The sequence below is a fragment of the Pseudoalteromonas neustonica genome (genome assembly GCF_001653135.1).
Lineage (GTDB): Bacteria > Pseudomonadota > Gammaproteobacteria > Enterobacterales > Alteromonadaceae > Pseudoalteromonas > Pseudoalteromonas neustonica.
The window spans coordinates 115,343-313,432 of record NZ_BDDS01000006.1; the positions used below are offsets into that span (position 1 = coordinate 115,343).

General features: G+C 39.5%; 170 protein-coding genes, 10 tRNA genes and 2 pseudogenes (1 of these 182 running past the window's edge). 67 read left to right on the forward strand and 115 right to left on the reverse strand.

All coding sequences use genetic code 11. The features are described 5' to 3' along the window. From A7967_RS10745 to A7967_RS10775, 6 genes are all read left to right on the forward strand, one after another. Nucleotides 1-38 carry the 3' portion of a carbohydrate binding domain-containing protein gene (locus A7967_RS10745; protein ID WP_152960586.1) on the forward strand. 1,177 nt of this gene lie to the left of the window's left edge, so the window shows 38 of its 1,215 coding nt (coding positions 1,178-1,215); its start codon lies off the left edge, out of view; the stop codon is at nucleotides 36-38. 331 nt (nucleotides 39-369) lie between these two features. Continuing rightward, the gene (locus tag A7967_RS10755; protein ID WP_054205113.1) at nucleotides 370-1,800 is read left to right on the forward strand and encodes a peptide MFS transporter; all 1,431 of its coding nucleotides are present in this window, start codon (nucleotides 370-372) and stop codon (nucleotides 1,798-1,800) included. Between the two features lie 439 nt (nucleotides 1,801-2,239). Further along, on the forward strand, nucleotides 2,240-3,286 hold the full coding sequence (gene hppD, locus A7967_RS10760; RefSeq protein ID WP_054205112.1) for a 4-hydroxyphenylpyruvate dioxygenase: 1,047 nt from the start codon (nucleotides 2,240-2,242) through the stop codon (nucleotides 3,284-3,286). Between the two features lie 152 nt (nucleotides 3,287-3,438). Further along, nucleotides 3,439-4,752, forward strand: a complete 1,314-nt coding sequence (gene fahA / locus A7967_RS10765; protein WP_054205111.1) for a fumarylacetoacetase — start codon at nucleotides 3,439-3,441, stop codon at nucleotides 4,750-4,752. Between the two features lie 152 nt (nucleotides 4,753-4,904). Next, nucleotides 4,905-6,062 (forward strand): M23 family metallopeptidase, encoded by a 1,158-nt coding sequence (locus tag A7967_RS10770; protein WP_054205110.1) that lies wholly within the window; start codon nucleotides 4,905-4,907, stop codon nucleotides 6,060-6,062. Next, nucleotides 6,052-6,543 carry a bactofilin family protein gene (locus A7967_RS10775; protein WP_054205109.1) on the forward strand — a complete coding sequence of 164 codons (492 nt, stop codon included), beginning with the start codon at nucleotides 6,052-6,054 and terminating at the stop codon, nucleotides 6,541-6,543. Before A7967_RS10770 ends, A7967_RS10775 begins: the two co-directional genes overlap by 11 nt. 17 nt (nucleotides 6,544-6,560) lie before the next feature. On the opposite strand, the gene A7967_RS10780 is transcribed toward A7967_RS10775, so the two are convergent. Beyond that, nucleotides 6,561-7,031: a hotdog fold domain-containing protein gene (locus tag A7967_RS10780; protein ID WP_054205108.1), complete on the reverse strand. Its 471-nt coding sequence runs from the start codon at nucleotides 7,029-7,031 to the stop codon at nucleotides 6,561-6,563. A gap of 183 nt (nucleotides 7,032-7,214) precedes the next feature. On the opposite strand from A7967_RS10780, the gene A7967_RS10785 reads away from it, so the two are divergent. From A7967_RS10785 to A7967_RS10795, 3 genes are read left to right on the forward strand one after another with little or no spacing between them, the layout of a single operon-like run. Continuing rightward, nucleotides 7,215-8,417 (forward strand): multidrug effflux MFS transporter, encoded by a 1,203-nt coding sequence (locus tag A7967_RS10785; protein ID WP_054205107.1) that lies wholly within the window; start codon nucleotides 7,215-7,217, stop codon nucleotides 8,415-8,417. Nucleotides 8,418-8,419: 2 nt separating this feature from the next. After that, nucleotides 8,420-9,052, forward strand: a complete 633-nt coding sequence (locus A7967_RS10790) for a LysE family translocator (protein WP_054205201.1) — start codon at nucleotides 8,420-8,422, stop codon at nucleotides 9,050-9,052. 17 nt (nucleotides 9,053-9,069) lie between these two features. Then, complete coding sequence (locus A7967_RS10795; RefSeq protein WP_054205106.1) at nucleotides 9,070-9,534, forward strand: methylglyoxal synthase; 465 nt, start codon at nucleotides 9,070-9,072, stop codon at nucleotides 9,532-9,534. Nucleotides 9,535-9,820: 286 nt separating this feature from the next. On the opposite strand, the gene yegD is transcribed toward A7967_RS10795, so the two are convergent. The 7 genes from yegD to A7967_RS10830 form a co-directional block, all read right to left on the reverse strand. Next, nucleotides 9,821-11,188: a molecular chaperone gene (gene yegD, locus A7967_RS10800; RefSeq protein ID WP_054205105.1), complete on the reverse strand. Its 1,368-nt coding sequence runs from the start codon at nucleotides 11,186-11,188 to the stop codon at nucleotides 9,821-9,823. A gap of 64 nt (nucleotides 11,189-11,252) precedes the next feature. Continuing rightward, nucleotides 11,253-12,140, reverse strand: coding sequence for a DNA ligase (locus tag A7967_RS10805; RefSeq protein WP_082355607.1), 888 nt, complete (start codon nucleotides 12,138-12,140; stop codon nucleotides 11,253-11,255). A 30-nt stretch (nucleotides 12,141-12,170) separates the two neighbouring features. After that, nucleotides 12,171-12,827, reverse strand: coding sequence for an HAD family hydrolase (locus tag A7967_RS10810; RefSeq protein WP_054205104.1), 657 nt, complete (start codon nucleotides 12,825-12,827; stop codon nucleotides 12,171-12,173). A gap of 60 nt (nucleotides 12,828-12,887) precedes the next feature. Beyond that, on the reverse strand, nucleotides 12,888-13,187 hold the full coding sequence (locus A7967_RS10815; RefSeq protein ID WP_054205103.1) for a hypothetical protein: 300 nt from the start codon (nucleotides 13,185-13,187) through the stop codon (nucleotides 12,888-12,890). Between the two features lie 112 nt (nucleotides 13,188-13,299). Beyond that, nucleotides 13,300-15,591, reverse strand: coding sequence for a TonB-dependent receptor (locus tag A7967_RS10820; RefSeq protein ID WP_054205102.1), 2,292 nt, complete (start codon nucleotides 15,589-15,591; stop codon nucleotides 13,300-13,302). Between the two features lie 815 nt (nucleotides 15,592-16,406). Continuing rightward, nucleotides 16,407-18,041: a methyl-accepting chemotaxis protein gene (locus A7967_RS10825; RefSeq protein WP_054205101.1), complete on the reverse strand. Its 1,635-nt coding sequence runs from the start codon at nucleotides 18,039-18,041 to the stop codon at nucleotides 16,407-16,409. Between the two features lie 231 nt (nucleotides 18,042-18,272). Beyond that, nucleotides 18,273-19,142, reverse strand: coding sequence for a mechanosensitive ion channel family protein (locus tag A7967_RS10830; RefSeq protein WP_054205100.1), 870 nt, complete (start codon nucleotides 19,140-19,142; stop codon nucleotides 18,273-18,275). A 497-nt stretch (nucleotides 19,143-19,639) separates the two neighbouring features. On the opposite strand from A7967_RS10830, the gene A7967_RS23105 reads away from it, so the two are divergent. From A7967_RS23105 to A7967_RS10855, 5 genes are all read left to right on the forward strand, one after another. Then, nucleotides 19,640-19,795: a hypothetical protein gene (locus A7967_RS23105; protein ID WP_167349697.1), complete on the forward strand. Its 156-nt coding sequence runs from the start codon at nucleotides 19,640-19,642 to the stop codon at nucleotides 19,793-19,795. 269 nt (nucleotides 19,796-20,064) lie between these two features. After that, nucleotides 20,065-22,197 (forward strand): M3 family metallopeptidase, encoded by a 2,133-nt coding sequence (locus A7967_RS10840; RefSeq protein WP_054205098.1) that lies wholly within the window; start codon nucleotides 20,065-20,067, stop codon nucleotides 22,195-22,197. A gap of 85 nt (nucleotides 22,198-22,282) precedes the next feature. Further along, nucleotides 22,283-23,146, forward strand: coding sequence for a carboxylate/amino acid/amine transporter (locus A7967_RS10845; protein ID WP_054205097.1), 864 nt, complete (start codon nucleotides 22,283-22,285; stop codon nucleotides 23,144-23,146). Nucleotides 23,147-23,238: 92 nt separating this feature from the next. Then, a complete protein-coding gene (locus A7967_RS10850; RefSeq protein WP_054205096.1) occupies nucleotides 23,239-24,582 on the forward strand; it encodes a glycerophosphodiester phosphodiesterase family protein in 1,344 nt (447 codons plus the stop codon). A gap of 161 nt (nucleotides 24,583-24,743) precedes the next feature. Continuing rightward, a complete protein-coding gene (locus tag A7967_RS10855; protein ID WP_054205199.1) occupies nucleotides 24,744-25,478 on the forward strand; it encodes a dienelactone hydrolase family protein in 735 nt (244 codons plus the stop codon). A gap of 13 nt (nucleotides 25,479-25,491) precedes the next feature. Here the strand turns inward: A7967_RS10855 and A7967_RS10860 are convergent, their stop codons facing one another. After that, complete coding sequence (locus tag A7967_RS10860; protein ID WP_054205095.1) at nucleotides 25,492-26,409, reverse strand: LysR family transcriptional regulator; 918 nt, start codon at nucleotides 26,407-26,409, stop codon at nucleotides 25,492-25,494. 144 nt (nucleotides 26,410-26,553) lie between these two features. On the opposite strand from A7967_RS10860, the gene A7967_RS10865 reads away from it, so the two are divergent. After that, a complete protein-coding gene (locus A7967_RS10865) occupies nucleotides 26,554-27,237 on the forward strand; it encodes a type 1 glutamine amidotransferase domain-containing protein (protein ID WP_054205094.1) in 684 nt (227 codons plus the stop codon). A 105-nt stretch (nucleotides 27,238-27,342) separates the two neighbouring features. Continuing rightward, nucleotides 27,343-27,939 carry a rhomboid family intramembrane serine protease gene (locus A7967_RS10870; protein ID WP_054205093.1) on the forward strand — a complete coding sequence of 199 codons (597 nt, stop codon included), beginning with the start codon at nucleotides 27,343-27,345 and terminating at the stop codon, nucleotides 27,937-27,939. 19 nt (nucleotides 27,940-27,958) lie between these two features. Here A7967_RS10870 and A7967_RS10875 read toward each other — a convergent pair whose 3' ends face one another. After that, nucleotides 27,959-28,996, reverse strand: coding sequence for an endonuclease/exonuclease/phosphatase family protein (locus A7967_RS10875; protein WP_054205198.1), 1,038 nt, complete (start codon nucleotides 28,994-28,996; stop codon nucleotides 27,959-27,961). 410 nt (nucleotides 28,997-29,406) lie between these two features. On the opposite strand from A7967_RS10875, the gene A7967_RS23010 reads away from it, so the two are divergent. Beyond that, complete coding sequence (locus A7967_RS23010) at nucleotides 29,407-29,547, forward strand: hypothetical protein (protein ID WP_157601493.1); 141 nt, start codon at nucleotides 29,407-29,409, stop codon at nucleotides 29,545-29,547. Between the two features lie 129 nt (nucleotides 29,548-29,676). Here the strand turns inward: A7967_RS23010 and A7967_RS10880 are convergent, their stop codons facing one another. From A7967_RS10880 to A7967_RS10900, 5 genes are all read right to left on the reverse strand, one after another. Beyond that, nucleotides 29,677-30,207 carry a hypothetical protein gene (locus A7967_RS10880; protein WP_082355606.1) on the reverse strand — a complete coding sequence of 177 codons (531 nt, stop codon included), beginning with the start codon at nucleotides 30,205-30,207 and terminating at the stop codon, nucleotides 29,677-29,679. 87 nt (nucleotides 30,208-30,294) lie between these two features. Beyond that, entirely contained in the window at nucleotides 30,295-30,675 is a 381-nt protein-coding gene (locus A7967_RS10885) for a hypothetical protein (protein WP_054205091.1), read from the reverse strand. Between the two features lie 10 nt (nucleotides 30,676-30,685). Further along, a complete protein-coding gene (locus A7967_RS10890; RefSeq protein ID WP_054205090.1) occupies nucleotides 30,686-31,153 on the reverse strand; it encodes a hypothetical protein in 468 nt (155 codons plus the stop codon). 170 nt (nucleotides 31,154-31,323) lie between these two features. Then, complete coding sequence (locus A7967_RS10895; RefSeq protein WP_167349698.1) at nucleotides 31,324-32,979, reverse strand: sensor histidine kinase; 1,656 nt, start codon at nucleotides 32,977-32,979, stop codon at nucleotides 31,324-31,326. A 109-nt stretch (nucleotides 32,980-33,088) separates the two neighbouring features. Continuing rightward, complete coding sequence (locus A7967_RS10900) at nucleotides 33,089-33,790, reverse strand: response regulator transcription factor (RefSeq protein WP_054205088.1); 702 nt, start codon at nucleotides 33,788-33,790, stop codon at nucleotides 33,089-33,091. A gap of 172 nt (nucleotides 33,791-33,962) precedes the next feature. On the opposite strand from A7967_RS10900, the gene A7967_RS10905 reads away from it, so the two are divergent. After that, a complete protein-coding gene (locus tag A7967_RS10905) occupies nucleotides 33,963-36,107 on the forward strand; it encodes a TonB-dependent receptor plug domain-containing protein (protein ID WP_054205087.1) in 2,145 nt (714 codons plus the stop codon). 577 nt (nucleotides 36,108-36,684) lie between these two features. Here A7967_RS10905 and A7967_RS23015 read toward each other — a convergent pair. Together A7967_RS23015 and A7967_RS10915 are read right to left on the reverse strand one after the other, a co-directional pair. Next, nucleotides 36,685-36,945, reverse strand: a complete 261-nt coding sequence (locus A7967_RS23015; protein WP_152960585.1) for a hypothetical protein — start codon at nucleotides 36,943-36,945, stop codon at nucleotides 36,685-36,687. Nucleotides 36,946-37,222: 277 nt separating this feature from the next. Further along, nucleotides 37,223-37,750: a GNAT family N-acetyltransferase gene (locus tag A7967_RS10915; RefSeq protein ID WP_054205085.1), complete on the reverse strand. Its 528-nt coding sequence runs from the start codon at nucleotides 37,748-37,750 to the stop codon at nucleotides 37,223-37,225. 653 nt (nucleotides 37,751-38,403) lie between these two features. On the opposite strand from A7967_RS10915, the gene yghU reads away from it, so the two are divergent. Next, entirely contained in the window at nucleotides 38,404-39,243 is an 840-nt protein-coding gene (gene yghU / locus A7967_RS10920; protein WP_054205084.1) for a glutathione-dependent disulfide-bond oxidoreductase, read from the forward strand. A gap of 643 nt (nucleotides 39,244-39,886) precedes the next feature. Continuing rightward, nucleotides 39,887-41,269, forward strand: coding sequence for an FG-GAP repeat domain-containing protein (locus A7967_RS10925; protein ID WP_054205083.1), 1,383 nt, complete (start codon nucleotides 39,887-39,889; stop codon nucleotides 41,267-41,269). Nucleotides 41,270-41,619: 350 nt separating this feature from the next. On the opposite strand, the gene A7967_RS10930 is transcribed toward A7967_RS10925, so the two are convergent. From A7967_RS10930 to A7967_RS10955, 6 genes and pseudogenes are all read right to left on the reverse strand, one after another. Continuing rightward, nucleotides 41,620-44,253, reverse strand: a complete 2,634-nt coding sequence (locus tag A7967_RS10930; protein ID WP_054205082.1) for a TonB-dependent receptor plug domain-containing protein — start codon at nucleotides 44,251-44,253, stop codon at nucleotides 41,620-41,622. A gap of 474 nt (nucleotides 44,254-44,727) precedes the next feature. Beyond that, nucleotides 44,728-45,372, reverse strand: coding sequence for a glycine-rich domain-containing protein (locus A7967_RS10940; protein ID WP_054205080.1), 645 nt, complete (start codon nucleotides 45,370-45,372; stop codon nucleotides 44,728-44,730). A gap of 126 nt (nucleotides 45,373-45,498) precedes the next feature. Next, complete coding sequence (locus A7967_RS10945) at nucleotides 45,499-45,945, reverse strand: hypothetical protein (protein ID WP_054205079.1); 447 nt, start codon at nucleotides 45,943-45,945, stop codon at nucleotides 45,499-45,501. A gap of 173 nt (nucleotides 45,946-46,118) precedes the next feature. Continuing rightward, a pseudogene (locus A7967_RS22355) lies at nucleotides 46,119-46,481 on the reverse strand (DUF6891 domain-containing protein); the annotation flags it as partial. 12 nt (nucleotides 46,482-46,493) lie between these two features. Then, nucleotides 46,494-46,676, reverse strand: coding sequence for a DUF6891 domain-containing protein (locus A7967_RS22360; RefSeq protein WP_054205077.1), 183 nt, complete (start codon nucleotides 46,674-46,676; stop codon nucleotides 46,494-46,496). A 138-nt stretch (nucleotides 46,677-46,814) separates the two neighbouring features. Continuing rightward, complete coding sequence (locus A7967_RS10955) at nucleotides 46,815-47,426, reverse strand: flavin reductase family protein (protein WP_054205197.1); 612 nt, start codon at nucleotides 47,424-47,426, stop codon at nucleotides 46,815-46,817. A 106-nt stretch (nucleotides 47,427-47,532) separates the two neighbouring features. Here A7967_RS10955 and A7967_RS10960 point away from each other — a divergent pair, with 106 nt between their 5' ends. The 3 genes from A7967_RS10960 to A7967_RS22365 are packed head-to-tail and all read left to right on the forward strand — an operon-like array spanning nucleotide 47,533 to nucleotide 50,514. Continuing rightward, nucleotides 47,533-48,852, forward strand: coding sequence for a DASH family cryptochrome (locus A7967_RS10960; protein ID WP_054205196.1), 1,320 nt, complete (start codon nucleotides 47,533-47,535; stop codon nucleotides 48,850-48,852). A gap of 2 nt (nucleotides 48,853-48,854) precedes the next feature. Then, a complete protein-coding gene (locus A7967_RS10965) occupies nucleotides 48,855-50,381 on the forward strand; it encodes a cryptochrome/deoxyribodipyrimidine photo-lyase family protein (protein ID WP_054205076.1) in 1,527 nt (508 codons plus the stop codon). Then, nucleotides 50,371-50,514, forward strand: coding sequence for a DUF2256 domain-containing protein (locus A7967_RS22365; RefSeq protein WP_082355605.1), 144 nt, complete (start codon nucleotides 50,371-50,373; stop codon nucleotides 50,512-50,514). Before A7967_RS10965 ends, A7967_RS22365 begins: the two co-directional genes overlap by 11 nt. Nucleotides 50,515-50,524: 10 nt before the next feature. Here the strand turns inward: A7967_RS22365 and A7967_RS10970 are convergent, their stop codons facing one another. Continuing rightward, nucleotides 50,525-51,085 (reverse strand): TetR/AcrR family transcriptional regulator, encoded by a 561-nt coding sequence (locus A7967_RS10970; protein WP_064435694.1) that lies wholly within the window; start codon nucleotides 51,083-51,085, stop codon nucleotides 50,525-50,527. Between the two features lie 100 nt (nucleotides 51,086-51,185). Between A7967_RS10970 and A7967_RS10975 the strand changes: the two genes are divergently transcribed. From A7967_RS10975 to A7967_RS10985, 3 genes are all read left to right on the forward strand, one after another. After that, entirely contained in the window at nucleotides 51,186-52,253 is a 1,068-nt protein-coding gene (locus A7967_RS10975) for a DUF418 domain-containing protein (RefSeq protein WP_064435695.1), read from the forward strand. A gap of 96 nt (nucleotides 52,254-52,349) precedes the next feature. Then, nucleotides 52,350-53,345 carry a YHYH protein gene (locus tag A7967_RS10980; RefSeq protein WP_054205074.1) on the forward strand — a complete coding sequence of 332 codons (996 nt, stop codon included), beginning with the start codon at nucleotides 52,350-52,352 and terminating at the stop codon, nucleotides 53,343-53,345. A 9-nt stretch (nucleotides 53,346-53,354) separates the two neighbouring features. After that, the gene (locus tag A7967_RS10985; protein ID WP_197279069.1) at nucleotides 53,355-53,657 is read left to right on the forward strand and encodes a hypothetical protein; all 303 of its coding nucleotides are present in this window, start codon (nucleotides 53,355-53,357) and stop codon (nucleotides 53,655-53,657) included. Nucleotides 53,658-53,677: 20 nt separating this feature from the next. On the opposite strand, the gene A7967_RS23635 is transcribed toward A7967_RS10985, so the two are convergent. Then, the gene (locus A7967_RS23635) at nucleotides 53,678-53,992 is read right to left on the reverse strand and encodes a helix-turn-helix domain-containing protein (RefSeq protein ID WP_054205072.1); all 315 of its coding nucleotides are present in this window, start codon (nucleotides 53,990-53,992) and stop codon (nucleotides 53,678-53,680) included. 855 nt (nucleotides 53,993-54,847) lie between these two features. On the opposite strand from A7967_RS23635, the gene A7967_RS11000 reads away from it, so the two are divergent. Beyond that, nucleotides 54,848-55,402: a TFIIB-type zinc ribbon-containing protein gene (locus A7967_RS11000; RefSeq protein ID WP_054206760.1), complete on the forward strand. Its 555-nt coding sequence runs from the start codon at nucleotides 54,848-54,850 to the stop codon at nucleotides 55,400-55,402. Nucleotides 55,403-55,628: 226 nt separating this feature from the next. Beyond that, entirely contained in the window at nucleotides 55,629-57,908 is a 2,280-nt protein-coding gene (locus A7967_RS11005; protein ID WP_231659115.1) for a TonB-dependent siderophore receptor, read from the forward strand. A 164-nt stretch (nucleotides 57,909-58,072) separates the two neighbouring features. Here the strand turns inward: A7967_RS11005 and A7967_RS11010 are convergent, their stop codons facing one another. The 11 genes and pseudogenes from A7967_RS11010 to A7967_RS11060 form a co-directional block, all read right to left on the reverse strand. Next, entirely contained in the window at nucleotides 58,073-58,570 is a 498-nt protein-coding gene (locus tag A7967_RS11010; RefSeq protein WP_054206759.1) for a lipocalin-like domain-containing protein, read from the reverse strand. 305 nt (nucleotides 58,571-58,875) lie between these two features. Continuing rightward, nucleotides 58,876-59,295: a hypothetical protein gene (locus A7967_RS11015; RefSeq protein WP_054206758.1), complete on the reverse strand. Its 420-nt coding sequence runs from the start codon at nucleotides 59,293-59,295 to the stop codon at nucleotides 58,876-58,878. A 429-nt stretch (nucleotides 59,296-59,724) separates the two neighbouring features. Further along, nucleotides 59,725-60,024 (reverse strand): type II toxin-antitoxin system RelE/ParE family toxin, encoded by a 300-nt coding sequence (locus tag A7967_RS11020; protein WP_054206757.1) that lies wholly within the window; start codon nucleotides 60,022-60,024, stop codon nucleotides 59,725-59,727. Further along, nucleotides 60,012-60,269, reverse strand: a complete 258-nt coding sequence (locus A7967_RS11025; protein WP_054206756.1) for a type II toxin-antitoxin system Phd/YefM family antitoxin — start codon at nucleotides 60,267-60,269, stop codon at nucleotides 60,012-60,014. The genes A7967_RS11020 and A7967_RS11025 overlap by 13 nt, the downstream gene beginning before the upstream one ends. 619 nt (nucleotides 60,270-60,888) lie before the next feature. After that, complete coding sequence (locus tag A7967_RS11035) at nucleotides 60,889-61,947, reverse strand: SH3 domain-containing protein (protein ID WP_054206754.1); 1,059 nt, start codon at nucleotides 61,945-61,947, stop codon at nucleotides 60,889-60,891. A 719-nt stretch (nucleotides 61,948-62,666) separates the two neighbouring features. Next, nucleotides 62,667-62,797, reverse strand: a pseudogene (locus A7967_RS23710) (transposase); the annotation flags it as partial. Between the two features lie 64 nt (nucleotides 62,798-62,861). After that, nucleotides 62,862-63,257: a hypothetical protein gene (locus A7967_RS11040; protein ID WP_054206753.1), complete on the reverse strand. Its 396-nt coding sequence runs from the start codon at nucleotides 63,255-63,257 to the stop codon at nucleotides 62,862-62,864. Between the two features lie 232 nt (nucleotides 63,258-63,489). Beyond that, complete coding sequence (locus A7967_RS11045; protein ID WP_054206752.1) at nucleotides 63,490-63,843, reverse strand: biotin/lipoyl-containing protein; 354 nt, start codon at nucleotides 63,841-63,843, stop codon at nucleotides 63,490-63,492. 71 nt (nucleotides 63,844-63,914) lie between these two features. After that, nucleotides 63,915-70,253 carry a DNA repair ATPase gene (locus tag A7967_RS11050; protein ID WP_231659113.1) on the reverse strand — a complete coding sequence of 2,113 codons (6,339 nt, stop codon included), beginning with the start codon at nucleotides 70,251-70,253 and terminating at the stop codon, nucleotides 63,915-63,917. Nucleotides 70,254-70,335: 82 nt separating this feature from the next. Further along, nucleotides 70,336-72,438: an SPFH domain-containing protein gene (locus tag A7967_RS11055; RefSeq protein WP_054206751.1), complete on the reverse strand. Its 2,103-nt coding sequence runs from the start codon at nucleotides 72,436-72,438 to the stop codon at nucleotides 70,336-70,338. 60 nt (nucleotides 72,439-72,498) lie between these two features. Then, nucleotides 72,499-73,113, reverse strand: a complete 615-nt coding sequence (locus tag A7967_RS11060; protein ID WP_054206750.1) for an OB-fold-containig protein — start codon at nucleotides 73,111-73,113, stop codon at nucleotides 72,499-72,501. A gap of 508 nt (nucleotides 73,114-73,621) precedes the next feature. On the opposite strand from A7967_RS11060, the gene A7967_RS11065 reads away from it, so the two are divergent. Next, nucleotides 73,622-74,407: a putative porin gene (locus A7967_RS11065; RefSeq protein WP_054206749.1), complete on the forward strand. Its 786-nt coding sequence runs from the start codon at nucleotides 73,622-73,624 to the stop codon at nucleotides 74,405-74,407. 61 nt (nucleotides 74,408-74,468) lie between these two features. On the opposite strand, the gene A7967_RS11070 is transcribed toward A7967_RS11065, so the two are convergent. Then, the gene (locus tag A7967_RS11070; protein WP_054206748.1) at nucleotides 74,469-75,959 is read right to left on the reverse strand and encodes a dipeptidase; all 1,491 of its coding nucleotides are present in this window, start codon (nucleotides 75,957-75,959) and stop codon (nucleotides 74,469-74,471) included. A 231-nt stretch (nucleotides 75,960-76,190) separates the two neighbouring features. Between A7967_RS11070 and A7967_RS22120 the strand changes: the two genes are divergently transcribed. Next, nucleotides 76,191-76,358 carry a DUF2986 domain-containing protein gene (locus A7967_RS22120; protein ID WP_064485885.1) on the forward strand — a complete coding sequence of 56 codons (168 nt, stop codon included), beginning with the start codon at nucleotides 76,191-76,193 and terminating at the stop codon, nucleotides 76,356-76,358. Nucleotides 76,359-76,568: 210 nt separating this feature from the next. On the opposite strand, the gene A7967_RS11075 is transcribed toward A7967_RS22120, so the two are convergent. Together A7967_RS11075 and A7967_RS11080 are read right to left on the reverse strand one after the other, a co-directional pair. Next, nucleotides 76,569-77,228: a hypothetical protein gene (locus A7967_RS11075; RefSeq protein WP_054206747.1), complete on the reverse strand. Its 660-nt coding sequence runs from the start codon at nucleotides 77,226-77,228 to the stop codon at nucleotides 76,569-76,571. A 318-nt stretch (nucleotides 77,229-77,546) separates the two neighbouring features. Then, on the reverse strand, nucleotides 77,547-79,709 hold the full coding sequence (locus tag A7967_RS11080; protein ID WP_064435697.1) for a TonB-dependent receptor: 2,163 nt from the start codon (nucleotides 79,707-79,709) through the stop codon (nucleotides 77,547-77,549). 430 nt (nucleotides 79,710-80,139) lie between these two features. Between A7967_RS11080 and A7967_RS11085 the strand changes: the two genes are divergently transcribed. Next, nucleotides 80,140-81,678 carry an FAD-binding oxidoreductase gene (locus A7967_RS11085; RefSeq protein ID WP_064435698.1) on the forward strand — a complete coding sequence of 513 codons (1,539 nt, stop codon included), beginning with the start codon at nucleotides 80,140-80,142 and terminating at the stop codon, nucleotides 81,676-81,678. Nucleotides 81,679-82,057: 379 nt separating this feature from the next. On the opposite strand, the gene A7967_RS11090 is transcribed toward A7967_RS11085, so the two are convergent. Both A7967_RS11090 and A7967_RS11095 read right to left on the reverse strand, forming a co-directional pair. Next, complete coding sequence (locus A7967_RS11090) at nucleotides 82,058-82,774, reverse strand: DUF1499 domain-containing protein (RefSeq protein ID WP_054206744.1); 717 nt, start codon at nucleotides 82,772-82,774, stop codon at nucleotides 82,058-82,060. Between the two features lie 118 nt (nucleotides 82,775-82,892). Beyond that, complete coding sequence (locus A7967_RS11095) at nucleotides 82,893-83,759, reverse strand: MBL fold metallo-hydrolase (RefSeq protein WP_064435699.1); 867 nt, start codon at nucleotides 83,757-83,759, stop codon at nucleotides 82,893-82,895. A 102-nt stretch (nucleotides 83,760-83,861) separates the two neighbouring features. On the opposite strand from A7967_RS11095, the gene A7967_RS11100 reads away from it, so the two are divergent. Continuing rightward, entirely contained in the window at nucleotides 83,862-84,749 is an 888-nt protein-coding gene (locus A7967_RS11100) for a LysR family transcriptional regulator (protein WP_054206742.1), read from the forward strand. Nucleotides 84,750-84,755: 6 nt separating this feature from the next. Here A7967_RS11100 and A7967_RS11105 read toward each other — a convergent pair whose 3' ends face one another. From A7967_RS11105 to A7967_RS11160, 13 genes are all read right to left on the reverse strand, one after another. Beyond that, nucleotides 84,756-84,953: a helix-turn-helix transcriptional regulator gene (locus A7967_RS11105; RefSeq protein ID WP_054206741.1), complete on the reverse strand. Its 198-nt coding sequence runs from the start codon at nucleotides 84,951-84,953 to the stop codon at nucleotides 84,756-84,758. Continuing rightward, on the reverse strand, nucleotides 84,950-85,384 hold the full coding sequence (locus A7967_RS11110; RefSeq protein WP_054206740.1) for a hypothetical protein: 435 nt from the start codon (nucleotides 85,382-85,384) through the stop codon (nucleotides 84,950-84,952). The genes A7967_RS11105 and A7967_RS11110 overlap by 4 nt, the downstream gene beginning before the upstream one ends. A 191-nt stretch (nucleotides 85,385-85,575) precedes the next feature. Beyond that, nucleotides 85,576-86,463, reverse strand: a complete 888-nt coding sequence (locus A7967_RS11115) for a tetratricopeptide repeat protein (protein WP_054206739.1) — start codon at nucleotides 86,461-86,463, stop codon at nucleotides 85,576-85,578. Between the two features lie 324 nt (nucleotides 86,464-86,787). Further along, on the reverse strand, nucleotides 86,788-86,925 hold the full coding sequence (locus tag A7967_RS23110; protein ID WP_167349699.1) for a hypothetical protein: 138 nt from the start codon (nucleotides 86,923-86,925) through the stop codon (nucleotides 86,788-86,790). Between the two features lie 173 nt (nucleotides 86,926-87,098). Further along, nucleotides 87,099-88,451: a magnesium transporter gene (locus A7967_RS11120; RefSeq protein ID WP_054206738.1), complete on the reverse strand. Its 1,353-nt coding sequence runs from the start codon at nucleotides 88,449-88,451 to the stop codon at nucleotides 87,099-87,101. 118 nt (nucleotides 88,452-88,569) lie between these two features. After that, nucleotides 88,570-91,653: an efflux RND transporter permease subunit gene (locus A7967_RS11125; protein WP_054206737.1), complete on the reverse strand. Its 3,084-nt coding sequence runs from the start codon at nucleotides 91,651-91,653 to the stop codon at nucleotides 88,570-88,572. Further along, nucleotides 91,650-92,951, reverse strand: coding sequence for an efflux RND transporter periplasmic adaptor subunit (locus A7967_RS11130; protein WP_054206736.1), 1,302 nt, complete (start codon nucleotides 92,949-92,951; stop codon nucleotides 91,650-91,652). Before A7967_RS11130 ends, A7967_RS11125 begins: the two co-directional genes overlap by 4 nt. A gap of 2 nt (nucleotides 92,952-92,953) precedes the next feature. Further along, entirely contained in the window at nucleotides 92,954-94,354 is a 1,401-nt protein-coding gene (locus tag A7967_RS11135; protein ID WP_054206735.1) for a TolC family protein, read from the reverse strand. Nucleotides 94,355-95,025: 671 nt separating this feature from the next. Continuing rightward, nucleotides 95,026-95,101 (reverse strand) — tRNA-Phe (locus A7967_RS11140). A 52-nt stretch (nucleotides 95,102-95,153) separates the two neighbouring features. Beyond that, nucleotides 95,154-95,229: transfer RNA gene (locus A7967_RS11145), tRNA-Thr, on the reverse strand. A gap of 59 nt (nucleotides 95,230-95,288) precedes the next feature. Further along, nucleotides 95,289-95,364: transfer RNA gene (locus tag A7967_RS11150), tRNA-Phe, on the reverse strand. A 52-nt stretch (nucleotides 95,365-95,416) separates the two neighbouring features. Further along, nucleotides 95,417-95,492: transfer RNA gene (locus A7967_RS11155), tRNA-Thr, on the reverse strand. A 71-nt stretch (nucleotides 95,493-95,563) separates the two neighbouring features. Then, nucleotides 95,564-95,639: transfer RNA gene (locus tag A7967_RS11160), tRNA-Phe, on the reverse strand. A gap of 357 nt (nucleotides 95,640-95,996) precedes the next feature. Between A7967_RS11160 and A7967_RS11165 the strand changes: the two genes are divergently transcribed. Beyond that, a complete protein-coding gene (locus tag A7967_RS11165; protein WP_054205431.1) occupies nucleotides 95,997-98,774 on the forward strand; it encodes a hybrid sensor histidine kinase/response regulator in 2,778 nt (925 codons plus the stop codon). Between the two features lie 55 nt (nucleotides 98,775-98,829). Here the strand turns inward: A7967_RS11165 and A7967_RS11170 are convergent, their stop codons facing one another. Together A7967_RS11170 and mutY are read right to left on the reverse strand one after the other, a co-directional pair. Further along, complete coding sequence (locus A7967_RS11170) at nucleotides 98,830-99,102, reverse strand: oxidative damage protection protein (protein ID WP_054205430.1); 273 nt, start codon at nucleotides 99,100-99,102, stop codon at nucleotides 98,830-98,832. Nucleotides 99,103-99,133: 31 nt separating this feature from the next. Then, nucleotides 99,134-100,201, reverse strand: coding sequence for an A/G-specific adenine glycosylase (gene mutY / locus A7967_RS11175; protein WP_419761256.1), 1,068 nt, complete (start codon nucleotides 100,199-100,201; stop codon nucleotides 99,134-99,136). 167 nt (nucleotides 100,202-100,368) lie between these two features. Here mutY and trmB point away from each other — a divergent pair, with 167 nt between their 5' ends. From trmB to arcA, 5 genes are all read left to right on the forward strand, one after another. Beyond that, nucleotides 100,369-101,094, forward strand: coding sequence for a tRNA (guanosine(46)-N7)-methyltransferase TrmB (gene trmB / locus A7967_RS11180; RefSeq protein WP_054205428.1), 726 nt, complete (start codon nucleotides 100,369-100,371; stop codon nucleotides 101,092-101,094). Nucleotides 101,095-101,122: 28 nt separating this feature from the next. Next, nucleotides 101,123-102,148 carry a 16S rRNA (guanine(1207)-N(2))-methyltransferase RsmC gene (rsmC, locus tag A7967_RS11185; protein WP_054205427.1) on the forward strand — a complete coding sequence of 342 codons (1,026 nt, stop codon included), beginning with the start codon at nucleotides 101,123-101,125 and terminating at the stop codon, nucleotides 102,146-102,148. Nucleotides 102,149-102,312: 164 nt separating this feature from the next. Continuing rightward, a complete protein-coding gene (locus A7967_RS11190; protein WP_054205426.1) occupies nucleotides 102,313-103,938 on the forward strand; it encodes an ATP-binding protein in 1,626 nt (541 codons plus the stop codon). Next, nucleotides 103,935-104,459 carry a YfiR family protein gene (locus tag A7967_RS11195; protein ID WP_054205425.1) on the forward strand — a complete coding sequence of 175 codons (525 nt, stop codon included), beginning with the start codon at nucleotides 103,935-103,937 and terminating at the stop codon, nucleotides 104,457-104,459. Before A7967_RS11190 ends, A7967_RS11195 begins: the two co-directional genes overlap by 4 nt. A 107-nt stretch (nucleotides 104,460-104,566) precedes the next feature. Beyond that, nucleotides 104,567-105,283, forward strand: a complete 717-nt coding sequence (gene arcA / locus A7967_RS11200; RefSeq protein WP_054205424.1) for a two-component system response regulator ArcA — start codon at nucleotides 104,567-104,569, stop codon at nucleotides 105,281-105,283. Nucleotides 105,284-105,309: 26 nt separating this feature from the next. On the opposite strand, the gene arcB is transcribed toward arcA, so the two are convergent. Further along, entirely contained in the window at nucleotides 105,310-107,634 is a 2,325-nt protein-coding gene (arcB, locus tag A7967_RS11205; RefSeq protein WP_054205423.1) for an aerobic respiration two-component sensor histidine kinase ArcB, read from the reverse strand. Nucleotides 107,635-107,840: 206 nt separating this feature from the next. On the opposite strand from arcB, the gene folE2 reads away from it, so the two are divergent. From folE2 to A7967_RS11225, 4 genes are all read left to right on the forward strand, one after another. Next, entirely contained in the window at nucleotides 107,841-108,761 is a 921-nt protein-coding gene (gene folE2 / locus A7967_RS11210) for a GTP cyclohydrolase FolE2 (protein WP_054205422.1), read from the forward strand. 103 nt (nucleotides 108,762-108,864) lie between these two features. Then, nucleotides 108,865-109,458, forward strand: coding sequence for a DUF2726 domain-containing protein (locus A7967_RS11215; RefSeq protein WP_054205421.1), 594 nt, complete (start codon nucleotides 108,865-108,867; stop codon nucleotides 109,456-109,458). A gap of 110 nt (nucleotides 109,459-109,568) precedes the next feature. Then, nucleotides 109,569-110,276, forward strand: coding sequence for a 5'-methylthioadenosine/S-adenosylhomocysteine nucleosidase (mtnN, locus tag A7967_RS11220; RefSeq protein ID WP_054205420.1), 708 nt, complete (start codon nucleotides 109,569-109,571; stop codon nucleotides 110,274-110,276). Nucleotide 110,277: 1 nt separating this feature from the next. Then, the gene (locus A7967_RS11225) at nucleotides 110,278-111,225 is read left to right on the forward strand and encodes a cobalamin biosynthesis protein CobD/CbiB (protein WP_054205419.1); all 948 of its coding nucleotides are present in this window, start codon (nucleotides 110,278-110,280) and stop codon (nucleotides 111,223-111,225) included. Between the two features lie 49 nt (nucleotides 111,226-111,274). Here the strand turns inward: A7967_RS11225 and tyrS are convergent, their stop codons facing one another. Further along, entirely contained in the window at nucleotides 111,275-112,474 is a 1,200-nt protein-coding gene (gene tyrS, locus A7967_RS11230; protein WP_054205418.1) for a tyrosine--tRNA ligase, read from the reverse strand. 150 nt (nucleotides 112,475-112,624) lie between these two features. Here tyrS and A7967_RS11235 point away from each other — a divergent pair, with 150 nt between their 5' ends. Further along, nucleotides 112,625-113,938, forward strand: a complete 1,314-nt coding sequence (locus tag A7967_RS11235; RefSeq protein ID WP_054205417.1) for a peptidoglycan DD-metalloendopeptidase family protein — start codon at nucleotides 112,625-112,627, stop codon at nucleotides 113,936-113,938. A gap of 515 nt (nucleotides 113,939-114,453) precedes the next feature. Here A7967_RS11235 and A7967_RS23115 read toward each other — a convergent pair. The 4 genes from A7967_RS23115 to A7967_RS11250 form a co-directional block, all read right to left on the reverse strand. Then, nucleotides 114,454-114,630, reverse strand: a complete 177-nt coding sequence (locus tag A7967_RS23115; RefSeq protein WP_167349700.1) for a hypothetical protein — start codon at nucleotides 114,628-114,630, stop codon at nucleotides 114,454-114,456. Between the two features lie 417 nt (nucleotides 114,631-115,047). Further along, nucleotides 115,048-116,178 carry a sodium ion-translocating decarboxylase subunit beta gene (locus A7967_RS11240; protein ID WP_054205416.1) on the reverse strand — a complete coding sequence of 377 codons (1,131 nt, stop codon included), beginning with the start codon at nucleotides 116,176-116,178 and terminating at the stop codon, nucleotides 115,048-115,050. Nucleotides 116,179-116,190: 12 nt separating this feature from the next. Next, complete coding sequence (oadA, locus tag A7967_RS11245; protein WP_054205415.1) at nucleotides 116,191-117,966, reverse strand: sodium-extruding oxaloacetate decarboxylase subunit alpha; 1,776 nt, start codon at nucleotides 117,964-117,966, stop codon at nucleotides 116,191-116,193. Between the two features lie 10 nt (nucleotides 117,967-117,976). Next, a complete protein-coding gene (locus A7967_RS11250) occupies nucleotides 117,977-118,222 on the reverse strand; it encodes an OadG family protein (protein ID WP_054205414.1) in 246 nt (81 codons plus the stop codon). Between the two features lie 525 nt (nucleotides 118,223-118,747). Between A7967_RS11250 and A7967_RS22125 the strand changes: the two genes are divergently transcribed. Both A7967_RS22125 and A7967_RS11255 read left to right on the forward strand, forming a co-directional pair. After that, complete coding sequence (locus A7967_RS22125; RefSeq protein WP_064485886.1) at nucleotides 118,748-118,921, forward strand: DUF1328 domain-containing protein; 174 nt, start codon at nucleotides 118,748-118,750, stop codon at nucleotides 118,919-118,921. Between the two features lie 57 nt (nucleotides 118,922-118,978). Beyond that, entirely contained in the window at nucleotides 118,979-119,170 is a 192-nt protein-coding gene (locus A7967_RS11255) for a hypothetical protein (protein WP_054205413.1), read from the forward strand. 63 nt (nucleotides 119,171-119,233) lie between these two features. Here the strand turns inward: A7967_RS11255 and pdxJ are convergent, their stop codons facing one another. The 10 genes from pdxJ to rpoE all read right to left on the reverse strand — a co-directional run bounded on the left by pdxJ (nucleotide 119,234) and on the right by rpoE (nucleotide 127,766). Further along, nucleotides 119,234-119,965, reverse strand: a complete 732-nt coding sequence (pdxJ, locus tag A7967_RS11260; RefSeq protein ID WP_054205412.1) for a pyridoxine 5'-phosphate synthase — start codon at nucleotides 119,963-119,965, stop codon at nucleotides 119,234-119,236. Nucleotides 119,966-120,001: 36 nt separating this feature from the next. Next, on the reverse strand, nucleotides 120,002-120,694 hold the full coding sequence (gene recO, locus A7967_RS11265; RefSeq protein ID WP_054205411.1) for a DNA repair protein RecO: 693 nt from the start codon (nucleotides 120,692-120,694) through the stop codon (nucleotides 120,002-120,004). 17 nt (nucleotides 120,695-120,711) lie between these two features. Then, entirely contained in the window at nucleotides 120,712-121,644 is a 933-nt protein-coding gene (era, locus tag A7967_RS11270; protein ID WP_054205410.1) for a GTPase Era, read from the reverse strand. Then, complete coding sequence (gene rnc, locus A7967_RS11275) at nucleotides 121,634-122,311, reverse strand: ribonuclease III (protein WP_054205409.1); 678 nt, start codon at nucleotides 122,309-122,311, stop codon at nucleotides 121,634-121,636. The genes era and rnc overlap by 11 nt, the downstream gene beginning before the upstream one ends. Before the next feature lie 2 nt (nucleotides 122,312-122,313). Beyond that, a complete protein-coding gene (lepB, locus tag A7967_RS11280) occupies nucleotides 122,314-123,249 on the reverse strand; it encodes a signal peptidase I (RefSeq protein WP_054205408.1) in 936 nt (311 codons plus the stop codon). Between the two features lie 40 nt (nucleotides 123,250-123,289). Next, on the reverse strand, nucleotides 123,290-125,077 hold the full coding sequence (gene lepA / locus A7967_RS11285) for a translation elongation factor 4 (RefSeq protein ID WP_054205407.1): 1,788 nt from the start codon (nucleotides 125,075-125,077) through the stop codon (nucleotides 123,290-123,292). A gap of 69 nt (nucleotides 125,078-125,146) precedes the next feature. Continuing rightward, nucleotides 125,147-125,596, reverse strand: coding sequence for a SoxR reducing system RseC family protein (locus tag A7967_RS11290; RefSeq protein ID WP_054205406.1), 450 nt, complete (start codon nucleotides 125,594-125,596; stop codon nucleotides 125,147-125,149). 14 nt (nucleotides 125,597-125,610) lie between these two features. Beyond that, nucleotides 125,611-126,567: a MucB/RseB C-terminal domain-containing protein gene (locus A7967_RS11295; RefSeq protein WP_054205405.1), complete on the reverse strand. Its 957-nt coding sequence runs from the start codon at nucleotides 126,565-126,567 to the stop codon at nucleotides 125,611-125,613. Nucleotides 126,568-126,571: 4 nt separating this feature from the next. Continuing rightward, the gene (locus tag A7967_RS11300; protein ID WP_054205404.1) at nucleotides 126,572-127,183 is read right to left on the reverse strand and encodes a sigma-E factor negative regulatory protein; all 612 of its coding nucleotides are present in this window, start codon (nucleotides 127,181-127,183) and stop codon (nucleotides 126,572-126,574) included. Nucleotide 127,184: 1 nt separating this feature from the next. Further along, entirely contained in the window at nucleotides 127,185-127,766 is a 582-nt protein-coding gene (rpoE, locus tag A7967_RS11305) for an RNA polymerase sigma factor RpoE (RefSeq protein WP_054205403.1), read from the reverse strand. 264 nt (nucleotides 127,767-128,030) lie between these two features. Between rpoE and nadB the strand changes: the two genes are divergently transcribed. Next, the gene (gene nadB, locus A7967_RS11310; RefSeq protein ID WP_054205402.1) at nucleotides 128,031-129,656 is read left to right on the forward strand and encodes an L-aspartate oxidase; all 1,626 of its coding nucleotides are present in this window, start codon (nucleotides 128,031-128,033) and stop codon (nucleotides 129,654-129,656) included. A gap of 371 nt (nucleotides 129,657-130,027) precedes the next feature. On the opposite strand, the gene A7967_RS11315 is transcribed toward nadB, so the two are convergent. After that, nucleotides 130,028-130,279: an FAD assembly factor SdhE gene (locus tag A7967_RS11315; protein ID WP_054205400.1), complete on the reverse strand. Its 252-nt coding sequence runs from the start codon at nucleotides 130,277-130,279 to the stop codon at nucleotides 130,028-130,030. 130 nt (nucleotides 130,280-130,409) lie between these two features. Between A7967_RS11315 and ygfZ the strand changes: the two genes are divergently transcribed. Both ygfZ and A7967_RS11325 read left to right on the forward strand, forming a co-directional pair. Beyond that, nucleotides 130,410-131,321, forward strand: coding sequence for a CAF17-like 4Fe-4S cluster assembly/insertion protein YgfZ (gene ygfZ / locus A7967_RS11320; protein WP_054205399.1), 912 nt, complete (start codon nucleotides 130,410-130,412; stop codon nucleotides 131,319-131,321). A gap of 12 nt (nucleotides 131,322-131,333) precedes the next feature. Then, complete coding sequence (locus tag A7967_RS11325; RefSeq protein WP_054205398.1) at nucleotides 131,334-131,819, forward strand: FKBP-type peptidyl-prolyl cis-trans isomerase; 486 nt, start codon at nucleotides 131,334-131,336, stop codon at nucleotides 131,817-131,819. Nucleotides 131,820-131,886: 67 nt separating this feature from the next. Here A7967_RS11325 and A7967_RS11330 read toward each other — a convergent pair whose 3' ends face one another. The 5 genes from A7967_RS11330 to A7967_RS11350 all read right to left on the reverse strand — a co-directional run bounded on the left by A7967_RS11330 (nucleotide 131,887) and on the right by A7967_RS11350 (nucleotide 137,966). After that, the gene (locus A7967_RS11330) at nucleotides 131,887-132,321 is read right to left on the reverse strand and encodes a hypothetical protein (RefSeq protein WP_054205397.1); all 435 of its coding nucleotides are present in this window, start codon (nucleotides 132,319-132,321) and stop codon (nucleotides 131,887-131,889) included. An 18-nt stretch (nucleotides 132,322-132,339) separates the two neighbouring features. Further along, entirely contained in the window at nucleotides 132,340-133,113 is a 774-nt protein-coding gene (locus tag A7967_RS11335) for a DUF481 domain-containing protein (RefSeq protein WP_405631550.1), read from the reverse strand. Nucleotides 133,114-133,204: 91 nt separating this feature from the next. Next, nucleotides 133,205-133,525 carry an HI1450 family dsDNA-mimic protein gene (locus A7967_RS11340; protein WP_054205395.1) on the reverse strand — a complete coding sequence of 107 codons (321 nt, stop codon included), beginning with the start codon at nucleotides 133,523-133,525 and terminating at the stop codon, nucleotides 133,205-133,207. Between the two features lie 107 nt (nucleotides 133,526-133,632). Next, entirely contained in the window at nucleotides 133,633-136,749 is a 3,117-nt protein-coding gene (locus A7967_RS11345) for an efflux RND transporter permease subunit (RefSeq protein WP_054205394.1), read from the reverse strand. A gap of 11 nt (nucleotides 136,750-136,760) precedes the next feature. Then, nucleotides 136,761-137,966, reverse strand: coding sequence for an efflux RND transporter periplasmic adaptor subunit (locus tag A7967_RS11350; RefSeq protein ID WP_054205393.1), 1,206 nt, complete (start codon nucleotides 137,964-137,966; stop codon nucleotides 136,761-136,763). 259 nt (nucleotides 137,967-138,225) lie between these two features. Between A7967_RS11350 and A7967_RS11355 the strand changes: the two genes are divergently transcribed. From A7967_RS11355 to A7967_RS11375, 5 genes are all read left to right on the forward strand, one after another. Then, nucleotides 138,226-139,017 carry a crotonase/enoyl-CoA hydratase family protein gene (locus A7967_RS11355; RefSeq protein WP_054205392.1) on the forward strand — a complete coding sequence of 264 codons (792 nt, stop codon included), beginning with the start codon at nucleotides 138,226-138,228 and terminating at the stop codon, nucleotides 139,015-139,017. Nucleotides 139,018-139,086: 69 nt separating this feature from the next. Further along, nucleotides 139,087-139,476, forward strand: a complete 390-nt coding sequence (locus A7967_RS11360) for a CidA/LrgA family protein (protein WP_064435701.1) — start codon at nucleotides 139,087-139,089, stop codon at nucleotides 139,474-139,476. Beyond that, nucleotides 139,469-140,176 (forward strand): LrgB family protein, encoded by a 708-nt coding sequence (locus A7967_RS11365; RefSeq protein ID WP_054205390.1) that lies wholly within the window; start codon nucleotides 139,469-139,471, stop codon nucleotides 140,174-140,176. Before A7967_RS11360 ends, A7967_RS11365 begins: the two co-directional genes overlap by 8 nt. 39 nt (nucleotides 140,177-140,215) lie before the next feature. After that, nucleotides 140,216-141,052, forward strand: coding sequence for a mechanosensitive ion channel family protein (locus A7967_RS11370; RefSeq protein ID WP_054205389.1), 837 nt, complete (start codon nucleotides 140,216-140,218; stop codon nucleotides 141,050-141,052). 28 nt (nucleotides 141,053-141,080) lie between these two features. Then, a complete protein-coding gene (locus tag A7967_RS11375; protein ID WP_054205388.1) occupies nucleotides 141,081-142,214 on the forward strand; it encodes a hypothetical protein in 1,134 nt (377 codons plus the stop codon). 388 nt (nucleotides 142,215-142,602) lie between these two features. On the opposite strand, the gene A7967_RS11380 is transcribed toward A7967_RS11375, so the two are convergent. Then, the gene (locus tag A7967_RS11380; protein WP_054205387.1) at nucleotides 142,603-143,187 is read right to left on the reverse strand and encodes a YqaA family protein; all 585 of its coding nucleotides are present in this window, start codon (nucleotides 143,185-143,187) and stop codon (nucleotides 142,603-142,605) included. Between the two features lie 300 nt (nucleotides 143,188-143,487). Beyond that, the gene (locus A7967_RS23360) at nucleotides 143,488-144,348 is read right to left on the reverse strand and encodes a GGDEF domain-containing protein (protein WP_054205386.1); all 861 of its coding nucleotides are present in this window, start codon (nucleotides 144,346-144,348) and stop codon (nucleotides 143,488-143,490) included. Between the two features lie 200 nt (nucleotides 144,349-144,548). Here A7967_RS23360 and A7967_RS11390 point away from each other — a divergent pair, with 200 nt between their 5' ends. Continuing rightward, nucleotides 144,549-145,781 (forward strand): TMEM143 family protein, encoded by a 1,233-nt coding sequence (locus A7967_RS11390; RefSeq protein WP_054205385.1) that lies wholly within the window; start codon nucleotides 144,549-144,551, stop codon nucleotides 145,779-145,781. Between the two features lie 15 nt (nucleotides 145,782-145,796). Here the strand turns inward: A7967_RS11390 and A7967_RS11395 are convergent, their stop codons facing one another. Continuing rightward, nucleotides 145,797-146,129 carry a PBPRA1643 family SWIM/SEC-C metal-binding motif protein gene (locus A7967_RS11395; protein WP_054205384.1) on the reverse strand — a complete coding sequence of 111 codons (333 nt, stop codon included), beginning with the start codon at nucleotides 146,127-146,129 and terminating at the stop codon, nucleotides 145,797-145,799. A gap of 126 nt (nucleotides 146,130-146,255) precedes the next feature. Further along, entirely contained in the window at nucleotides 146,256-147,119 is an 864-nt protein-coding gene (locus A7967_RS11400; RefSeq protein WP_064435702.1) for a PA4780 family RIO1-like protein kinase, read from the reverse strand. Nucleotides 147,120-147,332: 213 nt separating this feature from the next. On the opposite strand from A7967_RS11400, the gene A7967_RS11405 reads away from it, so the two are divergent. The 4 genes from A7967_RS11405 (at nucleotide 147,333) to A7967_RS11420 (ending at nucleotide 149,299) form a co-directional block, all read left to right on the forward strand. Then, nucleotides 147,333-147,551 (forward strand): hypothetical protein, encoded by a 219-nt coding sequence (locus A7967_RS11405; protein ID WP_054205435.1) that lies wholly within the window; start codon nucleotides 147,333-147,335, stop codon nucleotides 147,549-147,551. Between the two features lie 144 nt (nucleotides 147,552-147,695). Then, complete coding sequence (locus A7967_RS11410) at nucleotides 147,696-148,487, forward strand: substrate-binding periplasmic protein (protein WP_064435703.1); 792 nt, start codon at nucleotides 147,696-147,698, stop codon at nucleotides 148,485-148,487. 72 nt (nucleotides 148,488-148,559) lie between these two features. Further along, complete coding sequence (locus A7967_RS11415; protein WP_209438564.1) at nucleotides 148,560-148,928, forward strand: hypothetical protein; 369 nt, start codon at nucleotides 148,560-148,562, stop codon at nucleotides 148,926-148,928. Continuing rightward, entirely contained in the window at nucleotides 148,925-149,299 is a 375-nt protein-coding gene (locus tag A7967_RS11420; protein WP_064435705.1) for a hypothetical protein, read from the forward strand. Before A7967_RS11415 ends, A7967_RS11420 begins: the two co-directional genes overlap by 4 nt. Before the next feature lie 202 nt (nucleotides 149,300-149,501). Here the strand turns inward: A7967_RS11420 and A7967_RS11425 are convergent, their stop codons facing one another. Both A7967_RS11425 and A7967_RS11430 read right to left on the reverse strand, forming a co-directional pair. Further along, nucleotides 149,502-153,164, reverse strand: a complete 3,663-nt coding sequence (locus A7967_RS11425; protein WP_064435706.1) for a cadherin-like domain-containing protein — start codon at nucleotides 153,162-153,164, stop codon at nucleotides 149,502-149,504. A 2-nt stretch (nucleotides 153,165-153,166) separates the two neighbouring features. Next, nucleotides 153,167-153,760, reverse strand: a complete 594-nt coding sequence (locus A7967_RS11430; protein WP_157756410.1) for a hypothetical protein — start codon at nucleotides 153,758-153,760, stop codon at nucleotides 153,167-153,169. Nucleotides 153,761-154,079: 319 nt separating this feature from the next. Here A7967_RS11430 and A7967_RS11435 point away from each other — a divergent pair, with 319 nt between their 5' ends. From A7967_RS11435 to gbpA, 4 genes are all read left to right on the forward strand, one after another. Further along, entirely contained in the window at nucleotides 154,080-154,934 is an 855-nt protein-coding gene (locus A7967_RS11435) for an alpha/beta hydrolase (RefSeq protein WP_064435708.1), read from the forward strand. 2 nt (nucleotides 154,935-154,936) lie between these two features. Next, the gene (locus tag A7967_RS11440) at nucleotides 154,937-155,494 is read left to right on the forward strand and encodes a DUF2975 domain-containing protein (protein ID WP_064435709.1); all 558 of its coding nucleotides are present in this window, start codon (nucleotides 154,937-154,939) and stop codon (nucleotides 155,492-155,494) included. After that, nucleotides 155,494-155,715 (forward strand): helix-turn-helix domain-containing protein, encoded by a 222-nt coding sequence (locus tag A7967_RS11445; RefSeq protein WP_054205376.1) that lies wholly within the window; start codon nucleotides 155,494-155,496, stop codon nucleotides 155,713-155,715. The genes A7967_RS11440 and A7967_RS11445 overlap by 1 nt, the downstream gene beginning before the upstream one ends. Nucleotides 155,716-155,942: 227 nt before the next feature. Beyond that, entirely contained in the window at nucleotides 155,943-157,412 is a 1,470-nt protein-coding gene (gene gbpA, locus A7967_RS11450) for an N-acetylglucosamine-binding protein GbpA (protein ID WP_082916329.1), read from the forward strand. 73 nt (nucleotides 157,413-157,485) lie between these two features. On the opposite strand, the gene A7967_RS11455 is transcribed toward gbpA, so the two are convergent. From A7967_RS11455 to A7967_RS11465, 3 genes are all read right to left on the reverse strand, one after another. Next, nucleotides 157,486-157,701, reverse strand: a complete 216-nt coding sequence (locus A7967_RS11455; protein ID WP_054205374.1) for a TIGR02450 family Trp-rich protein — start codon at nucleotides 157,699-157,701, stop codon at nucleotides 157,486-157,488. A gap of 261 nt (nucleotides 157,702-157,962) precedes the next feature. After that, a complete protein-coding gene (locus A7967_RS11460) occupies nucleotides 157,963-158,475 on the reverse strand; it encodes a hypothetical protein (RefSeq protein ID WP_054205373.1) in 513 nt (170 codons plus the stop codon). A 121-nt stretch (nucleotides 158,476-158,596) separates the two neighbouring features. Further along, complete coding sequence (locus tag A7967_RS11465) at nucleotides 158,597-159,103, reverse strand: DUF3087 domain-containing protein (RefSeq protein ID WP_054205372.1); 507 nt, start codon at nucleotides 159,101-159,103, stop codon at nucleotides 158,597-158,599. A 166-nt stretch (nucleotides 159,104-159,269) separates the two neighbouring features. Between A7967_RS11465 and A7967_RS11470 the strand changes: the two genes are divergently transcribed. From A7967_RS11470 to A7967_RS11480, 3 genes are read left to right on the forward strand one after another with little or no spacing between them, the layout of a single operon-like run. Further along, nucleotides 159,270-159,908, forward strand: a complete 639-nt coding sequence (locus tag A7967_RS11470) for an energy transducer TonB (RefSeq protein WP_054205371.1) — start codon at nucleotides 159,270-159,272, stop codon at nucleotides 159,906-159,908. A gap of 36 nt (nucleotides 159,909-159,944) precedes the next feature. Next, nucleotides 159,945-160,496 carry an RNA polymerase sigma factor gene (locus A7967_RS11475; RefSeq protein WP_054205370.1) on the forward strand — a complete coding sequence of 184 codons (552 nt, stop codon included), beginning with the start codon at nucleotides 159,945-159,947 and terminating at the stop codon, nucleotides 160,494-160,496. Then, nucleotides 160,483-161,082: a hypothetical protein gene (locus A7967_RS11480; RefSeq protein ID WP_054205369.1), complete on the forward strand. Its 600-nt coding sequence runs from the start codon at nucleotides 160,483-160,485 to the stop codon at nucleotides 161,080-161,082. The genes A7967_RS11475 and A7967_RS11480 overlap by 14 nt, the downstream gene beginning before the upstream one ends. A 69-nt stretch (nucleotides 161,083-161,151) precedes the next feature. Here A7967_RS11480 and A7967_RS11485 read toward each other — a convergent pair whose 3' ends face one another. The 3 genes from A7967_RS11485 to A7967_RS11495 all read right to left on the reverse strand — a co-directional run bounded on the left by A7967_RS11485 (nucleotide 161,152) and on the right by A7967_RS11495 (nucleotide 164,575). Further along, a complete protein-coding gene (locus tag A7967_RS11485) occupies nucleotides 161,152-162,261 on the reverse strand; it encodes a hypothetical protein (protein ID WP_054205368.1) in 1,110 nt (369 codons plus the stop codon). A gap of 2 nt (nucleotides 162,262-162,263) precedes the next feature. After that, nucleotides 162,264-163,826, reverse strand: coding sequence for an AAA family ATPase (locus tag A7967_RS11490; protein WP_054205367.1), 1,563 nt, complete (start codon nucleotides 163,824-163,826; stop codon nucleotides 162,264-162,266). Nucleotides 163,827-164,350: 524 nt separating this feature from the next. Further along, nucleotides 164,351-164,575 carry a hypothetical protein gene (locus A7967_RS11495; RefSeq protein WP_054205366.1) on the reverse strand — a complete coding sequence of 75 codons (225 nt, stop codon included), beginning with the start codon at nucleotides 164,573-164,575 and terminating at the stop codon, nucleotides 164,351-164,353. Between the two features lie 1,754 nt (nucleotides 164,576-166,329). Between A7967_RS11495 and A7967_RS11500 the strand changes: the two genes are divergently transcribed. After that, complete coding sequence (locus A7967_RS11500) at nucleotides 166,330-167,463, forward strand: PQQ-dependent sugar dehydrogenase (protein WP_054205365.1); 1,134 nt, start codon at nucleotides 166,330-166,332, stop codon at nucleotides 167,461-167,463. Between the two features lie 164 nt (nucleotides 167,464-167,627). Here A7967_RS11500 and A7967_RS11505 read toward each other — a convergent pair whose 3' ends face one another. From A7967_RS11505 to A7967_RS11560, 12 genes are all read right to left on the reverse strand, one after another. Then, nucleotides 167,628-168,461 (reverse strand): glycoside hydrolase family 18 protein, encoded by an 834-nt coding sequence (locus A7967_RS11505; RefSeq protein WP_054205364.1) that lies wholly within the window; start codon nucleotides 168,459-168,461, stop codon nucleotides 167,628-167,630. Between the two features lie 710 nt (nucleotides 168,462-169,171). Next, nucleotides 169,172-170,548, reverse strand: a complete 1,377-nt coding sequence (locus A7967_RS11510) for a Na+/H+ antiporter NhaC family protein (protein ID WP_054205363.1) — start codon at nucleotides 170,546-170,548, stop codon at nucleotides 169,172-169,174. Nucleotides 170,549-170,684: 136 nt separating this feature from the next. Then, nucleotides 170,685-173,141 (reverse strand): penicillin binding protein PBP4B, encoded by a 2,457-nt coding sequence (pbp4b, locus tag A7967_RS11515; RefSeq protein ID WP_054205362.1) that lies wholly within the window; start codon nucleotides 173,139-173,141, stop codon nucleotides 170,685-170,687. 12 nt (nucleotides 173,142-173,153) lie between these two features. Beyond that, nucleotides 173,154-174,656, reverse strand: coding sequence for a tryptophan halogenase family protein (locus A7967_RS11520; RefSeq protein WP_054205361.1), 1,503 nt, complete (start codon nucleotides 174,654-174,656; stop codon nucleotides 173,154-173,156). An 80-nt stretch (nucleotides 174,657-174,736) separates the two neighbouring features. Further along, nucleotides 174,737-177,604 (reverse strand): TonB-dependent receptor domain-containing protein, encoded by a 2,868-nt coding sequence (locus A7967_RS11525; protein ID WP_054205433.1) that lies wholly within the window; start codon nucleotides 177,602-177,604, stop codon nucleotides 174,737-174,739. Between the two features lie 651 nt (nucleotides 177,605-178,255). Then, nucleotides 178,256-178,669, reverse strand: a complete 414-nt coding sequence (locus A7967_RS11530) for an ExbD/TolR family protein (protein ID WP_054205360.1) — start codon at nucleotides 178,667-178,669, stop codon at nucleotides 178,256-178,258. Between the two features lie 3 nt (nucleotides 178,670-178,672). Next, entirely contained in the window at nucleotides 178,673-179,350 is a 678-nt protein-coding gene (locus tag A7967_RS11535) for a MotA/TolQ/ExbB proton channel family protein (protein WP_054205359.1), read from the reverse strand. Nucleotides 179,351-179,435: 85 nt separating this feature from the next. After that, entirely contained in the window at nucleotides 179,436-182,369 is a 2,934-nt protein-coding gene (locus A7967_RS11540) for a TonB-dependent receptor (protein ID WP_167349701.1), read from the reverse strand. A 157-nt stretch (nucleotides 182,370-182,526) separates the two neighbouring features. Further along, a complete protein-coding gene (locus A7967_RS11545; RefSeq protein ID WP_082379039.1) occupies nucleotides 182,527-183,468 on the reverse strand; it encodes a FecR family protein in 942 nt (313 codons plus the stop codon). After that, nucleotides 183,465-183,953, reverse strand: a complete 489-nt coding sequence (locus A7967_RS11550; RefSeq protein ID WP_054205356.1) for a sigma-70 family RNA polymerase sigma factor — start codon at nucleotides 183,951-183,953, stop codon at nucleotides 183,465-183,467. The genes A7967_RS11545 and A7967_RS11550 overlap by 4 nt, the downstream gene beginning before the upstream one ends. 70 nt (nucleotides 183,954-184,023) lie before the next feature. Beyond that, a complete protein-coding gene (locus A7967_RS11555) occupies nucleotides 184,024-185,091 on the reverse strand; it encodes a TonB family protein (protein ID WP_231659047.1) in 1,068 nt (355 codons plus the stop codon). A 102-nt stretch (nucleotides 185,092-185,193) separates the two neighbouring features. Beyond that, nucleotides 185,194-185,781, reverse strand: a complete 588-nt coding sequence (locus A7967_RS11560; protein ID WP_054205355.1) for a biliverdin-producing heme oxygenase — start codon at nucleotides 185,779-185,781, stop codon at nucleotides 185,194-185,196. 1,085 nt (nucleotides 185,782-186,866) lie between these two features. Here A7967_RS11560 and A7967_RS11565 point away from each other — a divergent pair. Beyond that, nucleotides 186,867-187,712, forward strand: coding sequence for a MurR/RpiR family transcriptional regulator (locus A7967_RS11565; RefSeq protein WP_054205354.1), 846 nt, complete (start codon nucleotides 186,867-186,869; stop codon nucleotides 187,710-187,712). Nucleotides 187,713-187,806: 94 nt separating this feature from the next. Here the strand turns inward: A7967_RS11565 and A7967_RS22790 are convergent, their stop codons facing one another. From A7967_RS22790 to A7967_RS11630, 13 genes are all read right to left on the reverse strand, one after another. Continuing rightward, complete coding sequence (locus A7967_RS22790) at nucleotides 187,807-189,018, reverse strand: exo-beta-N-acetylmuramidase NamZ family protein (RefSeq protein ID WP_054205353.1); 1,212 nt, start codon at nucleotides 189,016-189,018, stop codon at nucleotides 187,807-187,809. Beyond that, nucleotides 189,019-189,954, reverse strand: a complete 936-nt coding sequence (gene murQ, locus A7967_RS22795) for an N-acetylmuramic acid 6-phosphate etherase (RefSeq protein ID WP_054205352.1) — start codon at nucleotides 189,952-189,954, stop codon at nucleotides 189,019-189,021. Then, nucleotides 189,951-190,856, reverse strand: a complete 906-nt coding sequence (locus A7967_RS11580; RefSeq protein ID WP_054205351.1) for a glucosamine kinase nucleotide-binding domain-containing protein — start codon at nucleotides 190,854-190,856, stop codon at nucleotides 189,951-189,953. The genes murQ and A7967_RS11580 overlap by 4 nt, the downstream gene beginning before the upstream one ends. Beyond that, nucleotides 190,853-192,421, reverse strand: coding sequence for a sodium:solute symporter (locus A7967_RS11585; protein ID WP_054205350.1), 1,569 nt, complete (start codon nucleotides 192,419-192,421; stop codon nucleotides 190,853-190,855). The genes A7967_RS11580 and A7967_RS11585 overlap by 4 nt, the downstream gene beginning before the upstream one ends. A 69-nt stretch (nucleotides 192,422-192,490) precedes the next feature. Next, nucleotides 192,491-193,264, reverse strand: a complete 774-nt coding sequence (locus A7967_RS11590) for a L,D-transpeptidase family protein (RefSeq protein ID WP_054205349.1) — start codon at nucleotides 193,262-193,264, stop codon at nucleotides 192,491-192,493. Next, complete coding sequence (locus A7967_RS11595) at nucleotides 193,261-194,373, reverse strand: dipeptide epimerase (RefSeq protein ID WP_054205348.1); 1,113 nt, start codon at nucleotides 194,371-194,373, stop codon at nucleotides 193,261-193,263. Before A7967_RS11595 ends, A7967_RS11590 begins: the two co-directional genes overlap by 4 nt. A gap of 8 nt (nucleotides 194,374-194,381) precedes the next feature. Then, a complete protein-coding gene (locus tag A7967_RS11600; protein ID WP_054205347.1) occupies nucleotides 194,382-195,773 on the reverse strand; it encodes a C40 family peptidase in 1,392 nt (463 codons plus the stop codon). Nucleotides 195,774-196,794: 1,021 nt separating this feature from the next. Next, nucleotides 196,795-196,871, reverse strand: a tRNA-Arg gene (locus A7967_RS11605). An 83-nt stretch (nucleotides 196,872-196,954) separates the two neighbouring features. Further along, nucleotides 196,955-197,031, reverse strand: a tRNA-Arg gene (locus A7967_RS11610). A 68-nt stretch (nucleotides 197,032-197,099) separates the two neighbouring features. Continuing rightward, a tRNA-Arg gene (locus A7967_RS11615) sits at nucleotides 197,100-197,176 on the reverse strand. A gap of 46 nt (nucleotides 197,177-197,222) precedes the next feature. Beyond that, a tRNA-Arg gene (locus tag A7967_RS11620) sits at nucleotides 197,223-197,299 on the reverse strand. 36 nt (nucleotides 197,300-197,335) lie between these two features. Further along, a tRNA-Ser gene (locus tag A7967_RS11625) sits at nucleotides 197,336-197,428 on the reverse strand. A 129-nt stretch (nucleotides 197,429-197,557) separates the two neighbouring features. Beyond that, nucleotides 197,558-197,740 (reverse strand): hypothetical protein, encoded by a 183-nt coding sequence (locus tag A7967_RS11630; RefSeq protein ID WP_054205346.1) that lies wholly within the window; start codon nucleotides 197,738-197,740, stop codon nucleotides 197,558-197,560. Nucleotides 197,741-198,090 lie beyond the last annotated feature (350 nt).

Consider the following 198,090-nt stretch of genomic DNA (forward strand, 5'->3'; position numbering starts at 1 on the left):
ATGATTTAACATTTGTTGATAGCAACTACTGCAACTAATCGCTGAATCTACTTTAAAAGCCAGTCAATGACTGGCTTTTTTGTTTCTATAAAAATACAAGTAAATACTTGTCTATACAATTTAACTTTATACGCATGTTCTTCAACGTGTAACACTTCCCCTAGTAAACCATGGTATGTATACTGATCCGCGATTGCAGCTAGGATAAGGGTGTGACTCTTACCTCTGAGTAATAACTCAGTTAGCAAACCATTACCTTAGCTGCATTACAATAATATTCACGGCCACCCGTTCAAACAGTGCCTTAAGCACGGAACGATCAAAGCAAAAATAAGGCCGTTATAACAAACATTAAGTTAGGAATTAAATATGAGTTCATTACCTAAGGCAGGTGATTTTTTAGGGCATCCTAAGGGGTTATTCCTGTTGTTCGGCACAGAAATGTGGGAACGTTTTGGTTATTATGGCATGCGTGCCATTTTGGTTCTGTATCTAGTAGCAATTGTACAAGATGGTGGCTTTGGTTGGAGTAATGCAGACGCCTTAAGCCTATACGGTACATTTACAATGGCTGTTTATATTACGCCACTGTTTGGTGGTTGGTTAGCCGATAACGTGCTTGGACAACGTAAAGCTATCGTAATTGGTGGTTTATTGATGGCTGCAGGTCATTTTACCATGGGTATTCCTCATGATATGTTGGCAGGACAAGAAGAGAATATTTTCTATCTTGGCCTTGCCTTATTATGTTTGGGTAATGGTTTATTCAAACCAAATATCTCAACTATGGTTGGTGATTTATATCAAGAAGGCGATCAACGTCGTGATGGCGCGTTCACTATCTTCTATATGGGTATTAATATTGGTGGTGCACTTGGTCCATTAGTTGCGGGTTATGCGGCAGCGTCAATGGGTTGGCAATATGGCTTCATCGTAGCTGGTATTGGTATGCTTATCTCTGTAGCAATGCAAGTTATGCTAAGCAATAAATACTTAGGCAATATCGGTATCGAGCCGGCAGTAAAAATTGCGCAAGCACAGTCAAACTCAAACACCAAAGAGCCTCTAACTAAAGTTGAAACTGACCGTATTAAAGTTATTTTCACTATGAGTGTATTTAGTATCATTTTCTGGATGGGTTTTGAGCAAGCCGGCGGCTTAATGAACTTATTTGCAAATGATTATACTGATCGTATGCTTTTTGATTTTGAAATTCCTGCATCATGGTTCCAATCATTAAACTCTATTTTCATTATCGTTTTTGCACCTATGGTTGCCATTATTTGGTTGAAACTTGATAAGCGTGAACCTGACTCGCCAATCAAATTCGCCATTGCTTTAATTTTCTTAGCACTTGGTTTTGTGACTATGATTTTAGCTTTATTAAGCCAAGGTGAAGGTGAACCATTACAAATCAGTATGATGTGGTTAGTGTTATTCTACTTATTCCATACGTTGGGTGAGTTATGTTTATCGCCAATTGGCTTATCAATGGTAAGTAAACTGGCACCACTGCGTTTAGCATCAATGCTAATGGGTATTTGGTTCTTATGTACCGCTGTTGCCAATAAGATTGCAGGCTTTGTTGGTTCATTCTTAGGTGAAGGCGAAGAAGCTCTCGATAATGCACTAGGTATTTTCATTGGTCTTGGCGCTACAGCGGTTATTTCAGCTGTGATCATGTACTTACTAAGCGATAAGTTAGTTAAGTGGATGCACGGTGCTGAAGGTCAACATGAACCGCATACACAAGAGCATATCTTAGCTGAAGAACTTGAAGTTGTAGCTGATAAGCAGTAATCGATACGTTATAAATTTAAAAACGGCACTTACATAAGTGTCGTTTTTACTTAAGGGCAATAAAATATGAATGATGTAAATAAATAAGTACACAACCGCATCGTTATTGCCATCCCAAATAGTGTTATATCTTAAATCCACCCTGCGCGTTCATTCTCTGTGAATCATTAATAAAACCATGTAAAATAACAACTTTAATAAATAACATGGCTTTTCTATAAGCTCAAAAACAAGGATTTATTACTTTTATAGATTATTGTGCTCTATACAGAATGCGTTTTAACCTGCATTAACCTCCCCCGAAAAGGGACTGTATCTTTTATTTTACAATTGCTCGCAAAGCTAAATAAATAGCGGCTCTTCCCCTAATCGCATTTATGGTTAATCATCTGCTGTATTAAATACAACAAGACGCAGTGCTTATTGCGGGAGAATTAAAATGAGTGAAGTAAATAACCCTTTAGGTTTAGTTGGTATCGAGTTTACTGAATACGCAACACCTGATGCAGATTACATGGATAAAGTATTTACCGATTTTGGTTTTTCAAAATTAAAGACCTTTAAAGGTAAAGATATTGTTTATTACAACCAAAACGATATTAACTTTTTACTAAATAATGAGCGCGATGGTTTCTCAGCTGAGTTCGCTAAAAGCCATGGTCCAGCAATTTGCTCAATGGGTTGGCGTGTTGAGAATGCACAAAAAGCATTTGAAACAGCAGTAGAGCGCGGTGCAAAACCAGCGACTGATTCAACGCATAAAGATTTACCATACCCTGCTATTTACGGCATTGGCGACAGCTTAATTTACTTCATTGAACAATTTGGCGATAAAGGCTCTATTTATGAGCAAGACTTTGAAGATCTAAGTGAACAAAACATTGTTGATGACAAAGGCTTTATCCGCATCGATCATTTAACTAATAATGTTTACAAAGGCACTATGGAAACATGGGCTAACTTCTACAAAAACGTATTTGGTTTTACAGAAGTTCGCTACTTTGACATTAAAGGTCAAAAAACAGCCTTGATCTCGTATGCACTTAAATCACCATGTGGCACCTTCTCTATCCCTATTAATGAAGGTAAAGGCAGTGATAACAACCAAATTGATGAATACCTTGGTGAATACAACGGCCCAGGCGTTCAGCATTTAGCGTTTCTAACTGATGACTTAGTAAGCTCGCTTGATAAACTTGATAAATCAACAATCGCGACTTTAGATATTATCCCTGAGTACTACGACACTATTTTTGACCGTGTACCGTGGGTTGCTGAAGATAAAGAAAAAATTCGCCAGCACCAAATCCTTGTTGATAGCCAAAGTGAAAATTGTTATTTACTACAAATTTTCTCTAAGAACTTATTTGGCCCAATCTTCATTGAAATGATCCAACGTGTTGATGACGGTGGCTTTGGTGAAGGTAACTTCCAAGCGTTGTTTGAATCAATCGAGCGTGACCAAGAGCGTCGCGGCGTTTTATAAACACCGTTTTTAAAATTTAAAAAGCAGCGTATTTCGCTGCTTTTTGTCGTTTCATCTGTTTTATAAATGACAATCTGATTTTCACTGTTTAAATCGCGCTATTTGTCACCATATCCCTGTAAAGCGTGACTGACTAAACCAAAGGAAATGTAATGAGTTTAATTAACGAAACCCATGATATAAATTTAACTAGCTGGGTAGCCTCAGCAAATGTTGCAAACTGTGACTTCCCTATTCAAAACTTACCGTTTGCAGAAGTACGCCGTAAAAATTCAAGCGAAGCATTTCGTGGTGCGGTTGCCATTGGCGACCAAGTTATCGACCTTGCAAAAGTAAACCAGCTAGCAATATTCAGCGGTGACGCGCAAATAGCCGTTGCAGCAGCAAGTAATGCAACGTTAAATGAATTTATGGGTTTAGGTCAGCAATACTGGTCAGCACTTCGTTTAGCACTGTCTAAAGCGCTACGTGAAGGCTCAGCAGAACAAGCTACATTAAGTGAAGCACTGATCGCACAAGCTGATATAGAATTCGCATTACCATGTCGCATTGGTGATTACACAGATTTTTATACTTCAATTTACCACGCAACTGCGGTTGGTAGCTTGTTCCGCCCTGATAACCCATTATTACCGAACTACAAATGGGTACCAATTGGTTACCATGGTCGTTCATCGTCAATCGATGTTTCAGGTCAAACTTTTCATCGCCCTAACGGCCAAACTAAAGCGCCTGATGCTGAAGTACCGTCGTTTGGCCCATGTAAACGTCTTGATTACGAGCTAGAGCTAGGTATTTACCTAGGTAAAGGCAATGACTTAGGTGATGCTATCGCGATTGAAAATGCAGAAAACCACGTATTTGGCTTCTGCGTATTTAATGATTGGTCAGCACGTGATTTACAAGCATGGGAATACCAGCCTCTTGGGCCGTTTCTTGCTAAAAACTTCGCATCAACGGTATCTCCATGGATTGTGACAACGGAAGCACTGGCGCCTTACAGAACATCATGGACACGCGATGAGAACGATCCACAGCCACTTGATTACTTAGAATCAACCCATAACCGTGAGCTTGGTGCTTTTGATATTAAAATGGATGTATTGATTGAAACGCAAAAAATGCGTGATGAAGGCCATACTCCTGCTCAAGTATCAAAATCAAGCTTTAAACACTCATACTGGACTGTGGCGCAAATGGTCACTCATCACACAGTAAATGGTTGTAACTTTATGCCTGGCGATATGCTTGGATCAGGTACACAGTCTGGTCCTACCCATGAAGAATCTGGTTCACTGCTTGAGTTATCTCGTGGCGGCAAAGAAAAAATAACACTCAGTAATGGCGAGCAACGCAGCTTTTTAGAAGATGGCGACAATGTTGTTATGCGTGGTTGGTGTGAAGCTGATGGCTTTGCACGCATTGGTTTTGGCTCAGTAGAAGGGACTATCCTTCCTGCTAAGTAATTAAATAGCCAATATTTTTAATATCAGGTTAATAAAAAAAACGCTCATTTGAGCGTTTTTTACATTTTAATTATTATAAATTACAATTTTTTTCTGGCTTTTTCAGCTCAAATTGCTATCTTAAATCGGTTAATAGCCAGTATTTATAAGCCATGTCAGTATTTATTAAGTCTTTTTATCATCGAGTTTTCCCAGCGCGACAGCTGTTGATCCGCCAAAATGGTGAGGTCAAACATGTCATATTGGCTCCTTGGTTACAAATTTGTGTCGCCCTGTCTATTTTAATTGCTTTAACTTGGCTTGCTGCATCTACACTTCAAGTTTACTCACAAACAAATAAAATTTCTGATATCGAGCAAAATCAATTATCAAAGCAACAACAATGGCAGCAGCAGCAAAGCGCCCAACAAATACAACACACCAAACAATTAGAGCAGCTGCGTATTCTTGAGCAAAAACATGCTTTGCTGCAAAGCATGATTGAGTCACTCCCAGAATCCATCAGTAAGCAAAATGATAATGTCAGTGACTCACCAATAAAAAATAGTGAACAACAAAGTGATTTCCATGCACCTCTTATTGACGAAAGTGACGAAAAAAACACGTCAGTAAATAATTTAAACTCGTTGACTGTAGATCAACGTTTTGTAGCATTGACGAACAGCTATGAACGCAGTTTTTTGCAATTAGAGGTGCAAATAGAGCAACGGCAACAGCATATTCTTACAATGCTCAAAGGTGCAGGCTTAGATACCGCATTAGCCAAGCGCTTAAGTTATGCAACGCCTAAAGCAGCTCAAGGGGGGCCGTTGGATTTATTTGATGAGTCGAAAATTCCTATGCAGTTTTTGGCCATCGCAGATAAGTTACTTTCTCTCAATGCACTTGAGAATTTTTTAAACGAATTACCCCACGCCCTTCCCGCAGCCGATTATTATATCTCTAGTAGTTATGGGTTGCGTAAAGATCCTATGAATGGCCGACGTGCTTTTCACAAGGGTGTTGATTTAGCGGGTTGGCATAAAACTGAAATTTTCGCCCCTGCTGATGGTATTGTTTTACGTGCCGGGCGAAATGGTGGCTATGGCAATTTTATTGAGTTACAGCATAAAAATGGCTTTGTTACTCGTTTTGGTCACTTGCATAAAATTAAAGTAAAAAAAGGCCAAAGCATTGCTAAAAATGATGTTATTGGTTTAATGGGTAGCACCGGTAGAAGTACGAGCACTCATTTGCACTACGAAGTATTACTTAATGGCAAACATGTCAATCCTGTAAAAATCACAAAGGCGCTCTCTCGTGTTCGGTAAAAAAAAATCTCCTGTGGGTAATTCATCAAGCTCACATTTAAAAAGAACTAATAATACGCCGTCGATTATCTCTGAAGATGTACGGTTAACTGGTAGCTTAGTGAGCCAAGGTGAGGTCCAACTTGATGGTCGCATTGATGGTGATGTTCGTGTTAATCATCTTGTGATCGGTACTACGGGTACGGTTGAAGGAACTGTCACCGCTGAAAGCGTTATAGTCAAAGGTAAAATCTTTGGCTCACTTAACGCAAGTAAAGTCGTTATTGAAAGCTCTGCACAAGTTCATGGTGATGTCTACCAAGATACATTGAGCATTGATGCTGGTGCTATTATTGAAGGTAATTTAAAACAACGTCATGAAGCTGAAACGGTCGCATTAATTAATAATGATACTGAGTCAAAATCAGAACTGACCTCAGTTCTTAGCGAAGGCGATAACGACTTGTCGTTTTTTAATAAACAAGCCGCAGAAAAAGAATAAAACACGCTGTCTTTAAGTTATTTTTTCTCAGTTATGTACATTGTTATATCTGCGGTGAACACCAGTTCATTGCGGGTATTATAAAGCTTTACAGGTACTACTAAATCTTCTTTATCGTGCCATTGTCTTGGCATCGGTATTTCAGCAATCGCAGTCACATCGGTATCTACTTTCGCCAAGTATTTTACCGTCATGCCCTTTGGGATCCAACGATGTGTTTTGCTTGGGACGGTAGCATCAACCATAACACCAGCACACAATTCAGCCAAGTTACACTGCGCAATAGCGTGAATAGTCCCTATATGATTAAACACCTTACGACGTTTTTTAACAACCGCACTGCAATGCCCATCGCGTAATTCAAGTATGTAAGGTTTTATAGAACCAAAATACGGCGCTTTAAAACATACCGCTTTACTAAAAAGCCAGTTTCCGTATGGTAACTTTGTTACTCTTCGCCAGATTTTTAACACAGAACCACCACTCATAGCTCAATCTCTACCACTGTAAATAAAATCAAAACTAACACATCAGACCAGTTATTCAAGGTTTAATAAACTGTCATTCATTCGTTAGCAAAAAAATTATCTTTCACTGACTACGTATGTACCTATATCTCCGCTTTCTTTTTTTCAATTAAGTTCTTAGAATAGCAGCCATAAGGAGCATTCATGCCAACAACAGATCCGCGTCGCCATCTTCGTGTTATTTTAATACTCGCTTTACTGGTTGTATTTTGCCCATTAGCGATTGATATATACCTACCAGCCTTTCCAGACATTGCGCATGCACTGAGCATTGATGAGCAAAAAGTACAGTTAACTGTCGCGATTTTTATGTTAACGGTTGGTTTAGGCCAACTTATTGCAGGCCCACTTGCAGATAAATTTGGGCGTAAACCTATCGCACTCGCTGGCATTATTTTGTATGGTTTGTCATCTTTATTGGCGTATATGTCACCGAACTTTACTGTATTAATGTGTGCTCGTGCATTGCAAGGGTTTGGCGCATGCGCCACTTTTGTTGTAGCATTTGCGATTGTGCGTGACACGTATGGCAGTGCTAAAAGCGGTCAAATGATCACTTACCTCAACGGAATTGTGTGCTTTATCCCTGCCCTTGCTCCTATTTTAGGTGCTTGGTTAACCGTGCAGTTTGGTTGGCGGATGAACTTTTTATTTTTAGCCGGCTTTGCGTGCGTAGGTCTTCTATTGACGTTGCTATTTTTCAAAGAGACTCGCCCAAGTGACAGTCATTACCAGGGGCACATATTAGACATACGCCGATTTGTGCCAATTATTACCACACCTGTATTTTTCTTTAATAGCTTACTGTGCATGGTAGCAATGTCAGCTATTTTAGCATTTGTAACACTAGCGCCTGGCTGGATCATGACCGAACTTGGTGGCACAGTCGGTGATTTCACTTTTTGGTTTACGCTCAATGCGATTGTCAGTATTGTCGCCAGCTTTATTGCGCCGCTCTATATCAAGCGTCACAGCCAAAAAGCATTAAAGTTAGGGGTTAGCTTGCTAATTCTATCAGGCGTGCTGGTATTAGTGATGAGCGAGCTCAGAACGGCCTTTACTTTTATGTTACCAATTTTAATAGCTGCATTAGGCTTTGCGCTAAGTTTAGGGTCTGCTGCGGGTATGGCATTGTCACATTTTCCTAAGCAAGCAGGCACTGCATCAGCATTAATTGGTCTAATGCAAATGAGTGGCGCTGGGTTACTAGTGATGCTTACGCAAGTACTGCCATTTAATGCCCCTGAGTTTATTGCTTTTCATCTACTGTTGTTACTGCCATTGTGGGTAGTATTGCTCAGTAAAAAAGCACATATTTACCACCCTACTCAAACGGCGCAACCATAATGCTGGTTAACTATGAATTTTTGTTATCTTTCTTGGCAGCAAGTTTTTTAATCGCAGTAGCGCCAGGGCCATCAAATGCATTTTTAATGGCACAAACGTTCGCAAATGGCCGCGCTGCAGGCTTGCAAAGTGCATTTGGGTTTGCCTTAGGTGGTGTTGCTCATACTCTATTTGCTGTTGCAGGGTTAACTGCCATTTTAAAAGCCTCTGAAACCGCATATGCAACGGTACAATATGCTGGTGCCGCCTACCTTTGCTACCTTGGTATTATGATGCTTAAAAGCACCTTCAGTAATGCAACTGAAAACAGTGATGATAAGCCCAAAGTCAGTAATAAGGCGCAAAACGTTATGTTTCAAGCTATGATGACCGAAGTGCTAAACCCTAAAGTGGCGCTCTTTTTTATTGCGTTTATACCTCAGTTTGTTGATACGAGTTTATCAACGTCGACTACTTTTCAATTAGCATTTTTTGGTTTGCTTTACCCTCTTTTTGCTTTTCCAATCGACTGCACATATATTTATTTTGGCGATAAGATAGCAAACTACTTTCGCGATCATCCGCAAAGTCAAATTTGGATTGACCGCATAACAGGGGTCGTATTTATTGCACTGGCAATTAATCTATTAATGTAATAAAAATAAGAGTCAACATGGAACAAAAACAACAAACACTCCCAGCTCGTAAAAATATTGCGCTCGTTGCCCACGATGGAAAAAAAGCAGCGCTGCAAGCATGGTGCAGCAAACACAAGGATGACTTAAGTAGGCATACTTTGTATGGTACTGGCACCACTGGTCACTTAATTGAGCGTAATACAGGGCTTGAGGTTATCAAGCTATTAAGTGGCCCGATGGGGGGCGATCAACAGCTTGGCGCTAAAATCGCTGAACATGAAATTCATATGTTGATTTTCTTTTGGGATCCATTGGCCTCTCAGCCTCATGACCCTGATGTTAAAGCCTTGCTACGTCTAGCTGCGGTATGGAATATTCCGGTGGCGTGTAATGAAGTCAGTGCTGATATGATATTAAGCTCGTCGTTAATGCACAGCGAGCTTGAGCGTACCTTGCCAGATTACGAAAAATACCTCGCAACCCGACAAGTTAATTTATAAGTTAAACTATATACCCAAGCCACCTTAAGATACGAGTTTCAGTTGGAATTAAAAGCGATTTAGGCAAGGCATTGATTGCAAATAATGGCTGTTCCCTTGTTAAAATCAATAACGCAGTATAAATCGCTTTTAAACCAACCCGCAGGGCGTTTCACAGGCACTTACTCTCATCGTTGTTACTTCTTAAAAGGGACTGCCATTGTTGCAAAGTAACGCCTTGATATTAAACCCCTGTGAAACGCTGAATTCTGTATCTTGAGGTGGCTTGGGTATAAATTAAGTCTGCCTACTTATAAATTATATTAGCCCACTTGGTTAAACCAGCGGTGACACTACCAAAGTGATCACCGTTCACCATTTTTATATCGCCTAAGTGTTGTTGCAAGGCCGCTTTAATTAAGGGTGATTGTGCGCTACCACCAGTCAAATAAATAACATCTGGTGGTACACCCGCATCGCTAATTGCTTGCTTTGCTAAGGTCACTATTTGGCTGATTGAATCATCAACCGCCAGCGCTAGCTCATTGGTGCTTATTAATTTAATTAACTGCGGCGATAAAAAGCCCAAATCACACTCAAATGTAGCTTGCGAAGACAATGCAATTTTAGCAGCCTCCCCTTGCTGAACAAGTTGGTGACCTTGCTTGTTCTGCTGTAGCGTAATTAAACGTTTGAATAAGTCAGGTTCACTTACATCACGCAGCTGCGTTAATAACTCGCGGGTATGTGATTGCGCATAAAACTGACTTTGCAAGTTCACATCATTAATTTTACACGCTTGCCAAAACGCCTGATTCGGTAAAGGTAAGCCTGACTTAAACGTAGTACCTAAACCTAGTAATGGCATAAGTGCGTGGTAGCTCAGTGCAATGTCTAAATCATTACCACCAACACGTTTACCTGTATGCGCTAAAAAGTCACTATCACGATCATTATTATTACGAAAGCTTGGGCCCATTTGCACAAACGAGCAATCACTGGTCCCCCCGCCAATATCAATAACCAAAACTTTTTGGTCTTCGGTTAGGTCACTTTCATAATCAATCCCAGCTGCCAGTGGTTCGTATAAAAAAGCCACGTCTTGAAAGCCTGCTCGTTTAGCTGCGCGCTCTAAAATACCAATGGCTTGCTTATTTGACTCTTCCCCGCCCACTGCTTGAAAGTTCACAGGGCGACCTATAACGGTGTGTGTTAGTTGTTTTTGTAACGACGCTTCAGCACGCTGTTTTATTTTTAAAATCATCGCAGTCGCAATGTCTTCAAAAAAGTTAATTTGCCCTTGCTTTAAACCTGTAGCCCCAAAAAATGATTTAGGAGATTTAACAAAATAGCCTTCTTCAGGAAATTGTACATATTCACTAATGGCTTCACGACCGATAAATAAACTTTCATCGCCAGGGACAAGATCTAAATCTGATTTAATGCGAGGCATCGTGTTAAGCAGCGCTTGGCGCTGAATTCTAAAGTCGCTTTCGTAAGCGGTGCCAGTTAAATGTTGTGCAACAAAATCAACGACTAATGCACTATGGTGCGTATATAAGGTTGAGGGTAGGTAAAACTTACCTTGCTCTAAGGGTACTAACTCAACTGTATTTTGAGCATTCATTACACCCATTGCGCAATTAGAACTACCATAATCAAAACCAACTACCATTATTTCACCGTTACTCACATCAAAAGGCCGCGCAATTTAGCACATTTAGTGATTTTTTGAAACGTTATTCAGGTGTGCGTACTCTTAAAAAACTCGCAAAACGAGGGAGCCCGTGCTTGGTAAAACCGTGATAACGGTAAGTAATTGTTACGCCTAATGCTGGTGGTATTCGTCTTTGTGCATCGCTAAATCCAGTGCCTATTGTAAACTCTAATCCATCACTATTTTTAACCCGCAAAGCGCCTAACATGCCCTGATACTTACCCTTACCTGGTAAGTGAGCAATAACCATGGCCTCATTATCAAAATACGGTTTGAGTTTTAATAACGAAGACGATCGACCATCACGGTGTTTTGCACTGGCTAAATGAAGCATAACGCCTTCAGCACCTTGCTGTACGGTGCGCTCAAAATACGCAGTAAGGGTTTCATTTGATGTAAACTGATGTTGTTTTACTGCGACAATGTGGGGCTGATTTATATTACTGACTAGTCGCTGATAATTTTGATAACGGACATTGAAAGGATTTACTTTATCTGGCATATCAAAGACACGATAACTGACCTTTCGCCAGTCATCATCATTTGGTTTTATAGTGCGTACAATGCCACTGAGTGAGGCAAAGTCTTGGTGTTTAGTCCAAAGTTCGCCATCTAACCACACGTTTGGTAATACATCCACAAACCAATGTGGCGCATTAATAGTGTTACCATTACGCGTTACAAATTGATTACCAGTCCAAATGGCTCTAACACCATCAAACTTTTCACTTACTAAATAGCGCGATACAGCAATATCATTATTTGCATCATATACATTAGCAAGCTGCACGTGAGGAGTGGTCGTTGATAACAACGTTTTAATCGCGTTTTTATCGTCATTTGCAGCTACGTTAACTTGGCTGAAAACAAGTACACATAACAATAACGCGTTATAAATCCTTTTATTCATCACGGTATCCTTACAGGGTTGATACCTACACTATAGTTTAATCTGTACCCATTGCCATAGTTGCTGAAGATTTTCAAACCGTGCAGTTGCTTTGCTCAAGTCATGGTTAAGCGTATGCTTATTGGGTATAGCCATAACACGAACTTGCGCATTATATGCAGCAGTAACCCCCGTGTGAGTATCTTCAATTGCAATGGCATTTTGCGCCGTAATATTAAGTGTGTTTAAAGCAAGTAAATAAGGATCAGCAGCAGGCTTAGGGTTAACAACATCATCTTTAGTCACCACACAATCAAATAATGTATAAAAGCCGTACCCTTTAAGAATAGGTAATGCCTCAGCGCGGGCACTGCCTGTTACGAGTGCCATTTTTAAACCACTTTGCTTTACAGCCAGTAAAACTTCTTTTGCATAGGGCATTAAAGGCGGTAAATGGTTTGATACAAATTCACTAAAGTAATCATATTTAGCTTTCGCCAGCGCTTTAGGAGTTATATCCAACTGATAATGCGCCACCACTTCTTTTGCGGCCTCTAATGTTGCCTTACCAGAAAAACGTTGACAAAATTCGTCTTCTTCGTAGCAAATACCATACTTGGCTAATACATCATTCCAACAATTAAAATGCACGCTTTCTGAATCAACTAGCGTGCCATCCATGTCAAATAAAACAGCCTTTAAAGTCATCCTCATTCCTTTATTTTTAATTATAAAAAAAGGCGCACATGGCACCTTTTATAATATATATTATTGCGTTAAACCCGCTGGTGGCTCTGCAAACGCTTCTGCGCCAGTCTCAACATCAACCAGCTCATAACCTCGCTCTTTTCTGATAACTTTTAATACCGGCTTTTCAAACGCTGTTTTAAGACGCGTTGCATCATCTTGCAATGCCTCTAACGTGTTACCAAATGGCGCTGCACCCGTTTCAGACCAGTTTGTTACTTTACCGTTTAGGTTGTATTCCACTTCGTGTATTTGATATTGCGCAGCATCGTCTTTTGTTGCTTCACAAAAAATAACTCGGTAATTCCAAAATCCAGCCATCACTATTCTCTTTAATTAAAAAACCTATACACATTACTTTAGCAGCAAAGCTTTTCAATATAAACGAAAAAACCCGCTAAGAAGCGGGCTTTATAATCAGATTACTAAAAGCTTAGAAAAACTTAACTTTAAATTCAGCGCCAATGTAACGCTCTTCATTAACCATACCTGTGTTGTTATTGAAGTCGACAGCACCGATTGCTTGTTGCTCATTAAACATATTACGCACGAATCCTGAAACTTCGTATTCATAATCGCCTTCTGACCAGTTATAACCAGCGCGTAGGCCCGTTTCTAACAATGCTTTACCTTCAAACTCAACTGACTCATATAAGAAAAAGTCAATTTTGCTACGGTACGAAACGTCGGCATATGCAAAGAAGTCACCATCAGCAAGTTCTTTCGTATAACGTAACGTTATGTTAGAAATCCACTCTGGTGCATGCGGTAAGTTATTGCCATCTAAAATTGCACGGTCCTCAGGACCAAATGGGCCTGGTACTTGGAAAGTAGGATCTGTAACAGTGCATTGCCCACACACAGCAACAGCTAAATCGTTATCATCAAGTTCAGTTTTATTGTAACTTAAATTGAATGTAGCATTTAACTCATCTGTTAATACCCACTCTGTATCCAGCTCAAAACCGTAACCAGTCGTTTTATCAGCATTAATCAAGCGATTAAAGTTTGCACCACCACCAACAGCAGTTAATTGTTGATCATCCATTTGGAAATAGAAGATAGTTGCGTTAACACGACCACGGCCATCTAGCACATCAGACTTAATACCTGTTTCATAAGATGTCACAGTTTCTGATTTAGCAACAGTCACTTCATTACCAAATAAGATACGACCTTGTACGCTTGGTGCACGAAAACTGTTAGCAATACGCGTATACCAGTTAACATCATCATTCACTTTATAGCTTGTTGAAATATCCCAGCTGATATGATCATCATTTAAATCTTCAGTTAAAGATAACGCACCGCCACCAATTGGGCTTACAGTACGATTTGCAGAGAATTGTTTATCGTCATCTGAATAACGAAGGCCAGCAGTAACTTTTAAGTCATCTGAGATAGTGTAGTCAACAGAACCAAACACAGCCCATGCTTTAGTGTCTTGTTGTTGTAATACATAGCCATTTAACTTGCCATTTGCAGACGTGTCAAAGCTGTAGTTTTCAATAGTCAGTGCTTCATCAAAATAGAACACACCTACTTGGTAATTTACATCACCTGAAAAGTTACTCGATAAGCGAAGTTCTTGAGTATATTGATCATGATCAGGAATACCATCAGCACTTTCTGAGCTAAAAGGTATAAAACCAGGGCCCATTGGCGCGTCTTGACCATCAACTTTATAGCCACCGTAACCGCCGTCGATGTCTGCACGAGAGAAAATCTCTGCACTTTCCCATGCTGAGATAGACGTAATAGTATGATTAGCAAGGTCCCACTCAAGCTTTAAGCTTGCACCTTGAGATTCTACATGCTGAACAGCACGTGATACTGCATCTTGATAAATCACATCATGTTCGTAATTATCAACAAGCTCATTTGAGCCTTTTTCAATAACATTGGCGCGAAAAGCAATTGGTGAACCAATCATGTCGCGTACATGGTAGTTAAATAAACCAGTAAAGTCGTCGCCTTCATATAAAAACTGAATACGCGCTGCTTTATCAGTGTAACCGCCAAGGACATCTTTTTGTTCAAAACCAGGTGCACGATTATCGATATAATCGTCTTTATTTTGCCAAAGTACTGAAACTCGTGTTGATAAGCGATCTGTTAATGACCCACCTACTGCACCTTCAAAATCAACAGCACCTAGACTACCGTAAGAAACTGAGCCATAGCCATCAAATTCTTGACCTGGTTTTACTGTGTCGAACTTAACAAGGCCTGCCGGTGTATTACGACCAAACAAAGTACCTTGAGGACCACGTAAAACTTCTACGCGCGCCACATCAAAAACAGGAAAGCCTTTTAAAATAGCATTTTCTTGCACAACTTCATCAACAACTAACGAAACAGGTTGTGAAGCATTTAAATCAAAATCGGTATTACCTAAGCCACGAACATAAAAGCGTGGGAATGAACGACCAAATGAAGACTCAATTGATAAGCTTGGAATTTTCGCATTCATAAAACGAATATCCATACCTGCAGAGCTGTAGGCATCTAAGCTGTCACCTTGTAACGCAGAAACAGCAACAGGGACTTCCTGTGCATTTTCTACACGCTTACGCGCGGTGATTTGAATAACTTCTAATTGGTTGTTTTTCTCAGCAGCTGGCGTTTGCTCAGCAGCAAGAGTTGAAAATGAAGTACCTGCTACAGCAGAGAACAACGTTGCATTAATTAGGGTTGCTAACGTAGATCTTTTCATTGCTTTCATGTCGGGGTTTAACCTTTTGTATGCACTCTTGTTCAACGGTTGGGGTGTTGCGCCAAATTCACTCGGCGGGCTCGGCCAATTTTTCGCGCCTTGCAGTAAGCTGCGCGGACCTCTTTGTCGAGAGTGCAAAACGAAGTAAAGAGGCTGAACGAACGCTGAAGATTATAACACTGTATGACAGTTTTGCTGCATAAATATGTACAATAAGATAAAGTTTTTACAACAAATACCGACAAGTTAAGCGAACTTAGGACACTTTATGCAATTATTTTTATTTTATGCGGACATATGTCCTATCAACTATCGAGTTAAAAATTGTAGGGAATCCCGCAGATCTATTTAATAACTATTTGCATTGTAAATTTAGGTACGCATTATTTACGCTGAATACGATTTGATTTATCCTTACTTCCTCTATACCAATAATTGAAGTGTGCATATTTTAAGTTATAGATTAATGAGGACTTTAGTTTCGATATACCCAAGCCTCCTCAAGATACGAGCGTCGTTGGAATTAAAAGGATTTAGGCAAGGAATTGATTGCAAATAATGGCTGTTCCCTTTTAAAATCAATCCCTTATAAAAGTAACGCAGTATAAATCCCTTTTAAACCAACCCGCTAGGCGTTTCACAGGCACTTACTCTCATCGTTGTTACTTCTTAAAAGGGGCTGCCATTGTTGCAAAGTAACGCCTTGATATTAAGCCCCTGTGAAACGCTGAATCATGCGTCTTGAGGTGGCTTGGGTATAAAATGCGATAAAAACACTTTTCAGGTTGGCTGAATTAATGCCAACCTGAAAAGGGATATATTATTTATAATTTAAACTCGCCGACTAACCCGTTGAGTTTTTGCGACATCTCACTTAACTGCTCACTTGATTGATGTGTATGCTTTGCACCTAATTCAGTTTGCTCTGCAATCGCTGATATCTCTGTAATATTGCTACCTATGCTGGTCATTGCTTTTTGTTGATCATTCGTTGCTAATGCAATGTCTTCGCTTATTGTAAATAAAACATGCACAGCTTCGTCTATTTGCTGTAATGTTTGTGTACACTCGTGACTCACAGATAACCCATATTGAGTTGCAGAATGGGCTTGTTGCATTTGCTCAACGGTTAACCCCACTCTTGCTTGAAGTTGCTCAATCATTAGTTGAATACTACCTGTCGACTCTTGAGTACGTTTAGCGAGCGTTCTTACTTCATCAGCAACAACCGCAAAACCACGACCTTGATCACCCGCTCTCGCGGCTTCAATTGCTGCATTTAATGCTAATAAGTTAGTTTGTTCTGCCACCTGTCTAATGACATTTAAAATATCACCAATTTGCTCTGATGCTGTTTGCAACTCTAATACAGCCAATTGTGCTTGCTCAACATTGCCTGCAACTTGTGTAATGGAGTTAAAATTATCCTCAACATGTTTCAAGCCCTGTTTGCTGAGCAACTCAACATCTTTTGTCGTTTGTAAACTCAACGCTGTTTGTTGGGTGATTGAATGAGCTTGTGTGCTTAGTGATGCTATATTATTTGCAACCTGAACGGTTTGTTCTTTTTGTTCTGCAATACCCACTTGTATTTGACTCGTCACACATGCTAATTCTTCAGCCTGTGAGGCAAGTGTACTGGTGTTGCCATTAATCACACTTAACACATCTTTGAAGTCATTATTCATATTGTTAAAGGCGCACGCCATGATTGAGAGCTCATCTTTACCATCGCTTTTTAAACTAATTGTGAGATCTTTATTTGCAGCAATTTCACTCATTGAATAAGTTAGCTTAGCAAGCGGTTTAGTAATATTTCGGGCTATGTATAAACCCAATAAAACCAGAACCACTATAGAACCAAATGTACTTATCAAACTTATTTTGAGTTGTTCATTAAACTCCTCTTCAATATCATCTAAGTAAATACCTGTAGCAATAGCCCATTGCCCACTACCTAAACGTTTTACAAATGAAGTTTTTTGTTCAAGTTCTACAGATCCTGGTTTTGGCCATTGATAATAGACAAAGCCCTGGTTATACAGGCGAGCCATTTGTACAAATTGCGTAAATGCAGACGCGATAAAAGGCTTTTCATGTGTAGTCATCGATAAATCATTTAATTGTGGTTTTATGGGATGCATAACCATCTTACCGCTAAGATCAAACAAGAAAAAATAACCACTTTGCCCGTAACTTGCTTGTTTAACTAAACGCTTAATTTCATCATTACGTGCTTGTTCAGTAAGCTCAAAATTACTCTCAAGAGCTTTAAATTGACTTTCTATACTATCAACTAATAATTGAGCACTATTCTTACGCTCAATGAGCATACGGTCTTTTAAATCATAGGCATTGTGTATTTGTAAAATCAAAATAATTAAGCTGGCAAAAATAATTATGAGACGAAGTTTAGCGGATACTTTTAAGTTATTTAAACAGTTGGTTAGCAGTTTCATGGGTATTCCGGATTAATGACGACACAGAGTAAAAACTCTCATTAAGCACGCAATTGTACCCTTTTATAGAACATTTAATATAGACGCATAGCCTTTTAGCAACCTTAAAATATAAACAGTGGCTTAACGTATTGATAATAATTATCTTTTACAGTGGCGTTAATTGTAAAGAAATGTAACTGAAAGAGGAACATCGCGAATTCCTCTTTTTGTTAATAAGATGAATTAGGTTTATAAAGAGCGCTTACGCATTAGTGCGATTTCCCCATCAATATGAATATCACGTTGTGGAAATGAAATGGTTACTTCATGCTCTGCAAATATTTTATAAATACTAAAACGAATATCACTTCGGACTTGACGCAGCATACTCTCAGATTCAGCACAAACCCAAAAAATAGCATTAAAAACAAGTGAACTATCAGCAAAGTCATCAAGTAAAACTGATGAACTTGGGGCAGGTAATATCGCTGAATGTTCTTTTAAAACTTGTTTTATTAGCCGTTCAACGAGTAATACATCCGAACCGTACGCAACACCAACACTGACTGAAGAGCGCGCGTTGCGATCAATTAACGTCCAATTGGTTACCGTATTTTCCAAAAGCTGGCTGTTAGGGATCAGCATATGCACACCATCGTTACGGCGAATTCGCGTAGAGCGGGTATTTATGGTTTCAACAACGCCTTTTGCATCTCCGACTTCTAAAAAATCACCTATACGAATAGGGCGTTCCCACATTAATATCCAGCCGCTAATAAAGTTATTAATAATGTTTTGTGCACCAAAACCCACACCAATGGCAATGGCACCAGAGACAAAAGCAAATGCAGTAAGCGGGATATTGAGAACCTCGAGCGAGGTAAAAATTAAAATCGCGATACTTAGCACTAAATAAATACGCGTAAATAAAAGCACCGCATCGGGGCTCATTTTTCGCGCTAACAAGGTTTTTTTAATAAGTCGTCCGATGCGTGTTACCAAAAACCACATTGCAAAAATAATCAGTGGCACTTGAATAACTTTCGCCACTGTAATATTGACCTCTCCGTAGCTAAAAAGCACAAAAGATAAGTAATGATAAATTTGTTCTAAGGTCATACGGCTTCCGCAAAAAATAATAAATGTGTTCAGTGTTCGCTAAGTTTAGCACGTCATAATGAGTTTTAAGGAGAAGTTAAATGCGCACAACGCACTTTATGAACAAATTATTAACATTCACTCACAGTCAGTGCTATATAAATAATAATAGCTTTAATGAGTATCAGGAGAGATTAATGTCACAATTAGGGCGTGTTGACCTTTGTGGATTGAAATTTGTTCAATCTAGGGGTGATTTAATCGCGGCGCGAGGTTTGTAACCTAGTGGGCTAAGTAAAAATCGAGCAACAAAAGAGTCAATCGCCCCTAGAAAGAACCCTTTGGGCAGCGCATGTTTGGCATTTATACTGCGTTATCGCCTATTTATGGGGAACAACCACACTGCATAGGCACTGCCTTGCCTAAATACCAAACATACTGCTGCAAAATCAATAACAAAAGGTCAACACGCCCTAACCTTAAATCAAAAATTAGCCACTTTGCAGCCACTCGTTGATATGAACTTATTTGAATCGAGCCTTGAGTACCGCAATAAAATTTTATGTTTATTGGCCGAACAAGAAAATACGCTAAATTTAATTAATAAAGAATTTGGCCACGAACAACCACCCAGCTTTAGTAGCGAAAAAAAGTTTGTATTAGGTTACAACTAATTTTGCCACACACAGTGTCTTTTCCATCCAGTCCAGCCTAATTGCCACTTTATTGTTACATCGATAATAAAGTGGTTCTTTTATTTTGACTTTTTTATCTACAAAACGTGCTTTTTGCGCTCAATCCCCCCGTTAAATCGATAAACTTGATTGTATATACATGAAAATTTGTTAACTTATGGAAGTTAAATACCCAAGTCACCTTAAAATTCAGAATTTAGGTGATTTTGGTATACCCACGCTATCTATTTTCATTTAACGGAGTTCTCATGCGTAAGACCTTAATAGCAACAACGATTGCTAGTGCAGTACTATTATCTGCTTGTGGTTCACAAGAAACAAAACAAACCACAGAACAAGCGAGCGAAGTGCAAACCGTCGCCGTTGATAACGTATTGATGAAGCCAAGCCCATTACAATATATGGCGCCAGAATTTGATAAATTTGGCACTAAAGATTACGAACCCGTTTTTGACGCGGGTATTGCGCAACAAACAGAACAAATTGCGACAATTGCAAATAATCCAGAACCTGCAACCTTTGCTAATACACTTGTTGAGTTAGAGCTATCAGGTGAACTACTTGATCGTGTATCAACTGCTTTTTATAACTTATCAGGTTTGATCTCTGATGATGAGTACCAACGCATTGCAGCAAAAATGGCACCTGTGCTATCTGCACATTCTGATGATATTTATTTAAATAAAGCATTATTTGCACGTGTTGAAAAAATCAATAACAACAAAGCTAGTTTAAACGCAGAAGATCAACGTCTTGTTGAATTTTACTACACTAAATTTGTTAATGCTGGTGCAAAATTAGATGAAGCGCAAAAAACTAAAATGCGTGAGATCAATGCTGAGCTTGCAAAACTATCAACTGCTTTTTCACAAAACGTATTAAAATCGTTTAAAGAAGACGTTGTACTTGTTACTGATAAAAGTGAATTAGCGGGCCTTTCTGATGGTCACATCGAAAGCTTAGCGGCTGCGGCTAAAAAAGCAGGTAAAGAGGGTTACATGATCACCCTTGTAAATACCACGCAACAACCTATTTTGAGCAGCCTAGAAAACCGTAAACTACGTGAACGCGTATTTAAAGCGTCATCTACACGTGCACAAGATACAAATGGCCCTATCATCATCAAAGAAACCAACTTACGCGCACAAAAAGCGGCGCTGCTTGGTTACAAAGATTGGGCATCTTATGTAATGACTACGCGTATGGCTAAAACCACTGAGAACGTGTACGGCATTTTAGATGACTTAGCACCAAAAGCTGTAGACAAAGCAAAGGCTGAAGCAGCTGAAATTCAAAAAGTGATCAAAGCATCAGGCGAAAAATTTGAGCTACAACCGTGGGATTGGGCTTACTACTCTGAAAAAGTTCGCCAAGCGAAATACGACCTAGATCCAGCGCTTGTTAAACCTTACTTTGAAATGCAATCAGTGATCCATAACGGTATGTTCTTCGCAATGGAAAAACTATACGGTATCACTTTCAAAGAGCGTAATGATTTACCGGTATATCATGAAGATGTAATGGTATTTGAAGTATTTAACGAAGATGGCAGTGCAATTGGTTTATTCTACATGGACCCATATGCACGTGAAGGTAAACGTGGCGGTGCTTGGATGAGCGCATACGTTGGTCAAAGTGGCTTAAAAGGCACTAAACCTGTTATTTATAATGCGCAAAACATACCAAAACCTGCAGAAGGTCAACCAACATTAATGACGTTCTCTGAAGTAACCACTATGTTTCATGAGTTTGGTCATGCGGCGCACGGTTTATTCTCAGACGTTAAGTACCCAAGCCTAGCGGGTACTGCAACAGCACGTGACTTTGTTGAGTTTCCTTCACAAGCACATGAAGATTGGAATATTGAACCAACAGTACTTGCTAACTACGCTAAGCATTACAAAACGGGTGAGCCAATTCCAAAAGAATTATTGGATAAAGTACTTGAGTCACAAAACTTCAACCAAGGTTTTGGTACAACTGAGTATTTAGCGGCGGCATTACTTGATATGGAATGGCATTCATTCGGTGCTGATAAAGTTGTAACTGACGTACAAAAGTTTGAGCATGATGCACTTGAAAAGCATGGTATTGCTTACTACCCGGTACCGCCACGCTATAAGTCTTGCTACTTTAGCCACACATTTGCTGGTGGTTACTCTGCAGGTTACTACGCTTACCTTTGGACTGAAGTATTTGCAGCTGATGCATTTGCACACATGACAGAGCAAGGTGGTCTAACCCGTAAAAACGGCGATAACTTCCGTAAAGAGATCCTTTCAAAAGGTAACAGCCGCGATTTAATGCAAAGTTACATTGAATTCCGTGGTCAAAAACCAACAACTGACGCGTTATTAAAGCGCCGTGGTTTAGTTGAGTAATAAAGCACACGTAAACCAAAAGCCCGCATACTGATGCGGGCTTTTTTGTTATAGTGGCTTTTTTCCACAATACCTAAAAATCATAATGATCTACCTTTTTGCAGTCACCCTACTTTGGGCCTTTTCGTTTAGTTTAATTGGTGTGTACCTTGCCGGCCAAGTTGATGCCTGGTTTAGCGTATTAATGCGTGTAGCCTTAGCAACAGTTGTATTTTTACCCTTTTTAAAGTTTAAACAAATTCCCAGCCAGTTGATCGTAAAGCTAATGCTCATTGGCGCTGTGCAGCTTGGAGTTATGTACAGCTTTTATTACCATTCATTTTTATACTTAAGCGTGCCAGAAGTATTACTATTTACAGTAATGACCCCGCTTTACATCACCTTATTAAATGACGCGATTGAGCGGCATTTTAATCCACAATTTTTTGCTGTCGCACTGCTTGCAATTGCAGGTGCTATTGCCATTCGTTATCAAGGTATCGATGAAGACTTTATACTTGGCCTATTGTTAGTCCAAGGCGCAAATCTATGCTTTGCCACCGGGCAAGTGACCTATAAACGCTTAATGCGCGATAGTAACATTGCACACCAAACCGTATTTGGCTGGTTCTTTATAGGCGCGCTTATTGTCGCTAGTATCTGCTTTGCCTTATTTGGTAACACTGAAAAACTTCCCACCACTACAACTCAATGGGGTGTATTAATTTATCTGGGTATTGTTGCTTCTGGGGTAGGTTATTTTGCATGGAATAAAGGCGCAACACTTGTCAATGTTGGGGCGCTTGCCGTAATGAATAACGTACTTATTCCCGCTGGTATTTTAGTTAATGTTGTAATTTGGAATCGCGACGCCGATATTATAAAACTCAGCCTAGGTGGTGCGATCATTTTATTGGCACTCGTGCTTAATCAGTATCTAGATAAAAAATCGGCAACACCTAAGTACTGACCTAAAACTGTCACTAAAAGTAATTACTCTAGGGCGTGTTGTATTTCGATATCAACACCCCAATCGTTTTTAATTAATTAGTGGAATAAAAAATGAAGCATGCAGCCCCTTTTATTGGCTTGGCATTATTTAGCGCGGTATTAATTGCATTGTCAGGTTGTGATGATGATATTAAAATCGTCGACAAAGAAATCGTTGTCGAAAACACCCAGCTTAAGATTGTTGAAGTCCCTACGCCTATTATTGTCAAAGTACCTGAAGGTGCAGCGCCAGATATTCAACTGGGCACACGCCCTTATTTTCTTATTAATGATATGCAACAAAGTCCGCTAAAAGAACAACTGGCCAGTTGCAGCGAAGGGCCATTTTACCGCACTGATTTTTCAATAGGTCACCGCGGTGCACCAATGCAATACCCTGAGCACACTAAAGAATCTTATATTGCAGCTGCTCGTATGGGAGCTGGTATTGTGGAGTGTGATGTTACATTCACCAACGATAAAGAACTGGTTTGTCGTCATTCTCAATGTGATTTACACACCACCACAAACATTTTAGCTATTCCTGAACTTGCCGCTAAGTGCAATGTGCCTTTCACACCTGCCGATCCTGTAAACGATATCGCAGCCTCTGCAAAGTGTTGTACCAGTGATATTTCATTAGCTGAGTTTTTAACCCTTGAAGGTAAAATGGATGGCGCGAATAGCAAGGCCACAACAGTTGCACAATATCTTCAAGGCACACCGAGTTGGCGCACGGATTTATACAGCGCACACGGTACATTATTAACGCATAAACAAAGTATTGAACTGTTTAAAGAGTTAGGCGTTAAAATGACACCAGAACTTAAAGCCCCTCAGGTAAGTATGCCATTTAATGGTTTTACCCAAATGCAATACGCGCAAAAAATGCTGGATGAATACACGCAACTTAATGTTGAACCTAGCCGTGTTTACCCGCAGTCATTCAACCTTGAAGATGTTAAATATTGGATTAATACAAACCCTGAATTTGCAGACAGAAGTGTTTACCTCGATGGACGAGATAGCAATGCGGGCTTTGACCCTAATAATGCAGATACTTGGCAACCTAGCATGGCTGAGCTTGTGAATCAGGGCGTTAAAATTATTGCACCGCCAATATGGATGCTACTGAGCATTAATAGTGACCAAAAAATCGTTCCCTCCAAATATGCAGTTAATGCCAAAGCAGCGGGGTTAAATATAATTACTTGGAGTTTGGAGCGCTCGGGGCCACTTGAAAATGGCGGTGGTTATTATTATCAATCCATTACGGATGTGATCAATAACGATGGCGATATGATGAATGTTGTTGACGTGCTTGCACAAGATGTAGGTGTTATTGGTATATTTTCAGATTGGCCAGCAACAGTCAGCTACTACGCAAGCTGTAAAAAAATGCCTGCGAGTATTTAACTTTAGCCCAAGTTAAGGTTATTCAAATTATCACCGAGTCCAACATTATGTTGGGCTCGCATATTTTTCAAGGCCACACACTCGTCCACTGACTCACTGTGCGTTATTATAAGCAAAATTTAAGTTTACCAATTGTATTAAATTGGCATAAAAGGCACATTATGATCATTCAACATCACAGCCATGATATCGCAACAGACACAGGTATTATGCGCACCAGCGTGTACCGTCCACAGGCCGGTGGCCAGTTTCCCGCCATTATTTTTTACTCTGAAATATTTCAACAAACCGCACCAATTGCACGCAGTGCCGCACTTTTAGCAGGTCATGGTTTTGTTGTGTTAGTGCCTGAGGTATTCCATGAGTTGAATCCGCTTGGTACTGTGCTTGCTTATGACGATGCAGGTAAAGATAAAGGGAACGCTGATAAATGGGCTAAGCCATTAGAGTCACACGACAGCGATACTCACGCGATGATAAACTTTGTACAAACTCAAAATTACTGCACCGGTGCTGTCGGCGCGATGGGTGTATGCATTGGTGGCCATTTAGCCTACAGAGCTGCGCTTAATCCTGCCATTAAAGCCGCTTTTTGCTTATACGCTACTGACATTCATAGCGACACATTACCTGCAAAAGCAGGCAATAACTCGTTTGAACGCATGAAGGATATCCAAGGTGAGATTCACTTTATTTGGGGCAAGCAAGACCCACATGTGCCAAAAGAAGGACGTGCTAAAATTTATCAACACGCTGTAACTAGCGGTATTAATTACCAGTGGCAAGAAGTAAACGCCCAGCATGCCTTTATGCGTGATGAAGGCGAGCGTTATGACCCAGCCCTTGCTATTGCCATGTATCAGCAAGCTGTTGCGTTATTTAGCCGCACTTTGTAAGGTTAAAACACTTTTAAAATTGCATACCCAATGCGGTATGCTTTTTTACAAAGTAATCTTTTAAATAATCGATAAACAATCGTAGCTTTTTAGAACCCGCGCCGCCTGGCGGAAACACACCATAAAGCTCAATGTCTTTACTTTTATATTCATCCAGTACAATTTCTAATAGCCCAGCTTGTACTTTAGGCCATGCATCATAAAGTGGGATCCGCCCAATGCCGTGGCCGGCTTCAACAAAGGCAGTACGCGCAGCGGCATTATTTGTACTTAAACCGCCTTGCATTGTGAGACTGTGTTTTTTACCGTCTTTTTTAAGGGTTAAGGTTTTACTGCCAAGCTGATACACCACCCATTGATGCTCGCTTAATTGCTCTGGCGTTTTAGGCTTACCAAAGTGGGCAAAATAATCTGGCGAACCACAAATACATGTACTCATTGTCGTGAGCTTAGTTGCCTGTAAATTTGAGTCGCTCAGCGACACACCTCTTACAGCAAAATCAAAACCATTTTTAATAATATCAATCACATCATCTGTTAGCTGTAGATCTATATTGATTTTAGGGTATTGACGTTTAAAGGCATTAATTGCTGGCACAATAAGTTGCATGCCAACATTTACTGGACAGCTTATTTTTAATAACCCTTGAGGTTCATTTTTAATGTTTTCAATTTGTAGATTTGCCGCATTGGCTTGCTCGGTGATGATTCGACAACGTTCATAATAAGCAATGCCAGCCTCGGTTAATGCCATCGTGCGTGTTGAGCGATTTAATAAGGTTACTTCAAGCTGAGTTTCTAATTTTTTTAAGTGATAACTAGCCACAGTACGGGTTAACCCTAATTGCTTTGCAGCTGCGGTTAAGCTGCCCTGCTCCACTATTTGTGCAAATACCACCATACTTTTTAACTGCTCAAACGATACCTTCATAACATCTCCTAAATTCAACCTTACAATTGTATCAATTATTAAATCAATAAAGTTAAATTTACCATCGTTGTTTAAATATATCTCAGGGCATATAGTTATCTACAAGCTAAGTTAATAATTCAATTCATCAGAAGGAATATCGTTATGGCTAAAAAAATACTTATGGTACTTACCTCACACGCAGAGCTAGGTAATACAGGCGAAAAAACAGGGTTTTGGGTAGAAGAATTTGCAGCCCCTTATTACGCATTTATTGATGCTGGCGCAAAAGTGACCTTAGCATCACCACAAGGCGGTCAGCCACCGATAGACCCAACAAGCACGTTATCTGACTTTCAAACTGATGCAACTAAACGTTACGACAACGACAGTGCAGCACAAACGTTAATGGCAAACACACATGTCCTTAGCGAAGTAAATGCCAGCGATTATGACGCCGTATTTTACCCGGGTGGCCACGGCCCATTATGGGATTTAGTGGATAACACTGATTCGATTACGTTAATTGAAGATTTTATTAAAGCACAAAAGCCTGTTGCTGCAGTATGCCACGCCAGCGCTGCATTTCTAAATATTAAAGGTGCTGATGGTAATGCATTGGTTGCGGGTAAAAAAGTGACAGGCTTTAGTAATACCGAAGAAGCAGCAGTCCAACTGACTGATATAGTGCCTTTTTTAGTCGAGGATGAGTTAATCAAAAAAGGCGGCGATTATCAAAAAACAGATGATTGGGGCGTATTAGCATTAGAAGACGGCCTTGTTATCACGGGTCAAAATCCTGCCAGCTCTGAACTTGCAGCTAAAAAGTTATTAACTAAGTTAGGTTAAACTCAATTTAGCTTACATCAAAGCCTTGCCCACTGGGTAGGGCTTTTCATTTAGGCATCAAGATGGGTATACTCTGGCAAATCCATTTTCAATTTAAGCTTATGTATGCCAACTAAAAAAAGCTCTTTGAGCATTCCTCCTTTAGCCAGTAAACGTTTTGCCATTGTAGGCATTATTTTATTATGCACGTTGCTGCAAATCGCCAATAGCGTACCCGGTATTAACTTAAATGGTTTAGGGATCTATCCTCGTAATTTAACTGGGCTAACAGGCATATTTTTTGCCCCCTTTCTACATGGTGGTTGGGTGCATCTATTAAGTAATATGGTCCCTTTTGCGGTGTTAGGTTGGCTAGTATGCCAGTACAGTGTAAAGCGCTTTTGGGCTGTATTTGTTTTTACTGCACTTACTGGTGGTTTACTGGTTTGGCTATTTGGTCGAGCAAATATACACGTAGGTTTAAGCGGGGTACTTTACGGTTTATGGGGCTTTTTAATTAGCTACGGCATTATGCACCGTTCATTTAAAGCCATTTTGATTAGTGTATGCGTTGTGTTTTTATATAGTGGTTTTATTTGGGGTGTATTGCCACAAAGACCGCATATATCGTTTGAAAGCCACCTATTTGGCGCCATTGCCGGAATATTTATTGGCTATTATTTTGCAAAACAAGATAAAAAAAGTAACAGCCGTAAGCTGTGAATAGGCAGGCTATGCTAAATCAAGCACGCAACGTTAGTGTAGCCATCACTACAGCGTGATCGGTGCTTTGGTCATCACGCTCAAAGTCAGGGTTTATCAAGTGACGGTCATAGGTGTGGTAATTACTTACTTCATAAAAACTGTCATGGAAACTCGCATCAAACTCACAAGACAGTAAAATATAATCAAGTACTGAGCTGCTGGCCCCATAGTAATGTGTTGGCACACGATGTGGCTTTTTTGAGGGGTGAGGTTCAGGTTCTATGTTGTCACTCACCTCTTTTGCAACCCCCGTATTTACAAGTGACCTTATATACAAATCCCATGCATCACTTAAACAATATTTTGCAAGGTAGGCACGACAATCAAACGCAGGGGCAAATCGTAATGAGTCAGTAAGCAAATGACTTAATACACCATCGGCTAGGTTATTGTTAAAGTCGCCCATTAATAGCATCGGGTTTTGCGTGGCCTCACGCCGCGCTATCATTTCAACCATCAGTAATGTAGCTTCTGTTCCGCGTTGTATTGTTGAGCCCCAGCCACCAGCAAGTGTTGCTTTTAAATGCTCTATAATATTTTGCTCAGGCGCTAATTGGTTTGGTTCTTCAACCTCAATCATCGAACGTTTAGATTTAAAGTGCACCACATAACAATCAGTGTTACCAATGTGCGGTAAATCAACCGTGGCTCTGAGTACTTTGCGACTAAACGAAAAGTCAGCTGCTAAACCAAGCGTTTGCGCAAGTTCATTGTCATGTCGAACAACACCGACCTCTGTAATTGGAAAGCGCGAGGCTATAGCGACCACTGGCCGTTTATAAATAAAATCATCAATTACTTCTGGCTCATCTATCACTGCAAAATATGCATAACCTTGCTTATGCATAAGCGCTTTTAACGGATCAATACTAAACACTTCTTGAAAGCCTATAACATCAGGTTGCTGCTGATTTAAATAATCACTAATCCAGCGCTGTTTTTTAGCCCACTGCTGTGCGGTATAAATGCGTTCAAATTCATAAAACGCATTAGGCGGCTCAAGGTAATTAAACAGGTTAAACGTCGCAACTTTCAACTCTGTATTATTTAGCACCACCGTATCTTTGCTAGCTAAAAGTACTGAGTTATTACTTGTTTGTAATTCACTGTTGTTGATAACGTTCACCCGCCTAAAAGTTAGAAAACAATTATATACCCAAACCACCTCAAGATGCATACTTCAGCGTTTCACAGGGGCTTAATATCGAGGCGTTACTTTGCAATAATGGCAATCCCTTTTAAGAAGTAACAACGATGAAAGTAAGCGCCTGTGAAACGCCCAATGGGTTGGTTTAAAAGCGATTTATACTGCGTTATTAATTTTAACAAGGGAGCAACCATTATTTGCAATCAATGCCTTGCCTGAATCACTTTTAATTCCAACTGAAACTGTATCTTGAGATGGCTTGGGTATAACATAAACACATGCTTGAGCTGGAAATACAAGATAATGATGAAGGTATTACCCAAGAGCAAGAAAGCAAAATTTTTGAGTTATCCTATCGTGGCGGTAACAAATTAACCCGCACCACGCAAGGCACTGGCATTGCGTTGGATTCGCGCTAGTAAGCGAGCTCATTGTTGCACAACATGGTCAAATTAAAGCAACCAGAAGAAAACCCAGTCTTGCCATGCGGCTTTCATTTCAGTCTAAATGTTGAATGATTGGAGTTTACTCAGAAAAGCTTTCTACTGTTATTTAAATCTGTCAAAAATACGAAAAAATGCATCATCAGCTTTTTTAGACATAATCTCAAATGGTGATCTTTTTTTGTATTTTATACACCTAAACATCACCAAGTATAAGACCAAAGCTATGGCAATGTTCGGCCATGCGTTAAGTTCCCACTGATACTTCCAAGATAAAGTTACAACCTCTGAAAAAGGTGATAAGTAAGAAAGTGGCCATTGATATCCATCAGGACCTTTAGATCCGATTAAGTCGCAAACTAGATGTAAATGAAATAACAAAAATGCCATACAAGCTACTTTAAACTTATTGATGCTAGCAGTTATATACGCAATGCACGTAACGAATAAGCAAAATCCTAAATTATGTAGCGAATGATGCCATTCACCCCACAAATTTGAGCTGTGCCCAGCCATCCTCAAAATTGGATCAATCAACAACCCAACACCGTCTATATCTGGAGCTATACCAGAAATCGTAATTATACGTCGCTCTCTCACCCTTCCCTTTATCAGGTTTGATGAAAGCCAACTCATTATAAAGTGACTGCTAGGGCTGATATCTATACTCCATTAATTTAGCGTACTAATAAAAAATCATTCGAATTTAATTACTTACCTAGCTCATTTATTAATATACATGGTGTAAGTAAATGTCACTTTATTATCCTTTGTATTATATGCAGATTCAGACACTTCAGCCTTAAGCAACGCTTTTTTCATACATCGAGCATGCATGCTTTTTTCTTCAAAATTCAGGAATTTAAGGTCATCTATCACTCCGTCTTTTGTAACATTAAACTCTAGTTCAGCGAATGTGTTAGTAACGCTGCATGCAGCAGGCATAGGGCAACGTAAATGTAAGAAATCGTGATTAAAAATAGCCGTTTTACTATTAACATAAATCACTTCAACTAAAGGAGCATTAAGCTTTACAATTGTGTAATCACTACATGATTTAATAACACCGTAATGAATAGGCAAAGCTAAAAAAAGACTCAACATGAAAACACCTTTATTCACCAAGCCAATTATATTTGGCATCTTTCACTATTTTATTAAATTCGGACAGGGTTATTTTCCCACTGGCTAAATCGTCCTCAGCAGGCCATACAATTTTTATGTATTTAGTTTCTATATCAGCAAGAATATAGCCTAATTTCCTTTCTGTTATTTTGTCATTATGAAAGTGCTGCATTGCTAATTTTTTATTCCACCGTTGACCTTCAGGCGGATCTGGTAATGTAAAATCGAGGGTGAGCAATCTTTTATCCGAGATTATATATCCTTTTGCAACAGCATCTTCTGCACATTCATACAAAACATAATCAATCGAATCGTGTAGGCCATAAAAATGCCAATCAAAACCTGCTGTACATCCGCCGACTATATTGCCTTTATCGTCATTTATATCGATAGTTCTTTGCGCACATCCCGAAATAAACAATAAACTAACGATGATCGTGAACAAGCTTTTGTACATATAAGCCTCTTACAAGAAAATATTAACAGTCAATAATTTCAATAGATTAACAGCCAATAATTTGCATCTCAACTGCATTTCATATTTAGTGTTTTAAACTCAAAAAAAGCCAAAGGGGTAAGGCGCTGTTTCACTCAGGTATTTATTTTTGCTTTTATACACTTAAAAAATCACTGCCTCTTACTTTTAAACCGTATTTTTATTGATAGGCCTGGCGACATGCGTTGTGCCTCAATGGTGCCTTGCTGCGCTAGAACGAGTTCATTAACCAGTGCGAGCCCGATCCCAGTTCCTTGTGTTGAGCGTGTTAGTTCTGAACCTCCTCGATAAAATAATTCAAAAATTTTACGTTCTTGTTCAGCACTAACCCCATCACCATAATCACGAAATTCTATCACGATGAAATCTTTATTTTTAGGATCCGGTTTAAAATGAATATCTATTTTCTTACGTGTGTAATCTTGTATTTTATCGCTATCAAAGAACTTAATGGCATTATCGGTTATGTTAATAACCACTTGCGAAAATGCATCTAGATCAACTAAGAGTAATGCTCTTTCAGGTTGTTCAAACTCACTCGAAATGTTTATTTTAAAGTCGCTTTTAATTAATAAAGACGACACTTTTGATTCAATCATGTCGATTAAAATACTGAGTTTGGTGTAGTGCGCTTCAACACTATGTTGTGGTTGATTAAGCTTTGAAAGTTGCAATATATTATCGATTAAACGAGAGAGCCGTTCACTCTCGCTGTGTATAAAGTCGTAATAATCTAACTTATACTGTTCTGATGGCACCATGCCTGACTTTAGCATTTCTGAATACATGCGGATTGATGTTAAAGGTGTCTTAAGCTCATGACTCACTGAGGAAACAAAGTTTAGCTGCTGCTCTGCAAGCTTTAGTTGTTTGACCCCTAAACGGTAAAAGCCATAACAGCCAATGACAATGCCAAGCATCAGCAGCATCATTAAACCCAGATTATAAGTGGCAGCTGTGGGTAAAATAAATTTTGAGGTTGAATAAGTAAGCTGATGGTCTTTAAAAGGCCACCTTAATTCATGGCTGTTTATGGCCCGTTGACTATACACAGATGATAATTGCATTGGCTGGGTTATAGTTGCCTGAGTGATAGTTGCTTGGCTTTGCGCGTTCCCCTGATAAATAAAGTAGGCTTCACCTGAGCCCGTTAACGTAGACTTTAATGTAATGGCTATCGTGTTGTTAAACTGCACTGTCGTTAGCATTCTTTTAACTTGATTGTTTAAGTATGCGCTTACATCGATGACATAACCTTGTAACTTTTGAATGTTATTTACATGAACAACGCGATAAAAAACAAGGTGTCCGGGTACATCCGATAATAAATGAAACTTCTCATTATTTACAGATAGTCTATTGTTAATGAGTGCTTTTAGTTCATTAGACTTGGCGGTTATTGTATATAATTTTGACACGAGGCTTTTACGTTTTATCGTCTCATCATCATCTTGAGCGGTTATTAAACTTTGGGTATCGCGTATAAAATCAGGCCAGACAGGGCTGTTAAAATTGCCATCTTGGTCAACTTGAAAATAACCTAAAAGTCCGTCATATCGAGTATTGTACTCTAGGCTTGAAAGAGGCGATTTTTCTTTGGTTACGTGTTTATTGTTCGGGTTATAAATATGTTGGTAGTAATCAAACGCGAGTGTGCTTAACGCGTTATCAAAAACCACTCGCTTAAATAACCGCAAGTTTAGCTGCGAGGTTATTTCTTCGGTTTTATCTTGATACTCGGTTAAAAGGTCTTTTTCAAATTGATAGTAACCTTTAATGAACACCATGCTAATTGGCGCTAATAAGAGAAACAAACAAACGAAGGTAAAACAACGCAGACGGTTAACACGCTGTTTGTAGCTTAATAATCGCTTATTTAAGAGCTGTGGCTTCATATTACGATTGTCGACTAAAAAGCTGATACCCTTCGCCTCTTAGGGTGACTAGATATTCAGGTGTTTTTGGGTCGCGTTCAATTTTTTTTCTTATTTTAGCGATGTGAATATCCACAGTACGGGTGTCTAGGCAGTCGGTTGATTTATATCCCCACACTTCTCTTAATAGTTCATCGCGTGATACGGGGGCTTTTTGCTGGTTTAAGTACGTTAAAATATTCACTTCTCGACGTGTATAGCGCACGGCTTGTTTATGAGATGTTCCCGTTAATTTTTGCATGCAAATACTCACATGCTTGCCAATATTGAGTTTGTTGTTATTGCTAGATAAGCCTGAGCGCCTGATTAAAGCCGTGACTCTTAATACTAATTCAGACGTTGAAAACGGTTTTGCCAAATAATCGTCAGCGCCTAAGGTAAGGCCATTAATAATATCTGCCTCTGTATTTTTTGCAGTCAGCATTAAAATAGGCTGAACTTGGGATTGTACTCTAATGGCATTGCATATCTCAAAGCCATTCATTGATGGCAGCATCACATCTAAAAGAATACAACTGTGTTGCTTTTCTAACGCGCGGCTTAATCCTTTTTTTCCATCCATTTCACTTTCAACATCAAAGCCATGAAATACAAATAGATCAGTTAAGCCACGTAATATACTCGGTTCATCTTCGATGATGAGCAGTGTTGGTTTAATATTCATATTATTGTTTTTTAAATCCTTCACTTATGCAATCTGGACTATATCACCCTTTTTAAACGTTATAATGCAAAGTTTTGTAAAACTTTTACTGCGTTAATTTTACCTTTTGTGCCTATTTGAAGGTGCTGAGACTGATTAAGATAACCCTGAATTAAATAACAGGGATCTAACAATGACAAACCGCGATACTCACCCAAATTTATTGTATAAGCGCTGTGCGTTATATCAGGCTATTTTATCCACCGTTTTGATTGGTGGCTCAAGTATGTTACTTGGGTTTTCAACCAGCAGTGCTGCAAGTGAACCCGTCGCCAATACGCAGCGGTATGAAGCGAGTTCCTTTATGGCGTTAGATCCTCAAACGTTATACGACATTTTAGAAAATACCCCCGGTGCAAATACCCTATTAAGTAAAATGAACAGCGCATCAGAAAGTCGCGGTTTTGGTTCGTCCGGCGATCAAATTTTGATAAACGGTAAACGTATGTCGGGTAAAGAAAATAATATTACGAAAGAGCTCAATAATATTCAGGCAAAGGATGTTGAGTACATTGAATTGATCCGCGGGACTCGCTCTGATTTAGATGTTCAAAGTAATGGATTAGTGATTAATGTGGTACTTAAACAAGATATAGATACATCTATTCTTTGGACACTGGGCACGGTTAAAACAGCTGATATAAAGCCATATACCACAGGTTCTTTGACTTACAGTGCAAGCAAAGGCAATTTAAAATATAGAGTTGGCTTAAACCACTACGTCAATACAACTGAAATAAGCTCAGAAGAAGTGTTTACTTCCCCAAAGCTAGTTGACACACAAACGAACGCCCGTGTCCGCGAGAATATATACAAAGCAAGCCAGCTATCAGCAAAACTAGAATATGTATATTCAGATAAAACCGCTATGCAACTCACAGCCATTTACGAAAAAATTAAAGTCGATGCACTCACTGCCAATGACAGTGAATTTTTAACCTCAGACACATTTGAAAGCAAAGTATTACAGTACGATTGGGGTAGAGATAAGTGGGAGGTAAGTGGCGATATTACCCATGATTATAATGATGCCCATCAGCTAAAACTGTTATTTATTAGTAATCAGGCGGATTCTGATGATAAAATTTGGCACCGTATTTTGCAAGATGGTAATGTATTTAAACCAAATTATAAGTTACCACGTATTTATACCTCAAAAGAAAATGTTCTACGTACCAATTGGCGTTTTAACCTTAATAAAAGCCATACTTTTGACTCTGGCTTTGAGGTGGCGATAAATCAGCTTAATGAAAATTTACAATTTATTCGTCAAACAGGCGCGGCTTATCACTCGACTGAATTGAATGATATTAAAGAAACACGTTATGAAGCGTTTAGTAATTATAACTTTGCCATTTCTCCTCAGTTAAACCTACAGTCGTCTTTGGTTTATGAACGCTCGACTATTAATGTAGCGACAGATTTATCCGTGATAGAGGAGACATTACAAAACGCAAAAAGTAACACAGCTCGCACATTTAACTACCTTAAACCACGCTTAAACCTGCGCTATGATTTTAATGATATTTACCAGATGCGTTTTAATTACCAACGAATAGTCAGTCAACTTGATCTTAAAGATTTTGTGCCAAGGTTTGATAGTTACGAGTCTCGCCTTGAAGAAACCAACCCTGATTTAAAACCCCAAGTGCGTGACGAGCTATCAATCGCGTTTGAAAAGCAGTGGCAATCGACCGATGGTAGTTTTATTGTGACGCCTTACTACCATAAAATAAGCGATTTAATAAATGAAGTGTTATTGGCTAAGCGCTCAGGTGACGGTAATATCGATAACGCTAAAGAGTATGGTATTGAGTTTGATACATACTTTGGATTAGAGGCGTTTGGACTAAATAACACCTTGATCAGTGCTAATTATACGTGGCGAGATAGTGAGGTGATCCATCCTTTTACCGCTGAAAAAGCCCCTATCGAGCGAGTCATTAAAAACACTTGGCAGGTAAAGCTAAACCAAAACGAAATTTTACCTGGGCTATCGATGAGTTTAACACTCGAAGATAAAAGCCGTTATATGTTTTACTATTATAACTATCAGGGCAATGTTGATACTAAAATCACTGCAAATGCCTTTATTGATTATCAAATATCGCAAAATTTAAAGTTGCGCTTCAAAGGTGATAACTTACTCAATGATAGGTACACCGTTAATAAAGCGCGCTATACAGGATTATTTACGCAAAGTCAGTATTTAAGGCAAGAGCAACGTGCAAATGAACGCGCACCTCGATTTTCATTAACCTTAACCGGCCAGTTCTAGGTTGGGTGTTTAGCACACTAATTATTTAGTCGTTAAAATGACAAAAATAGCATTGCTGCTTTTGTCATTTTTTACTGTTTAATTAGCATGCTAATTGAAGTTAGTTGAATGTAATCTACCAATTACATGCGCCAGCACTGAACTTTTTTATAAAAATACCGGCCTCTGTGCAGCGAAGCGCTTCTGTATTTTCGGTGGTGCAATTCACTTTAACCTTGGTGAAACACCATTCGCGGCTAAAGCCTACTCCTACGACCTGACTCCTACGAAAAAACTAATGGGGTCAAAATTGGAACTCAGTGATGATTGAGCCATCCATAAAAATAAATTCACAACGAGTATTCAACAATCTCGTTAGAAGATAACAAATAAATAGGGGGTATTACGCGAAACTGCAACTTAACCCTATTATTTAAGGTAGAAAGCACTCTGTTCTTGGCTTCATAATTACTGAGCAACCGCTCATAACTCAAAAACGGTAGTCTATTTTCATCAACGTATTTTTCTAAGAAGTATAATTAATTTGTTACATCTCTATCATTAAAATGAACATATGAATAATCAACACATAAAGCGATCATTTACCTGCTTTTTTAAATTCTAATGGGCCTTTTTTCCCTCCTGATGTGTAATGCCCTGTGAGCATTGTACCGTCTTCAGAAATCGTTAACGTATGCATACCTTCGGTAGTCCAACCTGGTATTTTCTGAGTTACTTTTACTTTATATTCAATCGTATTACCTGTACGAGTGCCTATACCGTATTCAACTAAAGGCAACCCTTTAAACTCAACGTAATGCGTTACGTATATTAATTCAGCGTCTTGGGATATGATCATGTGACCATTACTAAAATTGCTGTTATTTACATCCTCCCAGAGCCCATTGACGTTTAGAGAATGCAATTTTTGAGCTTGAATTGGCAAGCTTATAGTGGTGATGAGAATACAAAATACAATAAATGACGTAAATTTTACCAACGTTAATTCCCTTTAAGTTTAACTCTAATTCATTGTTAACAATCTATCTTTTGCAGGTATTCAATGCAATTAAAAATCCCTATACAATCACATTATTGCAAGCAAAACCTAGCAATATAAGAATACTAATCGATTGTTATAAATCAGATTTACATAATCCGTAAATATAGTCATCAACATATTCCCCCTTGATTATAACGTTTTGTTTTAAACAACCTTCGCGAATAAAACCGTTTTTTTCTAATAGCTTGTACGAATTAGAATTACCAACTGAACAGGTAGCCACTAATTTATTGAGGCCTAGCTCGAGTAAAGCAAAGTGTTTAATTAAGTTTAATGCCTCGCTAGCAAACCCCCTTCCCTGAGCACTTGGTTTGATCATAAAACCGACCTCTGCAATACGTGCTTCATGACTCGTAATTTTAAGGCCAATATTACCAAGCTTTTCACCCGTTGTAACTTCGGTGATACCAAGCGATAACCAGCCATCACTGTCCATAGTCCAAGGGCGTGATTTGGCAATAAATGCATCGTTAGCTTGTTCAAAAGTACATGGGTCATACACATGTTCCATCATCGCTGATGACATTGATATTTCAATAAATAAATCTAAATCAGACTCATCCAACGGTAATAGTTTTATTCTTGCCCCAGCTATGTACATGCAGCGTCCTTCGGGTTTACTTTTATTGGTACCAAACCATAGCCGAGTTCCTATTATGGTTCAATTTTTTAGTGTAAGTCATGGGTGCCTCTGATTTCATGTTTTTATAGGTGAATGTTTTATAGGGGGATGTTTTTATAAAAGCACATAGAGTGAGTTTTGCTATCTTTTTAAAAGTAAAATACTAGGGCGTGTTGACCTTTGTGGATTGAAATTTGTTCGATCTAGGGGCGATTTAATCGCGGCGCGAGGTTTGTAACCTAGCGGGCTAAGTAAAAACCGAGCAACAAAGAGTTAATCGCCCCTAGGAAGAACCCTTTGGGCAGCGCATGTTTGGCATTTATACTGCGTTATCGCCTATTTATGGGGAACAACCACACACCATAGGCGCTGCCTTGCCTAAATACCAAACATACTGCTGCAAAATCAATCACGAAAGGTCAACACGCCCTAGCAACAAAATAACTTAAACTCGGAACTTTAATTGGCATCTATACCCACACTAAGCGCATAACCGTGCTTATTAAATATACTGTTATTTTTGAGTGTTGAAATTCAATCTTACTTCCTTTGTTGGTTATGATCATCTACAGTGGGTTGTTCGTAATGTTCTTTATACCCTAATTTGTACAACCCATGTTTAAGGAGTTTTTATGAGTAACAGCGAAGACTATACACCACCCACAGTATGGCAATGGGATGCTGACAATGGCGGCGAGTGGGCTAAAACCAATCGCCCTATTGCTGGAGCAACCCACCAACAAGAGTTACCCGTAGGTGAGCACCCTCTACAGCTGTATTCTCTAGCAACCCCTAATGGTCAAAAAGTTACCATTATGCTCGAAGAGTTATTAGAGCTTGGTTTAACTGATGCAGAGTACGATGCGTTTTTAATTAAAATTGGCGAAGGTGACCAGTTTGGTTCTGGGTTTGTAAGTGTGAACCCTAATTCAAAAATTCCTGCTCTTATGGATCACACCACAACTCCTAGCACACGCGTGTTTGAGTCTGGGGCTATTTTGCAGTATTTGGCTGAAAAGTTTGATGCACTCGTGCCGAGCGATCACACCAGTAAAGCTGAATGTCGTAATTGGCTATTTTGGCAAATGGGATCTGCGCCCTACTTAGGCGGTGGTTTTGGCCACTTTTACGCGTACGCACCGCATAAAATGCAATACCCTATTGACCGTTTTACTATGGAAGTTAAGCGCCAGTTAGATGTGTTAAATCGCCATTTAAGCGATCACGATTATATGGCTGGTAGCGAGTATTCTATTGCCGATATTGCGATTTGGCCTTGGTATGGCTCTTTGGTATTGGGCAATTTATATGACGCTGCTGAATTTTTAGATGTTGAGTCATACACACATGTAATGCGCTGGGCTAAACAAATTGAACGCCGCCCAGCAGTTAAACGTGGCCGCCGAGTTAACCGTGTATGGGGGCCCGATGAGGAGCAACTCGCACAGCGCCATAGTAAAGATGACTTTTAGTAGAGTGTAGCTAATACCCATACAATGCGCTTGAGCTCAATAAGCCACGCGCATTTACGCTATATACCCAAACCACCTCAAGATGCACTTTCAGTTGGAGTTAAAAGCAATTTAGGCAAGGCATTGATTGCAAATAATGGTTGTTCCCTTGTTAAAATCATTCCCTTATAAAAGTAACGCAGTATAAATCGCTTTTAAACCAACCCCTTGGGCGTTTCACAGGCGCTTACTCTCATCGTTGTTACTTTTTAAAAGGGACTGCCATTGTTGCAAAGTAACGCCTTGATATTAAACACCTGTGAAACGCTGAAGTCTGCATATTGAGGTGGCTTGGGTATACTCTAAACAGTGTGCGCATCAATTGATGCGTTTTTTACTTGTATCATCAGTATTACCCGCCCTAAAAACACACAGCTAAATAACCCATAAAGCGCACTAATTGTAGCCATAAACGCCATGCTATTGGTGATCGGTACACCATGAGGTTAATGCACTTTGAGTTACTAACATTTATAAGCAAAGATAAATTAACATCTTCAAACAATTACTTACAAAATATTTGTTGTACCAAACCGTGCTTTTGTTAGCATTTAAGGCCAAAGCTTAAACACAATAATTACAATACGTTTACAAGGAATTGAAAATGCTTAAAACAACGGCTGCTTTAACACTACTCGCCTTTAGCCCATTATTACTTGCAAGCCAGCAGCTTGTGATTAAAACCACAGAACAATTAATAACGACTGACTCTTCAGTGCTTTTTGCCTACAACTCGGAACAGAATCAATTAGCCAAAATTGATATTGAAAACACTGAAAACTATGTGCTAACAGTACCCGATAACGCGCTTGGTTTTGACGTTGCAAAACTTGCGAATACACCGCACCCGCAAGCACTTATTTTAACTGCCGATGGCGTATATATTAGCCAAAAAGAACACAGCACATTGTTATTCAAATATACCTCAGTTTTAAATCGATTAACCAGTGATAAGCTTAATAAGGTTAGCTTTGTTGTTGATGTAAATCTTGATGGCCTGAGTGATATTTTACTGCCCGATATTGAAACCAGTACGGTTTACATTCAAGATCAGCTTGGTAAATTTACCCCTCATACCTTTAAAAAAGAGTCCTTGTTTAATGGTCAGTTTAACGACAACCATTTAACTCTTGATATTGATATAAGCACCGCCCCTACAACGATTGATATAAACCGCGATGGCTATGTTGATTTAGTGTTTAAAAACGCACAAAGTGCCCGTGTTTTATTTGCCACAGAGCAAGGCTTTGCAAGTAAGGTTACGCCACTGACATTACCAGTAAGCATTGGTAAAATGGATGACGGCAGCAAAGTAACAATCAATCATTTTGCTGATATAAATCACGACAGCTATTTAGACTTTATTATTGCCCAAATGCCTAAAACGAAAGGCATGGATGCGCTTGATGCGACAGTCACTCGTAGCCTTTATTTAGGCCAAGCGGATGGTAGCTTTAGCAACCCTATAAGCTTACCGAACACCAGCGCCATGGGTGAGTTAATATTTGAACATGATTTAGATAACGATGGTTTAATTGACTTACAGCGGTTAGATGTTGATTTTGGCTTTGGGACCATTGCTTCTATGGCTATGGGCGGCGGTGATACCGACGTAGATATTGATTTCTCATTTTTTAAACAGTTAAATACAGGTAACTTTTCAGAGAAACCAAACGCAGACTTCGAAGTTGAAGCCCCGCTTTCTATGTCAAATTCAGGCCCTGTAGAGCCTCTTAAATTAGCCGATATAAACGGCGACGGGTACATTGATGCGGTTTATAGATACAATAAAAAAACCTTAGGCATTTATTACGGTGAGCAAAACAACTTGTTTGCTTCAAAACGTAAAAAAATCAAACACGCGTTACCAACACACCCAAGAGATATTTTATTGGTTGATTTAAATAACGACTCTAAACACGATTTTGTATTTAAATTTACTGAAGAAGATGGCACCAGTAAAATAACCACTCTGATAAGTAAGTAGCTTATATACCCAAATCACCTCAAGATACAGAATTCAGCGTTTCAAAGGGGCTTAATATCAAGGCGTTACTTTGTAAGAATGGCAGTCCCTTTTAAGAAGTAACAACGCAGAGAGTAAGTACCTGTGAAATGCCCTGCGGGTTGGTTTAAAAGCGATTTATACTGCGTTACTTTTATAAGCAGATTGATTTATAACAAGGGAATAACCATTCTCTGCAATGTCTTGCCTAAATCGCTTTTAACGCCAACTGAAACTGCATCTTGAGGTGGCTTGGGTATAGATATACAGCAAAGTGCATAAACGCACTTTGCTGTAACGTGAACTTAAATTACACGCATCACTAAATTGCTTTAAAAGTTAATATTTAACTTAATGTAGCCTCTTCTACCAAGTAAATCATACGTCATCACATCTGTATTAGCGTCGTTCCATGAGGTTAAAAAGGGAGCTTTTTTATCAAAGATGTTGTCTATCCCCATGCTGATAGATGTATCTTGAGTTATAAAGTAACGCCCTTGAACATCACTGTAGGTAACACTTTCAACCGCGCGGCCAATTGGCCCACCGCCATTTACATCACGCGCACCACCAATGTAACGCATAGCATAATGTGCTGACCACGCATCCGCTTTTACAGTGATCCCTAAATTAGCGCGCCATTTTGTATAACTGCCTTGGTCTTCAGTAATGTAGCCTAACAGGCTTTGCGTTGCTTGCCCTGCAAAAGGCGTGTTTTCATGCTTGAGTAACCGCGTGGCATCTAACTCAAACTGGCTGCTTAAACCAAAAATATCAGCGGTGTAACGTGTATTAAAATCAACCCCACTAACCGTTTCAAACGCAGCATTGACTGGGCGCTGACTCAATGAATTTATTTGCCCCGTTACGGCGTGGCGTGTAAAAGTATTACAGTAAGCGCTGTAAAGCGCTGGGTTGGTGTAACACAACTTCAAGGTGTCAGAGCCATTAACCGAGGTAATAGCGTCTTTTACGTCTATATCAAAGTAATCGAGTGTAGTCGATAACCCGTCAATAAAGTGCGGCTGCCAAACTAGACCTAGTGTAAGTGTGTCTGCCGATTCAGGTTTTACATCTGGGTTTCCACCGACTGAAGTTCGTACCGTTGTGCCATCTTGTGCAAAATCAGTAGGGAGCCCGGCGGCTAAACAATTAACCGCAATTGCGCCAGTTGCGTTTTCACAGGGATCGATAGTTCGAAGGTTCTCCGCATTTGTGCCACCAAATAACTCGGTTATCACCGGCGTTCTAAATGCTGTTGATTTAACACCACGAAGCATTAAGTCATCCGTAATTTGCCATGTAAGCCCGAGCTTATAAGTCAGTTTATTGCCAAAGGTACTGTAGTCTGAGTAGCGTGTTGCTAAGTTTGCTTCAAGGCTTTCAAACAATGGGATGGCAAGCTCAATAAAAGCTTCATTTACATCATAGTCACCATTAATACTGTCTTCTCCACCATTGGCAAGAACCGTTGAATCAGGATTTCGCCAGCCGCTTTCTTCACGCCTTTCAAGCCCAGCGGCAAAGGCCAATGTACCTGCGGGTAACTCAGTGATGTCACCCGATAAGTTAAATGCCAATGATTTTAATTGGTTGCCACCATTGCCTTCACGGCGATACTTTACGTAATCAATCACTTCATTACTTAATTCACCAACACCAAACCAGTCGCCACACGGAATGGCAGCACCAGGAGTATAACTGCATACTGTATCATCTAGCGTTTGTGCGACCTTGGCTTTATCTTGATCAAACGTCCAGCCGTCAGTGCCAGTGTTACGTCCATAGTTATAAGCAACTTCCCACTGCCAATCATTTGCTAATGTGCCATCAAACCCAATAACAATACGCGCTGTGTTTGTTTCTTGAAAAAAATACGGCGCACCAAGCTCTACATTACGCCTACGAGTTAGCTCTAAGTCTTGCCCTGTTGGGTTATAAGCAAACTCTTTAGAGACCTTAATACCGCTAATACTGCGTGGTGTCACTATTTGCTCTGATTGGCGATTACTATATTGCGCTTCTGTAAAAAAGTTTATGTTACTTGTCAGTTGGTAATTGAGGTTAGTCGATAGGTTAATACGTTGGCTTGGGTTTACTGCATTTAAATAAGGGATCCACGTAAAACCGTGTTTTGCTATATCATACGCTTCAAAACTATTACCATCACCTTGCGGATCTTGATTAAATTGCACACTGCTGCCATCAGCCAATAGTGCTCGCCCACCAGCGGTTGTTGCACTGCCAAAACAATTTAATTGGCTACTGCCATCTGCATTTACTTTCTCATTTTTAGCGCAGTCTATACGGTCTGACTGCCTTACTGCCTCGGTATTTATATAGCTCGCACTAAAAACAAAATGGCCGCGATCAAACTCACCGCCTACATTAAAGCTAATTTCTTGGCTTTGCCCGTCACCTTCATCCCCAGCGCCTAACTTTGCAGTAAATTCAGCACCATCTAATTGCGTTTTAGTGATGATATTAACCACACCGGCAACAGCGTCAGCGCCATAAATGGCAGATGCGCCATCTTTTAGTACTTCTACGCGTTCAATAATTGAGGTTGGGATCATATTTAAATCAACCGCACTATTGGCTCCCGTACCACCGTTTACAATTCGTCGCCCATTTAATAATACTAGCGTGCGTTTAATCCCCATACCGCGCAAGTTTACCTGTGCCGATCCATATCCTCCACTTGTCCAATAGGCATTGGTCGCATTACCCGCAACGCCCGCTGAAAACGACATGCGTTGCAATAAATCTTCAACATTTACAATGCCTGTTTGAGCAATTTGTGTTGCGTCAATCACGGTTACAGGACTGGCTGTTTCAAAATCAGTGCGTTTGATGTGTGAGCCGGTCACATTAATGCGCTCAATATTATCGGTCATTTCATTTGCTAAAGTATGCGATGTGGCTAATGCGGTAGCGATGGCGCAAAAGGCCATAGGGTTATTCATGTGTACTGCCTATTAAAAATTTTATTATTAAAAATAGGAGCTTATGATATAGACTTTGCTGTTTTTGAAAATGCGACAAATTGTCGCAGTGCGAGGGCGTGTTGACCTTTGTGGATTGAAATTTGTTCAATCTAGGGGCGATTTAATCGCGGCGCGAGGTTTGGAATCAAGTGGGCTAAGTAAAAATCGAGCAAAGCTTCCGCGTCCTGCTCATGCCCCTAGGAAGAACCCTTTGGGCAGCGCATGTTTGAAATTTATACTGCGTTATCGCCTATTTATGGGGAGCAACCACATTACGCAGGCTCTGCCTTGCCTAAATACCAAACATGCTGCTGCAAAATCAATCACGAAAGGTCAACACGACCTAATATTTATTCGATTAAAAGTTGCTGTTCATAAAAAGGGACTGCAAATATTATTCAGCAATGCCTAAGAAGTCGCCTGAAATTAAATGCAATACTATGCCCATGCTAGCTAATCGCCTCCTCCTCCACAGCCACTCCCACAGCTACTTGATGAATCACCCGACGATCCGCTGCATCCAGATGAACACCCTATATGTGTCGCACAATAATCATTGCCATAATTTGGAGAATTCTGATCATGGCAATTTAATGAGTAAAAAAAACCATCTTCGATTTTTAACTGGGCATCAATAGCAAAGAGTGTAGGTAAACGACGAGGGGATTTAGGGTTAATATTTTCAAAAAAGCACGCTAACCGCCACGCTCTTTTAATACCATCTTGAGCCGTAGTTTGCGACTTCATTGCCTCTGTGGGTGTGTGATGTAAAAATCTACCTAATCCTTTTTTACAAAAGGTTTCATAGTTTTTTGTAAATAAAATAAACTGATGCCAAGCCACATCAACCACTTGAGATGGCATTGCCACAGGCTTTGATTTAGCTTTATCTGCAATTAGAAAGAAGGATTTAAGTGCCTCTAAAGCTAATTCAACCTGCTTATCATTTAAATGAGGGTAAGTCGTTTTAACATGGTGTTTTATTGAGCTAGGAAATTCAAATGATGTGATAAACTCAATTCTTTTTTTATGTCTATTATTAAAAAGAATAGCTAAAAGAATAATTACAATAACAACACATAAAATAGCAGAACCCATATAGAACCGAACTCCAAAAATCAAATTAATATAACGAACCATTGAGTGACTCGTGAGTGTTTTATTTTTATTAGTACATCAACCATATCTGAGTTGACTTTTTGATTCAATCGTTTAAAAAAAACTCTATTTTGGAGGCGAAGGCGGGCCTGGTGGAGCCTTTTTCGCTGACTCAAAACTAACGAGCTCTGTTAATTTATAATCTTTCCAATTAGCGCAAAAAATCATGTTTGATCGATCTTTTTTTGTTGTATTGTAAGATAGAGAAATTTCGATTTGATCAATATGCTTGTTAGCTACTCTTACGTAAGATTGATAGTAATCACCAATATAACTACGAGATTCTCTTATATCTAAGCTAACTTCAAATTCACCTTCCACACTCGCTGTAATATTACTTAAAAATGCATCACCTTTTTGTATTGGCGATAATATTTCAAATTCTCTAAGTGCTTGTAGGCTATTACTCTGAGCTTCAAATTCAACAGCAAAAGGTAAAAATTCTTTTTGTTCCTTACCACATGCAAAAATGTTTAAGCTAAAAAAGAACAATAATCCTAAAAGTCTGCACATATATTTTCCTTAATAAATCACGAGACTGAAGCTCTTCAAAAGCAGCTCGATTTTGTTTATACATAATTGGGGGAGTTCGTAATATAGCATCGTGTAACCTATACGCTATTAAAACAGTCTTAGAAAACGATCCGCTTTCCCCACGATATCATGGAAGCAGGCCTTGTTAACTGTTAACAAGCACGGTGTTTCCAGTCAAATTGCACAATATTAACCTTTTGATTAGTAGTACCATCCCACTCTAAAGTGAACCCTGCTCTTTGTAACTCTTGCTGAATAGTTTGCGCTACTTTAATTTTTTCAGGTACATCGCCATCAACGTGCTCATAAGCGAGCATTAAACCACCGCCAGAAACAGCTCTTTCTAGATCTTGACCATGATAGAAGCAATAGCCAAAGAATGCCCCCTTCGGGTAAGCCATCAATTCTTCCATTGAATCGTCATGTCCATCAGAGATCGTATAGCCCGCATTATGTAAGCAGTGAATACCATTACGATTAAGTGCTTGAAAAACACTTTCTAACCGATCTGCATCTGTAACTTGAGGTCAATGTTTTTCAGCTTCAAACTTTTTCTTAAATTCAATACTTACGAATTCACGAAGCACCCTTTCATCAGCGTCCTCTTCAAATAAATCAGAAATAATCCCTTGAATTTCATCTGGCGTATCAAAACCGCCCCAAACATGAGTCTTAATAGTATCTAATATATATTGATTCACTTCATTCATGTTATTTCCCTTTAACAAAATAAATACAGGCGTAGTTATTGATAATTTGTTAGAACGCTAATCTTTATACTTGAATTCAAGAACTAATAACGTCTTCTCAAAGCTCACTTTCAACTTTTTAAGATGATAGATTACACTTTATATACTCGGCCGATTTAATTCAAATATACTCTGCGTTGTGGCAAAATAATCTCCGCCTAATTTACCAACGGCATTCAAAGCTATGGGGTTGATATAACCGTCAGTTAATACACGCTCATCAATGTAAATTCCCACAATGTCTAATAGCATCATTTGTCCGCCGCTGGGCTCTTTTGAAATAGAGATTACTTCACGTAGCGTACACTCATAACGTACTTTGGCAGCTTTTACACTTAATGGCTGCACATATTTACTAGTCTCTGAGGTAATACCAGCCGCTTCAAACTCACTCACATTTGTTGGGTAATTTGCGCAACTTTGATTCATTTTTTCAACAAGTTTATGGCTAACAATATTCACCACACATTGCTTAGTGGCTAATAGATTACTTAGGGTGTCTTTATTACTTTTATCACTGGGGTTTACTTGTGTCACACTTAACACTGGCGGGTTAACACTGGCGACGGTAAAAAATGAATATGGTGCAATATTGTCAACTCCAGTTTCACTTACCGTACTTATCCACGCAATCGGCCGTGGCGTGATCCCGCCAACCAGCTTACTGTAAACACTTTTTTGCTCTAATGGATCAGTTAAATCAAAATACACCATCACCTCTTTAAAAATTAAATTTAACGTACTAATAAACGTGTTTTTACTTTGTTACGTATTGAACTCAAAGTAAATAAAAATGACTGTATTGGCACATTATTTTATGACACATTCTTTATATTGGTTTACCCATGATTTGCGGCTCAACGACAATCAGCTATTAAAATTAGCCTGCGAGCAAAAGACACCATTGAGTTTTGTGTACTGCGTTGACCCTAAATGGTTCAAAACTACCCGCTTTGCCAGCCAAACTATGGGCAAATACAGGTGGCAATTTTTAGTGAGCACTTTGCGTGATTTAGACGCCCAACTTAAAAGCTATGGGCAGCATTTAGTGGTTTATCATCAACCGGCTTATGAGGTTATTAGTCATTACTACCATCATCACAATGTGCGAACGCTTTATTGTAGTGAGCAAATTGGTTTTAATGAACGACAGTCACTATCTGCTATTGGTAACATATTTGATGACCTAAAAATAAACCAAGCAAATACTTTTACTTTATATGATGAACATCAACTGCCATTTTCAGGTAATGACCTCCCCGCAACATTTAGCAAATTTCGTAAAATAATAGAACATCACGAACCACAAATTCTTGCGCCAATTAATACCCCAACGTATTTGCCGCCGCCACTCATTGCCCCAATGCCATGGCCTAAGACATTACCAGAGATAAAAAAGTGGGCTGTATCTTCACAATTTATTGGCGGTGAGCAAGCTGCTATGGAGCACTTAAACCACTATTTTACTGGGGATGCTGCATCGAATTACAAGCAAACCCGTAATGCACTTGATGGGGTAGAAAATTCGACTAAATTTTCGCTATGGTTAGCTAATGGCAATCTATCTGTACGCCTAATTATTGCTGCGTTACACGATTACGAACAAAAACATGGCGCCAACGACTCCACCTATTGGATTTTCTTTGAGCTACTTTGGCGTGAATATTTTCAGCTTTACAGCGTGTGCTACGGTAAAAAACTATTTTCATTTAAAGGCATTGGCAGCAAAAAACCGTTAACTAGCTTTTATTCACAACGGTTTAAACAATGGTGTCTAGGCACCACGCCCTACCCTATTGTCAATGCGTGCATGAAACAGCTTAACCAAACGGGTTATATGTCTAACCGAGGTCGCCAGTTGGTAGCAAGTTGCCTTGTGCATGAGCTTAATCTAGATTGGCGTTTTGGGGCCGCTTACTTTGAACAGCAACTAATTGATTATGATGTAGCGGCAAATTGGGGCAACTGGCAGTACTTAGCTGGGGTTGGCGCAGACCCACGTGCTGGGCGTCATTTTAATTTAGCTAAACAAACGCAAATGTACGACCCTCACAATACCTTTATTAATCATTGGCGAGGAAATAATGTACAAAGCTTAGATTCTTCAGATGCCGCCGACTGGCCACTAAGTAGTTAACAATGCAAAATAAAATTAATATTGTGTGGTTTAAGCGTGACTTGCGTTTATCTGATCATCAGCCATTAAAAAGTGCCTTTGAAAGCTCGCTGCCTACATTATTGATCTATAACTTTGAACCATTATTACTTAATGACAGTCATTATAACGAGCGTCATTGGCGGTTTGTATATCAGTCAATTGCTGATATGAACCAGCAGCTAAAACGCTTCAATACCACTATTTACACCTTTAGCTGCGCAATGGAAAACTTACTTAACTCTTTAAATCAAGAGTTTGAAATTGTTAACCTATTTAGTCATCAAGAGATTGGCTTAAATAATACTTTTGAGCGCGATAAAGCAATAAAAGCATGGTGCAAGGATCACACTGTTCAATGGCTTGAAACCCCAACAGGCGCAGTAATTAGAGGGGCAACAAACCGCAACCAATGGAACGAGCAATGGCAGCAAACAATGCAAAGCACTATTGCAATCCCAAATTGGAAACGCGTTAACAGTGTAACCTTAAGTGGTTATGCCCCACCTTGTTTACCTAAAAACTACACTCACTCTGATGATAACTTTCAACTTGGCGGGGCGATGCAAGCACGCCAGGTTATGCAGAGCTTTTTTGAAGTCCGTGGTAAAGGCTATCAAAAAGGCATTTCAAGCCCGAGTTTAAGCCAAACTCATTGCTCGCGGCTCTCTCCTTACTTGGCATGGGGCAATATAAGCCTTAGGCAAGTATATCAAACGGCAATCGACACTTATCATTCTAAGCACCCTGACAAAAAAGGCTGGAAGCGTCCATTAGCTGCGTTTGTTTCGCGCTTACATTGGCACTGCCATTTCATGCAAAAGTTTGAAAGTGAATGCAGTATGGAGTTTGTAGCCCTTAACCCCGGTTATCATGTATTCCCTTATCGCGATGACAAACACGTAACAACCGACTTAGCGCGCTGGGCACAAGGGCAAACAGGTATTCCCATTATTGATGCTTGCATGCGCTGTTTAAAACACACAGGCTATATTAACTTTAGAATGCGAGCGATGCTGGTCAGTTTTGTTACACACCACTTAAACATTAGCTGGCAACAGGCAAGCTTGCCTTTAGCGAATTACTTTTTAGACTTTGAGCCCGGTATTCACTACCCGCAAATTCAAATGCAAGCCTCTGTGACAGGTATAAATACCATTCGCCATTACAATCCAATCAAGCAATCTGAAGATCAAGATCCAACCGGTGCGTTTATTAAAAAGTGGTGTCCAGAGCTTGAAAAACTCCCCATTGAGTACTTGCATGAACCTTGGATGCAAACGCCTATGGAAGCCTTATTTAACGATTTTAAAGTAGGTAAAGATTACCCAGAGCCCATGATGGATTTAACTAAGGCGTCTAAAGAAGCCCGTCTAAGGCTCTGGCAATACCGCGAACGAATTGACGTAAAACGCGCCATTCCCGGTATTTTAAAAAAGCACGTTAGTATCGCCCCAAAGATAAAAAGCACAACCAAAAACAAAGATAAAAAAAATAGCAATGGCGCATAAAAAACTACATTTACCACAAAAAACTTGCCCTATTTGCAAACGTGATTTTACTTGGCGTAAAAAATGGCTGCGCGATTGGGATAACGTAACTTACTGCTCACAGCGATGTAAGCGCCATTTAGCTAAGTCTTAAATCTAAGCAATTAGCTACTTGCCCCTACTCCATTTAAGAACGTAGCATAAGCTAGGTTTGAAGCCGATTCAGGGCTGTGCTCACCGCTATGTATTGCTTGATAACCCACCCAAAGTAAGCCTTCAAATAAATGAAAAACCCATGACACTGAAAAATTATCACTAATTTTTTTGTGTTTAATCACTAAACTAATTAATTCACGCATTTCATCATTTTGCTGCTTAGAGCGGGCTTGAAAGTCAGCATCATCTATCAACACTTGTTCCATTTTTGAAAGAAACGAAAACTCAGCAAATAAAGGCATTGTATTTTTTAGTATTAACCTAAGCGCATCAAGATGATCTTTCGCTTGGCGGTCAACATCTTTATTAACACTATCGAATCGCTCTAAACAATAAAATGCGATTGCCTTTTGGAGTATTTCTTTACTCTCAAAATGACGGTATACAGTTGCTCTACCAACGTTAGCGTGTTTAGCGATATCAACCAATGTGGCGTCAGCGTTTTGTAAAAACAACTTAAGCCCAGCTTGAATAATGAGCTGCTTTGAACGAGAAATACGCACATCCATTTTTGAGACACCTTTGTATCATATATATTGTTACTGCTATGATACACAAGTGTATTAAAACTTAGCCTCAACTTCAATCAGGAGAACACTATTGAACCGCATGATCGCTATCGATATTGCTCGCGCACTTGCTATATTTGGCATGGTTATTGTGAATTTTAAAATTGCTATGAATGTACAGCCAGGCAATTCTCCCTTGTACCTTTTTTCTAGTTTATTTGAAGGTCGAGCATCTGCATTGTTTGTTATTTTAGCAGGCATAGGCATCACCTTTATGACACTCAAGGCGCGTCAATCTGGTTTATCTTCAGAAGTAACCAAATCAAAGTGGTCACTGATCAAGCGTGCTGTGTTACTCATGTTGATTGGCTTAGCCTATGTGCCCATTTGGGAAGCCGATATTCTCCATTTTTACGGTGTCTATTTTATTATTGCTGCCTGTATATTCACTCTAAGTAATAGAGTGCTATTATTGATAAGTGGCTTTTTTGTGTTAGCCTTTCCGCTGTTATTAATATGTTTTGATTACAGTTATGGCTGGGATTGGAATACGTTAACCTATCATGGTTTTTGGACTGTAGATGGTATGTTAAGGCATGTATTTTTTAATGGCTTTCATCCTGTTTTTCCATGGTGCGTTTTTTTGGTTTTTGGCATGTGGTTAGGTAGACAAGATTTACTTGATTCTCAATTTAGAAAGCAATTATTAATAGGCTCAATCGCTGTACTACTTATCACTGAGTTGCTTTTTTACGGCCTAAGGTTATTAACTAAAACACACGCTGAATTAGGAATAGATTTAGAACTGAGCAGCTTTTTATTAAGTACGTCTATCATACCGCCTTTACCTCAATATATGCTCAGCGCGACAAGCTCATCGGTTATCGTGTTAGTAGGTTGTTTTTATTTTACTGATACATTTCAAACAAACAAATTAAGCCATTGGTTAAAACAAACCGGGCAAATATCGTTAACACTCTATGTGGCGCACGTACTTGTTGGCATGGGGGTTTTAGAATCATTGGGACTATTAAATAATCAAACAATTGGTATGGCGTTATTCTCAGCCCTATTGTTTTGCCTGTTTAGCATCATTTTTAGTGTTTGCTGGTTAAATAAATTTAAAGCCGGACCGCTTGAGTGGGTATTTAAAAAACTCATCAGGTAAGCGTAATTCTCAACTATAAAAAAACTAATTAATTTACACACTCTTTGCACATTCTCTTTATATGCTAATTTAAACCCTTAGCTTAGAGATACTACAATGAGTAAAAAATTATTTAAAACAAAGTCTGCAATTACAATACTTTTAACTTTACTCGTCACTGGTTGCGGTAGTTCAGAAGATAGTACAACCGCAACGACAGACTCCGGCTCAGACACAACAACGAATACTAATTCAGACATTGTTGTAGAAGTTAATCCACTAAACTTTACAAGCGGGGCACTAGATTCAGAAGTAGCAACCCAAACATGTACCCTGACCAATAACGAAGAAGCACAGTGCTATGAAATTCAAATAGCTGGCGCGCCTGCTAGCCATGAAATTGGTATTTTTTGCCCTAGATATACGACTTCAAATGCAGATGAAGCTGGTATTTGGTTTGACGGCGATGGGCAAGTTTATGATTTAACTGGTGAGTTTATTACCAATCTAGATACTCATTACAACGACAGTAACTGGAAGTTGTATAACGAAAGCACCGGTAAAGTTAACGTCACCACGACAGAAGCCTCGTGCGCAGGAGCCGCAAGGCCTGATGTTGAAGAGCAATATCAAAATCACTGTGTGGAGTGTGCTATTGACTATGTTGATGGTGGAATTAGTCAAACCGTACTCATCCCGATTACACCTGTAAAGGCAAGCAGCCCTATTTCAATTGGCCGTGATAATATAGGTATTTCATTAAATGGAGTTGCACTTGCACCACCTGCACCTGTAGATGCCATTTTAGGCGCTTACACAATCGCTGCGTTTGATGACTGTGCAGGCCATATCAACTTAGTCGAAGGCTATCATTATCATGGTGCTGCTGGTTGCAGTGAAACACTAGAACAATCAAACGGTCATGCTGGCATGTTAGGTTATGCGTTAGACGGATATGGTATTTTTGGTATGGTTGATAGCCAAGGAAATGAAGACAATGACCTTGATTCATGTCGTGGCCACTACGATGAAACTAGGGGCTATCATTATCATTCAGCAAGCATTGCTGAAAACATGTTTATTGGTTGTTACAGCGGCGAAATAGCAAGGTAATAGGAGTTTATGATGAAAACACATTTAAAATTAGTCACGGTATTATTTTCCTCAACCATTGCTCTTTTTTATACTGCAAGCAGCCTTGCTCATGCTGCTCACGGTACGAATCAGCCATGGCATGCCTGTGAGGAAAAAAAACTTAATCAAAGTTGCCAATATGAGTTAGTAAATAAACTCTATATTGGCAGCTGCCAAGCAGCAAATAAAGTATTAATGTGTGTGCGAAACCAACCCATTATTGATATAAAAAACCAGCACAAAACTCAACAAAGCGCAGGCACTAATGAGCATGCTAAAAAGAATGAGTAAAAGTAAAACTGAGTTAGACTCTATTTACGCCATAGATTTTTAGACCTGTAGGCTGTAGGCGTTACGCTCATGTGCGCCTTAAACACTTTATTAAAATAACAAGCACTTTTAAAGCCTGATAAACTAGATACACAATCAATACTTAATCGTGTAGTCGCTAATAAGTGCCGTGACTTCTCTAACCTTAGTAAATTAACCTGAGCACTAAAACTGCTACCCAAATATGTTTTAAATAAGCGCTTTAAAGTTGCATTACTGACGTTTGCCTGTTTTGCTGTTTTTGTTAAGTTCGGTACGTTTTTAATATTTTCAGATATATACCCAAGCCACCTCAAGATGCAGGATTCAGCGTTTCACAGGGGCTTAATATCAAGGCGTTACTTTGCAAGAATGGCCATCCCTTTTAAGAAGTAACAACGATGAGAGTAAGTGCCTGTGAAACGCCCTAGGGGTTGGTTTAAAAGCGATTTATACTGCGTTATTGATTTTAACAATAGAACCACTATTACTTGCAATCAATGCCTTGCCTAAATCGCTTTTAATTCCAACTGAAACTCGCATCTTGAGGTGGTTTGGGTATATAACTCAGCGCATGTGTCAGCCTAGGATCTAACTGATGCCCATTTTTGTAACCACTTTCTGTACTAGGTAAGTTTTGCAAACCTTTCAGTAGGGTTATTAATTTTGCTAACTTATCGAGTGGATGTTTCGCAGCTGCTAGCAAAAACAAAGCGTTGATCATTGGGTGATTTTTTCAACAAAAAATGTGTGGCTTTCATTGATAATAAAGAGAGTATATTCAGTTAGAATAACATACCCTGTTAGCGAGTTTGAAAAACCCCGCACTTAGCTTAAGTAGCAAGTAACTCTTATATTGAGCCTCGTCACAGGGGCTTTATAGTAAACTTTGCAAGTCAAATCAATACCCACATTTTACATCTGTTATTTTACTAATGTAATTAATTCACTCAGCACTCTTTATTTTAGTGATAACAAATAAGGTTAATAACATGCTCGCTGTGAAAATCAGCCCTTAAAATCAGTAAATCTTTGTTATCAATTCTAAAAATACGTTAATATTAGAAAAACTCACTCTGGCTGTTGCCAAAATTAAACCTGTTGTTTACTCATTAATGAGATCAAAACAAAACTAACTCTAAATAATCAGGTTAGAATTTTTAAGGGATACTATGAATTGTACTAGCTGTAATAAGGGCTTACTAAAGCCAAGTTTTATTGAAGGTCAGTTTCGCTCGCACACATGCACGCATTGTAATGGCCACTGGATCTTAATCGAAGATTTTGCGGCTTGGAAAGAGCGTAACCCAACCTTTGAATTTGCTGATAACATCTCATTTGAAGCAGAAACATCAGACACAAAAAAAGCCCTAATTTGCCCTGTGTCGGGTGTGATCATGCGTAAATTTCGTATTTCATCATCAAGCGACCACCGGATAGATTACAGCGCACCTGTTGGCGGTATCTGGTTAGATGCCGGTGAGTGGGAGTTACTAAAAGAAGAAGGCCTAGCCGGCACATTAAATGCCGTAGTCACGCAGCAATGGCAAAACCAAATTCGCGAGCAAAGTACTAAGCAAAACTTTAGTGATATATACGCTGATAAATTTGGCACTGACACTTACGCAAAAGTAAAAGACCTAAGAGAGTGGCTTAATGCACAACCACAAAAAGCAGATTTAAGAGCCTACCTAATGGCCGAAGATCCATATTCTGCTGAAAAATAACCTCCTACATTAAAAAATTTTCTACGGCTAAATTTGATTTATTAGAAAAACTAAATTTAGCCGTTAGTATCAATATCATTTGTGATCAACTATTACGACTAGGAAAAAGTACAACCTCGCTATTGCCCCACATCTGCAGATTTAGTAAACCTCAATTGGGTACTTGAAAAACCCCACAACTTTAGTGATAATGATTTTCATTAACAACCGCAATTAAGGACGAATTGTGCACGCTCATAAAACATACCATTTAACTCGTAAATTTAAACTTTCTACTTGTGCGCTAATGATTTGCGCATCATTCCATTCGATTTCAAAACAAAATACTGATACTAATCAATATATTAATGACTCCGCTGAAGCCACAGATACTAAACGTGTTCAAGAACTTGAACATATATATGTTACTGGCACTAGTATTAACGATTACTCAGAATCAGCTAATAAAGCCGCCTTAAAAATGATTCTTTCACAGCGAGAAACGCCACAAGCCGTTACAGTTATCACTAATCAGATGATGCAAGATTGGCAAACCATCAATATAGACGAAATTTTAGAGCATGCGACGGGGTTTTATGCGCGACGCTCATCTAGTTTAGATAGACCTCGCTTTTCTGTGCGTGGTGGTAACGTTAACTTGATCCAAGTTGACGGTGTTCAGCAGTTCCCTGGTGGCCGCAGACCCAACGTAAATGGCGATTCTGCTGCATATGAACGCGTTGAAATTGTACGTGGTGCAAATGGCTTGTTAACCGGAGCGGGTGATCCTACTGCGACTGTTAACCTTGTTCGTAAGCGAGCCACTAATACAGACTTTCAAGCAAGTGTTGGTCTTTCAGCTGGCAGCTGGGATAATTACCGTGGTGAGATTGATATTTCAGGTTCATTAGTCGAGGACGGTACTATTCGTGCTCGGTTTGTGGCTGCACATTATGATAAAAACTCTTACATTGAACGCTATGGGCAACAAAAAACCTCAATTTACACTACTTTAGAAGCCGATCTAACAGATTACACCCTACTTCGCTTAGGCGTAGAATATACTGATACCGCATCAAAAGGAGCTATAAACTCACACTCCCAACCCTACCTTTTCGCTGATGGCAGCCGCTATAATGGTAAACGTTCAGATACAGGCATGACCGCAAAATGGAGTGGCTGGCCGCTTGAAGAGCACACCTATTTTATTGGCCTTGATCACGCTTTTGAGAATGATTGGCAATTAAATGCTATTGCGACTTACAACACCATAGAGATGCAAGGCGGCAAACTATTTTTCGTTTACCCTGAAGGTTATATAAATCCAGATGGTAGTAGTGACTTAGGCTTTGGTTACAGCGCAGTGATAAGTAGCTCTGAAGATAAACAAACAACATTTGATGTTTCATTACAAGGCCCCGTAGAGTTATTTAATCGCACACACGAAATGATTTTTAGCTATAACCAATTTAGCCGCGACCGGACCTCTTTTGGCAAGCAGGCTGATCAAACCTCAATTTCCCTTGAAGGGCTCAATTTTCATGATTGGACTGGCGATGTACCGCATTACCCTTTTAAAGATTTAGCCAAACAAAGTGTTAATATCACCAAATCCAACGGTGGTTTTGCTGCCATACGTATAAATCCTCATGACCGTGTGAAAGTGATTTTGGGTGCGCGAATAAGTAACTGGGATTATCGCAATGATCGTTTTAACCCCTCAACTGGCGAGTTCCAAGGTATACGCTATCAAGAGAATGTAACGGATGAACTAACGCCCTATGCAGGGTTAATTATTGATATAAGCCAGCAGTACAGCATATACACTAGTTACACCGAAGCGTTTAGACCACAGGCCTACTTTGACGCTAATGACAAAATGCTTGACCCTAGCACTGGAGAAAGTTATGAAATTGGTATTAAAGGAGAGTTACTCAAAGATACCCTTAACGTTAGCGCAGCCATTTATGAAAATATCGAGAATGGTCTGGCAGAGCTTGATCCTAATTATTCCGAGAAATATCTTACTCCAAATGGAAATCGCCCTTATATACAAAGGGGAGAAGGTGATACGACCAAAGGGTTTGAAGTAGAATTTAGCGGCTCACTAAGCCAATATTGGAATTTAAGTGCAGGTTACTCCCAACATAAAACTAAATCCAAAGAAGGTAAACAGCTTAAAACAGATGAGCCAAATAAATTACTAAATATTTATACCACATATGACTTTGATCATTACCTAACTGGATTTACTGCTGGTTTTGGGGTTAATTGGCAAAATAGTTTTTATGCCACGCCACAAAGGCCATTAGCTAATGGCCAAAGTGAAGCATATAAAATTGAACAATCACCAGTGACACTTCTCAACTTTATGGCACGTTATGAGATTAATGATAAAACCAGTGTTTCCCTAAATATTAATAATTTATTAGACGAACACTATTTTAATAGTATTTCATCTTGGGATGGTTATGTTTTACACGGTGAGCCCGTGAGTTGGCAACTGAGCTTACGTCACGCTTGGTAACATAATTCTAAAACGCCAATGCCCTATTCAATATAACTTGATGCGCCTAAAGGAGGCGCATTTAGCTGTATATTTATCATCACCAATAAAACACAAAACACCAAAATTACATAGCCTGAAAAAGCCAAGGTCACAGAAGGAGTACTCTCTTAGTTTTTTAATGCCTATTCAATGCGTTTGAATGTTGAACGCAAGTAACCGTCCTGATCCCCCAAACCGAGTTCAATTAATGGATAAAGTCCTTCTTGGATCATAGTATTATCAATAATAGTGATCTTGAAAGGAATAGATACTCCCTCATAGTTTGGAAAGCTAGAATATTCAATATACTCAATTAATGTATCATTTTCGTAGGTATAGCGGCCCAACGAACCACCATAATTGTCAAATGCTACAACTTTTTGATCTGCCGTTAGTTGATATGAATTAAACCTTGGTCGATTTGTGCCAATACTTGAAAACGCAAAATGACTGTCTGTAAATATTTTAATCATTTTACGGTTTTTACCATCAAAGGTAGTGTATTCCTGTTCTCCAATAGCCAATGTTTCTAATTCTAATTGCCACTCACCTTCTAGCGCATTTGGTTGAGGGTTATCGCCTAATGTTTTACAGCCAGTTAAAAGCGCTACCACTAAGATAAAAATAAATAAGATTCGCATAATCTTACATCCTTATAATTAATTAAGATAAAACCCATCTTAGTTACTTTTCGGGGACAAAACAACAAATGCAAAAAAGACAAGTGGGCCTGTGACTACTCAGCAGGCTCACATAGGATGAGTGTCTTCTTAGTGTTTATTTTACTCTAGGTAATCAGTGTTTAGCTTCACAAGATTTAGTGCCATTGAAAGTGTTTGGGTAGATATTTATCACGGGAGATGAACCGTCCATAGCACTTCCTGTTAATAAAAAGCGCATGATGGGTAATGTGGGGGCCGGCGGTTAGAGACCTCCGGTTACCCGATTACGTGATGTCACTAAGCTCAAAGCAAATTTCCAGTTCACCTTGTGTATTCGGAAACCAAACCTCACCTCTTTCTGAGCTAGCGTTTAAAAAACCCAAAGAATACTTTTTTGCGAGACTAAACATTTTTTCGAAAGCAGGTTCACTTTGCGACCAAGCAAAGCCAACGTATACAACTACCTTCCCAACACAAATATCAGCTAAGGTATCATCTTCGAGCTCTTTTGCGAAAGGGCCGTTCATTGGGGGAAAATCATTTATGAGCTCCATAAAAAAAAGCCGGAGTTTATCAGTCGTTACTGAAGGGTCGTCATAGTCATGCTCTTCTGCCCATTCAGACTGGTCATCATACCAATCTGAGAAGATTTCTAATTCTCTAGGTGCTTGTTCTGCATCAAATACCATTAAATCATAACTCATGGGGCTATCCTTGAAATCACCTAACGAGCCTGTAGAATAACTCGTTTTTAATTTATTTTTATTGATGGTTCAACCATAGCTGAGATCCTATTTGGGTTCAATCGGTTACTTCGATTTTACGTAAAATATAAAAAGAGGACTTGGTGTTGTTTTAATGGGCTTTTTTAAGGTATTGCAGATGTTTGAGTGGCTTTTTGAGGTGATAAGGGCTTAGCCCTATTAATGCATCGTGTTTCTCAGCTTTTCTAGGTTATGAACAAGCCAATACAACTGCCGCACAATGAAGTGAAGGCAGGCTCGATACAGGCAAGTCGTTTACCATTGTTTTAAAAACGTGTTGCCCTGTTTTTATTGGCGCTTTTCTAAGTAATAGGATAGGTGTAGCCTTTGTTTTCTTTTATTAACCTCAGGGCGTGTTGTTAGGCGTATTTAGCTCTGTAGAAGAAATCTACGAAGATCTCGCTCTTGACGCATGACATGTAAAATATAAACTTTGTCGCTATCCACTTTATAGAAAATACGGCAAGGATTAGCATGAACTTCACGGTAATTTAAGTTGCTTAATTCAAGTGGCCTTTTACCTGATTCAGGCTGTTCTTCTAGCCTAGATATTTTATCAAATACTTTTTGAGTCAATTTCTTAGCCGCATCAATATTACTTAAAGAAATATACTCAGCAATATCGTTTAAATCATTAAGAGCTGGAGAGGTCCAAATTATTTCAGCCATTTGCTCATTTTTTCTTTTGCTTCTTGATTCGAGAATGTATTACCGTTTTTGATTGCTTGCTCACCACGTGCAACCCCCTCAAGAATTGCCATTCGTTGTTGCATAAATTCATAATCTTCAACATCAACTAAATAAGCGGATGGTTGACCATGCTCAGTAATTAACACTGGTTCTTTAGATATATGAAGATCAGCTAAAATTTTGGTAGCTTGGCGCTTAAGTGTCGTAACAAGTTCAACTTTCATAATAAATTCTATTTAGAACTCAAATAATGTATCACTATAGTATCACAAGGGTTCGGATTTACAATTATACGGCTAACATTTTAGTATTTAGCGACACGCAGTTTGTGTTGTATAATTGCTTGCTGAACGAAGCCGCTGCGCGGCAGAATTAATACGCACCTTTCGTGATAATATTAAATACTTGCTAGATGCCATCTATTTTGGCGGTCTATCTAGGAGCTTAAAAAAGGACAGCGTAAAAAAGGACAGGAATATATTTTGCCGGATAATAATGTGCTACTGGCGGCAGTGGCGCTCTTTATCAGGTATAGCACGCACAAAAGTACGCAGTTTAATGAAATTGGGTGTTAGCGAACAACTCGCCATAGCCTGTGGTATCACCAGTACCAAAAGTAGGCGCTTGGAAGCGAAGGCCCTTGTAGAAGCTCAAAAACAAAAGGAATTAACATTGCATTTGGCAATGATTACTTAGCGTCCCAAGGTTTAGTGTCATTGAGAGATATTTGGAGCAATATTCATTACGGGAGATGAACCGCCCATTGCACTTCCTGCTAATAAAAAGCGCATGATGGGTGGTGTGGGGGCTGGAGGTTAGAGACCTCCGGCTACCCGATTAGCTTTACTGATTGACAAAACGTGAAGAATATCTGGTGAATACCCAACCATGCATTTCAGTCCCATTTTCATATTTATACGATATTTCAATCCAGTTTTTATTTTTGGAATGTACAGTGACAACTTGCCCAAAAATCATTTCGTCGAGTATTTCAGAGTTTGTTGACGCATCGGCTCTTAAGCGAACATTATTTCCAGTTATAAAACGAAGACCTGATGTATCAATACCTTCAATTTTTCGCGGTAGTACAGAAATATCTTTGACCTTTTCTCTATCTGCTCGGTCACTCTCCAATAAGTAACTTTCTACTGTTGGTGTTATTAAGTTTGCAGAAATACTATTAATTTGTGGCAAAAAGACATGTAAAAAGAATGTAGCTAGAACAAGCTGAATAAAAGGAGGTAAATTATTGAAAATCTCAAAAAAGCTTTTTGAATCTTCTGAATCAGTAAGCATTTCGGTAGCAGATTGAAATTCACTTTCGAGTGTTTCTTCATCCAGCATCGACGTATTAATTGAGCTTGATTCTTGAATAGAATGTGTAACTTGATTAAGGAATGTTGAATTAATTTCTCGTAATACTTTTGAATTTTGCAATTGACTTAAAGAAGAATAGATAGAGGATGAATTAGCCATTGCTGCCATAGCTCGATCAGTAATCCCCTGCTGAGATTCAAATGACCTCATTGCTTTTTCTATTGCTGATGTGGCATGTGAAAACCCTAAAGCTTTTTCCATTATAGGGTTCTGTGATTCGAAGGTTTTCATGGCTTGTTCTACAGCGGAATTAGTTTTTGAAAAACCTAACAAATTTTTCATCAAAGCCTGTTGTGAATCAAATGATTTAATCGCTTGTTCAATAGCTGATGATCCTTCAGAAAGGCTTAACACTCTTTCAATTATGGAATTTTGTGATTCAAAAGATTTCATTGCCTGCTCTATAACAGAGATTCCTTTCGTATATCCTAAGGCCTTTTCCATTAAAGACTGCTGTGAGTTAATCGACCTCATTGCTTTCTCAATAGCTGTAGAGCCATGTATCATTTCTAGAGTACTTTCCATTTAATAGAGTCCTTGATTAATCACTGAAATTGAGAGTAAAGCTAACGAGGCTGTAGAATAACTCTAACAGCCAAATTCAATTAAAAAACGAGCTCCTATAATTAACTCTAAGCGTTTTTAAAGCACTAGGCAATGCATTTAGGACCCACAAAACCGGCTGTTTTTCTTAAAAAAGAGTAATTCTACAGCCACAACGCTCTAATAATGGGCAAAAAATTGTTGGCTAAAATGTTGAGGAACGAAAACAGCCAACTGTTATTTGTCCTGATTTGTTTGCCTTGTTATGTTTCAAATGCACAACACTAAAAAGTTAATTTGTCATGTGATGATGTACAAAGAGAACAGCCCATAACAATATTGCACTACCGATAAAGATCAATAAACCTTTTAGACTAAAGCTACTAATTCTATGTTTGCAAACGGGGCAAACAAAGTATGATTTGTTCATTGCCACCTTAACCTCTAGGGGAACAATATCCGCCTTGCATTTTTTACACTGAGCCATTTAAATTTGCACACTCTGATTGAAACATAACGAGCCTGTAGAATAACTCGTTTTTAATTTATTTTTATTGATGTATTAACCATAGCCGAGTTCCTATTTTGATTCAATCGACAACTGACTTTCACGTAAATATTTGGTGTTGTTTTAATGGGCGTTTTGGAAGGTATGACAGGTGTTTAAGTGGCTTATTTAAGGTGATAAGGGGTTACCCTTATTAATGTATCGTGTTTCTCAGCTTTTCTAGATTATGAACAAGGCAATACAATTGTCGCACAATGAAGTGAGGCATTCACTTCATTGTGCCTGCAAGGTTAATTTGTTTATTCCTTTATTGACTGTAACATTGCGATTTTTCAGATCTATGTCTTCTTAATAATATTTCCAACTACCCGCTTATATTTGAAATACTCTACTTTCCAAAGACTGGTGGACTTAGATTCAGCTGTAACTTTATTTTTTCTCTAAATTCAATTGGAAAATCAATTGGAAAATCAATTGTAATATCATGTGATGTAGCCTTCCCCGAAGAAAAGTGTCGCTTTGATGAATATAGAGCTTCTTCAATTGGCTGTAAAGGTAGGGAAGAAGGCGTCAAATCCAAATTTTCAATTTTAACAACTTTCCCCTTTTTGTTAAAAAATATCTTAGCAGTTACCTTTCCAGTCTTCGCGTTAATGATCATTCCTTCTTCAAAAACTGGATTAGATACTTCCACAACTACTTCTGCTATATCGATATTCACCGAAGGCATGCAAGCATGGCTTGAGAAGCTAAAAGCTAATAACGCAATAGAGAGATACTTCATAATTACCTTTCAAATATAGCAATTTAATTAAAGAGTACTTTCCCTATTTTTTGACTTGGGAGGAAAACACAAGAAACTATAAATACACACAGCTCTAATTATACCTGTGGATCAAATTTTGGCTTGATAAATCATACTAATATACACTCTGCTTATGGTTGTCTAGCAGGTGACGATTAAACATTATCGCCAATACGTTGAACGGGCATGCATAGTACTTGCCCAAGAGCCACTAACCCGCAGCTGTTAATTGTTGCTCTTTTAGCTGTTGTTTAAGTCGTGCGTTTTCAGCTTTTAAAAAAGCGACCTCTTCTTCAAGGGGTAGTTTTTTATCCGCTGTTTGCTCACCGGGTAATTTTTCTCGCAAAAGCATAATTACCTGCTCAGAGTGAATAACATCGCCAACTTTGGCTTTAAAATCATACACAATTCCTGCACTGGGTGCGATAACTTCAAGTACCGCTTTTTCAAGTTCAACGTCAAATAATGCTTGGTTAGCTGTAACAGCCTGTCCATCGTTGACATAAACTGCGGCAATTTTTGCCTCGCCCATTGAATCAAATAACTCTGGTGCTTGAATATCCATATTTATCATTTCCTTATAGTTAATATACGCACTCTCACTATTGAAGGTGCGTTTAATTAGATTGTCACCTGTTACAAAAGAGTTTGCCTAGGCATTGCGTCATCTTTTGTGTCAGTTTCAACGACTTTAGTTATTACCTGTGCAGGCTGATTTTTCATTGCTGTTAACAGCGCATCTAACGCCTGTTTGTGTTCATCGCTTTGTATGACTTGTTGCTCAGCATTTTTAACATTTTGTTGGGCCATTAACTCCAATACATCACGATTATTGTTGTGTTCTAGTTCATCTAATAGCTGATTAACTAAATCTGGCGCTAACTGCGCTATATTATTATCTGCCAACGCAGTGAGTATTTGAGCCAGTTGCTCACTATGATCAAGCGATTTAAGCGCCACTAATAATTGCTCGCTCAACAACTGCATTTGCGCTTGGCTCCCCGCTAATAATGCGTGTTTTAAATCATTAAGCGCGGCATCTGGCGTACTATTGGCAATTGCACTGGCTAGCGTGTTTAACTCAGTTTTAGTATTTAATTGCTCTGTTTGCATATTAAGTGCTGTTATTAATTGCTCAAAGCTTTGTTGGTTATTATTGTCACTTGTAACCTGCTTAAGCTGATCTAATGTTTCACCAAGTTGCGTTAGCTGCTGATGATTGTTATTGCTATTAATTGCTTGCGTTAACTTTTCGCCTAGGTTGTCAATTTGAGCATGGCTACTGTTGCTAGCAACCGCTTTTATCAGCTCATTTAACTGGGCTTTATTATCAAGTGGCGCTATATATTCACTTAATTGTTGACCCAGCATGCTCAAGGTTTGGTTACTATTATTGGCCGCAACCACTTTAGCTAACTCGCTCAATTGTGCGTGATTGTTATTACTTGCAACGGCATTACTCATCTGCTCTAGTTGCTGGCTAAGCATGTTCAATGTTTGATTATTATTATTCGCTGCAACGAGTGTAGCTAATTCATTCAATTGCGCATGATTATTATTACCTGCTACCGCATTGGTCAGCTCACTGAGAGCGTCTTGATTGCGAAGTTGCGCTAAATGTTCACCTAGTTGTTGCCCCAATACATTAATGGATTGATTGCTATTGTTTGCAGTGAGCACTTTGCTCAATTCATTGAGCTGTGAATGATTGTTGTTATTTGATACCGCAGCAACCAGCTCAGTAATAGCCGCTTTATTATCAAGTGGTGCTAAATGCTTGCCTAAAGCTTGTTCTAAGTTATTAAACGCTTGGTTGGTATTGTTTTCACTGGTCGCTTTGGTGAGGGCGTTAAGCTGGCTGTGGTTGTTATTACTTGCAATTGCAGCACTTAATTGCTCAAGTCCACTCTCATAAGGCGTTTGCTTAAAGCCGTTATCAAGCGATTGCGCAAGTGCGGCCAATGCGTGCTTATTATCTAGCCCTTGAATATTAACGCCTACACTTTGCAGTAAATCACTGTAATCGTGGCTTAGGTTATTTTTACTGAGCTTACTGGCAATGCCCTCAAGTGATTCATGTAAATACCCCATTTGCTCAACAGCCATCATGACTGGGCTGCCTGCTCCATCGAGTTTATTTAAGCGCACAAAGTCTTCTTTAATTTGGCTGTAACGAGCGTGATCTTCTTGCGTTAATGTACCACGCAGTTCACCCAGTTTGAGTAAGTTCTCTTCAGAGCCTTTACTGAGTGTTTGCGCTTCGCCGCGATAATGATCGCGTATAAGGTTTTCAAGCTCTTCGTCATTCATGGCAGCTACGACCTTCTCCGCCATTTTGTTCATGTTACGGTAACTACCTTGGAGCTTAAATGGGGGCTCGGTACGGTAATTATTATCTTGTGCGGCGGAGGCTATATACTGGGCGTTAACTTTAAGTACGGTATTACGAATGGTCATTAGTCGCGTGAGTACGGCTTTAATTTCGTTAGCTTCGGCCTGTGAGTACCCATGTTCCATTTCATTTAATGAAATGTCTTCGCCTTGGCAAATACGCACTAATTTATATAAATCGTCCATATTGCGATTAGCCAGTGGCGCTAATACTGAATTGGAGGTCAGTGCATTTTCAATAAAGCTCATGGCAAATTCTTGCTCACAGCCTGCCAAAGTATCACCTAAGTTATAAATATCGGCGCGGTTAGCTAGCATGTCAGGAATTTTAAAGCTCTCGCCAGATTCCGTATAGGGGTTACCGGCCATCACTACAGCAAACTTTTTGCCCCGTAAATCATAGGTTTTACTTTTGCCATTCCACACGCCATCAATTCGGCGTGAGCCATCACACAATGAAATAAATTTTTGTAAAAACTCTGGGTTGGTATGCTGAATATCATCCAAGTAGAGCATTACGTTATTGCCCATTTCAAAGCTTTGGTTAATTTTTGCAATTTCTTTTTCAGCGGTGGCATTAATTGCCTGTGCTGGGTCTAAAGAAACCTGATCATGCCCTATCGATGGGCAATTTACTTTAACAAAGGTTAGTCCTAAACGGTTTGCAACGTATTCAACCAAGGTTGTTTTACCGTAACCTGGCGGCGAAATAAGTAATAACATGCCCATTAAATCGGTGCGTTTATTTTTACCCGCTGAGCCAATTTGTTTTGCTAAGTTATCGCCAATAATTGGAAAGTACACTTTGTTGATCAGCTGATTACGTACAAACGAGCTAAGCGGGCGTGCTTTAAATTCGTCAAGCTGCAGACGCTCTTTTTGCTCAGCCAAAATATCGCTGCGTAATGTGTGATATTGCTCAAATGCAGGTACTTGCTCGGTGATGTATTTACGCGTGCGAGCATAAAACTCAGCGTAATCTACATTCAGTATTTGCTCTTGCACTCGCTTATGTTGGCCCATAAGGCGTTCAACCTGCGTTATAGGGGTAACATCGAGTACATGATAATGCAGTTTTGTTGTTGCACTTAAATGCGCATAGTTTGCAGCTTCAGCCTGCACGACGGCATTTACTTTATCACTTTGCATGCAATAGGCGTTTACCCAACTTAAAAATAATAATGCACGTTCATCAGTTTGCGTTACATTTTCGCATGCATGATTAAGCTCGTTAATATAGCCTTTTGCTTTGGCGTCACTACTAAACTGCTCAGCTAAGTTTTTGGCCTGCTGAGAAATAATAAACTGTTGTTGTTCTGCTGTTTTTTGTTGCGCTAACTGCTGCACTAAGTAAGCGGCGGCTAAGTCACTTGATAAATCAGTAAAGCGCGCGCGCAGTTTACTTATTTGCGGTAAATACTCTGCAATTTGCTGACTTAATTGCTCATTCAAGGAGCTGATAAAACTGGTTGCACCAAAATGTTTATCCATCAAAATGGCATTGATCGCTTGATGATAAAATGTATTCAGTTGTGCGGTTGATAATTGTGCGCTAAATAACTGCGCCACAATCCGACAACTTGCAGGGTAAATAAGCAAATCTAAGCTATTTTTTTGAGTCAATAAGGTGTCAATAATTGCGCATGCATCGTGATCGTGAATACCTTTTTCGTAACCCTCTTGGTAGCGCGGCTCAGCAAACTTTTGCACTAACGAAAGTAAGGTATCTTCTTTTTGTGCCTGTTGTAATTGTACAAATGTAAGCGAGTGCTCACTGTTTTCACACGCAAGCAATATTTGCGCAGCTAAATACTCACCACGATAAACCTCGTCATTCTCAGAGACCAAGGTTTGTTGCCACAAATGGCGACTTTGCTGTAGCGTATTAAGGCTTTGCTCATCTGTTATTGGTTCAAAATAATCAGTTCCCGTTAAGTGCAGCATTAGTTGCTCATCGCGCGGCAATAACGTTAAATCAAGCAGCTGCTTATTTACGCTAAATGCGTGTTTACCAATACTGACTGAATTACCGCCATCAGTAAAAATGTCTTGTTTGTCACGCAGTGAGCGAATGCCCTGGTCTTTACTCGCTTTGAGTTTTGATTGAATATCATCGGCACGTATTTCATCGCCTAACTCTTTGAGCTCAGTAGTCAATGCGCGTAATTTGCTGATCATAGGATCGGCAGCAAAATAGGTATTGAGCGCATCAAGCTCAGTAAAGCTTTGCGCGCGGCGGTTTACGCCCTGTAAAATACGCTCTGCAGCGTTAGCTAAGTTAAGTGCACGGCGCTGGCGAGTATCAATTAAGCTTTGTTTGTGCGCTTCAAAGCTTTCGTATACGTCATCGCGCTTTGCAATAATCTCACTGAGGTATTCGTCAAAGTCACTAAATTGCGATTCAAGCTCTTCGAGCTGAATCAGTAATCGAGATAATTGATCGTCACACGCTTCTGGTGTTTTGGCGTTATTTAGCGCGTTAGTAATACTTTGCGAAAACAGCTTAAAGCGTGCGGCAAATTCGGCTTTTGCTTCAACACTACCCAGGCTTTTTTGACGAATTTCAATACTGGCTTTAGCGCGATTAACCAGCGCATAAACAGCACTGATGTCTTCTAATATTTGCGTGCGTACGCGGCTGTCATCAATGTCTAAATCAAGCATGGTGTGGTTGAGTAAATCAAGCTCCACGCTTTGCGTATCAAGTTGCGCTATATACGTTTTTAGCTCGCTGACACTTTCGCTTTTACTGCTGAGTTCTTCCAGCTCTTTTAGTTTTTCGTGGTACGGTGCTAATGCGCTATCTTGTTGTAAAAATGCAGCTGTTGCTTGGCTTACTTCGCCAAGCCTTTCATCAATTTGGTTTTGTAGTGCGTTAAGTGCATCTGTATCTATATACTTAATGTCTTCAAGGCTGATCACTTGCCCTTTTAAGATTTTTAACGCATCAATACCCTGCACAAACTGTGGCGCAGCTTTAAAGCTATCTGGGCGTATGTCACGAGTTACATCAGTATATTGTTTATTAATATCCACCAAGGCTTGCTTGGCTTTGTTTTGAATTTCAGTAACTTTTTCAAATTCATCCAGCACTTGCTCAGCAGTTTCATTAATGCTGTGCAGGTTTTGAGCAATTTCAGTAAACTCACCTTCATTAAGCCAATGATAACGGTCGAAAATATTACGACTTAACGCAATCATGTCTTCGTAATGAAATAGACTCGGGCTTTGTTCATTTATTGCTTTACAAACACTGTACAAGTCAGAAATACCGCGTACTAAATCAGGGTTACCTATTTTGCCAAAAAAGCTGGTCAGCGGCGGCGCATTCGCAGCAAATTCAGCTGATACAAATGGGCTTTGCCAAATTTGAATCGGGTGTACGCGTTCAGGTTCGTCTTTATCAGCTTTAAAGGTAAGCGTTAAACCATCGTTGTATATGCCGTAGCCGTGACAATAGATAGGGTTTTGCAGGTTTTTATCAATAATATTGTATGCAAACAGTGCATAACGACCTTCGCTTGGCTCATAAAATACGTATAAAACATCTTCGCCGTTAGGTGACTTTATCTGCCTGTGGAATTCAAGATCTTCTATTTGCTCTTCAAACGATCGCGCTTGCCCTGATTGTAAATAATAACCACCGGGAAAAATAACACCGTGATCTTCAGGTAAAGTAACGCAGGCACTGCCAATGGCATCTTGGCGAGCAACCTGCTGAGTACGCGTATTAAAAATAAAGTAACGCCATGTTTTTTCGCGATACGGGAGTATTTTTATTAGTACTAAATCGCCCACCAGCGCGTATTCCACATCACTATCAGCGAGAGATTGGTTTTTATCATCAACCGGCTCTTGGTAAATACCTTCACCGGTATCTGTGCTGTTTTCAATTTTAATCGTGAGTGAACCACCTATGGTCTCCACAAAAACTTGGTCAGCAATATTAATATGGGCATGGCGCCCTTCTACGTGATCACTGCGGTCAGTTTTGAGCCATTCAAAATCGTAGTCATGGGCGTGTTGAATATCACGTTCGCCGCGGTTATCTATATAATTGATGGTATTGTCTGGGTGAATTTCCCAGCGAAAAACCCGCACATCCGATAACTTGTCGCCAATTTGGAATAACGCAAACAGCTTGCCATTTTGTTGGTATAAGTGCTGTAAACTGGTTTGTTTGTAGTAAGTATAAAGCTCTTCAAAATCTCGAATAAAGCGCGTATCAGTTAAAAAACGGGTTTGCTCTGGGTAAGCTTCCACTTCAAAGTGATCGTCTTGCTCTACTAATTTTTGTACGCTAAACACGTCGTTAATTGAGGTTTCTTTTTTTAACCCAAGTAATACGTTATAAGCAAAAATAACTTTATCGCCTACAATTACAATGTCACGCGGTGTACAATTTTGCTCCGTACGAACTCGCACTCGCCCTTTAACTTGTAATTCTGTACTGCCAAACTCCGTTATACGCTGTTGATTAACTTCATCAATTTGCGTTTTTAAAGTCCCGCCAAAATTACTTAAGCGGCGTTTAATTAAGTCGTATGAGCCTTGCTCTAGCGCTTGTTGTGTTGCGTCCGTCATGAAAAACTATCCTGAAATTTAATTAAAGTTAGCCGTAATAAGTAATCTATTACGGCTAAAGGGATGAAACTTAGAAACCAGACTAGTCTTTTGTATCTAGCTTAATTTTATCCTCTAAACCACCACCTAAATTGCCACCTAACATACTCAACAATTGGCTTTTTTCAGCCGCTGTTGTATTACTTAACTGCTTAAGTAACTTGCTCATATTAAAGTTTTTAAGTGTTTCAGCTGAGCCATTGGCCCCTGCTAGCACACCTTTTAGGTCTTCAATTAAATTACGATCACCGTTTAAGTGATCTTTAAACACTGTTTGCACAGTTTTACTTTCATCAACTAGGCCATCAATTGATTTACCTAAACTGATTGCACTCATAAATTGATTAAAGAACTGGCCATCACCACCCATAATATTGATATCGGCATCACCCAATGCTTTAGCCATTATGTGAGCTTGATGCTCTGCAATGTCTTTGCTTGCTGAAATTTTTGCCAGTACCAACTCTTTTTGTTGATTAAGCTGTAGCGTGAAACTCTCATAATCGCGGGCATCTTGATCCATAGAGTTAAGGGCTTGTAGTTTCTCTTCAAGGCCTTTTGCTTCTGCACGCATTTTACGTTCAAGGTTAATCGCTTCAACTTCACCTTGTTTCTCGTTTGCATCGGCCATCGCGGTTTGAACTTGCGCTTGAGATAAACCAATTTCACGATTACCTTGTGCTTCAGCCTCAAGTTTTTGACGCATTATTTTCGCATCTGTCTCGCCTTGAATTGCATTTGCTTCTGCCTTAGCTTTAATAACATCAGCTTCAGCAAGACCTTGTGCCGCGGTTTCAACTTGATGTGCCTGAGCAAGGATCTTTTTAGATTCAGCTTGCTGATTAGCAATTCTCAGCTCTGCATTGGCCATTGTTTCAAGTTCACGGCTTTTATACTCTGCCGCTTGCTCTTGCGCTTTTGCCGCTTCAATATCTTTAACTAATAACTCTTCTGCTTGTGCTTTAGCACGGATGATCATTGCGCCTTTTTCACGTTCAGCACCAGCAAGTACTTTTACGTCTTTAATACGCTCTTCTTCTTCAGCTACTGATTTTTCAACAATAACGCGATCACGTACTACGTCAGCGATTTCTTTACGCTCAACTTCCAGCGCTTTTTCTTTGTTGATACGTAGAATTTCAGTTTCTCTTTCGCGTTCTATTACTTCAATTTCACGCGAGCGCGCTACTTTCTCTTCCTCAATACCTAAAACGCGTAGTCTATTTTGTTCAGCTATATCCAGCTCACGCTGTTTATTTTGCTCGCTGATACCAATAGCTTCTTCAGACTGAATACGTGCTTGTTCTGATTTAAGGCGCTCTTCTTGACGTACTTTTTCAGCTTCGGCAAATTCGCGCGCTTTAACGGTTTCTATTTCTCGTACTTGGCGCGACATGGCATCTTGCTTTTGACGCTCAATTTCGAGTGATTTTTCGGTGGCTTCTTGATTTTGGATCTCAATTTTAGCGCGTTCGTCACACTTTAATTGATTAGTCGACACATTTTGTACAGCGGTCATTTCGGTGATGCGGCGAATACCTTCAGCATCAAGAATGTTTTGCGGATCAAGTTTATCAATCGACGTTTGTTCAAGGTAATCGATTGCTACATCTTCAAGCGTATAGCCTGATAAGTCTTGGCCAATCACTTCTTTTATATTGTCGCGAAATTCATTTCGATGAGTAAATAACTCAACAAAATCCATGCGCTTACCCACTGTTTTAAGCGCTTCTGAAAATTTGGCTTCAAACAGTTCTTGCAAAGTGTCGTGCTCAGAGGCGCGAGCACACCCTACATGCTTAGCAACACGTAAAATATCTTCTTTATTTTCGTTTACACGAATATAAAATGTAATAGCAATGTCGGCACGAATATTGTCCTTACAGATCAAACCACCTTTATCTTTACGCTCAAGTACCATACGTTTAGTGGAAATATCCATTACTTCCATTTTATGGATTACAGGATAAACAATACCGCCTGTAGTGGTGACATCGGGCTCATTTTTCATTTTATTAATGATCAGCGCTTGGCCTTGCTCTACTTTACGATAAAACTTGCCAATAATAAGCAAAATAGCAAAAATGACCGCTATTGCTATACCTACAAAGGTTAATATAGGTATGAGGTTATCTAAAAATTCCATGTTATGTCCTAACGTGATTATTGATTTGTTATATGTTACTTATTCCTAAAACGCAGGAAATTACCAAGGCTTTGCGGCAATAATGTAACAATGTTGCTCTTTGAGGTGATCAAGCAACACAGCAGTGTCGCCTGAAGTAAAGGGTTCGTTATTTTCTGCTCTGACTTCGATTAATTGCTCAGTACCTTGAAATTGAACGCGTGCTTGACCAAATGTATTGGTTACTTTACCTGTAACAACAATACACTCTAAACCAAGTAAATCAGAACTTTGGGAGGTTTCTGCGCTAGTAAAAAAGCGCTGAAGTGGGCGTGAAATAATAGCCGCAACGGGAATGGCAACCACCAAACAGGTTACTAGCATCACCACACCTAAAATATAAAATAAAGTGCCATCACCAAGTAAATAAGCAAAAAACTTATGTGCGTAAATACTGATTAACCAACTAATCATCACAACAAGACTAACTGACACCGTGATAGGTATGCCACCAAAGCCCATATTCAGCCATGAACTGATGCCTGAGCTTTGCGATGCATCAGCGTCAATATCAGATTCAAACATATCAATATCAGCAAAGCCGATTAAAGTTATTGCCCAAAACAACACGACAACCAATAACAGCGCTGAAAAAATAACAGTGGGAAAGGTAAGAGCTAAGTTTAAAAATTCCATATAACTGCAGTCCATTTTTTAATTACAATACTTGCATATAACTTTTTATCATCTAGCGATGTATTTGTTAAGTTATTTATACCTATTATGGGTTTGAAATATAAACAATGTAAATAACTTTTGGCTACGAATACGCTAAATTAACTAACGCTGCCTAGGGCGTGTTGACCTTTCGTGATTGATTTTGCAGCAGTATGTTTGGTATTTAGGCAAGGCAGAGCCTATGTGGTGTGGTTGCTCCCCATAAATAGGCGATAACGCAGTATAAATGCCAAACATGCGCTGCCCAAAGGGTTCTTCCTAGGGGCGATTAACTCTTTGTTGCTCGATTTTTACTTAGCCCACTAGGTTACAAATCTCGCGCCGCGATTAAATCGCCCCTAGATTGAACAAATTTCAATCTACAAAGGTCAACACGCCCTAGTATTTCACTTCTATAATTAGCGATAAATGCATTACTTAACTTAGAATGCTGAAATACAAACTTCGCTATTCTAAAAGGATATTTATGCGCTACTTAATCCCACTGTCACTTTTTGCTTTATCATGCTCCCTGCCTGTTATTGCATCGGAGCCTAAAACCCATCAATGGTTTAATACCGCAACATATAACACCTTAAAAAATATAACTAACGATAATGACTCTGTCGCGCTTTCTAGCCATTACTATTTTGCACCGCAACAACATTCTGGCGTATGGGATGATTTTGGTTACTTAGACACTGATACTAACATTAAACTTGATTACTTTAATGATGATGACGCAGACAACTTTGGGCTGTTTGCTGAGGGCTTTTATAATAAATGGTTTGCAAGTGTTGAGCTTGCTGATTTAGGTGAAACCGACGACTATTCATTAGGCTTAGGGTATGTATTTGCACAGTCGCTCAAAGTGTCAGTTCGTTTAGCTGAGTTTAAAGCCGCCGATACGATTTATTGGTTTAAAGCTCAATACAATCATCAACTAAATGACACAGATTACCTTGGTTTTACGATTGAAACTGACGATGATATTGATACTTGGAATGCCTCTACACGTTATTTTCACCACCTTAGTCATGAGCGCTATTTAAGTGTTGATTTAGCTTATGAAGACAATGGTGTTGATTCTGTATTCTCTGGTATGGCTAATTATTATTTTAATCGCAATGTGGCTATTGGCGCGGGTGTTGCTGATTCACATCTGCAACTTGAAGCTAAATATTTTATAAATAGCCAATATTATTTTACGGCTCACTTTAGCAATGTTGAGGAAGGTGAACAATACGCAGCTAAATTTGTCGCACAGTTTTAATTAACGAACCTGAACGTGGTTAATTGCCGCTAATCAGCGGCAATTTATGGTATTTAAAGTATTACATATTTCCCAGTTCAATCATCATCGCGGTGTACATTTTTAAGTTTAACTTAAGCTGCTCTACAGTAATAAACTCATGCTCTGAATGGCCTGTGTAACGCTTTCCTGGCATTGATGGACCGAACGATACGGCATTATCAAATAGTTTTGCGTTTGTGCCACCACCAATCGATACAAAGCCCGCGTCTTTATCGCCAGTAAAGTGTTTAAATATATCAAGTAAAGCCTGAGCGTGTGGTGCGCTGTCGAGCAGCATTGGTTTACCAATCACGATATCAATATTACTCAACTTGGCTTTATTTACAGATTGCCAATTTGCCAAAGCGCTGTTTATTTGTGCGCGTAATACAGCTTCATCTTTACCAACTGGGCGACGCAAGTTCACTGCAAGTGTGAGTGCATTACCATCACGCTCAATCAGTGTTGGTGCCACCGTCATTGGTCCCATAAAGTTATGCTCATATGCTATATCACCAAAATCTTTACCGTGTATATCAAGGCCTATCAGCTGGTTAATAAAATGAATTGTTTGTGCATCGCTATTACTTTCAAGCTTAATGCCTTTAAAAAGTTCAGCTAAGTAGGCAATGGCATTCACACCCGACTCCGGCTCTGAAGAGTGTGCTGACATACCTTTAACGCTAATTAGTACTCCACTTTCTTGTTCGCTAAAGTTAAACTCTACAGCGTTTAGTGCACTCGCTGCATGTTTAAGCTTGCTAACTAATACTGTATCGGCATTATGTAATATAACACTGGCATCTTCCGGAATTTGGCTTTTAAATGCGCCACCTTTAAGTTCGCTTACATACGCGCTAGTTTGTGCCGATGTTGCATTAAAAGTAGGTTCAACCAAACTCCAGCCTTTTTCTGCCACAACTACAGGGTATGAGGCATCAATCGTCACCGCATACTTTGGTTGTGGGTAGGTCCTCATAAACTCTTCAAGGGGTCCCCAATCAGACTCTTCAGCTAAATAAATCATTAGCTCAATGCGATTATTAAGGTCAATGCCCTGATCTTTTATTGCTTTCATTGCATAAAGCGCTGTGGCAATAGCGCCTTTGTCATCCTCTGTACCGCGAGCAATCAATTTGCCTGGCTCTGAAGTACTGTCGATTTCAAACGGGCTTTTTTTCCATTTGCTGGCGTTAGCGGGTTGCACATCACCATGGGTGACTATCGTTACTTTTTCTGTTTGCTTGCCCATGCCAATTAAAACGGTGTAACCCAAATCTTGATAATCAAATCCCAGCGCTGCTGCTTTCATTTTTAATAGCGCTTTAAAACCAATAAAGTCTGGGTTGTCTGGTGTATTAATTCCGTTTTTATTGACTGTTGGAAAAGAAACCATATTTGCTAAAGTGTGAATTTGTGCATCTTGGTATGTGTTTACTGCGTACTGCGCAACCGCATCACTACGACTATCTATATTGGCGTGAGCAGTTGCAGCTAATAACGCCAAGCTTGCTAAAAAAAATTGTTTCAAAGCGAGATCCTATTAAATTGAAAGACCAAATTAGGTGACATCCAAGCCCAAGTGCAACTTTGAACTCTGCATCTTGAGGTGGTTTGGGTGATAAGTGTAACGCCGTTGATGATTTCGATGCTAGCTTTGTACCTATCGCTACAGATATTTTCTAATCGCATAATAATTCGATAGCTAATAGCGTTCATTGCGCTGTATAATATGCCACCATTTTTAAGGTGTGAGTGAGTTATGAATCGCAGAAAGAAGATAGTTACTAAATTTAATAGCAGGGACAAGCGCGCCAATGCAAAATTACATAAAAGTAATAAGCCCGCTTATGTCTCTAAAGCAGAACGTGAAAGATTAGCTTTACTTGCTGAAGAACAAGCAGACACTGTAGTAAGTGATGAAGCATAAAAATAAACACGCTTCATTCGTAAGTCTATAAAGGTCAATTCTCTGCCAGTTATCGTCTTTGAGTATAGAGATGTAGGGGCGATATTACATAAACAAGCGCAGGGAATTGACTGTAAGCAATTCCTGCACAATCATTACCGCCTCATTATCTTGTTTACTCGTGATTATTTAAATACGTCTCGTACACCAATAACAACCTCAGCGCATTAATCACTTTTTTTCTAACCATTTGTTCATTGCCTTATCGTAGGCGTCGGTTATTTTTGTTGTTGCGCAAGTGATACTCATAATGTAACTATCTGGTAGATCATTTTTTGGCATTACACCGGCTCCAATCGATACTTTTTTAAAGCACTTATCACCAAAGCGATAGGTGGTGAATTGCATGCTTTGCTTCTCAATTTTTAATGGGTCTATGTTGGCTATTTGATGCTCTTTTGGGACTGTGAGACGCTGTGGTTGTGCTGAGTTTTGTGACTGTTGAAATGTTGATGGAAACGTATTTTGCTGTTTTTTTAGAATACTTTTCAAACCTAGTTTGAGGTCTATTTTTTTGTAGCTATTAGTGTCCTCTAGTGCCTTTGGCGCTGCAGGTTTTAATGGCTTTACTTGTTTTTTAATTTTTATAATCGTGTTTTCAGCAGGAATAATAGGGTTTTCAATCTTTTTCGGTAGTGTGGCTTCTTCTCGCTGAATGCTGGGCGTTTCTATTACAGGCAATGGATTAGGTGGCGGCATACTAACTATGTATGCTTTGATGGGTGGCGTTTCTACAGCAACTAGCACTGGTGTTTTTACGGTCATTATAATTGAAAAAACAATGCCGTGGAGCAGTAATGAAATAATAAGAGGCCGGCGCCATGTTGTCACAATGTTTGTTCCCTAAACGATAATGCAATCTGACCATACAAGCTCTACAAAGTTCCTAATCATTTACACCTTGTTGTTATTTCCTAGATTCAATATTACGCTGATATTTTTGATTCAACTCAAGTTGCAGGACTTAAAGCCAAAATTGCTGTTAAGGTTACAATTATAAAACGAGAGTCGTACTTTTAGCTGTATTAAGTTTAGTGATGAGTTAAGTTTAGTGATGAGTTAAGTTTAGTGATGAGTTAAGTTTAGTGATGAGTTGATGTAAAAAGGCCAAATAGTTTGGCCTTTAAAGCTTAGTTACCTTTTTATTTACTAAAACGCATAACTCATCCCTAAATTAACTGAGCGCCCTTGCCCTGCTAGTTGATTAAAGCCCACGGTCATGTCTTTTTTGTATTGAGCAATACTCACCCCACCCAGTGGCAGCTGATAGTATTCATCAAGTAAATTAGTGACTGCCAACTTAACCGTCAGCTTGTCCCATGTTGCTTTGGTTTCTATGTTAAGTAAGCTATAGCTATCGGTTTTATTTTCAAAGCGGCGCGCGTCAACCCGCGTTTTACTATCAACCCATTCCCAACTTAAAGCACTTTGCCATTTACCTACTTGTTGCTCAATAGCTATTTTGCTATGCAATGGCATTATTTGATATAACGACTCATCGCTGTCATCACGTTCACCATGTGTTGCTGTAACTCCTGCTTTTAACAACCATAACCCTGCGTGTTTACTTTCAAAAATACGCAGCGCCGCATCAACCTTTACGCCGTACAATGTCGCGTCAATGTTTGAAAACTTTAAAATATTACGCTTAGTTGAGGCCATATCTGTACGGTTAAAGCTATCAACCACTGTGCCGTCAATATAATCATCTACTTTGCTGCGCCAAGCATTCGTTGTTATTTGCCATGATTCATCGGCTGCTGATTTAGTATAACTTGCACTTAATGTGTAGGCAGTTTCGGCTTCTAAGTCAGGGTTGCCTATATAGCCATTGCCGTCACCAAACCAGCCGATCATACTGGTTGACATTGTACTAACCCCCCAACTGTAACGCTCATATAAATTAGGCGCACGGTTTTTACGTGCTAGGCCAAGTTGTAATTCATCGTTTGCACCAACTTGGTAACGCAGCAATAAGCTGGCATCAACTAATGTATCAGTACGTTTGCGATCAAGGGCATTAAATTCTGCCGCGGCTGTCTCATTACTTTTTCCCATTGCATGCATCCCCTCCATGGATGGCATATTCTCCATATTTTCATGCATACCACCGCCCATCTTTGTCTCAGTGTAACCTTGTACTTCTCCTGCGTTTGTTGTTACATGCTCAATACGCGCACCAGCTGATACCCACCACTTTTTATTTAGCTGTTTTTGTAACTCAGCAAAGCCAGTAATACGATCGCGCTTACCGTCGTTTATATTCACATAGTCATTTGGTCCCATCATCATTGAGCCTTGTACTGCTGGCCACCAATCATCAATGCGATACCCATAGTATTCTTGACCTAGCAACAACTGAGTATCTGCATCAAAGTCCAAACGCCAGTTAAGTTGATAGCTAATATCTTGCGCGTCCGTATTCATTGGCATCATGCCGGTTTTTTCTGGGGTAAAAAATCCCATTTTATGTTTCACATCATTAAAATTAACCTGAGCCTGAAACTCACCACGGTCAATTATGCGACTATATTGCGAGATAAAACCGTAACTGGTGTTATCGGTCATATCCATATATTGATTTGCAAAGCCCTGAAACGGTATCTTTTGATGCGTTAGTTTAATTACAAACTGCTGTTTTTCATCACGAATCGCGCCTGTTAATGCATGATTTTGAACGCGATATAGCGTATCAAGTACTAAGTCGCCACGACCATCGTCATAACTATCAGCATCCTCAAATGCGCCTTGATAACTTAATGTAAAGCTATCGCTGGCCAAGCGTGCGCCTACACCCACGGCTTTTGCATGATTAATACTACGATACTGGGCTGATACATACCCTGAGTGCCAATCAAGCTCTGCTACTTCGCTGTACTGTGGTGCAATTGAATTCACTTTAATCACACCCGCTATATTATCGCCACCAGCACTTACCGGTGAGATCCCTGCAATAACACTATACGACGATACTTGATTCGCTGATATGTAAGACAAAGGCGGATTCATTTGATTGCCGCAAGCTGCTGTAATATCAGCGCCATCTACAATGACTTTTACGCGATCACCCATCATGCCATTTAAAATTGGTAGGCTAGATACGCCTCCAGCCGCAGAAAAATTAACACCGAGTTCACTTAACAACTGCTCAGCTGAACCTAGCATTTCGTGCTTATTGGGGTTTTGCCCGTGCACTTCAATAACTTCGATTGATTCATCGGCGATGGCAAAAGGCGAAAGTAACATTACGATGCTCAATGCAACAGGTGAAAGTACACATTGCGAGTTAGAAAGTGAAAAGTGACTGTTCATTTTATTCTTTAATTACAACAGGTTTAAGATGCCTAAAGTATATACTCTGGTGAATACACTGAACACGCGACAAATTGTCGCACCTCTATACCCAAACCACCTCAAGATGTGAGTTTCAGTTGGAATTAAAAGCGATTTAGGCAATCAATTCCTTATAAAAGTAACGCAGTATAAATCGCTTTTAAACCAACCCTTTGGGCGTTTCACAGGCACTTACTCTCATCGTTGTTACTTCTTAAAAGGGATGGCCATTGTTGCAAAGTAACGCCTTGATATTAAGCCCCTGTGAAACGCTGAATTCTGCATTTTGAGATGACTTGGGTATATTAACATTCGATATCTAACGTGAGTATTTTTCATCGTCCTGCAAGGTGATTTTTTTTACATTTGAGGTACAGTTAATACACTAAAAAATAATAATAGGTTTCACATGGATCGTCGTCAGTTTATGGGGTTTTCAGCCGCCTCTTTTTTCTTAACCGCCTGTGGTGGTTCGTCAAACTCAAAGCAAGCACCTGTTATTGGTATTCAACCCGTTACGCCTCCTGTTGAGAGCGTACTGACAAAAAGCCAATGGGAGGAGTTAAAAAGCAGCCTTGATGGACAGTTAATTTTGCCCACAGATAACAGCACATACCCAACCGCACGATTGGTGTTTAATACTCGCTACGATCATATTTACCCACAAGCTATTGCCCACTGTGCTAATGAACAGGATGTGATCACCGCTTTGTCATTTACCAAGCAACACTCTATGCATGTTACCCCTCGCTGCGGGAGCCATAGCTACATAGGTAACTCAACAACCCAAGGGTTAGTGATTGATGTAACCCCTATGGACTCCATTTCTATAACTGCAAACACTGCAACAATTGGTGCTGGCGCTCGACTTGCAGATGTTTACGATAAACTCACCGAGAATAATGTTGCCGTTGCACTTGGCAGCTGTTTAAGTGTAGGTATCGCAGGCCTTACGCTTGGTGGTGGATTTGGCGTTGTTGGTCGTGCTTATGGGTTAACATGCGATAGTTTAATTGCCGTTGATATTATTAGTGCGCAAGGTGAAAAGTTAACCTGTGATAAAAACCAGCATAGCGATTTATTTTGGGCACTGCGCGGAGGTGGCGGCGGGAATTTTGGTGTCGTGACTTCATTTACGTTTAAAACCCACGCAACCAGTGACATTACCGTTTTTGAAGCAAACTTTTCATTCGCTGATTTTGAGAAAGTGATGGCAAGTTGGCAGGCATTACCTGATCTTTGGCCTGATGAAATGTGGGGGCAATGCTTACCTGATTGGAGTAATGGCACCTCCAGAGTCAATGTTCGTGCATTTTGCGTAAATTCTGCCACAGACGCAACACCATATTGGCAAGACTTTATGCACAGCATTAATGCAACGCCAAGCTCTGACACTGTAACCACCGCACCCTATCGAGACGTCATGTTAGGTACTTGTAGCGCGTCAGCGACCGCTTGCCACTTAGCGACACAGTTTGAGGGCGGTAGAATGTCACGCAGTGCTTTTGCAGCCAGTTCTGATTTTTTTGATAAAGAAATACCACCCGCAGGCATTAATACGCTTAAAGAATATATTGAGAAAAGCATCCTTGAAGGTAACCGAGGGATGATTATCTTTAACCTTATGGGAGGTAAAATAAGCCAGTTTGAGCCAAATGAAACCGCATTTGTCCATCGTAATGCCCGCGTAAGTGCTGAGTATTATACCGCTCTGCCACTTTCAGCGTCAGACAATACAATTGATGCAGCTCAAAAATGGGAGAATAGTTTTCGCCAAATTATGTCGCCGTGGAGCTCTGGCGGCGCATACGTTAATTACTTAGACCCTCTCATAAATGATCCGCAGTCAGCCTATTTTGGTGAGAACTTACTTAAATTAAAGCAAGTAAAGCTGCAATATGATCCAAATTGGTTATTTAAATCATCGCAAGGCATAGCACCAGCTTAAGTAGCCTAAACTCTGGTTAGGATGTGTTGACCTTTCGTGATTCATTTTGCAGCAGTCTATTTGGTATTTAGGCAAGGCAGCGCCTATGCTATGGTCTGTGGTTGATCCCCATAAATAGGCGATAACGCAGTATAAATTACAAACATGCGCTGCCCGAAGGGTTTTTCCTAGGGGTGATTAACTCTTTGTTACCTACACGGATCTAAATAAGGGGCATGAGCAGGACGCGGAAGTTTTGCTCAATTTTTATTGAATCACAACATACAAACCTCGCGCCGCGATTAAATCGCCCCTAGATTGAACAAATTTCAATCCACAAAGGTCAACACGCCCTAATTAACAAAGCCCCTTTAGGGGCATTGTTAAATTCTAAAAGCGATTAAATAGCGCTTAAACTTTGATTAATTTGCTTTATAAAATCGTTTATTCGTTGCGCATTTTTACCTAAATCACTTTTACCTACTCGTGATTTACTACGAATATCAACAAGTGTTACTGTTTCTAATGACTTAATTCGAATAACCACATCATCTTTAAAACCAAACCAAGCAGTAGTGTCAGTCGCTTCAATAATACCTTGCGACGCATCCGCATTAACTAGCTCCCAACCTAACTGATTAACCACTTCTTTTGCGGCAATGAAAACATCATTTTTACTATTAGCGTACTTAAGCGTTACTAATTCAGGGTATGCTTTTAACTGTGCGGCGGCTGTTTCTGCCCCGCTGTATTCTATCGGATTTGGTGCATCAGCACGTAACTCAGCAATTTTAACAAATGGAGGCGGGGCTACTACATCTGTTGAAATGTCATGAATGGGTGGCACACTTTTCGCTTTGTTCATCAAGCTTAAAGGCAGCGCTATAGCTATCACAGCAAAAATAGCGCTAATACCAGCCATTGGCCAATGTGTATTTTTACGCATAAAAATGAGTTGAACAATCAATAAAATTAAGGCTGCAGCTCCTGCATATACCCCAAAGCGGATGCCTGTAAATGCAGTGCCAAGCTCAACAATCCCCCACTTATATAATGGCCCCGGTAAAACCACTAATAAAATGGCTAACAGGGATACTATTCCCACTAACTTTTTCATCTATTCAACTCCGTCTTATTGTTTTTGATAATGGTCTTTATACCATTATTCGATATTTTTGCACAAAGAGCACAATACCCTCTTTTGCACATAAAAGATCACTTTAACAAGACTCAAATTACCAAGGCATTTCGCCCATATGTACTTTCGCACCTAACTCTAAACTTGAAGTATCTTTAAAGTGTGGATAAAGCGCCGCCATTTTTGCGATCAACTCACTGCTATTTGTACTTTGTGTTTTGGCTTTGATGAACGCTTTAATGTAATCAATTGTAAAATCAATTGCACTGTCATCTAATGCTGTGCCGGCTTCCATATGACCAGGTATTACCATTAGTGGTTGCAGTGCCTTCATTTGATTAAGTTGCTCTAGCCATGCATTTACACTACCTGGTGTTTGCGTGTCTGCCATCCAAACATGGTGTCCCGCAGAAATCGCGACATTACCTAAAATTGTTTTAGTTTCGGGGATCCAAAGGTAAGGCCGATGCGCAAGTACCCCATCGTGTATTTTTATTTCAATGATATGCTGATCCACACTAATTTTAGTGCCTTTAAATATCGCGGGTATAATCGGTTTTACTGGCGCATTCAAGCCCATTTTTGGCCCCCAAAACGCAACTTTTTTATCTCGTTTCTCCGCGATTACCTCTCCAACTGCCGGTGTTGTAATAATTTGCGCATTTGGGAATAACTCATGCAATACTTCCGCCCCAAAATAATAATCTGGATCAGCTTGGCTTATAAAAATGGTCGTTAATTGCTTACCTGAATCATATACTTTTGCTGCAATTCTTAGTGCATCTGCTTTTGTAAACCCCGTATCTACAACAACCGCTTCTGTGTCTGAATAAAGCACAGTTGCGTTTACAGTAAAGCTATTACTATCAGCGTTATAAACATCCAGTTTTAATGACGATTCCTGTGCCGCATTCGTGTGGTAACTTGTAAATAACAACGATGCGATTAAAAGTATTTTTTTCATTTCAATTCCAATAATTATTTCGATGTGAGAATAATAAAGGATTGATTAACTCAGATATACGCACAATACTAAGCATCATTATTTCAAAAATAGAGCTAATTGATGGATAGGTTAATCGCTGCAAAAGTATTTATAGATGTTGCCCACTCAGGTAGTTTTTCAGCTACAGCTGATCGCTTGAATATGTCGCGCGCGATGGTAAGCCGTTATATAGAAACTATGGAAAATTGGCTCAAAACACGCTTATTACACCGTACAACTCGCAAGGTTTCATTAACGACTGCGGGCGAAGCCTATTTAATAAACATCCAACAGTGGCTTGAACAAGGTGAGCATCTTAGTACAATCGCACTGCCTAAAGCTGCATTGTCAGGCACTATTCGCGTTGCAACCAGCGTATCTTTTAGCCAATCACAGCTTATACCTGCAATAAAACCTTTTATACAACAAAACCCACTGATCAACATTGAACTTGACTTGAGTGACGTCGCTGCGAATCTCACTGAAAAACAAATTGATTTAGCAATTAGAATTGCCGCAAACCCCGATCCATCATTAATAGGTAAGCCCATTGGCGTTTGCAAGTCAGCGATTGTCGCCTCAGTTGATTACATTCATAATAACGCTGATATCAATCAACCTAACGACTTAGTCAATCATGATTATTTAGCGCACAAACACTTTGCAAACCATATCTTACATTTACGTAAAAAAGAAATGTTTGAGTCAATTAGTTTAAACAGTCGTCTTTGTGCTAATGAAGCAACCTCATTACTAAGTGCGGTATTAAATGGATTTGGAGTAACGGTTTTACCAACCTATTTAGTAAATAGTTATATTGCGCGTGGCGAATTAAAACATATACTGCCAGATTGGCAACCTGATGAACTAAATATTTATGCCCTGTATAGCTCTCGAAAGCATTTATCACCGGCTATCAGGGCACTTATTGATCACTTAGATAATTACTTTAAAACAACTCCTTGGTGATCGTTTTTAGTATTCCTCATCTTCAAAAATATCCTCAATTTTTAAATTGAATAATCGAGCAGCCTTAAATGCTAAAGGTAAGCTAGGATCAAATTTGCCTTTTTCAATTGCATTAATAGTTTGCCTTGAAACATCGAGTAATTCAGCTAATTTGGCTTGTGTGTAGTTACGCTCAGCCCGCAGTACTTTCAGACGATTTTTCATTCACCTTCCTCGCCACAGCCTAACTGTTTATGCATAAAAAGTGTTGTGAAAAAATACGTAAGGCCCATAAAAATCACTAAATGAGATATATCAGCTGTGAAAGGAATTAAAGCGCTATTATCAAGTGATGAATACGCTAAGCCAACGATTAAAGTAGCGCCGAGTGTAATTGCCATCGCATTGAGTTGCAGTCGTTGCTGCATTTCATCTAACCCTTGTAAATGACGCTTATTAGCTAAAATCATCATCAAACCAACGGCTAAATTAATAACCACAGCAATAACACTTAAAATTATATTTCCTTCCCAGAGTAAGTTTGGCCCAAATGATACAAATGCTAATGAAAGCATCCAAAATAATGTCCATTTAGCTAAAGATGCCGTGTTCATTTTATTACGCTGGTTGAGCGTAAGGTGTGTTTGTTTAGACATATGAACCTCTATCAAGTTAAAGTAAAGTTTACTTGACTATATTTGTGTAAAAACAGCACAAAGTCAAGCTTACTTTACAAAAAGATTGGTTTTGATGACTTTAAAATTTTAATTTAGACACGACTTTGCTCTATACCATATTGGTAAATTCAAACGGAGGAAAATGGTATTTGAGAGGTAAGTATTTACTGCTATTTAATTTTAACGTTTGATAATGCGCTATCTAACTTAGTGTAAAGTGCCAAATGGCCTGCTTTTAGACCTTGTTTGTTTACTTGTTTTAAATTCTTAGCGGCTAGAGCTAAACTGCCCATTTGCATATGAGTCTCAGCTAACCGTAATAAATATATTGGATAATGAACATTACTTTCTTTACCGTCCATATAAGATAATGACGCGAGGTAATAATTTATTGCAAGTTCATATTTACCTGCAAGCTGATAAGTCCGCGCGAGGTTTCCTTGCGCAATAATTATTTTAGTTTGATGGTCGCTATTACTTATCCAATCTAACGCTAGCTTTCTAAATTTGGCTGCTTTGTTAAAATCTCCCCATGCATGTAAAACATTTGCCTTATTTGAATTTAGCTCAAAATTAAAAATAGCATCACGACTTTTGCTGTATCGATTACCCACACTAAGTAATATTTGATAAGCGAGCTCTTTATTACCAAATACATAGTGCAAATTTGCCAGCTCAACTAACCGTAAGGGATTTTCGAATGCTTGATACATGTCTTCTAGTTTAGCTATCGCTTTATCTGCATAAACTTGCGCTAATTCATTATTATCAGAGCCATTGAGCGCTTTTGCATAGTAAAAGTAGAGTTGTGATTTAAATACCGATGGTAAGCTTTCGTCATCAATAAGCGGCTCGATTTGCTTAATTATTTGATTGTAATTTAACGTATCGTAGAAATAATCTAACTGATAAGATTTTAATTTATACCAATTTGTAGACTTTGGTTGTGCTTGTAATAAGTTGTTTGATATTAACTCTAAACAATTTTCAGCTGCTTGGTTTAGGCAGTATTGCTCGTGATCGCTAAAGTGCTCAGATGAATAGGCTGGCTTGGGCATAATACACATAAAAAAAGCAACAGTAATGCAAGTCTTTATCATTGGTTCTAAAAAAGTACTTAATACAGAAAAAGTGATACATCAATTAAAGCATATTTGCATAAAATTATTAACAAATATTACTGAATAATTAATCTACTAAAACTAATTATCAGCGGTAAAATTTTAACTTACACTGTTGTGGTGAGTTTTATATTGGAAGGTGACAAACGTAAAAGGCTGGCAATTACGGCGATTAAACCGCAACTGCCCAAGCATCTAAAGTATATTGATTTATATACCCTCACTAATGCTAGGTTAGCATCAGTATTGCTTGCATGGTAATTAAGCTACTTTTTTAAGTGCTTTTTTTAGCTTACCAATTTTAGATTTTTGCTTTGCTACTTTTTCTTTACGCGCATTGATTTCTTTTTTAATTGATTTAACTTCTTTATTTACTGCTTTAGCTTCTTTCTTAGACATGAATGTCTCCTTTTTAATTATATAACTCGTCATTGCGAGAGAGGCACTTTATGATAAAAAAGAACTAGATGATACACGCCAACCAGTTCTTCACGAAAGATTCACACAACAGAAATAAAAATGAAATCAATTAGCTGCAAGTAAATAACTAAAACATTTCGCATTCAAAAGTACTAAAGTAACAATAAACTACCTAAGCCTAAGAAAGTCACAAAACCGACAATATCAGTCACTGTTGTTAAAATAACCGAACCAGATAAAGCGGGATCGATTTTCATCTTATCCAGAATCGACGGGATCACAACGCCAGACACAGAAGCTGCTATTAAGTTAAGCAAAATAGCCACGGTAATGGTAATGCTAAGCATCACGTCTGCAAACCATAAATAAGTAAGCAAGCCAATAACCACAGCCCAAACACAACCATTTACAGCACCAACTCTAAGCTCTTTTTTAAGCAGTGCTTTTCGGTTTGAATCTGTCACCTGCCCCAGCGCTAGGCCCCGCACGATTACGGTTAAAGTTTGGCTACCGGCAATTCCGCCCATGGAGGCGACAACTGGCATCAATACAGCTAACGCTACAACTTGCTCTATTGTCGCGCCAAATAAACCAATAAACCATGATGCTAAAAATGCAGTAGCTAAATTTATACCTAACCAAATGCCACGGTTTTTAGCACTTTTACGAACACTGGCAAACAGGTCTTCGTCTTCGCGTAAACCACCAGCTTTTGCAGCGGCTTCATCGGTTACTTCTTGGCGTAACCCATACGCTGAGGTAACTTTTAATCGCCCCAGCAATTTATTATCGACATTTACAACCGGCATCGCCATTTTTTCGCTGTGGATCACCACTTCTGCCGCTTCATATAAGTCATCGTCTGCATGCAGCGAAGTGACATCATGATTGGCAAAACTCAATAACGAATCGGAATCTTGTGCTTTGAGTAGCGCATTTACTGACACCTCGCCAATCAATGTACCTTTACGACTTACTAAATAAATAACCTCTGTATATTGAGGCAGGCCCTTTTGCAGAATTTTTTTCGCCCCGCCTACGGTTAATTTTTCCGATACTTTTAAGGAATCAAAATCAAGCCAATGGCCCAATTGTTCTGGTGAATATTGTTGCGCTAATTCATACTGTCTTGTTTGTACTTCATCTAATTGGCGACGAGCATATTCAACAAAACGCTCAGGGATCACTTCCTCAAGCTCAAGCAGCTCTTCAACACTTACTTCATCAAGTAACTTAAAACCGTCTGCTTCATCAAGGCTCTGTAACAACCAACGACAACTATCTGCACCTAAGTTTATAAATATTTCGTGCTGAGTGTCTTCATCAAGTAATTGCCAAATATCAAGACGCTGCTCTTTTGGTAACGCCTCAAATAATAACGATAAATGTTCGGTTGAGAGAATTTCTTTAGCATCAGCTAAGAGCTTGTTTTTACGCTCTGTGGTATCACACTGTAAAAGCTCATCGATAAGCTGGGGAAGTTGATCTACTGGATACTCAATCATTATGAGACCTTGAAATTAAATGCTTTGTATCCAGTTTACCTTAGCTGAAAAAAATAGTTGAAAAAAATGCCTGCAGATCTTAAAAATCTGCAAGCATTTAAAGTTATCAACTTAACAACTACTTAAACCAGCCTTGCACTCGTTCCATCAATAGGTAATTAACAGGCACTAATAACAAAGTGATAAAGGTTGCAAAAATTATCCCAAAGCCAAGGCTGACTGCCATTGGGATTAAAAACTGCGCTTGGGTGGCTTTTTCAAACAATAGCGGCATTAAACCTATAAAGGTCGTTAAACTCGTTAACATAACAGGACGAAAACGCGATGCACCCGCCATTTTTACAGCTTCCAGTAATTCGCCGCCTTCACTGCGCTTTTTATTAATAAAATCAACTAATACCAGCGAGTCATTGACCACAACTCCGATCAAAGCCAGCATCCCTAGCAAACTCATAATAGTTAGATCCATGCCCATGATCCAATGCCCTACAACAGCGCCTATCATGCCAAATGGGATCACACTCATTACTATAAGAGGCTGTAAGTAAGATTTGAATGGAATCGCTAATAATCCATAAATAATAAAGAATACAAACACCAGCGCCCATGCAAGCGAGCCAAAGGATTCTCGCTGCTCTTTTGCTTCTCCTTCGAGAGAGTGACTAACACCTGGGTATTGTTGTACTAATTCATCCAGAAACACTTTTAAGTCAGCTTGAAGCACCGTCATATTAGTGTTGTTTTTTTCGATATCAGCAGTCACGTTCAATGTACGGTAACGGTCGATACGGTTAATCGTCGATGGACTTTGCCCCGGAACTAACGTTGCCACATGTGATAACGGTACTGTGCCACCGGTTGGCGTATTAATAAGAATATCTTTTAAATCAGCCACTGAGCGACGCTCATCAATGGGTAAGCGCACCATAACTCGTACATCATCACGACCACGCTGAATACGCTGTGCCTGCGCACCAAAAAATGAATTACGCACTTGCTGTGATACATCAACACGATTTAAACCCAGCGCTAAGCCCTGCTCTGTTAGCTCAATTTGTAGCTCTTCTTTACCATCGGACATGCTATCAGCAATATCAAACACCGTTGGGTAAGTCGCTAAACGCGTTTTAACATGCTCGGCCACTTCTTGTAGCGTTGATAGTGAAGTTGCTGTGAGCTGAACATCAATTGGATCAGAACTACGGCCGATTTCAGCCCTAAAGGTTAAGCTCTCAGCACCTGGGATCACACCAATTAGTTCACGCCATTCGCTGGCAAGCTCTCGCGAGCCAATATCTGAATCGCGCTTTTCAGCAGGGGTTATTTCAAAACGTACACTGCCTGAGTTAGAAGCTCCGCCACGTCCACCAGTCGTTGCTAAAATATTTAAAATAACGCTTTCGCCACTATCTTTATCACGATACTTGTCTTGTAATTGACGAGCCTTATCAGACATATCAATCACGTACTTATTAGTTACTTCAAATGGAGTGCCTGTAGGCAATGTTAAATTAACGCGTACCGTTTCACTTGGTATGCGTGGGAAAAAGATAAACTTAGTCCAACCACTGGTGATCATGGTTAAAATAATCAAAAAAATCCCAACAAATAAACTTACCGTGGCAAGTTTATGGCGTAGAGCCAGATTTAATAACGGTTGATAATACTTTAAAATTGCAAGCTCAAACCCGTCAGCAAAACGCTGTTGGAATTTATCAAATTTAGAGGGCTCGCCTTTTTCGTGGCGCAGTTTTATATATTTTAAATGGGCGGGTAGTACAAATTTAGACTCAATCAGTGAGAATAATAATACCGGGATCACCACCACAGGAATTTGAGCAAACAGCGCGCCTCGGCCACCTTCAATAAACGCCAGCGGTAAAAATGCAGCAACGGTGGTTAATACACCGAACGTGACTGGGGTTGCTACTTCTTGAGTACCAAGAATGGCGGCCTGCTCTCCTGATTCTGCGGTTTTCAGGTGAGTATAGACATTCTCACCGGTAACAATGGCATCATCAACAACGATCCCTAACACCAAGATAAAGCCAAATAAGCTCATAATATTGAGCGTTACACCAAATAATGGCATGGCTAAAAATGCGCCCATAAATGACACGGGTATGCCAATGAATACCCAAAAAGCGATAGCAGGTCGTAAAAATAGCGTCAATAATGCCAGTACCAAAATACCGCCTTGCAACGCATTGGTGGTTAGTGTGGCAATACGGCTTTTAACCAGCTCGGAGTCATCATCCCAGTAACTTAAATCAAACCCTTGTGGTAATTTATTTTGCTGACCTTCGATGTATTCTTTTACTTCATCGGCAACCGTAATAGCGCTTTGTGGGCCAATGCGATAGACATCGATAAAAGCCGCTTGCTTACCGTTAAAACGTGTACGTACAGGAGTTTCTTCAAAATCATCGCTGATAGTTGCAATGTCACCTAAGCGAATAATTGTGCCATCCTTTTGATTTTTAACAGCAATACGAGCAAACTCATCTTTACGATATGCCTGCCCTTTAGAGCGAATAAGCACATCGCCCCCTTCTGTTTTTAAATTTCCTGCAGAGATGTCAGTACTTGAATTTGATATCGCCCGTGAAATATCACTGAGACTCAAACTATATTGGCGCAGTGTATCTTGGCTTACTTCAATGGCCAGCTCATAATCGCGTACGCCACTGAGTTCAACTTGAGTCACACTGGGTAGACGCAGTAATTGATCGCGAACCTGCTCAGCGTATTCTCGCGTTTCTTTTTCACCGTAATCACTGGAAACAGTAACGGCAATAACTTCTCGCTTACGCTGAGCTAAAGCGACGACTGGTTTTTCAGCGTCAGCAGGAAAAGTATTAATTGCATCAACTCGGCTTTTTATATCAGCCAATAGCTCTCGAGGATCGTAGCCACTATCAACTTCAATGCTCACTGAAGCTGAACCTTCAGACGAACGACTTGAGATTTGTTTAATACCCTCTAAGTCTTGTACTGATTCCTCAATACGGATTGTTACCCCTTGTTCAACGTCTTCTGGGGTTGAGCCTCGTAAAGAGACACTAACGCTAATACGGTCCGTTTCAAATGAGGGAAAAACCTCTAATGGTATTTGTGTGGTAAGGCTAAATAAACCTGCAAAAACAATGCTAATGAGCAATAAGTTTGCTGCAACATGGTTTTTAGTAAACCAAGCTATCATGCCTTATCTCCTTGCAGACGTGCTGCTTTGCGCTTTTGTATAAGTTCTTCTACGGTGATCCCTTGTTTTTTGGCCATCGCTTCTAGCTGCTCACGCGAGGGTCTTTTACGGGCAGGTTTCTCGCTTTCTTTTTCATCTTCACTAATGACTTTAACGCCAGTGCCTGAGCTAACTTGCCCAAGCGGTGTAAGCACCAACTTATCACCACTTTTTAAACCCTCGGCAATAATTGCTTGCGTAGCATTTTGCCACGCTAAACGAATATTTTTACGCTGTAGTACACCTTGCTCAACAATATAAACATACGTGCCTTGATAAATGGCACTGTTTGGAATAACTAATACATCAGCAACTAATTTGCCGCTGATTTGCGCTTTAATATATTGACCAATTTTAATAGGGTATTGATTTTGAGTCGTTGCTTTATAAGGATCGTTAATTTGCGCAACAACATAAAGTTGCTGTGCATTTTCGTCAATTGCGCCCTCAGTCCTGGCAACTTGTCCTTGCCATTTTTGTACGCCAACTAAGTTAGAGCTAAATTCAACGACTGAGCCACTAGCGCTGCTCATGCCATCTCTAAATTGCTCTGGTAAATCAATAAAAGGTAAGTCTTTATTTTTAATTGGTAGACGTATCTCAACACTGTCGATGGCATAGATAGTCGCTAATTGTGTGTTGTTACTCACGACCTGACCAAGATCCACATTGCGGCTTAACACACGCCCTGCATAAGGGGCTGTTATTTTAGTGCGCTCTAAATTTAAGTTCGCTTTTTCAAGTTGTGCTTGCGCTGAAAGCACTTGTGCTTTAGCTGCTGCTAGTTGTGGTTCGCGTAGCACTAAATTACTTGCTTGTTCGCCATTACCTAAACGCTGCCAGTCAACGATAGCTTGACGACTGCGTGCTTGCTCTTCTTGAAAGCCTTGCTGTGCTGTTAGCAAGTTGGCTTGGGCTGATTTTACTTCTGCTCGGTGATCTCTATCATCAAGTTGTAAAAGTACATCGCCTTTTTCAAAAAAACCACCTTCCCTAAATTGTTCGCTACTATCGATGATTTGCCCTGATGCTTGCGCCACTAAAATACTTTGTGTACGCGGTTTTACAGTCCCAAAGCTATCGATCATCACTTGATACTGCTGAGGCTGTAACGCTTGCACTGTGACGCTAATTTTAGCTTTAGGTGGTGAACCAAAGCGCTTTGCCTCTGGTGGATTTGAGCCAATAAACATCACTAACAAGGCCGTAGCTGCGATTATGGCCGCAGGGATAATAATTTTGGTTTTTTTGATATTCATAATTATTGCTCAGTTGATTCGTTGGTTGGCTGTGAAAAATCGCCACCAAGGGCAATATGGAGATTAATTCGGTTTATGATTAGTTGATTCTTAATTTCAATCACGGAGCTTTGCGCGTCAAAAGAACGGTCTTGCGCATCAAGCACTGTGGTATAAGTTACTAAACCATTTTGATATTGTTCAAAAGAAAGTTGCTCAGCTGCAATCGCATTTTCTTGCGCTTTAAGCGTAGCTAAGTAACGTATTTGCAAAGATTGCTCTTGCGAAATAGCCGTTTCAACCTCGTTAAATGCATCATATAAGCTCGCTAGGTATACTTGCTCTTGGCGTAACATAGATAAACGCGCCGCTTCTTCATTAGCACTGAGCCTACCTGCATCAAAAAGCGGCATAGAAATACTGCCTACTAATGACCATGCTAAACTTGATGGCGAAAACAAATCACTCACCCGCGCAGTGCTATCCCCTAAAGTAGCGCTAAGGTCTAAACTTGGAAAACGCTGTTTATGGGCATAGGCTAAACTGGCGTCTGTACTTAATAACTGATACCAGCTAGCCATCAAGCTCGGCTTACGCGTTATCAGCTCTGAAGGTAAACCTAAAGGGATAGATTTATTTAATAAAGGTAAATCAGCCTCAACACTTAATGCACCGCTTGGGTAATTCCCTGTTAAGCGCTCTAAGGTGCGAATTGCTTGACTGAGTGTTGCTTGTTGACCCGCAATACGAGAACGTTCCGTATTGAGTTCGTTACGCGTTAAATAAACATCAAGTGCATCATTTAAACCTTGACGATAACCCGACTCAATAATCGCTAGATTTTGCTCAGCGTTTTTTTCTCGTTGTTGATACAACGCCAATAATTTTTGTGCCGCTATAACATTAAACCAACTACTGACAACATCGCCGACTAAACGCTGCTTAGCTTGTTCAAAACTTGCTTGCTGCGCTAAAAAATCCAGATTTGCCTGACGCTGTGCATCTGAAAGTTTGCCCCATAAATCAACTTCATAACTAAGCGTTAAGTTTGCCGAACTCGCATTGTTATAGCTAACAGGGCGATTATCTTTACTTCGACTGGTACGCATAGATAAATCTAAGCTCGGCCACAAAGCCGCGCCCGATGCAATTAATTGCTGTTGTTTAATTGCAACGTCATACCCTGATTGCAAAATTTGCTGGTTATTTACAAGCGCTTGCTCAACTAATGCAAATACGTGCGGATGTTCTAGTTGCTGAAGCCAATTATCTTCAACCTTTAATGCTGAAGCCTTGGCTTGTTGCCATTGCTCAGGGGTATTTGCTATATCCTGCTCTCGCTCAGTAGGGTTAAACTGATTGCTGCATGCACTGAGTAGCAAAACACTAACCGCCACTAAACTCGGCTTAAATTGCCAAATCATATAAAAACCTGAATTACTTCTATTTATGAGTGTAATTCAAGCACTGCCAGTGAGATAGCTCAACTGACTTTACATAACATTACACAAATAAAACAAAGGTCACGATAAATCGCAGGTTTTGGGGGTTGAACTGGGGGTAAAAGAAATAGAGTTTATCTAAGGCCCATAAAAAGCCTCTGTTACTTGTAAGCACGGACTTACGAGGAACTTTCAAAGATTAAAAATTCACACCACTGAGATGTCAAAATTGATGGTATTTTCTTGCCAACCACTCGTTAGCGTATGCAAAAAAAAAGCCCTGTATAAACAGGGCTTTAATATAAATGGTACCTCGACCCGGCAAAAAATTGTCTGGAACAATTTTTAACATCCGAAGGATGGCCCGTAGGGCAAAATACAGGGATGTATTTTGTAATCGAACGTAGTTCGAGGCCGCTACCGAGCTTACATAAATTTCAGATACAAAAAAGCCCCGCAAATGCAGGGCTTAATATAAATGGTGCACTGAGGCGGCAAAAAATTGTCTGGAACAATTTTTAACATCCGAAGGATGGCCCGTAGGGCAAAATACAAGGATGTATTTTGTAATCGAACGTAGTTCGAGGCCGCCACCGAGATTACATAAATTTTAGATACAAAAAAGCCCCGCAAATGCAGGGCTTTAATATAAATGGTGCCTCGACGCGGAATCGAACCACGGACACGAGGATTTTCAATCCTCTGCTCTACCGACTGAGCTATCGAGGCACATTAACTGTGCAAGTTAATTGTAAAAAATCTACATTTAACCTTTTATAAATGGTGCCGACTAACCGAGTCGAACGGTTGACCTACTGATTACAAGTCAGTTGCTCTACCAGCTGAGCTAAGTCGGCACACAAAACTGTGTGCTAAGGCACTTTATCAATTTTAAAGATTGATAACTTTTAATAAATGGTGCCTCGACGCGGAATCGAACCACGGACACGAGGATTTTCAATCCTCTGCTCTACCGACTGAGCTATCGAGGCACATTAACTGTGCAAGTTAATTGTAAAAAATCTACATTTAACCTTTTATAAATGGTGCCGACTAACCGAGTCGAACGGTTGACCTACTGATTACAAGTCAGTTGCTCTACCAGCTGAGCTAAGTCGGCACACAAAACTGTGTGCTAAGGCACGCATAATAATGTTTAATCAATTGATTTAAACACTATTACTTAAATAATGGTGCCCAGACGCGGAATCGAACCACGGACACGAGGATTTTCAATCCTCTGCTCTACCGACTGAGCTATCTGGGCAATTTCAGTTTTAATAGAAAACCATAAAGGATTTTCAATACATTCCCACTTAACTCTACTGACTGAGCTATCTGGGCGTGCGGCGTATTAAACTGGTTTTGCCCTTTTAAGTCAACTTTTTTTTTATTCTTTATAGTTGCTTGCACGGTTTTTCAACAAACTGTTTAATAAATGCAATAAACGCTGCTTTTTAAGACAACCAATTTAGCATTTCACTCAAGCTCTATAGTAATTTAATCTCTTTATGTATAACAAGACTAAAAACGTAGTGAATTATTCCGAGTAAATGATAGGATTGATTTAAGTACACAAGCAGCTGTTTAGATTGCGGTTGATAATAGACAAGTTGGATAATAAATGCAGAGTAAATTTTCTTCTCCTGTGAAAGGCTTATTGCCTCTTTTTTTAATAATAAACCTAGCGGTAACAGCACTCGCGGTTGTTGCTTATTCATTTTACCCAAGCCAGCAATTCGATATTAAAGCAACTAAAGATACGCCAAGCTTAATTGTATTGGCCGAGCAATTGAATGCACCTTTAGTTGATGCCCTGACCAGACCCGGGCAAGATAATGTAAAGCAGTTACTTGATTTAAGCTCTATCCTTAATAACGAGTTTGATTATTACCTCTATCGATATTCACCAACTCAACCACTGCAGCTAGTCTTTGCTAGTAATAAGGACAAGATTGAACCAATCAAGCTTCAACAGCATAAAGTTCAACAAGGGATCCTTCATCACCTGCTAAGCTTAAATGATCAGCCTGTTGGAGAATTAATTATAAGACAAAAAATCAGTTCGCCCTCTCTTTTACCACAACACTCAATTGAGTTGGCTATAGCTTTAGCCATAGCTGCTTTTATTTGTCTATTTTTGTTAGCTTTATTTTTCAATGTGTATATCAATACACGGATCCGTAAAAGCAGTGATTTACTTGCTAATGAGTTAGAGGGCATTACCAAATCAGGTAACTATAAAAGTAGTGTAAATGAGCAGCTTGATCTGGGCCTTAATATTGTGGCTAAAAATATCAACCACCTACTTGAGCAAGTACAAAACGCAATAAATAATAATGACGTCGCACAGCAAGATTTACATAAGCTACAAAGTAGCCTAGAAACTGAGGTTCATAACCGTACTTTAGCCCTTGAAAAAGCGAGTCAAAGAGCTGAACAAGCCAGTGAAGCAAAAACCACGTTTTTAGCGACTATGAGCCACGAAATACGCACACCAATGAATGGTGTTATTGGTACAATTGATTTACTACGCCAAACAGAGCTCGATGGCGCACAACATCGTCTAAGTACAATAATACGTGAATCTGCATTTTCTTTATTAGGTATTCTTGATGACATCCTCGACTTCTCAAAAATTGAAGCCGGAAAATTAAATATCGACCCAATCCCATTTTCAGTATCCGATACTATTGAAGAAGTGGCTCGTGTTTTATCATCAATTGCCAAAAAACGTCAATTAGAGCTAGAGCTCGCTATTGCCCCTGATATTCCAATTAACCTAATTGGTGACACAGTGCGTGTTCGCCAAGTACTTTATAATTTATGTAGTAATGCAATTAAGTTTACCAGTACCGATGATAAACGCTTAGGACATGTGCGTATTGCCGTAGAGGTAGCACAAAATACAGCTGACCACTTTACTCTACGCTTTAGTGTTAGCGACAATGGTAAAGGCATGAATCAAGCGCAACTGCGTGAAATATTTAATCCCTTCATTCAAGCTGAGGGGTCTATTACTCGCGAATATGGCGGCACGGGTTTAGGCTTATCTATCTGTAAAAGTTTAACTGAATTAATGTTGGGATCTATTGAGGTTACCAGTGATATAGGTATCGGTAGTGATTTTGTTGTTGAGCTACCATTTAGCACTGAGAACACCATAAAGTATGCCCACAAAAACACACTAAAAGACCACCGCGTAGTACTTGTTACTGACCACCCGACTCGACAGCAAACACTTAATCGTTACCTATCCTTTATGGGCGCTAAAACAATCGTCACACAAAGTCCACAACAGATAGAGGAACATCAAGATAGTCACGGGGTGATTTGGGTACTTGATGGTATAGACTCAATGGACGATATAAATTACCTGTTACGCCGATTACTTTATACGCTAGAGGATAATAACCAACAAGTGGTTGTGCTAAGCAAGTTAGACGAAGCTGCAATAAACCATAAAAACATTTTTTACCTAAATGCTGCGCCTTTATGTAAATCAAACTTTATGATGTCTCTGCTAGTTGCTGCTGGTTTACACACGCCTAGACAAGTAAAGCCAGTTAAAACACTAAATAATTACTTGAATGTTGAACAAGCCAGAGAAGAAAATAAACTCGTATTGCTTGTTGAAGACAATATTTTAAATCAACAGGTATTAACCGATCAGTTGCATTTACTTGGTTATGGGGTTGAAGTCGCTGATAATGGTGAGCAAGGTTTAAAAATGTGGCAAACAGGTCGTTACCCACTTATTTTAACTGATTTGCATATGCCAAAAATGTCTGGTTACGACATGGTAGAAAAAATACGTGATGAAGCCGCTCTTTTAGAAGATATAAACGCTCAGCCTTATGTTATTGCGGTAACTGCAAATGCATTAAAAGGCGAGAAAGAGCGCTGTTTAAATGCCGGTATTAATGATTTTATAACAAAACCCATTGAGCTCAATACCCTTGAAGCAACACTTGAGCAATGGAGTGTAAAAAGCAAACAAGGGCCATTGCCAGACGCTATAAGCAAACCTGTTACACCGATTAATATGGATGTACTTGCTAAATATATTAATAACGATGAGGCAAAACAAATTCGTTTTTTCAAAATGTATTTAGAGCAAAGCCATATATTAACAAAAGATATCAATACGGCCATTATGACAAATGACTTTGAAAGCATTGTTGAGGCATGCCATCAGCTAAAGTCTATATCTAAAACTATTGGCGCTGAAAAAATTGCAGAGTTAGCTGAAGAGTTTGAAAGCCATGCTAAAGAACAAGATTTAACTAGTGATCAACTAATTGAGCAACGCGATAACCTAGAAATTGAATACTCGAAAGTGGCAATGTTTCTAAAAGAACAAGTGCGAAATGCCGAAAAACAAGATGAACTCAACGAATGAGTTAATTGAGTTAAATAAAAAGGGCTAAATTAGCCCTTTTTATTTGCTTTGAAAACTATTTTTCTGGTGGACGGTAACCTTCAATTTCCACATCTTTATCTTCAAATAAAAAACCAACCATTTGCTCTTCTAAAAAAGTACGATGCTCAGGATCCATCATATTTAAATGTTTTTCGTTAATCAGCATTGTTTGCTTATGTTGCCATTGTGCAAATGCTTCTTTTGAAATGTTATTAAAAATCTTTTCACCAAGCTCACCTGGGTAAAGCTGAAAACCAAGCCCTTCGGCTTCTTTTTGTAATTTTTGACAAAATACAGTGCGTGCCATGATTGCTCTCTTGTGCTCTGTTAAAACGATATTAGCTAGTGTAAACCATTGCGCTGATTTGTTTAACTAGCTTTTTAGTTGGAGCCGCTAAACCGACCTCGATTGACTCATCAAGTGGGTACCATACTAATTGCCGTTCATTTACCACATCGGGTACTTTATGCAAAATAAGTACATGCGGGTTAATGGTTAATTCAAAGTGCGAAAATACATGAGTAAACGGCTCAACGGCCTCGGTTACCACATCAAGCCCTTGCTGCGCTAAAAAAGTATCTAACTGAGATTTTTGCTCGAATTCAAAAAAACTAAATAAACCGCCCCAAATTCCGGAACTAGGTCTTTTTTCCATTAAGACTTTATCATCACATTGAATAATTAATTGATGACATGCTTTCTTAGGCACTGCCTTTTTTGGTTTAGAATGCGGAAATTGTTTCACCTGCTCCGTTTTATATGCTCCACAACGCGATCGCAACGGGCAAGGCTCGCAATCAAACTTACTACGAGAGCAAAGGCTAGCGCCTAAGTCCATCATTGCTTGGTTGAACTGCGTTACTTGCTTTTCCGGGGTTAACTGCTCTGATAGTTGCCAGAGTTGATTTTCAACTTTCTTTACCCCGTACCAACCTTCAATCATAAAAAACCGAGCAAGCACACGCTTAGCATTACCATCTAAAATTGGGTGATGCTGACCAAGTGACAGCGATAAAACCGCCCCAGCGGTCGAGCGCCCTATTCCGGGCAAGGCAACAACTTCATCTAACGTTGTTGGGAACTCACCATTGTATTGATCTCGTACTATTTTTGCCGTTTTATGCAAGTTACGCGCTCGGGCGTAATAGCCCAATCCCGTCCAGTGATGCAGTACTTGATCTTCATCTGCATTTGCTAAAGCAATAATATCAGGAAAACTTTGCATAAACTTTTCAAAATAAGGAATAACAGTAACGACTTGGGTTTGTTGTAGCATCACCTCAGACACCCAGACTTTATAAGGTGTTTTATTTAATTGCCAAGGCAAGGTTTTACGCCCATAAAGATGATACCAATCGACTACTTGCTGTGAAAACCAGCTTGTTTCACTGTTGTTTAACTTCAAAATAACTACTTTTTTAAACCCGCCCCTTAATGGCGCTCAGTCTATTGCAGTGAGTTAAAATATCAAGTTATAAACATGCGCAAAAGATAAGGCCTTGTGATCAACGCCGTGGTCAGGGATAATATGCCACCATTTTAAGACATGTTGTTTTCATCAGGCCAAAATATATGAGTGATTCAAGTAACGATAACCTTGAGCAAGCGAAGCAAGAAGGTAGATATATTCGTACAATTCGCAGCTTTGTTAAACGCGAAGGTCGTTTGACTAAAGGACAAGCTGCGGCAATTGAAAAATGCTGGCCAACTATGGGGCTTGAGCATCAACAGGGTATGCTTGATTTAGCCCAAGTATTTGGCAATGACAACGATGTTGTTTTAGAAATCGGTTTTGGTATGGGTAAGTCATTGGTCGAAATGGCCAAAAGCGCACCGCACCTTAACTTTATCGGTATTGAAGTACACCGCCCAGGTGTTGGTGCATGTTTGATGGATGCTGATGAAGCAGGCATCACTAATTTACGTATTTTTGAACATGACGCTGTTGAAGTATTTGCTGATTGTATTGCACAAGGCAGCATTACCACAGTGCAATTATTCTTTCCGGATCCATGGCATAAAAAACGCCATCACAAACGCCGTATCGTACAACCAGCATTTGTTGAAAGCCTGCGCAGTAAATTAAAAATTGGCGGTGTTTTTCACATGGCAACTGACTGGGAAAACTACGCTGAGCACATGCTCGAAGTAATGCAAACTGCTGAACACTTTAAAAACCAGTCAGAAACTAACGATTACGTACCACGACCTGATTTACGTCCTTTGACGAAATTTGAGCAACGCGGTCATCGTTTAGGCCATGGCGTTTGGGATTTAATGTTCGAACGCATTAGTTAAATCAATTAATTTTAAGGCAAAGCCATTTATGAGCGCATTAACCAACCCAAGTTCACTTTTACTACGCAATAGCGCAAACCTAACGGCGGACTCTATTTTAGTGGTTAATTTTGTACAAGATGGCTTTTTGTCACAGCTACAGCAGTTAAATCCAAACAGCAAGATTACAGCCTTTAGCTACAATCATGCTAATGGTGAGTTTGCTAAAAACATCAATGATATTGATGTGTGTGTTAGCCATGAAATAGCAAGTAAACATTTTGACTTAGTTATCTATTACTACCCAAAAGCAAAACCAGAAGCCTTGATGACACTTGATAATATACGCGCTGTTATTAACCCTGATGCCGAATTATTGGTTGTTGGCGAGAATAAAAGCGGCGTAAAATCGATTGAAAAGCAATTTAGTTGCCACTGCGAGTATAGTAATAAAATTGATAGCGCTCGTCATTGTGCCTTGTATTTATTTTCAGACATAAAAACGTTAGCTGAATTTGCAATAACTCGTTATCACAAACAGTTTAGTGTTGATGTTGCGGGGATTAGTTTCAATGCAATCAGTATTCCAGGCGTATTTAATCATGGTGAGCTTGATGGTGGTACAAAAATACTGTTAGAGAATGCACCGACTATTAAATCTGGTAATGTACTCGACTTTGGTTGTGGTGCAGGCCTTATTGCTACCTTTTTAGGTCTAAAAAACCCAGCATTGAATTTTACCTGTACAGATGTAAGCGCCCTTGCCGCTTATGCAACTACGCAAACGTTGGCATTAAATGCGGTAAACGGCAAAGCTTTACTTAGTGATGGTTTAGCTAATGTGACTGGGAAGTTTGAGCTTATTATTTCAAACCCACCATTTCATACCGGTATCGCGACTGACTATACTGTAGCCGAACAATTTTTAAGTGGGGCTAAGCAACACTTAACTAAACAAGGTAAACTAACGATTGTTGCTAACTGCTTTTTGAAATACCCGCCTATTCTAGAAACTCAATTCGGCACTTATCAAACCGTGCATAAAACGAATAAATTTTCAGTTTATAGCAGTTAATTACCAGGCTTTCCCACATTCAGGTCAGGCTTCAATGAAGCTGCTAAATAATAAAAAATGGCAGCTTTTTAACAATTTTTTTATATTTTTAGTCTCTTTGCTAGGTTTTTGCTAAACTTACGGCTACTTAAACAAAAAAACAATATTCAGGCTTCATTCCGACAATGCCTAAACCGATACCACAAACAAGTATACGTAAAGCTCTGATCAGCGCAGTAATGTTTGTTACAGCTTTGTGCTTATCCCTATCGATTTCAATTTCGACTTACCTTGATGTCAAAGAGCAAAAGCTATTAATTATCAATAAACTGAATATTCTTGCTGAAATCACAGCATTTAACGCTCAAGTAACGGTATTATTTGAAGATAGGAAAACCGAAGAACAACGACTTAAGTCATTTGAAAGCATTCCATTAGTTAAAAACATCCACATTTATGCTATTGATGAGATATCTAATAAAGCCGTTTTTTTCACCAGTTTCAATGCTAAAAAAACCCCTCCAGTACCAATACGCGTTGATAACATTGAAGAGTTAAAAGAACCAAAAATAACTGAAAACTATATAGAATTAATAAAACCAATCATGTACGAAAATGAAGTTAAAGGATACGTTTATATACGTGGTGGTTTAGAGCGTCTTAATGCCTACATAAATAAAAAGATCATTGTTGATCTCATTCTGACCTTATTCGTTTTAGTGCTGGTTTACTTTGTCGCCAAGCGGATACAAAAACGAATTGTTGATCCAATCGATCAAGTAACCCTTTTACTACAAGATGTGTCAAAAAATCATAACTATAGTGCTCGTGCACCAAAGACTAACATTACCGAGATAAATATTTTATCGAGTAGTTTGAATATTATGCTGACCCGTACACAAAACCAAATTGAAAGGCACAAGAACGATAAACAAGAAATAAAGCAGCTAAACCAAAGCTTAGAAGAAAAAGTTAATCAACGTACCATTGCACTGCGTGAAGCAAATCAAGAGCTATTAGATACCCTTGAGAGAATGCATCAATATCAAAATCAAATTGTCGAAAGCGAGAAAATGGCGTCTCTTGGTCAAATGGTTGCAGGGGTTGCTCACGAAGTAAATACACCAATTGGTTTAGGGATCACGGGTTCAACTTTGTTACGCGATAAATTAGCTGAGATCAGTGCCGGATTTGATCAGAAAAAACTTACGTCAAATCAACTCAAGCGTTTTATTGACGATGGTTTAGAAAACCTAGATTTAATTTATAGAAACCTCAATAGAGCTGCGGAGCTTATTTCAAGCTTTAAAAAAGTTGCCGTTAGTCAAGATGGGGAATTAAATGCTTTAGTTAATATCAGTGAGTTAATTTCTGATGTATTACTCTCTATGCGTACTGACTTAAAGTCAAAAGACCCTAAAATAACAACTCATTGCCCATCCACCTTAGTAATGGAAACTAAAGCTGGGCCATTGCAGCAAGTGATACAGCAGCTATTGAGCAATTCATTAATTCATGGCTTTAAAGATAGCATCGATAATGAAATTGAGCTCACTGTCGAGCGCAACGAAAGTAGTTTAATCATTCATTATACCGATAATGGTATTGGCGTAGATAAATCAATTAAGAAACGTATTTTTGACCCATTTGTGACCACTAAACGCGGAGAAGGTGGCAGCGGTCTAGGTATGCATTTAGTTTACAACTTAGTAACGCAAGCCTTAGGTGGGAGTGTTTATTTTGATGAACAAAACCAAGATGGCACCCGTTTCATCATCACCTTGCCATTAAAAGAGGCAACTAAAAGATGATTGCTCGGGTTGTTTTGTTAACTATTTTGGCGTTTACTCCCTTTTTATTGCAAGCAAAATCACCAGAGCAAGTAAAGTCTGCTTTCCTATATCAGCTAACAAAGTTTATAGAATTCCCTCGAAACGATGAAAATAGACAAATAACTTTTTGTTTTTATGATATTGAGCAAGGCATAGGCGCGATATTAAAGGGTAATTCGACACTGAAAATTAAAGATGTCCCCATTGCCGTCGTCTTAATTAATAAAAACCAACATATTTCTGAACTTTCTCGCTTTTGCGATATCACATACATTGATGAAACATTAGAAGATGATATAATCCCTCTTTGGATCGATGCTACTTCCTTAGACACCTTAACAGTTGGTGAAAGCATCAATTTTTTAGATAAAGGTGGTGTTGCCTCCTTGGTCCAAGAAGGGAATAAAATCCGACTGTATATCAATAAGCAACAGCTATTGCGTAGTAATTTTAAAGTGCAATCTCGAATATTAGCTGTTTCTAAATTTCATCCAAATTGATTTTACTTGTTAACAAATGGATATACTCCTATAATCTCTGTATTCGGTTTTATAATACAATACCGAATTAATTGTAAATAAAATATTCCGAAAAAGGTTAATTAATAATGCAAACGCCAGTCATTCTGATTGTAGAGGATGAAGACGTAACTCGACTAAACCTCGTTAGTTTATTTGAAGCTGAAGGTTACAAAGTTATTGAAGCCATTGATGGCGATGACATGCATGACAAGCTTACAAATAATGATGATGTTAATCTTGTAGTTATGGACATCAACCTGCCAGGCAAAAACGGGCTGATTTTAGCACGTGAATTACGTCAAAAGCGTAACGTAGGTCTTATTTTCCTAACCGGTCGTGATAATGATGTTGACCGTATTTTAGGCCTTGAAATTGGTGCAGACGACTATATAACTAAGCCGTTTAATCCTCGTGAGTTAACTATTCGTGCTCGTAATTTGATTTCTCGTACTGCACTTGGTGGTGAAGAATCAAACCTTGAAACAAATGGTGTAATCACGTTCAATGGTTGGGAACTTGATGAGAACAGCCGTTGTTTAACATCCCCTGATGGTGATGCTAAACGTTTACCTAAAGGTGAATACAGAGCACTACGCTTAATGCTAGATTCTCCAGGTCGTATATTTAGCCGTGAACAGCTAATAAAACATATGACTGGTCGTGAATTACGTGCAAATGACCGTACTGTTGATGTGACAATTCGTCGCATTAGAAAACACTTTGAAAGCGACAACAGCACATCTGAACTAATCAGCACCATTCATGGTGAAGGTTATCGCTTCATTGGTAAGATTGATAGTTAATATCAATCTTACCAAAACCCACAGCATTAACGTTCCAATTGCTGTAAGAATGAATGAAGGGCAATTTGTCCTTCATTTATTTTATCTGCTAAAACAGTTAGCCAGTTATGTAAAACGTCTTCATCTTCCTCTATAGCGCCATGTTCCATTACTTTCGCATGTAACTGTACGTCATTTAAACCAACTGAGCCTGCGGCCCCTTTAAGCTTATGCGCAACAGACTTATACTCTTCACGATCACCATTAGCTAAAAAGGTCGCAAGTTCTTGTTGATATTGCGGGTTAAGCTTTTCAAATAAACTGCTACTACGCTTAAAAACTACTATGCCCATAGAGTTAACAAAGTCTTCTATTGTTTCAACATCGAGTAAATCAGTATTGATATGTGCTCCTGCCTCTTTACTTACTGTTAAGCGGGTTTCGTCGCACTGCTGGATTTGCTTTATATCAAACAATTCAGCCAACATTTTATCAAGCTTGGTGGTATTAATCGGCTTAGCTAAAGCACCTTGAATTGAAATACCTTCAAGTTCTTCTTCAGCACTACGTACATTGGCCGTAAGAACAACAATCGGTAACTTATCAAAATAGTCATCTTCACGGATCTGTCTTGCAACCTCATCACCGTTAATGTCTGGTAGTTGCATATCAAGCAGTACTAAATCTAAATCATCTTCTGTCGCTACAAATGATAAAGCATCTTCCCCAGTTTCAGCCCAAATAACCTCATGACCACGTTGTTCAAGCAAATTGGTCGCAATTTCGGCATTCAATGGGACATCTTCAACGAGTAAGATATTCAAACTGCGACCCGCATAACTTTGTTCTGTGGGCGCGATGCACAATGACAGCGGTATCTCAACTACAAAGCAACTTCCCTCATCTTCAGTACTGCTAACATGGATCTCGCCTTGCATTGCACTGACTAAAGCTTTTGTTACCGCTAAGCCAATCCCTGAACCAATAGCATTAGTCCCTTTTAAATCCGGTGCTTTATAGTACATATCAAAAATTCGATGCAACTGCTCTTGTGGTATTCCCTGCCCTGTATCTGTAATACTCATAACCAACCATGGGCCGCATGCTCTATTTTCTCTACGACATTCAAGCTGTACTTGACCTTGTTTAGTAAACTTAACGGCGTTATTTATAAGGTTCCATACCACTTGACGTAAACGTGTGGGGTCAAGCTTTGCATATACATCCAACATACCTTTTCGTTGAATTTCAAACTCCAAACCTTTTTGTTCAGCTATTAATCCTGCAAAATTTACCACATCATTAATAAAGTCAGATACATTAATTGAGTCGGTAACAATATCAAGTTGTTCACGGTCAATTTTATCTAGATCAATAATGTCATTAAAAATATTGCCGAGTGTTTCTGCACTAGAAAATACCGTGTTACACCAGCTGCGCTGCTGTTTATCAAGCTCAGTATCAAGCAGCATTCGTGTTAAACCAACAATACCATTGAGTGGGGTTCGCAATTCATGGCTCAAAGTGGCAATAAATTTCCCTTTGTCTTTATAGGCAGTTTCAAGTGCTTGCGCTGCCTCTTTACGGCTAGTGATATCACGTCCAAATGCCAATAGCCCAATATATTCACCATCATCATTGATAAACGGTAATTTGCGCATTTCAAACCAACGCTTTTCACTCCCTACCGGATATTCCACATCAAGCGTTAAGGCGGTATGAGTTTCTTCGACTTTATTATCGGTGATTAATACTTCAGGTAAAAAATGGGTTGGGTAAATTTCTTCTGCGGTTTTGCCAATTAGTTCAAGACTTGATTTACCCATTACTTGTTCAAACATTTTATTACACCCAGCAAAAACGCCATTATTATCTCGGTAATAAAACAAGTCAGGAGAGGAGTCGACAATAGATCGTAATAACATACCTTGTTGCGCGAGCTCTTGTTGTGTCTTTTTACGCTCTGCAATTTCGTGTCTGAGCTCTTCGATTGCACGATGCTTGGCATGAAAAGCCATTTTCCGCTCATCTATCTCAATATTCAAGCGACTAATATTGTCTTTTAGTGTTTGATTTAAAAGCTTTTCTTGTTTAGTTGCCGTATCTAAATAAGCATAGGATGCATCTAGCTGACGTATAGAGTTAATCAGCACGCTTATAATAATAGGAGAAACCACCGCAGTAAAAAAAACCACGGCAAATATATCGACTAACATTACCTCGCCAACAGCGACATAATAAAACATGCAAGATAAAATCAACGACACCACTATTAATAACGCATAGCAAATTGCTGCGGTTTTAAGTTCACCGAATCGGGTAATGGAACTGGAAAGTATTCGAGCCCAGGGACTCAAAGAAGAATCGATCATATATAAATCTGTCTCTTGGCTATGCGTTTAAACTTGGCAAACTTCGTAGCTATCAAAAATAACTAACCTCTACGCATATTTTAGCATTTTTACATTAGCAATTTTCATGTTCCGCGACGAAAACAGAAAATTTTCATCTACCACGTATTTTTAAATTATTTCGTGTAAAATACTGCGCTTTACAATTGCCAACAACGAGACTTGCAATGCAAACCAACATGCCCGATATAGCAGATACGGCTCCCGCCTTACAAACTGGTAAATTAGACTGGGTTGGTATGGCCGATATTGAACTGCCGTTTATTTTTGAATCTCGGGGTCTTGCGCCTGTAAACGTTAATGCAAAAGCTCGCGCCTTTGTTAATCTTCACAAAGAAGATGCAAAAGGCATTCATATGTCGCGATTGTTTTTAGCATTAGATACCTTATCTACCGAACAACATGTTAACCCTAGTACCCTATCACAAGCTTTGGATACTTTTATTTCAAGCCATGAAGGGCTGAGTGATCAAGCAAAAATTGAATTTAAATTTGAGCTTCCACTGCGCAGAAAGTCACTTTTAAGCGGTAAAGCTGGCTGGAAAAGCTACCCTATCACTCTAGAGGCAAAAATTGACCGCGGGCAACTTAGCTTTGAACTAAGCCTTGATGTAACTTATTCGTCAACATGTCCATGCTCAGCGGCACTAGCGCGCCAACTTATTCAAAATGCCTTTGTGGAAAAATTTAACCAACAACCACTTAATCACGAAGAAGTAATTAATTGGCTTGGTAGTACAGATGGCATAATCGCAACGCCGCACTCACAACGCTCTATTGCTAACGTCAAAATTAAGTTAGATCGTAATATTACTGAATTTGATATTTTAAGCCTGGTAGATACACTCGAAAATGAGCTTAAAACCCCTGTTCAGGCTGCGGTTAAACGTGAAGATGAGCAAGAGTTTGCTCGCTTAAACGGTCAAAACCTGATGTTTTGCGAAGATGCGGCACGGAAAATAAAAGCCGTACTAGAAAGTGAACAATACGCTGATTACTGGTTACAAATAAATCATTACGAGTCACTGCATGCCCATGATGCTGTTGCAATTGCAGTTAAAGGCGTTGCCAATGGTTATCAACCTTAATATAAACCATACCCGTTTAATATAAATACGTAACACCACAACACTTAGGCACACAAATTGCTTTGTAATTTACAGTGTCAATTTGTTGTTGTGGAGTTACCGTATGGAATTCGCTTTATTATCAATTTTAGTTTTAGTCGTAGGGGCATCTGTTGTTGCGTCAAAGTTTACCGATGATGGCGGAAACCCTTACCCTTTCACCCGTAAAGAGAGTGTATTTACGCAAGTTGAAAGTGCCTTTTTAAATCTTTTAGAACGTGCTGTTGGCGATCAATACAAGATTGTTAGCCGCGTTAAATTAATTGATATCATTGATTGCAAACATGGCTTATCGCCTAAAGCAAAACGTGCAGCTATTGCTAAAGCAAAGAACAAACAACTGGATTACGTATTAATCGATAAAGAAAAAATGACTATCGTTGCCGCTGTTGATTTAGTTAACAATGCAAATAAAGATGGCCACAAAGCGCAGCGCGATTGGTTTGTAAATGGTGCATTAGAGGCCGCTGGTATCCCGCATATTCGTATGAAAGTAAAATCGGGTTATCGCCCAAGCGAAGTACGAGACGCCATTATGTTTAAATTAGGCAAACCTGCTGCACCGAGTATTCGCCCAAGCCGAAATAGAGTGACCAAACCAGCAGTGTTATCTCCTTCGCAAGCAAAAGCCCATTCGACTGCACTAGCTGAAATATAGCAGCATCTGTAAAAACAAAATGCGAGTTTAGGCTCGCATTTTTTGTTTGTTTTACCCTACTCCCATTTTTGCAGTATAATCTAGCCATCTAATTCGAGGAATTTTAAATTATGAATGTTGGTATTATTGGCGCAATGGAGCCAGAAGTTAAAATTTTGCGTGAAGCGATGCAAAATCCACAAATTCTAACTAAAGCAGGTTTTACTTTTTATACTGGTGAGCTAGCAGGTAACACTGTTACTCTAGTCCAATCAGGTATAGGTAAAGTAGCGTCAAGTATTGCAACAACACTGTTAATTGATAACTTTAAACCTGATTGCGTGATCAATACGGGTTCTGCCGGTGGTTTTGATCCGTCATTAAGCGTGGGTGATGTTGTTATTTCTTCTGAAGTTCGTCATCACGATGTTGATGTAACCGCATTTGGTTACGAAATTGGCCAAGTGCCACAAATGCCAGCGGGTTTTGCCGCGCATCCTAAGCTAATTGACGCTGCGCAACAAAGTATTGAAAGCATTAGTGACGTTAAAACGTTGATTGGCTTAATTTGCACAGGCGATTCATTTATGTGTGACCCTGTACGTATTGATAAAGCCCGCGCTGACTTTCCTACAATGCTTGCCGTAGAAATGGAAGGCGCAGCTATTGCACAGGCCTGCTTTACACTTGAAACACCATTTGTTGTGATCCGCTCAATGTCTGACATTGCAGGCAAAGAGTCACCACAATCATTTGAAGAATATCTAGAAACCGCTTCAATTAACTCATCAAAAATGGTGCTCGCGTTACTAGAGAAGTTAACTGCGGTAACTCTATAACGTGTTACCCAATTTAGTTCAGCAACATTTGGACTTTATTGTATTTATATTAGCGCTCCTGAGTGAGCGCTTTTTACCTCTGGTCAGTTGGTATCACCCCAATACATTTTTAACGGCCGTTTTTACTGCGCTTGGTAAACGTGTTTATCGTGAACGTGAACCAAAAAGCTACCTATATTTATCATCTTCCCTGTGTTTTATATTAACGCTTTTAGTGATCATGACATTGGTCGTTCTACTCATTGAATTTGCTTATTATCCTGAACTACTAGCCGGTTTAATACTTTACTTAAGTTTAGAATGGCGAAGTATAGAAACTAAAGCATTGCGTATCGCACGTTTAGTTAAGCAAAACCAAAAAGCAACTGCCCGAGAGTTATTAAAACCACTACTTGCCCGCCAAGTAAATGCGTTATCAAGCACTGGTATTTGTAAAGCTGCCATGGAGATGTTGATATTAAGAGTCGCGCGTCATTATTTTAGCGTTATCTTTATTTACCTGCTATTTGGACCAATGGCTGCATTGTCATATCGTTTACTCACTTTGATGCACCAAGCTTGGCGTAAAAACACTTTGCCAAACAGCCCTTTTTTAAAGCCACTCGCTTGGCTTTTGTATATTATTGAGTGGCTGCCCACCCGATTATTGGCTTTGACAATTGCAGCCAGTAAAGCCAGCAAGCTGAGCATTCATTATATAAAACATTATGGTAGACACTTCTATCAAACTAATAGTGGTTGGTTATTAAGCTGTTGTTCTGCATCGGTCGGCGTGCAATTAGGCGGGCCTGCGATTTATCAAGGCACTCGTTTTGATAAAATGCGCATAGGCACCGAGCGCTTACCTCAAGCAGCCGATATTCCGATACTTTTGAGCCAGCTCAATCAAGCTCGAGTTTTTTGGTTATTGCTTATTTTTGGCATTGAGATAATTAAAACAATTATATAAAAAAACCAGCCGAAGCTGGTTTTAAAACTGAATTCTCATTCTTTACCTGTTAAGCACAGGTAATATTTGCAAACTTACGTTTACCTACTTGATAAATAGCCGTACTGCCTTTTTTAATTTCAAGCTTAGTATCAGTGACTTTTTCTTCGCCATTGATTTTAACCGCGCCTTGTTTAATCATACGCATCGCTTCAGAAGTACTCGCAACTAGCCCAGCTTCTTTAAGTAAGTTAGTAATAAATACTGTATCTTCGTCAATTGTTACTGTCATATCTGGGATATCGTCTGGTAACGCATTTTTCTGAAAACGTTTAATGAAGTCATCATGAGCGCCTGTAGCCGCTTCCTCGCTATGAAAACGCGCAATCATTTCTTTTGCTAAATCAATTTTAATATCGCGCGGGTTAGTACCTTGTGCAACTTTATCTTTAAGGTCAGCAATTTCATCAATTGACAAGCTACTTAGCAAATCATAATAACGCCACATTAATTCATCGCTAATTGACATGATTTTGCCAAACATGTCGTTAGGCGCATCAGTGATACCAATATAATTGCCTAATGACTTAGACATTTTTTGCACACCGTCAGTGCCTTCTAACAACGGCATCATCAATACAGTTTGTGGTTTTTGGCCTTCGTCTTTTTGTAATTCACGACCCATTAGCAAGTTAAAACGTTGATCGGTACCGCCAAGCTCAACATCAGCTTCAAGAGCCACAGAATCCCAACCTTGCACCAACGGATACAAAAACTCATGAATCGCTATTGATTGACCGCCAGCATAACGCTTTTTAAAGTCATCACGCTCAAGCATACGAGCAACCGTTTGACGAGCAGCTAATTTTATCATGCCTGCAGCGCCTAAATTTTCCATCCAGCTAGAGTTAAAAGCAACGGTGGTTTTAGCTGGATCAAGAATTTTAAATACTTGCTCTTTATATGTTTCAGCATTTGCTAATACATCTTCACGGGTAAGTGGTTTACGGGTAATATTTTTCCCCGTTGGATCACCAATCATACCGGTAAAGTCACCAATTAAGAAAATCACTTCGTGACCTAAGTCTTGGAATGTTTTCATTTTATTAATTAACACGGTATGACCTAAGTGTAAATCAGGGGCTGTTGGATCAAAACCCGCCTTGATCTTAAGCTTTTTACCCGATTTTAGCTTTTCAACTAATTCGTCTTCAATTAATATTTCTTCTGCACCGCGTTTTATCTCTGCAAGAGCGGTTTGTAAATCCACTGTGTATTACTCCAAAAAATTCAGTCTATGCGTTGATTCTAGCGTAAATCTGCCCCAGTTTAAATCTACAAAACACTGGTATTAACGCTTTATTAAGTATATCCTGCAATATTAGTGATTAATTATCTTGACAGCAGAAAAAGGCACCTTATGGTTCACGTTGTGCACAAAATCCCAAAAAAACACAAGTTGCTTATTTTAGGTTTAGTTTCTGCTATTGCTGCCCTAACACTTATTCCTTCAGAGAAAGCCACCGCTTCTAAAGACAATAACGCAGATGCACTTGAAATCGGAAAGCGTTATGAGTTACAAGTTAAAGTTGATGACATTGAGCAATTAACTGAATTAAATTCGCAAGAAGACGCAGCAAAGCTACCCGAATATGACCTAATCGATTTTAAAGTAAAGAACGGTGACAATTTAGCACTGATTTTTAAACGCGCAGGTTTTAACGCACAAACCGTTCATAAACTTCTGAACACCAATGCTGAAACACGTAAGCTAACTAAAATTCATCCTGGCGAAATACTCAGTTTCGCCACAGCTGAAGATGGCTCGTTAGCGCAGTTACGTTACGTAATTTCAAAAACAGACACTCTATTCGTTACCTTAAATGACGAGGGTAACTACGATACATCTATTGATAGTAAAGAAATAGAGACTTTAACCGCTTCAACGGGCGGTGAAATCACCAATAGCTTTTGGACTTCAGGTATTGCTGCAGGCTTAAGCGAACGCCAAATTATGAACTTTGCTGATATTTTTGGTTGGGACGTGGATTTTGCCAATGATATCCGTAAAGGCGATCAGTTCGGCTTAATTTACGAATCTCATTATGTTGATGGTGAATTTATTGGTACGGGTAAAATTATTGCCGCTGAGTTTATTAACCAAGGCCAACGTTATGCGGCTATTCGCCACAGCGATGATACTTTTTATACGCCTGAAGGGCGTAGTATGAAAAAAGCCTTTTTGCGAGCACCGGTTAACTTTAAATACATAAGCTCAAGCTTTAACCCACGCCGTTTGCACCCAGTCACTAAAACTGTAAAACCACATAATGGTATTGATTATGCAGCACGTACTGGCACGCCAGTTGTATCATCTGGTAATGGTAAGGTAATTAAGTCAGGTTACAGTAAGTATAATGGTAACTATGTATTTATTAGCCACGGCACACAGTACGTAACTAAGTACTTACACTTAAATAAACGTGCTGTTAAAACTGGTCAAAAAGTTAAACAGGGCCAAAAAATTGGTACTGTAGGCGCAACTGGCCGCGTAACAGGCGCTCACTTACACTATGAGTTTTTAGTTAACGGCGTTCACCGTAACCCTAAAACAGTTAAGCTACCAAAATCTGAACCACTGCCGCGCGCGGAACTTGCTAAGTTCAAGCCAATCGCAGATAACTTTTTAGCGCAGTTAGAGCGCAACAGAGAGCTACAAGTAGCGCTTAAGTAAGCTGTAAGCTGTAAGCTGTAAGCTGTAAGCTGTAAGCTGTAAGCAATTCTAAAAACCGTTGTTATGTAAGTAGCAACGGTTTTTTTGTTGAACTGTTTGATGTGATGCGATCCCTAATCCCCCTGCACACCTCTCATCATGCGCTTTTTATTAATAGGAAACGCAATTGGCGTTCACCTTCCGTGATGAATATGTATCCAAATTCCCATCAGTGACGTTAAACCTTGTGAGGTTAAATCGTTATTGTCTAAAAAGCTGAAAGCTTGACTTCCCACATAATGGTTCATGAATAGCTCATTATCGCTTTTAGACATCCGATAATGTAGTGCCTTGATGCAGACTGACAGGATATTGTTCGTTGGGTTTCGCGGTGTTCAACCACAATCTATGTAGCCAATTTTAACGCCGAGCAGCTTAAAACTTACAACTTACCGCTCCTAGCAGCCCTGAACCTGACGGCTGACGGCTGACGGCTGACGGCTGACGGCTGACGGCTGACGGCTGACGGCTACGCTCTACCTCACCAACATATAAATCAATTGCACTAACAATGAAATCATCACCAGTGGCCAAATATATTTTGCATATTTAGTGGCGCCATCGAGGCCCATTTTCGACTGATACTTTTCAAGTAATGGCACTAGAATCATGAGTGCGACAAACAGTGAAATTAAAATCACGAAGATATTCATAGCATTCCTTATTTATTCAATATCTATCGAGTATACCTAGGGTCTGTTTATCTTTCGAGGTTAAATTTGCAGCTGCGCGTTTGGTTTTTAGACAAGGCAGAGCCTATGTAGTGTGGTTATTCCCCATAAATAGGCGATAACGCTGCATAAATGCCAAACATGCGCTGCCCGAAGGGTTCTGCCTAGGGGCGATTAACTCTTTGTTGCCTACACGGATGTAGGTAAAGGGCGTGAGCAGGACGCGGAAGCTTTGCTCGATTTTTACTTAGCCCACTAGGTTACAAATCTCGCGCCGCGATTAAATCGCCCCTAGTTTGAACAAATTTTAACCCTAAAAGGTCAACAGACCCTAAGGGCAAAAAAAAGCGCAGTCTACACTGCGCCAGTCGGTTGGAAGTAAATCTTATTTAGTTATTGTTAGCCTACCAATGCTAACAAAATACCGGCAGCGACTGCACTGCCCAATACACCCGCTACATTGGGGCCCATAGCATGCATTAACAAGAAGTTATGTGGGTTATTTTCAAGGCCAACCTTATTTACAACCCGCGCAGCCATAGGGACTGCTGATACTCCTGCGGCGCCTATAAGTGGATTAATTGGCGATTTAGAAAACTTGTTCATTCCTTTTGCCATAAATACACCCGATGCAGTACCGATAGAGAATGCTAAGGCACCTAAAACTAAAATACCTATTGTTTCTATGGTTAAAAATTTATCGGCCGCTAACTTAGAGCCAACAGCTAAACCGAGGAAAATCGTTGTAATATTAATAATCTCGTTTTGAGCACTGTTACTTAAACGATCTACCACACCTGATTCACGCATTAAGTTACCTAAGCAGAACATACCAACTAATGGTGTTGCCGCTGGTAAAAATAAGATGGTTAAGCTTAATACCATTAGAGGGAAAATAATTTTTTCCTTTTTCGATACTGTACGAAGCTGTGGCATCTTAATTTGACGCTCTTCTGGTGTTGTTAGTGCGCGCATGATTGGTGGCTGAATAATTGGCACCAACGCCATATATGAATAAGCCGCGACCGCGATTGCACCAAGTAAATCAGGAGCAAGCTTTGAGGCTAAGAAAATTGCCGTAGGGCCATCTGCGCCACCTATAATTGCGATTGCCGATGCATCCTGCAAAGTAAATTCGAATCCTGGTACATAGTTTAATAAGATAGCACCGAATAATGTCGCGAAAATACCAAACTGAGCCGCCGCACCAAGCAATAACATACGTGGGTTAGCAATCAAGGCGCTAAAGTCCGTGAGCGCACCAACGCCCATGAATATTAATAACGGAAATACACCTGTATCAATACCAATGTGATAAACGTAATATAATAATCCGCCGGGGTCTGATAAACCCGCTAAAGGAATATTTGTTAATATTGCGCCAAAGCCAATAGGTAATAATAGTAATGGTTCAAAATTACGTGCAATTGCGAGATACAATAACAAGCACCCCACCGCAATCATAATCAATGCCGGAAATGTAAAGTTCGCAATACCTGTGGCATGCCAGAGATTCAATAATGCTTCCATCCTACTTTACTCCTAGGCTAATGAAATCATGGCATCACCCGTGACAACCGAGTCACCTTCAGAAACTAGGATCTGAGCAATTGTACCTGCATGTGTAGCGCGGATCTCTGTTTCCATTTTCATGGCTTCCATGATCATTACTACATCACCTTCGTTAACCGTTTGCCCTGCTTTAACTTTAATTTTAAAGATATTACCGGCAAGAGGTGCATTCAATGTCTCCCCTGATGCGACTGAGGCAGACTGGGGAATTAACTCACTGTCTTTTAAAGTAACTTCTTTTAGTTCACCGCCTTGAGCAACAACTACATCATAAACTTTACCATCAACTTTTACGCTGTACTGCTCAGCAGTGACTGTTTTATTATTCGTTTTAGTTGGTTTTTCTGATTGAGCCGTTGGGGCCGCAGGTATTGCTTCGAATGCATCAGGGTTGTTACGGTTTTTAATGAATTTCAAACCAATTTGTGGAAATAATGCATACGTTAGCACGTCGTCTATTTGCTCATCAGCAAGTATTAAACCTTGCTCTTGTGCTTCTTTTAATAACTCAGCTTGCAGCGTCTCAAGTTCTGGTTTTAATAAATCAGCAGGACGACAAGTAATAACGTCTGCACCATCAAGCACGCGCTCTTGCAGCTCTTTATTCATTGGCGCTGGTGTTGCTCCGTACTCACCTTTTAATACACCTGCCGTTTCTTTAGTGATTGTTTTATAACGCTCACCTGTCAGTACATTTAAAACAGCTTGTGTGCCTACAATTTGCGAGGTAGGTGTCACTAAAGGCAAGAAACCTAAATCTTCACGAACGCGTGGTATTTCAAGCAACACTTGATCAAGTTTATCTGCTGCGCCTTGTTCTTTAAGTTGATTTTCCATGTTAGTTAACATGCCGCCAGGCACTTGCGCTAATAATATACGACCATCAACACCTTTTAAACTGCCTTCAAATGCAGCATACTTTTTACGTACATCACGGAAGTAAGCGGCAATCTCTTCGAGCTGATTCAAATCAAGTTCAGTATCGCGCTCAGTTCCTTCAACTATAGAAACAATGGTCTCTGTTGCACTGTGTCCATAAGTCATACTCATTGAGGAAATAGCGGTATCAAGCATATCGATGCCAGCATCAATCGCTTTTTGATAGGTTGCTGTACTTAAACCTGTTGTTGCATGACATTGCATTGCAATTGGTATAGAAACCGTTTCTTTTAAACCTTTAATCAACTTTTCAGCATCATATGGTTTAAGTAAACCTGCCATATCTTTGATACAAATTGAATGACAACCAAGATCTTCAAGCTGTTTTGCAAGTGTTAGCCACATCTCCAGTGTATGGACTGGGCTTACTGTGTATGAAATTGTACCTTGTGCATGGGCACCAACTTTGATTGCGGCTTTGATTGCCGTTTCTAAATTACGCACGTCATTCATTGCATCAAAAATACGAAAGACATCTACACCATTTTTATGTGCACGCTCAACAAATTTTTCTACCACATCATCAGCATAATGACGGTAACCTAAAAGATTTTGACCACGTAACAGCATTTGTTGCTTTGTATTCGGCATTGCTTTTTTAAGGGCGCGAATACGCTCCCATGGATCTTCTCCTAAATAGCGAATACACGAATCAAATGTTGCACCGCCCCATGATTCGATCGACCAATAACCTGCATCATCAAGTTTTTCAGCAATAGGTAACATGTCATCTAAACGCATACGCGTTGCTAATAATGATTGATGGGCATCACGAAGTACCAGTTCTGTTAGTTTTAATTTAGCCATAAGTCACCCCTTATAATTTTTGTTTATTTTTGTACTGAGCGATGGCAGCACTAATTGCGGCAATGTGTGCATCTGGCACACCTTGCGCTTTGATTGATGGCGCACGAGCTGGTATATCTATAGGTTGCTCAAAACGACTCGCCACCTTAGACATTAATACAATTGCTGAAATCAACAATGAAAGAAAAACAAAAACGCCCACCATGCCTGTTGCCATCAAATTTGCTGCTGTCGCTAGTAACTCACCTATATTCATACTCTGCCCCTTTATATATTCAATACCTGATAGTTAACAAAGCAATAAAAGCAGGTAAAAAACCACTTTATATAAATAACTATGCAACAATCATATCAAAGTAATTAACCATTTCCAACACTTTGTAAATTGGTAAAACCAATTAATATAAAGCTAACATACCCACATTAAATTTAACACCCGACAAATCGCTATTATTTTTCAAGATATAGATGATAAAAATAGCGAATATAGCCAAAACTTATAAGCTATAGAATGCAAAGCTCCATCCCTATTTATGCAGTCTCTATATTTGATAATATTTCTTTTCTAAAAACCACTTAAATTAATTGGTCTTACCAATAGTGTGGTGATTTTACATTCCTTTTTTTACTTAAGAACAAGTTACACATAAAGCGTGTAAATATTTCCTATGAAACTGCTCCCTATAACGAATGAAAAAGTAAACGGCTGATTTTAAAGGACTTTAATATTGGCATGTAAATGGCATTATCTAATATGTACAAATTAACCAAGGAGAAAACAATGTTACGCTGGACAATTACATTTTTAGTTATTGCACTTATTGCTGCAGTGTTAGGTTTTGGTGGCATCGCAGGTGCCGCAGCAGGAATTGCTAAGATTATATTTTTTATCTTTTTAGTATTGTTAGTTATCTCTCTTGTATCAGGCGCACTACGTGGCAACGTGCCCAAGTAGCTGAGACAAAGTAACGCAACAGTATTACCACTATATTTATTTACAAGGAATTACATTATGAAATCTACAACAGTAAAAACAGCCGTTATCGCCCTTTTCGCTAGTTTTTTTATTATGGGTTGTGAAGACAATCACGCAGAAGAAGCAGGTGAGCGCATAGATGAAGCTGTAACCGATGTACAAAACAAAGTTGAAGACGCCTGTGAAAAAGTAAAAGAAGGCGTAAATGCTGAAGAAACAAACTGCTAATAAAGTAAGTTTAAAAAAAACGACTCTTTTGAGTCGTTTTTTTTATTAGACTGAACTCAAACTTTAAGCTCGTGCTTCAAGCATTAGTCGCTTCATGTCACGTACTGCTTTATCTAAACCATCAATGGCTGCACGCGCAACAATTGCGTGGCCAATATTTAACTCGTAAATCTCTTCCATCGCGGCAATCGGCTTCACGTTGTGATAATGAAGGCCATGCCCTGCATTGACGATTAGCCCTAAACCTGCCGCATATTTCACACCTTGTCGAATATGTTCAAGCTCTTTGCTCATCTCTGCGTCAGTTTGCGCATCTGCATAAGCGCCAGTATGTATTTCAACGTAAGGAGCATTACATGCTTTAGCGGCATCTAATTGCGCTTTATCTGCGTCAATAAATAATGAAACTTTAATTCCTGCATCACTCAGCTTTGCAGTTGCGGCTTTAATTTTATCTAAGTTACCCACAACATCTAAGCCACCTTCGGTAGTTAACTCTTCCCGTTTTTCTGGTACTAAGCAAACGTAAGCCGGTTTTACATCCAACGCAATATCAATCATTTCATCAGTAACAGCTATTTCAAGGTTCATACGCGTTTGAATTGTTTTAGCCATCACATATACGTCACGATCTTGAATATGACGGCGATCTTCACGCAAATGAATGGTGATCCCATCAGCACCAGCATGCTCCGCAACACTTGCCGCATGAGCTGGATCCGGGTAACTAGTACCGCGGGCTTGGCGTAAAGTAGCAATATGATCAACGTTTATACCCAAAAGAATATCTTTCATTTTTTTACCTGTAAAATAACGGTTAAAAATACCGTACTAAGATTGCGGTTTAAAAAGCTCTCTACTTTTTAATGGTTTTTTACCCAGTAAGGGTTTCATTAAATGACGACTTAATTGTTTTGCCATATATAACACATCCGGCGCACTAAAGTCATGAGCAGCAATCGCATTTAATTGCGCCCCTAAAAAGCCACTACCATGATTTTCCTGTGCAACAAAGCCATATTCAGCAAAATAACTATACGTTTGTTTTGAGGTGATTGGATCGCCTGCGGCATCAAAACTAAAATCAACGCCATAACCCAAAAGCTCTAGTAACTGAAATTCATAAGAGCGTAATACAGCTTGCAAATTAGGGTGCTTATTTAGCTGCTGTAAGTGAGTTCGATAAAGCTCATAGGCATGATCAATGGGTTCATTGATTGGCACAATCCGATTTGTTAACTCATTTAAGTAGAAGCCGCAGTAAAGCTGATCGCCTACTAAAGGGGATTGCGTACCATGCAATTCGAAACGTTGAATGTATTTAAGATCATTTTTACCCGTATAGTTTACGAGTAATGCTTGGAAAGGTTGCAGCTGCGCTTTATGTTTGGTTGACTGGCGACCACTTATGCGAGCAAGCATTCGTAGTTGTCCAACGCCTTCTACCAGCATATCAAGCATTACTTGCGAGTCACTAAAAGGACGCCGATGTAATAAATATGCTGTGTAGAAGTCGCTATCCATAACGGTAACTTAAGTGATTAATCTTCACCGTAACCTAAGCTGCGAAGTGCACGCTCATCGTCAGCCCAACCTGATTTAACTTTCACCCAAAGCTCTAAAAATACTTTGTTGTCGAGCATTTCTTCAAGATCCTTACGTGCTTCACGGCCAATAACTTTCAGCTTTTCGCCTTTGTTACCAATTACCATGCGTTTTTGAGTTTCACGCTCAACCAAGATTAAGCCATTGATATGCCAAATGCCGTTTTCTTGCCATTTAAACTGCTCAATTTCGACAGTTACTGAATAAGGTAATTCCTCACCCATAAAACGCATTAACTTTTCACGGATCACTTCAGCCGCCATAAAGCGCATTGAGCGATCGGTTACATAATCTTCAGGAAAGTAAAACTCACACGGTGGTAAACGTTTTGTTACTTCATCTTTGATTAGGTTAATATTTTTACCCTGCGTCGCAGATACGGGCATAATACCAACAAAATCAAACTTGTCACCTAACCACTTCATATGTGGCAGTACAAGATCACGGTCCTTTACTTGGTCTATTTTATTAATAACCAATAATACTGGTTTACCGCTTTGTGATACTTTATTTAGCACCATGTCATCGTCAGCATTCCAATGAGTGCCTTCAACAACAAATATAATAAGTTCTACATCCCCGATTGAGCTAGATGCTGCGCGATTCATTAAACGGTTAATGGCACGCTTTTCTTCAACGTGCAGCCCCGGTGTATCGACGTAAACAGCCTGATGCTTACCTTCGGTATGAATACCCATGATACGGTGGCGCGTTGTTTGCGGTTTGCGTGAGGTTATACTCACTTTTTGTTCAATAATTTCGTTTAGCAACGTAGATTTACCTACGTTTGGTCGACCAACAATGGCGACCATGCCGCAAAACGTATCAACTTCACCTGTATGAGGCTGGATCAGTGTATCAAGGTTCATTTTTAAGTATCTTAAGTGCTTTTTCAGCGGCTTTTTGTTCAGCCTTACGACGTGAACTACCTACTGAGATGATGCTATCCATACCTTCAACTATACATTCTACCGTGAATGTTTGATTGTGCGCCTGACCTTTAGTATCAACTACGGTGTAGCCTGGCAAAGGTAGTTTTCGAGCTTGTAAATACTCTTGTAATAGCGTTTTAGGGTCTTTTTGGTTTAAGCCTGGTGAAATAGCATCAAGGCGAGGTTCGTACCAAGCCAAAATTAAATCACCACAAACATCTATACCTGCATCTAAAAATACAGCACCGATTATGGCTTCAACCGCATCAGCTAAAGTTGACTCACGTCGAAAGCCGCCACTTTTAAGCTCACCTGGACCTAAACGCAGGTAATCACCTAAACCAAACTCCAAGCCAAATTCGGCTAACGTTTGACCACGAACAAGCGTTGAGCGCATACGGCTCAAGTCACCTTCTCGGGCTTTAGGGAATTTGCCATATAATGCATTTGCAATGACAAAACTTAAAATTGAATCACCTAAAAACTCTAGGCGCTCGTTATGTTGTCCTTTATGGCTGCGATGGGTCATCGCCTGCTCAAGCAATGCTTGATCAATAAAGGTATACCCTATTTTGCTATATAGCTCTGTTACATTTTTTTTCATTGTTACTGAATATTACCTAGGCGTTCAAAACGAACACCAGTTGGAACCCAGCCTGGTACAATGTCATCTGGGCCATTATCAAATTCAAAACTCATCCATATAAAGACAGCTTTACCCACCAAGTTTTCTTTTGGCACAAAGCCCCATACGCGACTATCTTGGCTGTTATCGCGGTTGTCACCCATCATAAAATAATGATCAGCCGGTACTACCCATTCATCAGAACGTGTACCCGGCTGTTGATAGTAACGCCCTTTCATTTCCAGCGCTTCTGGGTTTATTAAAATATCATGTTTTAGCGTCGTTAAATTTTCATTTAAACGCACTAAATCCATAGAGCCTTGCTTAAATTCATCACGATTGATGATTTCCATATCAATCTTATTATACTCATTACACAATAAATCGCCCTGCTGAGTTTCACCCTCTGCGCAATTTGGTTGAATATATAAACGCTTGTTACGGTAAACAATTTTATCACCAGGCAAACCAATAGCTCGTTTAATATAATCTATACGTTCATCTAATGGATATTTAAATACCACTATATCACCGCGTTCAGGTTCAGCAACATCGACTAACTGAGTACGCCATACAGGGTCTTTCACCCCATAAGAATACTTTTGCACTAAAATAAAGTCACCCACTAACAAGGTAGGCATCATTGAACCTGACGGAATTTGAAACGGTTCAAATAAAAACGACCTAAAAATAGTAATTGCTGCGATCATCGGGAAAATCGACTTAGCAGTCTCTGTCAATGTCGGCTCAGGCGCAATTAATGCGGCAGTTTCTTCATCTAGCTCGCCGCCAGCAGAACTTTGTGCAAGAGCTAAGCGTTGCTGTCTTTTTGGCGCAAACATTAGATGGTCAATTAACCAAATTAAGCCTGAGCCTAATGTTAATAGCACTAAAAATATTGAAAAATAACCTGCCATACATTAAATCCTTTCTCTTACGAAACTGGGTTACGAAGCCTTACTTACCAACTTTAAGAATTGCTAAAAACGCTTCTTGTGGCACTTCAACATTACCAACTTGCTTCATACGTTTTTTACCATCTTTTTGCTTTTTAAGCAGTTTTTTCTTACGACTTACGTCACCACCGTAACACTTGGCGATTACATTTTTACGTAACTGCTTAACGGTTGTACGTGCAATAACATGCGCGCCAATTGCCGCCTGAATTGCAATATCAAACATTTGACGTGGAATAAGCTCTTTAAGTGCATCAGCTAACTGACGACCACGAGATTGTGCACTGTCTCTGTGTACAATAATCGCAAGTGCATCAACACGCTCAGCATTTATTAAAATATCAACACGTACCATGTCTGACGTTTGAAAACGCTTAAAGTTGTAATCAAGCGATGCAAAACCACGACTGGTTGACTTTAATTTATCAAAAAAGTCCATTACTACTTCAGCCATTGGTAGCTCATACGTTACGGCTACTTGTTTACCGTGGTAACTCATTTTAGTTTGCATACCTCGTTTCTCTATACATAGGGTAATAACATTACCTAAGTACTCTTGAGGAACAAGGATATTTGCTTCTACAATTGGCTCTCGAATTTCTTGAATATCATTTACTGCCGGAAGGTCAGACGGATTATCAATCTGAAAAGTACCTTCTTTTGTTACTATTTCATAGATTACAGTAGGCGCAGTGGTAATTAGATCAATATCGTATTCACGTTCTAAACGCTCTTGAATAATTTCCATGTGCAGCATGCCTAAAAAGCCACAACGAAAACCAAAACCAAGTGCGGTAGAATTCTCTGGTTCAAAGAATAACGACGCATCGTTAAGACTTAGTTTATTCAGGGCATCACGGAACGATTCATATTCATCTGACGCAATAGGGAACATACCCGCATACACTTGTGGTTTAATTTTTTGAAAACCTGGTAAGCGAGCAGGCGCTGCATTTTTTTGATGGGTAATCGTATCGCCAACTGGCGCGCCATGTATTTCCTTAATACCAGCAATAACAAAGCCTACTTCGCCAGTTCTTAAAATACCGGTGTTTGTTTGCTTTGGTGTAAATACACCAACTTGATCTGCAGTATGAATATGCTCATTCGACATGATTTTAATTTTGTCGCCGATGCGTAGTTCACCGTGTTTAATACGAACAAGTGATACAACACCTTGATACGGGTCAAACCAAGAGTCGATAATTAATGCTTGTAATGGCGCGTCTTTATCACCTTCTGGCGATGGTACATCTCTGACAATCATTTCAAGAACTTCAGCAATACCAACACCTGTTTTAGCGCTACATTGCACAGCATCAAGCGCATCAATACCAATAATATCTTCAATTTCTTCAGCAACGCGAAGTGGATCTGCTTGTGGTAAATCGATTTTATTTAGTACTGGTATAACTTCTAAATTCATTTCTATGGCGGTATAACAATTTGCTAATGTTTGCGCCTCAACACCTTGGCCTGCATCTACTACAAGTAATGCACCTTCACAGGCAGCCAATGAACGTGATACTTCATAAGTAAAATCAACGTGTCCTGGTGTATCGATAAAGTTTAGCTGGTAAGTTTCACCATCATTTGCTTTATAATTTAAGGTTACACTTTGCGCTTTAATCGTGATGCCACGTTCGCGCTCTATATCCATTGAATCCAATACTTGTTTTTGCATTTCACGGTCAGTTAAACCGCCACAAACTTGGATCAAACGATCAGAAAGGGTCGATTTACCGTGGTCAATATGGGCGATGATCGAAAAATTACGGATATGCTTCATAAACTGGATTCTAAACTTCTATTTTAATTGATTGAGTGTATAAAGCCGCAATTTTACATTTAATTGGCTTCAATCACCATCTATTTGAGTTAAAGGGAGGCTAATTGGATGAATTTTTATTACTTTGATGTCATGTTTGAGACTTTTCACTCGACTTTTAGCTACAGCAAAGCCAGTAAAACCACCACTTATAGCGGCAATTATTTGTAACCATTCTGGCGCAGAAAAAAACTCAGCAGCGATCAGAGAAAACACTAACCCCAAGACTAAAGGCAGCATATATACTGCAAAGGCATGTTTTACCATGTGACTATCGTCTAGCGCAAGTGTCACTTTTTGCCCGACAGCAACAACAGTTTCAAATTGGTAAGGAAAAGTTTTTTTAGCAGTGCCAAATAGTTTGCCAAACACTTGAGAGCCACAGCGACCATTACAGCCTTCGCAAGCTTTTTTTTGTTGAGCTTCTAAATGCGCAGTGGCGCCATCAATTGACACCACTGTAAGGGTTTGTTCTATCATTATCTGCTTTTAATTTACAATGGTCTTGCAACCGACTCAGCAATTGCCTTGGCGGTCATTGCTGGTATATTTCCCACCACCGACACATCAAAGCTTCCAGCATTATGAACATAAACAGTTGTAGCTCCTGATGATAAAGAACCACTCGGCCTGCGCCCTGGTAAAGGTCGTTGAACAAACACCGACACTTCAACAAAACCATCTGAATATAGATAATAATCAGTCAGTTCATTGTTTAAATCTAATTTATGGCGATCTGATTTAAGTAAACTAAACCCATCAGGTAACCAACCGATTTGCCAATTATTACCCGCTGTTTTTGACTCTTTATTAGAAACTTCAACGGCCGGTAATGACGTTGGGAATTGACGATTAAGCATTTCCAATAACAGTGGCGCAGGCTCTTCGGTCACACTAATATGTGTTAATTGAAGCTGCTCTAGCATTTCACCGGCGTGATTAACATACGCAGATTTAAGCAACAAGGATGATTCTGCATCTAGCCAGAGCCAATAATTATACTTATATTCATCTTTTGATTCAATACGAACTAATTGAGCAGCACGTCCAGCAATACGTCCTTTACCCCCTAAAACAAAATCATAGTGCAAACTTAATCGTTCAATATTTTTGAATAGAACTTCTGGAATCGGACCTGCAATAGAGTCTGTAGCAATTGAATAAGGCGCAGATTGAGGCTCAAAATAAGTTACTTGGTTATTAATTCTAACCATTTCTAGGCCAGCACCATTAAGTAAGCTTAAATGCTCAAGTTCGGTGTCACCTTGTTTTGCATGTAACCAACGATAGGGTTCCATCGCTTTACCTTTGACGACAACAAAAGAGGCATCAAAGTTGCGGTTGTGGACGGCATCAGCCATCTGGAGCAGTAGCTCTTTAGCGGGGTTTTCGTCGTCAGCAAAGGCTGGAGCCATTAATACCAACGACAAAATAAAAGTAAGAACTTTCATTAAATTAGTTTTTTTCCTCTTCGGCTTGCGCCTTAGTGTGGGCTTTTTCTAATGAATATGCAACTCGTGCTTGGCGTTGATGCTCAAGAACTAAAGCGCCTATGCGCTGCTGCTGTAACTCACGTAAACCTTGCTCTGCATTTTCAAGCGCTGGTTCTGATGAATAACTCACTGGAGACGCAACACCCGTTAAAGGTGTTGTTTGTAGCATTGGAATTTCATTCGCCGATGAATTTTCACCTTGTGGCAAAGTCTGAACACCAACAATCGCAAACATTGCCACACTGGCTGCAATAGCCAACTGTGAAATTGGTTTACGCCAGTTAAATGCCACTACATTAGCGGTGCCGTTTGCCACTAGAGGTGTAGGCTGTGCCTGTTTTTGACTAAAGTCAGCATACACAGGTTCACTTTCTAGTGCTTTTGCAACGCTATCACTGATATCTATAACGAAGGCATTATCTGACTCAGCACGCATAGCATCACCAATCAATGCGTAACGACCAAAAGTAGCAGCATCATCAGATGCTAACACTTGATTCTCTAGTGGTTGTTCGCCGTCAAGTAATGCGGATAGATGTTGATTATCCAACTTGTTAACGTCTGCTTTTGTCATATTAAGACTCGCCTATTAATGGGTTTAATTTGTTATCAATTGCTTCACGGGCACGGAAAATACGCGAACGCACCGTCCCGACTGGGCAATCCATCACCACTGCTATTTCTTCATAGCTCATCCCTTCGATTTCTCGTAGGGTGATTGCGGTTTTAAGATCTTCAGGCAAACTATCAATGGTGCTAAAAATAACTGCGCGAACTTCTTCGCTTAATAACAAGTTTTCAGGGGATGCATTTGAACGCATTGCATCTGCGCCATCGTAAAATTCGGCATCGTCAGCATCTATATCATTTGCTGGCGGTTTGCGACCCTGAGCCACTAAGTAATTTTTAGCACAATTAACGGCGATACGGTATAACCAAGTATAAAAGGCACTGTCCCCTCTAAAGTTAGGAAGAGCACGATACGCTTTAATAAACGCCTCTTGTGCTACATCAGCAATATCACCTTGATTTGATACGTAACGTGAAATCAAACCAGCGATTTTATTCTGATACTTCTTTACTAAAAGATTGAAGGCATTTTTATCGCCTTGCTGGACCCTTTTTACTAGCGCTAAATCCAAATCCTGCTCGCTCATTCGAGCCGGTACTCCTATATCTAATTATTGCTTGTTATTCATATCTTAGCCATTGTTCACAAATACTCTGACTACGCTATGAACAAAAAGTTCTGTTTAATATTATTATTTTATAAAATAGCCGTAAATAAGTTGGCAAAAGCTGAAAATCACTAATAGTGTCGCGCCAAATATGATACATATACGCCTATCATAATAATATTGATTGCTCGTACCAATTGCATAAATTAGTATCTGAGCATTGTAACCGCAAAGACCACGGACATGAACCAAAATAAACACCACATTACGGATGTCGCGATTATAGGCAGTGGCGCAGCTGGCCTCTCATTAGCTCTGTCTTTAGCCAACCACTGTAAAGTCACCGTAATTAGTAAAGGTGAACTAACCGAAGGTTCCACACTCTATGCCCAAGGCGGAATTGCTGCTGTTTTTGATAAAAAAAATGACAGTATAGAATCGCATGTGCAAGACACTTTAGATGCCGGTGGTGGTTTATGCGACAGAGAAGCTGTTCATTACACTGCAAGCAATGCCCCTGATTGCTTACAATGGCTTATTGAGCAAGGCGTCCCCTTTGATATGGAATTTGACAGCAAAGGCAAAGAACGTTTTCACTTAACGCGTGAAGGCGGCCACAGTCACCGGCGTATTCTTCATGCTGCAGACGCAACTGGTCGCGCTGTACAAACGACCCTGATAAGCCAAGTGCAAGCACACCCTAGAATAACATTGCTTGAACAATATAATGCAATTGATTTGATTGGTGATAAAAAACTAGGCCAAACCGGCCAACATATTCACGGCGTGTATATGTGGAACCGCGCGGCAAAAAAAGTCGAAACGATTTCAGCTAAATTCGTGGCTTTAGCTACCGGTGGAGCCAGTAAAGTCTACCTCTATACATCAAACCCTGACGTATCTAGCGGTGACGGTATTGCAATGGCATGGCGTGCGGGGTGTCGCGTTGCCAATATGGAATTTAACCAATTCCACCCAACTAGCCTATATCACCCAGAGTTACAGAATTTTCTTATAACAGAAGCCATGCGTGGTGAAGGCGCTTACTTAAAACGCCCTGATGGCACCCGATTTATGAAAGACTTTGATACTCGTGAAGAATTAGCACCAAGAGATATTGTTGCTCGCGCTATCGATTTCGAAATGAAGCGCTTAGGTGCAAATTGCGTATATTTGGATATCAGCCACAAAGATAAAGACTTTATTATTGAGCACTTTCCTACTATTTACGCAAAGTGCTTGAGTGTGGGTCTTGATATTACTAAAGACCCGATCCCAGTAGTACCGGCAGCTCATTACACTTGTGGTGGCGTAATGACTGATTTTAACGGTAAAACCGATCTAGATAATCTTTACGCAATTGGCGAAGTCGCTTACACAGGCCTACATGGCGCTAACCGTATGGCGAGTAATTCATTGTTAGAATGCATTGTGTTTGCCCATGCCGCAGCAAAAGACATTTTAGCTAAAATACAGCACAGCCCGGCATTAAAAACCTTACCTGTATGGGATGAAAGTCGTGTTACTAATTCAGATGAAGAAGTGGTGATCACGCATAATTGGCATGAGTTACGTCTATTTATGTGGGATTATGTTGGCATAGTACGTTCAACTAAGCGCTTGGAGCGCGCTTTACACCGTGTTGAACTACTACAACAAGAAATTCGTGATTATTATGCAAACTTCCGCGTTACTAATAACTTATTAGAGCTACGTAACCTAGTCCAAGTTGCTGAGCTTATTATTCGAAGTGCTATGGAGCGAAAAGAAAGCAGAGGCCTTCATTACACCATTGACTACCCACAGTTAAATGATAACCCAACCCCAACTATTTTAACCCCGCCGACTCAGTTCGAGCTGCCAAAATAGCACGTTTAAGGCGAATGAAGTTTTGCGGCTCAACACTCCTGGCATTAACAATTAACCAGCGAGATTGAGCCAATGATTCTATATGTAACCACACACTCTTTGGATACACTCGGCTTTTACAACTGAGATTACCGTTGATTTTTACTGTTTTACTTTCAAAGCAGATATTTGACGATGATAAAATCACAACCCCCTCATCACTATGCACAGCTTTAAATTGCAGCCAACACCAACGGCCACTAATAAAAGCCATAGCCAAAGTAAGTAGTTGAACTGTAAGGGTGGTTAAAAAAAGACTAAAACAACAGGCGAACAAACCAAATAAGACCACAAAGGGTTTGTGGTCTGCTTTATTTCTTGCAACCGTGAATCTATACACGAACCCGGTCTAAAATAAGTTGTACCATTTGCTTCAGTTCTGGGTCTTTACATTCTTGATGGCCCATAAACCACGCAAATAAATCGGGATCATCAGCTTCTAATAAACGCTGTAGTACAGCTTGCTGCTGCACAGATAATGAATCAAATGCCTCATCGACAAACGGCATAAACAACACATCGAGTTCTAACATGCCGCGGCGACAAGCCCAACGGATACGCGCTTTATTGTGAATTTCAGTCATTTTTTACCTCGTACTTAGTTACCTTGCAGTTTAACAAATTGCACCTGAATAAACAGCAATTTATGCATCTATACCCTCAGCGCTAACTACGGTATTATGAGCCTCTATATTTTTTGTAACGCAGGTTTTTATGTCAACAGTATATGCATGCCCTTTGTCACATCAGCTGATCCGCATTAGTGGTGTTGATAAACTCGCCTACCTTCATGGTCAAATTACTCAAGATATCAATAAGCTAAGCCAAAATAACTATTTATGGACTGGGCATTGTAATGCCAAAGGTAAACTATGGAGCGTCGCGAAATTATTTGCCTACCAAGATAGCTACTATTTAGCGGCCTCTGAAGTTGAAATCACCCAATCACTAGCTGAATTGAAAAAATATGCGGTATTTTCAAACGTTGAGCTCCTAGCAGCAACAGAAAAATTAATCGGTTTAATTGGTGAAGACGTAACCGCAGCCCTAAAAAGCCTCGATATCCATTTTAATGGGCAGGATAACGCGTGTGATTTTAGTTATGGTAAAGCCATAAAACTAGCAGACAACCGTATCTTATTAATGGTTAATGCTGACTTTTCTCTTCCTGATGACGTTATCGCGCTTGAAAACGATGCTTTGTGGCAACAACACGCTATTTTAGCTGGTGAACCTGAACTCAATGAGTTGGCCCTTGGTGAATATGTCCCGCAAATGGTTAACCTACAAGCTATTGGCGGAATTAGCTTTCGTAAAGGGTGTTATACCGGCCAAGAAACTGTAGCGCGAATGAAATACCTTGGTAAGAATAAACGCGCAATGTATATAGTGTCAGGACATAGTGACGGAGAATTGGCAGAGCCGGAACTAGAAACTCAAATGGGTGAAAACTGGCGCCGCGCGGGTAAATTAATAAGCCAAGCTTACAACCCGCAAAGTAAAACCTTATTTGGCCTTGTAGTGTTGCCAAACGACAGTGAACCTAGTCAGTTACTGCGTGCAAAACATGCCCCGGCGGTAGAGCTATCAATTCTTCCTCTACCCTACTCTCTTGACGACGAATAAATAGGAGTAACTATGATCGTTGCAACAAATAAAGTGGTAAAAATGCATTATTCTGTTATGGATAATGACAAAAACTCTATCGATAACTCATTTGATGGTGAGCCACTCATTTTTATCGTTGGTACAGGTTACTTAATTCAAGGCCTAGAAGACGCACTTATAGGTAAAGAAGCTGGTGACACTTTGAGTGTTACTGTTGAACCTGAAAACGGTTACGGTGAACGCCATGATGAACTCATGCAAGCAGTACCTAAATCAATGTTTGAAGATATGGAAATTGAAGTAGGTATGCAATTTCGTGCTTCTACCGATGATGGTGATCAATCAGTCATGATCATTGATATTCAAGAAGACGAAGTTATTGTTGATGGTAACAACCCTCTTGCAGGGATCACATTAAACTTTGATGTAGAAATTCTTGAAGTGCGTGATGCCACGGCCGACGAACTAGCCCATGGTCATGTACATGTTGAAGGTGGTTGTGGTCACGACCATTAATCAATTTCCCCTAATAAATAAAAAGCGCTAATGCGCTTTTTATTTGTTAATTTTACGATATTTAGGGCTACTCAGGCTTACTAATTTTATCGGCTAAAGCAGCAAGTAAACCATCTTGATCATTAGTTCCTAACCGATACTGACTACCATCTTTTAAAACTAGCTGTACTGCACTAAACCCTGACACAGTATACACCCAACCATCATGCGTAATACGTAAACCAATACCGTGTCTATATGAGTTTTCTACCGCTTTAGCTTCGACTATATCTGTCAATTGTAACTTATCGCCAAATACACCGGGGCCAAAACCCCAACTGATTTGAGTGTCATCAACTTTAATAGTTAAACCATGAAAGAAAAATGCCACCAGCACTAAAATTGCTGCAAATACCATTAACGGCATATCCGCACCAATTAAATACCACGCTAAACCTACAAAACTGGCAATCCAACTCAATATAACAAAAATGAACAGTGCAAATTGTTTATGTTGATACATAACACTCTCTAATAAATATTAAAAACTATAAACGAATGTCGCACTTAGCTCCGAATCAAACTTTAGTTTGTCATTTTCCGGCTTGGAGTTATAACGATATAAATAAGCAAACTTTAACGACACCGCCCCCATAACTTGGCTGATCAATGAAGTTTCTGATTTCAATCGCGAATTCAGCCCCGAAAGCGATTGTTCAATACTAACATCTTGATTAAAGCGCGTGCGCTTTGAAACAGTACGCTCCCATTGCAGCGCCAAACGCAACAAATAGCCCGTTTTAGTACTATCATCATCCGCTTCACCTACTGCAACAGAGCGATATAAGCCAGGGCCGATATCAAAATCAACTTGATTTTTAACCCCTTCATATAGCCTATTTCCATAACCTGTGGCTAACGTACTTTTAAAGTCCAAGCCACTAAATTTATCTTCTTCGTAATCCCCATATATAAAGAAAGAAGCGTTTTTCACACCAACTTTATAGTTTCCTTGCGCTGATATGAACACTCTGTTGGCCGAGACTTCGTCATCGCCGGTAGCCTCATTTTTGTCTCGCTTATATAACGTATCTATTTTAAATTGATTACGCCAACTATCAAAATCTTGATATAAGTTGCCCTTGAACTTAAAGCTCGTCGAATTAGTATTGCCCCGACTAACAATAAAGCCAAATTCAATATCACCGTAGAGTAACTCACCTTGATGAATTTTATGGATCTCTTCATCTGAAAGTTGCCCATATTCATGAAAGTCTTCAAATGGGTCAACCGCCCAGATTTTAAAGCTCAATATCAAGCTCAATAGCAGAAATAGCCTAATCACTGACAAATCTTTGTATGATTGCTTAACATAAGTACTTTATAACGGAGATATGGCATCTAAATTATTCGCTTTCTTTCCATAAAATATGGCAAAACGGTGCATCTTTATCGCGACTTATCAAAATTTTAGCAAATAAAATATCTTGATTATCAAACTCAAGACCGACGAGTACTTGAACAAATAATTCTGGTTCAATTTCAAGTGCCACAAAATCATGCCATTGGTCATCTGGCTCACCTTCTTCAATAAAGCCAAGCTCTTCGCGATGTTGATTAAAATCTTCAACATCCTGCTCCGTAAGGTTATCTGGTGCTAATTCTAAAAAGATATCATAAGCTTGGTGCGTTACTTCTTCTTCACTGTATAAACGGGGCCCTGTCATCGCCATAAACCTTTCAAGATGCAATTACCAAGTATAGTATCAAACCTCAGCAAATTTTTGACAAAAAAAAGTCAGGTTTCCCTGACTTTTTTTACACGACCCTTACTTCACTCTTGAGTCGATACAGTACCTTTTATTTTTTCACGCATTGATTGCACCAAACTATAAAATAATGGAACTAGCAAAGTGCCAAAAATAGTTGCGGCTAGCATACCTGCCAATACAGTAACACCCAATGAGACTCGGCTTCCAGCCCCTGCACCTGTTGCAAAGACTAAAGGTAACACGCCTAAGACAAACGAAAGAGCTGTCATTAATACTGCTCGAAAACGCATGCTTGCCGCGCTCAATGCAGCGTCAAATATACTCTTACCAGCAGCACGCTCCTCCATCGCAAATTCAACAATTAAAATTGCGGTTTTGGTCGACATCCCTATTAACAACACTAAACCAACCTGCGCGTAAATGTTATTTTCCATACCTAATACATACAACGCCAACATAGCACCAAACATTGCCAATGGGATCGCTGCAATGACTGAAAATGGAATTGTCCAACTTTCATATTGCGCAACTAAAAATAGGTAAACAAATATAACCGCTAGACCAAATAGGATAGGTGCCATATTACCCGCTTCAATCTCTTGCTTAGACTGCCCCGCCCATTCAAACACATAGCCATTAGGTAACTGCGAAGCCAACTCTTGCATAGCTGCAATTGCATCACCACTTGAAAACCCTGCCGCGGCTTGGCCACTAATATTAGCACTACGGTATAGGTTAAAGTGGTTTAAAGTCGTAGGCCCAAGGATCGGCTCTAATTTAGCGAGTGTAGTCAGTGGAACCATATCCCCTTTATCGTTACGAACAAAGTAATATTGTAAGTCAGTGGGATTTTTACGGAACTCACTCTCAGCCTGCATAATCACTTTATAAGTACGGCTAAACTGATTAAAGTCATTGATATATAACGAGCCCAGTTGCGCTTGTAGCGTTAAAAATATATCACTCAAAGCAACACCTTGAGCTTTGGCTTTGTTACGATCAACCTCTAAAAAGTACTGCGGAACATTTGCTCTGAAGGTACTGTAAACATTGCTGAGGTTAGGATGCTGATTTGCCTCATACACTAAGCCGTTAAGAACTTGGGCCAGCTGCGTTGGATCACGCCCCTCACTATCTTGTAAGCGAAACTCAAAACCAGAGCTGCTTCCCAAACCGGGAATAGGAGGCGGATTAAAGACCATCACTTGCGCATCTGGCATTGCCCACATTTGCCCCATCAAACGACCTATAACAGACTTTAAGCCTAATTCAGGGCTGGTACGTTCTTCCCAATCTTTTAAAATCACAATACCTAACGCATTATTTGAACCTGCACCACCAATTAATGAAAACCCTGATACGGCTATAAAATCAGTCGCTGCGGGTTCATTTTTAACTATTTCGGCTATTTTATGCATCACTTTTTCTGTGCGTCCACTTGCAGCTGCATCAGGTAATTGCACATCAACAAATACAAAGCCTTGATCTTCTGCTGGAATAAACCCTGTCGGGACACTTTTGGCCAACCATCCAGCGGCCACAAAAATAACCAATGCAAAAATAGCCATTCGTGCCGAACGTTTCAAAATAAAGTGTATGATTTTAGAATAGACGGTAGTAGATTTAGTAATACTTCTATCAACGGGCGCTAACCATTTTATCGGCGTCATTACTTTTTCATTTAGTAATAACGCACATAATGCAGGGCTTAAAGTAAGCGCATTGACAGATGATATAAGCACTGCAAACGAAATAGTAACAGAGAATTGTTTATAAAGTTCCCCAGTAATACCTGGCATAAAACCTACAGGCACAAATACCGCAAGTAACACTAAGGTGGTAGCTATAATCGGCCCTGTCACTTGTTCCATGGCTTTCGTTACGGCTTCTTTAATGGGTAGTTTTTCTTCTTTGAGGATACGCTCAACGTTTTCAATAACAATAATCGCATCATCAACCACAATACCTATCGCAAGCACTAAACCAAACAAGGTAATTAAGTTAATTGAATACCCCATTGCCATCATAAAAGCAAAGGTTCCCACTAAAGAAACAGGAATAGCGATAGTAGGAATAAGTGTAGCTCGCCAATTTTGTAAAAATAAAAACACCACTAACACGACTAAACCAACGGCTTGAAATAATGTTACAACAACTTCATCAATCGATCGGTTAATGAACTCAGTTGTATCATACGGTATAGAATATTCAACACCGTCAGGGAGTTGCTTTGCAAGTTCTGCCATTTTAGCTTTTACATCGCTTGCTACCTGCGTTGCGTTAGCATCTGTTAATTGGTAAATAACAATGAAAGCCGTATCTTGCTGGTTTAACTTAGCTATTACGCTGTAATCAGCAGAGCCCAGTTCAATACGTGCAATATCACTAAGACGGACGAAATTGCCATCTTGGTTTGAGCGAAGAATAGTTTGGCCAAACTCTTCGGGGGTTTTTAAGCGCCCTCGAGCTTGAATCGAATATTCAAATTGCTGGCTTGGTAAGCTTGGCGCTGCGCCTAATTTACCGGCTGCTACAATGGTATTTTGCTCTTGTAAAGCAGCCTGTACCTCAGCGATTGTTAGCCCAAGTGCAGCCATTTTATCTGGGCGCAACCACAAGCGCATCGAATAGGTCCTTTCGCCCATAACTTCTGCTGACGCAACACCAGGTATACGCCCAAGTGATTCGGTTAAATAATTGGTTGCATAGTTACTCAAAAATATATCATCAATATTATCTTTGCTAGAGAAGAGGTTAATCCCCAGTAGCATTGCACTTGATTTTTTCTTAACTGATACCCCCTGACGCTTTACCTCTGCAGGTAAGCCAGGCTCAGCAAGCGCCACCCTATTTTGCACGTTGACCTGTGCAATATCAGTGTCTGTACCAACTTTAAAATATACAGTTATGCTGCCAATGCCATTATTCGTTGAGCTCGATTCAATGTACATCATATCTTCAACACCATTGATTTGTTCTTCAATGGGTCTGATCACAGATTCCTCGACTATCTGTGCACTTGCACCAGGGTAGACCGCGGTAATTTGTACTTGCGGCGGGGTTATCTCCGGGTACATATTCACCGGTAGTAATCCCATTGAAATCAAACCTGCAAGGGTGATAACAATCGAAATCACTAAGGCAAATTTAGGCCGCGCGATAAACGTTTTACTGATCATGAACGCTCCTTTTAGCCCGCGGCATTAGTTAAATTAGAAATAGTACCCGTGGTGTGATCAACCTTTTTCTCGACTGGCTTAACTTCCACCCCTTGGCGCACTTTTTGCAAACCTTCGACAATCACTTGCTCGCCTTGCTCAAGGCCAGACTCAACAACCCACATTGCATTAATACGACGACCTAATTGCACAATACGAGTGGCTACTTTTTTATCATCCCCAACGACGAGTACAAATTTGCCTTGTTGGTTTTCTTGAACTGCAGCCTGCGGTATTAGTGCCTGCTTTTGCTTATCTTTACTTTCTAAAATCAAGGTTACAAATAAACCCGGCATAACTATATTATTAGGATTAGCAAACGTTGCTCGTAGTTCTACCGTCCCCGTACTGCGATCAACTTTAGTATCAGCGAAATCAAGTTGCCCTTTTGATGCTAGGTTTGAGTTATTAGGTAAACGCAGAGATAAATCGATTGGTACATTTTGTGGGTTGCCTTCACTACCTTGGTGCTTTTGGCGGTAACTTATATAGTCAGACTCTTCTACCTGAAAATTAACGTAAATAGGGTCAACATCAGTAAGCTGAGCTAACTCGTTTGATGTTGGTCCAACTAAGTTACCTACATCATAGTTTACTTTACCAATACGCCCTGCAAATGGCGCTTTAATTTGTGTGTAACTTAAATTCAATTTAGCTTTTTCAAGATTGGCTTGTGCCGATTTAACCGCTGCAGCTGCTTGATCGTACTTTGTTGTTAACTTATCTAAATCAGATTGCGAAATAAACCCTTGAGAGGCGACTTCTTTGCCTCGAGTTAGGTCTCGCTTTGCACCATCTGCGCCAGCAATTTTGCTTTTTAAATCAGCCTCAATTCCTGCTACTGAAGATTGATACTCACTTGGATCAATCTTCAGTAATAACTGCCCTTTTTCTACATAGGATCCTTCATCAAAGTGGCGTTCAATCAGCTCACCTTCAACCCTCGCACGTATTTTAACTTCCTGATGCGCCTCAGTCCTCGCAACAAACTCTCGATAATTTCCAACATCTTGCGTTATAACCTTAAATACCGAAACGGCCGGAGGCGGAGCAACTTGTTTAGTAGCCGAGTCATCAGAGCAGCCTGCTGTTGATGCAAATAATGCACCACCAATCATACATTTAATGGTTAATGACAGGTAAGTACCTAAAATATTAGGCGTAAACCGTTTCAGCATAGCTTTCTCCTTGGCAGGTAATGAAATGCATTACCATTTGGTTATTATCTAATTGTGCAAAACGCAACGTACGTTTAGGGCAAGTATTGACGATAGGTTTTGTGGTAAGTTCAAATAAAATATACACCACTTTGTAATTTTTTGTACATTGGTTTTACATTTGTGTCGCTGCTGTAAATTTTTGTTCAATTAAAGAGTGACGCTTTACATGTAATCGATTAACTCGTAAGCTAAAAATCAACAGGTCAGAGGAGTTGGCATGATTACATTAGAAATAAAAAACACAGTTGCGTACGTCACACTATTTCGAGCAGAGAAACAAAATGCGCTTAATTTCATCATGTTCAAACAACTGGCTAAAGTCATAAAGCAGCTTAAAAAAAACAAGTCGATTCGCGCTGTTATTATTCAAGGCAGTGGTGAACACTTTTGTTCAGGGCTTGATGTAGCAAGTGTAATGAAATCCCCAATAGATATGTTTAAATTGCTCTTTAAATGGCTGCCTGGTAACTGTAACTTAGCTCAACAAGTTGTGCTTGGATGGCAGTCTCTAAGTGTCCCTGTATTTGCAGTTATACAAGGAAACTGCTTTGGAGGGGGATTACAAATAGCGTTAGGCGCTGATTATAGAATTGCTCATCCGGATACACAGTTAGCAATAATGGAAGCACGCTGGGGACTTTGCCCCGATATGGGTGCTAATGTCATTTTACCTAGTTTATTAAAGCGTGATGACGCGCAATGGCTAGCAAGTCATGCCGAACCAATAAGTGCATACAAAGCACACGAGATTGGCTTGGTCACTCTACTCAGTGACAACCCACATGATGCCTGCCAAAGTATGATTACAACTTTACTCGAGCGCTCCCCCGATGCCCTTGCAGCTATAAAGCGAGTCACACAACAAAGTTATCACACGCCAAAACGTCGCATTTTAGCAAAAGAAACCTTTAGCCAAATCAGGTTAATTATCAATCCAAATACCAAAAAAGCGATTGCCAAAGCAAAAGGTAACGACACGATAAAATATCAAAACCCTAAACACTGGTAGTCTATAAGTCGCATAGTTTTTTTAGGCTAAACATGTTCAAGTTTACTCATTAATTAAATAAAATAAGCAATGATGAAAACGACCCAAGTATTATCTTACCCTGTACTACGCTATTTGATTAGTAGCGCATTGATCATTGGTAGTTTAGCTGCGGCAAAAACAATAATGCACTTGATTGGAGGGGGTTTTCCTGCGCCATTACTTGGGATGCTTATATTACTGTCGCTGCTACTATGTGGCTTAGTGAAAGAGCAACAATTACTTCCCTGCGCTTCACCTCTTTTAAATTTTATGCCCCTGTTTTTCATCCCCGCCGGTGTCGGATTTATTGAACACTTAGGCTTAATTAGACAGCATTGGCAGTTTTTAACAGCCACACTGATTTTTGTTCCCCTGAGTAGCTTAATTCTGATCAGTTATGTGATTGCCCTATTCAAAGGACGGGATCATAATGAGTAATATGTGGTGGTTGAGCATTCCAATTATAATTACGCTCTTTATATTACTGAGAAAGTTGAATTCTCGAATTCAATCACCTTTATTAAAGGCAATAAGTAACCCCGTATTTTTAGCCATTACTATTTTCGCGGTTATCCTTGTTGCAGCAGATTTATCTTACACGCGCTTTTATCAGCACAGTCAATTACTCAGTTGGCTATTAGAGCCGGCCATTGTTGCACTAGCACTGCCTCTTTATCAGCAATTTATCCATATCAGAAAAAACGCTTTATTAATTTTACTTAGCTGTACTTTTGGCGTTATTAATGCAACCGTTGTAGCGACATTATTGAGCGCTTTATTTGATGTTCCTGTGCACCTAGCTGCGTCTGTAGCAGCACTGTCTGTAACAACGCCTATTACTTTGCTAATTACCGATTCGCTCGGCGGCATTGCATCCCTAGCCGCAGCGATGGTTATTTTTATTGGCCTGCTGGGAGCGCTATTTGGCTTTATGCTTTTTCGCATTTTGGGGATTTATAACCACCAAGCACAAGGTGTTGCTATAGGCACTGCATGCCATGCTATTGGCACCGCCGCTGCATTAAATGAAAATACGAGCATTGGTGCTTTTGCATCAGTTGCCATGGCATTAAGCGCGCTGGTAACTGCGTTAATCGTCCCTCTACTTTATCCTTTTTTAAGCAAAGCTCTGCTATGATAAGCAACAATAGAGCGTTTAATTTTTAATGAGCACGTAATGATCAGTACAGAAATACAACAAGTCGAAAAATATTACACCATGATCAGCGAGTACCTCGTTAAGTACAGCATGCAGCTAGTCGGCGCAGTATTGATCTTAATTTTTGGTTTATGGGTTGCGCAAAAAATATCTAAAATGGTTGCCGCACTCATGGCGCGCAATAATATGGATATCACGCTTACTAACTTTGTCAGTAATGTCGTAAAAGTACTGCTGGTCATCATGTTTATTATTATCGCATTGGGCAAAATAGGCATAAGCGTTACACCATTTGTAGCTGCTATTGGTGCCGCGTCCCTTGGTGCAGGCTTAGCACTACAAGGGATGTTGTCTAACTATGGCGCAGGTTTGGCGATTATTGCCACTCGTCCGTTTATAGTAGGCGATACCATTGAAGTTAAAAACGTCAGTGGCCAAGTTAAAACGATTGAGCTGGGACATACTGTTCTTATCAACGAAGAGAAAGTCGAAATTACCATTCCAAATAAGCATATCGTCGGTGAAATCCTGCATAACTCGTTTAATTACTCTCTTGTTAAGGGCGAAATAGACATCGCTTATAACGCCAGTGCTGAACAAGCAATTGAACTCATTGAAGGGGTATTAAAAAATCATGAATTAGTTGCTGATGACCCTCATTCACAGGTCGGCATTGAGCGCTTTGCAGACAGCGGCGTTACTATTAGTTATCGCTATTGGGTACCAACAACTAAAATTATTGAAACCAAATTGGCTGTCAATGGAGGCGTATATAAAGTAATTCAAAACGCAGACATTGAAATTCCATTCCCGCAACGGGTTATTACTATCAACAAAAATGAGCTGGGTAGTTAATTTAAATCTCAACTTAAAAGGATAACAAATGCAAAGTAACTCAGTGAACGCAGCTAAATACCTTGCTCTTGTTATCCTCGTTATTCTTTGCTGGTTACCCCATTTTAACGATTATATTATGACGTTTATTGACCAAGCCCTACTACAGTCATCTATCGTGTATGCATCAGCACGTAGCGTAAACGCCATTATCTCGTTATTACAATCTGCTGAGGTTGGGATCGGTATCGCAAGTATTCAACCCGCGCAACTACTTGATCCTGTAAATGATTTAGCCGAATACATTGCTGATGCAATGCGTATGGCTATTGGCTCACTCTTTATTCAACGCATACTGTTCACTATGTCATCGGGTGTGTTTTTTAGTGGCTTATTTACACTAAGCGCCGTCGCGTATGTCATTTGTGACTATGGTGGTTATTTAAAGCAACTAAAAGGACGGTTACTGGCAAGCTTGGTGTTAATCAGGTTTTTAATTCCCTTGGTTGTACTGAGCACTGGGCTAATGAGTCATGCATTTTTAGATGAAGAGATTGATAATAAAAATCAATATATCGAAGGAAAAGTAGACACTTTAAATACCCAAGCAAATGCAACATCACAGCTATCATCGCAAGTGACGGCTAAAATAAACAGCCAAAAACAAACTATTTTTGATGAAATAGAAATAATTAACACCCAAGAATTACAGTTAAATACCGTTATAATAAACAATCAACAACGCCTAGATAAACTAACTCAACAGATAAATATAATCCAAGGTGCACGCTCACTCACAGAAAAAATAACCCTTACAGAGCTTGAATCTGCCAAACCATTAATTGCAAAACAACAAGCCCTTAAACAAAAGCAGGCTGCTATCAACAATCAATTAGCCGCGCTGTACTTACAAAAAAGCCAACTTAAAAAACAACTTATTGGGCTTAACGACCAACTAACGGGAAATACTGGTAATATAGTGAGTCGCGTTGTAAATACGGTTAGTAACGGCATTACTAATATGGTGGCATCAATGGAAAGTTTATTTACAGATTTTTTAAACTTGCTTTCACTCTTGATATTAAAATTACTACTGATACCGCTATTATTTCTATATTTATTCAGTAAAGCATTTACAGCGATTTGGCAACGCAGCGTCACCCTAGGGCGTGTTGACCTTTGAGGATTGAAATTTGTTCAACCTAGGGGCGATTTAATCGCGGCGCGAGGTTTGGAATCGAGTGGGCTCGATAACTGCTCCTGCGTTATTCTACTGACTCACATCCATGTGAGAATAAGTAAAAATCGAGCAAAGCTTACACGTCCTGCTCACGCCCCTTACCTACATCCGTGTAGGCAACAAAGAGTTAATCGCCCCTAGGAAGAACCCTTTGGGCAGCGCATGTTTGGCATTTATACTGCGTTATCGCCTACTTATGGGGAACAACCACACTGCATAGGCGCTGCCTTGCCTAAATACCAAATAGACTGCTGAAAAATTAATCACGAAAGGTCAACACGCCCTAACACTACGCTAAATAAAAGATGAAGTTATCAGTGCAACCAAATGATTAAAATAACGTACTCATCCACCACGCTAACAGTACTATAATTGAAGTTGCAACTAACGCTTTAGCTTTGTGTTTTTTGATAATTCGCTCAGCCTGATCGCCTGCAAAATATACCACCAGCGCGAGACCAAAATAACGAATAGAGCGCGCAATAGTGGTCGCAATTAAAAACAGCAGCAAAGAGTATTTAGTAGCGCCCGCTGCCAACATAGCAATCTGAAATGGAATTGGCACAATACCCAAAGTCATTACAAACCAAAAACCTTGCGCTTGCATTTTTTGCTTAACCTGTTCAAATTGCTCGGGGCTTGAAAAGCTATTTATAACCCAATCCCCTACCATATCAAACAAATAATAGCCTAGGGCATAACCTACTAAGGCCCCAAAAATACAGCCAATAGTAGCCATTAGGGCAATTAGCCAAAGCTTTTCACGCCTAGCTTGCATTAAAGGAACCATTACCGCTTCTAATGGGATAGGCACGATAGTTGATTCTAAAAATGACGCAACCGTGATCCCGCTGAGCATATGCTTAGAATCAATAAATTGACGAGTTTTTTGTTTTATACTTTTCCCAACAGACATCCTAACTCCTTGTGCACCCAAAAATAGATAATTTAATTCTATGTAAAAGCGAGTAAATACATGGTGAAATATGTGAAATATCCTCTTCGATAATACCCTTACTAAATCCACTCTTATGCACTACAGCTTTACTCTTTGCAATCTAAGTGCCAAACAAAAAACAAAGCTTAACCTGCTAAATATAAAAGGGTTTTAGTATAAGTGAATTATTAAAAAACGAGGAGTGAGGCCATCAAATGTAAAATTGGCCTTTAACTCTGTACATATTGGAAGGTATTTTTATTACTAAAACAACAGGTGTTATGTTATTTCAAAACGTCCTCGGCCACTATTTTTAGCTTTATATAACGCTTGATCTGCACGCTTCATAACCTCTATCAACGAATCATCAGCTTGCTTTATTGAACCACCAATACTAACACTTAACTTACGAGTTGCAGCAACATCAACAGTACTTGCAAGAGTTAGCAAGCGCTGTGTGATTGCTGTGATATCTGCCATACACGTACTTGGGTAATAAATGGCAAATTCTTCGCCACCGATACGAGCAAAAATAGCATCGCCCTTAAACTCACTCGCAAATAGAACAGCCAATTCTTTTAAAACATGATCACCGATATCATGCCCAAACTCATCGTTAATTGATTTAAAATGATCAATATCAACAATAAAAATACTGTAAGGCTTACTCTCATTGTTTTTCACATACTGGTAAAAGTAACGCCTATTAGCTACTTTAGTTAAATCATCCGTAATTAGTTCTTTAGAAAGCTGTTGATGAGCTTGCGCCAAATTCTGCATAGCTAAGAATAAGCCGTAACCTGTCACTAACATGCCAGATGTACGAAACATATCTTCAACATAAATACCAATCCATTTAGGTTGAAAGAGTACTTCATCTAATAAATCAAAAAGCAATCCTGTAGTCCATAACCACAAACCTAAGCTTAAGAAAAAATACGTTTTTATCACCAAGTGAGATAACTGAACCAGCCAAAATATACAAATAACAATTAATAAATTTATTGCATCAGTCGCAACACCATTAAAGTATATATCTTGCTCAAGCACATGATATTCTGATAAATAACCAACTATTACTACGGCAATCATCACAACAAACAACACAGTAAAAAGCTGCTTTAAGGGTTTAATATACATAAAGAGGAGTCGCACGCCATTTAAGATTAATTACAAATATGCACTATTACATTAAATAGCCATGCCAACAATAAAACATTAAAAAATCTCAATGTGCTTTATTTAACATGCAATCATAAGTTAAGTCTCAGATTTATGTCGCATTTATAAGTTTTATTTTTTACTATCTATGAATTAATAAGTATGTAAAAGCGCACCGTATGTCAAACGATCGATTTATTCCCTTCACAAAGCACGATATTGTCGATCTCTGTGCCCAAGAGCTTACCGAACAAGATACTGAGTCCTTCAAGCAATTTAGCCATTTACTCGCAAGCTTGATACATAATCAATACCATCACCAACTTGAGTCACTTAAACATAACTATGCCCCTTTTGACCCAAACAGAGACACTCGCTTACTCGGACTAATTTCTGATGAACAAAAAGCCCTTCATCAGGCTGAATTTGCTAAAGAGTTTGCAAGCATTCTCAATGCAGCAAACTACGAAAAGATCACTTCTGACGATTTACAAGATGCCCTGCGTGAAGAGTCACTCTTTAAAGTACGTTTAGCCGTTGAGTTTGATGATTTTGCTGAAGTCGTGTTTTATCGCAGAGGTGAATCCCAAAAAACTGAGCAACTTCGCTCATGGTGGGGATTAAAAACACACACTCTACAATTTACAAATTATGAACGCGTTGCGGTGTTTATTCGCTTTAAAGGGGCTGATTACTTTACTGCAAAAAACAAAAAAACACTGGGTTATGAGCCTAATTCGACCATCATAAAATTATTTCAAAACGTCCCTAAAGCAGACCTAGAAATGTTGTTTCCAAACAGCGAAGTTAAAATGCGCCCGATTGATAAAGTGGTCATTGCCACATCAGCACTCATTGGCGGCGCGATAGTATTAGTGACGAAACTTGGCGCGTCTATTTTATTGTTAATCGCTTTATTAGCCTTTTGGGGAGGTTGGCGTAATGAAGAAGTACATATGAGCCAACAGCACTTTATTACTTTTGCTATTGGAATGGGCGTGTTTGGTAGCTTTATTTTTAAAGAATGGAGTAAATTTAAAAACCGTAAAATTCGTTTTATGAAAGCACTCACTGATAACTTGTACTTTAAAAATTTAGACAACAATGCAGGCGTATTTCATACATTGATAGACTCTGCCGAAGAAGAAGACGTTAAAGAAGCACTGCTTGCCTACACCTTCTTATTAAAGTCACCGCAAGGTTTAACCGCGCAAGCGCTTGATGAAAAGATTGAAGACTGGTTTAAAAATAGCTACCAATGTGAACTTGATTTTGAAATTACTGATGCACTGAACAAGCTAACAAAAATGAAACTGGTTACTGTTATTGAACAGCATTACTTTAGTGTTGAGTTAAGCCAAGCGAAAGCTCAGCTCGATAGCCATTGGGATGGTTTATTCAACTACAGCTAAACTTATTTAATCGAGTTAAGCACAGCACTTTTTATATTTTTTACCACTTCCACACGAACATGGATCGTTACGTTGTGGTGTTTTCTCAAAAACTTGCGTAACGGGTTTGTTGAGTACGATATCCAAAGGAGCAATGTCTTCAGCTAACGTACTATCAACTTTAATATCAGCAAATAAATCATTGGCTACCAAAATAGCATTTATTTCACGTTCGCGCTCAGGGCTTTGCACCTGTAAAACCAGCGGATTTTCTTCGCTACCAGGTTTTACATTTGGCTTAGGCTTATAAGTACCTTGGTTATTTTTACCCATAATATCGGGTTTACCGCGATAGAAAAATTTTGACACCGGCGTTCCTAACTGTCGTTTTAAAGCAACTCACCGCGAGTCGCCAAAGGCTGCGCAGTCTAACAGAATTTAAGGCTGTTAGCGCGCATCTTTAACATTGACCATAGCGTATAACACGCGATATCTTTACTCTTCGTCAGGTGCTTGTGCAGCCTTTATCCGTTCTTGGTTTTCTTGCATTTGCTCAAATGCAGCTTTGATCTCATCAAGAACCGAATCAACATCAGCAGCAGCATGATCATCGACTAAATTACCGTAAAGAACCGTTTCAGCGGTTAACTCACCCGCTTGATACAATGCCCACATTTCTTCACCAAAACGTGTGTCGAGTATTTCTGGTGCGTACTGCCCATAATACAAGCGCATATTACGTACATCGCGTAAAAACATTTCTTGCGCATTGTTATTTGCCGCCGCATTCACCGCTTGCGGTAAATCTATAACTACGGGGCCATAACTATCAACTAACACATTAAATTCAGACAAATCACCATGCACAATACCTGCACACAGCATTAAACGAATGTAATGCACCATAGTAGCGTGATCTTCAATTGCTTGCTCAGCAGTTAAACTTACATCATTTAAGCGCGGCGCAACATCACCATCATTATCGGTGACTAAATCCATGATCAGTACACCATCATAACAACCATGCGGCTGTGGAACTTTTACACCAACCCGTGAGAGTGTAAATAGCGCATCCACTTCAGCATTTTGCCACACATTTTCTTGTTCTTTACGGCCAAATTTAGAGCCTTTTTCCATCGCACGGCCACGACGGCTGTTACGTACTTTGCGTCCTTCTTGGTATTTTACTGCTTGTTTAAAACTGCGGTGTTGTACATCTTTGTATACTTTCGCACAGCGAATATGTTCACCGCAGCGAACTACATACACTGAGGCTTCTTTACCACTCATTAATTGGCTGATGACTTCATCAACTATACCGTCCTCTATTAACGGTAAAATCTGTTTTGGCGTTTTCATAGCACACTTATACCGTACTTAGTCATACCTTTTAATCTACTCACATCTATATTTTATTTTCAGACCCTTACGTTAAAGCAAAAGTAACTGAAAACCAATGCTAATAATCGCAACTTTATGCTTTATTGCAGATCTATAAGCGTAAAAAACTTGACTAAACCTGCCAAATCCACAAACTACGAGATAAATAGCTTTAAATTACACTTATTAAATATGAAATCAGAAATTCGCTATCGTTTCCAGTCAGGTCAAGTAGCTAACCGTTTTTTAAATGAATTAAAACACTGGCCTATTGCAGATGTAAAAACCACACTTTTAAATGGTGGTTTTGATGTTAAGGTTAGCTATTACTTTGACAGTGCAGAATTTGACTACACATGCGCAGAGCTCGATGATTTAGCAGCCAGGCATGAAGGCAAAGAAGTTACCTAAAAGAGTATATAAAAATTCATTACTTGTGGTTAAAATACGAATAAAGAATAAAGAATAAAGAATAAAGTATTTTAATAATTTCTATACCTTTAGGCTAACTTTCACTAAACTGCACTCTGCTTGTTTAAAAAGAGAGCATTTATATTGCGCAACCTGCTACTAACCTTCATTTTACTACTGTACAGCCCATTTGGTTTAGCAACATCGTTAACATTCGTAGCTGAAGACTTACCTCCTTATCACTTCAAAAATAGTGAAGGTGAAGTGGTTGGTGCTTTAGTGGATATTTCAAAAGCCGTTTTAAAAAAAGCAAAATTAACGGGTAAATTTGAAATAATGCCAATGGCACGCGCTTTTCATGAATTTGAAACACACCCAAATATCATCATGATGTCGTTATTAAAAAATCCAACTCGTGAAAGTCAGTTTCAATGGCTCGGTCAAGTCTATTTTGCAGATGCATATTTAGTAAGCCTAAAGGATTTTAAATACTCGACCCCCTCACTTCAAGCCGCAAGAGCTTACAGGGTCAGTACGATTAGGGGTTACTCAAGCGAGCATTATCTTAGAAGTGCTGGTTTTGATGAGAGTAATAACTTAGTACTCGTAAGTAATTACTCTCAATTGTGGAATATGCTTTATAAAGGCCGAGTTGATTTTGTTTTAACTAACACACTCACATTACAAAATGAATTAAAACTTATTGGTTTAGACCCTAACCAAGTAAAAAAGCATGTTCATTTAACTGATTACCCTTCCACACTCTACTTTGCTGCAAACAAAAATCTAGATGAGCAAACGGCATCAGCAATTAAGCTAACGATTGAACAAGTAAAAGAGAGTGGCCAATATCAAGCAATTTTAAAAAAATGGCAGTTACCTGAACCTGAAAAACAAATAGCAACCGAACAACCATATTTAAACATCGTAAAATAAAATGAATGATCCTAACAATAAAATGCTTTACTGTTTAAAACTACAAGTAAGCCCTATTTTTAACACTGCGCTATGACCAAATTTTTCATCCTAAAATACATTGCTTTTTTTATGGGCTCTATTGCGTGTTACAACTTACATACACAATTTATGGTACCTGTGGTTATTGCATCTTGCCTTACAGGGCTTATTGGTAGCTTTATTCCTTTTCCAAAAAGCTCTGGTAATCACCCATATGCGGCTATTTATGCTGGGAGCTTTGCAGGTATGTGTTCACAGGGTTTAATAAGTAGCTACTGGGAGCTTGCCATTATTTCATTGATTGGCGCAATTTTGTATGTATTAACAACAAAGCTATTTACAGGCTTTGGTGGTAGATTGGGAAGTATTGCATTTGTCAGTGTAGCTCTATTTGTATTAGCTAAGGGGATTGTTTTATGAGCCTTATATCTGCACTACTTGCGTTACTTGGCGCATTCTTAACTTTTTACCTAGCACAACACAATCGTCTTGATGCTATTCGTGCATCAGCAATCTTATCAATTATCGCTTATCTGCTATTGAGCTTGAGTGACGTTGATGCACAGCTTTACAGTGCAATTTTTTTTGGCGGTACCTTCATCGGCATGAGTGCGCCTAAACGCTTTGGTATTTACACTTTATTTTCAGCCAGTTTGATTTTTTCAGTACTGTTTGAACATTTAATACCGAGATTTAATAACTTTGGGGGGGCATTGGGTGTCAGCGCATTTTTATCAGTATGCATTTGCCAAACGGCTATTGTACTAGGAGCTCCGCGCAGTAAAAAATAGTGATGCCAATTGCATTGAATTAGCGCTCCGTTACAGCGATAAGGGAGTAGCTCAATAACAAGGCAGCGTTTATGGCTATCATGTATAAGTAATTTTTAATGCCGCGAATGAGTTATTTAATTAGCAATAATGCTCATCCATTCAGTTTAACTCACAAAAAAAGCAAGCTTAATGAAGCTTGCTTCTGTTATTTTAAATTATATTATTTTTTACGTCGTCTAAGCGCCGCAAATGGCATTAATAACAATGTAAACCAATATAAACTACCACTCGATTTACGCGAAGTTGGCTCTGTATTATCTACCGGCACAGCAGGTTTAGTACCTTCGCCTGTAATAGTCATCACAACGTTTGTTGTTACTTGCTGTTCACCATCAGAAACCGTGTATGTAAATGTTTCTGTCGTAGATTCTCCACTGTATAAGCTGTCAAATTTACCTGCAGGATCATATGTTAGCGTACCATTACCATTATCTGTAACTGCACCTTTGATATTATCAGCATTAAACGATGAAACAGTTAATACATCACCATCCTCATCAGTATCATTCGCTAAAACATCAACCTGTACAGTTTCAGACTTAGTTGTTGTTGCTGTATCTTCGACACTTACTGGCAATGTATTTACACCTACAATCGTTATAGTCACTTGCGCTGAGCTTTGCGCGCCCAATTCATCGGCAATCGTATAAGTGAAGCTCTCTGTTGCTGTTTCACCTTTTTTAAGGTTATCAAATTGCCCATTTGGAGAGTAATTCCAAGTATCGTCATTATTATCTGTTAACTGCCCATTAAGTGCTGCGTCGTAACTTAATAACGTAATTGTATGACCATCTATATCGCTATCATTACTCAAGGCAGAAATAGTAACTGATGCATTTTCTTTCACTTCAACCGTATCAACAGCGGCCTCAGGTGAACTGTTGATATTAACAGCTACGGTAACAGTACCTTCAACAAATGCACCGTTATTATCTGTGGCTATATATTTAAACGTATCGGTTACTATGGTCCCTTGTGTTTCGTCAGCAAATGCTACCGATGCATCATAGATGACTTTATCTCCTGAAAGGGTAACCGTTGCAAGTGTATTAGTGGTATTAATGCTGTCAATCGTTAACGTATCACCGTCAATGTCGGTATCATTATTTAAAGGCGATAACATTTTTGTTTGACCTGACCAGACGCTAACATTATCTGCATTGATCGCTGGTGCATTATTAGGCGCAACGTCGGTATTTAATGCCTCACCAGCACTAATTTGATACCCACCCGCTACAGCACTTACATCTTCATGTTTAACCGCAGCATAAATATTTGACTCTAGATCAGCTTTATCTATTGTATAATATAGATACCCTGTTTTAGATGGATTAGTATCCAGAGTAATGCTTTCTTTTATTGCTGTTGTACCATCTGATTTATATAAATTTAGGCTCGGCTTCATACCTAAACTTAAATCAGCTACACGAACGACTAAATCCTTACTAGTATCAACACCACTAATATCATAAAAGTCTATATCACCTGCATTATCAACAACACCTGTAACACCTGCATTCGTTGTAGCTAAATCATCACTACCTGTATAGGTATCGTTACCATCACTATCACGTGGTACATCGGTAATAACTAAAGATGTTTTAGTGATACGTACAAAATTTTCAGTAATCGCTGGTAACGCTTCAATTGTAGGAACTGATCCATCTAAAGTCGCCGTTAATAAACCCGTAGTCGTATACATAGCAGCGCTATCATTATTATTTACGTGAACTTCTACTTGGTAAATCCCGTTACTTTTATAAGGAGCAATAACAGAGTAGATACCATCACCTGCCACCGCATCTCCCTCAAGGCCATTATCAAACATATCCAACGTCGTGGTAAGGTCCGACGGTGATGTAATAGTCGCAACTACATTAGCCCCAGTGATCAACTTATCCTTCGTAATCGCAGTGGTGATAATCATCGGTTCAGGGTAAGTTACTGCATTACCTGTAAAGCCTTCTACGCTGACCGTATAACTACCTGAAAGACTTGGCTCCGCACTAATATTAACAGCAGTTTTTAACTCACTATTTACGCTCACATTACTGATCTGCAGCTGCCACTGCCCAAGACCATGTGCCGCAATATCAGCTTGAGTAATGTTTGTATTGCAAGACTGTGTGCCCGCGGCTTCAACACACTCAAAAACAACTCCGGTGACTTCAACACCAGTAGCATCTAATAATTTAAGCTCAACATCCGTTGCCGCTAAATTATGATTCACAAAAACATTAATATTATCTAAACCTGAATCAACTTCTATTGCTTGCGTGGCACTTTCAGCACTATTTATTGTGAGCAATGATGACGCTAAATTTTGGTTATCCGTTGCGATTGCATTTGCTTGTAAAAATGCATCCACAATTTGTGCAAGTGATGTAGGAGATGAAAAATATTTTCCCCCGGTTTCATTTGCTAACGTTAATAAAGGGCCTGTTGGTGATGCAAAGCCATAACCAAAGCTAAAAATAGGAATATTTGAATTTTGATAATTTGCAATAACCTCACTTTGCGACCTTGTTGAGCTATTATCATCGCCATCAGCTAATACAAATACCACTCCTGGCGCACCGCTCCCCTCATTTTGTTGATAGGTAACTAAATTATCTAGCGCTAACTGTGACCCATCGTATAAAGCCGTTGAGCCTGAAGAACGAATAGCATCAATTGAGGCCTTCAGACTTACTTTTACACCTGTATCAGGGTTTTCGATTTTTTGTATTGGAAAGTCCTGTACAACACTGCGGTTGCTAGAAAAACTCACTAACCCCAAGGAAGTACTGCCTTCAGCTGTCGCATCCACTAATATTTTGGCGGCTTGTTTTGCGTTATCAATTGCTGAGCCAGACATGCTGCCTGAGCGATCTATAACAACTTGCATATCAATATCACCTTCAACCCAAACAACTTCAAGTTGATCGCGACATGATGTCTGGGCCGTTGGTAGCTCAATTTTTACTGGTGTAGTACTATCAGGTGCATTATCTGCCAATGTGACAAAACGTGTACGATTAGGCTGCGCTGTTTTACGCCCTAACTTAGGGTCATCTTTAGCATCTTGCAGTAATACCTCCCAAGCACTTTTACCGTAAACCCGCCCTTGTGCTGTACGGTTTACGTCGCCTATAGAATCTGCCGTAGAATGATTGAGCCATATCATATCACCTTGCGTTGCTCGCCATTGGTTACTCATTATAGATGTTGCAGCAACATCTGTATTTAACGGTGTGCTCGCTTCCCCTGAATCGGCTGTACCCTGGTATTCATCAAATACGCCATATGCATAATGCCCCCACTCATGTGCTAATGTATAACCTGCACCTAATGGATCGTTAAGCATGTCATGATCAACACCTGGCGATGCACCATTAGGGAAAACATCACCAAACCAAATGTGCATGCCATTGGCACCAAAACCAGAAGCATTGGCACGTGGCCACTCTCTTTCACCCCAAATAATGTCAGATTTAGAGCGATGCTTATTTTCTCTAAATACACTTACTTTTCCTAGCTTATGCGCACCATTAGTTTGTTCACAGATACCATCGGCAAAATTTGCAAAAATTTCTTCATAAACTACTTGCTCAACCCCTTCAGGGTTATTATGCAAAGAGACTGTAATATCAAATATCGCTTTAGAAGAATCAGTGGAGCTTACATTGACTGATTGGATATTTTGAGCTGAAAAGGTTTGCTTATTTTGGTTTTCATCTATTGTATTAACGCGTGATAACCAGCTACTTGCAGCAAAAACAGAGGTTGAAGCCAACGCCATGCCTACACATAAAGCGCTTTTTGTAAGTTTATTTTTTTGCATTTTTAATTCCTTTTTACCACTAAATATAATTGGAAGGTATGCTTTCCTTGCCCGACAATCAGTCTACGATTACGTTTAAGTAACTTAGTAATCTCAGGATAAGCTTGATGAAACTCAGTTAAAGGCATTAATTTAAATGCGCGTTCAACGAGTAAGTTTCCGTGTAAAAGGAGATCCGGCTTGATTCTATTGGGTACATGCAAAACAATGATATTTTGATTTGAAACCGCCTCTAACAAAGTGCTTTCACTGATAGAAAACAAATCTGTCGATGCAGTCGCACACGACTGAAATACATTTCCATCATTCCAGTATTTATAAGCATTTCCATACTTATTACTTTGCTCTACAGGTACATCAATTATACATTGAATACTTACCGCGTTATGCTCAAAATATTGATGGGATAACAAATCCAAATTTGAATCAAAATAAATCAATTCAAACTTATTATCTGATAACTCATTAACTATTTTTGTAGTGAAATAACGCTGGATATTTAGAGGGGACTTATTCACATAAGTGATATGCGCGAACGCATAGCTACATACAACAGATTGCCAAAGGCAAAAGGCAGTAATAGTCTTCATCATCATCCCTGAAAAAACCAATCATCCATAATACAACCGCAACCCTAGCAAATAAATACGAAAAAAAAAACCTTTTACCTACTAAATTGAATGATAATCAAGCTAAATAAATTGCTCAGTCGAATTAGCAATTTATATTATCTGCTATCAAGCACCTTCCTCTTTACTTATTAAATCAGCCATTTTTTGGTTAATTTCATCATCACATTTATAACTACAGTGGTGGAACATTGAAGTTTAAAACAATAAAATTACCGCTAAACGATAACTTTTGATTGATTAAAAGTAACAATCCTGACATATTAAATTTTTTAAAGGAGCTACCATGTTAAAAATAATTATCAAAATATCACTTACTCTACTGCTATTTAGCCAAGCAGCCTGTACTACCATAAGCCTTAAAGAGTCTCACTTTATTAAGCCAGATAAACGGATACAACTCTCTGATCTGAAAGCTATTAATCGCTCAGCAAAAACACAACTTATAACGATTGCTAGCCAAGATGGTATTCAATTAAGAGGAACGTTAATAACCATAGATAATGCTAAAGCAACTATTCTATATTTTGGTGGCAATCAATTTAGAGTAAATATAGCCGGGGGCGAGCCTGCAACGGCACTTTTGTCTTTACAAACGAATATATTAATGATCGATCACAGAGGCTATGGGCTTAGTGACGGGAAACCCACTATTGATAATTTAAAGCAGGATGCGTTAACCGTTTTTGATTTTGCAAAGCAACACAGTGAACTTGTTAATGCGCCTATTATTGTTCACGGTCACTCATTAGGAAGCATGATAGCAAGTTATGTTGCCAGCCAGCGTAATGTCGCAGCCCTAGTACTTGAAGGCAGTGTAACCAATGTAGAGCAAATGACACAATCTCGTATCCCATGGTACGCAAAGCCTTTTATTGAGCTGAACTACTCACCTGAGTTACGCAGTATTGATAACCTTAAAGTCATCGAGCAATACACTGCGCCTTTACTTATTATTACAGGCGAAAAAGACACACAAACGCCAAGCTCTCTTGCTAAATCTCTGTACGCACATTCAGCATCAAAACATAAGCAATTATATATCGCACAGGGAAAACATCACGGTGATGCACTAGATGGTGCTGAACTTAAAAAGCATTATGAGGTATTATTAGCCCAATTAACGCCAAATAGTCTATAACAATGAAAAAAATAATTTGGATGAGCAATATCATTTTAACGCTGCTATTGCTCAGTTTACTCACGATGCTCATTACCACTGTAATTGTGCTGATCAGCGATACCCCACTATTAAATTTTAGCCAAGAAAACGGCACTAACATGTGGATTGGGCTTGAGGTAAGCGGATCATGGGCATCAGCCGCTAAACAACTAACACAAAATAACTTCAATGCTGTAATTTGGTTAGGTTTACTGCAACTACTGCCTTTTATTTTAATTAATATTATTTTGATTCGGTTATTTTACCTTTATCGCCAAGGACTCTTTTTTAACCCAAAAAATATTAGCTGCTTTACTTGGCTTGGTACTGTTTTACTTGCTCAATTTATTATTGTTGCCATTTACCCCGCACTACTTTTTACACTACTTAATTATGTAACCGGCAGTGGACTTGGTAGAATGGTGTCAATTAATGACACAGACATTATTGGTTTGTTAGCTGGATTAATTATTTACGTCATCGCGTGGGTAATGAAACAAGCACACCAATTACAACAAGAACAAGAGTTAGTAATTTAATGGCAATTATTATCGATTTAGACGTAATGCTCGCGAAGAGAAAAATGAAATCTAGCGAGCTTGCAAATGCAATTGGCATTACCCCACAAAATTTATCAGTATTAAAAGCTGGCCGCGCAAAAGCGATTCGTTTTAGTACTTTAGACGCTATTTGCCAACACCTTGATTGCCAACCAGGCGACCTATTACGTTACGACACACAAGATCACAACGAGCTCTAATTTAATGTTTTAGAGAGAAAGCAAATACCAAATAACTACCTGCTACAAAAAAACAATCCATTACAACTAAAAAACACACCTAACCTCTACTTTTCAAACTTAAAGCTTATTGTGTAAAGCACACCTCAAAGTTACCATAAAAGGTACAAGCAGAATAAACTTAAGCTACATTTTTGTGCTTATTCTGCGCGTCAAATTAAATTACATTTAGCTTTTTTAGGATCATAATGAACATATTACATAAAACATTGCTCGCAATGTCACCGTTGGCATTAGCAATGTTACTTCCTGTTTCAAATACCGCATCAGCCCATGGTTATATTTCTAAACCAGAATCTCGTGGCTACTTATGTCGCCTACGCGAAAACGCCAATTGCGGCAATGTTGTTTATGAACCACAAAGCCTAGAAGGACTAGATCGTTTCCCTGAATCAGGCCCTGTTGATGGTCATATTGCCAGTGCAGGTCTTCGCGGATTTGGCCAACTAGACAGTCAGTCAATCAATCGCTGGACAAAACGCCATATTAAAGCGGGTCCAAATGAGTTTAGCTGGACACTAACAGCCGCTCATTCATCTCGTGACTGGCGTTATTTTATTACTAAAAAATCGTGGAACCCTAATAGCCCATTAACTCGCGACCAATTTGAAGCGGTTCCTTTTTGCGAATACCAAAGCTACAACAAACAGCCACCGCGTCAATTAACACATCTGTGTAACGTACCGTCAGATCGTAGCGGTTACCACATTGTACTGGGCGTATGGGATGTAGCAGATACTCCAATGAGCTTTTATAATGTTGTTGATGTGATGATCGATAACGGTGATACCAGCAATGTGTCGTGGCAAGATGTAGGCGATATTGGCACTGGTCGTGATTTAAAAGTAGGCGATAAAGTAAAAACTCGCGTATTTGGTGACTCTAAAGAATTACCCTCTTTACAAACCGTGTTAGAAATAACAACCACAGAGCAAGGTCTTAGTGAAAATTGGACCCTTGCTTTAGCGCAAAAAATTAACGAGTCACAGTCATGGCTACAAGCAGGTCAACTAAATGAAGATAAAAATATTGAGCCAATCTCTGGTCGCAATGAAATCTTCGCACAAAGTAACTCTGGCATAAGCTCAGTTGAGCTTGCTTTTGAAATGGCGCCACTGCCTAAACCAAACTTTACTGTGAGTGGTTTAGCCCATAACTACGTCATCAAAGATGGCGCTATTAGTTTTGATTTTGCTATTAATATCAGCACTAAAGCCGTTATTTCTGCAACATTAAACAAGTCATATAACAGTGTGCAAAGTAAAACGTATCAAGTGGATGCGGGGCAATCACAACTCACGTTAGATTACCCTCATGCCCAAGCTGGTCACTACAATTTAGTAATTAGCTATGTTGCACACAATGGCACTACCGACAAAAAATCGTTTCACTTAAATATTGCAGAACAAAGCACTGGTAAGCCGGGAGAACCCGTTCCACCAGTGACGCCACCAAACACCGATGCTGACTTTATTTTCCCTGAAAATTTAAGCAGCTACAAAGCTAATACAATCGTGTTACAACCTAAAAATGGTAAGGTTTATCAGTGTAAGCCATGGCCATACAATGGTTATTGCGTACAGTGGTCTGAAGGTTCAAATCAGTATGAGCCTGGTGTAGGTCTTTACTGGAACATGGCGTGGATTGAATTAAAATAGTAATCGCTATTTTATCTAGATGCTCAAACCACCAGTGATAACGCTGGTGGTTTTTCAATTTTAATCAACTGTATTACCGCCAACCTTGTAACCAATTAGCGGTGTCTTTTAAATCGCGCCAATCGATTTCAACCGCTCGTTTTGACATAACCGCCTCAATAACACAAGCCACTACAGCGCCCTCTTCATCAAATTCCATATCAACAATAATAAAGTGTTTTTCTTTATTAATTGGCTTAACAGCCGTCCACTTACTATTTCGTAATTTTTTTGGATTTATTTTATTCACAGCAACTTCCTAAACAATGCAGCAGTTTTATTTGCTTCAATACGTAAAGCCAGGCCATTTCGTTTTATTTAACCAGCATTTTTTAACAACCGATTATAATGCACAAACGGACTTATTATTAATTTAAGAAACTGAAACAGAAGAACGAACTTAGGTGTTATATAACAAAAAGGAAGGTTAAACAGTAGAAGGCTGTTAATAGTGTTTGAGTAGGCTAAAATTTATTATTAAAGCCTACTCAATTATTACTTGAAACTAATATTAAAACTCGTAACTAATACTCACACCGCCATCTGCGCGACTTTCGTTACTGTTAGTGCCTTCGCCATAACCTAACTCCAAACGAACACGCCAACCGCTTTCATTTAAACCACTAAAAAGGTAACTATAACTCACGCCTACACCATTGGTGGTCTCTCTATCAAATATACCAGATAACGCACAGCCAAAAATATTACCAAATGCATCGCCAATACTGTCATCTTCAGATTCTAAAGGGCATTGACGACCATCATCCTGCACACCTAATGCACCAACAACAAAACCTACGGCATGTTTTTTATCGCTCGTTAAGGCATGTTCAAAACCAGCCGAAAAGCCATCATCTAAACCAATTTTATAATTAGCATACCAACGCTGTGTTCCCTCATTTGTCGCTAAAGAAATCTCAGGCACTGCGACGTAAGGGTAACCACCGCCAATCGAAAAACTAACATCGTTTGCATGGCTTGCGCCTGATAAAAAAAGCAATGTTGTTGCAAAAAGTAATTTCATTTAAATAAATCATTTATAATTGTGTGTTTTTTTATAATAACCTAATTAAATTCACTAAAACAGGTAAGATTGTTTCAATTTTTTTCATGGGTATATTACTTAAAACTGCTTTAAAACTGCTTTAAAACTGCTTTAAAATTGCAGGATCGTAGTTATTAGCGTCTAAGCTCACATTAAATTTAGCCGCCACACTATCTAGCTCTGCTTGTTTAATAGCAAGCTCATCCATAGTGATGGTGTTATCGTCAAGCTGCCATAACAAACGCGAGCCCGCATAACTATAATGAATAGCTAATAGCGCATCAGGATTACCTTCTCGCCCTGCGGCTTTTAATTTTGCCAATTTACGGGTTATTTTATTAAGCGCTTGTTTTAATTCCCACACATAAACAACTTCAGTCATATAATCGTGAGTACGGTATTTATTAAGTGCCCAGCCAATTGTTAAGCTCGTAATAACCACGCCAATTAAATTCCAATGAAAATGGCTGCCGCTTTCATCAGGAAACAAAGCAATAAGAGTTTGTGAAATAGCCAAACTGCCAACGGCCAAAGCAAGGCCACAGCCAATAATAACGCGATTTAAATGCCTACGATAACGAGCTTTATCAATTTGAATAAGTTGCATAACAGCCTAATAAGATTAAAAACAAAAAGGGTTCAGCCGCCATTGTAGCCAATCACTACACGCAATGACGAAACTTTTTAAAAATATTTCACCCCTTTTTGATTTAACAACCGTTTTACCTGTGAAACGCCCAGATGCTTGGGTATAACAAACACAGGAAATGCTTATGCACACACTTACAACCCCCCAACAGCCCGTAGCGTTAAAAACATCAGCCGCGATTATTGGCGGTGGCTTAATGACCTTTGCCGCATTTGCATTTATGCAGTATTTAATAAGCGGCGAACAGCGCGCCCCAAGAAACAACGGCGACATAATCATTGTAGAAATGTTTCAAGCTCCAGAAGATACAAAAGTACAACAAAAGCAAACATTACCGCCACCACCTAAAATGCAAACGCCGCCAAAAACACCGCAGCGTAATCCGCCAAGCATAGACACTAATATTATTACTGGCACATTTACGCCAGACTTAAACATTGGCAAAGTAGGCGGCGATATTAAAGCCACCTTACAACGCCCAACTGGCGATGCCACTCCCATTGTACGTATAAATCCCAAATACCCACCCGTAGCCGCGCGTGAAGGGATTGAAGGTTGGGTACAATTAAGCTTTAATGTATCTGCAACGGGTGAAGTAATTGACGCACAAGTAACGAATGCCGAACCTAAACGTATTTTTGACCGCGAAGCACTACGCGCAATAAAGCGCTGGAAATACCGCCCAAAAGTGATTGATGGCGTAGCACAAGTGCAAACAAACCAAAGTGTACAGCTTGATTTTAAATTAGATCAAACTCAATAAAAAAGCACACTCAATAATAAACAAAGTAAGGTGCCTATGATCGCGAGCTTAAAATCATGGTTTATTAGTCAGCCAAATAAAGATCATTTGGCTGACTACGCAAAAAGTGGCGACAATCGCCACTTAACTAAGCTCGTCGCCCTGTTTGGCAATGATCTTTATCACTATTTAGTGACCCAAAGTAACGAGCAACTCGCTTTTGATATTAGCCAACAAACATGGCTCAAAGTGATGGAAAAACGTAAGTATTATCAACCGCAAGATAACCCAAAAGCGTGGCTTTTTCGCCTAGCACGTAATGCATTAATTGACGAGTTTCGTAAGCAGCAGCGCTTTGTTGAACTCGAAGACAACACAGTCATCGTCGCTCCAAATAGCGAACAGACCTTTGACTATGCCGCCTTTAATAGTGCACTCATGCAATTGAGCTTTGTACAACGCGAAGCGCTTAGCTTACAGCAAGAAGGCTTCTCGCTTGAAGACATACAACAGATCACCCAAAGCAATCATGAAACCGTTAAAACACGGCTACGTTATGCAAAACAACACTTAAAAATAATATTAGGAGCTGACAATGAACAAGCATAACGAGCAATTTGACCAACAGCTTAAACAGCATTTTAGCGAGCGTAAAAAAGCACACACGTTAACGCCAGAGCAGCATGCACTACTAACTAAAGCACCAATTAAAAAGCCCGCCCGCTTTTTATTACCACTGCAAATGACCGGCCTCGCCTGCGCATTAGTGGTATTGGGTTTTACCGTATTTAACACCTCTGTTCATGACGAATCGCGCAACACCTTTGCCATGCAACACAGCAGCTATCATTTTATTGAAGTTCACCAAGTAGATAATGCGGGCAGTTATTCAAGTAAAATAACTAGCCAAAAACAACAGCTCGACGATAAACTCGCCGCCGACCTGCGCCTACACCAACAGCGCTATATTGAATACGGGCAATTAGTTAAAGTAGACAACGACTGGTACATCGCCAGCTGCCACAGCGAAGTACTCATTCAAATAAAAGACTCGTTATTGAATAGCTTAAAAACCAAACACGCTGTTGAAAGTGATATAAATATCGGCGACATGCTCGCCATGGCCCACAATGGCCAAGGGCATATAATCGCCCTTAAGCATGCTGGGAATGGGGTAAAGGTGTGTAGAGGGTGATTACTTCCGATGATAAAGGAACATATTTTCTCTTACAAGAAAAAGCAAAAAAAATCTTGAGGGTTATTACTATGAGTTATTAATTCTAATAGGTTTTAAAGCTACAAACCAATTAAAAAGTACTTCGCCGATCTCACTCCAAGTCTGCTCTAAGCCCCCCAACTCAATATTATTAACATGCTCAAGATCCAACTTTTCAAATGCATGTTTACTAATCGACGATAGCTTATTTAACAGAATATGAGTCGTTGGTTTATTTTTATCTATAACATAGAGTTTATCTTTATTTATTATACAATCTTCTATGACAATATTGTTTACATATTCAAATATAGGCCGCCAAAACATAGATATAGTTGTCTGCTTTTCTGTCCATATTTGTGAAACTTTGAAGCTGCATTTAAAATCATAATATAAATAGCATTGAGGGTATTCTTTCGTTGCATGAGAAAGGAATTGTAAAGCTGGGAGCTGTTCTTTTTTTGCTGTTTTTAAATAGATATTTATTGGTATCAGATTTTCAATCTCATGCACATCTATTTTATATAATTGTCTCAACATATTATGCTTTTTGAAAACTTTTTCTGCATCACTAACAGTCCCCCCTTTTTTGCAATCTGGAGACTTTTTGTCACTATCGCAAATTGCAAAAACGATTTTCTGGTCTTTCAATAATTTATCACAATAATTGGCTAAAGTGTGGCCTCCACCGTGTAAAACTTCAAATGATGTATGAAAGCTATTAACCTTATAATTTCTTTCGATGTACCACTCAACAATTTTCTTATAAATAACTGAATCAGTACTATTTTCTAAAACCAATTTAGGTCGATTTAAGTACTCTTGTAATATTTCATCACTATCATAATTCCTAATATCAAGACCGTTTGGAAAAGCAGTCTTTGTGTATTTCCCTGAATAAAAAGTAACTTGGTTTAATGTAATTGCGCTTAGTTCTTTAGTAAATGTACTTTCTTGTGACATATGCTTGAACGTTGCTTTTTGGTGTGAACTTAAATCAGGGTGTGAAATTAACTTTAGAGACACTCTCTTAGTTACTTTTATAAGAGAGTACCCTCTCTTTCTTGCTCTGCATAAATCTTCAATAAACGATAAAGCATCATCATTATTTTGACTTTCTAAATGCGCAAGTATTGATTCATCAACTATTACTATCATAATTAATACGCAAAAAAATCAGCAGGCCAGTTATTTAACTCACCATCACTATCAAATTTTGATTCTCTAAGCGTTGTACATCTTGTCGAACGATTTTGCTCGAACATTAAAATAGAGATGATATCTTTGTCCATTTCACTTAATGCAATCATATCACCAAACTTTGATATTAATGCGGGACTGTGAGTTTCAATAACTAACCTTAAATCAATTCCATTTTCTCCCCCTAGCTTTATCGACTCAGAAAAGACTTTAGCCAATGAAGCCTGCATTTTTGGATGTAAGTGTAGCTCGGGCTGCTCTATCACGAAAAGAACTGTTTTTTTTGGTTTGGATATTTCTTGTAAACTTGCTTCATAGCCTGATGCTACAGCCCAAAGTTGTATAATTATGGGTAATACTTGAGAGTAGCCAAATCCCATATCAGCAATATTGTCACTTTTTTTCGAGGATGAATGCTCTAATTTTAAAGATATGTGACCTGACGTTACTTTATCTTTAATTATAAAATTAAAGTTACTCTCAGTCCATTCGTCTAATTGATGTCTCCATTTTTTTGTTATATTTGACAAAAAAATTCCTATATTGGATCCAGTATGCTCTAACTCATGAATGCTTAAATCTTGATACCTATAATACCTTTCCGTAGACGCTCTTAACGGAGCAATATACCTTACGCTTCTTAAAAGTTCGCTAAATTGAACATTAATCGAGGCGCTGTTTTCTATCACCATGAATAAATCAATTAAACCCGCAAGAAAACTGAAATCAGATGCATTCTCCTTCCACTCAGTGTCGACTAACTCATTCCACTTAGTAGTTGATCTCATCTTCTTCATTTTAGCTAATTTACTTTTATCATCAGCGAATTCTGACACAAGAAGACTAGCAAAACGGTTGATTTTAGTTTCGCTTGTACTCCCGCTGTGCTCCTTTATTAAATTTATAATATGCTCATATAAAAGCTTTGAAATTGAATCTTTTTGTTTATTAGCTGTGAAATATAAAAAGTCAGGGTACTTTATTATTGGTAGTAAACTGTCTGTATTTGTTCTCTGATATTGAAGATCTGCTTTCTTCAAATCCCATTTAAGCCTTTCTGAATTAATAGCGATTATCGTGCCATCCTCTTCGAATTGAAAAGTAATCAAATGGCCAAACAGATCTACTTTATAAATATTCGTATAACAGGAGTTTTTAGTCGTCCCTTTAACTATTGATAAAGTTGTATTTATAGATATTGGGTTTTCCCTATTAGAATTTTTATTATTGAAGGAAAGTTTATTATAAAAGTTAAAAGTAAAACTAAATTCAATCTGCTCATTTCCATTTGTAGATGCTTCACTATGTAATGATGTCAGAAAAGACTCGAAGTCCGTATAGACTCCATTCCACAATATTGGACCTCTAGTCTTCCTTTCAACACTTTGCCTGAGCAAAGGAAAAACTCTTAAAAAAGTACTTTTCCCTGAGCTGTTTGTTCCTACAAGGATATTTATAGGCTTAATTTCTACTACATTAGTATCCACTAAAGAGCGCAAACCTTTAATTCTAATATTATCCATAATTTATTTCAGCTGACTATAAGTACAATTAGCATTTGATTATCCATATGTTTTTGTTCATATCAAGTAAAATTTATAGGGTCACCCATTAGAAAGTTCCAGTCAAGCAGGCAGCTGTGTTTTCTTGATCTTTTTAGTCAAAAAACCAAGTGTTATTATGTTTTAAACTCAATTTAAATATGACTACGCACCTAGTAATTACGTCGATTGGTGTGAATATGCACCAGTCACCCATATGAATTTAGGCTGTTTAATTAAGCATCGTTGATGATTAATTAAGGCCCTTGGCTTTCGCCTCAGTCATCGTTTAGTACCAATGTCAGTCCAGTTTTGGCAGTATTCTCACGCTGCTCAATAACAAATCTGTGGTTTATGTTTTTTACATAACCAATCCTGTGTGGCTCAGACAGTGGGCATACCCAACATTTAAATAAGAGCGGTTAACGTGCAGGCTCAATCAGATCTGATGGTTTTACCAACCCCGTTTTTAACTCAACACGTTAACCTAATTCGTTTTATAGTCGTTAAGAAAAAGTCTTGTGTCTATCAAATGGGACGTTGTCTTTCAGCTCGTGGTAACACGCTCTTGCCAGTTTATGTGCAACCGTTTTAATCGCGATAACTTGGTTTGTTTTAGCTAACTTGCGTTGATAATACTTTTTAATTGTTGGGTTATACCGAATGGCAAAGTTAGCGGCCTCAGTAAACGCCCACGCTTGCATCTTACCAAGGCCGAAAAACGATCTCACGTTTAACGGCTTTTCCCGTCATCACGCCCTGAAAATAAGTAATTGATGAGTAATATCGCGCATGGATGTGCGATGAGGCGAAACTAGGCCTATCTTTGCCGTTTACGTTCACATCAATTGCGGTTTGAAGGATTAAGCGTGATGCTTGGATGGGAAAAATTCGTGGCTAAAGCCATCCCCTACAACGGATCCTGAAGCAGTGGCGGCCTGATTTAGCTGTTGTTAAAAGCTACCGTCGCCAGCACAAAAAACCTTGAATAAGGTTATTAATGTAGGTCGCGGATTTATCCCGACAAGTGATGCTAAGGTGAAAAATTCGTGGCTAAAGCCATCTCCTACAGCGGATCCTGAAGCAGTGGCATCCTGATTTAGCTGTTGTTAAAAGCTGCCGTCGCCAGCATGAAAAACCTTGAGTAAGGTTATTAATGTAGGTCGCGGATTTATCCCGACAAGTGATGCTTAAGTGAAAAATTCGTGGCTAAAGCCTACTCCTACAACCAATATTTAACTTCTGTGCAGCGAAGCGCCTCTGTGCCCTCAGTGGTGAGATTCACTTTTTCGCCCCAAAGGGCGACTTACAATTTAAACCAAGCCCGTTGGGGTTCATTGCACTCTGCCCAACCTACCAATCACATTTGCCAGCAAGCTCAGCGCCTACGGTGGCTAATCTATCATTGGTGTTAACAATTTCGTAGCTAAAGCCCCATCTCCTACAACGGATCCTGAAGCAGTGGCATCCTGATTTAGCTGTTGTTAAAAGCTGCCGTCACCAGCATGAAAAACCTTGAATAAGGTTATTAATGTAGGTCGCGGATTTATCCCGACAAGTGATGCTTAAGTAAAAAATTCGTGGCTAAAGCCTACTCCTACAACCAATATGTAGCCTCGGTGCAGCGAAGCGCCTCTGTGCCCTCAGTGGTGAAATGCACTTTTTTGTCCTAAAGGGCGACCTACAATTTAAACCAAGCCCGCTGGGTTTCGTTGTACTCTACCAACCTCCCAATCACATGCGTCAGTAAGCTCAGCGCCTACGGTGGCTAATCTATCATTAGTGTTAACCATTTCGTGGCTAAAGCCATCTCCTACAACGGATCCTGAAGCAGTGGCGGCCTGATTTAGCTGTTGTTAAAAGCTGCCGTCGCCAGCATGAAAAACCTTGAATAAGGTTATTAATGTAGGTCGCGGATTTATCCCGACAAGTGATGTTTAGGTGAAAAATTCGTGGCTAAAGCCATCTCCTACAGCGGATCCTGAAGCAGTGGCATCCTGATTTAGCTGTTGTTAAAAGCTGCCGTCGCCAGCATGAAAAACCTTGAGTAAGGTTATTAATGTAGGTCGCGGATTTATCCCGACAAGTGATGCTTAAGTGAAAAATTCGTGGCTAAAGCCTACTCCTACAACCAATATGTAGCCTCGGTGCAGCGAAGCGCCTTTGTTCCCTCTGTGGTGAAATGCACTTTTTCGCCCTAAAGGACGACCTACAATTTAAACCAAGCCCGTTGGGTTTCATTGAATCACAACACACTCTACCCAACCTACCAATCACATGCGTCAGTAAGCTCAGCGCCTACGGTGGTTAATCTATCATTGGTGTTAAACCTTTCGGATGAAGCCATCACCTAAAACACCAGTGCGACAACCCTGTCATTTACCTTGCATTTTATGAAACTAATCGCACTTTAGTGAAAGTTAATAACAATTTTGCTTGTATCGCGCTAATCTAATGTCATTGTTGTTCATAAATTGGAATTGTCATGAAAAAGTGTATTTACACCAGTTTAGTTGCCTCTATTATAAGCTTTACCTCGTTACATACCTTCGCTCAGCCAGAGCAGCCTATTCCCGTTGCCGCAAGTGCCGATAAGTATGAACTTGAATTAGTTGCCAAAGGCGTGCAAATTCCTTGGGGCATGGTGTGGCTTAACAAACAAGACTTGTTAGTCACAAACAGAGCTGGTGATCTTAGGCTTATTCGTGATGGTAAACTGCTAGAGAAAGCCATTAAAGGGGTGCCTAAAGTACATGCTGAGCGTCAAGGAGGACTACTTGATGTGGAGCTTGATCCTAACTTTAAAGACAATGGCTGGATATACTTTTCTTACTCTGGCTATGAAGGAGATGACGAAGGCTATAACACCTCTATAATGCGCGCACGCTTAAAAGACATGACGTTAATTGATCAGCAACTACTGTTTGATGGCAGCCCTAACACCACAAAAACGTTCCATTATGGCTCTCGCCTTGAATTTGATAAAGACGGTTACTTGTATTTCTCTATTGGCGATCGTGGCAACCGCGATGTTCATCCACAAAACTTAGAGCACGATGCAGGGAAAATACACCGCATTAATGCTGATGGTACAATCCCTAAATCAAATCCGTTTTATAATGACGAAAACGCGCGCAAAAGTATTTATTCGTATGGTCATCGGAATCCGCAAGGCATGGCGATGCACCCAAAAACGGGTGTGATTTGGAGCCACGAACATGGCCCGCAAGGCGGCGATGAAGTCAATATTATCAAACCAGGATCTAATTACGGTTGGCCAGTAGTTACTTTCGGTATCAACTATAATGGCAGTAAAATTACCGATGAGACCACCCGCGAAGGGATGCAAAAACCTGACTGGGTGTGGGTGCCGTCTATCGCGCCTTCGGGTATGGCATTTATTAGTAGCGATAAATACCCCCAGTGGAAAGGCAATATCGTGGTTGGTTCAATGAAATTTGCACACTTAGTCATGCTTGAACTCGATGGCAACAATATTATCGGTCATAGCAAGTTGTTTGAAGGCGCTGGCAGAGTGCGCAGTATTGCAACTCACCCCAACGGCGATTTATACCTAGGAATTGACGGCATGGGTATATACCGCGTAGTGCCAAAATAGAGCGCGTAATACTTGAATTCAAGTGTTTAAAAATCAGTGGGAATTCGAAAAACCCCGTCACCAAAATGCAACTTAATAAAAATAGCGCACCTAACTTGTATCGGGTGCGCTAATTGATAAAACCAAAGCTCTTTGATTTTTTATTCCACTACAGCAAGCTACCTTTAAGAGGCTGTATTTAGAGTAGCCGCAATTGTTCGGCCCCATAATCCATCGATATCGCTATCAATTTTCCATCCCATTACCCCACCAAAAGCAATGTTTTCACTTTGCGCCTGACGAATAATGACGACGAGTTGATCTAGTGGAATAAACCCACTAGAGCTTAGATCATTTTCAGTAATAGGTTTACCAAGTACAATTTTTTCTGGCGGAACACCTTGAGATGCAATGCTTTCAATTGAAGTCGGATTGCTTATATTCTGATATTTTAATGGAAATAACATTTCAAATGACTCATATGCTTGATACTCCCACGCTCCCTGATTGTAATATTGGATATTATAAAAATCGATGTAGCCATGTGTTAACTCTTCTAACTTGCTGTATTCAGGAAAGTATGGGCCTTGTGGTGCGTGAGAAATAATTAACTTTTCTCCTTGCTCACTCGAATATTCTGCAGCTGTCACTGTAGCCTCACTCAGCCAATTTAAAGCTTCTGAGGCTGTAATATTCTCGATATCAAAATCAACGCCATCGTAGCCGTATTCTAATGCATATTTTGCAAGTGCCAAGCCGTACTCTCTTGCCTGTGCTGAATCAGTCACATTTGGGTTATAAGTTTCACCACCTGCTGCAAGTATGCACTTTTTCCCTAGTGATTTAACATATTGTATAAGCTCTGGATCATTTGCGGCAGCTTCAGCTGCACCTAAAACCCCATCTTCAGGTGATATCCAAAATGAAAAAATAACGTGAGTATAACCTTCTATCTGCGACTTTAAACTTTCTTGAGTGATCCAGTTACTACAATAGCCAACAACTTTTTGCGTTTTCATAACTTATTCCTTTATTTTCGTGATATTAAAACTAAGGTTTGTCATTTTATTCGTCACTAAATATAAACAAGATACAAAAAAGAGGTTATTACATGATATTACAGTTAATTATTTAAGCTAAGAGTCGCTTCTGATTTTAAGCCTGAAAACGTTACGTGCCAGAATTATTCGAAGCTACAACCTGTATTTACTTTTTATCAAAGTCGAATATGTGCCCTTAATATAGGCAGGGATTTATCCCTAATTAGATTATGCAAAACATTAGCGGCTGAATAATATGATAATTTTTCGGACTAAAGCCAGCCCATACGACGGATCCTGAAGCGGCAGCCCGATTTAGCTGTTGTTAAAAGCTGCCGTCGCCAGCATGAAAAACCTTGAATAAGGTTATTAATGTAGGTCGCGGATTTATCCCGACAAGTGATGCTTAAGTGAAAAATTCGTGGCTAAAGCCAACACCTACGACCAATATTTAATCTCTGTGCAGCGAAGCGCCTCTTTGCCCTCTGTGGTGACATTCACTTTTTCGCCCTAAAGGACGACCTACAATTTAAAAAACATTGGGTTTCTCGTTGCACTCAATGACTGGTATTAAACCCTTAGTGATTGAAGCCACCTCCTACAACAAACTCTGAAGCAGCAGCGCCTGCGCAACAAAAAAGCCTACAAATTTGCAGGCTTTTGTTCTCACTAATTTAATTATTGTAAATTTACAGCACAATAATGCTCGTAACTAAGTACGCTATAAACGTGAGTGCGCCGCCAAAAAGTGCGTAAGGCATTTGCGTTTTAACGTGGGTGAGTAAATCACAACCGGAGGCAATGGCCGATACCGCGCTGGTGTCAGATATGGGCGAGCAATGATCCCCAAATACACCGCCACCTAAGATTGCCGCAATCACTAATGAAGGCGGTAAACCTAACGCTTGAATGAGCGGTACGCCAATTGGAATTAAAATTGCGAACGTGCCCCACGATGTTCCAGTCGTGAATGAGATCACCGCGCCAGTTAAAAACAGCACCGGAACAACTAAGTATATAGGTAAGTAATCGCCCACCAGTCCCGCTACAAATACGCCGGTGCCTAAATCTTTTAAGCTTGCGCCAAGTGTAAGCGATAACAACACGATAGCCACCAACGGGAGTAATTCACCCATGCCTTTAAAGCCGATATCCACCAGCTTATGATGAGTAAATTGACGTGAACTGATCATTAAAAAGTACGCGACAACACACGCTAAAATAGTTGCATACAGTACAGATTTAGAACCACTGCCGCTGGCAATATCGCCATTACCGGTCCAGTACATAAAGCCGACCATGCTGCCAATCAGTGTAATAAGTGGCACTAGCATATAGCGTGCTTTGGTGCCTTTTACCTCTTCTTGTACATCTGCTTTTTGGTGCTCTAATTGCTCTTCTGCTTTTTTTAATGGGCCATGCACTTTATCAAAGGTGATGGTATAAAAAACTAATAATAAAGTAATAATAGCGTAAAAGTTATAGCCAATACTGCCCCATAACACCGACACCGCCGACTCTGGTAATTCATAATTACCTAACAAGCCAAGTACATAAGCGCCCCAACCATTAAGCAAAATTAAAATACACACCGGTGCACTGGTACTGTCGATAATGTAAGCAAGACGTGCTCGGCTCATTTTAAACTTATCAAATAAGCCACGAGATAAAATACCCGAGGTTAATACACTTAAGTTAGATTCTATAAACACGGCTACGCCTGAGAACATCGTTAAGTAACCAACTTGGCGTTTACTTTTTGCGACGCCTTTGTTCATCAATACATTAACGGTTGCTGCCACACCACCAGATTCACGAATGTATGCAAGCAATGCGCCTATTAAAATACTAAAAATCAAAATACGGCTATTCCCCGGTGAACTAGCCACCGCCACAATACGCTCTATGGTATTTATAAATGTGTTAAAAAGCGTATTTCCATCGCCTTGTAGGGCGAGTAAAAACTCTGAAGAAGCAACAGCAACTAACAGTGCCATAATCACTTCTTTGCGCCAAAACACGATCAAAATCGCTATCAACGGCGGTAAAATTGAATACCAAGACATACAATAACCTTTTTAGTAGCGACTGCGCCGCTGTTATAATTATTTATAAACAAGCCCACTAGCTTAATCAGTTGCACAATAAACTCAACTTAATTCGACTAGTGATTTAAGTTAGTGGCTTTAATGAGTGATTACATTAATGATTAAGCAAAGCCTCATAAACCAGTGAAATTACTGAGCCATATTTTCCGGTCTCAAACTTTTTACCAACAAATTCATAATGGGTGTCATTGCCCTTGATAAGCGAATGACGTGCATTAGTGAGTAAAATAATGGCTAAGTCATACGCAGGATCAATAACGGTTACTGTGCCTGTCCAGCCAGTATGGCCGTACGCTTGTGGACTTGCGTAAGGACCAAAATGCCACTTTTGAGCATGTTCCCCAGCTCTTCGCCAGCCTAGTCCGTAAGTTTCATTACTCGCTTGCGGCGCTATAAACTGATCGAGCACTTGCGGGGTAAATATTTGTTTATCGCCATAACCGCCGCGATTTAATAGCAACTGCGAAAGCACACCAAGATCTTCTACGGTACTAAATAAGCCTGCATGCCCTGCTACGCCACCAAGTGCATAAAATGCTTTTTCGTCGTGTACTTGCCCTTGCAGTACGTCGGTGCGTATATTATCAAAACTAATTCGGCCACCACGGCTGTTTCCTGCAAGCTCCGTTGCAGCAATAGTATGTTTACTAACCCCTTTTTGTAACGGGTTAAACAATGTGTGTTGCAAGCCTAGCGGCTGATAGATTTGCCCCTCAACATAATTATCCAGCGCTTGTTGCGTAATGCGTTCAATCAGCACGCCTAACAGCATGTAGTCTATATCTGAATACAAGTGCTTAACATTGCGCCCTGCTATAAACGGCACGCCTGTTAACAGTAAATTTTTAGTCCGCAAGCTATTTTGCGAGAAAAATCGCTCACCAAATTTATTGTCTTTTCGATGAAAGTCCACCACCGCAGGATACCCCGCACTGTGGGTGAGAAAATCTTTTACTAAGCGTTGCTCTCGCCCGCGCCTTCTAAACTCTGGTAAGTAGTAAAAAAGCGGCTTATTTACATCAAGCTTGCCTTCACTTACAAGTTTCATAAGCGCAAAGTTAGTAGCAAACATTTTTGAGTTTGACGCAATATCAAATAAGGTGTCTGTTTGCATTTTTTGCGGCGATTGCATTGCAGTACCATTACGTTGGTATTTTTTTGCATCGCCATAACTACTTAGTTTTATTAATTTTCCATCTTTTATTACGCCTAACACTGCCCCTGGAAATCCCGCTGTAATATCATCATTAATAAGTTTATCTACAGCACTAAAATTGTATGTATTATTGGCGCTTTTTTTCAGCTGTGGGTAGGCAAAGCGTAAGGTTAAACTTGCGCCTTCGGGCAATACATTGTCCACTTTGTACGTGTTAACGCCGTTACGCGTGCGTTTACTTAAACTGTATGTGTATTGTTTATTTGCTTGAAGCGGGCTGGCTATATTGATTTTTTCGCCATTGATATAAATATCGGCACTGGTGGCGGTGTTGTTTTCAATCACTAGCTGGCCACGGCCTTTGTAGGCTTTAAACGTACCACGATTATTGACTAATAAACGTGTGCTTGGGTCTCGTTCGGGAATTAACGCAACCACTTGTGCATTGGCTAGTTGTTTTGGCTGCGGCTCAACTGTGGTTTGCTCTTGATTATACTGCGCCATTAATTTGGTTGCTTTTTTAGGAAAGTATTTTTCCATTAATGCAAACAGTACTGCGCCACTGCGTGCATCGGCGTTACCACTAACGTGCCATGGTAAAAAATGCATTTGAAAAGCACTTAAAGTATCGAGTGTTTGCGGATCAAGTTGATTCGTCGCTTGCACATCATAACCGTAGCCACGTAAAGCGCTTTGCATTAAACCTATAGAGGGTTTAACGACACTAAATTGCTGCCAATATTTATCTACCGTGTGGTTGTCATACCAAGCGCCAACCCCTGCTTGATAGAGTTGATACCACGGAAAACGTGGACCAGGATCATTTTTACGACTGGGCGCTATATCTGAATGCCCAACAACTTGCGTTGGTCCAATATCAGGGTGGCGCGCTAAAATCCCCTGACTTAACTCGATTAATAACGCCATTTGTTTAGCATCATAATCTGGGTAAATACACAGCTTTGAGGCATCATTTTGCAATTGTGTATCTAATTCATGCTCTTCTAGTTCTGGGGAATGACACGTTGGTATGTTAACTATTTCAATACCAATCGATTGGTCGTTTAAGTCCTCTCTGCCTTGCCAGTAACTACGCCCTGCATGCCATGATCTGTCATGCTCATCGACTAACTGCGTAATTTTAAGTTCGTCATCTGGGTAGCTCGGATCGTTTGACTCAGGCACTAAATAATGTGCACTCAATCCGCCATCTTCGACAAGTACCTGCATTGATTTTTCATAATTGATAGCGGTGTAATGCATCACTAAAAATTTAACGCGATGGCTATAATTAGCTGACTGAGTAAATTCATAAGGCGTTGAAGCACAGCTAACTAAAAAGGCTGCACTGGCAAAAATCCCCAGTTTTTTTAAATAAAATAAAAACGTCATCATGCTTTTTAAACCCTAACTTTTAGAATACCGGCAATGGCGAGCAACATACTCACTGTGCATAGGAAGTGAGCGCGCGGTTTGCCCGATCATGGTTTTTATTTGTTGCATATATTGCTCACAAGCTGCATCGCTCAAACTATTCACCAGCGGATGATAACCTTGTGGCTCAATACCTTGACCATGTAATACTGAAAACCAGCTAAGCTCATTAAATAGCTCATTGTTTTCTCTGAAAAGTCGGCCATTTTGTGCAAACAAAGCAAGTCGCTCACTTACCGTATTCGGTACATCCATGTGTTGGCAATAACGCCAAAATTCACTGTCGCTGCGCTTTGTTACCTTGTAATGGCAGATAATAAAGTCACGAACAGCGGTAATTTCTTGTTCAGTGTATCTATTGTAGGTATCCGCATCCACCTTCGCCATTGCACAACTAGGAAATAAACTGATCAGCCGTAAAATGGCCGACTGAATAAACTGTAGCCCTGTTGACTCTAGCGGCTCCAAAAAGCCAGCAGATAGCCCTATGGCCACACAGTTCTTTTGCCATGCTTTTAAACGACGACCATTTTGCCAATTTAATTGGCGTGGCTCAGTCATCGCCTTGGAAGGTAACTGCGCGGCTAACTGCGCGATTTGTTGTTCTGCACTAGTAAATCCGCTTGCGAATACACGCCCATTACCAATACGATGCTGTAACGGAATTTGCCATTGCCACCCTGCTTTATGAGCGGTGGCTTGGGTGTAAGGCTTTAACTCTGGGAGTGATTCGCTGGCAATCGCAATCGCGCTATCACATGGTAACCAATGCTGCCATGACTCAAAACCAACATGCAAAGCTTGGTTGATCAAGCGCCCTTTAAAACCGGTGCAATCAATAAATAATTCACCACTGATCACCTGACCATCATCAAGAATAAGATCTTTAATATGGCCGTTACTTGGCTCAATGGTTACCTGTGAAATAGTGCCTTGGATATGTTTAACGCCTTGTTTAATAGCCAGCGTTGATAAAAACTCGGCATATTTAACAGCGTCAAAATGAAATGCATAGTTAAGGGTGCTATGCCCTTTGGTTGTTTGCCCTACGATACGGTCAAAGCGGTTTAATTTAGCGGCATGCCCTTCGAGGCAATAATCTAATATTGGGGCTGGGTTGGTGTTTTTTACACTTTTTAACCAGTAATGATGAAATGCAATGCCATTTAAGTTAACCCCATATGGCCCAAATGGGTGCATGTATTGCTGCCCTATTTGTCCCCAATCAATAAATTCGATTCCTAGCTTAAAGGTACCTGAAGTGGCACTTAAAAATTCATTTTCATCAATACCAATTAGTTGATTAAACTGACGAATTTGCGGGATCGTGGCCTCCCCGACCGAAACAGTGCCTATTTGCGCTGATTCTACCAAGGTTATATTTACATGCTCGCCAAGTAGTTTACTCAGCGCTGCTGCGGTCATCCATCCCGCAGATCCGCCACCAGCAATAACCACTTGCTTAATATTGTGCATTTAATACTCCTACAAAATGACTGACTCAGCCAACGCTAAGCCAGTCTCCCTAATTACACTTTGGCCTTATATACACTCAATTAAAAGCGATATTCTGCATTAAGCGTATATGCTCGACCACGCGCGCTCGCTACACGAGGATCAAACGCAGCACCTGGTGAGTAATCGTTTTGATGAGCTGTAAACGGTGGATCACGGTCAAACAGGTTTTTAATACCAAACGTAATACCTACATTATCAAACCCGGTATACGCTACGCTGTAGTTATAAATTAAATAACTTGATACCGTTGGGTTATAGTTTTCGATTTCACCGATACTAATTGCACCCGATTGCACGCCTGCTGGCACTTCATCTGCATAACTATCACGGTAAATTTGTGTCACATTATGACGCCAATCACCCTGCGTATAGTTAAAGGCGATGGTATGCTTCCAACGAAGTGGAATATTACCGCGAGAATGAGTGCCAACTAAGTTATCGCCAAATGCAATGCTATCAAGAAGCTTTTTCTTATCTTCAATTAAATAACTACCATTGAAGTTAATATCCCATAAGCCTGCACCTAACTGACCATTGACCTGCATACCCACTTCAACACCACTGGTATTACGCTCACCGGCATTAATATAGCGCATATCAATACCTGTTAAGTTACCTTGTGCATCGCGTAAGAAGTTACCGCTAAATGTCTCGTAATTTTCGAGTAAATCACGAAAGTTTGGCGTTTGTATTGTGCCCTCTGTGATTATTTCCCACCAATCAAGGTTAAAGCTAAATTCGCTGCTTGGTGCCCATACAAAACCAAAGCTCGATTGCTTTGACTCTTCAGGCCCTAAGTCTTCTTTGCCGCCATAAACTAACGCAGGGGTGATAGGTTGGCAACTAGGGTTTGACACATCAACGATGCCATTTGCGCACGAAGCAGGATCAGCTAAATCGGAGCCTGTGTACGGCTGCTCTGATACGCCATTAAATAGCTGGTTAAACGAAGGCACTCTAAACCCTGTGCTGTATGCACCACGAAATAACAACTCTTCCATGGGCTGATACTTAACACCAATTTTAGGGTTAGTTGTGCCGCCAAAGCCTGAGTAATGGTCATAACGTGCAGCTAAGTTAATCTCTAAACTATCAACTACAGGAATAAGCGCTTCAACAAATACCGCTTTTATATCACGGTGAACATCATCAAGTTCGTTACCATTATCAAATGGCGCCCCATAAATGGCAGGTCTATTTTCTGATTCACGACGATCCCCATTAAACTTATAGCCCTCACGGCGTAAATCAATACCTGTTGCCACCATAATCGTGTCGCCGCCAAGACCAAGTTCAAAACCTGTATCACCTGAGATCGACGCATCAATTTGTGTAAGGGTTGTTTCGCCGCCATATAAGGTTACGCCACGCGCTGATGCTGCTTCAATTGCATCCATACCCGCTTGAGTTTGTGTTTCTCCCGCTAACAAAAAGGGGTTAACGGCACCGCTACCAATTGCCTGCGCAAGTAGCTCAGTATAGTGATAGCCACCACCGAGTTCTGATTCAGCCTCGTTTGATGAACGTGAAATACCGGCTTTGTAATCCCAGTCGCCAATAATGCCTTCCATGCCCAACTGTACTTTATAAGACGTGGTCGTTGTTTCGATTTCACGGTTACCACAATCCATACAGCGCCAGCGATAGGCAATAGGTGCACCAATATTTAACTGATCCGCGCCATAATAGTCAGATAATGCATCAACTATATAATTATACGATGAACCTGTGCTTGGGTAATACCCTGCTGAACCAATTGACCACGGCGTAATTTGGTTAGGTTCAAAAATCTTTTTAGAAGTCACTTCTGAGCCAATAACTTCGGCAAATAGCTCGGTGTCTTCATCTAATTTAAACGTAGCACGCGATACAAAATCAATGCTGTCAACTGGTTGTTGTAAAACCGCAGCTCTTGGGTAATCCCATGCGCAACTGTGTGTTTCATTTTCGCGATTCCACAGTGCGCCAGTATCAACGCCCATGCCTTCAATTGATTCACACCCAGGCTGCCCAGGAAGTGCTAATACATTAAGTACATTATTAGCGTATGGATTACCTTGTGCATCAAGGTTATTGGGGTCAATAAGCCCTGTACCAATTAAGTTATAATTTCCATTGGTTGGATCATCGCCGTTACCACGGTTATTGATTGACGCAAAAGGACCACCACGCGTATCTGGCGATAAACCTCGATTTGGTTGGAAAGTGTTTGTAAAATCACGGTCAGAGCCGCGTAATATATCGACTTTTTTATACGATACTGAACCCATGACATTGTAGCCATCGCTGTTTAAATCGCCAGTACCGGCAAGTATACTAAAGCGATTAATATTACCGCCACCTGCTTGTGTAATGTCAGTAAATGCGTTTAATTGCACGCCTTGGTAATCTTTTTTCAAGATAAAGTTAATGACCCCACCAACAGCATCAGTACCATACACCGCAGATGCCCCATCACGCAGCACTTCAACACGTTCAATTGCAGCAAACGGAATTGAGTTTAAATCAACAGATGCCCCCTTTAAACCATGACTTGCAATTCGGCGACCATTTAATAATACCAGCGTTGAACCCGCACCTTGCTGTCGAAGGTTAGCACTTGATGCGCCATTATTACCGCGTTCTTCACCGCTCACAATCCCTGTATTACTCCCTAAACCATCATTTGAATTAGAACCAATATTTAGCTGCAACATGAGTTGTTCTGCCGAGCTAATACCTGCAGCATCAATATCACTGCGGCTAATGATTGTAATTGGTAGATCACCTTCAAGGGATGTGCGCTTGATACTTGAGCCTGTGACTTCAATACGCTCAATTTTCTTTTCGTCTTGCTCATCTTGTGCTGCATTTGCTGAAGCACAACCTGCTATTGCAAGGCATATTGCTATTTTATTAAGTTTCACTGTTGTTTCTCCCACTGAGCCTGCTATTTATTATTTAGTAATATGTGGTACGTCCTTTATAAAGCGCCACAGCAGAAACTAGCTGTACCCCTAACGCTTATCTATTTGAACGTTTTTCCCTTTAAACAGTAACACAGCTCAAACCATAGTAAAATAAAATATTCCATATAAAATAAACAATAGAAATAACATATACTTTTAGTGTTAATACTCTTTTTAACAACAAAGGCATGGTTGCGTACAAATTCAAGTTGAGTAGAGATCCGCCACTAAAAACACTCGCCGGCCCTTTAATGAATCAGCTTCTGGGGTGCAATATCAAAAAGGTAGATATTAAGAGCAGTAAAACGGTAAGCAAACAGCCTGTAAAAAGACGAGGTAAAAACATGACCACAGTAAGGTGCAGAATTTAGCATTTTCCAGGTTGTTATATCTAGGCGTTATTTTGCAACAATGACAGGCGCGCTTAATAAGTAACAACAGTGAGAGTCAACGCCTGTAAAACGCCCAAAGAGTTAGTTTAAAAGCGATTTATTTTAATAAGAAAATACTTATAGGCGCGAAAATCCACGCCGTATTTTTATTACAAGATTAGTGACTCACAATTGAAAGTTAAGAAGATAACCCAGAGTGTAATTCTAGGTTTTAGGGTTAAGGTTTTTTTTCTTCAGTAATAAAAGCCATGCTGTTAATACCAGCTTGCTGCACCTGTTCCATTAAAAATACTACATTCTTATATTGAGTCGTTTTATCCCCTCGGATATGCACAATAGGTTGCATTGTTTCTTGGGCAGCAATGAGTAAACGTTCAACAAGCTCTTTTTTACTTATCGCTTGCTCAGCCCAAAAATAATCGCCTTCACTGTTAACAGATAACACAATAGCCTTTGGCTTAACTTCCAGCTTTTCGCTTTTTGCAGCAGGTAAATCAAGCTCTATCGATTGGTTAATCACCGGTACTGTAATAATAAAAATAATTAACAGAACGAGCATAACATCCACCAATGGCGTCATATTAATTTCATTCATAACGTCTTCATCATCACTATCAACATTAAATGACATTTTCTAGCCTACCTTCGATTGTACTGAACCTGTTAAATAATAAGCATGTAGCTGCGAAGCAAAACGATTCATTTGTATTATTATAGCCTTATTTGCACGGCTAATTGCGTTATATCCAAGTACAGCAGGGATCGCAACAGCTAGGCCAAACGCCGTCATAACTAACGCCTCACCGACCGGCCCTGCGACTTTGTCTATACTGGCCGAACCTGATAAACCGATTCCAATTAAAGCATGATAAATTCCCCACACAGTACCAAACAAGCCGATAAAGGGTGAAGTCGAGCCTACAGATGCTAATATTGCCAACCCACCCGATAGTGACTCTCGTGTATCATCAATATTATTTTTAAGCGCTGTTGTTAGCCAATCAGAAAGAGGGACTTGACCTTGCAACTGTGCTTGATGGTTTTGATGGTGAGCTTTGGCCTGTAGACCTTGCGATACTAATTTTTGGAATGGTGGCTGTGGAGCCAATAAATCGATTCCCTTATTTATATCTTGTTGCTGCCAAAACTCTGCGATTAAATATTTAGCCTTTCTTAATTTTAGTAAGCTAATTAAGCGCGTAAAAATAACCGCCCAAGACGCTAAGGACATAGCCAACAATGCAAAGCCAACAAACTTAATAACCGCATCACTTTGCTGCCATAACGACGCGATCCCATATGGATTTTCCATTACACTTCCTAAGTTAATTTTTAACTACTACATATAAAATCACTCAGCTTTCACTCGCCTGAGTGATTTTATTGATTACTTTGATTTAAAAACGTGCCGTAAAGGTTAATTGTGATGTTCGCCCTGGCCCAGCTATTAAGCTTAATGCTAAAGCATCGAGGTAAAACTCATTTGTTAAGTTAGCAATATTAAAGTTAACGTCCATATTATCTGTGATTTTATAATTGATATAAGCATCAATTAAAGTGTAAGCCACGGTTGGTACATGCGGCGCTGAACCATGATAATTTTGCCAACTTAACTTACTGTCATAATCAGTATCAGGCTTACCCGTATAAGTAATACGCGTACCTATATCTAAGCTATCATCAAGAAACTTTACGCCCAAAATTGCTGCAACTGATTTTTGTGGTGGTATATGGTTGGCAACATACATGCCTGAAAAACCCGTTTTTGAACAATCCGGGATGTCTCCTTGTCTATTCGCATATGGATTATCACGAAATGTTTGTGCGACTTCCGCGTCACATAATTCCGCCTCAGTATAATATGTAGCGCTTAGATCAGCATAAAATCCACCCACTTCAAAACGGCTTTGGAACTCAAACCCTTTTGTATTAAAGCTATCAGTGTTTCCCATTGCTAAACCAATATCAGTTGCGCTTAGGTTATTATCTGAAATTGTGTGGCGAGTGATGTAGTCTTCAATTTTATTATCAAAATAAGCCACCTTGGCTCGCATTGTTAAGCCTGTGAATAAATCATCGCTAATGAAAGAAAAACCGATCTCTTTATTTTTTGCATGTTCAGGTCTTATGTCAAGAATATTCCTTGATACTGACCAGCCTCTCGTTGATTCCATTATACTTGGCATTCTTAACGCTTCGCTATAACGTGCGTACGCCAACCAACTTTCACTTAGTTGCATATTTACCGCGAAATTTGGCGCAAAGCCATTCTGCTTTCGTGATGCTCCAGGGTATACAGTGTACGTGCCTAAGCTTTCTTGCGTCTCAAAACCAAGAAAAGCAAGATTGTAATCAACTTCAGAGATATCAACACTGCCTAGCTCACCTAGATTAACAGTGCCTACTCCAGTTACACGCGGATCATTGGCATCAGTATAATCACCATTTTCATCAGGAAGCCAACGAACATGTCCAATTCGTTCAAGGGTCTCATCCGATTGTTTCAGTAGAAATATTTCTTTAAATCTGCGTACATCTTCTTCTCTATAATCATTATTTTCTTGTACTCTAAACCAGCTATAGCGACCACCAGCTTCAAAACTTAACCAATCAACAGGCGACCATTTAGTTTGCAAAAACACGCTGCTCTCATATCTATCACCATCACGATGAAAGCGATTTGTATCGATATCTTCTTGAGAGTATTGAACATCAGATCCTGGTCCTATTGATTCTTTTTGAAAGCTATAGCCGTAGTCAAAACTAATTACGCCATAATCTGTACCTTGAAGTATGCTTTGATTACTAATATCAAACCCTGTTCTGAGCGATTCCGTTTTTGCTAAATACAATACATCTACACATGATTCACAATCATGTGTTGGTGGCCTTTCATTTCCCTCTCTTGGGTTGCTAAAGACTGATCCGTTATACGCTTTAGAATCAGTACTTGTATGCCAAAGATTCACTTTTAAATTTTTAAGCAATGGATTATCTGGAGAAGTATATTTATAACGAGCGCTATATGTATCTATATCTTGCTCAGAAGATTTCCACTGTTTTAACGTGTCACCTGTATTACGAAAAATTTGTGAGGCCATAATTTCACCATAAACAGCTTTGTATTTTCGGTAACTGAGCTCCAGTGATGAGTCGTCATTAATATGAAAAGTTGGTTTAACTAAAACTGAGGTGTTCTTATTCGAAGTATTGAGAACCTCTTCCCCTGATTTATAAAAGCGAGCGATCCCCTCATTTATAACAATGCGCTTTTTTTCAACCCATTCACCATCGATTTGCTTCCAATCACTCACCTCTTCATCGTAGAAGTATCGTTCCCGGCCGTCATTACCTGCAAAATAATTACCAATATCACGGTGTGAGGCTGCGACAACTAAATCAAATCCCTCTTGTGCAGTAGCATAAGCAATATTAATGAACTCACCATCACTAGTTACCAAATCAGGAGCATCATTACGGGGGGTCGCATCAAAGTCGCTTTGTGCATCAATGCTATTACTTTGCATACCTCCTTTGATACGAACGCCATGCTGCTGTCCATTTCGTAATATATCATCGCTCTTCAATGTCTCCATCACGACAACACCACCCACTGCCCCCATACCTTGAGCACTATTTGTTGGGCCTTTATCTATCGAAACAGTACTAATTAGATCTGGATCTATATATGAACGATCAGCTATCCCAGCATAACCACGATAAACTGTGGTACTTTGAATACTGCCATCAACAACCACGGGCACACGATTTTGACCTTGCACACCACGTATATTGACATCTATCGCTCCTCCATTGCGTGCTTCACCAACTTCGACACCGGGAATACCTTTAAGCATATCTCCTGCGGATGTACCGCGAAACTGCTCTATATAGCCACTATTGAGCTGCACATTTGAACTTGTTTTCAAGTAAGGTAAATCCTGCGATTCCACACTTGCTTCATCAAACATGCCTGGTGCGATATAACTACCCACAACAGATAAAGCTGATAACTCTGTCGCTGATTGCGAGTTACTTAGCTTTTTTAAAATGATTGTATTACCGTCAATTGTCGCTTCAATACCTGTATTATTTAAAACTTGCATTAAAACATCACGAACCGTGGCAGGACCTTGCAACTGAGGGGCTGTCAATGAGTCAACTAATTTAGGATCAAATACTAAGGTCATATTTGCCTGTGTGGCAATCAGATTCAAAGTGGTTTCTAGTGGCTGAGGTTTAATATCAAGCATTAATATGTCACTACTGGCATAAGCTTCAACACCAACGGTGCTTAAGCCTATTGCGAGCGCGAGAGAAGATAACTGCATTTTTTTCATTTTATAAACTCATGTTAATGACTACTACTTTATAAAACGAATGAGAATAATTATCTCTCACCTCTAAACTCTTATTTTTTTACCTTTAAAAACAAACTGAGGCCTTCGCTATCAAAAAATGTATAAAATATCCCTAAGTATTCATTTTTCACCTTTGCTGAATCAGCCAAAAATAACCATTATCAATAACATCTACAGGAAGCACTTTAGGGAGTAGCTTCGCGGTATTGTCTATATCATTTAATTGGTATGTCCCACTAAGAGAGAGCTGATTTAGACTTGTTTGTTTGAGTTTAAATGGCTTATCTTGATAACGATTAAGCTGCTCAACAGCAAAGTTCAAAGGGGTATTCGAAAATTGAATGCGCCCCTGTTGCCATATAGCAAACTGAGTTTCAGTGAGGTTAAACTGCCTATCATTGATGCTGTTATACCCTTGATTAGCTGTCAAAAACACATCACCAACAGTTGGATCTGTTACTTTTACTTTACCTTTTTTTACAGCAACAACGACTTGATCTTTAAGGCGATTAACATTAAATTGTGTACCAAGTACTTTGATATCAATTTCTTCGACAACAACAATAAAAGGACGCTGTTTTTCAGGAGTAACATCAAAGATTACCTGCCCTTTAAGTAACTCTATACGGCGAGTATTATCGCTATATTCTACATTTAATTCGGTATCACTATCTAACAGAATCTGGCTACCATCACTTAAAATAAAAGAAGCTGTTTCGCCTATTTGTGTTAAATATATCGTCGGTCTACTCGCGTTAAAGTGGAAAAAGCTAACTGCAATAACTGCAAGTGAAGCAGCCAATGCGACTAAAGGTCTAATAAAGCTAACTTTTTTGATATTACTTTTTGGTAATAATGCAAGTAATCGCTCCATACTTTGCTGCGATAAATTCCCCAACTTTGCGTCCAACAATACACTTTCTTCAAATGCCTCTGCGTTTTGTGGGCAAATTTTCAGCCACTTTTGCCAATTATGTATTTGCTGTTCACTTGGTTCGTCTTTAAGCCTTAACAACCACAACGTTGCTTGCTCAAATACTTGCTGATTTTTATTAGAATTATTCATCATTCTTTTAATAATATCTCTCTACAACGGCTCATGGCTTTAAGTAAATGCTTTTCGACCATACTTTGCGATATCTGCATATGTTCAGCGATTTGTGTTTGACTCAAGCACTTAAACTTATACAAGATAAATGCTTCACGGCACTTTTCAGGTAAGCTGGCTATACACTTTTCTAATTGTGCAAGTTCTTGCTGAGCAATTAAAGTCGTTTCAGGATCTAAATGAGGTAACTCATAGATAGAGCTTTCTTCGTCCGGCAAAGGCGTGAATTGGCAGATCTTTTCACGACGATATAAATCAACAAATAAATTATTAGCTGTTTTCAATATCAGCGCTCTATTAACCTGTTTTTCGGGATTACTAGATTGCCTTTTTCCTTGTTTCAGTAAACGAGCGATCGCTTCTTGGATCAAGCTTTGAGCTTTATCTCGACAACCGGTACGCCGTGACATTATCTTCACGACTTGGCTATAATCTGTAAAAGGCATGGTATCTACTACATTGTAAAGTGACTGATATTGTACCTAAATAAAAATCGAATACAAACAGTAATTATTATCATTTATTGCGTAAATAAAACTCAACAGGCAATAATAATTCATGAGGTGCTTCTAATTCGTCAGGCACTTTTGGAAATGGCTCTGCGCCACGGATTGTTTCAATTGCTGCAATATCGAGCCGATTAATCCCCGATCCCTTTACTATGTCTAGCTGCATTAATCCCCCATCTCGCGCTAATAACACCTTTAAATACACGACCCCTTCTTGTTTTTTCATAATAGCTGACGTTGGGTACTTCCTATAAGCCATTAAATGGCCAAGTAAACTAGCTCTCCAGCTTTTCTTTCCTGTTGCAACCTGTTGCTGAGATAAGCTGTATTGCTGCTCAACCATCGCGGCAACTGCTGAATCTTGTGATATTTCTTCAAATTTTGTATTTTTTGGATCTGAGTCTAGTTTAGTTTTAGTAACGTGTTCTTTTGTAGGAGGCTTCACCACAGGCTCTATAATAACATCTTGTTTATCAGGTTGTTTTTTTGCTAGAACTTGTAGTTGCTCTTTCGCCTTTGGGGGAGGCAACTTTTTCTTAACAGCCTCTTGCGCTTGAGTAGCCTGTTTAGCAACCTTTTTACTTTCAACTAATTCAGGCTTTGGTGCTGCCGCTTCTACAAATGTAATATCTATCACTTTAGGGGTTTGCTTATGTTGCACTGGCTCAATATTTGTACTTGTGTTAAAAAATATAATCCAAGCAAATATAAAGTGAAATAATACGGCTAATAACACTCCTTGAAGTATTTTATATTTTTTATTTTGACGTAACTCATAGAGCTCGCTCGGTTTAGAGAAAAGGTAATTAATAACAAGTGCAAAAATCAAAAAGCAAAATACAGGAAGCCAAACAGACTGACTTGTGAGTGTAATAATAAAAAAACTAATTAGTATGCTAATAAGCGCAAAGTACTTGGCTTTTTTAGGTACAACTCGGCTCACCTGCCAATTACTTAAAACGTTTCCAAATTTCGGATGTGTAAGCAACCAATTGGCTAATTTTTTATTTGAGCGAGTAAAGCAAGCAAGCGCAATAATTAAAAAAACTGTCGTAGGCATTACTGGCAACAACATACCAATTACAGCCAAGGCGACACTAATGCAGCCAGCTATAAAATATATAATTTTTTTAATTGGCAACGCTTGCCTTAACACTGAGTTTAACACTTATATACGTTACTGATAAACAACATCAAGTAACTGATGTGCGGTAGCAAAAGCTTGCTTTGCACCTTGATAAAGCTGCTGCTCTTCATCATTTGTTAAATTAAGAGCTTCTACAGCTTGCATAAACCCTCGCCACTGGCTTCCACGCCCATTCCCAGGACCTGCTAAGAAACGCGCACCAAATTCAGCATTTAGATCTAACTGTGTTACCTCTTTAGCTAACATTGCGGCTCCGAGCTTTGAGCCTTCAATCACATAGAGCCAACCGACAGCCTGCGCTATCGTCAAACTATTAATATCTATTTGCTGTTCTAAATTGTGTGTTTTCATACCTATATCATGTAAATCAAGTACAATATCAGTACAGCGATTTCGCTGTGCTAAATCACTAAAAAATACAATTAACTGTTCACTTTGATAAATTGGCTCTACATGTTTTAACAACAAATATTGAAAGCGTAAAAAATCGCCATAATTTTCTTTTGACGCAAAAGGTGATTGAGCCATAATTTTATTATCTAAATTATCGTGTACCTCTGCTGTGGTACGTTTAAGCTCAGACATACGTGGGTAGTTTACTTGAGTAATACTCGACATAATTAAATTCTAATTGATCCATCCTACTGATAAAAACGAACGCGTCAGCAAAACCCACACCTATACTTAAAGATATTTATAACCAAACAACCTAAAGCATTTAACTCAACACCTTATTGGAGAGCAATTTTAAGGCGTTACTTTACAATTAATACCTACCTAAATCGCTGTTAACTCCAACTGAAATGCATACCTGATGCGACTTATACCAATCCGCTTAGATATGAGGTTTATTTAATGACAGAAAATTGCGCTATAAACTAGGGCGTGTTGACCTTTGTGGATTGAAATTTGTTCAATCTAGGGGCGATTTAATCGCGGCGCGAGATTTGTAGCCTAGTGGGCTAAGTAAAAACCGAGCAACAAAGAGTCAATCGCCCCTAGGAAGAACCCTTTGGGCAGCGAGCCCTAGGCAATAATTTTTATATCTAGTTGTTCTAAATGAAAAAATTTTAACGACGTTATAGAGTGATTTAATTCATTAAATTGTTCAAATATTTATGAAGATTGGTATTAGGTACATGCTGCTAGAAAAATATGTAACAAAACGCCTCCCCAAAGTGCTTTTAAAAGTCGCTTTTTTGACTGGCTACTAACTACTAATTTATTAACCTGATGCTTAAATAGAAATGGGTCTAAATGAATGTCATTAAGGCAAATAACTTAACCTTAATTTTGGTTGAGTTATTTGCTAATATACAAGCTTGAAATGAGTCGCTGATCAACTATTTAATCTGGGTCTTGGGGTTACTAGTCGGGTACGTTGCAGCAAGAGTTTTTTATTCGCATTAGGCACCAAACCAAAATTACCAATAATTTTTATTACATAAATATGTGCTGTTATTAAATATCTGAAAGTAGTTGTATTCGTGAATGCCAGCGACAATACTGTTTTATTATTGCAAACAACCCAGCGTGAACTAGAATATTCCAACGATATAACAATCAAGTGCAAAATAAATAATTTAAACAATACCAAATAGAGCAATAATAAAATTTAAATAGTTACATTTGAACCCAAAATAAGTACAAAGTTATTTCGATTAATGCTATAAATACGCCAAATACATAAATAAGCGAGTAACATGTCTACATTTGTTAAAATTAAAGCCTTACGTCAGTCTCTATCGAGCAGCGAAGCCAAACTAGCAGACTTCACATTAAACTCTGCTAACGCCATTAGAAATCTATCTTCGGTAGAACTTGCAAAGGTAGTCGGAGTAAGTCAGTCAAGTGTAGTGAAGTTTTCACAAAAGCTCGGTTACAAAGGGTTTCCTGCATTTAAACTTGCTGTAATCGATGCACTCAATGACGAAGTAACAGAGCCAAAACTACACGGCAAAATTACGTTAAGTGATTCGTTAGAACAAATAGCTGAAAAACTACTCAGTAGTAAATTAGCGGTTTTAACGGAAACTAAAAACCTAAACGAAGCACAGCCTATTGAACAAGCTGTTAGCTTATTAAAATCAGCTAAGCGTATTCTTATATGTGGTTTAGGTGGTTCAGCACTTGTTGCTAAAGATTTCTCTTATAAACTGCAAAAGCTAGGTATGCCTGCAATAGCTGAACCAGATGGCCACGCACAGCTAGCCTACGTATCTACATTTGGTAAAGGTGATTTAGTCATCGCGATAAGTGAATCTGGCGTAACCAGAGAGATTGCCGAAGTAGTGAAGCAAGCTAAGAAAAACGACAGCTATGTGATCTCGGTTACTAAGTTTGGTAGTAACCCGGTTGCCGATCAAGCGAATGTGAGGTTGTACTCTGTTGCTGAAGAAGAGTCAGTACGGTTGTCGTCGATTCTTGCACGTACGGCACAAGATTTTGTTATCGATATTCTCTTTATTGCTTTGACTCAATCAAGCCGTCAAGGTAGAAAGTTACTTGAACACTCTAATGATGTAGTGGGTGAATTTAGAAATAAATAACTAAATTAACCTATATTCAAGTTAAGCACTAAAAAGGCCACACAAGTGGCCTTTTTAGTGCTTAACTGTTTACTTATCTAACCGTTCTTCATCGCTAATAAAGCGAGTTGTATCTATACAGTAAATACGGTTCACGTTTTTGCATAAAAGTAGTAAGCCCTGCCTGCCAGCTTTGCTTTATTTGCTGCTCTGACTTACCTGCTTTTATAGCTAAACGCAGCTTATCTGTGCCAGCGAGTTTATCCATAAAATCTGGTCGTTCAAAAAACACCTGATTCGCTTGAGTTAATTGTGTATACGCATTAATAAATATATTTAAATCCAAACCTGTTATGGCACTTGCACGTAAGTCTTGCCCTAATACGGTAACATCTTTAAATTTTGGGTTCATAGACGCGCCTTTAATTGCCCGCGGGGTAAAACTAAATTCCCCTAGTCCCACTGGCGAATAACCAATAACCTGAAAGGCAAAGTCAGTGCCACGACCAATTGTTATCGGGGTTGCTTCAAAAAAGCACAATGATGGATACAAGTTAATAGCTTGCGCATTAGGTAAGTTAGGACTCGGTTTTATTGGCACTTTATATTCTGTGTTGCGGGTATAATTAGCAACAGGAATAATACGCAGCTTAAGCTGCTCTGCCTTATCAATCCAGCGCTCGCCTTTGATCATTTTAGCTAATTCCCCCACAGTCATACCGTGTAAAACAGGGATCGGGTGCATGCCTACAAAGGAACGAAACTGAGGCTCTAAAATTGGCCCATCTACGTAAGCGATATTCGGGTTTGGCCGATCTAACACTATAAATTCAAGATTATGTAATGCCGCCGCTTGCATCATGTAATGCATTGAACTGATATACGTATAAAAGCGCACACCTACATCTTGAATATCAAAAATTATGACGTCTAACTCGCTCAATACAGCTGGATCCGGTTTTTTATTACTGCCATAAATTGATACTACATCAATACCCGTTTTAGTATCTGTGGTGTTTTTAACATGTGCGCCAGCATCATAATCCCCCCGAAAACCATGCTCAGGGGCGAATATTTTAACTACATCCACGCCTTTATCTCTGAGCAAATCAACTAAGTGAGTTCCGTCAACCTGCGAGGTTTGATTAACAACCAGCCCAACTCTCTTGTCTTTTAAAGCCCCGAGATAGGCCTCATATTGTGCAGCACCAACCAAGATAGGCTGACTTTTAATAGCCGTTGCTTTTGCATTACTTTGAGCTTGGTTACTATCCGTGCACGCAATTAATAATAAGCACTGTAGTAAAATAATTACCCTTAGCAACATTTAAAGTTCCACCGCTTTACGTAAAAAACCATCAGCTTGCATGAGCATGAGTTGCGCTTGGGCGGCGTCTTTGCCTGTTAGTAAAATTAAAATAGCTAATTTAGCACTTTGCTTTGCCTGCTTAAGCGCATCAACCGCTTGTTGATGCGTGCAATCAGTTGCCTGCATCACGATACGAATAGCGCGTGCATGTAGTTTTTCATTACTGGCATTCACATCAACCATTAAGTTTTTATACACTTTACCGGTACGGATCATACTGGCGGTACTTAACATATTGAGCACTAGCTTTTGCGCTGTGCCCGACTTCATTCGTGTAGAACCGGTGACTGCCTCAGCGCCTACTACTGGGCAAATACCAATATCTGGTAATTGCATAACTAACGAGTTAGGGTTGCAGGTTACACCTACTGTTTTGCACCCTACTGATTTTGCATATTCAATCGCGGCACGTACATAAGGTGTACGACCACTGGCGGCAATACCGATAACGACATCTTTGGTTTGTAAATTAATCGCTTTTAAATCATCAACACTGAGCGTTAAACTGTCTTCTGCGCCTTCTACCGCTTTTTTAAATGCAGTTTCCCCACCCGCAATAATACCTATCACTTGCTGATCGCTTACGCTATAAGTGGGCGCGCATTCAACTGCATCTAAAATACCTAATCGTCCACTTGTACCTGCACCAATATAAATTAAACGCCCACCTTGCTTAAACGCTGTGACAATATGATCAACCGCTTTTGCAATTTCAGGAATTACGCACTTTACTGCATCAGCGACTTTTTGATCTTCGGTGTTTATTTTGGTCAAGATCTGTATGCTATCCAGTAAATCAATATCGAGTGTGGCAGGGTTTTGCCCTTCAGAAACAATACCATTTAGTTCTTCAAGAAGAGTACGTTGTTGTTCAAATGCGTGTTCAGAACTCATTGGTTTGTCCTATCTAAAAATATATGCAAATTTTGTTGCGCTAAAATAAGGGCACCGCTTAATGAATCGCCCTGTTTAGGTATTATTAATTGCTGTATGGCTGCACTTAACAAGGGTAATGTTATGGCCGCTAATCCGCCGGTCAGCATTACAGGTAGCTGGCTTTGAGCTCGCGTTTTATTAATTAAACGCTCCACCTGCTTTGCGTGCTTTTGTAATAGTAGTTCAGCAATTTTACAGTCGTTTTGTAATTCAAATACTAAATAAGTAAAACGCGCATAATCAACCGCTCTCGCTTCGTACAACCAAGCATTTAATTGCTCTCTGGTTGCGCCTATTTGTTCACTTAGTTTACGTGTAAGTAGGCTTTGTGGCTGGCTAAATTGATCAATTTCATCAAGTAAACACTGCACAGCACTTAGCCCTAAACGTGCACCAGAGCCAAAATCATCAACTAAAAACCCCCAGCCTCCTACTAACTGTGTATCGCCGTGATTATTAAGTCGTGCACCTACAGCCCCAGTTCCAAGTGCTACAATAGCAACAGGCTGCCCATTATTAGCCCCATATAATGAAGTAATAGCATCGCTGTATACATGCAGCTTGGCAAATTTAATACCACAGCCAAGTTCTAGCGCTGTTAATAGCCTTTTTGATAGTACTGAAGACCCACCGCCAGCAAGCCCCATTACGGCGAGTACTTCACCGCTTTTAGCCTTACTTTGCAAATAGAGATCGTTGATCACCTGTTCAATATTCGACAATGCAGTTTGAAAATCATTATGCAATGAAGCCTGCCCTCCTGCGGCGCTATATTTTATGCCGCTGGCAAGCTCAATTATCTGCGCCGTTATTTTAGTTCCACCACCATCAACTGCTAATAGATATTTTATTTTATTCATTGCGCGACACTATTCTCAGTAGGCTTGCCTAAACAGCACACTAAGGTTGAAAGTGCTGTACCTATACATAATTGCCATGTGAAACCGAGATAAAAGCGCTCTGTTTGCGGTAACAGCCAATCAATCATGTAAGGCTGCATTAGCAAGGTAATAACAAAACCAACTAATAAAGCAGCCAGCACAGAGCCCTCACTGCCTCGCTTAGTAAATAAGGTTGTAAAATATACGCCCAATAAACCACTGTATGAGAACACCATTACGCTTAATGCAAACTTCAAAAGTGGCATATCACTGTATTGTTGCCAAAAATAACAAGCAATCGCCATAGCAGCGAGTGCTCCACTGACTACAGTCATCCCTACACGGCCCGCTTTAACAAAGTGGCCGTCAGCGACTTGTTTATTTTTAGCAGCTAAATAAGGACGATATAAATCTTGTACTATTACTGACGACATTGAGCTCAAACCTGAGTTTAGCGTTGATATTGCCGCCGCAATAATACCGACACTAACAAGCCCCTTAACGCCTGCAGGAGCTTCGTTTAATACGTAATACATAAAGATGGTAATTTTTTCACCATTAAACTCTTGTACGACTTGCTCGCCTGCGCTGTTCATTAGTGCTGGTTGTTGATAAACGATATAAAGTAATAAACCGATAGAGATAAACACTAACATGACGGGGATCACCATCACGATAGATAACACCAAGGCTTTACTGCCCTCTTTGGCATTTTTACACGTGAGTAGGCGCTGGGTCATATCCTGATCAAGGCCAAATGCTGCAATGTTTAATAATACAAAACCTGTTAATACCGATGCCATATTAAAAACGCCACTGGGGCCAAAATCTAAGTCAAACTTAAACAATGCCAGTTTAGAATCAGCGCCTGCAGAGGGTTCATTTAGCGTTGCTACAATAGTAGTAAAATCGGCAGGAATGATAGCCAATAAGCACCAAATAACCGCTATGGCTGCACTCACATACACCACGGTTTGTAATACATCAGAATAAATAACACTGCGAATACCACCAAATACGGTGTAGAGCAAGCCAACAAGTGCGAGTAATAGTGTGGCAACAATCACGCTTTGCGCTTCAATATTGCCATATAAAATCATAGCTACAGCAATCGCAGCCATATATAAACGCGCCCCACTGGCAAACACACGACCAAATAAATACATTAAGCCGCTACGACGCTTGGCTTTGGGGCCTATGCGCTTTTCTAATAGCTCGTATACGGTATAAACTTGCTGCTGATAAAATTTAGGGATAAGAAAAATGCACACAATAAACGCAGCAATAAATGCGCCGATGTTTGTGGCTAAATAAGATAAATCCCCTTGATAACCTTGATCTGGCCCGCCAATAAACGTGGCTGCGGATTGCGATGTAGCTAATACCGAAATTGCCACCATCCACGTTGGCATGCTATTGCCACCTAAAAAGAAGTCTTGACTAGAATTAGCCCGCTTACGGTTAAACCACCAACCACTGAGTAATAAAATGGCTCCGTAGCTTGCAAACACGAGCCAATCTAGCAAGGTGTATTGTGCACTCATTTATTATCCCAATTAAAAACCAACCAATGGAATATATTATTCCATTGATTTAGCAAAAAGAAAACAACTTTATTTTAATGTTTTTATTAATGGTAGCTGCCAAAGCGCCTGTTTTTGTTGATACTGCGCTTTGGGTAAACTAATTAATAGTGGGGCCGATTTACTGTCTAACCACGCTAAAAGTGCATCCATATTCTGCTCTGTCATTGCGGTGCACCCTGCTGTGGGCTTATCTTGTGCTCGCCATAAGTGCATAAAAATACAGCTGCCCGCACCATCAATGTTATTACTGTTGTGCTTAACCACGATACCTTTTTTATACAGGTCATCTTGACTATAAATATCACGGCGCATCCACTCCGATGAATCTTTAACAGCGGCCTCTCCAACAACTGACTTATTAACTAGCTGGTTATAAAATGGCGATCCTTTCACATCAATACAGTAATCATTCGCTGTCATACCTTGATAAGCCATATTAGTTTGCAGTGAATCTAAATAGCCAAATGCAGTGCCCAGCTCAAAAATTCCGGCAGGCGCTTTACCATCCCCCTCTTGCTTTTGGATACCGGCTTGTTCAGGATGTAAACCAACCCCCCATGCAAGGCCTGTACGCCCTAGCACCACCGAATAGTCGTCATCTATTTGTTGCCAATTATTGCCTTTTCGTTCAAACCGATACAATTGTGCTTGGGGTGTTTGCCAATCACCGGCAATTACCACAACCAGCTGTTTTGTCTGCAATGAAATAACCGTATTACTGTTCGTTACTTGTTGCTGAGCACATCCCAATAAACTTGTTAAAACCACCCCTGCACTTGTCATTTTTATTATATTTTTCATGCTGGCCAAACTCCGTTATCTATATGCTGTAAACCATCTATCTGCGTTATCCCAAGCCCTGGCGCAGAACTTAGAGTTATTGACGGCCCCTTAAACTCAACGCCGCCTTGAACAGGATCAAATTGACCTAGCGCTGGGCCATCTAAATCTATTTTTGTTATTTGTTGCGCCTTTGCAGAAGCTAAATGAGCGGCTCCCGCAACCGCGATACTGCCTTCAAGCATACACCCTATCATGCACTGTGCTTGATATTGTGCGGTGATATCTGCAATCGCTATAGCGCGGCTCAGACCACCGGTTTTCATTACTTTAATATTAATGATATCAACGGCATTTTGTTCCAACAATTGAATAACCTGTTTAGGCGAAAATGCACTCTCATCCGCCATGATCGGTGTATTAACTCGCTCAGTAATATACTTCAACCCTTTAAAGTCATCACTTTTCACAGGCTGTTCAACGAGCTCTAATTCAATATTCTCGCTCTCTAATTTTTGTAACGCGAACACCGTTTGTTTAGCATTCCAGCCTTGATTGACATCAAGGCGAATTTTCGCGTATTTAGAAAAGCCACTATAAATTGCCTTCACTCGTTCAATATCTTGCTGTAGATCGTTTCCTATCTTTACTTTTAAAACATCGAAACCTTGTTTAACAGCGGTATCGCAATCGGCCAACATTTTATCAATACCATCAACACTAATTGTTATATCTGTACGCAGTGTGCTACTACCACCACCGAGTAACTTATAAAGAGGCGCTTGGTAAAGTTTGCCCCATAAATCATACACAGCTAACTCTAGCGCCGCTTTTGCGCTGCTATTAGCCACCACAGTAGATTGAATAACATGGCAAATATGATTAAGGTTTTCAATTTCTAAACCGATTAATTTGGGGGCTAAAAAATACTTAATAATACTGATCATTCCCTGATGGGTATCACCAGTAATAATAGGGGTTGATGCTGCTGCGCCGTAACCTACTTGGCCTTTATCTGTGTCAATTAACACCACTAAGTCTTCTATAAAACTAACTTCCCGTAGCGCTGTTTTGAACGGAGTTACTAATGGCACTGTTAATTTAGCAAACCGTATAGCGGTAATTTTCATAGTGGCTCCTAGCGAATTCGCTTAATATTATAGGTGCGATCTAAATAACTTTTTTGCGGTGATAAACGCAGTGACAATAATGGCGTGACCGATACACCATTTAATGCGCTAGAATAAAAGCGACCATCAGCTTTGTTATAGCCTAGCCCTTTTACATCATGGATCACATAAGGTTGACCATCTTGCTCACCGAGATACATCATTACATGGCCTGGTATATAAATAAGATCCCCCACTTGCATCTTTTTAACCGCATCTAACTTTACTTGCTCTGCATCAGCGCCATCAAAACGCTGATTAATACCATACTCGCCTCGCCCTTGCTGCCCTGAATTGCGTGGCATTAATAAACCAAAACTTTTATAAATCTCACCTACAAATCCCGTACAATCTCGGCCATTATAATCATGCCCCCACCCATAACGCTCGCCTAAGAATTTAAACCCTTGTTTTATCAAGTTCTGCTGGGTGTAGGGTAAGTAACCTATATTAACGTCACTACTGCGGCTAATTAGTGCAGGTTGTATAACTAACTCACCTTGCGCGCCTCTTGTTGGCAGTTGTACTACATAATTGGCGTAAGTATTTTGCCCATGCAATAAATTTGGTACTTGCTTTGCCTCAACTAATGGCAGGCGTACACCCATATCGAGTTGCAGCTCAGAGATATCAGCATTATCTGGTACGTAGGCAGTATTAACTTTTGCCCCCGTAATAAGTAAAAAATCATCCTGATTTTTAAATCTATGTAAGGTCGCTTTACTTGCAGTGGCAATATCAGCCGTAGGCACCCAAGCCAAATAATTATAAGCGCGCACCAGTAGCCATTGCTTATCAGCACTTTGATGTAAAATAGCCACCGTATCACCTGGAAATAACCCACTTTCTTGAAAACGATCAAGATCATTATCTAAGCCGCTATTTAATACCCTATCCCATGTTGGAAAAGTACGTAGTACGGAGCGCTTTACTACAACCCCAAAACCAACTTGGTTGTTATTTTCAATCGCTTCTAAATTCATATTGGCATGATAATCAGCAAAATCTTTGTCTGTTAATGCGACGCCATTGGAATAAAAACGAGGACTTTTTGGTACCGCGCTAATGCTATAGATGTGGTTAGTTAATTGCTGCTTTGTAAGCTGTGTAGCAAAATCGAGAGGATCGACAATATGCTCATTTTCAGCGACCAGTTGTTTATTGAACGCCATAATTTGTGATGCACTCATTAATGGCTGAGCCGTTACTTTAACTTTAGTTTTAGCTAACCAATGCTGTGGAGTTAGTTGGGGCTGACTAACTCCTATAACGTCCGTTTGCCAGGTATTAGCGACAGCGATGGGCGTTATCGAAGCAATACTGGCCAATGTAATACTCAGAGCAATTAGTGATTGTCGCATTTTAGGATCCTCTATTATTATATTAACCACACGGTTTTAACTACTTACCAAAGAACATATCTGATGTAGTTGAAATTAGCTCTCACCTTCACCCATAATTAAAATTCCTACTTAAAAAACATTTTGGAATATTTTATTAAAAATAACACACTTCACAGCGCAAGCAAATATTTGTAATCATTTCACAGCTTAATCTATGGGTTAATTTTATGGTTTAAGTTTAAGCATTCTCAGCACTTGATAATTGAACAAACCCTGCTGGTAACTAAAAATAGCCTTTAGCGAACTCTTGTAAATCGCTTAAATATTGCTGATAAAACTCATTACTTTGGTTTTTTATCTGCTCAAGGACGAAGTTATCTGCCGCATTGCTAGCTCTTTTTTCTTTCGTTCATCCAAAAGATCGCTTTGAGCAATCTCTTTAAATTTAGCCTACTTTCGTCGGCTTATTTCTATTAGCTTAAGTAGTAATAGAAAGTGGTGGGTGCAGGACGTATCTTGCAAGAGTGAACCTCTGAGCGCTCTAAATTTCTGTATCACTACAACTACTGCAAATACATTTCATGGCTAAAGCCTGTTCCTACAATAGCGTGAATTTCAGGCATAAAAAAACCGACTTTCGTCGACTTATTTCTATTAGCTTAAGTAGTAATAGAAAGTGGTGGGCGCAGGACGTATCTTGCAAGAGTGAACCTCTGAGCGCTCTAAATTTCTGTATCACTACAACTACTGCAAATACATTTCACGGCTAAAGCCTGTTCCTACAATAACGTGAATTTCAGGCATAAAAAAACCGACTTTCGTCGGCTTATTTCTATTAGCTTAAGTAGTAATAGAAAGTGGTGGGCGCAGGACGTATCTTGCAAGAGTGAACCTCTGAGCGCTCTAAATTTCTGCACCACTACAACTACTGCAAATACATTTCATGGCTAAAGCCTGTTCCTACAAGAACGTGAATTTCAGGCATAAAAAAACCGACTTTCGTCGGCTTATTTCTATTAGCTTAAGTAGTAATAGAAAGTGGTGGGCGCAGGAGGATTCGAACCTCCGACCGCTCGGTTCGTAGCCGAGTACTCTATCCAGCTGAGCTATGCACCCACATTCTATTTTAATTTTATAGTCTGATTTGACTGTCCCAGCAACTAATGAATTTCAAAAGTTGTTATTCTTTAAATAGAAAGTGGTGGGCGCAGGAGGATTCGAACCTCCGACCGCTCGGTTCGTAGCCGAGTACTCTATCCAGCTGAGCTATGCACCCACATTCTATTTCGATTTTAATGTCTTATCTGACATATTAATTAGCTTGCAATAACTAAGTATCAAAAGTGGTGGGCGCAGGAGGATTCGAACCTCCGACCGCTCGGTTCGTAGCCGAGTACTCTATCCAGCTGAGCTATGCACCCACTTTTGATATTTCCTATTTATACTCTAAGAAGAGTTTGTAAAGAGTGGTGGGCGCAGGAGGATTCGAACCTCCGACCGCTCGGTTCGTAGCCGAGTACTCTATCCAGCTGAGCTATGCACCCAATCTTTACTGTACAAGAAACCATTTATAAAATAAATGGCGGAGAAGGAGGGATTCGAACCCTCGATAGAGCTACAAACCCTATACTCCCTTAGCAGGGGAGCGCCTTCGGCCACTCGGCCACCTCTCCGTCTTGTGGGGCGTATAATAAAGATTTCAGAAAATATGTCAAACACTTTTCTTGTTTAAAGTGACTGTATGGTTAGAGAATACCCATAACAGCTAAAAAACCATCATTTGTGTTTGAAGATTGAGCAATCTATAGTTTATTTGGGTCTTTTGAAACCCCTAATAAATGCACTAATTCATCATTTAATTGTTCGAGATATTGATCTTGATAACCTAGCTGCTGAAATTCAGCAATACAGGCACGATAATAAATCTGCCTTTGCTCTTCAGTACTAAATTGTTCCTGTGCATCTACTGATTTTTTATCTTTCATTATAGTAAGTCCATTTACCTATGCGGTATTTTAGTGTTAATAATATTAAAACACACACTTTCCGCCTTATTTACTGTATTTAGTTTAGTTAAACTTTAAAACATTGTCTGCTCTATTTTAGGTGTTTTTAAGAATGTTTTTTAATCATTAAAAATCAAGTAATTAAACTTAAACACCTATTAAGCACTGACGCTAAAAATACGTTATAGCTTATTTAATGGATCGTAAGCGTATAGCTAACGACACCTAGCCTTGCTTAATATTCCAAGGTAATAGCGGTTCAAGGTCATCGGGCTGCTCAGCAAGGTGCTGTAAGCACGTTGATATGTAGTCATGCACTACAAGATCAT

Coding starts and splice junctions, on each gene's coding strand:
- A7967_RS10755 (WP_054205113.1), top strand. CDS start 370: ATGAGTTCATTACCTAAGGCAGGTGATTTTTTAGGGCATCCTAAGGGG.
- hppD (WP_054205112.1), top strand. CDS start 2,240: ATGAGTGAAGTAAATAACCCTTTAGGTTTAGTTGGTATCGAGTTTACT.
- fahA (WP_054205111.1), top strand. CDS start 3,439: ATGAGTTTAATTAACGAAACCCATGATATAAATTTAACTAGCTGGGTA.
- A7967_RS10770 (WP_054205110.1), top strand. CDS start 4,905: ATGTCAGTATTTATTAAGTCTTTTTATCATCGAGTTTTCCCAGCGCGA.
- A7967_RS10780 (WP_054205108.1), bottom strand. CDS start 7,031: ATGAGTGGTGGTTCTGTGTTAAAAATCTGGCGAAGAGTAACAAAGTTA.
- A7967_RS10785 (WP_054205107.1), top strand. CDS start 7,215: ATGCCAACAACAGATCCGCGTCGCCATCTTCGTGTTATTTTAATACTC.
- A7967_RS10795 (WP_054205106.1), top strand. CDS start 9,070: ATGGAACAAAAACAACAAACACTCCCAGCTCGTAAAAATATTGCGCTC.
- yegD (WP_054205105.1), bottom strand. CDS start 11,188: ATGGTAGTTGGTTTTGATTATGGTAGTTCTAATTGCGCAATGGGTGTA.
- A7967_RS10805 (WP_082355607.1), bottom strand. CDS start 12,140: ATGAATAAAAGGATTTATAACGCGTTATTGTTATGTGTACTTGTTTTC.
- A7967_RS10810 (WP_054205104.1), bottom strand. CDS start 12,827: ATGACTTTAAAGGCTGTTTTATTTGACATGGATGGCACGCTAGTTGAT.
- A7967_RS10815 (WP_054205103.1), bottom strand. CDS start 13,187: ATGGCTGGATTTTGGAATTACCGAGTTATTTTTTGTGAAGCAACAAAA.
- A7967_RS10820 (WP_054205102.1), bottom strand. CDS start 15,591: ATGAAAGCAATGAAAAGATCTACGTTAGCAACCCTAATTAATGCAACG.
- A7967_RS10825 (WP_054205101.1), bottom strand. CDS start 18,041: ATGAAACTGCTAACCAACTGTTTAAATAACTTAAAAGTATCCGCTAAA.
- A7967_RS10830 (WP_054205100.1), bottom strand. CDS start 19,142: ATGACCTTAGAACAAATTTATCATTACTTATCTTTTGTGCTTTTTAGC.
- A7967_RS23105 (WP_167349697.1), top strand. CDS start 19,640: ATGAACTTATTTGAATCGAGCCTTGAGTACCGCAATAAAATTTTATGT.
- A7967_RS10840 (WP_054205098.1), top strand. CDS start 20,065: ATGCGTAAGACCTTAATAGCAACAACGATTGCTAGTGCAGTACTATTA.
- A7967_RS10845 (WP_054205097.1), top strand. CDS start 22,283: ATGATCTACCTTTTTGCAGTCACCCTACTTTGGGCCTTTTCGTTTAGT.
- A7967_RS10850 (WP_054205096.1), top strand. CDS start 23,239: ATGAAGCATGCAGCCCCTTTTATTGGCTTGGCATTATTTAGCGCGGTA.
- A7967_RS10855 (WP_054205199.1), top strand. CDS start 24,744: ATGATCATTCAACATCACAGCCATGATATCGCAACAGACACAGGTATT.
- A7967_RS10860 (WP_054205095.1), bottom strand. CDS start 26,409: ATGAAGGTATCGTTTGAGCAGTTAAAAAGTATGGTGGTATTTGCACAA.
- A7967_RS10865 (WP_054205094.1), top strand. CDS start 26,554: ATGGCTAAAAAAATACTTATGGTACTTACCTCACACGCAGAGCTAGGT.
- A7967_RS10870 (WP_054205093.1), top strand. CDS start 27,343: ATGCCAACTAAAAAAAGCTCTTTGAGCATTCCTCCTTTAGCCAGTAAA.
- A7967_RS23010 (WP_157601493.1), top strand. CDS start 29,407: ATGCTTGAGCTGGAAATACAAGATAATGATGAAGGTATTACCCAAGAG.
- A7967_RS10880 (WP_082355606.1), bottom strand. CDS start 30,207: ATGAGTTGGCTTTCATCAAACCTGATAAAGGGAAGGGTGAGAGAGCGA.
- A7967_RS10885 (WP_054205091.1), bottom strand. CDS start 30,675: ATGTTGAGTCTTTTTTTAGCTTTGCCTATTCATTACGGTGTTATTAAA.
- A7967_RS10890 (WP_054205090.1), bottom strand. CDS start 31,153: ATGTACAAAAGCTTGTTCACGATCATCGTTAGTTTATTGTTTATTTCG.
- A7967_RS10895 (WP_167349698.1), bottom strand. CDS start 32,979: ATGGTGTTCATTAAAGGTTACTATCAATTTGAAAAAGACCTTTTAACC.
- A7967_RS10900 (WP_054205088.1), bottom strand. CDS start 33,790: ATGAATATTAAACCAACACTGCTCATCATCGAAGATGAACCGAGTATA.
- A7967_RS10905 (WP_054205087.1), top strand. CDS start 33,963: ATGACAAACCGCGATACTCACCCAAATTTATTGTATAAGCGCTGTGCG.
- A7967_RS23015 (WP_152960585.1), bottom strand. CDS start 36,945: ATGATCATATCCCAAGACGCTGAATTAATATACGTAACGCATTACGTT.
- A7967_RS10915 (WP_054205085.1), bottom strand. CDS start 37,750: ATGTACATAGCTGGGGCAAGAATAAAACTATTACCGTTGGATGAGTCT.
- yghU (WP_054205084.1), top strand. CDS start 38,404: ATGAGTAACAGCGAAGACTATACACCACCCACAGTATGGCAATGGGAT.
- A7967_RS10925 (WP_054205083.1), top strand. CDS start 39,887: ATGCTTAAAACAACGGCTGCTTTAACACTACTCGCCTTTAGCCCATTA.
- A7967_RS10930 (WP_054205082.1), bottom strand. CDS start 44,253: ATGAATAACCCTATGGCCTTTTGCGCCATCGCTACCGCATTAGCCACA.
- A7967_RS10940 (WP_054205080.1), bottom strand. CDS start 45,372: ATGGGTTCTGCTATTTTATGTGTTGTTATTGTAATTATTCTTTTAGCT.
- A7967_RS10945 (WP_054205079.1), bottom strand. CDS start 45,945: ATGTGCAGACTTTTAGGATTATTGTTCTTTTTTAGCTTAAACATTTTT.
- A7967_RS22360 (WP_054205077.1), bottom strand. CDS start 46,676: ATGAATGAAGTGAATCAATATATATTAGATACTATTAAGACTCATGTT.
- A7967_RS10960 (WP_054205196.1), top strand. CDS start 47,533: ATGACACATTCTTTATATTGGTTTACCCATGATTTGCGGCTCAACGAC.
- A7967_RS10965 (WP_054205076.1), top strand. CDS start 48,855: ATGCAAAATAAAATTAATATTGTGTGGTTTAAGCGTGACTTGCGTTTA.
- A7967_RS22365 (WP_082355605.1), top strand. CDS start 50,371: ATGGCGCATAAAAAACTACATTTACCACAAAAAACTTGCCCTATTTGC.
- A7967_RS10970 (WP_064435694.1), bottom strand. CDS start 51,085: ATGGATGTGCGTATTTCTCGTTCAAAGCAGCTCATTATTCAAGCTGGG.
- A7967_RS10975 (WP_064435695.1), top strand. CDS start 51,186: ATGATCGCTATCGATATTGCTCGCGCACTTGCTATATTTGGCATGGTT.
- A7967_RS10980 (WP_054205074.1), top strand. CDS start 52,350: ATGAGTAAAAAATTATTTAAAACAAAGTCTGCAATTACAATACTTTTA.
- A7967_RS10985 (WP_197279069.1), top strand. CDS start 53,355: ATGATGAAAACACATTTAAAATTAGTCACGGTATTATTTTCCTCAACC.
- A7967_RS11000 (WP_054206760.1), top strand. CDS start 54,848: ATGAATTGTACTAGCTGTAATAAGGGCTTACTAAAGCCAAGTTTTATT.
- A7967_RS11010 (WP_054206759.1), bottom strand. CDS start 58,570: ATGCGAATCTTATTTATTTTTATCTTAGTGGTAGCGCTTTTAACTGGC.
- A7967_RS11015 (WP_054206758.1), bottom strand. CDS start 59,295: ATGAGTTATGATTTAATGGTATTTGATGCAGAACAAGCACCTAGAGAA.
- A7967_RS11020 (WP_054206757.1), bottom strand. CDS start 60,024: ATGGCTGAAATAATTTGGACCTCTCCAGCTCTTAATGATTTAAACGAT.
- A7967_RS11025 (WP_054206756.1), bottom strand. CDS start 60,269: ATGAAAGTTGAACTTGTTACGACACTTAAGCGCCAAGCTACCAAAATT.
- A7967_RS11035 (WP_054206754.1), bottom strand. CDS start 61,947: ATGGAAAGTACTCTAGAAATGATACATGGCTCTACAGCTATTGAGAAA.
- A7967_RS11040 (WP_054206753.1), bottom strand. CDS start 63,257: ATGAAGTATCTCTCTATTGCGTTATTAGCTTTTAGCTTCTCAAGCCAT.
- A7967_RS11045 (WP_054206752.1), bottom strand. CDS start 63,843: ATGGATATTCAAGCACCAGAGTTATTTGATTCAATGGGCGAGGCAAAA.
- A7967_RS11050 (WP_231659113.1), bottom strand. CDS start 70,253: ATGACGGACGCAACACAACAAGCGCTAGAGCAAGGCTCATACGACTTA.
- A7967_RS11055 (WP_054206751.1), bottom strand. CDS start 72,438: ATGGAATTTTTAGATAACCTCATACCTATATTAACCTTTGTAGGTATA.
- A7967_RS11060 (WP_054206750.1), bottom strand. CDS start 73,113: ATGGAATTTTTAAACTTAGCTCTTACCTTTCCCACTGTTATTTTTTCA.
- A7967_RS11065 (WP_054206749.1), top strand. CDS start 73,622: ATGCGCTACTTAATCCCACTGTCACTTTTTGCTTTATCATGCTCCCTG.
- A7967_RS22120 (WP_064485885.1), top strand. CDS start 76,191: ATGAATCGCAGAAAGAAGATAGTTACTAAATTTAATAGCAGGGACAAG.
- A7967_RS11080 (WP_064435697.1), bottom strand. CDS start 79,709: ATGAACAGTCACTTTTCACTTTCTAACTCGCAATGTGTACTTTCACCT.
- A7967_RS11085 (WP_064435698.1), top strand. CDS start 80,140: ATGGATCGTCGTCAGTTTATGGGGTTTTCAGCCGCCTCTTTTTTCTTA.
- A7967_RS11090 (WP_054206744.1), bottom strand. CDS start 82,774: ATGAAAAAGTTAGTGGGAATAGTATCCCTGTTAGCCATTTTATTAGTG.
- A7967_RS11095 (WP_064435699.1), bottom strand. CDS start 83,759: ATGAAAAAAATACTTTTAATCGCATCGTTGTTATTTACAAGTTACCAC.
- A7967_RS11100 (WP_054206742.1), top strand. CDS start 83,862: ATGGATAGGTTAATCGCTGCAAAAGTATTTATAGATGTTGCCCACTCA.
- A7967_RS11105 (WP_054206741.1), bottom strand. CDS start 84,953: ATGAAAAATCGTCTGAAAGTACTGCGGGCTGAGCGTAACTACACACAA.
- A7967_RS11110 (WP_054206740.1), bottom strand. CDS start 85,384: ATGTCTAAACAAACACACCTTACGCTCAACCAGCGTAATAAAATGAAC.
- A7967_RS11115 (WP_054206739.1), bottom strand. CDS start 86,463: ATGCCCAAGCCAGCCTATTCATCTGAGCACTTTAGCGATCACGAGCAA.
- A7967_RS23110 (WP_167349699.1), bottom strand. CDS start 86,925: ATGTCTAAGAAAGAAGCTAAAGCAGTAAATAAAGAAGTTAAATCAATT.
- A7967_RS11120 (WP_054206738.1), bottom strand. CDS start 88,451: ATGATTGAGTATCCAGTAGATCAACTTCCCCAGCTTATCGATGAGCTT.
- A7967_RS11125 (WP_054206737.1), bottom strand. CDS start 91,653: ATGATAGCTTGGTTTACTAAAAACCATGTTGCAGCAAACTTATTGCTC.
- A7967_RS11130 (WP_054206736.1), bottom strand. CDS start 92,951: ATGAATATCAAAAAAACCAAAATTATTATCCCTGCGGCCATAATCGCA.
- A7967_RS11135 (WP_054206735.1), bottom strand. CDS start 94,354: ATGATTTGGCAATTTAAGCCGAGTTTAGTGGCGGTTAGTGTTTTGCTA.
- A7967_RS11165 (WP_054205431.1), top strand. CDS start 95,997: ATGCAGAGTAAATTTTCTTCTCCTGTGAAAGGCTTATTGCCTCTTTTT.
- A7967_RS11170 (WP_054205430.1), bottom strand. CDS start 99,102: ATGGCACGCACTGTATTTTGTCAAAAATTACAAAAAGAAGCCGAAGGG.
- trmB (WP_054205428.1), top strand. CDS start 100,369: ATGAGTGATTCAAGTAACGATAACCTTGAGCAAGCGAAGCAAGAAGGT.
- rsmC (WP_054205427.1), top strand. CDS start 101,123: ATGAGCGCATTAACCAACCCAAGTTCACTTTTACTACGCAATAGCGCA.
- A7967_RS11190 (WP_054205426.1), top strand. CDS start 102,313: ATGCCTAAACCGATACCACAAACAAGTATACGTAAAGCTCTGATCAGC.
- A7967_RS11195 (WP_054205425.1), top strand. CDS start 103,935: ATGATTGCTCGGGTTGTTTTGTTAACTATTTTGGCGTTTACTCCCTTT.
- arcA (WP_054205424.1), top strand. CDS start 104,567: ATGCAAACGCCAGTCATTCTGATTGTAGAGGATGAAGACGTAACTCGA.
- arcB (WP_054205423.1), bottom strand. CDS start 107,634: ATGATCGATTCTTCTTTGAGTCCCTGGGCTCGAATACTTTCCAGTTCC.
- folE2 (WP_054205422.1), top strand. CDS start 107,841: ATGCAAACCAACATGCCCGATATAGCAGATACGGCTCCCGCCTTACAA.
- A7967_RS11215 (WP_054205421.1), top strand. CDS start 108,865: ATGGAATTCGCTTTATTATCAATTTTAGTTTTAGTCGTAGGGGCATCT.
- mtnN (WP_054205420.1), top strand. CDS start 109,569: ATGAATGTTGGTATTATTGGCGCAATGGAGCCAGAAGTTAAAATTTTG.
- A7967_RS11235 (WP_054205417.1), top strand. CDS start 112,625: ATGGTTCACGTTGTGCACAAAATCCCAAAAAAACACAAGTTGCTTATT.
- A7967_RS23115 (WP_167349700.1), bottom strand. CDS start 114,630: ATGAATATCTTCGTGATTTTAATTTCACTGTTTGTCGCACTCATGATT.
- A7967_RS11240 (WP_054205416.1), bottom strand. CDS start 116,178: ATGGAAGCATTATTGAATCTCTGGCATGCCACAGGTATTGCGAACTTT.
- oadA (WP_054205415.1), bottom strand. CDS start 117,966: ATGGCTAAATTAAAACTAACAGAACTGGTACTTCGTGATGCCCATCAA.
- A7967_RS11250 (WP_054205414.1), bottom strand. CDS start 118,222: ATGAATATAGGTGAGTTACTAGCGACAGCAGCAAATTTGATGGCAACA.
- A7967_RS22125 (WP_064485886.1), top strand. CDS start 118,748: ATGTTACGCTGGACAATTACATTTTTAGTTATTGCACTTATTGCTGCA.
- A7967_RS11255 (WP_054205413.1), top strand. CDS start 118,979: ATGAAATCTACAACAGTAAAAACAGCCGTTATCGCCCTTTTCGCTAGT.
- pdxJ (WP_054205412.1), bottom strand. CDS start 119,965: ATGAAAGATATTCTTTTGGGTATAAACGTTGATCATATTGCTACTTTA.
- recO (WP_054205411.1), bottom strand. CDS start 120,694: ATGGATAGCGACTTCTACACAGCATATTTATTACATCGGCGTCCTTTT.
- era (WP_054205410.1), bottom strand. CDS start 121,644: ATGAACCTTGATACACTGATCCAGCCTCATACAGGTGAAGTTGATACG.
- rnc (WP_054205409.1), bottom strand. CDS start 122,311: ATGAAAAAAAATGTAACAGAGCTATATAGCAAAATAGGGTATACCTTT.
- lepB (WP_054205408.1), bottom strand. CDS start 123,249: ATGGCAGGTTATTTTTCAATATTTTTAGTGCTATTAACATTAGGCTCA.
- lepA (WP_054205407.1), bottom strand. CDS start 125,077: ATGAAGCATATCCGTAATTTTTCGATCATCGCCCATATTGACCACGGT.
- A7967_RS11290 (WP_054205406.1), bottom strand. CDS start 125,596: ATGATAGAACAAACCCTTACAGTGGTGTCAATTGATGGCGCCACTGCG.
- A7967_RS11295 (WP_054205405.1), bottom strand. CDS start 126,567: ATGAAAGTTCTTACTTTTATTTTGTCGTTGGTATTAATGGCTCCAGCC.
- A7967_RS11300 (WP_054205404.1), bottom strand. CDS start 127,183: ATGACAAAAGCAGACGTTAACAAGTTGGATAATCAACATCTATCCGCA.
- rpoE (WP_054205403.1), bottom strand. CDS start 127,766: ATGAGCGAGCAGGATTTGGATTTAGCGCTAGTAAAAAGGGTCCAGCAA.
- nadB (WP_054205402.1), top strand. CDS start 128,031: ATGAACCAAAATAAACACCACATTACGGATGTCGCGATTATAGGCAGT.
- A7967_RS11315 (WP_054205400.1), bottom strand. CDS start 130,279: ATGACTGAAATTCACAATAAAGCGCGTATCCGTTGGGCTTGTCGCCGC.
- ygfZ (WP_054205399.1), top strand. CDS start 130,410: ATGTCAACAGTATATGCATGCCCTTTGTCACATCAGCTGATCCGCATT.
- A7967_RS11325 (WP_054205398.1), top strand. CDS start 131,334: ATGATCGTTGCAACAAATAAAGTGGTAAAAATGCATTATTCTGTTATG.
- A7967_RS11330 (WP_054205397.1), bottom strand. CDS start 132,321: ATGTATCAACATAAACAATTTGCACTGTTCATTTTTGTTATATTGAGT.
- A7967_RS11340 (WP_054205395.1), bottom strand. CDS start 133,525: ATGACAGGGCCCCGTTTATACAGTGAAGAAGAAGTAACGCACCAAGCT.
- A7967_RS11345 (WP_054205394.1), bottom strand. CDS start 136,749: ATGATCAGTAAAACGTTTATCGCGCGGCCTAAATTTGCCTTAGTGATT.
- A7967_RS11350 (WP_054205393.1), bottom strand. CDS start 137,966: ATGCTGAAACGGTTTACGCCTAATATTTTAGGTACTTACCTGTCATTA.
- A7967_RS11355 (WP_054205392.1), top strand. CDS start 138,226: ATGATTACATTAGAAATAAAAAACACAGTTGCGTACGTCACACTATTT.
- A7967_RS11360 (WP_064435701.1), top strand. CDS start 139,087: ATGATGAAAACGACCCAAGTATTATCTTACCCTGTACTACGCTATTTG.
- A7967_RS11365 (WP_054205390.1), top strand. CDS start 139,469: ATGAGTAATATGTGGTGGTTGAGCATTCCAATTATAATTACGCTCTTT.
- A7967_RS11370 (WP_054205389.1), top strand. CDS start 140,216: ATGATCAGTACAGAAATACAACAAGTCGAAAAATATTACACCATGATC.
- A7967_RS11375 (WP_054205388.1), top strand. CDS start 141,081: ATGCAAAGTAACTCAGTGAACGCAGCTAAATACCTTGCTCTTGTTATC.
- A7967_RS11380 (WP_054205387.1), bottom strand. CDS start 143,187: ATGTCTGTTGGGAAAAGTATAAAACAAAAAACTCGTCAATTTATTGAT.
- A7967_RS23360 (WP_054205386.1), bottom strand. CDS start 144,348: ATGTATATTAAACCCTTAAAGCAGCTTTTTACTGTGTTGTTTGTTGTG.
- A7967_RS11390 (WP_054205385.1), top strand. CDS start 144,549: ATGTCAAACGATCGATTTATTCCCTTCACAAAGCACGATATTGTCGAT.
- A7967_RS11400 (WP_064435702.1), bottom strand. CDS start 147,119: ATGAAAACGCCAAAACAGATTTTACCGTTAATAGAGGACGGTATAGTT.
- A7967_RS11405 (WP_054205435.1), top strand. CDS start 147,333: ATGAAATCAGAAATTCGCTATCGTTTCCAGTCAGGTCAAGTAGCTAAC.
- A7967_RS11415 (WP_209438564.1), top strand. CDS start 148,560: ATGACCAAATTTTTCATCCTAAAATACATTGCTTTTTTTATGGGCTCT.
- A7967_RS11420 (WP_064435705.1), top strand. CDS start 148,925: ATGAGCCTTATATCTGCACTACTTGCGTTACTTGGCGCATTCTTAACT.
- A7967_RS11425 (WP_064435706.1), bottom strand. CDS start 153,164: ATGCAAAAAAATAAACTTACAAAAAGCGCTTTATGTGTAGGCATGGCG.
- A7967_RS11430 (WP_157756410.1), bottom strand. CDS start 153,760: ATGATGATGAAGACTATTACTGCCTTTTGCCTTTGGCAATCTGTTGTA.
- A7967_RS11435 (WP_064435708.1), top strand. CDS start 154,080: ATGTTAAAAATAATTATCAAAATATCACTTACTCTACTGCTATTTAGC.
- A7967_RS11440 (WP_064435709.1), top strand. CDS start 154,937: ATGAAAAAAATAATTTGGATGAGCAATATCATTTTAACGCTGCTATTG.
- A7967_RS11445 (WP_054205376.1), top strand. CDS start 155,494: ATGGCAATTATTATCGATTTAGACGTAATGCTCGCGAAGAGAAAAATG.
- gbpA (WP_082916329.1), top strand. CDS start 155,943: ATGAACATATTACATAAAACATTGCTCGCAATGTCACCGTTGGCATTA.
- A7967_RS11460 (WP_054205373.1), bottom strand. CDS start 158,475: ATGAAATTACTTTTTGCAACAACATTGCTTTTTTTATCAGGCGCAAGC.
- A7967_RS11465 (WP_054205372.1), bottom strand. CDS start 159,103: ATGCAACTTATTCAAATTGATAAAGCTCGTTATCGTAGGCATTTAAAT.
- A7967_RS11470 (WP_054205371.1), top strand. CDS start 159,270: ATGCACACACTTACAACCCCCCAACAGCCCGTAGCGTTAAAAACATCA.
- A7967_RS11475 (WP_054205370.1), top strand. CDS start 159,945: ATGATCGCGAGCTTAAAATCATGGTTTATTAGTCAGCCAAATAAAGAT.
- A7967_RS11480 (WP_054205369.1), top strand. CDS start 160,483: ATGAACAAGCATAACGAGCAATTTGACCAACAGCTTAAACAGCATTTT.
- A7967_RS11485 (WP_054205368.1), bottom strand. CDS start 162,261: ATGATAGTAATAGTTGATGAATCAATACTTGCGCATTTAGAAAGTCAA.
- A7967_RS11490 (WP_054205367.1), bottom strand. CDS start 163,826: ATGGATAATATTAGAATTAAAGGTTTGCGCTCTTTAGTGGATACTAAT.
- A7967_RS11500 (WP_054205365.1), top strand. CDS start 166,330: ATGAAAAAGTGTATTTACACCAGTTTAGTTGCCTCTATTATAAGCTTT.
- A7967_RS11505 (WP_054205364.1), bottom strand. CDS start 168,461: ATGAAAACGCAAAAAGTTGTTGGCTATTGTAGTAACTGGATCACTCAA.
- A7967_RS11510 (WP_054205363.1), bottom strand. CDS start 170,548: ATGTCTTGGTATTCAATTTTACCGCCGTTGATAGCGATTTTGATCGTG.
- pbp4b (WP_054205362.1), bottom strand. CDS start 173,141: ATGATGACGTTTTTATTTTATTTAAAAAAACTGGGGATTTTTGCCAGT.
- A7967_RS11520 (WP_054205361.1), bottom strand. CDS start 174,656: ATGCACAATATTAAGCAAGTGGTTATTGCTGGTGGCGGATCTGCGGGA.
- A7967_RS11530 (WP_054205360.1), bottom strand. CDS start 178,669: ATGTCATTTAATGTTGATAGTGATGATGAAGACGTTATGAATGAAATT.
- A7967_RS11535 (WP_054205359.1), bottom strand. CDS start 179,350: ATGGAAAATCCATATGGGATCGCGTCGTTATGGCAGCAAAGTGATGCG.
- A7967_RS11540 (WP_167349701.1), bottom strand. CDS start 182,369: ATGCAGTTATCTTCTCTCGCGCTCGCAATAGGCTTAAGCACCGTTGGT.
- A7967_RS11545 (WP_082379039.1), bottom strand. CDS start 183,468: ATGATGAATAATTCTAATAAAAATCAGCAAGTATTTGAGCAAGCAACG.
- A7967_RS11550 (WP_054205356.1), bottom strand. CDS start 183,953: ATGCCTTTTACAGATTATAGCCAAGTCGTGAAGATAATGTCACGGCGT.
- A7967_RS11555 (WP_231659047.1), bottom strand. CDS start 185,091: ATGTTGTTGCCAGTAATGCCTACGACAGTTTTTTTAATTATTGCGCTT.
- A7967_RS11560 (WP_054205355.1), bottom strand. CDS start 185,781: ATGTCGAGTATTACTCAAGTAAACTACCCACGTATGTCTGAGCTTAAA.
- A7967_RS11565 (WP_054205354.1), top strand. CDS start 186,867: ATGTCTACATTTGTTAAAATTAAAGCCTTACGTCAGTCTCTATCGAGC.
- A7967_RS22790 (WP_054205353.1), bottom strand. CDS start 189,018: ATGTTGCTAAGGGTAATTATTTTACTACAGTGCTTATTATTAATTGCG.
- murQ (WP_054205352.1), bottom strand. CDS start 189,954: ATGAGTTCTGAACACGCATTTGAACAACAACGTACTCTTCTTGAAGAA.
- A7967_RS11580 (WP_054205351.1), bottom strand. CDS start 190,856: ATGAATAAAATAAAATATCTATTAGCAGTTGATGGTGGTGGAACTAAA.
- A7967_RS11585 (WP_054205350.1), bottom strand. CDS start 192,421: ATGAGTGCACAATACACCTTGCTAGATTGGCTCGTGTTTGCAAGCTAC.
- A7967_RS11590 (WP_054205349.1), bottom strand. CDS start 193,264: ATGAAAAATATAATAAAAATGACAAGTGCAGGGGTGGTTTTAACAAGT.
- A7967_RS11595 (WP_054205348.1), bottom strand. CDS start 194,373: ATGAAAATTACCGCTATACGGTTTGCTAAATTAACAGTGCCATTAGTA.
- A7967_RS11600 (WP_054205347.1), bottom strand. CDS start 195,773: ATGCGACAATCACTAATTGCTCTGAGTATTACATTGGCCAGTATTGCT.
- A7967_RS11630 (WP_054205346.1), bottom strand. CDS start 197,740: ATGAAAGATAAAAAATCAGTAGATGCACAGGAACAATTTAGTACTGAA.